We start from the raw sequence: 230,686 nt of genomic DNA, 5'->3' as shown, positions 1-230,686 counted from the left end.
AATACGCGATCTATTTGAGGGCTCTATCGATAGAATTTCTTGAACTCCTTCTACAAAACCAAGCTGGACGGAGAGACGGCCTTCTCCAGCACCTAGGTCCACAATGGTTTCTTTGTGGGGCAGGGTTTTTATATAGTTCAATATGTGTTCATAGCGTAGATCATTTAAGCGAACCTTCTGGCTCTCGTCATAGCCACGGTTTCTTTGCTTCTTTTCATAGAATTTTGATTGAGAAATGAGTGCATTAAAACGAAGTGCCCGTTTTACAATCAACTGCTTTAGCGGATGGTTTTCTAGCCATCCTTCCCCGTACCGATCTAGTTTTTCAATTTCTCTTTCATCTAAAAAATAATGTTTATAGTTATCAATAACAGGGATGAGAATGGATACATGTTTTAATGCGTTCTGAATGCTGTACCTGCCTGATAGCGTGACAAATCGGGCTGTGCTTTTATCCCGGAGGGTGCTGATTCCAAGCTCAATTTCAGCATTGTACCCAATCGGTTCAAATAAATCAGCAATCTCCTCATCACGCAAATCAGTTGCGACTGGTCCAAATGCAAGCTCCATATCAAAGGGATGATCCACCCATTGTTTGTATTCTTCATCTGGTTTTCCATTTAAAGCAGTCCCTAAAGCCTTGCGAATGGCAGTGATAAAAAGGCTGCTCACGGCAAACTCGCGGTCATTTATGTAATGGGTAATATCAAATAAGTCTGATGAGTTTCTCACTAAATCAATCGGGTCGGGCTTGACATAAATGACAAACTGAACTTCTTCTTTTGTAAATATAGGATAAACAAGGCGGACCTTAAAGCCTTTCTCGTCCCGCTCATACGGGTTATTGGGATTCTTCGCGATAAGATAAGAAACCACATCTGCACCTGAACCCCTAACAGTTAATGAAAGCTGCATACACTACACTTCACTTTCTTCTGAACTAGTTACTCCTACCTACTATCATTGCTTAAAATTGGGTATTTTAGAAATGGTTGTCGATAAAATATAACAGAAGGTAGATTTCACTGGTTTGAAAAATAAACGGAAAAATTCCGACTAATTTGGGAAATACCTATATTTCCCAAAAGACAGGGGGAGTTTTTCCGCTTATCATATTCAAATCTTTGGATTTTGACTAATTTAGAGCAGTTAACAGGAATATCTCCGCTTATATCTGCTACTTAAGCTCCCTCAGTAAACAATAGCAGGAAATTCTCCGCCTATGGATTCTCATACGACACCATCCAAAATTTCGCAAGAAAATAAAAAGGTTCAAATCATTTGCGATTTGAACCTTAAATGGTACTCTTAGAAATCTTCTGCAAAGCGTCTTCTATATTTAGCATTATGGCAGGCATCACAGGTTGGAAACGAGTGATCCCAAGGAAGATTCTTTCCACAGTTTCGACATTTTTTAACGAACTTTCGAATATCGGTTTTTAATTTATCTTGGACCTTGTCACTCATTTCTTCACGCAGCCGCTCCCAATAAATCGCCTCTGTCCGCTCGCCTAATCGATACAAAAAGAGCAAATGCAAGCCTAGTGCTTTATAAGCTAACTCGAGATCCTCTAAACTTCGTTCCTTGTATGGCGGTTCCGGTAAAGGAGTTCCCTGGATAATCGCATACATCGTCTCTTCCCATTGTCTTGTTAACATCGGTTCATTTTTTGAAAAAGGAAGGTGCAAAAACCCATATAGGTCCATTAAAGGTAATCGTGCTTCAATTTCAGTCCCAGCAATTAGATCGTAAAGTGACCGCTCCTCCGCTAATGAAGCTTTTTTCGTTCCTTGTGGGCTTTTGAATTTCCCCCATAGCTCAAAGAACGTTCCTAAATCACGATAATACCGTTGGAACCGCTCGAATACCGAGTTGGTTGGAGCGATCGCAAACGTATGAACTGGCTCATCCTCTTGATTCAGCAATCTCCTCATCAGCCTGATGTCCTTCGTAAATGCAACCTTTCCCACATCATAGATCCCTTTACGGCCTGCTCGTCCGGCGATTTGTTTCACTTCCTGCGAGGTTAACAACCGCCTTCTGGTTCCATCAAATTTCTCATTTTCTAAGAACACTATCCGGCGAATCGGCAAGTTCAAGCCCATTCCAATGGCATCAGTTGATACAATGACCTTAGTTTTTCCAGTATTAAATTGCTCAATTTGCTTTTTTCTTGTTTCTGGGGGCATGCTTCCGTAGATCATGCTGACAGAATGACCATCGCTTTGAAGCCGGGACGCCGTTTCAAGCACTCTCCTTCTTGAAAAACAAATCAGTGCATCCCCTTTTTTTACATGTTTAATATGAAATTCTTTTGATTCCACTTCCAATGGTGTATCCCGGCTGTATTCGTGGATCTCAATGTCCGAATCTCCTAACAGCTGCAGCAGCATCGGTTTGGAGTTCCTGCTTCCGATAATATGGACTTCATGTGCATTTGCCTTGGTGATCGCTTTGTACCAGGAGAAGCCACGGTCCTTATCGGTAATCATTTGTGCTTCGTCAATGACGACAATATCAAAGCTTTCCTTTTCATGAAACATTTCTACCGTGCATGAAAAATGGTTTGCACCCGGTATGATTTTTTCTTCCTCACCCGTTTTTAACGTGCATGGTGTTCCTTCGGCATTTAACTTATCATAAACCTCCAGCGCTAATAGCCTAAGTGGAGCTAGATATAAGCCACTGTTTGCACGCTTCATTTGCTCAAGTGCATGGTGCGTTTTTCCCGTATTGGTTTCACCAATATGAAGTATATAACGAACTCTTCGACCAAACGATGGATTGTACTCCTGGCCGAAAATATCCTCCATCATTCGCTCTTCTTCTTCTCTTTTTCGTTTTAATTCTGCCTCTTCCTCCGCCTTTTTACGTTCTCTTTCGGAGTAGTCCTTTTCAAAAATTTTCTGATGGAAGGTAAGGTCAAATGGAATTTCTGCAATTTTTAATAAATCCGAAAGATATTCCTCTTGGATATCTTCAATAAAATAATCTTCCACTTCATAAAAAAGCTGCGTCATACTTCCCTTAATGAAGGATGGCGTCAGTTTTTCACCAAAGGCTTCTTGAAACTGTTCCTTCATCTCATGCGGAAGCTTTTCCAAAACCCTTTGCGGGATCATTCCAGAAAGATAGTCTGAAATTAAGCTTTCATAGACAAAAAAATACGTTTGATATTCATACAAACTTCGTCCCGAGTGAACGGTCTTATGAATATCACCTGTAAGTTCCTCAAAAAACTTTGCCACTGTCGTGTATGAGTTGGGATTAAAATGACCCTCATCTACTAACTTTTCTTCCAGCGCAAAGGTATCGACGTTTTGAAATTTCACATTGTTCTTGATGTCAGCAGCCAATTGCTTCGCAGTAAAATAACGAACATAGAGATAACATTCAGCGTAATCCTTTTCCAATATTTCAGTTGCCAATTCTTCTATTTTTTCTGCGAGCCTATGGCGCAATTCGGCAAGGCGGTTCGCTTCTTGTCTTTTGATAAAATCTGTTTTCGCTTGGTGATATCTTTGTTCCCATTCCTCTTTTTGATCTTTAAAGGTATCCTTAGTCCATTCCAGTACATTAAATGGCTGATACTCTCTCATTTCATCCCGAAATAGTTTATTAATAAGTTTGCGGTCCACACCTTGAACTTCAAATCCTTTTTCCCGCAAAAAATCTTTTTTCTCATTCTTTGGGACATCATTGGTGACCTTATTCAGCCAGACATTGATCCAAATTTGTTCGAGATAATGCCCGCGATCGTTTAAATATTCGTTAAATGACGGCATACTTTCCTTTGATTCTAAATAATGATTCATATCTTCGACGACTTTATTCTTGGTATGTTCAATCGCTTGAGGGTAAACAGCGGTTAGTTTATTCAACTTCTTCCCTCCCTTTATCCTAATTTGGTATGTTTAGTTTATCACTAAACACGTAATCGAACAAATATTCGGACTTTAAATTTCACGTTTATTGCAGTATTCATCGACTAAATCCTCGATCTGATCTAGTTCAGGAAAATCCCCTGAAAATTCAAATTTGATTTCTTCAATCAATCGATTCTTGTTGTAGACATGAATCGCACCATTTTGGTGGCTGACACTGAATTCCGGTACAAAGCGAAATCCGTTTCGTTCAATAGCTCCCATGATAATCCCCTTTTTTTGAATTTTTTTTAGTATTTACTATTATGCTGTCGTTAATCTTCAAAATCAGAACGCTGCCAAGTTACCTAATCCCCATATGGTACTAAGAAAACAGGTCTAATCATATTCTCATAGGAGAAAACGTTAAGAAGGAGTGGGAAGTCGGTGATAAATGTAAAGGTTCGTTTACGGCCCATTGTCAGCAAGATAAATTTACCCACTGTTTTAAAAACAGCTTTCCTACCGGGTGACTCAGTGGAAAGATTATTTATTGCTACCCAGGTCGGAGAAATCTTTTTTGTAAATAATGGAGGTATTAGGACTTTTTTAGATATTCGTTCGCGGATTATAAGACTTGGTGCTTCTGGTGGTTATGATGAACGTGGATTGCTAGGGCTGGCGTTTCATCCCCAATTTTATTATAACGGTCTGTTTTATCTACATTATTCAGCAGCCGGAACACAAGGTCCAGGTGCTCTTTCTGAATCTTTTACACCAAACCCTTGTGATCCTGGAACATTAAACCTGAGATGGATAAATAGAGAAACTCAATATGACCATATTGATACAGTGGAGGAATGGATTTTACAATCGAATGGTCAACCCCAAAAACGACGGACATTACTTAATGTAAGAAGACCTTTTATGAATCATAATGGCGTTAACAGCTTAAACTTTTCCCCTGAGACAGGAAAACTTGTTATAACAACAGGAGATGGAGGGTCAGGCTATGATCCCTTTAATTTAAGTCAGGATACGATGGAAATTGCAGGTAAGATTATTGAAATCGACGTTGTAAAAAATACAGGTATCCCGAATCCACCCGTGGTTACACGTTTTAATGAACTTCCTGTACCTATTCAGGAAACACTTTCTGTAATGGCGAAAGGAGTTCGCAACATTTCTGGCATTTCTTATCAAAGGGTTCAACATCAGTATATTAAATACGTGGGGAATGTCGGACAGGATTTGGAAGAGTCGATTTTTTCATTCTTTCATTATAAGCCAATACCAGTTACTCAGCTTGTTCGTGCCGCTTCAATGAATGTTGACCTTGACCAAGAAGGATTAATTAATTTTGGCTGGCGGGGATGGGAAGGTGATTTTCCTACTTCATTTATCAGGGGCTGCACTAATAATCCGGCTTTAGATGAAAAAATAATTGCTTTTTACAATGAAGCAATAACTACTTCAGTGAGGCGTCTTCAGCCTTTGACTAGTTATTATCATAGAGATCCACGTCCCGATAAATTTAGTGGAACCGCCCTTACAGGAGTGCAAGCCTATATGGGTCATGCAATACCCGCTTTAACGGGAAGCGTTGTGTTTATCGATCTTTCCCGGAAAGAATCCCAACCTCAAGCTAGAGGGGCCTTAGCCTACTCCAGTATAAGACAAGATGGTAAACAAAGTGATTTTAGTGTAATTCAAACCGAATATGATTATGGATCTCAAGCCGCATATTATGTAAGTTTGGGAAGTAATCTGGATCAAAGCAGACTATATTTAGGGGTTTATGGATCTATGAAGGTGACTGATTTAAACCAGGGTACTGTTTTTGAAATTGTTCCTTGATTCTTTCAAATAAAAAAGGGAGTGGAGTAAATCCATTCCCTTCCTGGCTAGGCACCAATTTGTCATTAAAATTTAGTGAATTTTAGTTTGAAATCACCTTTATACGGAACATGTTCAACGGTTATCGTTATGTTTTTACCATCTTTGTCTTTACCCATTCTTTTATAGGTGAATTTCTTTTCATTCAGCTCTGTTAGTTCAAGAACTGCACCGTACTTCATTCCTAATGAAACATGTGCTCTTAATTTATTCCCGTGGACAACATCGTAATACCCGTAATCACCACGGCTTGCACCTGTTTTCGCATCAAAAAATTCATATTTATTTGTCTTAAAATCATATTTCGCAAGTCCTAGAAAATTTGTGTTATAGGCTGACACATCATTACCGTTTTCATCTAATGCCACAGTTCCTTGCCAAAGGGTATCTGATAGGATTTTATCTCCATCCTTATCTGTAACAATTTCTCCCGTTTTTGTTACCAAGGTCTTATCTGGATCCGTAAAAGATAGATTTGTTTTTTTATATGGAATATGATCAACAAATACCTCTACTTCGTTACCATTCGCATCTTTTCCCATTCTCTTATAAGTAAATATGTCTTTATTAAGTTTTGTTATTTCAACAACAGCTTGGTATCCCATTGATTCAGATATTAATACTCTATTCTTTCCATCGTTGGTGATAAAGAACGTTCCTTTGTCACCGCGGCTCTTTTTTGTGGTTTTATCAAAAAATTCATATCTCGCGGTTTTATCATCATATTTCGCAAGACCAATAAAGTTTGCATTCTCCTTTGATAAGTCATTTTTATCCTTATCATATACTTTTGTACCTTGCCAATTTGTGCTGCTTAAAATATTTACGAATTCCTGTCCTTTGGTTTCCTTATTTTGTTCACTTCCCTTTTTTTCTGTTTGTTCTTGCTTCTGGTCATTTGTTTGCGCCTGTGTGATTGTGCTGCATCCTGAAATAACTAAAGTTAAACCAAGAAGAATAGATGGTAGCATTTTTGCTTTTTTGTTCATTTTTTGTCTCCTCATTTCTTTATTTTGGTGTCAATTCCACGGTTTTGTTCCTGATTAAGTCTTTACACAACCTAGTTATTTTGCCCCTGCTTTTACCAATATATTTTCAATCTCATTAAAACCTTTCCTTCGTGCATGCTGTAAAGGGGTTACATTATTATGATCGGGAATATTCACATCTGCCCCATGATCGATCAACAATTGCACTGTTTGCTGCTGTTTTTCATCACCATTATTCAATATTATAGCTTCAAGTAAAGCTGTCCAGCCGAGATCATTTATATGATTTATATCGATATCAGTATTGGTAAGAAGTTCTTTAATAACATCTACATATCCATGTTCTGAGGCAGGGATTAAAGCAGTTCCTCCATACCGGTTCGTTATAGATGGGTCGGCACCCGCTTTAATCGTAAATTTTAGGATTTCAATATACCCTTCAGCACCAGCATACAGGAAGGGGTTATTTTCTATTTCATCCTGGATATTGACATCTGCTCCCGCGTCAATAAGTATTTTTGCTGTCTCTGCATCGTTGTTGTATGTCGCAATCATTGCGGAGGTTCGCCCGTCTGAGTCCTGTGTATTAATATCGACACCTTTCTCAATTAATTTTCTTACGGTATCCGCATCTTTGCCTTTTGCTGCTTGAATCAGTTGTTCCTCCATATCTATCTCTTCTTTTATCTCATTCTCCTGTTTATTGAAATCACCATCATTAACTGAGACACATCCATGAAGAATGAATATAGTTCCAATGACTATTGCTTGGCGCCTCCACATGACTTTCACCACCTGTCGCTATATTCTATTTGCTATCCTCCCTCATTCATTTGGCCATACATTTATGTTAATACGTAATGTTAAACTCCCTCGAAAGAATTTCTTAAAAAAAGATAAACTTTTTCAGAAAATTTCTTCATGTTTATAAAAAAAGATCCGCCACCTCGTGACGGATTGTATTTATATTATTTAGCTTAAACATTGAATCGATAGCCTGCTCCCCAAACCGTTTCTAAATATTTCGGATGGGCAGGATCCTTTTCAATTTTACCGCGTATTTTTCTGATATGAACGGTCACAGTTGAAACATCTGCTGCCATTTCATAGCCCCAAATATGTTCATATAGCTGCTCTTTGTTCAAGACTTGATTCGGGTGATTCACAAGAAATACCAACAAGTCAAATTCCTTTGTTGTGAACGATGTCTCCTCACCGTTAAGAAAAACTTTACGCGCTGACTTATCAATCATAATCTCTTTAACCTTAATCATATTTGATTTTGTTTGATTTCCAGCTAGTCGTTCATATCGATCTATATGTGCTTTCACCCTAGCTACCAACTCACTTGGACTAAAAGGCTTGGTAATATAATCATCTGCTCCTAAACCGAGACCTCGGATTTTATCGATATCCTCTTTTTTTGCGGAAACAAACAGAATCGGAATATTTTTAATTTGACGTACTTGTTTGCATATATCAAACCCATTTACGCCTGGGAGCATGATGTCTAAAATAATCAAATCATAATCATTTTCAAGTGCCATTTGGAGTCCTGAATCACCAGAATGTTCAACATCTACATGAAACTGATGAATCTCTAAGTAATCTCTTTGTAATTCTGCGATACTTACTTCATCCTCGACCAATAATATCTTTTTCATTTTTACACACCTTTCTTTATAGAAAAGAAAACACTCGTACCTTTGCCTTTCTCGCTCGTTGCCCAAATCTCACCTTCGTGCTCTTCTATGATGTGTTTGGCAATGGCTAGTCCTAATCCACTTCCGCCAGTCCGGGAATTCCTAGACTTTTCTGCCCGGTAAAAACGATTAAAAATGAACGGCAACGCAGAAGGTTCTATCCCATAGCCATTGTCCGTTACTTCTACAACGGCATCAAAAGGGCCTTCATGCAGTTGAATTGAAATATACTGATCACCTTTATTCATATACTTAACACAATTGTTAATGAGATTTACTAAAACACGTTTTAACTTCTCACGGTCAGCGGTCACGTATATCGGTTTATTTGGTGAATGGTGGTGAATCTGTATCCCTTTTTGAACTAAATCCAGATGAAGTTTCTCTACAAAATCTTTCATGTATTCAACTAGTTCAATCGTTTCAAAAGTGAAGGACTCTTTCTTTAAATCTAGTTTTGAAAATAAAAACAGTTCGTCGATTAAAGAATCCATATCCCTTGCTTTGACATGAATGGTGGTTAAATACTTCTCCATTTTCTCCGGGGTATTTGCTACACCGTCTTTTATTCCCTCCACATAACCGATAATTGAAGTAATCGGTGTTTTTAAATCATGTGAAATATTTGAAAGAAGTTCTTTTCGATTTTCCTCATATTGAAGTTGGAGGGTGATCGACTCCTTTAGTTTTAGTCTCATTTCCTCAAACGTTTTATTTAATTGTCCGATTTCATCATTGAAAGTTGTTTTGATTTCAAAATGTAAATCACCCGATTTAATCCGTTCTGCACCCTCTTTTAGAATGGAGATTGGCCTGATAATGCTTCTTGAGACTAAATAGTTTAGCAACCCAATAATCATGATAAACAGGAGCAGTAAAAGACCTAATAAGATAGGAAACAGCTCTTGCATCAATTGAGTATTTGAGCTTACCTTCCTTAATACAAAAATACTTCCTTTACTTTTGTCCGAAAAATAAAAATCAAACTTCACATACGTAAAATAGAAGTCATTGAGTTTAATGGAATCCCGCGTGTTTATATTCGTTTCCTCAAACTTAGGAAGTGACGTAACCAATGCCAGCTGATCTATTGTAGAAGTCGCATACTCAATGTTGTTATCTTTTCTAACGACAATTTTGATATCTTGCTGTTCAAGCTTCTTCAGTTGTTCTTTATATAATAGCTGCTCAGGGTTATTTTTTGCCAAAAGTTTTAAATCCAGAAACACACTTTCCTCAACTGGAGTCAAAGGTTTTTGAAGATATGATTTCTTATAAAAGTTCGCTATTGAATTTACATCGCCCGTTATGGTAAAAAGAAGCAAATAACCAGCAGCTAAAAACAAAGAGATAGAAAAAACAATTACCCCCACGTATGACAAAAGAAACCTCATTTTAATGGACATACTTCACCTCCAATCCACCGCTTTCACTAAATTTCCATAAAGACTAATTGAACCATATCACACAAATCTTAAAAATTTCGAAAAAATAAAGAAAAAATCTCAAAACAGATTAGAAAAACATACAAAAAACGCTGCATAAACAGCGTTTTTTGCATAAATGGTGCCTGTCACCTTTTAATGTCCGCTCTATTCGCTTAATGAACATCATGCTTCTTGAAGTTTCCACCTTTTACTTCTGCCACGTCATATACGATAACAAAGGCATTTTCGTCAATTTCGTTTATGATTTCTTTCATTTTGCTTTCTTCTAAACGGTTAATGACGCAATTGATTTCTTTGAATTTTTCGTTTGAATAACCACCTTCCACTACGTTATACGTTGCCCCTCGTCCCAAATTTTCACGAATCTTTTCTACCATTAATTCTGGCGCATTGGTAATTATCTTAAAAGTTTTAGAACCACTTAAACCCTCTTCCACAATATGTATGACCTTAGAGGCGATATAGTAAGCAATTGCCGATAGAAAGGCTCCTTGAAGACCGAAGGCTGTTGACACAACGATAAAGACGAACATATTTAAAAATAAAATAAGATCACTGGTTCCAAACGGTAATTTACGAGAAAGTAGTACGGCTAACATATCAATTCCATCTAATGCACCGCCATTTCGCAATGCTAACCCCATTCCAAAACCGATAATGATTCCACCAACAACCGTTATTAACAAGGTATCTCCTTCAATAATGGGTGGTAAATGGTGCATAAGGATCGTTCCAATGGCTAACGACGCGATACCAATAACAGAATAAATGGCAAAACTTGTGCCAATCTGTTTATATCCTAAAAATACGAATGGAATATTCAATACAGCGATGAGTAGTCCTAGAGGTAATCCGATTAATTTTGACCCAACGATACTCAGTCCCGTCACACCGCCATCTGATACGTTATTGGGAATTAATACAGTTTCTAGTCCATATGCTGTAATAATAGCCCCAATAATAACCAATAAAGCTCGTGAAATCATTTTTAGTTTATTGGGTTTTTGTTTAGTGTTGGCACTCAATTTAATCTCCTGCTTTCGTAACTATTTTCAGATTTAACTATTATTCTCCTTCTATGTATTCAAAATCCCTTTTTTCGAATCTTTTGAGTTTAAAAAAATGAACGAGGGTGGCACTTCTTATTTTTAATGGACCAAAAGCTTCTCCTAAAAAGAAAAAGAGACCAAATCAACTATGGGATTTGGTCTCCAAATGGTTTATTATCACAATTATTTCTTCTAAATAAGTGAACTATGCTGTTGTATAAACTTCCTTCTTATTTGATTCATGACGAATCGTTGCTTGTGCAGCCGCTAATCTAGCTAACGGCACACGGTATGGCGAACAGCTTACATAATCAAGTCCGGTTTTGTAGCAGAAATCAATCGATGTTTTTTCTCCGCCATGCTCTCCACAAATCCCTGTTTTCAATGTAGGTTTTGCTCCACGACCAAGTTTAACGCCCATTTCTACTAATCTGCCAACACCATCTTGATCAAGAACGGCAAACGGATTTTCAGGCAGAACCTTGTTTTCGATATAATTCTGAAGGAACTTGCCTTCTGCATCGTCACGGCTGTATCCGAATGTTGTTTGTGTTAAATCGTTTGTACCAAATGAGAAGAAATCAGCTTCTTGTGCAATTTGGTCAGCGGTTAGCGCCGCACGTGGAATTTCAATCATCGTTCCAATTGTATATTCAAATTGCTTGCCTGTTTCTTCCTGCACCTTTACAGCCGCATCGATGACAAGCTGGCGCATTTCTTTCAACTCGTTGACATGACCAACAAGTGGAATCATGATTTCGGGCTGAACTTCCATTCCTTTGTCTGCAAGTTTAGCAGCAGCGTAGAAAATTGCCTTTGCCTGCATTTCATAAATTTCCGGATAAACCATTCCTAGACGGCAGCCTCGGTGTCCAAGCATTGGGTTGAACTCGTCTAATTGTCGTACCTTTTTCAATAGTAACTCTTTCTTCTTGAGTTCAGGTGAAGTAGGGTCGAGAATTTGCAGCTTCGTAACTTCGACTAACAACTCCTCCTTATCTGGTAAAAACTCATGTAATGGCGGGTCTAATAATCGAATCGTTACTGGGAAACCGTGCATGGCTTCAAATATCCCTTCAAAATCACCTTGCTGCATTGGGAGCAGTTCATCAAGAGCTTCCATTCGCTCTTTGTACCTCTCAGCTAATATCATTTTTTGTACGATTGGAATCCGCTTCAAGTCCATAAACATATGTTCTGTACGACACAACCCTATTCCACCGGCACCAAATTCAAATGCTTTTTGTGCATCCTCTGGATTATCGGCATTCGCTCGAACCCCAATCTTTCTTTCCTGGTCAGCCCATGCAAGTAAAAGCTGGAATTCATCAGAAAGCTGTGGTTCAATCATTGGAATTTCGCCAAGCATGATTTCACCTGTGGAACCATCAATGGTGATGACATCTCCGTAGTTGATCACCTTTTCGTCAACGGTAAATTGCTTTGCCTTTACATCAATTTTTAGTGCGTCACATCCGCAAATACATGCCTTCCCCATACCACGAGCAACAACTGCAGCATGACTTGTCATACCGCCACGGCTGGTAACAATAGCCTGCGCAGCCACAATTCCGTGAATATCATCAGGAGTTGTTTCTGGACGGACAAGAATAACTTTTTTACCTGCATTTCCGAGTTCTTCAGCTTCATCTGCGTCAAACACGACCTGACCAGTTGCTGCACCAGGTGACGCAGGAAGACCTTTTGCTAATAGCGTCCGTACATATTTATCATCAATACGACGGTGAAGAAGCTGATTTAATTGATCAGGATCGACACGAAGCAATGCTGTCTTTTTATCAATAATTCCTTCTTCGACCATTTCAACGGCAATTCGAATCGCAGCTTGGGCTGTCCGCTTACCATGACGGGTTTGAAGAATAAACAACTGACCACGTTCTACGGTGAATTCAATGTCCTGCATTTCTTTGTAATGCTGTTCAAGACGATTGCATGTGTCAGCAAATTGCTTATAAACGGCTGGCATTTCATCCTTTAAGGTTTGAATGGGCTGTGGTGTACGAATTCCTGCTACCACATCTTCCCCTTGAGCATTAATTAGGTACTCTCCGTATAAAACATGCTCACCTGTTGAAGGATTTCGAGTGAAGGCTACGCCTGTCCCTGAATCATTCCCCATGTTTCCGAACACCATGCTTTGAATATTCACAGCCGTTCCAAGGTGATCAGGAATTTTATTTAAGCGGCGGTACACAATTGCACGCTGATTATTCCAAGAATCAAATACCGCATTAATCGCAAGAAAAAGCTGTTCCTTTGGATCCTGAGGAAATTCTTTTCTAGTATGCTTTTTAACAATTCCTTTGTAGCCCTCAATGACCTCTTTCCAGTCCTCAGCAGTCATTTCGGGGTCAGCACTATAGCCTTTATGGTCGCGTGTTTCTTCTAATAATTGTTCAAAATAAAATGTATTGATATCAAGGACAACATTACTGAACATTTGGATGAAACGACGGTAAGAATCATAGGCAAAACGAGGATTATTTGTTAATTTTCCCATACCAATAACCGTTTCATCATTCATACCCAGGTTCAAGACCGTGTCCATCATTCCTGGCATTGAAAATACTGAACCTGAGCGTACAGAAACAAGCAGCGGATTTTGTGCATCACCTAGTTTTTTTCCCATTTTCTCTTCTAGGTTGCTTAAAGCTCCTAATACTTGACTCTCAACAACCGATGGAATTGTTTTTCCTGCATCATAATATGCATTACATGCTTGAGTTGAAATGGTAAAACCATAAGGAACAGGTAAGCCGATACGCGTCATTTCCGCTAAGTTCGCTCCTTTTCCTCCAAGTACTTCCTTCATATTTCCATTTCCTTCATGAAACAAGTAAACGAATTTTTCCATCATCATAAGCTCCTCTCTTTTTTCAACACTTCTAATATCAATCCAGCTGTTTCTTCAATTGCCTTATTTGAAACATTGATTATCGGACAGCCTACTCGCTTCATAATTTTTTCAGCATAATCCAGTTCATCAAGAATTCTTTCGAAGCTGGCGTAACTTGCTTTAGAACCTAACCCTAATGCTTTTAACCTTTCGAGACGGATTTCATTTAATTTATCGGGGGAAATAATTAATCCGATACAATTCTTTCTCGGAATCTTAAACAATTCCTCTGGTGCTGGTACCTCTGGAACCAAAGGAACATTTGCCACCTTAAAGCGTTTATGCGCTAAATACATGGATAAAGGTGTCTTCGATGTCCTTGAAACACCGATTAAAACAATATCAGCCTTAAGAATTCCCCGGGGATCACGGCCATCATCATACTTAACCGCAAATTCAATGGCTTCTATTTTTCTAAAATACTCTTCATCTAGTTTTCTCATTAATCCTGGTTGATGGTGAGGAGTCTTATTAAAACTAGTGGTAAATGCATTCATCAACGGACTAAGCAAATCCACAGCCATAATGTTTTCTTCTGCCGCCCGTCGATCTAAATATTCCTTTAGAACAGGAATGACAATCGTATAGGCAATAATTGATTTTCCTGTCCTCGCTAGAATAAGGATATCCTCAATGTCTTCAAAATCGTCAACATAAGAACTACGGCGAATCTCAACATTACCTCCGTTAAATTGTGTCGCAACCGCTTTTACTACCAACTCTGCTGTTTCCCCAACCGAGTCTGAAACCACATAGACAACTTCCTTATCTCCTAAAATCACTGCCACTCCCCTTTATACCGAATTTTGCTCCATCATTTCTAGATATGCTCGTGTAATGGTTGTTTTCGTAATCCGACCGACAAGTAAATATGTATGGTTTCCCGGATTGATTTCTTTGACTACAGGTAAGGAGTCAATGTGATTGGTGATCATCTTTTTTGCAGCCTCTAACAAGGTTTCATCAAGTGTAACGGTTATAATGTTAGGCATTCTTGTCATGATGACGCTGCAGGGTAATTCTTGCAAGTCTTTATTGCCAATAGCTGTTCTTAGTAAATCTTTTCTAGAAATAACCCCGGCTAAATAGCCGTCACTGTCAACAGCATAAAGCGTCCCTACATCTTCTAAAAACAGTTGAACAATCGCATCATAAACAGAAGTAGATTTTTCAACGACGATCGGGTGGGCTTTATAATCCGCAACTTTTCGGAGAATGAATTGTTCCGCTTGCTGCTTTACCACATGGTTATGATTGAAAAAATAACCGACGCGAGGTCTTGCATCCAAATTCCCTGCCATCGTTAAGATCGCTAAATCTGGTCTTAAGGCTGCTCTTGTTAAGGAAAGCTTCTCTGCAATTTGCTGCCCTGTAATCGGACCGCTTTCTTTCACAATCTTTAGAATTTCATCTTGGCGTTTCGTTAGTTTAATCACATTGACCCCCTTTTCAATATAATCATGTTATTTTTAATACTGAATTTTTAAATGTGCTATACTTATTAATATATAGTATATTACATTTATACACTATAGGGAACATTTAGTTCAACATATTTTTGACAAATTATTTAATTCTTCAAAAAAATCCTACCGCGAACGGTAGGATTCAAGTTTCCCCTATTTTTGACAGTTAGAACAGAAAAAGGTTTTACGAGAAGAAATCATTTCTTTCATTATAGTGCTTCCACACCTTTTGCAAGTTTCTCCTTCTCTGTCATACACCAAACAAAGGTTATTATATCCTCCTGTTAGGTTATCCCCTTTGTAAAAAGGATTTTCCATGTAGCCCCCATGCTTAAGCGCATCTTGGAGTACATGCTTCATGGATTGGTAGAGTTGATTTCGTTCATTCTCCTCTATGTCTTCTATACTCCGTTTGGTTTTGATTCCTGCGTGATAACAGATTTCATCAGAGTAGCAGTTTCCAATACCCGCAATAAACTCCTGATCAAGGAGTTTTGTTTTGATTTTCCCCCGTCTGTCACCCAGCAGCTTCAAGAATGTTTGTGCTGTGAATTGTGGATCAAATGGCTCTGGACCGAGCGGAGATAATTCCTTTTGAACATCCTGTTCACTATATAAATGTAAATACCCCAGCCTAAGCCCAATAAAATAAAGATGGTGATTCCCAAATGATAAACGAACCTGGATTGTCCTGTCAGGCTTGTCTTCCTCTGTACCAAAATACATCCAGCCGCCTAGCATTAAATGAAGCAACAAAACTTGTCCGTTATCTAAATGAAAGAGTAAATGCTTCCCTCTACGATTGACTGTGACGATCTTCTGATTCGCGACCATATTAATGAAGAGAGTTGGGTTCACATTTATGGATTTCTCTCGATTGATTTGTACTTGTGTGATGGTCTGTCCCGCTATTTTTTGATTTAACAATCTTCGGTAATTTTCCATCTCTGGCAGTTCAGGCATGAATCCACTTCCTCTCTACTGCTTTTTCATATCTTTTCCCCGAAAACGCAAAAAAACCGAACTTTTTAAAGTTCGGTTTTTGTATCACTATTCATTTGAGTGGGCCTAAATGGACTCGAACCATCGACCTCACGCTTATCAGGCGTGCGCTCTAACCAGCTGAGCTATAGGCCCATTTAGTAGAATTGGAGCGGGTGATGAGAATCGAACTCACAACATCAGCTTGGAAGGCTGAGGTTTTACCACTAAACTACACCCGCATTTATACGCCCTATCAATAGTACATGAAATATTATAGCATCGTACTGCTAAGTTGTAAACTACTTTTTATCACTCTGGAGATGTTTGAGCTTCTGCAATAATTCCATTGAATCCCCTGCCGCAATAAATTCGCCATTAACAATCGCATAAGGAGAGTTTTTGCATTCCTCACATCGGCTTTGGCACTGATACTCTTTATACTCGATATTTTTTTTACTCAGGAAGGTACTATACTCACTTTGTATGTCTTCCGTTAAAAAACGATTAAGGTTTTTTTCACAAAAATCGATCGTTAATTTCTTTTCTTTTGCAAAAAGTTTTGTAATAAAATTCATTTGTTGAACATCTCCACTGCCTGTCTTATAGTAAGTATATCAATTTTGGCTTAAAAATTCTCCCCATAAACATGATAAAGAGCAACCATTTTTTGTAACGGTTGCTCTTTATTAATAATTTCTATATTTGAAGTTTTTATCTTTTTGAATGTTTTTTATCAATTTTCGCCTCAATTCTCTCCATCGCTTTGTGATCACTTTTTAATTCCTGTTTGTTTTCATCGACTAATTTCTTAAAGCTTATCATGCTACGTTTCCTCATTTGTTTCTCCACCTTTCTTATGTTTTCATTATACATAATGTAGAAAGGGTAAATTCAACATAAATATTACAACTTTTTGAACTTTTTTATATTATTAGAAAATTAAATAAAATAAACAAGGATAATCCATAATGGACTATCCTCATTTTGGTTAGTCAACTACCACGACTCCAATGACACAGTCTAGGTCCACACGCTGAATTTCTCCTGGTTTACTCTCAACACGCAAATGGCGTTTAATGGGATCGATGTAATGGACATTACCTGTAATTTCTTGTAAAAAACCATCATGCCAAATGGTTAGCTTTAACCGCAAGTGAAACTCCATCGCATAGCAAATTTGCTGGTCAAACTCCTCTCTCTGATATTCGTCAAGTATTGGTTTTGCCTGTCGTTCTTGATCCTTATACATGGCACGAGTCATTGCAAACCCTTCAGGCATAAAAGACGCTGGCCGCCATTTTAATTTGCCTCTATCGCGTATTGCCATTTGAGTCATCTCCTTCAACACTATTATACACGAACAAATGTTCTGTATGTATATAAAAAAAATACGTACTTCCTTAAAGGAAACACGCAACTAATGATAAATATCTAACATATACAAGTCTTCCGCTTTAATCCTACTCTATTTTTCACTTCTATTTTCTTTATGTAATCTGTTGCAAGTGGAACTTTACAAGCGGTGTTTCCTACGTTTACTTCCACCTTGCCAATATATTCTGCCACCTGTTTTGCTTCCTCACTTAGTTCCGTTACATAGGCGCCGACAGAAATAACAAAACCATTCATCACATATCTGACACGGTTTCGTTCAGAATGGATGTTATTTTTCACATGTTCTAACAAAGAACGAATTTCGGTTATGTCCAACTTTTCATCAGGGGTGATGGATAAATAATTGGAATAGGTGCTCCAGCCGCAAACCGCGATCATTTCTTCCTCAGATTTTATCCACTCTCTGGCCAATTCCATTGCATAATCACTTTCGGCAGCAACTTGTGCCACTGTATATTCCGCCGCCATATACCAGTAAGCTTTCTGAGCCCAATCCTGTAAGGTCTCTTTTGAAATTAGTTTTGGATTTACCGAAAGACCTGCCAAATACATAGCATCATGATTGCCGGAATTATATAGTTTTAAGGCTAATTCATGATCCTTCTTCACATATTTAACTAGTTTCTTCAAATCCCCAATTTTTACACCATAAAATGGCTCTTTTACGCCGTGATTGTTATAAATTTGCTTCGTTTGCACGGAACCCAGTTCTTCAAGTTTTTGCATGATTTCTTTATACGTCACGCCATTCATCCTCTCACCAAAAAACGATTATTTTTTGCTGCAGCAATTAATCCATAGTACTATTCAACGCTTGATATTCAGAGTCCTTTTTTACCAAAAATTCCCTTTATCTATCTTATAACATTGTGTATTTTATAGCACTATTCTATACTAAATAATGGCAGGTTTATCAGTCTGAATTTTAAAATAATAATTAAAAGGTGGTAGAATATGAAGTTAGGTGCATTTTCTGTAAGTTTAAATGTAAAAGACATTCATGTATCAAAAGAGTTTTACGAAAACCTGGGATTTCAAGCCTTTGGTGGTGACATTTCTCAAAATTGGCTGATTATGAAGAATGAAAATTGTATCATCGGACTATTCCAAGGTATGTTTGAAAAAAACATCCTCACTTTTAATCCAGGTTGGAATGAGAATGCAGAAAATCTCGAATCCTTTACCGATGTACGGGACATTCAAAAACAGCTAAAAGAAAAAGGAATAACCATGCTTTCTGAAGCAGATGAAACCACTGAAGGACCAGCTCATTTAATCATTGAAGATCCAGATGGCAACCAAATTCTCTTAGACCAACACAGATAAAAAATGAATAAGAGCGATTGCTAGCTATACTGCAATCGCCCTGGTCAACTTTCATTTAGTTGCAATTAATTCATAGTTTATCTTCCTTATCATCATATAAATCCACAAAAACACTACCATTAGAATCAATCTGCGCTAAAAAGACATCTTCAAAATCATTCGCCCCTTTTTTCTTTATCTCACTTAAAAGCCAATCTTTTGTATAGCCTAAAGATCCTAAGCGTTTTTTTAAAAGTGTTCCATCAATAATAATTAAGGACGGGGCATGGTCCGCTTTCATTTTTAAACCAATGTCTTTTGGCGTTAGCGACTGGTACTCTGGTTTCTTCATTACACTGATCTGCCCATTTGTTTCCAAAATAGCCATTTCAACCTCATCAATCATAAATGCGTCTTTTTCCCTTAAACCATTCATGAGGTCATCATACGTCATTCTATGTTTAAAAAGACTTTTCTCCATGATTTTCCCATCTTTAACAAGAATAGACGGACTACTCTCTACTAAGTCTCTAAACTTAAACGATTTGATTGCACCGTATGCGAGAATGAGGGATAAAAGCGTATAAACCACTAATCCTATTAAACCATTCACGAACTTCATGGAAGTGTCTATGGCTATTTGTGAAGCCATGTCGCCAATGACAATCCCAACGACATAATCAAAAAAAGTTAGATGGGAAATCTGCTTTTTTCCAAGAATTCTTGCGAGAGTAAATAATACTAAAAAAGAAAGGATAGCCCGACCAGTCACTTCAACATATTCCGGCATAACAACCTCCAGATATTTGACTCCATCCTATCTTTCCCGGTTCTATAGGAAATATCTTGTTGGAATAAAAAATAGACAAAAAGACCTAATCAATTAAACGGCTGCCCAATTGGGAAAGGAACCTTATATTTTATTTACTACTGTACTAACTATTTCAGTTACAGCAGCTCTACTCATCTTTTCCTTCCCTTCAGTTAAAGCGTCCAGAGTTCCATGAGCAAGTGCTATCGGGATTTTACAAAAATTAAGGATTGGACCGGGTTTAATATCCTTCATATAAACGTCAGCCAATGCTAGGTTACTTCGGGCGTACCTAAACATATCTTCTAACTCCCATCCATCGGGAAAGAAATCCACACCTCGTTCTAAATCTTCAGCACGATTGCGAAGAATATTGACAGACTGTAAGCCACGGCCAAAAGCTATAGCTAGATCCTTGTCCGTTTCAACATCGTCGTACCACTTCCAAATATCAGAGAGCATAACTCCTACCAAACCTGCAACGTAAAAGGTATATTCATTTAAATCTTCTTCATTCTGAATCCGCCACTCTTTTAAAGTCCAGTCCGCCATCCCCTTCGCCATAGTAGATGTGGCATTCAAAACGTTCTCAACCAATGTCGGTGGACAAAGATTGATCCAATCTCCTAATCGTAAAGTAACCTCCGGCAGAAGGGTGTGGTATGGGTGAAATAAAGCCATTAATTCTTTATGATTAAAGGGCTTTTTCAAGAGTAGGCTGATAGAATGTAATAGTTTATGTTTAGATTCCAATGGGAGTTGAGGATGGTCTTCAATCTCATCAATAGCTCTCATGCACAAGTAAGCAGATGTTACTGCTTCTTTTAATTCTGACGGTAGATAACTAATAGGAATAAAGAAGGTCCTGCTAGTCACCATCAACATGTTTATCGCACTTCTATGTAAATTAATTGCTTCACTCATCTTTTATGTCCCCTTTTTGTCAACAAGTTAAATTTTTTCATTTAAATTGTATTATTCCCCCTATCTAAAATATCTAATTAATAAACTCTAACACAAAATTTAAGCCTTTGTAACTTAATAAGTTTAATCCAGGATTCGGTACTTTATGGATCTAATGGCTCCAGGTTAGTATCTTGGGCATAATACAGTTTATATACATCAGAGAGGGGGATAGTATGAGGCTTAGAAATGGAGATTTTTATACAAATGTTCTTACCGAAAAGGTATACAAGTTAAATGAAGATAACGATAGTAGTTGGTACTTGAGTTTGCGTGATGAAGAAGGTTATCATGAAACAGAAAAGATATCAGGGCGTGATATGATTAGATTGGTGGAAGGTACTTATAAAAAAAGTTAATAAAATAGGTAGCCCATACCATACCTGTAATCAGATTTCTTAGTGAAAAGTAACAATTTAAAATGTTCCAAGGAAAAAGTCCCCTTTATGTCGAATATAAATAGATAAAGGGGATTAACCAATGAATAAAGTTGAGTTATTAAAAAAATTAGTAAGTAGTAGTCGAGGTAATTTGTTTTCATTAGAGATTCCTACTACAACAGAGAATCAAAGTAAGATTCAAGAATTGGTTAGAGTGTTAGAAACCGAAAAAAAAATTAAATTAAGAGAATATGTACAGAGAGAATACTCAGTTTATTTACAAGGAATAATTAAGTATGCATCCGAATAATCGGATGCTTTTTTTATTGCTCCCCCACGTTCATGTAACCTCTTTCTATAAAATCTATATTACTAATAAAGCGATGGGACATTGTATTGTAGATCGGTGATTTCCACTTCAAACCATCTAAACTCTTCATCTTTCTCGAACCAAGTAACATCGGATTTACTAGGTATTCGAATACCATTAAATTCTTTAAATTCTTTATTTATTCCCCCCCAATCACTTAATACATACTTACCATTTACTTCTCTGTATCTTTTTCCAACGAAACGGAGGATGTCGCCTTTCTCATTAAAATAAAAAACACCTGAGACGGAGATCCCGTTGTATTCCATTGTAGCTTTTGCAGAGGTCCCATCAATTTCATCCCATTTAATATAGGGTTTTAGGGCAGCTGAAGGATACCACATCATTTCAGCAAGATACCTCATCATTGTACCGGAATCCATTTCAGGACCCTTTGCATCGACAACTGGAAATAAAGAGAAGACTTTAATTTTCATTTTTCCTGATCCAGCTATAAAAGTATCAATGCCGGATAACTGCACTAAAGGTGCCATTTTGACATCAGCTATCCAAATAAATCCTGGTTCACTAATTGAAAAATACTGTTCCCCTTTGGTGGGCATCCATTTGCCATTTTTTTCAGTTCTCATTCTTCCTTGCTGTTTAAGACGAACAGTTTTAACTTCTTCCTTTCCTATTACATTGGAATTAGTTAACCACTTTTGAACAGGAGCTGGGAGTTTTTTCATGTCTTCTCTTTCAATTGTTTTTGAGCTCTCTTTATCAATACCTTCTAATAAATTAGCAACTAGGTTTTCGCCATTCTTAACAAAATAAACCCTAGCTATTCTAGAAACAACTATTAATAACAGCAGGAAAAGAATTATTAAAAATATTACGACCAGTATCCATTTTGGCATTTTTTATCCTTCTTTCCTTTTCATTATGATTACCATAACAAATATCAAAATTTACCAAAATGACAAAAGTCATAGAGTGATACCCATGAACAACCCGGCAGATAGGTTTTAGATTACTTGCAATGGAGATGGATAATAAATGAAACTACTACTACGTGGGAAGTTGACGGAGTTACTTACGAGAAACTCCCTCACAAACTTTGAGGTAGGTGATGTTTATACATTTCTAATGCGTTCGTATGCTCTTCTAGAACAGACATTGTTTTGATATGAGGCTTAGTGTAGATAACTGGATAATCCATTTCGTCCGAGTTTCTATTAATGGAAAAAGCTAATTTTTCCTCTTCTATTGAAAATTGGGCATCTATTCCCTTCTTATTCCCACGGGCGTCTACCCTAATCCATTTATTAAGTGTTTTAAAGAAAATAGCATTTAAGGCGTGAATACAATAGCCTTTTTCTGGAGTATCGAACAACATTAATCTTTGATAACAAAAACCTGTTGGTATTCCCTGAGAACGCAATAAAGACGCTAATAGATGAGATTTAGCATAGCAAATCCCCTCTTTATATTCTAATACTTCCGAAGCATTACAAGTAACTCGTTTCGATTGAATATCCCAAGAATGAGAAATTTCATCACGAACAAATTCGAATGATACTTTTGCTTTTTCAATTTCCGTTTGCAATGGATTGAAAAGTTCATCAGCTTTCTTTTTTATAATGGAATTAGAATAATTTACTTCATTTAATTCGAGTAAATAATCATCTAATTTTTCAGATTCACAAATCAAATTCAATATCCACACCCCAGTTCATTATGCATAATCATGCAATTATATCCATCATTATACCATGCAAAATAAAAAATCCCATATAAGATTTCAATGACTGGTAATTCTTGATTTGTAAAGATTATCCCCTCCTGACCGACAGCAAAGGCAATAATGGAAACAAAGGAAATAAATAAATAATTAAAAATTTGTTATAAGGCTAGCAATCTATTAAAATTGCTAGCCTTTTCCTTTATGTCCCCAAATAACATTTGTTTTCATAAAAATAATTGAATTTATTAGTTTTAATAGCTATATTTGATAAAGTAATGAAAGAAAGTGACTGAGGATACTTATGGCTCAGCGCTTTTATTGGAGGATTGAGCATTGTGAAGTTAGGACCTCGTGTGATTAAAACAGGAATTGCGGTTACATTTGCCTTATATATATGTTCCATATTAAATCTTGAATCGGCAGTCTTTGCGGGAATTGCTGCTATTTTTACGATTCAACCTTCCATTTACCGCACATGGAAACAAATATGGAATCAAGCTCAAACGAATATTATAGGTGCGATTTTTGCCTTTCTGGGATTATACTTTCTTGGCAATGATCCATTTTCAATTGGACTTGTCATCATTCTTCTGATTTCAATTAGTTTAAAGCTAAAAATGGCAGAAACGATTTCGCTAACGGTCGTAACAGTGTTAGCTATTATGAGTGCACCGGGAGACGAAGATTGGCTGTTTGCGTTGAACCGTTTTATTGTTACCTTCATAGGAATGGCAACCGCGTTATTGGTGAATATCTTTGTCTACCCGCCAAACTACAAGAAAAATTACTTAAATAAAATCAACGAAATTTTTCAAGATTTCTCTATTTTGATGAGAACCGCTATCTCTGACGAAATGACGGAAAAGTCGTTTAAGGATCAAATGGAAAAATTAGAGAATGATATTTTTAAATTAGAAGAGCAATTTATCTTATTTGATGAAGAACGAGAAAAAATGTCCAAAATCAATCATATGGATGTACGCGAAATCGTTGTGTTTAAGCAAATGTTTAAATCACTCCAACATGGATTTATGGTCTTGGAGGATATTGATTCCATCTATTTTACTAGCAAGCCTACACTTGAAGAAAATCAGCTCTTTGATCAACATCTCGAGTATCTCATCAAGTATCATGAGCTATTTCTATTAAAATATGATGGCAAAATAAAAATGGACCTGCCATCATTAGAAGATGAGTTTATGAAACAAACAGAGGTCTTTTTGGAAAAAGTGATGCAATCCTATCAAGAAAAACATAAAATCCAAATGGCTGTCATTGGTGCTTCTATTTATCATTATGCCTTTCAATTGGACCGGTTGAACACTCTCGTAGAACAATATCGGAAGAAATCACAATAGAATATAATTAACTTTTTTAAAAGAGAAAAGGATTAATATTTATTTTTGAAGAATCTAGTACAACAGACAATCGAAACTAACTAGTTAAAAAAAAGCAACCTAAGGTTGATTTCTTTATTGATAATATCTTTTCGAATCATAGTTGCATATATCTATAAGGCGTTTTTCATGTTCTTTGTTCCAAACAATTTATGATTTAATCTAGGTGTATAGATGATTAGAAATCCGGACCTCCCTATGGTATAGACAATGAAAGACAGCCATAGTCCATGGTTATGCCAGATAGGTGTTACCGTAGTTTGTAAAAGGATATAGACAATCATGGCATAAATCATTGAGTTTCGAACGGGAGCAATTTCAGTGGCTCCTGTAAAGACACCATAAATGACAAGGCCAAAACAGGCAGCAAACGGATAAAGACTAATCCACATTCCATATTGAGTTGAAATTTCGATTATACTAGGCAGATTGGTAAAAAGAGCAATAATTTGTTCTTGAAATAACCCATACACACAAGCGATAACAACCGCGGTAATCACCGACCATTGCTTTGATAAAGTAAGTGTTCTTTTAAATAATTCCTGGTTATTGGATCCTACCGCTTTGCCGACAAGAATACTCGTTGCGTTGGCAAACCCCTCGAAAAAATAAGCCATTATGTAATGTATTTGAAATAGTATTGCATTTGCAGCTAGTATGTCTGTCCCAAACGAAGCACCCTTTGCCGTAAACATATTTATAACGACTAATAAACAAATGGTTCGAATAAATAAATCCTTGTTTACGTTAAACATCTTTTTCATCGACTGAGTATCTATTAGATCTTGAACGGATGGGAATCTCCATACAAATGGTGATGCCTTCAAAATAATAAATAACCCTACTATAAAGGCTGTCACTTCAGCAATCAAAGCGGCCGCAGCGACCCCTTTTACAGCAAAAGAAAAGACATGGACAAAAAGAATAGCCAATATCATATTCAAAACATTCATTAACACTTGTAAAAATAAAGATTCTTTAATTTTAGCCATCCCCATTAGCCAGCCAAGGATCACATAGTTCATCAATGTAAAGGGTGCCCCCCAAATTCTAATTCGAAAATATTCTGCTGCAAACTTAGTGACATCAGAATCTGAGGAAAACAATATCAGAGCTAAATTTTCAATCGGCCATTGTAAGATAATAAAACAAATTCCAACTACAACAGCTAATAAAAATGGACGCGATAAAGCAAGTATCCCTTGATTTGGGTCGCTTGCTCCGTTCGCTTGTGCAGCAAATGCAGATGTACTAACCCGTAAGAATCCGAATACCCAATATAACGTGTTAAAAATTAAAGTACCGACTGCAACTCCTCCAATATATGCCGGATTGGGAAGCTGCCCCACAACAGCTGTATCTACTGCACCTAACAACGGCGTTGTCATCGTAGAAATTGTTAGGGGAATCGCCAACGCAAGGTACGCACGATGATTCATTCAAAATGGCCCTCCTTCTATCAATTCTCATAAAGAGAAATACCCCGATTTTGTAATGAAATCGAGGCATTCGAAAAATGTTAAATTAAGCACGTCTAACCGAACGAAAACGTGGATGCCCTGCCAATATTGAATCTCTCATCTCATATACTACAGGATGTTTTGAAGTAAAAAACTGATTTTTTTCATCGTATAACTCGGCTATTTCACCTTTTTCTAATACACCAAGTCGATCACTGATTGTATACGCAGCGTTAATATCGTGGGTAATAAAGAGAAATGATAACCCGAAGTCTGCTTTTAACTCCTTCAGTAATTCCAAAATCATTGTTTGATTCACCATATCCAGACTGCTGACTGCTTCGTCTAAGACAATCAGCTTTGGCTTAAGAGAGATGGCTCTTGCAATATTGATCCTCTGCAATTGGCCGCCGCTAAATTGATGAGGGTATTTTTTTAAGTCTTCTTCACTTAGCCCTACCCTTTCCAATAATTCAATAACGGTTCGTTTTTGTTCAGCTAGTGTAAGCTTTTCATAGTTTTCTAATGGCTCTGCAATAATTCGCTCGGCCGTCATTCGCGGGTTGACCGATGAAAATGAGTCCTGAAAGACTGCCTGAAGATCCCGGCGTATTTTTTGACGAATATGCTTATCTGCCGTATAAATATCATGCCCTTGAAACAGAACCTGTCCAAATTGCGGTCGTTCCAACCCCAGAATCACTTTTCCTAAAGTACTTTTTCCAGCTCCACTCGTACCAAGCATACCTAAACAAGTTCCTTCCTCAAGTGAGAGAGAAATGTTGGAAAGTATTTTTTTAGAACGGTCTTTCCAGTTGAACAACTTTCGGGATCCGTAGCTATGAGTTACTTCATTTACTTGTAATAAACTCATTTTTTCACCCCTTATTTAAGCCAAATGGATGACCGATTCATCTAATGGTAATACAGAACGTGCATTCAAAAGTTTTTTCGTATACTCATGCTGTGGCTCATCAAATAGTTGGAACACGTCTGCTTTTTCTACTATTCTACCGTTCTGCATAACAGCCACTTCATCTGCCATTTCAGCAATAACCCCAAGATCATGGGAGATTAATAATATGGCCGAGCCATGTTCAGAGCGAATTTTATCTAAGTGGTATAGAACTTTCTTTTGATTATTTACGTCAAGAGCAGTAGTTGGTTCATCGGCAATAATTACCGCAGGATGTAAGCATGCTGCGATCGCAATCATCACCCGTTGAAGCATACCCCCACTCAATTGAAAAGGATAATATTTTAATAGTTTATCGGGATTTGGCAAATTCACTTGGCACATCGCTTCAATGGCAAGCTCTGTTGCCTGTTTTTTATTCCATTTTGTATGGGAGCGTATCGTTTCAATAAATTGATGACCTATCGTAAAAACAGGTGTAAAAGCATTCATTGGATTTTGCATAATAAAGGCGATATCCTTACCACGAATCTTACGCATTTCTTTCTCATTTAAACCGTTCAATTCGTGTCCTTGTAATTCTATACTCCCATCAATCTTTGTGGTTTTCCGATCAAGCAGCTGAAGAATGGACATACTCGTAATGGTTTTACCGCATCCACTTTCACCAACGAGCCCAAGAACCTTACCACGCTTTAATTCAAAATTTATATCTTGAACGAGAGTGGCAGCCCCATTCTTTGAATTTACCTGTACATGTAAATCTCTAACTTGCAGCACATTTGATTGTTCTCTAGCCAACATACTCATTCCTTTTTAAAATCGCGTTTGACTCCGTAACGTTCTGATAACGCTTCGCCTAGTAAATTGAAGGTAACAATTACAATCATAATCATTAAACCAGGATAAATCATCAATGCAGGGTTTGTACGAATATACGATTTTCCTTCGTGTATCATGGCTCCCCATTCAGGTGTTGGCGGTTGTACCCCTAACCCAAGAAACGACATGGCGGAAATATCCATAATAGCCCAACCCATTTCCAGTGTTCCCATAACGACAAGTGGTGGAAGCACATTTGGGACAATATGATTTTTAATAATCTTCCATTGTGAAGATCCGCTTATTTTCGCAGCAGCGATAAAGTTTTGTTCCTTCAGACTAAGTACCATTCCTCGGAACATTCTTGCATAATAGACCCATTGGACAAGCATTAACGCTAAGACAACCTGCGGAAGTCCTGGGCCGAAAATGCCAACCAAACCAAGTATAAGGATCAGACTAGGAAAAGCCATCACACCATCACAAAACCTCATCAAAACCTGATCAATCCAGCCGCCTTTATACCCTGCGAAGGTTCCTACGATTAAACCAATTACTAATGATGAAATGAAGATGAGCATGGCAAAGCCTAATGAAATTCGGGCTCCATATAAAAGGCGTGAAAGGTTACATCTTCCCAGGTGGTCGGTTCCTAATGGAAATTCCCAAGAAGGAGGTTGTAGTTTGTAAACTAAATTGACCGCAATCGGATCATTCGGTGCCAGCCATGGAGCAAATATCGCCATCATAAAAAGTATACCTAAAATCAACGAACAGATGGGAATCACTTTTTGATTTATGAATAGCTTACGTATACTGGTTATCATCAACGGTGCCCTTCTTTCCTGGAGATGCGAGGGTCAATGTACATTTGAATAAGGTCCACAATCAAATTGCTGAAAATAAATAAGCCAGCGGCAATGAACACATAGCATTGAATAACAGGTATATCACGATTAAAAATTGCTTCTATAAAATAGCGGCCAAACCCAGGCCAAGAAAAAACGGTCTCAACGATAATCGTTCCCGTTAAAAGTTTACCAAGATTCATCCCTAGTCCCGTAATCATCGGAGAAATTGCAATTCTTAAGACATGCTTAACCATAATCGTTCTTTCTTTGATTCCCCTTGTCCTTGCGAATAGCACAAATGGCTGTTGTAAATTTTCAATGATGCTGGTACGCAATAACCTTGTGTACATCGCAATTAAAGGTAGAGCCAGTGTAACCGCAGGCAGAACTAGATGCTGCCATGTACCAATTCCCTCAACTGGGAATAGATCTAGCTTAACAGAAAAGAAAAATATTAATATATAACCTAGCCAAAATGAGGGAATCGAAGCCCCGAAAAAAGATAGTAAGCGACTGAAATGATCAATTGCGCTGTTTTTCCTAATCCCAGCCAGAAAGCCAAGCGGAACACTAACAAGCACGGCAATAGCTAAACTCCCAAGAGCCAGCTGGATGGTCGCTGGTATTCGATAGGAAACCTCGTCCCACACAGGCTTATTCGAAAGATAAGATATGCCAAAATCGAGTTGGCATATCTTCAAAATCGAGTTTACATATTGAATGAAGAAGGGTTGATCTAAACCAAACTCATGTCTTTTTTGGGCTAACATCTCATCAGTTGGTTCGATATGGGCTGCTGATAAATAAGCCTCAGCCGGATCCACGGGTGAAAGGTGAATCATCCCAGTCGTTAGAAGCGCGGCTAAAAGAAAAACTGGAATAATAGCCATCACGCGTTTTATGATATAAGTGCCCATCATAGCCTCCTACTGCTTACTTCTCAATGCTAATGCCTGCGAATGGATGTTCATCACGATTAGCAGGGAAAGTGAAATTCGTGACATCCTTTTGATAAATCGCTGTTTTCTTAAGATAAGAAATAGGAACAATAGCACCTTGATCTTGCAGTGATGTTAAAATAGATGTGTAAAGCTCTTGACGTTCTGTTTCGTCTGTTGTTTGAGGAACTCGTGCAATTTGTTGGATTATTTCAGCTTTGTTTGGATACGCTGAAATTGCTTCATTAAATCCAAATCCTTCTTTTGCCACAATATTGATAAATGTATGCGGGTCATAAGGAGCACCAAAGTTACTATATATATTGATATCAAAATCATTATCTTTAAATCTCTGAACCTGAACCGCAAGTTCTACCGGAGCAATATTCAATTTAACACCAATAGCTGCCCACTCTGATTGAAGCGTTTCTGCCATCGCTTTTTGAATCATTTCAGCTGAATTGTACATCATCTCAATTTCAAGTAATTTTCCATCTTTTTCACGAACTGTTTTCCCCTTCGGAAGAGTCCAGCCCGCTTCGTCTAACAAGGACTTCGCTTTCTTCACATCATATTTAATGGTCTTTACATCAATTTCGGAAGTGTAGGGCAAGTTTGTTGGTAAAATAAATTCTGCTGTTTCTTCTAGTCCAGACGTAATTCCTTCCACCATTGCTTCTTTATTAAATCCATAATGCAGTGCTTGGCGAACACGTTCGTCAGAAAGCTTTTCTCTTGCTGAATTTAGTACAAGCTGTCTTGTGGCAACTGGCTCAGAAATACTAGTTTCATAGGTACCAGTAGATTCTAATTGTTTGAAACTATCTAAACTAATCATTCCTTCTCCGTAAATTAAGTCTATTTCACCTTTTTCAAAGGCAAGTACACGTGTTTCTGCATCAGGAATGATTTTCACTTGAATTTTTTCTACTTTTGGAAGCTCACCCCAATAATTTTCATTACGTTTGTAAATAGCATATTCATCCGCTTTATGCTCTTCCAAAATCCATGGTCCTGTACCGACCGGTTTAACAACACCTTTTGAGGTATCCCCATCCTCAGGGAAACCTGCTTCACCTAAGAAACGGACTGGCCGAACAACCGCTAACTCCTGGATTGTTGGATAATAGGCTTCCGTTAATGTCATTTTAAATGTATGTTCGTCAATGACTTCCGTACTGCTGATTTTCGAAAGAAACCCTAACCAGCTATGTAAGTCCATATGATTTAAAATCGTATCAAAATTCTTTTTTACAATTTCTGCATTAAAACTCGTTCCATCAGAAAACTTCACATCTTGGCGCAGATGAAATGTATATTCTTTTCCATCTTCAGAGATATCCCATGACTCAGCTAGATGCGGTTTCAGCTCGCCCCCATCTCCGTAGCTTACTAATGGCTCATAAACCATGGACTGTGCGAATAATTGTGATGGATTATAAACATGTGGATTCATTTCTCCCACATCTCTTGGGTAAGCGATTGTAAGTATATTATCTTTTACTTTTTCTGAAGTTTCAGCCTCATTTTTAGCATTTGTGCAACCAAGTAACATGATAGATAATAGAAAAATAGAAATAAAAGTTAATAAAATATTCCGACCATTTTTCATATAGAACATATAGAATCCTCCAATTGATGTTGATAATCTTTCTCAATTGTATGGGCATTATATATTCTTGTCAATGTAAAATTAAAAAGCTTATTTTTTAATTCACTAGCCAAAAGAAAAAGGCAAGAGAAGCAATTCCCTTGTCTTGTTAAAGTAATAGTTTTATGCCCTTTTTCAAGTGAAATGATAAGCGATAATAGTTTCCTATTAAAGCAGAAATCGAAACATAAAGTGAGACATTTGAAGAAACGGAAACTGTAAAACGATATTTATGAGTTCTTTTTACTACATATTCAGTCTTCCATTTTCATAAGGCTTTAAAATCCCATACAAGGTTTCAATGACTGGTACCGCCACATGGTGCTTTGCAGCCAAATGCAGTGCCCCACCTTGGAGGTGCTCGACTTCAATTGGCAGTCCTTTTCTCATGTCCTGGTGCATGGAGGATGTCGCTTCTTTCTTGAAACCTGTTAAGGTGTTTATTGCCGTCTCTACTTCCTTCTCTGTTAAGATAATCCCTTCTCGACCAGCTAGCATAGCCATTTCAAGGACCACCTTTTTCGCAACAGCAAATGTAGCTTCTGAACTTGTAATAAAACCTGACGGCAGCTGCATCGCTGAAGTGATCCCTGAAAATGCCGTAATAAATATGTACTTTTTCCACATTGATTTTAAAATATTTTCTTCTCTTACCAATTTCGTCTTTACTTGACTCTGTAACACTTCTAACTTTTCACATATTTCAGTTTGCTGTTCATGAAGTTTCCCAAATTTAAAGGTACTGCTTCCACTTGTGTGCTCCACATGACCATGTTCATTTAATGTGGCAACAATAGAGGCAAATCCTCCTAGAACCTTCTCATTTCCGATGGCATGCTGTAGTTTTTCCATATGCTCCATTCCATTTAACAAAGGCAGCACAAACGCCCCTGTCTGGTTAACAATCGTTTGAACCTGCTGGATCACTTGGTCAAGATGATAGCCTTTAACAGCGAGGATGACTAAGTCTATATTTCCCACTTCATCAAGCGATGTACATATCGTTACATCTCTGCTTTCAAAATTTCCTTCGGGGCTGTTTATTTTTAATCCTTCTATAGATAATTGAGCAGCTCGTTTTTGTCTTACAAAAAATGAAACATTTTGACCTGCTTCCAACAGTCTCCCACCCAAATATGCACCCAAAGCTCCTGCACCTAGTACTAAAATATTCATAAAACTACTACCTCCAATTCTCTTTTATACTCTACCTATCATTCTACTATCCAAGTCGAAGAGGGTAAATGGAGAACACAAAAAACCGGTCACCACTACGACCGGTTTCGTTTATTCTCTTGCAACTATTTCGTTACGGAAGCAGGTTCAAAAGGCCATGCAGGCAATTATTTCCGCAGCGGCTTATCTTCCCTGTAACCTAAAGCGTATTCCCTTGTATAATCGTATGGATCTCTAGTGCCTTCATAGTTCACTGGAGCTTTAGAGTTACATCTTAAAAATGTGAATGATATGCTCGACTAAGTTATAGCCTGGAGTGGAGCTCTCCAGCCATTGAGATAGTATTTATGGTTCGTAACTTGGCAAATAGGGGTTAACAGCTTGCTTTTTCATAGGAACGTCCACTAAATGATTCTTTTAATCCGCTCATTTTTAATTCAATGAAATATTCTCCAATACCGTCTGCTCTTGCAGAAACTATTGTTTCTCCTTCACCTTTCCCTCTAACAACAATTAATAATTTCCCATTATATGCTTTTCGATATAACTCCATATAACTTTCTTCTGAGACGGGATCTCCTGTCCCAATTCCAGCAAGTTCCCCTACACCGCTTACTTCTACATTGACCACATGTTCTGCATATGGGACTAATTTTCCATTATGATCAACAATGCTGCAGGTAATGTATTTTAACTCTTCCGTGTTAGCAGATCCCCAATTTTCTGTCTCTACTTCGAGGTGTATTTGATAAGGTTCTCCGCTAGTCTCAATTCTGTCAGTCTCAGCCTTCATGCCATTTCTATAATTAATTGCTTCAATGAGACCTGCTGTATAGTTCACATCAAAACTCACTTTTAGTTCGTCATCTACTATTTTCTTCCCAAAACTTCTGCCATTTATTAGCAATTCCACCTCATCAGCATTACTGTAAATATCAACCCGAACCATTTGCCCTACATTCTCCGGAAAACTCCAACTGTGAACTACATCGCTCCAGCCCCATGCAGACACAATTTCCTTTTTCCCAAAGTGTTCAGGTTTTAATATCGCCAAATAAGGCTCTTTTCGCATATTCCAAAGAATTTTCCTATATTCCCCTTGTGGACGTATAAAACCACAAATATCTAAATCACCACAATTTGATAAGTGCCATGGATAATCCCCAAACAGGTTTCCAGTTTGATTATAAAAACTACGTCCAATCCCAGATTCGCCAATATAATCAATGGCAGTCCAAGTAAAATCACCAATAACATGAGGATTTTCTTTGACCTTTTTCCATACAGCTGCCATCATTTTCGGATATGATTCTGTTCCGCAGATTAACCGGTCCGGGAATTTTATCCCATCCTCTTCATACCGACTATCAAGATAGTTGTAGCCAACAACGTCTAATGGTTTACAGAAGGGTTCTGTAATGTCTCCCCATTCTGAAGTAACTCGGTCGCACTCTTTTAACAGTTCATGAACCTCTGTTGGCAATTCAGAAATGTCTCCCGCACTGCCGTTAAAAATATTGGCTAATATACCGCCAAATTCTCCCGCATCGAGGAAGATGGCATTGACTCCATTTGTCACAGCTCTTGTTGGATCAAGTTGTTTTACATAGCCACATAGTTTTTCTGATATTTGAACTCCATTTGAATTTCCATCGCGCTCTCCAATTTCATTTCCGATGGACCACATGATTATAGAAGGATGATTTCTATCTCTAAAAATTGTGGACTCGATATCGCGTTTCCACCAATCCTCAAAATACAAATGATAATCATAGGAATTTTTCTTTTGTCGCCAGCAATCAAACATCTCATCGATGACCAGCATCCCGTAATAATCACATGCATCTAACAGTGCCCGCGACGGTGGATTATGCGCTGTTCGGATAGCGTTGTATCCCAGTTCTTTTAAAAGGCGGATCTTTCGATATTCTGCTACATTAAAAGCAGCTGCACCAAGTGGTCCATTGTCATGGTGGATACAACCTCCTTGTAACTTTATAGGCGTTCCATTTAAACAAAATCCATTCTTTGAATCAAAGGAAATGGAACGAATACCAAATGTGGATTCCATCTCATCCAACAAAGATTCGTCTTGATAAATCCTTGTAACAGCCTTATAGAGATTAGGTGATTCAATTGACCAAAGCTTTGGTGCTTCAATCGGTATTTGTATTTGAAGGGTTGTTTTTCCTTCTTTATGTGCAATTGCATTTTTCACTTTTGTTACAATTTCTCTTCCGTTTTGATCATAAATGGTAGTTTCCCATTCTATGGTTTGATTTGTAGAAAGAATATTTGTTACGGCTGCCTCAATGTTTATCAATGCTTTAGTAGTGCCTATGTCCTTAGTTGTTACAGATAAGTCCCATGGATCAATATAAAGTTTCTCTGCTATAAGAAGCTGAACATGTCGATACAACCCTGAACCGGTGTACCACCTCGAATTCGGCAGGGCGTTGTTATTAACAACAATTCGGATCTTATTGTTCTCTCCAAAACGAATATAAGGGGTTAAATCCACTTTGAATTCAGTATATCCATATGGATGTACTGCAGCTAAATGACCATTTAAGTAAACCTCTGTATTCATAAACGCCCCTTCTACTAATAAGATAAATACTTTTTCTTTCTCATCATTATGAATAACCATCTCTCTTTCGTAAGTACCAATGCCTCCTGGAAAAAAACCTCCCGCTGCATTTGATCTTTCGGATTCTGATCTGTCTAGTTTAATCGAAAAATCATGTGGTAGATTGACAGTTTCCTTGTAAGCTTTTCCTAGTTTATCTTTAAAAGAGTTTCCTGTGGAATAACTAAATTTCCAGTTAAAGTCTAAGTTAAAATGCTTCACTTTTTTTTACTCCTTCATCGAGTTTGTATTGTTTTATTAATCAAAATCTTATCATCTACCACCCTTGTAACCCATAACATTCACCATTAATTTCATGTTGTTTTTGGTATGAATTTTATGGATTTACCTCTTTACCAGATGGTTCAATAGGGTTAATCTATAAATAACATGTTGTTTTTGGATAAGGGAGGTAATCAAATTGGTCAAGCAGTGGAAGACTGATACATGTACTCGTTACTTAACAAACGATAAGAAAAATGGCATTTTATCCTGTGGTTTTATTACTAGAAACCGTAATGATTTACCTATAACTATTCGTCATGAGTATTACAACTGCATCGTTCTACTTCAGGGGTCAGGTCGTTTGGTAGAAGTTGAAACGGGACAAACCTATTCCCTTATGCCAAACACACTTTGTCAGCAACTACCTGGAAAAACATACTCTTTAATCATAGATTCCACTGAGCCCTGGTATGAATTTTATCTTAGTATTGGTGAATCTACCTTTCATTCAATAGCTTCTTTAGAGCTAGTAAATCTTGTAACTCCTGTATTTGAATTAAACTTGAAACCATACCTGGAGCAATGGTTCGTGGATCTGTTGTCCCAGCTAAAAACGACGATTACGGCAGAACTTCCTGAGATTCTTTTTAATACACAAAAATTATTAATAAATCTGCACCGGGAAAATATAGTAAATCAATCCAAAGATATTGAAACGATCATTTCTGGGACTAAACATATGCTGTATGAAGATGTTCCTTTGGAAGATATCGCGGCATCCTTTCATATTAGCTATGAAAAACTTAGAAAATTATTTAAAGAATCTGTTGGTATCTCTCCGAAACAATATCGACTAAGAACCAAATTTCACCTAGCCGAACGTCTGTTGACCGAAGGTTACTCAGTTAAAAGTGTAGCGAGCCAAATTGGTTATCATGACCCGTTTATTTTTTCAAGACAGTTTAAGAAGTATATGGGGAAGCCTCCTATTCATTTTAAAAAATAGGCTTTTTCTATAAACATACATTACTTAGTCGAAGAGATGTTAGTTAGTGGATACAAAATAAGACAGGTAGGGGACTGGTTGACTCCTTTATAATAGAAATATAGAGTCATTGAGAGCTTTATTTTGCAGTTAAAGTCGGAATTCCTTGTTCTTTATCCCAACAGCACAATTGATTCCTTACAACATCATTTAAAGAAATATATTCTTTATTACAATGAAAAACGAATCCAAAAAAGAATGGGATTCGTTTCTCCTAAAATGTATTATTTTAATTACCATAAACGTCGATTTTTCAATGTCTATTTTTCGGGGGCTTGACTACAGACACTATTTCAATATTGCTAAACCTTTTCATATATAATCGCTACTTTAATGCCCTTTTCTAGTAGCTTTTAAGATTTTAGAACCTAATCCTTCAATACCATGCTTCGCCTCTCTAAATGTTCCCACATGAACTCTATTTTCTAAAAGAGACGTTTATATACTTTTACATATTCTTTAAATAGCTCCTTCATAAATTCGTTTATATTCATTCCCTTATCAGGAATTGTATTAAAATAAATAGTAAAAGTATAAAATAAAAGATTCATAGTATTTGTAATGACTGTGCTGATTCCTCCGGTATAATAATCCGAGTCTTTTGTATTCAAATCATTAATTTCAAAGGATATATGATCATTAAACGTTAGGTTAATACCAACTGACGAACCATGAATAGATTGAGAAATAAGTTTATAAAACGCTCGATACCAGTTTTTATTCTTAGAATCGATCCCATTTATATTGTCCAACAGCTTTGTAATACTAATCTGTTTTTCTTCTTTCAAACATTTTGCCGCTTTTGCCCAAGCAAAGTTTGTTCTTGGTCGAAGTTCGTCTTCTAGTGACTTTAGAAAATTTTTATCATACGCTTCTGCTACCTCTTCGCCCTGCTCCAGTATAAAAATAATGATGATCGAATATTCAAGGAATGTTCTCCATCGCTGCATAGCCCCATCTGGAAATCCATTTTCTATAAGGCATATGATTTCATCAAAAACATCTATGTATTTAATTAACAATGGTTTCAGTGCATTGTATCTTTTTATACAATGTTGGAAACCAGCTTCGTTCTCTTCAACCAATGAATCAACATTTTGAACACCAAGAACACTTAACTTTCTTATACTTTGAATAACAGCGAATAAATCTGTGTAATTATGTAATATTTCTTTATGTATTCTGTTCCTATCAGACTTATATCCGTGACTCAATTCTAAAATTCTTTTATTATCTCCGGTTGATTTTAATATCTGAATGCTGTGAGTTAAATTATTAAATCCTTTCAATAACTTTCTTTGTTGGTTAGTCAAAATGAGATTCTCCTTTATCAACCCTGGCAGCTTCATCATTAAACAATGCTACATATTCATATACCTTATCTTGAAGAACCGTAGCTTGATTAGTCTTCACATGATAAGAAGACACATTAAATAAAACAACTCACAATCGTTGTTAAAACAATGTTTGTGAGTTGTTGGCCGTTAATTAAATCACTTTTTTATCTAAAGCTACCGGTGGTCTTGGTCGATATTTGTTACTCGTTATAAAGTTATAAGATTTTTGTAAGAGCAATATGTAAGGTTTGTGTAAAATGATTTTAGATGTATTATTCATGTGACATGCTTCAACTGCTTCTTTTGTTCCCACACTCCACATGTGTCGTGTGCGTAATCATCTTACGTAAAGGTATCCCCTATACGTTCTTTTTACGTGTTTGACCAATGAATTTGCCCGCGAACTTCCCCAATAGGTTTCATTGGATATTAACTTGTTAGGACAAAATATATGTTTGAGTCTGTTACCTAGTCTTAATTACGCGAAGTTCTAGTTTCTTTTTAAATAGTAAATGCCACAAGCGAAAAAAATGAGAATTTTTCATTTAAAGACAAAAAAACTCACAAACGTCGTTTGAATAAAGATTGAAAGTTTTTGTTTATATGTGAAATATTAAATCAGACCGAGAGACGGTCCCGCTGGATTAAAGTATCCTTAACGCTTTCAAAGTTGTTTTAATTTTTTCTAAATCATTATTCGGAGTTTTGGATAATGCTTTCATCAAGACATCGCATACAAGGTCAAGATTATGATGGGGGCCTAATTCAACTTTAAAAAAGCGACTTAGCTCAGCTGTTTCAGATTCATGATCGAATGGAGGATTTTCAGCAGAGGGAAGTAAAAATTCAGCAGTACTATCACCAAATTTCCTGTCTATCGTTAAAATGCAGTGTGTGATATATGTTGAGATATTTGAGATCTTCTCTAGATTTAATTTTTCAAATGTATCTTTCGGAGTATGACAGTTAGGATCATGACCACATGTAAAAAATAGGTTGGGCTTCCTGTTAATTTCGAAGATATAATTATCGGATAAACGGAATAATTTACGGCTTCTTAAGCGGTATATCTGAAGATTTTTCATATGGTTTTGTGTGATTTCAATAGATTTCGATAGGATTGGAGATGTATTTGCTCCAATCACAAACAAAGAGTTTTCACGGTCTTTTACACCTACAGGATGACCACACAAATCTAAAATAAATGCTCCAAGAAAATGATCGTAATTTAATAGTTTTTGACTTTCGCGATAAAAATGGATACTGCCCATGCTATTGGTCAAAAAGTATCTGTGCTCCTCCATATCAAAGATTGCTAGAACAATATTAATATTTAAGTTTGATGACTTTAATGAATCAAGCACAGATAGTAGTATACCGATGGCAGCAGCATTATCATTTGCACCTGGACAGCCATTTACATGGTCATAGTGGGCTCCTAAAAGCAGCCATTTTTCACCGTGTCCCTTTCTACTGGCGAGGAGATTTCGTCCAATCTTACCATCAAAAGCGGTATAGGTTTGTTCCCATTTCTCCTCTACCAATGAAGTTAACGACAACTTCTCAAACTGTTCCGAGATAAGTCTTCTTGCAACATCATGCCCTTTTGTTCCTGGTACCCGCCCATTTAGGCTCGGATTGGATAAATTTTGGATGAGTTTATTATATTCTTTTTTCAACTAGTATCCCCCCTTTGACATCTCATAAGGCTTGATTTAAGGAGCAATTACATTTGCTTGAAAATGACTATAGTTTCAATTAATCAATCCTAAAAAGTTTTTCCCAAGAATATATTCCTTTTGGTTATCAGGATTTTGAAGTGAATCAATCCAACTTTTCTTTGTTGAATAGTCATATTCATTAAACTTTTTCATTCCATATGGTCCATCGCAACCATAGAGCACTTTGCGATATCCTAGAGATTCCACAGCATCCTGTACAATAGACGGATTAAGGTAATCACTTGATGTATCAACAAATACATTTGGTTGATCCTTAACGAATTTCCATAGTTTTTTCCAAAAAGGAAGACCGGCGTGAGCATAAATCACTTTAAGGTTCGGGTAATTTCCAGGCAAATATTTATATGAGTCTGGTTCTGAAGATAGATGAATAATCATAGGTATCCCTTTTGATTCACAAATGGCTGCAACTGGATCAAGTGCCTTAATACTATATTCATGCATGAACGGATGAGCTTTCACTCCGATAAAACCGGGTTTATTAAGATATACCTCTACATCTTCCACTGATTCAGAAATCAAAGGGTTCACTGCAACCCAGCCTAGAAATCGTTCTGGAAACCGCTCAATTGCAGCTGCAACAAGGTCATTGTCCGGCTTGGTAAAGATCTTGTATGAATTACCATAAAGTTTGAAATAGCCGTCCTTGACTAGCCCATCATAAATTTTAATCCCAATTTGAGGTACATGTTGTATTAGAAAACGGAACAAGTGATGTAAATTTCGCTGAAAAGTGCTATCCAATTCAAACATTGTTTCATTCATGGGGGCAATCAAGGCTGTTTTAGATACATCATGTTTATCCATAACCTCTATCATTTTTTCGAGAGTCAACATTGTTTCATCCACATGAAAATGGCAATCAATATTCATAAAATTCCTCCCCATTTACACCGTCACTCATTTTTCTAATGGAAGTCAGTCTATTAGATTCGCAATGGCCTATTAAAATATATATTCTTAAAATTATTAATAAGAATTTTTTCAACATTTCCCGGGTCTTCATCTTATATTATTTTGATCTTATTTTATAGTTAGACCCAAACCTCGATAACAGAACATAAATATTAGCACTCTAATCCTTACCGAGTCTTCTCAAAAAACCTAAAACCACTCGTAAATGTTATTTAACAACATTTACGAGTGGTTTTTTCAAAAAACATAACTGAGAACCGAATCTCTGAGCCCTGGATTAAACCAATCTTATGATACTTTGCCCAAGTGTTTCTTCGCCCCAGAGTAATGAAAGGGTGTCACCATCTTGAATAGGACCAACGCCTTCTGGAGTTCCTGTGAATAGTATGTCCCCTTTACCCAATCCAATGTGCTTGGCTGAGGAGTCAACGATTGTTTGTAAATCAAAAAGTAAATTTGTGATATTGCCGATTTGAACCTGCTGCCCATTTTTTAGCAAGGAGAAATTTGTGTTTTTACATGCATCTTCTCCGGGAAATTCAATAAATTTCGTTAGTAGAGCTGAATTCGGAAAACCTTTAGCTAATAACCATGGATAACGCTGTTCTTTTAATTGGCTTTGTACATCTCTTAAGGTAAAATCAATCCCTAGCGCCATTTTATCAACAATTTCGTCGACCGTAATCCCTTTTTCATACTCTTGTCCAATATGAAGTACAAGCTCCGTCTCATAGTGCACCGGCCCTCTATCCCCAGGTAAATGCACCTCTTTACCATTTGCCTCAACGACAGCATGTGTTGGCTTCGAAAAAAAGAATGGGGAGGTTGGTACTGCATTATTTAGTTCCTTTGCATGAGCAACATAATTTCTTCCAATACAATAAATATTTTTGATAATCGTCATGTTTTTATCACTCCTAGATCTATTAGGCCACCGTATTGATTTATATAATTTTTATCTCAAAGAATTTTTACCATGTAATCATACGGATGTTCATTAATTTTGATAACTTTATCTTTCTTACATCCAATCGATTCGTATAACTTCTTGGCAATCGGATTATCTTGGGCAACATTTAGAGAGAGTCTTGAATACCCCTTTTGTGATGCTGCTTTCTCGGCTTCCTTTAGAAGCATTGTTCCGATTCCACGGCCTCTAAATCGATCATCTACACACACTGTGTCAATGTAAAAATCCCCTTCGTCAGCCTCCTTATCCAAGAATATCACTTCATTCCTTCTTTTCTTTCTTAATTGTTTTAAAATTGGCTCGTCTAATCGAGAGGCCACTTCTCCCGGATAAATAATCACTATTCCTACTACTTCTCCTAAAAGATCTGCAACAATCATATTTTGGTAGCTTAGACGATTATTCTCTTCGCGAAAAAAATTCGCCATCGTTTCCCGGATATTTTCTTTCTTAGTTTGTCCGGTCAACTTCTCGGCAATATCAGCAATTGCGATATGAATGAGTTCCGCAGCTTTCCTGGCATCCTTTTTCACTGCACCCCTAAATTTCAATTCTTGGGCAATGATTTCCTCCCTAGTAATTCCATAAGGTGCACCACCATCTGTGTATCCAGCAATATAATAAAAGTTTTCGTCGGAATCATTCTCAAAATATTTGTTTTGTTTATGGCGTTTTGTTGTTGCTTTTTTCTTCAACTATTTTCCCTCCGTGTGGGTGTCCCCATCTTCCGTCTGAAATGAATTTCAGGCCTTGTCCTTCTTAACAAATCAAGAAGTACATTTACCAATTCATGTAATTTAGATTTCAAAATTCTCATTAGTTTTAATATAACATATACTAAAATTGGGATGGGCCTTATGACATTAAATGTGTTGAAGGACAAATCAGGTAAGTCCTTAATGAGTTTTGTCCTTCATACGCCGGATGAAAGACAAATCAGGATCGTTTCCATTGAGATGAGTCATTCATAAGGTTTTCATTTTAAAAATCAATATTTATCATTAACAATGCCTTTATACAAAAGCTAAGATAATAGGAAAGAAAAAAACTTTCCATTATAATGATGATGATTATGCAAATAATTCTGCTAGAAAGAAGGTCTATTTATGCTTTTTTATATCATTGCTATTCTCGTTCTTATGATAGACCAGCTTTCTAAATATTTAATTCGTATTTACATTGGCATCAATGAAACATTTACATTTTGGGGCATGCAACTTACACACATCGAGAATAGCGGGATGGCAGGTGGATTATTTCCTGGCAATGCTCGGCTCTTCGGAGTTGCCGCTGTATTGTTCGTAATCGGTGTTTTATATATTCGCAGAAATGGAGAAATGAAGGGTGCACTCATTGATAGTAGTTTTGGATTCCTTGTCGGAGGAGCCATTGGAAATGGCATTGATCGGCTTATGTTTGGACAGGTGACAGATTTTATCCCTCGCTCTGGTGGAATTCTAAACGTGGCCGACCATGCTATTGAGATGGGGATGATACTGTTTATTATTTATGTTGTGGTTAGCTGGTGGAAAGATAAGCGTTAGATTATTCAGTTCAGAAATGGAGTAGTTCTTCCTGTATCGAATAAGGTATTATGGGGAACCTTCCAAAATATCAAAAGCTAACTATACTCCCATTCGAGTTCACCGTGACCTGTCCCAGTGCATTTTTTGCATGTACAAAAGCTGGTTGGATATATTAAGATTATACTTTTCGATAACTAGGGGGATATAAGTGAATTTACAATCTGGAACCTATTATTGGCCCATTACTTTTCCTGATGCTCCGTCATACCCAGCACTGGAAGAAGACCTATCTTGTGATGTATTAATCATTGGGGGAGGAAGTTCGGGAGCACAGTGTGCCTATTATCTTGCTGATGCTAATTTAGATGTGGTCGTAATTGAAAAATCAACAATTGGCAGCGGCAGTACCAGTACGAATACAGCTCTCATTCAATACTCCGGCGAAAAAATGTTTACAGATATGATCAACACTTTTGGGACCGATTACATAAAAAGGCATTTACAATTATTAAAAGAAGCCATTAATGAAATTGAAGCAGCCTCAAAGAAAGTCACCATTGATTGTGAGTTCAACAGAAGAGATACCCTATATTCGGCAAGCTGTGCAGAGGATGTTGAAAGTCTAAAAAAGGAATATGAATTTTTAAAGCAGCATAACTGTGACCTTGCTTTTTTAACAAAGGAAGAGATTGAAGAAAAATATCCCTTTAGCAGGGATGCCGCTATATACTCATACAATGATGCAGAAATTAACCCGTTTAGATTCACCCATGCACTAGTGGATTACGCAGCACAAAAAGGAATCCGTATATATGAAAATACAGAAAAGAATGGACACCATTACGATAAAGAACTAGGAAAGATGATTGTTTCGACAAAAAACAAGTGCTCTATACAAGCACGTTATGTTATTTTTGCGGCAGGTTATGAAGGAATGGAAATCAAAAAAGAGAAAAAAGCTTCCTTTGTCAGTACATATACGGTAACAACCAATCCAGTCGAGGATCTTTCCAAATGGTATAACAGGACACTTATTTGGGAAACCGCCCGCCCCTATTTATTTATGCGGACAACTAGAGATAATCGGATCATTATAGGCGGGCTTGATGATAATACTACATACGCTGAAGATCGTGATAGTAAACTGATTCACAAAAAGAATAAACTGATTGAAGAATTTAATAAAATGTTTCCAACTATTAAAGTACAACCAGAGTATTACTTAGCTGCATTTTATGGAGGGACATCAGATGGAATTCCGATTATTGGTAAATATGAAGAATATCCTAATAGCTATTTTCTATTTGCCTTTGGTGATAATGGGACAGTTTACAGCCAAGTACTGTCAAAGATTATTGTAGAGGAGATTGTTGAAGGAATCAGTCCAGATTTAGCTTTATACTTACAGGAACGCCCTTTGCTAAACAAAGGATAAGGAACCTTCATTAACATGATGAAGGACTAATCTGGAGATTTCTCAATGAAATTTGTCCTTCAAGTTTTACCAAGTTAATGACCCGTTATCCAATTGCCTTAAATAGTCGTCCAAGTTCTTTCATATCCTTAACCGACAGGATTTTCTCCGCCAAAGGAAATAGCACTTTTTCTTCCTTCGCAAAGTGTTGAGTTAAGGTAGCATGAGCTTGGACTGCGTATACGGTGATCCATTGTACATCGTTTTCATCAATGGAAGGTCCCTTCTTATCCGCTTCCGTTAAAAAATCCTGTAGATGCTGCTCCGCCTTCTCATGTTCAAATTCCATCACTTCGATGGTTCGATCATTCTCTCCGAGATGGCGGGTCATCATCAGGAACAATCCTTCTTCCTCACGTTTGGAATGTAACTTCAGCTTTTCATTAAAAGATGAAACTCTTTCATATAATTTCGCGAACATCTCTACCACTGCAGGACCCGTTTCAAAGTCTATATCTTCCGTGATCTCATAGAAATGATCCATGTCTGCCCGGAGCGACACATGCTCGTCCATTAATTGTTGCAATGGAGCACTAAATGCATCATTCGAAGCCCCCATCAATAATTCCCTCCTCAGCTGATCAGCATTCAACCTTATCATTCATCATGGTTTCGATCGCATCGCATTCATTTTTCTTTATTAAAGCATACGCCAAAAGGGGAGATATTATTGTGATGGGAAACACACCAAAACTGTCACATACACTTTATCCATTGTCCTCAAATTTTAAAAAGTGCCTGTCACCACTCGAATTATGTTGCATTCGACCGGGTGACAGGCACCTTTATTTACGATTAACTTTTATAAGCAAAATCCTCTATGATTTCGCAGCCTTTATTTTCGAGTTCCTTATCCACCCAAGACCGATCCCATAGGCCCATTTCGATTTGCTCCATCACTTCCTGCTCAACCTGATTTTGTTGTAATGATTTCTCTAATAGGTATAAGGCATCATCCGGTTTTATCACGACAATCCCATCCATATCGCAACAAAGGATATCTCCTGGATTAACAACCTGACCGCCGATACTAACAGGAACGTTTATTTCACCAGGTCCATTTTTATACGGTCCCTTTGGTTGTACTCCTCTTGCAAAGACACCGAACTCCATCTCTTGCACCGCTTCGACGTCCCGAATACAGCCATCAACGACAAATCCTTTTATCCCTCTCGACATGGCATATCTCATCATGACCTCACCCGTTAGAGAATGATTCATACTCCCTTCACCGTCCACGACAATGATATCTCCCGGTTGAGCTATGTCTAAGGCTTTATGAAACATAAGATTATCTCCAAGAGGTGCTTTCACCGTAATGGCTGAGCCTACCATTTTGATTCTATTAAAGGGCTTTATCCCTGTATCGACACATGAAATTCTCCCCATGTTATCCGCAATATTTGCGACAGGAATATCTTTAAACTTTTCCAACAATGCCCCAGGTGGTCGGTTTACCTTGGTATATATCCTAAATCCGGGTTTCATCCTAGCCATTCCTCCTCTTTAGAATCTATTACCATCCAAATACGCTTTTCAATTTAATCATAGATGCCTCTTGTTCTTTTAGATAATTCATATATTCTTCGCCTTTAATCCCATGAATCTCCACGCCAAGTTCAGCTAGTTTTTCAATATGTTCAGGATTGTTCATCGCCTTATCCATGGCAGTCTCCAATTCTTCTAGAATAGCCGGATCTACTCCTTTAGGTGCAGCAATTCCCCTGCTTAACAGTTTTTGGATGTCTGTATCAAAGACTTCATTGATAGCTGGAACATCCGGTAATTTAGGGAATCGGTCAGAACCAAGAACGGCTAACACTTTTAACTCTCCGCTTTCAATCAAATCTTTCGAAGATGAGTAATCAAGAAATCCTATATCGATATGCCCGCCAAGTAGTTGTGCGATTGCCTCTGCTCCTCCATTGCCATGAACAAATCGAATATTTGTCCCCAATTGATCATTAATCTGGACTCCGGCAAAGTGCGGAGAGGAACCAACACCACCGCTGCTGCCAGCGATTTCATTCTTTTTTGCATATTCGATGAATTCTTCAATATTGCTAAACCTTTTCTCATCACCTTTTACAACAATTAGCCCAGAATCTACATGGTGACTTACAATGTATTCAAAACTATCAAGTTTTTCTTGTCTGTTAGCAGTCGGGTTCAAATAGCCTGTGAAAATATTAGGGAAAACCATATAGCCAAGAGTATATCCATCTGGCTCACTATTTGCTAAATCTCCCCATCCTACCCAGCCACCGCCGCCAGTTTTGTTTTCGATAACAACGGAAACGCCTAATTCTTTTTCCAAATAAGGCTGAAGCGTTCTTGCCGCTAAATCAGTTCCTCCCCCAGGAGCGAATGGAACAATAAATCTTATTGGTTTTGTTGGCCACTCTATTTCTTCAGACGCCTGTTTTCCTGCCGTTTCCTCTTTTTTAGCGGGCCCACTCTGTGCACATCCCACAATGAGAATGGCAGATAATAACACTACGATTAAACTGATCAACTTCTTTTTCACGTATACCCCTCCGTTTTTAGTGAAATTTATTAAAATAGTAAAATACTTACCTACATCTCTACATCCTCAGTTCCAACCCGTTTTCCTAGTAAAGATGAAATAATACTGAAAAGAATCGAAACCAACGCGATACTTAATATGGTTGCAGATATGGGTCTAGTAAAGAATTGAGAAAATTCACCTTCAAACATGGTTAATGACTGAATTAAAGTTGTCTCTAAAAGGCTTCCCAACACGAAAGTTAAAATAATGGGAGCTAGCGGGAATTCTGCTTTTTTCAAAAAGTATCCCAATATTCCAAAAAATATCATGATGCCTACATCAAACAAATTATTTCGAATGCTATATGTTCCTAATATGGTAACCATCATGATGATAGGCAATAGCACCTTAAACGGAACATTGGTGATTTTTGCCCACATACCTGCCAATGGCCAGTTCATGATGAGTAAGATAGCGTTTCCAATAAACATACTGGCAACAATTCCCCATACGACCGTAGGATTGGTTTGGAATAAAGTGGGACCTGGTGTAAGACCATGCATGATAAATGCACCTAGTAATATAGCAATGGTAGGTGAAGTTGGAATCCCTAGTGTGAATAGTGGAATCAGTGCCCCGCCAGAGTAAGCATTGTTTGCCGTTTCCGGTCCAGCCACCCCTTCGATTGCGCCTTTACCGAATCGTGATGGATCCTTTGATAGCTTCTTCTCTATTGAATAACTAAGTATTGTTGGTATGACGGAGTTTAATCCTGGAACTAGCCCAAGTACAAAGCCCAGAACACTTCCACGTCCAATCGCTCTCATGGATGGACCCCATTCTTCTTTATTCGGCAATAACCCTTTCACCTTTAGGGGTGCTTCAGCTTTTGCACTAAAACTTTTTTCGGCGTTAAAAAACAGCTCTGAAAGTCCGAATAAACCCATGGCCATCGTGATAAATTCGATTCCGTTTGTTAAAGAAGTTTCACCGAAATTAAAGCGAATGTATCCGGAACTTGGATCTTGTCCGATAAAAGCGAGAGATAAACCAAAAAGTGCACCTAAGATTCCCTTCAAAAGGGATTTCCCCATTAAAGCAACTAATAGTGTTAACCCTAGAAGCAGCAGCGAAAAGTATTCTGGCGGTCCAAATTTTAGTGCCTGTTTGGCAATTAACGGCCCGATGAGAACTAAACCCGTAATCGCTATTATTCCTCCGATAAAGGAACCAATGGCAGCAATTCCAAGTACCGCTCCTGCTCTTCCCTGTCTAGCCAATGGATATCCATCTATACAGGTAATAACGGATGAGGCTTCACCTGGTGTATTAATTAGCACCGAAGTAATCGTACCCCCATACATGGACCCATAGTAGATCCCAGCTAACATGATGATGGCTGTAACAGGTTCAAGTGTGAAGGTTAGCGGTAACAGGAGTGCCGTCCCTGCAGCAGGTCCAAGTCCTGGGAGGACACCAACGAACATACCGAATAGAACCCCAATTCCACAGAATAATAGATTTTGCCATGTAAGTGCCGTCTCAAATCCTTGAAGTAAGTAGCTAAAAGCTTCCATTTTCCCCCTCCTACCAACCTAAGACATTTACAGGTATTGGAACCTGCAACAATGTACCAAAAATCCAGAACAAAATAAAAGATAGAATTGCAGAATAACCCAAACTCCAATACCACTTAAAACCACGGATAAAAAGGATGAACAAGGTAATCGTACTAGCCGTAATAAAACCGCTATAAGGAACTATCAGTAAAAACAGGATGGGTGCACCCATTGAAACCATTACATTAACAAATCCCTCACCCTTCGGAAGTATTTTGCTAATCGGGATATCCCCCTTCCTCATTACATGAATGATATACAGGACGGATAATATGATGATTAAGCCATTTATCCATAATGGGAGAAAACCTGGGCCTGGTCCATACTCACTGTAATATCCCATTCGTAAAGATTGCCAAAGCATAACGAAACTACATACAAGAAAGAAAATAGCCAAGATAAAACCTAATCCTAAACTTCTCACCATGCTCACTTCCTTACGAAAAGATTCGATTATTCTACAAAACGTTTATCATCAAGCAAATGGGAATCAATTTTTATTACTACTTTCTTGATTAAATCTGCGTTTCCTAAATGGCAGCATGGACGATGGATATCCTGTGGAAAAAAGATAGCAAACATATCACGCTTCAATTTAATAAAGGATTCATTTTCTACTGATTGGTAAAAGGCAATATCCCTTGTTTCGAAGTTGTCAATTGAAATAGGGTTTTGGGGATTCATTTTGCTTATCCCTAAAATTTCTTCTCTCCCTTTTACTAAATAATGAACATCAATGTATCGTAAGTGAGATTCAGGTTCAGTTTCAGCGATAGATTTCGTTTCAACCTCTTGGACTTGTGCAAAGATTTCATTCCCTTGAATCTCGTATTTTCCTGGCTTAAGTTCATCGAAATCCGTATTTTTGATGTACTCTATCCCCTTGTGTAGAGCTGTATGGAAAGCACTTTTTTCAAATTCCCAATTTTGTAAATCACTTATGATCATATTCTCTACTCTCCTTTTCTCCACAGGATTTTCTTATGATGAGTTTCGGATCAAACATCGTTGTTTCAGACTCTGAATTTTCTGAGGACTTAATTAGTTCGATTAATCGTTTTGCTGCCTTTTCCCCCATTTCATACGCAGGCTGATAGACAGTCGTTAATGGCGGTTCAACGAGCTCCGCCCAATCAGAATCGTCATAGCCAACAATAGCTATCTCTTGGGGAACTTTTAATCCAGATTCCTTTATGGCTTTCATGATTTCTAGATTTAAATTGTTGTTTGTCGAGATAATCGCATCAACTTTCTTTTCTTTAAGGACTTCAATGATTTTTTGCTTTGCTCTTCCTGGTTTTTCTTCTACAATCTCAACCCATCCAAGATTATTGCCATGAGCTTTTAACGTCATTTCAAATCCTGCAACCCGCTCATACCTTGGGCTGATCTCATTGGGAGGATAAACTACTAACATGATTCGTTCTTTACCTAGGGACAATAAATGTTCTGTTGCCAGCCATGCACCTTTTATATCATCCATTGCTACTGTGTTTAAAGATAAGTTCGGTGTTTTACGACTTATTGCTACAATCGGATACGAGCGTTTAATAAGTTCTTCATAGAATTCTTTATTATGAATGGTCGGACTCACAATAACCCCATCTACTTTTCTTTGGATAAAACTCTTGATTTGTTGAACCTCAATTTCAGGATCATCGCCTGTATTACTAATCATCAAACTATATCCTCTACTGCGACAAGCATCCTCTACCCCTTCAAGTACAGCTGACCAAAAGGGATGGAGTTTGGAGAGCACAATCCCGATGACATTTGTTGTTTTCTGTTTGAGCCCTTGAGCTAACGTGTTGGGCTGGTAATCTAATTCTTCAATAATTTTTAAGACACGTTCCTTGGTTTCTTTGTTCACCTTTCCATAGTTTCCATTAATAATTCTCGAAACAGTCGTTTTAGACACATTTGAAAGCCTTGCAATATCAGCAATCGTAATTTGTACTTTTTCCATGTTCATCACCTTCTATAATGATACGAATCCTATCTGCTAAACGCTCAATGAATAACCTGTGAATCTATTAAACCTAAAATTTGATAACGTTTCCAAAATTATAAAAACCTTTGATATCTTCTAGGACTAAATGCTTCTAATTGTAAAACAATTAGGTTTACCGGTTTCATAAAACTGCAAGAAAATTCCATTATTTTTCATATGTAAGGAAAATATTGGTTAACCGGTTTCATTATAGACCATACCTATCTCATATCAGTAACCCGTGGGATTATTAGTGTGAACTTTTATTGGTTAACCGGTTTCATATATTCCTTAGACAGAATATACTACATGGGTTTTAGGTATGTCAATTAGTTTTTTAAAAATATTCTCAATATTAACTCTATTAGCAATTGTTTTTGAAGCAGAAAAAGACACCCATAATGGGTGCCACAAATTTAGTATCTCCAAAGGATTCTCTTATAAACAGCCATTTCAGTGTAGATGCCGGTATCTACTGTCAACGCCAGGAATGTTCGGAACAAATGGAACCCTACCTATTGCAACAATATATTTTATGGTTTTTTAATTGACATCCTTCCCTACACCCATAAATTCCGCTTCTTGTTTAATATCCTGTGATGAGCTTCCGATAAGAACGGTAAATTTACCAGGTTCAGCAATCCATTTGTTTAATTTGTCGTCAAAGGCTGATAGAGCTCTTTTGTCTATTGTAAAGGTTACTTTTTTTGTTTGCCCGGGCTTTAAGAAAATCTTCTTAAAGCCTTTTAGCTCTTTAAAGGGTCGATCCAGTTTCGAATTTTGATCATGGATATATAGCTGAACGACTTCTTTTCCTGCTACCGGTCCAATGTTAGTAACATCCATCGATATTGATAGTGGCTCGTTCTTCGATAATAAGTACTTGGCTGAGCTTAATTTTAGATTTGAAAAGGCGAAGTCTGTATAACTAAGTCCATGGCCAAAAGGATAGGCGGGATTAATTTTTTTGGTATCATAAAAACGATAGCCAACATAGATTCCTTCGGTATAATGAACTACATTATTAATCGTATCACCTGGAAAATTTCCATAGGAAGGTACATCACTGTATTTTACAGGGAAGGTTACAGGAAGTTTTCCGGATGGATTTACTTTGCCGCTTAAAACATCTGCAATGGCATTGCCCCCTTCTTGTCCAGGCTGCCATGCAAGCAAAATCGAATCTGCATAATCACTCCAGTTTGCAACTTCAATTGGGGCACCAATATTTAAAACGACCACTAGCTTTTTCCCCTCTGCATGATAGGCTTCAGAAAGATCTTTAATAAGCTGAATCTCTTCCGGTTTCATACTCATATCAGGACGATCCGCACCTTCAGTCGATTGCCTTCCGATAAAAACCAAGCCAATATCCGTATTTTTTGCTAAATTCACAGCATCATTTTTACTTAATCCTTCTATCACCTTTTTTCCGTTTACCGAATCCACCACAGCATAATCCGCATTTTTTAGCCCCTGCACTAGTGAAACAACATTTTTTGGGTCCACATTAACCTTTGCGCTTCCTCCACCGCCAATAATAATTCCTAATTTACTTTGAGCAAGATCGACCACAGCATTTTCTCCCGCTACCCCTATCTTTTTGACTCCCTTAAACGGTAAGGATTTCTTTTCATTTTTCAGAAGCACCATCCCTTCAGGTGCCACCTCGCGATTGACCCGAGCCCCTTCTTTAGCTGTTTTTTTGGATAAGGCTGTTTTAGTTTGATAATCTACATTCTTATACTCGCCTTTGAAGGTGGGTGTCTTAATGATAAGCTTCAACATATTACGAACGCTTGAGTCTAGAGCCTCTTTACTAAGAATACCGTCTTGAATGGCCGCTTTTAATAATTCCGGAGATGGTGCTGAAGCTTTAGTGTACAACTCTTTACCTAACTCCGGCATAGGCAGTGGCCCTCTGTAATCTCCCGGCATAATTAAATCATTTCCTGCCTCCAAAGCGGCGACGGGATTCTTGACAGCCCACCAATCAGACATGACCAAACCATTAAAGCCCCACTCATCCCTAAGAATATCGGTTAAGATAGTACGATTCTGAGTTGCAAAAACACCATTTACGGCATTATAGGCACTCATCACGGTCCATGGTTTTGCTTGCTTAACGGCCATTTCAAATGCGGGAAGGTAGATTTCTCTTAAAGCCCGTTTCGGAACTACCGCATTGATTTTCGTTCTGTTCGTTTCCTGATTGTTCGCTGCATAATGTTTAATAGAAGTCCCAACACCTGTTTCTTGAACAGTGCGAATAAACTCAGTAGCCATAGATCCTGTTAGAAAAGGATCCTCCGAATAATATTCAAAATTCCTTCCACCTAACGGGTCACGTTGGATATTCTCACCTGGAGCCAGTAAGACATCCACTCCATATTCTCTTGCCTCCATGCCCATGGCTTTTGCCATTTTTTGCATTTGTTTAACATCCCATGTTGCAGAAAGTAAGGACGGGATTGGAAATGCGGTTGCAATTCTTGGCGGAGCTCCGGCAAAGAGACCTCCAATCCTTACACCAGCCGGCCCATCAGATAAGATAATCGATGGAATGCCCAAACGTGGAATAGACCGGGTAGAGCCGGCTACGCCATTAGGCCCAGGGTAACCTGCGCCAATCACCAATTGTACCTTTTCATCAATAGTCAATGATTTCATTACATTTTCAATTGATGCTTCATCGGTCAACTTCATAGGTTGAGTATTAATAAATGCCTTTGTCCTAGTTGCATTTTCCAATATAAGCCAACAAATTAAAATTGTTATTAATACTTTAATATTTCCTTTACCCAAAACCAATCCTCCTAGAAACTAGCTTATTTTTTGTCACTTCCCGCCTTCTTATATAGTTTTTGCAACCAATATGGTTTATTATTTGCTTCATCAGAAAGAATCAGAAACAATAAAGAACTCCCCAGTTATTGAGAAAGTGGACAAACCTGTGGCGCATGGGGAAGGTTTTGCTGCCTAATAGAGATAAAAGGTGCCAGGCACCCGCGATTATATCGAGGTTTTTTAAAAGAAAAAACCTAAATCACAAAATAGGAGACTTCAAAAGCTTCTCCTATTTGCAATTTAGGTTTTGCCTGAATGACCAGTAACAATCCATTTGGTTTTGCCTGTGTTCACTCAGTATTTTGAACTTCTGTCTATATTATAACCAAGAACTGATTGCTAACAATCGTTAATTAAATGCAATTTGTTCATTATCTATTGCTAGCACAATATTACTTAGAACCTAAAGCACCAACGACAGGATGTGGAACATAAGGCTCTTCCAAATATCCAACTTCTTCAGTAGTTAACTTAACCGATAAAGCACCGACCGAATCTTCAAGATGAGAAGTTTTCGTAGCACCAATAATAGGAGCTGTGACTGGTTCTTTCTGAAGCAGCCAAGCAAGTGCTATTTGGGATCTTGGCACACCATGTTTTTCTGCCAATTCCGCAACTCGTTCCACGACAAAACGGTCGTTATGTTCCGTTGAACCGTACTTAGATTTTTGAGTTCCATCCGTTTCAGAACGGAGAGTGTCTTCTGACCAATCACGGGTTAATCTACCTGATGCTAGAGGGCTGTAAGGAATCACGCCAATTTTTTCTTCCTTGCATAATGGTAGCATCTCCCGTTCCTCCTCACGGTATATGAGGTTAAGGTGATTTTGCATTGAAACGAAACGAGTCCACCCATTTTTCTCAGCTACATGGTTCGCCTTCAAAAACTGCCAGGCGTACATGGCTGATGCACCTATGTATCTTACCTTCCCAGCCTTCACTAAATCATGGAGTGCTTCCATCGTCTCTTCAATTGGTGTGTTGTAATCCCAGCGGTGAATTTGATACAGATCAACATAATCCGTTCCAAGTCGTTTAAGACTCTTATCAATTTCGCTCATAATAAGTTTTCGGGATAATCCTTTGCTGTTCGGACCTTTGCTGTTTAAATCTTTGCCCAACGGGAAATAAACCTTTGTTGCAATAACAATTTCATCTCGATTTGAAAAATTATTAAGAGCACGTCCAAGAAATTCTTCACTCGTTCCATCTGAGTAAACGTTCGCAGTATCAAAAAAATTGATCCCTACATCAAGAGCTTTTTTAATAACAGTTCGACTGCTCTCTTCATCAATAACCCAAGGGTGCATCCAACGTTCCTTTATCCCAAAACCCATACAACCAAGGCAAAGCCTAGATACATCTAATCCCGTGTTCCCAAGTTTTGTATATTCCATTTCAATTCCTCACTTTCCAAATGTTTTTAATCTCTCATTACTAGTATAAAAATATCCGTGATTCTTACAATTGTTAAATGAGTAAAAAATGTTTAATAATGAACAAAATCATGGAAATTGTTCATTATCATTATGAAAAGTGCAAAAAAAGTGCCAGGCACCAGCCATAAAGTTGGAAGGTCCCTGGCATTTTTATCTTTAATTTTTAGCGAATTGACCATCGACTTCGACGGTTTCAAATATATTAATAAAGGCTTTTTCATCATGGCTGCGGACAATTTTTTTAATTTGCATGGTTTCGTAACGTGTTACCACCATCATTAAAATCTGTTTTGGTTCATTTGTATAGCCGCCAAAACCTTCTGTGATAGTGATACCTCGATAGATTGATTCTAGTAAATCCCTTCGTATTAACTCTCCTTTTGTCGTCACAATCTGCATCGTTAATTTGATATGATTGGTATGAATGGTATCAATCATTTTACCGGTCAAATAGATCGACAACAGCGTATATAATGCAATATTCCAATTGAAAGCAGCACCAGAAATTAGAACAATGACGCCGTTCATCGCCGTCAGTAGAAGACCCACACTGACATTACTTGTTCGTGAAAGGATAATCGCAATGATATCCAATCCACCAGAGGTACCAGAGTATTTCAAGATCATTCCAACTCCAATGCCACCGATAATTCCACCAAAGATCGCCGACAGCAATATATTGTCTGTTACAGGAACAGTTGGCAAAAGATATAAGAAAACGGAGAGTGATACAACACAAATCAGTGTATTGAATGTAATCAACTTACCAAGTTTAAAGTATCCCAAAACAAGTAATGGAAGATTGAGCAAGAAATTCATTAAACCAATATCAAATGGAGTGACTAACCCAATCAAAATGGCAATACCACTTATTCCGCTGCTCAAAATCCCGTATGGCACCAGAAAGACATTAAAGCCAAATGCAACAATCAACGAACCAACGACGACAATTAAATTTTTCATAGCTATTGAACCCCCGTTTCTAGAAAAATAAGTTAAAACAATAAATAGATTAGATTTACGAGGATAGTCGATTTCGATAACGTTTGGCCTTATTATTATTTACAAAAAACTCGCCCCTAAAATAGGGACGAGTTTGTGCACGCGTTACCACCCATATTCCACTAGTTTCGCAAAAAGAAACAATCCGCTTTCAGTCAACGTACCATCATACGTGTTCCCTTATAACGGTGGAAAATCCATCAAAGCTTACTGTGTTTGCTTTGTATCTCGTAGATGATTTTCAGAAAAAAGTGTCCATCGGCTTTCACCAAGCACCCACTCTCTGGGAGCTGGACTCTATTCTTACTTTCTCTCGTCACTGATTTTTATTATTATAAGTAATCTACCAGAGGGAAAATAAGATTGTCAATATACTTTTCCAATATATCATTATTTTGAATATTACGGATTTAATTTCCAATTATAACAATTTTTTCTGCAAGCTATGTAACGTTTGATTTCTTCATTGAAACAAAACAAGTCGCACGATACCCATCGGTTCGCACGACTTGTTATTTTCTTCTTACTCATTTCCTCCTGGCAAGTGAACCCCGTATCTAGGAAGAATGGTTTCTTTAGTAAACACATCCACTTGACGAAGTGTTTCAACGATCGTCGGCATATCCAATGCCATTACAAGTTCATTAATCGCTTGAACACCCCTATCTGCAAATACTTCTCTTTCTTTAGGTGTTTTTAAAAGCGGTGTTGCCATATGGTCAGAAGGTTCGTTAAAGTAAGAACCTACTGCACCGGATTGATAAGCGTATTTTCCTAATACGTTTCCAGGATTCTTCCCCATCCCGGTTAACATATGCTGCACATCATACGTAACAGAATGAGATTCAGGTACATTCAACGGAACATCTTCTAATCTGCCTAATACTTTATAAGCGCCAATGGTCATATCATGAAAGGAATCCATCAGATTAATTTTGGCTGCCTCAGCAGCTTTTAAAACATCCATATACAGAGCAGGCACTTTTGTTTCATCAAAGAAATCACGCACCATTCCGCTAACTGTCATATGGGCCGGACCATGGCTAGTAATATAGATTTGTCGTCTAAAGCCTTGATTTAGTAATGACTTTGCAATCTTATCTAAATAAGCCATGCCATCTTTTATGCTCATTTGAATGGTTCCACGGCCAACAATCGTTCCGCCTGGGAAGAAATAAGGCAGGTTGTGTAAAACAAGCCCATCTGATTCTTCCGCCATTTTTAAAGCAATTGCTTCCGCTAATACAGTTTCAGAATCAAGCGGTAAAGCTCCGTGCGTTTCTGTAACTCCAACCGGAACATATATAATGTCATTTCGATTTAAGTATTCTTCAACTTCCCCATTGGTCATTTTTGAAAGAAATCTAGTACGCAATGTAAACCTCTCCTACCATTTCTTTTATTAAAGGAATCGCCTTATTTTTTAAGACGCTCTTCTTTCTTTTAATACAGCATACATTTCATTTGTGCTCTTTGAATTTAGGTTAAATATTAAACCTACTCCGATTAGGATAAGAATAAATGCAACAACTGGCATACCTGTGTACATTTTTAAGATACCTTCCGCCACTTCTTGTGGTTGTGATTTTGCACCAGATACAAAGCCAACCCATCCTAAAGAGTAACTTCCGACCGCTGCTCCTAATCCCATTCCTACTTTCCGAGCGAAAGAATAGAGGGAGTAAAGAGTTCCTTCAATTTTCTTACCAGTTTTGTACTCTGTATAATCGATACAGTCTGTAACCAATGCCCAAACAAGGATAACGAACACGGATGAACCGATTGTTGCGATATTATATAAGGCTGCAAATACATATACATTTTCAAAAGTAACCAAAGTCATTAAAGCAGATGCAACTAAACTGAAAGCAGATGTAGCCAGAATCAAGTTGCGTTTATTGAATTTTGCTACAAGTTTTGGAATGATTACGAATAACGCAAGGATAATTCCCATGCTAATGAAGGAGTTAATCGCAAAAGCACCAGGCATGTTGTAATACTCAGCAAATACATATGCAGCTAAAGTAGCAACACCAGAAATAATTAAGGTAGAACCGAGAGTTGCCACCATCATACCGATTAACGGTCTGTTAGAAAATGCCTCTTTAAATGCGTCCTTGAAATCGTAATCTGGTTTAGAACCAGTTGGCTTTTCATCACGGATACGTTCAGTTGTTAATTTTACAAGCCCAGTGTAGGATAATAATGATAAAATACTAAATACAATCGAAATATAGAAGAATGCTTCGGGAACGACATTCCCTGCTTTATCATAGATGAACATTGGAACAAACGATAAGAATCCAACGCCAACAATCATACCGCCGATTGAACGGGCACGAGATAATTTTGTTCGTTCAACAGGATCATTGGTGATAACAGATGCTAATGAACCATAAGGAATAGCATCAGCCGTATAAGCAACGCAGAAGAACAAATAAGCAGCTACTACCCAAATATGAGTTGCGGTAGATCCCCAACTTGAGATATCAGCAAAAGCGATTAAACATGCTGCAGCGAGTAACCATTTCGAAAAGCTGATCCAAGGCAAGAACTTATTTCCGGTTTTTCCTATTCTATAACGGTCCGTAATGGTACCCATAATTCCAGTCACAATTGCATCGAATATTTTACCGACTAAAAACATCGTCCCCATAAAGTAAGGGCTTACACCTAATACATAGGTACAAAACACGATAAAGAATGACCCGATATACAAGTTAACAAAACTTCCTCCAACATCTCCCAGCATATATCCAACTTGGTCTTTAACTCCAAACTTTTTCATGATTGACTCTCCCCTTTTTAACCGTTTACATTTTTGTGAAAAATTCGGTTTCTATCTATAAGCGCTTCAGCTAGTACTTGATTACAAGTATACATCGAATAGTAAAAACACTTTTGCACTACAATTGCACGTTTTTATAGTATAATTGCGCGAATGTTAGCAAAAAAATAGGCGCATGATTTTTCATGCGCCTCTACATATAGATATTGTTTATTTTTTAGTCTTCTTTTTATACTCTACAGGAGTGATTCCTTCTACCTCTTTGAAAAGTTTAGAAAAATACTGGGAGTTGCTAATCCCAACCATAATGGCAATTTCTGTCATGGTAAGATTAGAGAAAAGGATCAATTGTTTTGCTTCTTTTATTCTTCTCAGATTTCGAAAATGACTAATGGTTGTTCCTTTTTCTTTCTTAAAGGCGCGCATTAAATGGGAAGGGTGAACATGTATTTTCCCTGCCATTTCCTCCATCGAAATGTCCTCTGAAAAGTTCATTTCTATATAATTTTCGGCTTTCTCCACTATGGATAAGTTATCACTTTTAGATTTTCGGATGGTTGGATTGGAATACTCTGTTACCATATTGGAATGAATCGTATCCAGTTCTGATAGGGATTCGGCATGTTCAATCATAATTGCATATTTTTCCGATATAAAGTGGCATTGCCATGCACTTAACCCTCCCTTTTCGGCTGCATAACTATAAAGGGTATTATGTGATAATAGAATATTTTTGAGGGATCGAACTTTATTATTTGGGACTCTGTTAAGAATGTTTAATTTTTCATCGCTAAATTTCAGAGAACCTGCTCTTTCATATTCATCTATTATATCCCGATCACATAATTGAATTCCTTGTAGTAATTTCTCCCTTAGTTTATGGACAGCTTCAATGTATTCGGGCGAAGGTCCATTTCGGTTTATATAGGAATTTGGAGTATCTGATTGCCGATGTTCCTTCATTTAAGTCCCTGCCTTATGTAATTTGTCTAAGATTGTATCATATTATATTTTTCTTAGCGACTCTTTGTATTTAATTCTAGGAACTGTCCCTATTATCTGAGCAATTGAGCAAATGCGGTGATTCCCCTGGTGGGATAAAGCTTTAACGCACCGGAAGGCTGACCCCAAATCATTGTGGAATTAATTTTAACAGTTCTGGGAAGTATTCAAAAATGAGGTTTTACTCCAACCTAAACAAATATGGCAAGTATTTCATTCACTTAACTCTCATATGTATATTTAATAGGATAATTTATCTATACAGAATATGGGGGAATAGTATGAAAGTATTCAATAAAGTCATTGTCGTAACAGGTGCTGGTGGCGGGATTGGGAGAGAGCTCGTTAGCCAACTTCTAGAAAAAGGAGCAAAAGTCGCAGCCGTCATCCACAAAAACGGGCTAGAGGAAATACAGTCATTCGCAACAGTCTATGGCGACAAAATCTCGACACACAAGGCTAATTTAGCTAACAGAAATGATGTGGAAAAGCTTCCAGAAGAAATCATTGCCAAACACGGATACATAGATGGAATTATAAATAATGCTGGAATTCTTCAACAGTTTCATAGCGTGAATGATCTTGATTATGAACAAATTCAAAGGGTCATGGATGTCAACTTTTACGGTACGCTCTATATGTGTAAATCGTTTTTACCACACCTTTTAAATCGACCAGAGGCTCATATTACCAATATATCAAGCATGGGTGGATTTCTTCCTGTGCCGCTTCAATCTATTTACACAGTTTCAAAAGCAGCAGTCAAAATGTTAACAGAAGGCCTCCATTTAGAACTGAGAGATACGAATGTAGGTGTTACCATTGTCTTTCCTGGTGGAGTCGATACGAACATCGTCCAAAATTCGGGAATTGAGATAAAAGGTGCTAACAACCATTCTTATAAGATGCTCAGCCCAAATAAAGCAGCTGCCATCATTATTAAAGGGATGGAAAATAAAAGATATCGAGTAGTAGCCGGAAACGATGCAAAAATAATGGACTTTTTATATCGTTTGAATCCGAAAGAAGCAACGGACATCATTGCTAAAAAGATAAAAACACTGTAGAGAAACGAATGCCCTTTTACTAAATCACCGGATTCACCAAAAAAGAAGGTTCTTCTGGCATACATCTAAACCGCGAGAACCGTCCCAGTGGCTCACCCGAATTAAGCTCTCCATATTTCAAGTCTTAGCTTATGCCTTCACATGTTCATTGAACCTAAGCTTTATTTTTTGTTCTCCTACAAATCATAATAGATTCAATACTAAAAAAATAAACTATTGATTGTCAGTGCATACTGCCAATCAGTAGTTTCCTAATTTCCGAAAATAGCGGCATACTGATTTTGCAAAACAAATCGATTATCTAGCCATCCTAATGTGTTTAAAAAATACCCTAAAGAATCTGCATTATATCGTCCTGCAATTTTTTGATACGCCAAAAGCTCATACACTTTATTTGAATCAAAATCTACAGGATATAAGCCACTTAGAGGATTTACAAAACCAGTAATAGGGCTTTTCAGTTTGCCGTTTTCATCATATATTTCATTTAAATAGTCAGAACCTTTTGTTGATATGTCTATGATGTACTTTTTATTGTTTATCTTGCTAACAACTTCTACTTTGTAATTATCTTGATAACTAACCTCATATTGGTATTGCTCATTATATACATTGAAATCAAATAGTAATTGTGGTGTATTTTCCACAAAGGAATAAACATAATGGTACATGATTCCCCCGCTGCCGCCAGTAGCTATACTGATTAAAATATCATCTACACCATTGCCAGTAAAATCCCCTAAAAATATAGTAGGATTGTAGCCAGCATTTTCTCGAAGTGGAACACTTTTTACGCTGCCAGTTCTTCCATCTTGAACGAGCAGAGTAATATTTTGAGTAAATGGACTAGCTGGTGTCTTTATTCCAGTTAAGTAGACATAATCAGCAACTCTATCCCCAGTAACATCACCACTTGCAAACGCAACAACACTTGGCTGATTCGCAGTTGTCCTAGAATAATAGTTATACATAATAACATACTCCTCTTCTCGATGATCATCATCATTTTCTATCGGTTTTGCTAACCCTTATTAAGTACTATCTAATCATCTTTATCATAAAATTTATAAGGCCACCTGAATTAATATTTGAATATTATACGCTCCCCGCTTTCAAAGTTTCCGGAGGATTGAATTACATTAATGTTTGATCAAAATGGAGGAAAAAAAATGAAAAAATACGGTTCTTTTTCTGGTACGGTTACGGTGATTCAAGATTATTTAGTAGGTTCAGATGAGGAATTAAATGGGTGTTTTAAATTAATGTCCATTTTAGGAGCAGATGGTTCAATCGTAAATTTCGTAATTAGCCCAACAACTTATTTTCTAGACCATGTTATGGTTTCAGTTGGGGATATTGTAACGGGTTATTATGATGTCAATTTACCTGTCATTCTTATTTACCCACCACAATATCAAGCCCTCATAATCGTAAAAGACAACGCTTATCAAAATGTAAAAGTAGACTATTTTAACAGGCAGCTGGTGAGTAGTGATGGTCAACTACAATTGAATATTTCTAGTTATTCTCCAATATTGTTACAAAACGACCAACCCTTCACATTGAATCCTGCAAACCGAAATCTGCTTGTTGTATATGGTCCTGCAACATTTAGCATTCCTGCACAAACCACTCCCAATAAAATCATTGTTTTGTGTTAAACGCAATTAGAAAAATTCAAGGGGCGTACTAGAGGTCTACTTGGGAAATATAAAAAACGCTCCTTACAATAATGTAAGAAGCGTTTATCAATATTTTTGCGATTGTGTCATCATTTTTGTAATCTTAATTTTTATTTATTATTCCTTTCCGCTAACTCTTTGACAATTTGCGGATATTTTTCATCTAGATCATATTTTCGTAAAAGCAAATAGGTAATGATGAACAAAGCTAGTGGCGTATATACAGTCAACACCAATATACTAGTAATGGCTGAATCTGGTTGTGATGTCAATGCACCGTCATAGTTACCAAACGCCAGAATCCATCCAATCATCGCTGCGGCTAAGCCACTTCCGATTTTCACACCAAAGCTGTTTGCACTGTTAACCATACCTACTAATCTTTTCCCAGATTGCCACTCCCCATATTCAACCGTATTATTCACTAATACTCCACCAACTGCCATCATTGGAATGGTGGCAAATGTAGCAATGCCTCCTAAAATTAATGCTGCCATAAAGCTGTATGGCATAAAGCAGCGAATCAGGGTAGCTAATATACCTAAGACTAAACCAATCCGCGCGGTTTTCGTAAGACCAAACTTTTTGATCATCGGACCTACTAGTGCAAAACCAAGAAATACTGGGATTAATCCAACTGCACCCATGATCCCAACTAAGTTTTCATTTCCAAGAATATATTTTGTATAGTAGACACCTGTTGATCCAGATAGGACATACATCATATTGATAAATAATTGCGCGAATAACATAATGACCCAGTACTTGTTCTTAAATAATAATTTAATACTTTCCAAGAAGGAGACGTTCTCCTCTTTTACATCTTGAGTTTCTTCGTGATTTTGTTCCTTTGAAGCAAGAAACGTAAAGTACAATGAGAGGCTGGATAAGATACCTAATATTACTGCAACCTTAATCCAGGCAGATTGGTCGCCGCCTAACATATTTGTTACAGGAATTAATATAATCGCGATAATCATTCCAATGATATATCCAAATACGGAACGAGTGATTCCCATTTTCCCGCGCTCTTCTGAACTCCTAGTACGCATCGCCATTAAACTTCCATATGGAATTGCAATAGCAGTATACATGATAGCGGTTGCAAATGTAACCGTTACAAGAGCATAAATAGTCTTCGTAGTGGATGAAGCATCTGATGGTACTGTAAAAAGTAAAATAATAGCTAATAATGTAGGGATAGCCGTCCATAACATCCAAGGGCGAGCCTTACCGTATTTAGACTTCGTCGCATCCACTACCTTTCCCATCGCAAGATCGGTAATCGCATCAATTATTCTTGTAACTAACATAATGGTACCAACTGTTGCTGCTGCTATCCCAACTTTATCCGTATAAAAATAGGTTAGCATCCCGATTAGACCATTAATAGAGTTTAACGCAACTTGTCCTGCTCCATCACCAAGATAATGATGCAGCCTCATCGTTTTTTGGATACCTTGGGAATCTAGACCCAGCTCTTTTTTCTTTTTTGAACTTGGCTTAATGGGATTGCTATTTAAAATTTCCTCTTCCATTTTCACACGAATTCCCCCTAATATTTTTTAAAGGGACGAGCAAAAAACTTCCTGCTCGTTCCTTTTCTTCTATTATAGAACCCCTTTAAATCGTAATTTCTGTTGTGTTAAGAGTATCAAGCACCATTTTAAATAACGTTTCGGTTTCTCCTGGTGCAGTAGCCAATATTTCACTTATAGATAACTGATAGGCGAACTCTATCATCGGGTGATTCAACATTTCTGGTGCATATTGATTTAAGATTTGTAATGCCACCGGTTCATCCAGAATCTCCTTCAGAGTAGAATCCATTGAAAATCTGTCTCTTTCCAAATTGGTTTCCGTCTCATAGTCAAAATGGTATGAACCTGAACCAACCTCAATTGGGTTCTCCTTCTCTGGTAAATAAACTAGAGCCGTTGTATTGGCAGGAATCAAAATATCTACTGTTATCCTTTTACCCCTGCATATCCAGGCACTTTTAATTTCTCCATATACCGAGTTGAAGGTGGCTTCCACAGAGGTGATACCCTTGATAAATTGAGGTTTTAATAAAATCTTTTTGTAACCCGGCTCTAATTGGTTGATACCTGCAAGCTTCCGGTACATCCATTCTCCAATAGACCCATAGGCATAGTGATTCAATGAGTTCATGCCCGAAGTATCAAAATCACCGTTTGGTAAAATAGAATTCCAGCGTTCCCAGATGGTTGTCGCTCCTTTTTTAACAGCATAAAGCCATGAAGGAAAATCCTCTTTTAAAAATAATGTTCCAGCTAGATCATGGAGATTGTTTTCCGACAATGCAGGCAAAAGGTAAGGAGTCCCTACAAAACCAGTAGTAAGATGGTTTTTATGGTTGGCAATATTCTTTTCCAATGATTTTAAGATTCGCTCCCGATACTTTTCTTCTGCCAAATCAAAATGAAGGGCCACTACACACCCTGTCTGCGTTTCACTGACCATACGGCCCGAAGCGGTAATATATTCGTGATTGAATGCTTTTTTAATACTTTGATATAATTCTTTATATTTCCGTTCATCATCAGGCTTGTTCAGAACGTTGGCTGTTTTTCTGACAATATTGGTGGAGTAGGCATAATAGGCATTGGCAACTAGGTATTTGTCGGTTGCACCGGTTCTTTCTGTGCTTCCTTCTTCCTTGTCCAGTCCCAGCCAATCCCCGTACTGAAATCCATCCTGCCATAGTCCATTCGTACCGCAGCGGGCTGTTATGTAGTCCACCCAGCCCTTCATGCTTTCATATTGTTCTTCTAAAATCCTTTTATCTCCATAGGTTTCATATATAACCCATGGTATGATTACTGCAGCATCACTCCAAGCCGCCGCCCCATCCTGGTTCCCTAAAATATTGGGAACAACATGTGGTACACCAAATTCCTCGGTCTGTTCGGATGCTAAATCATGGAGCCATTTCGTAAAGAACGATGCCACATTCATGTTAAAGGCTGCCGTTCCTGCAAACACCTGAGCATCCCCTGTCCACCCAAGCCTTTCATCCCGTTGCGGACAGTCTGTAGGAATATCAAGAAAATTCCCTCTCTGGCTCCATAAAATATTACTATATAGCTGATTGACCAGCGGGTTCGATGAGGTAAAAGTTCCAGTCTCCTCCATTTGCGTATGCAAAACACAGGCTGTAAAGTTCTCTAAGTTGATTTCATCTAAGCCCTCAACCGCAATATATCGAAAACCATGAAAGGTGAAATGCGGCAGAAAAGTCTGCTCTTCACCATTGCAGATAAATTGATCAATCGATATTGCCTGACGTAGCGTTTCTGGATAAAAGTTCCCGTCTTTATCTAAAACCTCTGCATGGCGAATGGTAACTTTCTGCCCTGGCTTCCCTTTTACCTTTAATTCAACAAACCCTGTTAGGTTCTGGCCAAAATCTATGACCTGCTCCTCTTTTGGTGTAAAGAATAGCTTTCTCGCTGGAATCCGTTTTGTAATCCTGACGGGTTCACTTTCCTGACCTACAATTCGTTCCTTATCAAAGGAAGTGAGGATTGCTCTTGAATCATTTTCATCCTGATAGCAAGAATCTATGGTTTCCCCCATGTATATTTCACTGCTGCGGATTTTTCCAGTGGTGACCTTCCAGCTTTCATCTGTTTTAATGATTTCTGTTGTCCCGTCTGCGTATGTTATATGGATTTCTAAAAGTGCCGCTACTCTGTCTCCATAATGATTCGGAGTGCAGGTAAAACCAAAGATTCCTTTATACCATCCGTTCCCCACTGTAATTTCAAGCTTATTCTGTTCATGGAGCATTCCATCCGCCTGATACGTTTGGTATTGAAGCCGTTTATCATAGTTGGTCCACCCTGGTGCAAAGTAGGTATCCCCTACTTTTTCACCGTTGAGTTTTATTTCATAAACTCCTAGTGCAGTTGCATAGATTCGTACTTTCTTAATCTTCTTTTCTGCCTTAAATTCTTTTGTAAAAACAGGACAGGCTGTTTCTTCTGCCGAGAGATCATGTGTGATCCAATCCGCCCTAAAGTTTGTCCCTTTTAGGAGACCGGTTTCAAATCTTCCATAAGCAATTCCTCGATTTCCTTTGTTATCCCAAACCTCAACCTGAACTTGATACAACGTGCATGACTCTAGTTCTGGGCCGGCATATTCTATTAAGACAGAAGAGGAGCTATCCGCTTCACCGGTATCCCATACTTTTTCTTCTTCTTTTGTAACGACAATACGGTACGCCGTTTGCAGGACGTTCTTTTCTTCAGAAGCTATTTTCCAGGATATCCTTGGCTTTTTAACGTCCAGTCCTAATGGGTTTTCCTGATACTCAATTCGCAAATCTTTTATTTCCATAGTCCATATTTCCTTTCATCGTTTTTCAATGATTTTAAAATCAATTCATATTTGTTATCGCTTTCTAAATTCATTTTAATTCTTATCTATCGTTTATTATGGTAATTTCATTTTTCTTTTGGTAATTTAATTAAAACATTGAAAATATTTATTCTTATTCCTTTTAGTAAAAAAAGACTGTTAAGATTTACTCAACAGTCTTTTGCAAACGATTTTAGATGATACTTATCATTACCTCTTATACTCTTTAAGAATACTTTTGTCATAGTAATTGGCTTCGTCTTTGTCATGCAGCGGATACCACACTTGTGCAAAGAAAGGATTCCTTTTTGCTTCTTCATCATAATTCCATGGAGCAGGCAAACATTCAGGGCACCAGTGGCCTCCTAAAAGTACAAGGGCAGGACTTGCCTCAAATTTATGGCCAAAGGTACAGCACCAGTGTAGTTTGGTATATAAATCACCTTTTCCCATTGTTTCCGATAAACATTGTCCTCCCCTAAACTTGGCTGCTTGTTTTATATCCTCTATATCCAGCTCTGATTTAGGTTTGTTTTCGTCGTAGCCATGGCTAAGGCGGACTGCCTTTTTAGAAGGTTCAACTACTTCGTATTCATTCCAGCTCGGAATCTCTTCCCACTTTTCCATTGAACCAAAGAAAGCCGTAATCCGGTCTTTTACATTATTTTTTATCCAATACATCGGACCAAGTTCCCTATTTGCCACAGGTTCCATGATCAATTTCTTAATAAAAAGTGCTGGGACAAATTTAGCCAATTTCATTTTAAATGGGGCATTTTCTGTCATTTCCGCAATAAACTCATCTGCGCTTCCACTCCTGAAGTGAAGATAGTCCTCTAACACATCGGAATCTTCATACCATTGGCCATGAAAATTCCTTGTTGCAAACCAGTTTAAGTCTGTCACTTTTTTAACATCCATTCCCAAAGCCGAAAAGCTTTTTTCCATAAACTCAAAATTAGTTGTCCGATATTTCTGCCCGCCGCCAATGTTATAAATCCTTCTCCAAAATTCTTCAGGAATGTCCTCATTACAAACATTCGCCAAAAGCCTCCCTGAATCATGAACCGTAACCCACTCAAATACACCATTTATTGGTTCGTGAAACATAATGGGGTCTAGACTATCCAACATCCGACTATAAAGAACTCCTGTCTGTCGTAAAGATACCCAGTATTTCAAACCAGATTCAATCACCTCCCGTTCGGCAATCGTTTTCGAAATTGCATAGTTGTCATAAACACTGATATTGATAGGGTCACCTGTCCTGCCCCAATGAATAGGAGGATTTCGATCCCCGGTTTCCGCTACTGTACCGATATAAATCAGTTTAATCTCATCTGGATTTGGCTGAGCTTTTATCGCTTTAATAATATTTTTGACCGCACCAACATTTACTTGAGTTGTCAATTCAGGACGATAGTCTGCAGTGGGAGAGACTAATCCGCCAACATGAAGGACATAATCAGCCCCCTTTACACCTCTTAATACATCATCATAATTCGTTAAATCTCCCCAAATGATTTTTACATCTGGGTCTTTTTCATATGGAGACATGATCGATTTATCTTGTTCCGTCTGCAATACCAACGCCACAATATTAAAATGCTCTCTCCTTTCAAGCAATTGTTTCAAGCCTGCGGATCCCATGTTCCCAGAAGCACCTGTTAAAAATACCGTTTTTTTACTTGTCATACCCCTCACTTCTTTCCAAGTTTCCTATTTTCAAAATTCATGATAAGATATTTCAACAATTGGTTATGGTAGTATCATTTTTAATTTGGTAATTTGTTTATATCTAGATTTAATTTAAAAACAATCTGAAGGGCAGGACTTCTGTATGCCAAATCGCACTAACAATCTTAAGGAAATATGTAAAGTAGTTTCTGAAACCTTTGATTTATCTATTTTTTTCGTTAAGCCAACTGGCGATATCTCCTTTGAATTCATTGATAATCGGATATTAAATCCCCTATATCAAAACGATAAACAAAATCTTTTCACATTATTAAACTTTGAGCCAGACAAGCAATATCGCTTTCCTGTTATTAGGAAGACCTACTTTTATGAGAATTATATTTTAATCAGCGTTATTCAGGATGATCAGTTTGAAGGCACCGTGATAATGGGTCCATCTCTTCCCTATGTTTTATTTGAACAGAAAATTAATGGGTTAATTAATGATTTTCATATCTTCGCACAACGGGAACAGGTAATGCATTACTATCGTTCTGCGCCTGTTATCCCAAATGAGAAGCTGTTAAAAGTAAGCGTTATGGCATTCTACCTACTCACCCAAACTCTGATTTCTTCTGAAACGGTAACAAAGGAAAACTTGAAATTTGGACAGCTAGAACAATGTCATGATAGTAAACCATTCATAAGCACAAAAAGGGAACAGCCTCAAGCTGTCCATCACGATCCATTAGTCGAAAAGAAGCTATTATCTTTTATCAAAGAAGGCAGACTAGAAGAGCTAAAAAGTTTTACTCAAATGGAAGAAAAAAGTACCGGAGTCTTGTCAAAGTCCAGCTACATCCGTTCGAAAAAAAACTTAGCGATCGCTGGGATCACCTTAGCTACCAGAGCTTCGATAGACGGGGGTCTCCATCCAGAAATGGCTTTTTCGTTAAGTGATGTTTATATCCAGAGGCTAGAGGACTTCAAAACGATAACGGAAATTGACCAATTATTAGGTGAAGCGTTCTTTACCTTTACAGAAAAAGTTCACCAGGTAAAAGAGGAGCAATTTTCTAAAACGATTACCAACTGTAAAAACTATATTTACAACAATCGTTATGAAAAGATCACACATGACGATGTAGCAAATCAGGTAGAGTTAAGCCACAGCTACCTATCCATTCTGTTTAAAAAGGAAGTTGGCATTTCTGTCAGCGACTATATTCAACAAGTAAAAATAGAAGAGGCAAAAAATTTGATAGAATATACCCATACCCCTCTTTCGGAGATAGGTTCGTTGTTAAACTTTTCCGATCAGAGTTACTTCACGAAGGTTTTCAAAAAACATACAGGAATTACACCAAAACAATACAAAGAAAAGTATCATCTTTTACAAAAATAACCCGGCAAATCCCTCTGCCGGGTTCGTTTCATTTTAGTAATTTGAGTTATTAATTGCTTGCAGGATTCCCTCTAGCATTTCTTCAGTAAATAACCCATTACTCATTACCGCTGCGTTATGAAGAGTAGTGCCCAATATCATTTCTTGCATACCAGCACCTAAACTACTTTCACCGTCGAATTGAGCCTGCCCCATTGCTTTCATTATTTCTGCGCCAATAGGATGTTCCATTAATTCTCCGAAAGTAGAGTTTCTCGTAACTACTTTTTGGATTGTGACAGTTGATTCAACATTGATTGTCTCTTTTAGAAGTATTTCTCTTGAAGATTTACCAATTAATATTTCAAAGGTCCCAGTTTCCACATGCCAATCCTTTAACTTCACATTGTAATAGGCAAATGCCCGCTTATCCAATTGGAATGAAACGATTTTTACTTCTCCAGGCCTTAGGGAAACTTTCTCAAATCCTTTTAGTTCTTTTAAAGGGCGTGGTATGTTGCTTTCTACATCTCTAACGTATAACTGGACAATCTCTTTTCCTGCCATGTTTCCAGTATTTTTCACCTGGACAGTTACACTAATAGTTTCATTGTCCTTGATTTGCTTCTTACTAACCTGCAGATTATGATATTCAAAGCTTGTATAACTCAAACCAAAACCAAACGGGAATAAAGGCTCTACGTCCCTTGTATCATAGTGTCTATATCCGACGAATATTCCTTCCCTATACTCGACGGTTTCTCCATCACCTGGAAAATTTAAATAAGATGGGTTATGAACAAGCTTTTTCGGAAAAGTCTCGGCCAGCTTACCGCTAGGGCTGGCAAGTCCAAATAGTAAATCAGCAATCGCTCCGCCTAATGCCTGCCCGCCAAGATAGCCCTCCAGTACAGCCTTTACCTTTTCCAACCATGGCATCTCAATGGGTGCTCCATTATTTAAAACGACGATTACGTTACTCTGTACATCTGCTACCGCTTCAATTAATTCTCTATGATTCTCAGGAATGTTCAAATGCTTACGATCAAACCCTTCCGACTCATATCGTTCCGGCAGTCCAGCAAATATTACTGCCACTCTTGCCTGCTTCGCTGCATCGACTGCTTCATCTATTAAACTTTCATTTATTTCATCACTTTCTAGGTTATATCCCTCTGAATATGTGAGACTTGTATGATTTCCCGCCACTTTTACAAGTTCTTCATAGATATTATCCACCTTAGTGGGATTGATATGAGAACTTCCTCCCCCTTGGTATCTTGGACTCTTTGCAAAAGCACCTATAACGGCAATAGATTCAACATCTTTAACAGGCAAAATATTGCCTTCATTTTTTAGCAGCACCATACTCTCCCTGGCTGCTTCTCTTGCCAAATCGTGATGATCTTCTTTACTATAAACAGCATTTTCCTTTTTATTGTCTACTGCCTTAAACACCACATGTAAAATTCTCTCCACAGCCTGATTTAGTACATCTTCAGACAGTTTCCCTGATCTGACTGCATCGATAATCTTGTTATCGCCCATGCACCCGCTTGAAGGCATCTCGAGTTCAAGACCTGCAGCTAACCCTAAGTCCCTTTCATTTACAGCACCCCAGTCCGAAACAACTAAGCCTTCAAATCCCCATTCATCCTTTAAGATATCTGTTAATAACTTCTTGTTCTCAGAACAGTAATCGCCGTTCACTTTGTTATAGGCAGCCATCACCGTCCAAGGCTGTGCATCTTTAACTGCACCTTCAAAACTTGCAAGGTAGATTTCTCGTAATGTTCGTTCATCCACCACTGCATCAATAGACATTCTTTTATATTCCTGATTGTTGACAGCAAAATGTTTTAAGGAAGTGCCAACACCTTGGCTTTGGACTCCTTTTATAAAATTTGCTGATAAATTACTAGAGAGATAAGGATCTTCTGAAAAATATTCGAAGTTCCTTCCACATAACGGAGATCTTTTAATATTGGCTCCTGGCCCAAGAACAATCGCCACATTTTCTACCTGACACTCTACACCAATGGCCACTCCAATTTTGGTCACCATTTCTTTATCCCACGAACAGGCTAGTCCTGCTGCTGAAGGAAAACAGGTGGAAGGTACACTTTTATTAATTCCAAGGTGGTCGGTATCCCCTACCTGTTTTCTAAGTCCATGAGGTCCATCCGTCATCATAATAGAAGGAATACCCAGCCTCTCGATTGCCTTCGTATTCCAAAAATCTAAACCAGAACAAAGACCCGCTTTTTCTTCCAAGGTCATTTCTTTGATTATCTCTTTAATGATTCTGCTCATCCATCTTCCTCCTTCGGTATTACCAATTATTGAGATCGCTTTCTACTTTATAATAAAGATGCATTTCGTGTTTTTATGGTAATTTCATTTCTTTTTTTGTAAGTAAATTTTAATAAATAAAAAAAAGACCAGAAACACTGGTCATCTAGACTTTAAATTTAAGCTCTGTTATTATTCATTGTTGATTTTCGTATAGGTAGGAGAACTCATAGGCGGAGAATTTCCGCCTAATGTATTTAGAGGCAGCTTAAGAAGCAGATATAAGCGGAGATATTCCGATTAACTGCTTTAAATAAGACAAAATCCATAGATTTTAGATAATATAAACGGAAATACTTCCCTTATTTTTAAGGAAATATGGGTATTTCCCAATTTAAACGGAATTTTTCCGTTTATTTTTTAAATACAATTAAATCAACATTCAGTATAATAGAGCCTAAATTTAAAATAAACTTGTACCCTAAGGGTTATAATTGTTTTAAAAAGGGCACAAACATATAATTGTGTGAAAAAGGATGCGTATCATGCCGATTAATTCTTTTAAAAACTACCCGATGAGCTGGAAACCATCGATTGATAAAACCGAAAAGCCTATCTATCAAGCACTCGCAGGGCAATTGGAACAAGATATAGTAAACGGAGTTTTATTACCTGGAACAAAACTCCCTCCACAGCGAGAACTGGCGGATTACTTGGATTTAAATGTAAGTACCATTTCAAAAGCTTTTAAAATGTGTGAATTAAAGGGCTTGTTAAGTGCAGCGGTTGGAAGTGGAACATTTGTATCGTATGATGCGTTATCGAATGCGTATTTACTTGAAGATACTAAGCCGCAGCACTTAATTGAAATGGGAGCAACACTACCAGATAACGCTTCTTACGAGCCACTGCTACTACAACTTAAAAGCATGCTGCAAGAAACAGATTACGAAAAATGGTTTGGGTATGGTCGGGCAGGCGAAAGTCTTTGGCAAAAGGATGCTGCTCTAAAGCTAATCCGAAAAGGTGGGTTTGAAACAACCGTTGATCACATTTTATTTGCCAATGGGGGTCAGAATGCGATTGCAGCTACCTTGGCAAGTCTTTGTAAGCCTGGAGATCGTATTGGTGTTGACCAACATACCTACCCAGGGTTAAAAACTGTTGCAGCGATGCTTAGTGTGCAAATAATACCGATAAAATCAGAGAAATATGAAATGAGTCCTGAGGCTTTTGAATATGCATGTAAAAATGAAAATATCAAAGGGATTTACTTGATCCCAGATTATCATAATCCGACAGCTTCCTTTATGTCTGTAGAGAATCGAGAAATGATTGCAGCCATTGCCAAAAAGTATAAACAGTTCATTATTGAAGATGCCTCTTACCATCTTCTGGGCAAAAAACCACTGCCAGCAGTCGCGTCATTTGCACCAGAACAGGTTATCTATATTGCAAGTTTATCGAAATCATTAGCACCAGGCTTACGACTAGCCTACGTAGCCGTGCCGACTCAATTCAAGGAGCCAATTTCAAAGGCACTTTATAATTTAAATATAACGGTTTCACCGTTATTAGCAGAACTGACAGCACGCACGATTGTATCGAATCAATTTGAAGTCTTAATTGATAGTCATCGGGAACAAACCATTCGCAGAAACCAAGTTGTAAATCGATATTTTGCCGGCTATACATGCCTTGGTGATGAAACGGGCATTTTTCGTTGGCTCCTATTACCAGGCAAGATTACAGGTGCTGAATTTGAAACGTTAGGTGCACATCAGGGGGTACAAGTGTATGGTGCTGAACGTTTTGTTGTTGGAAATAGTTGTCCAGACCGAGCTGTGAGAATTTCTGTCTGTGCACCAAAAACGATTGAAGAGCTCGAGCAAGGGTTAGTGATTCTTAAACGTTTGTTAAACAATCTTACCTAATATTGTTTGCCATACAATTATAATATTGTGTGGTTTTTTCATGCATGTTATGATGATTCAAATCTAGTTGGAGGTATTAGAATTAATTTTCAAGAAAGTAGGTTTGATATGTTACAGAAAGATGATGTAAATGCGTTAGATGCTCAATCACTTCGGTTACAAAGCTACATTCATTCTTCGGAACAACAAAAATCGTTATACAAGCGTACATTACTGGTTGTTAGTATTTCACAAATTTTAGGTGGTGCAGGGTTAGCAGCAGGAGTTACAGTTGGTGCACTTCTTGCACAACAAATGCTCGGGACGGATGCATTTGCTGGACTACCTTCAGGTCTACTAACTCTAGGATCGGCAGGAGCAGCTTTATTTGTTGGGAGACTTTCGCAAGCGTATGGTCGTCGTACTGGTCTATCAACTGGTTTTATGATTGGTGGACTTGGAGCAATAGGGGTTATCATTGCAGCAATCATCAATAGTGTTTTCCTATTATTTCTTTCCCTACTTGTTTATGGTGCAGGGTCAGCAACCAATTTACAAGCTCGTTATGCGGGTACGGACTTAGCGAATCGTAAACAGCGGGCGACTGCTATTAGTACTACTCTGGTTTTTACGACATTTGGTGCGGTTGCAGGTCCAAATTTAGTAGATGTGATGGGTGATTTCGCCCTGTCTATTGGTATTCCATCACTTGCAGGTCCTTTCATTTTAGGAGCTGCAGCATATATCTTAGCAGGTCTTGTCCTTTTTATCATGCTTCGTCCAGATCCATTGGTTATAGCTAGAATGATAGAAGCCACCAAACAAGAACCTAGTGAAAAAGGACATTTGGTAACACCTGAACATACTGAAAACAAAAGAGGCATCATTGTTGGGGCAACGATTATGGTTCTTACTCAAATTGTAATGGTAGCTATTATGACAATGACACCCATTCATATGATGCATCATGGACATACTTTGGGTGCAGTAGGTCTTGTTATTGGATTTCATATAGGCGCCATGTATCTCCCTTCACTCGTTACAGGTTTCCTTGTTGATAAGTTGGGGCGTACGGTGATGGCTATTGCTTCTGGAACTACGTTACTTCTAGCCGGTCTACTATCAGCATTTGCACCAGGTAATTCGATGGTTTTTATGATCATTGCTCTTTCTTTACTTGGATTAGGATGGAATTTTGGTTTGATAAGCGGAACAGCACTTATTGTTGATTCAACTGAAACCTCCACACGTGCAAAAACTCAAGGTACAGTGGATGTTTTAATTGCGTTGTCAGGAGCTGCTGGCGGAGCCATGTCGGGAATGATTGTGGCAGGTTCAAGTTATCCAACATTATCACTTGTTGGAGGGATCTTGTCCTTATTACTAATCCCAGTAGTGATATGGTCCCGTGGAGGTAGAAAATAAGCTAGATCGATTACGAAAACAGAATTATTAGCGGGATTATTTGTCGAACTAAAATGTGGCGATACTTCAAGGAAGGAGGTCGCCTTTTTTCTATCTACCTTAGTAAGCTGTGAAATTTTTTGCACTTAAACTATCGACCCCAAATGAACAAGCCACTAATTTTCAGTGGCTTTTTTATTTTGTTCCCTAATGATCCAATTACGACGTTTAAATTCTAATAATAATTCGTGGTCAACGTGTTGTTCAAAATCCTTTGGCTTGTCCAAGTGTATCCCTCTTTTCGAGGCTACTGCAATGATTAATCCTAACTCATAGTACATATTTTTAGTAACTAAACCGTTTGAAATCATTTTCTTCACTTCATTATAGAATTTAATCAAAAAATCATTAGGTAATCTTTCATATAAAGACATGATTAAAAAAACACCCGCAATCCATACTATACTAATAGGAATAATATCATTTAAAGATGAAATTGAAAAGATTTTTTCACCTGGATAAATAAAAACGTAAAAACATGCCCTCACCTTTTCTCAGGTAGAGGGCTTTAAAATTAGTAATTGATAATATAAAATCTCAAAGCAATCGAAACAATCTGTTAGAAATTTTCCTTCTCAAAAAACCCCGCAATAGCTGGAATGTTCTCGAAATCTTTCCTCATCTCCCTAAATGAAAACACCTTATTTCCTCTAGCAAGCTGGTAATCTAGTGTATATTCATGGCAGTTCAGTGGGGAGGTATAAAAGGTATCGTGATAATATTGAATTGCCTCCTGCTTACTGTTCGCAAAGATGAAGACAAATTCCTTCTGGTTCATCTTCAGTGAGAAAATGCCAAACTTATTAATACCTAATAGATTGTTTTGAATCATTGTCGCTACTTTCTGATTATCGACTTGCTTAAAATCTACTTTCGCCATATCGTCATCTAATGATATTTTCTCCTCCTCTAGTAAATGGTAGATACAATGAGCCAATGTGGATTCGTTAAAATGAAAACAATCTTCGTAAACCTCTCTCACCAACATATGATACACCTCATTATTTGCCTTTTCTCCAATACCAGTTGGTTAGTGCACCAAATCCGGTTCACATCCATTAAATCCCCATTCAGTTACAAACCCCTGCATGCTCCAGATTTTTTCTTTGTTTTTTTTTGCTAGATTTTCATGATTCTTGTATTCTTCTAAATACTTATAGGGTGGATTCATGATATATCCCACTCGTGCCAAGCCTTCCTGTAACAACGTTTCTTGTACCGATTTTCCATCGACATACACATAGGCTAACAATCTGCCGTAGATATCCCTTGTGTTTCCTGCTTCAAATTCAAAGACTATCTTACCGCTCTTTACCAACTCATTATTCCTCTTGTAGGAATCCTTCGCATATGACTGAACACACTTGCCCGCCTTTTTTGATTCAGGTGTATCAATTAATAAATAGCGAACCGTTTCGGTTCTCCCCATTACTTCTACTTTGATTGTATCCCCATCAATCGTTTCCACGAGTGTTGCAGGTACCTGTCTGGCGGGCTTTACAGTCTCCATTTCACCAATTGATGGTTGTACTTGAGTTTGCTGGAGGCTGAGAACTGGTTCTTTTTCTACCAGCGGCTGTACCGCTAAAAGTGCTGCTGCGATGAGGGCTACTCCTGCTATTTGTTTTCGCATACATCATCACCTGCTCCCAGATAAGAGTTATACACGGTAAAACGCTGCTCCTTTTATCCCAAAATCGCTCCTGTTTTCTCGCTGTAATTCACCTCGACGGTTCCGACTTGCCCATTTCGATTTTTTGAGACAATGATTTCAAGGGAATTATTCTGTGATTCCTTGTTATAATACCGGTCACGATACAAAAACAAAATGACATCGGCATCCTGTTCAACACTTCCCGATTCCCGAATATCAGACATCATCGGTCGTTTATCAGCTCTTGATTCTACCGAACGGTTTAGCTGTGCCAAACAAATGACAGGACAATCAAAATCTTTTGCCATCGTTTTTAGTGACTTTGAAATTTCGGTTACCTGCTGATGAGAATTCCCTCCGTAAACTTGACTTGAAGTGATTAATGTTAGGTAATCGATAAATAGGATTGGTTTCTTGTACGGAAATTGGTGCATCAGCTTTCTCGTTTTCGCTCTCATTTCAGCAATGGTTTGTCCTGCACCATCAAAAATTTGCATATTGGTTTGACCAAGATTACCAATCACATCCGACCATTTATCCTTTTGACTTTGGTTGAGCATTCTTTTCGGATCGCGCATTTTGGCACGGTTAAATCCACCTGTCGAAGCCATCAGTCTGGAGGTTATCAGCTTTTCAGGCATTTCCAAGGAAAATACCAGCGGCAAATACCCAGCCCAGCCCGCTGTTTTTGCAAAGTGAAGCATGACGTCGGTTTTTCCCATCGATGGCCTTGCAGCTAGAATCGTGACTTCGCCTCCCTGAAAGCCACCAATCATTTCGTCGAGCTCTCCAATACCCGTTGTCACACTTTTCGACGCCAGTTGATCCTCCCATGGGGCCTCATAGATATTGGACAAAGCTTGTTGTAAGGACGTATGGTCCTCCATTTTCAGCTGGTTTATCTTATCCAATTCAGTAATGACCTTCGCAATCTCCCAATCACTCAAGGTTGCAAGCCTTAAAATGCTTCTCTTTTCCCTTTCTTTCCACAGATCTAGAATCAGCTTCTCCGTTGCATCAAATTTCTCGACATCCGCATACGATAGAAGCTCTGAAAAGTAAGACATTCCCCCAAATGTGTCGAGGTCGGGCAAGGTTGTCAATGAAATCAAATCAATCCCTTTACCAGCTTGGTTTAACTCGATTATTTTTCGCATGATTGTTCTATGTAGTAAACTTTCAAGCTGTTCAGGATGGATCACCGTATCCTTGAGTAAGTACTCCGCTTTCATCAAGCTTCCTAAAAACGCTTTTTCAGCGATACTCATTACTCATCACCATCCGTTAAATCAAGTACAAATCTACCTGGGACAGGTCTGCCACCAGGAACATAATCCGTTGACTGCCTAGTCATAGGCACAGGCTTCTGGTTCTCCTGATACGACTCAACTTCTTCAACGGTCAATAAAGATTCGTTTTTCCAATTTTTCAGAATGCCAACCACATAGCTAAGTCGTCGTTTGTTATTGACACAGGCAATATTCATGGCTTTTAAAATCATCTCTTTTGGCTGTAAAAAGGTAGAATCATCTAACCAGGATAACAACTGCTCTTTCGCATACACATTGGTAAAACCAAATCCATTCGTATCCCAAAACTCAATAATGGCTTGAACATCTTGTTGATAATTCTGTAACAGATTTACTGAGTCTGTATGATTCGCTATGTCTGTAACATCTTCACATTCAGGATCTCGATATGTATCATTTTCAACTTCGTCTCTCTCTTCATTACAAAAAAATATTTCTTCTTGATTGCAACAAGATTCGAAGAGGCAACGGATATCATCTTTAAGAATCGATTCTGCTACATATTGAATAAGCGCGGGATCTTCAGCCCCCTTTAATTCAGAAATAATACAATCCATGACAGGCTTTCCAGCTTTATGCAGGTTATATTTCCCCCAGTTTTTAATCGCAAGTTCTCTTGTTTCAGGATTGTAACGAATCAACTTGTGGTGCTGGATGAATCGGTCCATTAACGCTTGAACACTCTCTAACGAATAGCCCAAATCTAAAGCCATTTGTTTTCTGGTAATCTTATAGATTCCAATTTGTGTTGTTTGTGGATTTGTAAGCAGATATAAATAGAAATACTTGTCCTCCGGGGTCATCTCCTCAGAAAAAACTGGATTCGTCCAAAAATCAGTTTGTACCATTCGATACTTTGCCATCATCAACCACTGTCCTTTCTACTACTAAAATTTCTTTCACCCTTTATATATGGTTTAGAGAGGAAAAAGGACATGGTGCTTTTTATAAAGATGTGAATGATTTGTGACTGACATCCAAGGTGGATCTACTCTATTTAGTCGTACCTAAACACAAAAAAACCTACAAACATTGATTTATCAACATTTGTAGGTGCGATGTTCTTTTACAAAAATACATTTCATTCTGATAGGAGTTCTATCTATATGACATGAAATCAAATTTTAAAAAACCAAACTGTAAACTAGATGTACTACGTCTGGATTTTTCTCTATATCTGGATAAAGAACTTGTTGTTGTTTTTCTTTTTTATTTTCTTTTTCTTTTTCTTTTTGCCCACGTATCGTACTACGAGTCGTGAACGTATCGTCAACATCTTCTTATTGACGTTATTGAAGTGATCGGATAATTAAGGCTTGTTATATAAATTAATAATTTCAAGAACAGCTTGTTCAGCTGACTGAAGGGCACCTTCTAGATGGCCACCATATTGTGAATTCGTCTCTGTACCAGCAAAAATAATTTTCTTTTTCCATACCCTGATTTTCGTGGTTGACCATAACTCGGAAAATCTCTAAGCGGATCCAGGTCTTCCTCAACAGCCGTTTCAGAATCATTGGCCCAATCCTTGTAAAGGATAGCCTTTACGTTTTGGCCGGAGGTTCCAAAGAGCCTAACCAATTGCTCGATAACCAATTTTAAAACCTTATCTTCTCCTAATTCTCGGCGCGTTTTCGCTGGCATTCCGAAGAAACCAAATAATGCACCAGATCCTGTTACAGGAGAAGCATCGTGGATTTCTTGCAAGGGTCCAACCCAGCTAGTTGCGAATCCAGAGAGTCCTGATTCCCTCCAAAATGGACGATCATAAATTGCAATTGCCTTGGCCTGTCCTGCCATCCATGTTGGTTTGCTTACAAGGTCAGTAATAATATCGGGAGTGAGAGAAGGAGAGAATTCAATATTTTGCGCTATAATCCGAGGCGGCAATGCTAGGATCACAGCACTTGCCGAAACCTTTTTTCTCTTTCCATCAGTAAGGTCTGCTTCAACCGTGATAGTCCCGGCTTCATCAAGTCGAATGGCTGTAACTCGCGTTTCAAGCTGGACGATTCCTGATGGAATAGTATCTGCTACAGCATCAATAAGAGACTGAACACCTCTTATGATTCGAATGGACCTTTCAACTGAATTTTCAGGCAGTACATAACGCTCTGGTGCACCGTTTGGGGATCGTTCTGAAAGCATTGCCCCTTTGGTGTACTGAACGAAAGTTCCTAAATTCAGTTCTTTAACGAGATTGGTAATCGTGCTCTCATACTGCGGCCAGAACCAAGTCGGACCGAGGTCAAATTTACCTAGGTCAGGTCTGCTTGTATCAGTAATACTCAAGACCCTACCGCCAATCCTATCTCTAGCTTCTAAAACGATACATTCGATACCCTGTGCAATAAGTAGAGACGCAGCCCGAAGGCCACTTAAACCAGCACCAACGATGACTACAGGATTTTTCACGTTCTTTCCTCCTTCCAACCACTTTTTTAACAAATTTATGGTTTTAGTTTTTTTATTAGATTTTCAACCATCACGTCATAATAGTGAAGGTCCCCTGACGATCTAGCTAATAGTTGAGCTCCTTGTACAAATGCCATTATGATCCTCGATTGTTCCCTTGAACTAATTTGATAATCCATGCTTCCAGATTCTTTACCTTGTTCTATTACTTTTTCAATCCAATTTTCATTATCTCTAAAAAAACCATTGATTTCATTTCGAATTTCTATTGGGAATGATACTAGTTCAGCAGCCATCATAGAGCATAGGCAAAGCTTAGCATCATTCGCTAATGTTTCACGGTAATGTTGAAAAAAACGAAAAAGCTTTTCTTCTGAGTTAATAGATATTTGATCTATCTGGTCAAGTTCATTTAAAAATTCTTTACGATACCTATGTAGGATTCCTTGAACAAGATCCTGTTTAGAAGGAAAGTAATAATGGATGCTAGCTTTTTTAATACCAATTCTTTCGGCAATATCAGCATAACTGATTGCATTATAACCGCGTTCTTGAATAAGAAATTGTCCTGTATCCATAATAAGTTGCATAGTATCGTTATTATTTTTCTTCATACAATCGACCCTCCATCTAATAAGGTGAAAAACAAAAGTAAATCTAAACCCCTATCTTTGAGAACAAGGGCTTAGATTATTAGTATACAGTGAGTACGGTAGAAGGAATAACTACTATAATTTAAACAAATAAAACATTCTAATGTAATCCCTAATCATAATGGAGATGTTTCAATAACGCAAATCATCTCAATCTTGCTGTTACTCCACCGTCTATAGGTAATACAACTCCTGTTAGGAAGGAAGCCTTGTCACTAGCTAAATATAAAATCGCCTCAGCAACATCAATAGGTTGCCCATTTCTTCCTAGTGGATGAAAATCGTTAAAAGTAGGAAGCACTTGAGCAACCTCTTCTTCAGACATAAATGTGTTATAGATCGGTGTTTCCACAACTGCTGGTGCAACGGCATTTACCCGAATATTATCCTTAGCAAACTCAACAGCAAGATTTCGCGTTAGAGCGTGTCTGCCTGCCATTGCTGCTGAATATGCAGCCGAAGGAGTTGCCTCAACAGATTGAATGGCCCACATTGATCCGGTGTTAACAATTGCTCCTCCTCCCCTTTTTTTCATTTCTGGTATCACTTCTTGTGAAGGGTAAAAAGTTCCTTTAACAATAACATCTAGATAATTATTCAAATCACTTTCATTGTGTTCCAAAAAACCAGTTGGATTGAAAATACCTGTATTACAAACTAAAATATCAACACCACCGAATGTATCTACCGCTTTTTTTACCAACATAGCGGAAGTTGACTTAACACTAATATCACCAGCAACATACATTATATTTTCGCCTGATGGATCAAGCTCTTTTGCAGTTTCCTTCAAAATATTTTCTCTTCTACCGTTGATTACTACCTTAGCGCCTTCTTGCATAAAACGCTTTGCTGTAGCCTTTCCAATTCCTGTTCCTCCACCAGTGATAATGACAACTTTATTATTAAATAACATTTACTATTTCCTCCTTTTGAGTGTCAATCATAAAAAAAGTTATAATGATTTGTTTTAATTCTTACATTTTCATTCTACCTACTAGTAGATAGAATGTAAAGAGAAGTGTTTTGGAAACTTTTAACATGATGGAGAGTTTATAAAAGGCTGGCTTTGAAAAAGAAGGGATTTCTAAGAGTAATGTCAAAATAAATGGAATATGGGAAGATCAGGTTTTAGCAATATAAATCCTAAAGAATAGCTTCTTATTTTGAAATTAATCCACTCTACCTTAAGGAGTGGATTTTTCATTTTGACTAAAAAATATAAGTATACAACCACGACTTATTATTTAACTAAGCATTCCCCTTTACTTTACTTTCGTACCATCATTCTAAGACTTTTTTCACTAAAAACGCTGAATTTTCCAACACTGAAAATCCATTTTTTTGATAAAAGTGATAAGCTGGGACGGTCTTTTCAGTAGCTAACGTTATATGCTGAACATCCTCAGCTCTCAATCTATCATTTATTAGTGTAAGAAAAGTACTACCTGCCCCTTGACTTTGATTTTTTCCCGAAATGAACTATTCCCTTCTGCAATCTGCCACATTAATGAACAACAAAAAGGCTTTACTCCTCATGTGAGTAAAGCTAACCGTACACAATCTACATTTTGTAAACTATAGATTTCTCTCTAACAATATTCCTACTTGTTCTGCCATGACTTGAGGTGGATATGGCATTCCATTGGTGATCCACCATTCCACCATACCAACATATGATGTCACAATAAATTGAAGAAGAACATCCCCTTTCAATTCATGGTTCTTTCCTTGTGATGTATCGACTTCATCCTTAAACTCTTCGATAAGAAACTCATGGAACTGACTACGAAAAGAAGGAGCCCCCTTACTCTTTAACATCGTTGAAAAGAACAAAAAGTGACTTTCAATGTATTCGAACCAAGGCAAATTTGCATCTTCATATTCTGCAGCGGAGGTTGCTTCGCAGATCTCTCCCATTTCGTTAATATGTTCTTCAATGAGCTTATCCAGTAAATCAAACTTATCCACGTAATGAAGATAAATGGTTCCTCGGCTAACATTTGCGTGATCAGAAATGTCCTGAATGGTAATGGCATCAAAATTTTTTTCAGACATCAGCTCAATCAATGCTTTTTTTATGGCTTCTTGGCTTTTTGCTATTCGTCTATCTACTTTAGGCATTATAAGATTTACCAACTTTCTTAAAGGCTATATTACTACCAAATAAGGCACCCTAAAAGATAGCAGCTGCCTGGCACTTTCCACTATCTAGCGGGAATATTTTATTTAGTATGATTCTTGTCAAACCTGAATAAAAAGAATGAAATTAACCCTGAAAAGATTCCTGCACCTACAGCTATCATTATTCTCGTCATCATGTTAATTTCGGAGTAGTCCTTATCAAGCATCCACAATGCTATTAACACTACTATAATGATAATCGGGATTGTAACGGAAAATTTCCTCATTTTATTCTACCTTCCATTCTAAACTCTCTCTTTTAATATATTACAATAAATACTTTTCATCATAACAAACGTGTATAGACGATCGTCTATACACGTTTTGAAATTTCCTATTCTGTCCAAATTTTCGAAACTCACTCTCTACTTATAGGAAGGAATAACTTTCTTTCCTGACTTTAGGCTTAATGGAGTTCTTATTATCGGTTTCTTTTGGAAATGATTATAACTAGAGATTTCAGCCAATTGTACTTTTTTCAAACCGAACCACCATAAGAACATCATATAAGGTGACATCGTAAACCATGATCCTTGGTTTAACAATAAAAAGTTAAATATCCCATGTAATAAGACCGGAAGCAATAGAGATAACAGGAATAAAGGCCATTTCGCTTTTTTGGTAAACTTTGCTTTGCTTATATAATACCCCATTATAACGCCAAACAAGGCATGACCTGAAACAGGCAGTAAAGCACGTGTCAGTGCATATTCCATCCCATTATTCATTAAGTACAGTATATTTTCCGCGGTAGCAAACCCCAACGATATGGAGGTACCATAGACAATCCCATCAAACGGCTCATCAAATTCCGCACTCTTGTAGGCAATGAAAAATAAAATCGACCATTTAAAAAATTCCTCTATCAAACCTGAAGAAAAAATAGCATATATAGAATCATATTGAACAATATTTTCTATTTTAAGGACATATTCAATAAAGGCAATTGGAAGGATAATCAATGCACCAGAAAAAAACGTGTTTAGTACCATTGTTACCGGTTCTGGTTCATACTTATCTTTTAAATAAAAATAACTCAACAAAGCAAAACCAGGGGCAATACCAGCTAATAGAATTCCTAACATTTACAACCCCCTAGGTAAATTAAAAATATATTTTTAATCATACCCTAAAAAGCATCGAATTGAAACTTTTTTAAAGCTCACCAGCCTCTACCTTGATAGAAGAACGATTTTCTTGTTTTTTCCAAAACAAAGTAATAACGATTCCTAAGGTTAGGATGACAGTTGCAAAGTAGTAGGGATAGTTAATATCAATATCAAATAATATTCCCCCTAGAATGGGGCCACTAATATTAGCTAAACTGGTAAACATCGAGTTCATTCCTCCAACAAAACCTTGTTCATTCCCAGCAACGTTTGAAAGATAAGATGTAATGGCCGGCCGGAATAAATCCAAGCCTACAAAAACTAAAAAGGTAACCAATAAAATAGAGAAATAGGAATGAACAACGGTCATTAAAAAGACCAATACAGCTGATAATAGTAAGCTGTAACGAATCAGTTTTATTTCTCCCCACAATCGTGTAAGCCGGTCAAATAATAAGACTTGTGACACTGCACCAAAAATGGCACCACCTGTGATTACAATGGCGATATCCGATGGTGTGAATTGAAATTTATGGTCCACAAATAGACTGAAGAACGATTCAAACGCTGCTAAACCAAATGAAGCGATAAAAATTAAAATAAACGCCAGGAAATATTTTGGTTCGATCAAACGCTTAATGCCATTCTTTGTTCCTGAGGCTTGTTCCGTATTTTCCTGAGAACGATTTGGCTCAGATAAAAAAACAATGGAAAGAATAGCAGCGATTGCACCAAGTGCACCTGCAAACATGAATGGTACACGTGTGCCAAATTCGGCTAAGAATCCGCCAATTCCCGGACCAATGATAAATCCTGTACTAATTGCCGCTGACATATACCCTAGTGCTTTGGGACGAGTATCCAAAGTTGTGATATCTGCAATATAAGCGGTAACTGCAGGCATAATGAACGCTGCACTAATCCCGCCTAAAATACGAGAGATAAATAAAATTTCAATTTCTTTGCCAATTCCAAATAAAAATTCTGAAAAGCCGAAAATAAACAAGCCAATGACGATCATAATTTTCCTGCCAAATTGATCTGCAGCCTTCCCTGCAAATGGTGAAACAATCAATTGGGCAATGGCGAAAGTAGCTGTTAAATAACCCACTGTTGTTCCTGTTATGCCTAATTCATGCATCAGCGTTGGTAAAACTGGAATCACAAGTCCAATTCCCAAGAAGGCTATGAATAAATTCATTAATAATAATCCTAAGGTAACTTTTTGATTCTTCATTTTTTACATTCTCCTTAACAAAACGAACCTATTGTTTATCATTTGTTTTTACAATTTCCATCGTAGTGTATATAGTAACTATATAGTCAAGGGAGGTACTGTAAGAAATGGAAAAAAAGAATGGAAAATATTTAACAACGGGTGAATTTGCAAAGCTCTGCAAAGTAAACAAACAGACTCTCTTTTATTACGATCAAATTGGACTTTTGTCTCCGATATTGAAAAATGAAAAAGGTTACCGTTATTATTCAATTCACCAAATAGAGTTATTCTTTGTGATCGATTTATTAAAAGATCTTGATATGTCGCTTAATGATATTCAGCTCTATATGCAAAATAAATCACCTGAACGGTATTTGACGTTAATGTATCAAAAGAAAGAAGAGATTATGAAAAAGCGTCAGGAGATTGAAATGAAGGAAAAATTTATAGAGGCACAAATAGCATTAATAGAAGAAGCATCACATCTGGATTTTAATCAGGTGGCGCTTGAACCATTACCAGAAGCAACACTTTATTTAAGTAAAAACATTGAAAATATTACGGAAGAGGATTTTGTAGAGGTGGTATCAGATTTTCTAAATGAATTGAACGAATCTCATCTTGATACAGGATATCCCATTGGGGTTATCACGAAACGGGAGCAAGTATTAAAAGGTGAATACAGGAACTACAGCTATTTGTATATTGAACAACCAAATCCAAAGGAAGGATATCCGTATTTTAGAAGTGTTAAGGGGAATTTTATTATCGGCTATCATATTGGGGATGAGACTACAATACACGACACATATAAGCGACTTTTTTTAGAGATGGAACGGTTAAATGTAAACATAGGAGAATATGTTTTTGAAGAATATATCTATGATTCAGTTGTAAAGAATCATAAAGAGCATTATGTTACCAAAATTATGATTCAAGTGGACCCGTCATCATCAGATGAACTGTGATATCAGGACTAGAATTGGTAAAGCATCCCCTCCCCGCTTAATGTAGAAAGAGTCTCTCTCCAGTTTACCTATTGGAGTTTTCTATGGTAAAAGTTGATCCTCTGCCAATCTTGTGTTTAAGAAAATAGCGAAAAAAACAAGGGCAGTTCAGCAATCGAGCAGAAGTCTCTTAATATTTGTAATATAGAATGTTTGTTTTTCGTTCATATTTAGGTGCAAGACTACCATACCCCTAAAGGTATAATAGAAGTAACCAAATAAGAAAGGAAGGAATAAAAATTAAACATATGGTACCTTACTCACAGGTGGTTATAATATGAAAAAATTCTTACACTTTTTACTCGTATTTTTAGTTGTCATGCTTTCCGCATGTGGAATTAGTTCCGAGGGCTATCGAAATGTAAACACAGAGGAAGCAAAGGAACTCATCGACAACAAGGAAGTCATCGTGTTAGATGTAAGAACTCCTGAAGAATTTCAAGTCGGGCACATCCCCAATGCACTATTGATACCACTGCAAGAATTAGAAAATAAATTGAATGACTTAGATAAAGAGGAGTCCTATTTAATTATTTGCAGAAGTGGGAATCGTTCGGCCCAAGCCAGTGAACTATTAACAAGTAATCGTTTTTCTACTATTTATAACATGACTGGTGGTATGAATAGCTGGGAATATGAAATTGAAAATTAACACAAAAAGGCCTTTCTCACGGAGTAAATGAGTGTAGACAGGCCTTTCTATTTAGATGATGTTATAGTATATCCATCCAGATCTTTATCGCTGTAGCTAAAATTAATAAAGCTAGTACGACTTGTAAAATCTTAGTGTTTATCCTTTTCCCAGCCATTGCACCTAATGGTGAGGCAATTAGGCTGGCAACAATCATAATGACGGAGGGCAAGAACTCTACTTGTCCCGTGGTAATTTTCCCTATAGTGGCACCAATCGAAGATAGAAACGTTATAGCCAAAGATGACGCAATCGTCATACGTGTGGGTATTTTTAATACCACTAGCATGATCGGAACTAACAGAAATGCTCCTGCCGCTCCAACTATTCCAGAACCAATCCCAACAATGAATGCTAGAGATGCTGCAAGCCATTTATTAAACTTCACTTGATCAAGTGGAATTTCATCAATTCCTTTTTTTGGAACAAACATCATGACAGCTGCAATTAATGCCAAAATACCATAAACTAAGTTAATACCACCTTCGGTCATTAACCTTGAACCATAGCCCCCGATAAAACTACCAATTAAGATACTTACTCCCATATAACCAATTAGCGTTTTATTTAAATAGCCGCCTTTACGATATGCCCAAACTCCACCAATAGTCGCAAAGAATACCTGAACGGCACTAATACCGGATACTTCGTGGGCACTAAATGCTGCTAAACCAAATAATGGTGGAATATATAAAAGCATCGGATACTTTATAATGGACCCGCCTATTCCTAACATCCCGGATATATATGAACCAATAAAACCTATTAAGAAAATGGTAATAATAAAAGTTATATCCATTATACTTCCTCCCCCTTTAAGAAAAGGGAACCTAACTTGGTTCCCTTTTTTCTTACCCTTTTTTAATCCAAAATTTTAAAATATCATTCTCCTCTTCGTGTTTCACTAACTCATGTCCGCCTGATTTTGCCCATGCAGTAAGATCATTTTTTGCACCTTTATCTGTTGCATGGATCTCCAAAACCTGGCCACTTTCTAATTCATTCATTGCCTTTTTAGTTTTAACAATCGGCATTGGACATGCCATGCCTTTTGCGTCTAAAATTTTATTTGCTTCCATTTACATTACCTCCTATTTTTTATCGAACAGCACAGCGATTTGGTCCAATTTCCATTTCGCGTTGTTTTTCTACATCTGGTTTGATTTTTCCCATATTTGTTTCACGAATCTCTTGATAAGCATTGGGTTGTGGCGGCAGGTTTTCCGTTACCATTTTTCTGAACTCATTTTCATCTTCGATGTTTAAGCCATGGTTTTTTGCAAACAGTGTTCCTAATTTTTCAGATACACTACCATCTTCATTCAGTTCATCGATAATCATAAAGTGAGCCGGAAGAACGATTAAATCCTCTGATAATTCACTGTAACGTTTATATAAACTTTCTCTTAGATCTCCTACCCAATCCTGTGCCAAGCCAGCTAGATCAGGTCTACCGATGGAGTCAATGAACAAGATATCACCTGAGAGTAAGAATTTCTCATCAACAATGAATGAAGTAGATCCAATCGTATGACCTGGTGAATACAGGGCGTGGATATTGATCTTTACATTTCCAATTTCGACATCATTACCATCCTCCAATGCCTGATAAGCAAACGTTACTTCTATTGCATCCTTTGGAGGCAGCCAATACATTGCACCCGTTTTTTCTGCAATATTTCTTCCACCGGAAATGTGATCTGCATGTAAGTGCGTGTCAAATACATGAGTGATTTTTGCACCAATACTTTGAGCAAATTCAAGATAAATGTCCGTCATACGGGTGGCATCAATAATCGCAGCCTCACCGTTCGATACAACCATGTAAGATAAACAACCTTTACCAATACGGACAAACTGATACATTTCACCGCCGTTTTTTAAATCTCCAACTTTTACAGGTTCTAAATGCTCACTCCAAGCTTTCATCCCACCCTTAAGGTAAGAAACCGAAAGCCCTGCATCAGAAAGCATTTCTGCAACCATAATAGATGACCCTTCTTTCGCACATACCACTAAAACTTCTTTATTCGAGGGTACCCTATCCATAATACCTTCGACACCGTCTAGTAATTCAAAATAAGGAATGTTGAAATATTCGAAGTTATCTCCTTCAATTTTCCAATCCTGATAGTCACTTTCGTTACGAACATCGAGAATAAATAATTCTTCTTTATTAAAAACTTTTTTCGTTACTTCTTTTGAAGTCATTACCTTAACTGTCATTCCGACGTACCCCCTGCGGTATATTTTGTGGTAAAAAAATTTCAAATGATGTTTTTACTTAACCATATTCGTAGTTTTCCCAGACCATTGACTCATTCCTGGTACTACATTAATCACTTTCGAAAATCCCTTTTCTGTTAACTTCTGTGCAGCAAGGTCACTGCGGCTGCCTGTTCGGCACACAACATAAATCTCCGCTTCTTTGCTTAGTTCATCAATACGTTTTTCTAATTCACCCAATGGGATAGAAATGGCATTCGGGATATGATTAAACGCATATTCGGCATTTTCTCTAACGTCGAGAACCACCATGTTAACATTTGTTTCGAGTCTTCTTTCGAGTTCATCATTATCGATAACATTTGGATGTTTTCTTTCGATGGTTTCATCATTAGAAGATTTTCTTAGGTAGTGCATTAATACCTCTCCTTCCTCTAATGTCCCTAAATATTGATGTCCTGTGCTTTGTGCCCATGCGGCTAAATCTGCCTTGGACCCTTTATCTGTTGCTTGAACTCCCAACACCTGCCCGGCTTCTAATCCGTTCATCGCCTTCTTTGTTTTAACGATAGGCATTGGACAAGCTAGTCCTTTTGCGTCTAGAATGACATTTGCTTTTATTTGTTCCATCTTAAAACCTCCATTTTATATACCTGTTAGGGTATTATATTTATTAAAAAAATTTACTCAACTTTTCCTTCCCAAGACATCATTCCACCTGTCATGTTAATGACATTGTACCCGTGATACTCTAGAAATTGTACAGCGCGGGCACTTCTGCCACCCGAACGGCAAACGATGATATATTCTTTTGTTTTATCTAATTCATGCATGCGGAATTCTACTAATCCTAAACGAATGTTTTGGGCACCAGGAATTTTTCCAGATGCAACCTCATCTACTTCACGCACATCAATAATGTTTAATTTAGTTCCTTCATTTAATTTTGTCTCAACTTCTTTAGCTATCATTTCTCTCATTGTTAGTCCTCCTTTATTTTAAAACCAAGCGCTCATACCGCCTTTAACATTCGTAACGTTTGTAAAACCTAATTTTTTAAGTTGCTTACTAGCCTTTTGACTTCTCATTCCACTTTGACAAATGACTACTACTTCTTTATCTTTTGAAAGCTCAGTTGCTTTTTGGGTCAGTTGATGAAGCGGAATATTTTTAAACCCTTTGATATGATTTCCTTTAAATTCACCAGGAGTTCGAACATCAACAAATTGCTTATTCTTATCATTCAATTCATTTTTTAATTCCGTTGTTGTGATATTTCTTACGCCTTTTGTTGGAATAAAACGATTGACAATCAAAAAGAGTAAGAGTGCAATGAATAAATAATTAATAAATTCCATTCCTTATAACCTCCAATTTTTGGGGATATGAAATTAAATGAACAGATTGACATTACCATCTTCAGCTTCAGCTAAATAGGCTGCCACTCCTGCATATTCAATGTTGTCTAACAGTTCTTCTTTTTGAAGACCTAGTAAATCCATCGTCATGGTACATGCAATTAATTTTACATCCTGTTCTTGCGCCATCTCAATGAGTTCTGGAAGAGGAAGCGCATTGTGTTTTTTCATTACTTTTTTGATTAACTTAGGACCAAAACCAGCAAAGTTCATTCTTGATAATCCCATGTTGTCAGCGCCTCTAGGCATCATTTTGGCAAACATTTTTTCCAAAAATCCTTTTTCAACTGAAATACTTTCATCTTTTCGTAAAGCATTTAACCCCCAGAAAGTGTGAAAAATCGTTACTTCATGATCATAAGCAGCTGCACCATTTGCAATAATATAAGCTGCCATTGCTTTATCATAATCACCGCTTAATAGGACGATAGTAGTTTTTTTCTTTTCTGTCATTTTAATGACCTCCTGTTTTATTTACCCTATAGGGTATTTTCGTGATTAAAAAAATTACCCCTATGGGTATCATAGTAACAAAAATAAAAGAGGGTGTCTACCCTTTTTTATCGGCTTCTTACTAATAAGTTTACTGCATCCTTAATTAACTCTTCCGCGCTTCTTTCATTTGTTTCTTCGGCTTTTCGAACACATTCAACTAAATTGGAGCTCACAATGACTCCTATTGTTCGATCAATAGCTGTACGAGCGGCAGACAACTGAGTTATTACGTCTTTACAATCCTTATCTTCTTCCATCAATCGTAAGATTCCTCTTAATTGCCCTTCGATACGTTTGACTCTATTTTTAACTTGATCATTATACTCCATTATTTTTACCTCCTAACAGTCAACTATTATTTCCAAACTCAATTTTATACCCCTAGAGGTATAAAGTCAATACAAATTCACCTATAAGAAAGTTCGCTATAAATAGTGGCTATGAACGAAACCTTGGCATATTCTTTATTTCTTTCTGATCCAAAATTTAATAAGCTTTTCTTCTTGTTGCATTTTTAAGAGAGTATGGCCAGCATTTTTTGACCAGGCTGGCAGGTCATTTAAAGCACCCCGGTCAGTCGCAAGAAGTTTAATGACTTGTCCGCTTTCCAGTGTATCGATACCTTTTTTCAATTTAATGATTGGCATTGGGCAGGCTAATCCACTAACATCTACTACGGTATCAGCTTTTATGCCATTTTCTATTGCTTCTATGACCTCAGTTTCGCCAAGGTCATTTGTTTTTGGTCTCATCACTTTTATTCAAGTTGTTACCATATACAGAGGAGTACGTTTTCCAACCGCCATCGACATTCTTAACGTGATAACCATGATTCTTTAAAATACGGCTTGCTAAATAGCCTCTTAAGCCAACCTGACAGCTTACATAAACAGTCTTATCTTTTGGAATTTCAACCAATTTATTTCTAAGGTCGTTTAGTGAGATATTAATTGAACCTTTAATAAAACCAAATTCTCTTTCCATTGGTTCTCGAACATCAATTAGTAGTCCACCTTCAGCAACGATTTGATCGACTTCATGCCATTGGATATGTTCTAATTCACCCTCCATAATATTCGTTGCCACATAACCTGCCATATTTACAGGGTCTTTTGCTGATGAAAATGGAGGTGCATAAGATAATTCTAAATTTGTTATATCCTCAACGGTTAAGGCACCCTTAATAGCTGTCGCAATAACGTCAATTCGCTTATCAACACCGTCTGCACCTACTGCCTGGGCACCAAATATCTTTCCAGTTTCTTTATTAAATATCAATTTTAATGCAATCGGTGCTGCTCCTGGATAGTAACCAGCATGAGAACTTGGGTGAATATGGACCACTTCATAGGCAATCCCTAAACGTTTTAATGTTTTCTCATTGTTTCCTGTAGCAGCAACAGTTAAGTCAAATACCTTTGCAATCGAAGTACCTAATGTCCCCTGATACTTCTCGTTCTTGCCCATCATATTATTCGCAGCGATACGCCCTTGGCGATTGGCGGGTCCAGCTAATGGGATCATTGCCTTTGTACCACTAATGTAATCGACCACTTCTACAGCATCCCCAACGGCATAAATATCGTCATTCGATGTTTGCAGGAATTCATTTACAATGATTCCTCCGCGCTCTCCTAACTCAAGTCCTGCAGTATTGGCTAATTCATTTTCAGGTCTTACTCCAATTGAAAGAATGGTCATTTCTGTTAGAATTTCTCTTCCATCTGATAGCAGCACTTTTTTTCCTTGATCGGCGAATGAATGAACACCATTTTCTAAGATTAAGTTCACACCTTTTTCAATTAAGTGAGTGTGTAAAATACTGGCCATCTCAAAATCGATCGGTGCCATAATCTGATTGGCCATTTCAATAAGTGTAACTTGAATTCCTCTGTCCACAAGGTTTTCGGCCATCTCAATTCCTATAAATCCACCGCCAATAACAACAGCCCTTTTGGGATGATTATGATCAACATAGTTTTTAATTTTATCTGTATCTGGGATATTTCTTAACGTAAATAATGTCTGATTTTCATTTAACCCTGGAATTGGTGGTACAATTGGTTTTGCTCCCGGAGATAATAATAACTTGTCATAAGATTCATCATACACTTCCCCAGTTTGTAAATTCTTAATTGTAACTCTTTTGTTTTCTGGATTTATGTTCATTACTTCACTTAGATTGCGTATATCAAGATTAAATCGATCAGACATTCCTTTTACCGTTTGTACTAATAATTTACTTCTATCCTTAATCGTTTCACCAATGTAATAGGGTAATCCGCAGTTTGCAAATGATATATGTTCTCCACGTTCTACAAGAATAATCTCTACATCTTCACTGATTCTTCTTAATCTAGCAGCAGCAGTAGCTCCACCAGCAACTCCACCTACGATTATTACTTTCTGTGTCATAATAGTCCCTCCAAATTGATAATGTCTTTTTCATCACATTAAGTGAATAGTTATTCGGTATACCCATGGGGGTTTTATACCTATAAGGGTATTATATTACCGAAAAAATATATGTAAAGTCATTTTGGAGACTTTCATATATTCGTCACAATTAGATTCTCTGGACGAGTACCTCAATAATTAGTTGACTATAAAAAAAATAGGCCAATACTTTGATGAACAAAGCATTGACCTATTAGGTATTTCAGTTTTAATTGATACCGGTGGTCGGGGTCGAACCGACACTCCAGAGGAACACGATTTTGAGTCGTGCGCGTCTGCCAATTCCGCCACACCGGCAAATCATTGGCAGGGGTAGTAGGAATTGAACCCACACCAAAGGTTTTGGAGACCTTCGTTCTACCTTTAAACTATACCCCTATGGATGGAATGTTATTTCGCTAACGCGAAAATTTTTTGGTGGAGGGGGACGGATTCGAACCGCCGAACCCGGAGGGAGCGGATTTACAGTCCGCCGCGTTTAGCCACTTCGCTACCCCTCCACATTGGAGAAATAAATAATATGAAATTATGGAGGAGGAAGAGGGATTCGAACCCCCGCGCGGTTTGACCCGCCTGTCGGTTTTCAAGACCGATCCCTTCAGCCAGACTTGGGTATTCCTCCGCATTAAGAAAGTATTAATATTTGGTAGCGGCGGAGGGGATCGAACCCCCGACCTTACGGGTATGAACCGTACGCTCTAGCCAGCTGAGCTACACCGCCAAATATCTAATTAAGTTATAAGTTATTTTCACTAGCATGAAAACACTCTGATTATTTTGCTTCGCAAATTAATCTTGGTGGAGCCTAGCGGGATCGAACCGCTGACCTCCTGCGTGCAAAGCAGGCGCTCTCCCAGCTGAGCTAAGGCCCCAAAAATTGTACTTGATGGTCGGGAAGACAGGATTCGAACCTGCGACCCCTTGGTCCCAAACCAAGTGCTCTACCAAGCTGAGCTACTTCCCGATAAAATATGGCGCGCCCGAAAGGAGTCGAACCCATAACCTTCTGATCCGTAGTCAGACACTCTATCCAATTGAGCTACGGGCGCAATTTATACTATAACTTCTATTCTGAAAATGGTGCCGAGGACCGGAATCGAACCGGTACGGTAGTCACCTACCGCAGGATTTTAAGTCCTGTGCGTCTGCCAGTTCCGCCACCCCGGCAACATTGGAGCGGAAGACGGGATTCGAACCCGCGACCCCCACCTTGGCAAGGTGGTGTTCTACCACTGAACTACTTCCGCATTTATGGTAAGTTATTTTGCTATCGCAAAAAACTTTGGTGCGGGTGAAGGGAGTCGAACCCCCACGCCTTGCGGCGCCAGATCCTAAGTCTGGTGCGTCTGCCAATTCCGCCACACCCGCATATAATGTGATAATAAACAAACTAGAAAACTAAGTTGCTAACTTTGCTGCGTCGTATCAGCGACATTGATAATCTTACAACGAATTACGACAAAAATCAACACTAAATTTTAAGTTTTTTTTAAAAGTGCAAAATCACATAGTTATTATCCCACAATATCATAAATTCCCCAACCTACACTATGTAGATGTTGTAACGAAAAGATAAAAATATGTTTTAGAACCTTTTTATTGGGTAAAAATACAATATAATTCATTCCGCAATAAAGGAGATGATGCAACCTTGAGTTATAATCAAAAGAAAGACATCGAAAAAATGCCCGCAAATCAGGGAGATCAAGACGAAACCGTAACGAATAGTGAAAAGTCACCTGAATTTGATGTTTTCGGTACTGCCCTAAATGACCTGCACAGTCCTTTTGAATTCTAAAAAACCAGTGTATCAAAGAGACTGTTCTCTTTCATACACTGGTTTTTTTACTTGCGTTTTAACGCCTTCAAAATAATCGCTTCCCCATTAAATGAAATAATTTTTTCATCCTGTATGAGTATTCTAAATTTATTTTTAATCTCATCGGAAGATTCAAGAATAAACTTGGTTAAATGATTTTTATCCGTCTCCGAAAGCTTCATGTTGGCACACCACGATTCAAATCGAAACGTCTTCTCAAAACGATGCCATTCAAAAACTTCTAAACCGCTCTCCTCAAGTTTTTGTATCCATTCGGATTTTTTCCACGCACGAAAATGACTATAATCACGTATTTTCTCTATCGTATTATAAAATTGATCATATTCTTTCGTTTCAGGTACAACGTTATCATCCAATAAAAATTGCCCGCCTGGCTTCAATACACGATATACTTCCTTTATGAATAAATCCACATTCGGAAAGTGGTGTGGTGCAATCCTGCAGGTAACAATATCAAACGATTCATTTGTAAAAGGAAGCTGTTCAGCGTCACCTTGAACAAATTCCACATTTTGATGGCCGTTTTTTATAATAAATTTCTCAGCCGCTGCTAACATTTCTGCAGTAAGGTCAACCGCTGTCACTTTTTTAACTAGAGGTGCAAACGCGTTGGCCGTATGTCCCCCACCTGTAGCAATATCAAGCAGTACTTCCTGACCATTGAGTTCTGCCATTTCCACCATCTTCAATAAGTCTTTTCCATCCTTATGAATAGCACTAGAAACGTAGGAAGCAGCATTACTCCCAAATTGCTCTTGAACGTCTTTTTTAATATCCATTTTATATCACCTCTTAATTCTAATATAATCTAGAATTGTAATAATTAAAATTACGAGGTTTTTATGAATTATCATAAGAAAAAGTTATGGTATTTTAAAATTCAAAATCTAAAACCACAGGACAATGATCACTCCCCATTACTTCACAATGAATATCTGCATTGGTTAGCCTATCACGTAGTTTTTCTGAAACAATAAAATAATCAATCCGCCAGCCAATATTCCGCTCACGTACCTTAGCCATATACGACCACCATGTATAGGCTCCTTCTTTTTCCGGATAAAAGTAGCGGTAGCTATCTATGAACCCTGACTCCAGCAGTGAAGTCATTTTTCCTCGTTCCTCCACTGTAAAACCTGAATTACCTAAGTTAGATTTAGGATTTCTTAGGTCAATTTCCTGATGGGCAACATTTAAATCCCCACATAATACAACAGGTTTAACTTGGTCTAATTCTCTTAAATAGGAGATAATCTGATCTTCCCATTCTAACCGATAGTTTAGTCTCGCTAAATCTCTTTGTGAGTTTGGTGTATAAACGTTCACAAGGTAAAAACCTTCAAATTCCAATGTAAGGATTCTTCCTTCTTCTTGTGAATCCTCATTACCTACACCATAAGAGACAGAAATAGGCTCTTTTTTGGTAAAAACCGCTGTCCCTGAGTAGCCTTTTTTGACTGCATAATTCCAATATTGGTGATATCCCTCAAGGTCCAAGGAGATTTGACCTTCCTGCAATTTCGTCTCCTGAACACAGAAAATATCTGCATTAACTTCTTTAAAATAATCTAAAAATCCTTTATTTACACAGGCTCTAAGCCCGTTGACATTCCAAGAAACTAACTTCATGATTTATCCCTTCCTCAGCTATTTACTTATCATAGATTGATAGAACACATTGTAACAGCTTTATACAAAGAAGGATAGCACTTCGATTAATCATTACTTTTACAAAAAAAACGCACATTAATTTCCAAAAAACAGGAAATATATAAAATAAAAAAAGGATGTCCTTATGAAAGATTTAATTAAATTCTTAACAAGATATGAAAAGTTTGTTTTTATCATAATGATTGTTGTTCCCTGGCTCTCTACTCCTTTTTTAGGAAAGAAAACTTTTAAGCGTTTTACCCCAGGTGCATTGTTTATATGCCTTATTGTTGTCATTGAAAGTTTGTTTGCACACAAACGATTATGGTGGTTGTTTTACAAAAGGCTTTTTCCAAAAGTAATCGGAGAACTTCCACTAATTATTGGGCCATTTTTTATTGGAACACTTTGGATTATGAAGTTTACCTTTGGAAATTTAAAACGATATTTTCTTACCAATTTCTGTATAGATGCTTTTTTTATTTATATTCAACTCCCAATTCTAAAAAAGCTAGGGTATGCCTCACTGATTAGATTAAGTAAATTCAACTTTTTACTTATCTTTTTATTCAAAGCTGTTCTCTTATATCTTTTCCAAATCATCTTTGAAAAGAAAAAGATCGCTAGATGACACCAAAAGAGGCAACTGTGAAAGTTGCCCTTTTCATGGAATAAAATATTGTTCGGTCAGTTTTGTGGAAAATAACTGAGAAGCAGGCACGATTCTGATATTACGTTGTTTATATTCTTCCATTGATTGAAATATCCCTACAGAACATACCTTACCAGTAACACCAACATGACCAATGGCAATTCCACGGCCAGTGAATTCAGTTATTTTTGCCAATCTCATCATCTGTTTTCTCACGTGGCTCGATGATGATATATCATCAAGGAAAACATCCCTTTTTAAAAGCGGTACATTCATTTCCTTTGCCACTTCTGGGAATTTCGATTTAGGGCTTGTCCCGCTATCGATAATGTATAACTTCCTCTCCTTTGCTACCTCAACGATCGCTCTAACAATTTCCTCATTCTCTACCGCAAGAGATCCCATATGATTATTCATCCCTACTGCATAAGGAACTGACTTTAATGCACCCTCTACTCTTTTCTTCACCTCTTTAGGTGATAAATCGACCGTAATTGGTTTCGGACCAAGCCAAGAGGCCTTTCCCCTTTTCGGCTGCATGGGTAAATGAACGATGACTTCAAAACCATTTTTATGCGCCCATTCCGCATGTTTCTTTGAATGTTCGGTAAATGGCATGACCGCTGCGGTAATGGGAATGTTACCTTCAAGGAAATCTCTTACTCCACCCGTTCCACCGCCAAAATCATCGATAATAATGGCTGCCATGCGCTGCTTCTCCTCTTTTTTTTCAGCAAAAGATGGATTTTGAAAGGACAGCAAAAGAAATGGGATCAGAACCAGAGCAATCTTTTTCATAAAAACCTCCGATGGTGATGTTTTTACGTTAATTTGCCCTGTGAGAGTCGATTCATTCTTACGGTTATGGAATGGACAAAAAAAAGAGAGTCCAACTGCTCGGCTCTCTTTGAGTAAATCCTATTCGTCGTATACTTCCACTTTTTCCATGATGTCGCCATTTCTCATTGCTTTCGCATCTGAGTACAAACTGCCTTCTAAAGCCTTCTCAATAGTGTTATTAAACTTTATTCCAAAGGAATCCTTAGAGATAACTACTTCTCTAACCACTTTAGAAAGCATCACATTTTTCTCCTGTAAGTCAATACAATTCATATAGGTATCTAGCCAATTCTCTAGCTGATACTTTAACTTATCAATATCAGAGCCATTGGCCTCAGTATGCTCAATTTCTTTCTTGTACTTATCAATCTTTTCTAACAGGTCAATCTTCTTAGCTCCAAACTCCTCCAGTTTATTTAAAACAAACTCAATATTCATTTTGGACTTACCTAACATTATTTCATCAAACAGCTTTTCAACATTAATTAATGCCTTACTTACGTCATTATACTGCTTCTCAATCTCTTTAATCTGTATTTTTTTTGCGTCAAGTTGCTCAAAATCAGATGAAACTTTCTGAGAATTAATATCAGCTACCTTGATGGAACTAATCGCCTTCATGATCTCTTCCTCAACCTGCTTATCTATTGTAACTGCACCATAGCATCTCTTTCCATGACCAATAGGATTATTTTTAGCATAATGACAACTATATCTGTAAGTCCTATACTCAATCACTGTGCCACCCTTATTTTTTCTTTTCTTTTTAGTAAAATCAGATTTCAACTTATGGCCACAGTACGCACAAACTGCTAATCCTGAAAGCAATACAAGTGATTTAAGAGGCACTCCTTTCTTTGATAAACAACCATTCTCTTTAGCTCTTTTATCCATTAGCTCCTGAGTCTTTTTAAACTGCTCTTCAGAAACAATGACTAAATCAGGATTATAAGGCTGTATCAACCATTCATATCTTTTAGTCTCTTTTCTTTGCGTACTTCTAGTTCCAGCAAACTTAGAAGTGTTGTACTTTTTATGCCCCATATAGATTGGATTTCTCTGCATCCTTGTTATGGTATTATGTCTCCATAACTTGCCTCTGTTAGTCAATCCCATACGATTTAACTCTTGGGCTATTGTAGAGCCTCCCATGAGCTTTTTAGTAGTCATATCAAACATCATTTTCACAACTTTTGCTTCATCAGGATTAACGACAATCTTTTTAATGGTTTTATCCTTTTGGCTATTCCTTTTCTCTCCTGTGTCTACTAGCTTATAGCCATATGGAATAGTACCTCCAAGATAGTAACCTTCCTCATTTAGCTGTTTCATTGCATCCTTTACCCTCATGGAAGTCTTTTTACTTTCTCCCTCTGACTGCCAATATCTGATAAAGTTTTGCAATGCATCTGCATGCTCCTGATTTTTTAGCTCTCCCTCTTTGACTGACCATACCTGTTTTCCAAGATTATAAAGGGATGCAATCCATAAGCTGTACTCGATTTGTCTGCCTAATCTATCAGAATGGTAAACGAGCAAAATATCAAAATCATCTGTAACAGCTCCCTGCTTAATTATCTTTAGGGCCTCCCTGTCCTCGATTGCTGTTTTATATCCTGACAGTTTTTCTGTTAACTCTTTTGTTATCTGCCATCCTTTTTGCTCTGCAAAAGAATGACATTGAGTTTTTTGCATGGGAAAATCTTCACCATCTGGTCCCTGTCTATCAGAAGATACCCTGTAGTATGCCCAGACTTTCGCTTTATTTTTCATATGTATTCCTCGCTCTCAGCTTAATTAAATATTCTGTTGTTATCTGAGATCGATCAGTCCAAAAAAACACAAACAAATATTCAAGGAAATTAGTACGATGTTACTCAAAATAAATACGTTCTTGCTGCGACTTTCGCTAATGTAGAAATGCCTTGGTGTAATTTACGGGGATTTTATTAAAAACCAAACAGGTACATACGTTCGTGTTTATATTTAGATTATAACACTAAATTGACTTGAGGACAATTTTCAAATAGCTCAATTCAAAGCAAAAAAAAGAGAGCATAGCTGCTCTCCCCTTACTGATGATTACTCCGCGTCAAATACTCTTACTTCTTGCATTTTATCACCATTTCTCATTTTAAGAGCAGTTTCAAGACCTGATGTTACTTGTCCAAAAACAGTGTGAACTCCATTTAAATGAGGCTGTGGCTCATGAACGATAAAGAACTGTGATGAGCCTGTATCTTTACCTGCATGAGCCATTGATAAAGAACCAGCTACATGCTTATGGGGATTTCCTTCTGTCTCACATTTGATATTCTTTCCGCTACCGCCCATTCCAGTACCAGTAGGATCTCCACCTTGACTTACAAAGCCTGGGATTACTCTGTGAAAAACAACACCGTCATAAAAACCAGAGTTTGCTAAGTCCTCAAAGTTTTTAACTGTGTTAGGGGCTTCATTAGGGTAAAATTCAAGCTCCATCTTTTCTCCATTTTCCATAACTATGTAACCTTTTTTTGCCACAATTAACATCTCCTTTATGTAAAAAAATTCATTTTCATCATACACTTTCCAAAGCAGAAAAGAAAGTTTCATGGTTTAAATTCATGAAAATGTGGTATTATAACAGTACCCCTTCCGAACATTCGCTTGTTGCGGGACACTTAACCACTGTACGGACGGAAGGGGTACGTAGTGTCGTTGGTAGCGGCATTACAGAAAGCCAAGACTTCGGTCTTGGCTTTTTTACTGTTCTTTATTTGTTAATTTGTAAAATAAATAGGTAAACGAGAAAAAAATGAAGTAACCATAGAAGCTATACATATGCCTCCACTCACTTGAATGCTCAAAAAGGCCAAATAGTTCAGAAAAACGTTCAAATATAGGCATTAATAAGCTGAGGAATAATACGATTCCCACTTTTCCCCATTTATTCACCTGCTTCATCTTCATCACATATACCAGGACAAGAATTGGCAGTCCTACAAAGGTAAAAGCAATATTAAACGAAAACACTTCAGGAAACGGTCGAATCGGGAACATGTACAATTTCTTCCCGACAAAGTAAAGATCTAAGCTAGTCCCTAGTAAAATGGCCAAAACTAAGACAGGAGCATATTCTTTAATCAAAAATGGTAATGACTTTTTTTGCCAAGGCGGCAAGTTCAAGCCTTTCGAGCGTTTTACAGTATTCATATTCAATCTCCCCGTTGATTTGTGTTTCGGTATGCTCCGAGAGATAGTCGGCTGCTTGCCAATCACGAAACCAATCTCCCTTTTCCGCTTCTTGGTGCTGAACGTTTTTCCACGCTGACAATAAATCAGGACTATAAATTTTTTTCGCACCCCATCTCAGCTTGCAGGCATTTAATCGAAGCTGATAGGGTATTCCAGGTATTCCTTCATTGACATTATTAAAGATATGCGGCCAATAATCCTTCCTCGACCCTGTATGGCGGTGTGATTCAGCCCACTGTACAAAATGGTTTAATAATTCCTTTTTTTTAAAAAGTACAGCGTACAGTCTTTTTCCTAATAAAATACGTTCATGTAAGGATTGAAACTGGTGAAGTGTTTGCCCGGCTAGACTCTTTTTTTGATAGGGAAACAAAATATGATTAAAAGAAAGGTAATCCTGTAGTTTAAATTCCAAGGTATTCAGAACATCTTTTTTATAAGCTGGATTCTGAATCACTCTTTTTTCTAAATAATTTTGTTCATTGATAACTAAAGCCATTGTAAGAATGTATGAGTCCCGCTTTCTCCAAAAATAATTCCAAATCGTTTCCATGAAGGAGGATATGTTCAAAAAGTGTAAAAGGTAAAAAAGCGGTTTATTTCTTTTTAAACTTTCACCGTATAGTAAAAATTGTGGATAAGCGTCTTGAAAAATCAGCCAATTCCCTTGTTCTAAGAATGAAAAATAGGCATTCCTTTCTTTATCTGTAAGCAGTCGTGTGAGAAATTCACCTTTTAAATCGGTCATGTTCCATCCGCCATTTCTAGACACCATATGTCCTAAGAAAGCCCAATGGATTTCGGGATGTTTTTGATATAAGTCAAAATAAGCCTTCGTCCTTGTGACATTATTCTGGTTCAAATCTCTAGTATCCCTTTTTATCCTATCTAAAAGACCTTGCTCCTCTCTGGTTAATTTATGGTAGACGATGTCGGCAGGTTGTTTCATTTTTGCTTTTAATTCATCTTTAATGGTTTCAATTGACGGTTTTTCCCGGCTTCTGATAAATAAAATAACGATAACCTCCCTCGGAGAATTCTCTTTCTACTTTCTGAATATGTATAGATGAGAATAACCAATTTGGAGAGGACTGAACGTTACGATGACCGATACAAGTAAAGGCATTGATTGGCTGGTGGAGACACTTAGAAGGGATCAGTCTCCCGATGGCTCCTGGAATTATCCATTTGAAACTGGATTATCGACAGATGCCTATATGATCATATTATTACGGACATTAGAAATTAATGATGAGGAATTAATAAAGGATCTTTCTAAGAGGATCTTGAGCAGACAAGAAAGAGATGGAAGTTGGAAACTTTTTTACGATCAACGGGAAGGAGATCTTACGGCTACAGCGGAATCCTATTACGCCCTTTTATACTCCGGATACTATGACAAAAAGGATAAACGCCTTCAAACTGCAAAAAAGTTTATTTTATCCAAGGGTGGAATTGAAGAGGTTAATATGTTCACAAAAGTGATGATGGCCATAACCGGGCAATTAAAATGGCCCTCCTTCTCCCCTCTGCCGATTGAAATTATTTTATTACCACTCTCTTTCCCAATCAATTTCTATTCTTTTTCCGTATACGGCAGGGCAAATTTAACGCCTATGATGATTCTTGCTGATAAGAAACTATCGATTAAGACAGATCGGAGTCCTGACCTCTCAGATTTACGAGCAGGCAGGGAAAATTCTGAATCGTGGATTCGTTCAGAGGAAATGCGTTCTCTCTTTTCTTTTATTGAAGAAGGTGTAAAGAATCTACTAGGGCTGCCCCAACAGCTTCATAAACTGGCAATTCAGCGTGCTAAAAAATATATGCTCGACCACATTGAAGAGGATGGTACGTTTTACAGCTATTACAGCTCTACTTTTTTAATGATTTTTGCGCTGATTTCACTAGGATTTAAGAAAAGCGACCCTGTTATCATGAAAGCGATTGATGGGATTAAGTCAATGAGATGCGCTATAGACGGACTCCCGCACATGCAATACACGACAGCAAATGTCTGGAATACCTCGTTAATTGGCTATGCCCTGCAAGAAGCTGGGATTTCACCTGAAGATCCTATGGTTGGTGCTGCCAATCACTATTTACTAAAAAGACAGCATACTAAATTCGGAGATTGGGTGATCCATAATCCTACTAGTTTACCAGGAGGCTGGGGGTTCTCTAATATTAATACCATCAACCCTGATGTAGATGATACGACTGCCTCGTTAAGGTCGATTTCGAGAATGGGCGCTGGCAATCAAGATACCTGGAGCCGGGGGATTAACTGGTTGTTATCGATGCAGAATGATGATGGCGGCTGGGCAGCCTTCGAAAAAAATACGGATACCAAGCTTTTCGAATTCCTGCCGATTGAGAAGGCTGAGTTTATCCTAACCGACCCATCATGTGCAGATATTACTGGGCGTACCCTTGAATTCTTTGGAAACTATACCAATTTGGCAAAAGACCATCAAAGTATTAAAAAGGGCGTAAAATGGCTGTTTGATCACCAAGAGCATGATGGGTCTTGGTATGGTAGATGGGGGATTTGTTATATTTACGGCACGTGGGGAGCAGTGACGGGTTTAGCAGCGGTTGGAGTTCCAGAAAGCGATGAGAGTATTCAAAAAGCCATAGAATGGCTGCGAGGAATTCAAAACAGGGATGGCGGCTGGGGCGAATCCTGTTACAGCGATAGCAGACAAACCTATGTGCCACTTGGGGAAAGCACTCTAACTCATACAGCCTGGGCATTGGATTCTTTAATTAGTGTTTTGGATAAACCAACGCCTGCGATTCGCAAAGGTATCTCGTATTTATTGGAGAATTTGCAAAAGGAGGACTGGACCACAGCCTACCCCAAAGGACAAGGAATGGCCGGTGCTTTTTATATACACTACCATAGTTATCGTTATATCTTTCCGTTACTGGCTTTGGCACATTATCGTAAAAAGTTCGAAAAATAGCAGATTCCATTTTACCTGCAAATTCCTTTTGTTTATCTGCCTAATTAATTTCACAGCCCAACGTGATGCTGAAAATGCCAGGCGGATGCCTGGCACGGGTATCTAATTATATGGATATATATACACAGAACAAAATTGGAGTCACGTTCAGGAAAAAGTGATTTCACCAAGCTCCTTATAAATTTCTACGATCTCATCCACTTTCATCCTTACAAGTCCGCTGGAGGATGGGGCAACAAAGTCAATTGTCCCTGGAACGACTCCTTCCTCCTGCCTTCCCCAGGGAACATTCTTCGAGCCGCTATATTCCTGATAAACTCCCTTACCTACAAAACAAACCACCTTAGGCTTAAACTTCTCGATTTTTTTCCGGAGCAACTCTTTACCCTCTTTGTATTCGTCCCTTGTAATCTCATCCGCTGCTTTTGTTGGTCTTGCAACAATATTAGTTAGCCCCATCCCCAAATCTAACAGCTTGGCATCTTCTACAGGCAGGTACTTTCGAGGAGTTAATCCTGCTTCGTGTAAGATCTTCCAAAATCGGTTGTTGGGATTGGCAAAATGATGGCCGGTTTCGCTTGAACGAATACTCGGATTGAATCCGACAAATAGAATCTTTAAATTCTCTTTTATATGATCGTTAACTGGCTTCAACATATTAACCCTCTATTCAAAAAACATTGTGACCCTATATTACTAAACCTAGCTCAATTTTCATACTGCTTCCAGGAAGTTATGCCAGTTGCTAGTAACCCAATGATTGAAACGATTAACAATGAATATAGTAATCTAGGTTCCTGAAGAAGAAGGAGACTCGACATAATAATCACTGTATCAATTGCATAAGAAATGATTCCGACGTTAATCTTTGTCCATTTTGCCAGCAATAATGCGAGCAGATCCATTCCTCCTGGACTGATGTGATTTCTTAACATGGTACCTACCCCGATTCCGATGATCACACCACCGATGATGACAGAGCTAATGATTGGTAAATGAAATACATCTTTTAAAGGGACTAAGAATTCAATCATGAAGCCTGAAAAAATAGCCCCTATTAAGCCATACAAAAAGTAATTAAGATCCGATTTATATGCTAGCAGGTAAACCGGAATATTCAAAAATACAAAAGTTAACCCAATACTAAATTGCCACAGATAATTAAATAATAAGCTTATCCCAAACATTCCGCCATTTATAAGGTGGAAGGGCAAGATAAATCCGTTCACCCCAATGCCAATCATCGTACTGCCAAATCCAATCACAGCTAATTTTTTCAGCATGGTTACCATCCCTTGTCCAAATATCTATATAAACACATATATGTTTGTACAAGGCCGTTCATTCACAACAAAAAACGGAGCATAACCTCCGTTTTGTTAAGCAGCTACTGCTCTTTTAGATTTTTTGACATGTTTGAACAGGGAAACCATTATGGTTAAAAGAGGTAAGATCCATAAAAATAACGCATAAGGTAAATACTCCAAGATAGGAACCCCGACAATGGTGCTGCACATAATCGCAAGCACACTCCACGGTACCATTCCAGGGAATAACATCGTCGTATCCCCCATTACTCTTGCTAATTCCTCTTCCCCATATTTATTTTTCCAATGAGGCAGGAAGGACCTCCCTGTTAGGATAATCGGCAGCGTTTGATTAGCCGCAATCACACTAATTAATAAAGTGGCTGAGAAGGTTTTTAATGTATCACCTGTTAAAGAAGTTGAACTTTGCAGCCATTTATCCAAATAAGGCTGAATGACATTCAATTCCTCCACTAACCCATTATAGGCGCCCGCCAAAGCAAGAAACAGCAGCAGTTCGTACATATGAAGGAAACCACCGCCGAGACCTTCAATCCCATTCCACAAAGCTGAAGCTACTTTTGGAAGAGCGGCGCCTTCTACTATTGAAATAATAGCAGCACTTAGGATACTCGATAAAAAGGCATAAATAATGCTCAGCCTAAACAAGACAAAGAGCAGTAGAATAACGGGCGGAATAAACTGCAGTAACGTTAACTCACTCCACTCAAATGTAACGGTCTGAATTATTTTTTCAGTCGAAAAGAAGTCAAATCCACCATAAAATAACATGGACAGTACTACAGCGATTAACGTCGTAAGGAACATAGCACTCCATTGCTTTTTAACAGGCAGCTCTAATGTATGGGCTAAAAGCTGATGAGCACTTGAAAATGGCGAAGTTCGGTCTCCGACAAACGCACCTGAAACCAACGCACCAGCGACAACTGCTGTTGGCAGGTTTAAAACCACGGCAGTCCCCAAAATGGGAATACCAATCGCACTAAGTGTTCCCACCGTTGTACCGAGTAGCATCGAAAAGACCATCGCTGCAAAAAACGTTAACACGTAAAAGTAGTGAGGATTTATGAGATAGAGAGCGACCTTAACCGTTTGGTCAATGGTTCCTGACAGATACCACGAAGGAAGCAGAAAACTTACTAGGAAAAGTATAAGAATAACAATCTTAGTCTTGAAAAATACCTCTAATACTAATTTGGAATATTTGTTTAACAGATTGCTTATTTTGCTTTGATAGATAGACAAGAACTAGATAACCCGGCAGAAACCCAATGACGAGTGGATGATGGAAAATGACAGAGAAAATGACTCCTGTTATCGTTACTGTAAGGAGAAAAGTTAATTGTTTTATCGAGAAACTATTCATTTTATACCAACCTTAAGCTTTAATAAATCTAATTATAATGATTGTTGTAAATTTCGGAAAGCAAAATAAATGGAGCCGCGAATTTACGGCTCCATTCAAATTAAAAGGTGTTAAAAATGTTCTGACATTCCTCTGCTGACGGCTGATAAAAACAATGACGCTTAAATCGTGCTACAAAAGGTTGATCATACCATGTCCCAGGGCAATCACCCTGCGGTCTGAAATACCAAAGTGCAAACTTAGAAGGCCAAATTCTTTCACCATTAACGGCTCTTTGGGCTAAACGCCTTTCCGCTGTCCTAGCACGCTGATAAAAATAACCTTTTTTAGTCGCTTCAAAGGCATGTGGCTGGTAAATCATTTGTGGAATTGTTCTGATACCCTTAAAATCAGAGCAGTTTGCACGAATACGATTAATACCAACATTCCCCACCATCAGCATCCCTTGGGTACCTTCTCCCTCAGCTTCTGCCCTTAGGAGCCTCGCTAAAAGATCAATATCCGAAGACCTAGCTTTCACAACTGCCATCACATCATCCCCCATGCACGTATACCTATATCGTATTCTTGCGGGAATATTCGTTGACTGTATGGCTGAATTATCCTTACTTATAATATGTCGCGTTTAACTTTTTAATATATCTTCGATTCTATTTAATTCTTCCTCTGAGAACGAAAGATTTTTTAATGCCGCAACATTCTCTTCTATTTGACTTACTCGACTTGCCCCTATTAGAGCGGAAGTTACCCTTCCTCCCCTGAGAACCCAGGCCAGAGCCATTTGTGCTAGATTTTGGCCGCGTTCAACTGCAACCTCATTCAGCTTTTTCACGCGATTTACAACTTCCTCTGTTACTTGGTCTTTATTTAAGAAGCTCACAGGTTTAGCAGCTCTAGAATCAGTTGGAATGCCGTTTACATATTTATTCGTTAACAAACCTTGTGCTAACGGACAAAATGCAATGGAGCCGACACCATTTTCTTGTAAAACATCCTGTAAACCTTCCTCTATCCAGCGATTTAGCATGGAATAGCTTGGCTGATGAATGACTAATGGCGTTCCCAATCGATTCAAGATTTTTACGGCTTCCTCTGTTTGTTCTGCACTATAGTTTGAAATTCCAACATACAAGGCTTTACCTTGACGAACCACTGAATCTAGCGCACCCATTGTTTCTTCTATAGGTGTATTTGGATCTGGTCGGTGTGAATAAAATATATCTACATAATCTAACCCCATCCGTTTTAAGCTTTGATCTAAACTTGCAATCAGATATTTTCTTGAACCCCAATCCCCATAGGGTCCAGGCCACATGGTATAACCAGCTTTAGAGGAAATAATCATTTCATCCCTGTAAGGTGCAAAGTCCGTTTTTAACATGTGTCCAAACATTTCTTCTGCGGATCCTGGGGGTGGTCCGTAATTGTTTGCAAGGTCAAAGTGAGTAATTCCTAAATCAAATGCTCTTCTTAGCATTGCACGGCCATTCTCGTATGTATCCACTCCGCCAAAATTATGCCATAAACCTAGTGATATAGCTGGCAATTGCAGGCCAGACACCCCGCTTTTATTGTATTTCATCGTACCATATCGAGACTCTTCAGCTTGATACACCATTCAAACCCCTCCTTTTTCATATCACTTATCATTATAAACGTTACCAAAGCAATAAAAAATCCCCCAAGAGAAGCTTTTCTCTTGAGGGTGGGTCGTATCTAAATTACATCATCAAGTTGTTTATATAAATGTTCTATTTCTGTTTCTAACCGCTCTAACTCTGTGAATTGTTTTTGTAGCATTTCGAGCTCTAATCCTGAATCCATCCTCTGCTTCAATAAGTGAATTTGAGTTTCTAGCTCCTCAAGCTTTTGTTCTATATCCACAACCTGCACAGGCACTGCAGCTGTTTGCGGCTTATTAACCTTTTTTGGTGTTATTTTTTCAGTCAAAGCCGGTTGAACCACTTTTAAAGCACCTAATTTCCCCTTTGCCCAGTCATAATTCCCATCAAAGAAGTAAACCGTCCCATCCTGCAGCCAATAAATTTTATTAAATAATTTATTGAGAAAATAACGGTCATGAGACACAGCTAGAATCGTGCCATTAAATTGTTCGAGTGCTTCTTCTAAAACCTCACATGAATCAATATCCAGGTGGTTCGTCGGTTCATCGAGTATGAGTAGATTTATGTCCTGATACATAAGCTGTGCAAGGCGCAAGCGCATTCTTTCTCCGCCGCTTAATTGATTCACCTTACGAAAAACTGCTGGTCCGTAAAACAAAAACCGAGCTAAAATATTGCGTGCTTCCCCTTCATTAACACTTACTTCCGAACGAAATACATCGATTAACCGGTCATCTCCAATGGTATGGAAAACATGCTGCGACAAATAGCCGATTTTCACATTGCTGCCAACCTTAACAAATCCTTGGTCACTCTCACACTCACCAAGAATCATTTTTAACAGCGTTGATTTACCTGTTCCGTTTTCACCAACGATCGCGATCCGATCCTTGTACTGAACAAGCATATTTACTTTTTCAAAAAGTGTCCGACTACCAAAGTTTTTTGAGACATCCTCTAGTTTAATTACATCTTTCCCGCTGCGATCGTTGGCTTCAAAATCAATCGCCATTTTTTTCACATCCAGCTTCGGACGATCCAGTTTCTCGATGCGGTCGAGTGCCCTCTGCATATTGGTAGCTCGTTTATGAAGGGCGGCACTGGGTGGATTGGCACGATTGGCCCAATCACGGAGGCGTTTAATCGCTTCCTTCATTTTTTTAATCTTCCGCTGCTGCTCCTGATATTCCTGAAACTCCCGTAACAATCGTTCTTCTTTTTCTTTTACAAAGCCGCTAAAGTTTGTATGGTATAGCTCTATTTCGCCATCTTCCATATCCAGTACTTTTGTAACCACTTCATCTAAAAAGTAACGGTCATGAGAAATTAAAATAATAGTTCCTGTATATTCCTTAAGGAATGTCCCGAGCCACTCAATTGCCATTAAGTCTAAATGGTTTGTCGGTTCATCAAGTAATAAAAGTTCAGGTTTCTTTAGTAAGCTTAAAGCCAAACCAACCTTTGTCTTTTCCCCGCCGCTTAACAGTGAAAAAGGTTTATCTAAAAGCTCAATAATATTTAACCCATGCGAAACACGGTCCATTTGTGCGTCCATTTCATAGCCGCCATTTAATATGAAATCATCTTGGAGCTTTCCATATTGGTCCATGAGCCTTTGTAAGTGGGGAGGAGTCAGCTCTTGCCCCATTTCGACTTCTAATTGTTGTAGTTTTGATTCTGTTTCGACTAACTGGTCAAATGCAGTCTTTAAGACTTCCTTAACAGTTAGGTCCTTATAATCAGGAATTTGTGCCAGGTAGCCAATTTTCAGCCCCTTTTTCCAATGTATAACGCCGCCATCTACTGTTTCTTGGTTTGCCAGCAGCTTTAATAAAGTCGTTTTTCCACAGCCGTTTCGTCCAACCAATCCCACCCGGTTTCCTTCGTGGACCTCAAAAGATAAATCTTCAAAAATTATATTTCCGCCAAATGATTTTGCTATATGATTTACACTGCATACGATCATGTTCATTCTCCTTTTTATGAACACTCTCTTCACGCAAAAAACTGCGGGCATCCATAGATACCCGCAGCTCGAAAAATCGGCATGAAAAAAGAGTGCTAAAAAGGCACCCTCTTATTACCTATTTTACTTGGGTAAAGAGATGTGTTATCGTTCTATATTCATTTTGTAATTTTGAAAAAAGGACAGACTCCCCCCTTTGAAAACTACCTCATGAAAAATTGCACGACACAAATATAGCGCTTCAAGCCACTGTACACGTACAAAAATAGAACGAACCATCTCCTTACACCTCCGTTTCAATTCAAGATAATTCTATTGTAAATATTTTCATCATTCATTGCAAGCCTGTTTTTCAGACTAAACAAAAGGTTGTAAATTTTATTCCCTAGACCACCCTAATGCAAATATTTTTTCCTGCCACCGAACCTCCGGCGATAGACAAATTTTCGGATATCTTCTTCTGTTATTTTGCCATCATATGCAGCAAACAATAAGGACTGAAGTTCACGATAATGCTCGATGACAAAAAGGGCAAACACCTTCCGTTCGCCCTTTGCTTGTTTTTTAAACTCCTCATCATTCAAAATTTCTTGAATCTGATCCTGATAAAATGCCATTGTATTTTCCCATTTTTTCTTTCGATTCTCTAAGATATCGCGAGCATACTCAGGTAATTTTTCAACCACAAGATCTATATACCCCTTAGACCACATAAGCATTTTGTCTTTTTCAGGAAGTTCCATGACCATTTTCATTAGTTCGAGCTCATCTACTTCTCGACTCGCTGCATACCTTCCGACCTGGTTCACCCTTTTCACCTCTTCATGGACAGTTAACTAACTAAACTTTCAAGGGAATTTTCAATATCATAATCCTGTTTCTTATTTCCAAGCCAAGTGGAGTATTCAGTTTCCAATTTTTGCTCAATCAATGTTTCTTTAATTTCCGTCTTGCTATCATCAAAATTTGCTTCCTTCGCTTCTTTTTTCTCTTCAACCTTAATAATATGATACCCATATTCCGTCTTTACCGGGTCACTAATTTCATTAACTGGTAATGTAAAAGCTACATCATCAAATTCTGTAACCATGGTACCTTTTGCGAAAAAGCCAAGCTCTCCGCCATTTTCCTTTGTACCTTCATCCGTAGAGTATTCCTTTGCTAATTCTACAAAATCAGCTCCATCGGCTAACTTTTGCTTAATCTCATTAGCGGTTGCTTCATCTGCTACCAAAATATGGCTTGCTTTCACTTGTTCCGCTTCCCCAAAAGAATCCTTATTTTCCTCAAAATACGTTTGTAACTCTTCATCGGTTATCTCAATTTGAGGTTCTATAAGCTTACGGATTGTTAAATAGTTTTTAAGGTCTTCTTTTAGCACGTCAAGAGTTGTATTATTCGATTCCAACATCTGGTTAAATACATCCTCACCGCCATAAGATTCCTTTAATTTATCCACTTCTTCATTCAGTTCTTCATCTGTAATGGTGACTTTTTCCTTTTTCGCTTCAGTGGCAACAATTTTATCGGCGATTAATTGTTCCACCGTTGCAGCCCCATATTGTTCGACCATCACATCATACAGCTCATCTTTACTAATCGCTTCACCATCTACTTTTGCAACGGCTTTATCCTTTGGTAACGCAAAGCTTAGGAAAACCCCGATTGCCAGAATAAGTACTGCTATGATTGAAACCAATTTCTTATTTTCCTTGATAAAAGTCATTATAAAAAAAGCTCCCTTAGATTATTTCGTTAGCTTAACATTTACAGTAGTAAGCTTTCCGTCACGATAAACTTCAAATTTAATATCATCGCCATTTTCCACATCAGAATACAAATACTTTCTTAACTCTGAGGAATTAGCGATTTTTGTACCATTCATTGAAACAATTATATCCTGCGCTTCCAAGCCGCCATTAGCTGCTGCAGAGTTTGGTTCAACCGCTGTAATCATAACTCCTTCCTTCACAGTTTCAGGAAGATTCTCCCAATATAATTGAGGAACCTCTGATAGATCAGCAAGTCCAACACCGAGGTAAGGTCTCACTACTTTTCCACTTTCAATTAGTTGATTTACAATTGGAATAAAGTCGTTACTAGGAATCGCAAACCCTAACCCTTCCACACCGCTATCGGCAATTTTTAAACTATTGATTCCGATTACTAATCCCTCGGGATTAATTAACGCTCCTCCGCTATTTCCGGGATTGATTGCTGCGTCTGTTTGGATAACATTTGTTTCCCAATTTCCGGCTGAGGTAGTTACAGCGATACTCCTGTTGACAGCACTGACGATTCCTGAAGTTACAGTTCTAGCAAAATCAAGTCCTAGCGGATTTCCAATTGCGTATACCTCATCGCCTGGTCTTAGTGTAGAGGAATCACCAAACTGTGCAGTCGCTTCAACGTATTTACTGTCAATTTTCAAAACAGCTAAATCGGTTAACGCATCTGTACCAACAATTTCCGCACTTACCTTTTCACCATTATATAGTGATACTTCTAGTTTAGTTGCACCCTCAACAACGTGGTTGTTGGTGACAATATAGGCAATATCGTTATTTTTTTGAAAAATAACTCCTGACCCTGTTCCGCTCTCCACACTTTGTGAAGAATTACTGCCATAAAAGCCACGGCTTTGCTGTTGTTGGTAATTTACGATTCCAACAATAGTTTTTGATAGTTGTTCAACAGTATCAGCGATCGATGAGGATGATTTTGCTGATGTTGGCTGTGCTGTTACGGTATTAGCCTCTGTTTTGGTATTCTGCTGAACTGTACCAATCGATTGACTTTCTGCATTTGAAGAAAAGTTCTCCATATAGTCGGTGTATGGGAGGACGGTTAAGGTTAATACAGAACCGACGACACCGGCTGCCACCATTGAGGCAAAACCTTTGATATTTCTTTTTTTCTTTTTCGCACTGTTTTTAAATTCAACACGGTTAGTTGACTGTTCTGGTAATGGTGGTTCTAGTAAAGGTCCTTCTGAACGTCCTACTTCAGGTTCCTCGTATCCTATCCGTTCTGGTTGGTTCGCTATTAAAGCTGATTCACTTTCTCCTTCCCGACTGTTTTGGATTGATGTTTCATATTTTAAATTGCTATCATGAACGTCTGAAGTTTCGTCCGTTGTATGGTCAATTGGTTTGTCATGTTCCCTTTCAAATTCATCTTTGTAGTTCATCGTCTTTCTACTCCTTTACACTTGAAATTTGTGTAATTTATTATCATATCTATACTTTAGCCCATAAATATGAAAAAACTGTTAACAAACTATAACGGGATTTGGAATTTATTAAGAAAAAAGTCGGATTTTTTCAATGCTGTTTTAACAACGGGATCTCCATTCGGACAGTAGCTGATATATTAGGGATTGCCTTGTCCGAAGGGACAAAAAAACAGCAGGGATTTCCCTGCTGCCTACTGATTAAAGGTTATGGTAAATTTTGTACCTTTTCCTTTTTCGCTTTCTACATCGATCTCTCCGTTATGAAGGAGAACAAGCTGTTTCACAATCGATAATCCTAGACCAAATGCCCCGTAGGGATTACTAGTTCTGGAAATTTCAGCCTTGTAAAAACGCCGCCAAATTTTTTCGACTTCACTCGGGTCGATACCTATACCAGTATCCTCTACTTCAATAATCGTATTATTGTGTTCCTTTCGCCCTCTAAGCCAAATCGTACCATCAGATGTAAACTGAATACTGTTTTTCGTAATATTAATAAGTATTTGTACAAGTCGATCATAGTCTGCATTCACGATGATCTCTTCGTCTTCTTCAACAATGATTTGAACATTTTTCTCGTCGGCCTGGACGGATAATTGTTCTTGAATGATTTCTAAAAGCTCTAATAACTGAATATCTTCCCTAAACAGCTCAATTTGATTCGAACGGATTTTTTCATAATCCAGGTTTTCATTGACGAGACGAATAAGCCGCTTCGCTTCTTGACTAACTAAATTGATTCCTCGTTCCTTATCATCTTCTGGAATCATGTCATTTTTCAACCCCTCTATCACCCCACTAATAGTGGTTAACGGAGTCCTCATTTCATGAGAAACATCGGCCATGAATTGGCGTCTGCGATTCTCAAGTGCTGAAATTTCCTCCATCGAAAGGTTTAATTTTTTTACCATATGATTAAAGTCATTCGCTAATTCACCAATCTCATCAAAATTCGAGGAAGGTACATGCACATGGTAATCGCCAGCAGAAACAAGCGATGTCGCTTCACGCAGCCTCTTAATCCTATTCACATGGATTTTGGAAAGCAGCCAGCTAAGTAAAAACGATACCCCTAATGCAATCAGTATCGTATAAATTAAAAATTGATTTACTTGGCGTATCATCGCACTTGAACCACTAATTGGCGAAGTTAACAGTATCCCGCCAACAAACCGATCGCGACTATCAATATAGGGTAATACAACAAAGGTAACACCGTCTTGATCAAATCGCTTATAATCACTTTGTACAATAATCGTTTGACCTTTTGTAATCTTTTCCCACTCTGAAGGTTTTAGTTCAATCGCTGGTCCACCTCTACCTATCGCATATAGATGCGCTTCTTGATCAAACATACTAAAACTAATTTTTCTGGAACGTAAAACATTACTATATTGGTTAATAATTTGATCCATTGCGATAGGATTTCGTTCAATATCGGAAAGGATGTCTTCTCCATAGGAAATTAACTCTTCCGCTTTATTCTCATAGACCAAATTGCCTACATAATGAGCAAACAAAAGACTTAAGACAAGAAAGGCAACAATAATGATACTAATGTGGCTGATAAATTGTTGAGAAAAATATTTAATTCTTATCTGTTTGAATCGACTCATCAAATTTATAACCTACTCCCCATACAGTGTGGAAGAATGGCTGCGTTGTGGTTTCTACTTTTTTCCGCAGGCGCTTAATGTGAACATCTACGGTTCGTTCATCACCATAAAATTGGTATCCCCAGACCCTTTCTAGGAGCTGTTCTCTTGAAAAAACTTGACGAGGGTGTTCTGCCATGTAATATAAAAGATCAAACTCTTTCGGTGTAAGGTTTGTTATAGGCACTCCATTGACAAGGACTTCTCTAGTATTTTTACTAATTTTAAAATGTTCTGTCTGAAGAAAATCATCCATTTGGGCAGTCACTTGGGTTTGATATCTGCGTGTTACCGCCTTAATTCTTGCCATCAGGGTAAGCGGGCTAAATGGCTTGGTGACATAATCATCAGCACCCATTTCAAGACCCAGCACTTGGTCTGACTCTGTATCCTTCGCAGTCAGCATAATAATCGGTACTGTATAATTTTCCTCTCTAATTTTCCGGCAAATACTTACCCCATCCATACCCGGCAGCATCCAATCCACAATCAAAGCATCCCAAGTCCCTGCTTTGAAGGTGTTATATCCTTCAAGGCCGTCATTTACAAAGGTTCCTTGAATACCTTCCTTTGCAAAAAACATTTCAATCATCGAGCACACACTAGTGTTATCTTCGATCACGAGTATTTTCAAAATCCGTCCACTCCTTGCAAAAAACTCTTCTTTTCTTCAGTTTAAACGATTTTTCTCTCATATCAACTATATCGCAAAAACTTCTCGGGTATTTAATACTTTGTTCATAGTTTGTTAATATACCCACGAAAAAGAGGTCTGGGAACAGCCAGACCTCTAATGCTATATATCCGCATTGCTTGCAATGAATTATGGTTCTAAAATTAGCTTACCAGTCGTTTTTCGTGATTGTAATAATCGATGTACAACCACTGCATCCTCTAACGGAAACACACCGCCGATTGTAAGCTTAAGCTTACCTTCGCCAAGATAGGTAAGCAACTCTACTAAACTAGGCTGAAGCAGCTCAGGCTTCCTCATAATTTGTGGCAGGAAAAACCCAATAACAGACTGATTTCGAGCCATCAATGAAGAAGGATACATCTTGCTCTGCTGCCCGCTTGCTGCACCAAACACAACCAGACGACCAAATGTGGCCAGACATTTTAACGTTTTATTGAAAACATCACCGCCCACCATCTCAAGCGCAACATCTACTCCTTTTCCGCCAGTTGCTTCTAAAACCTGTTCAACCCAATTTGACTCTGTATAATTTACCAGTACATCGGCGCCCATCTGACGTGCTAATTTTAATTTTTCAGCAGAACTTGCGGTTGCAATAATTTTTCCGGCACCAAACAGCTTAGCTAATTGTACAGCCAGCGTTCCTACACCACCTGCCGCCGCATGAACTAGAACCGTTTCCCCCTTCTCTAACCTACCCATCGTTTTCAGTACATGATAGGCACTTAACCCTTGGAGTGGAAGTGCCGCCGCATTTCGAAAATCTAATTGCTCGGGGAGTGGAATTAATGAGCGCTCATCGGCAAGAGCAAATTCTGAATAACCTCCTGATTCAATCAGGGTAACAACTCTCGTACCAGGCTTAACAGTTGTTACTTTTTCTCCAACTGCTACAACCACCCCTGCGATTTCAGCTCCTGGAATAAAGGGAAGCGGTGTTTTGACTACATATTGACCTTCCCTTCTTGCTGTATCGGCATAATTGACGCCGATAGCCTTAATTTCAACTAGGACTTCACGACCTGTAGGTACTGGTCTCTCAATCTCTACAATCTCTAATACTTCAGGTCCACCAAATTCTTGTAATCGAACAGCTTTCATGTTTATAACTTCCTTTCTACCTGCCTTTATATACTGGTTTTCTCTTTTCCTTAAATGCCGCGACGCCTTCCTTGTGATCCTCTGTTTGTACCATTAAGACTTGAGTAAGTCTTTCTTCCTCCAATATTTCCTCAAGTGACCTGTTGAAGGAATGGTCAATTAGTTTCTTTTGTTTTCCAAATGCCTTACCTGGACCCTGAGCCAAACTTAATGCTAGTTTCGTCGTTTCTTCTTGAAGCCTCTCTAATGAGAACAATGAATTTATGACGCCTAATTGATAGAGTCGCTTTGCAGGAATCGGTTCTGCACTAAAAAAGAACTGCTTTGCTAAATGCGGACCTATCAGCTTGGGAAGGAAATAAGATCCTCCTCCATCGGATACCAAACCTACCTTCGAGAAGCTAAGCGCAAACTTACTATCCTCTGTCGCGACAATAATATCGCACGCTAGAGCTAAATTAAAACCTGCTCCTGCAGCAAAGCCGTGAACGGCAGCGATTATCGGTTTTTCTAAATCTTTCATTTGTAAAATTAATTCATTCAATTTTCCGATATGTTCATAGACTTGATTTCCATCACCCTGTCCCATGGTTTTCACATCACCGCCCGCACTAAAGGCGCGCCCAGCACCTGATAAAACAATTACCTGTACATCCGAATTGTTTTTTGCTTGAATGAGTGCGTCCTTCAATCCAAGAATCATTTCGGGACTAAAGGCATTCAGACTCTCTGGTCGATTTAATGTTAATGTCAAAACAGGACCTAATTTTTCTACTAATAAATCTTTATTCTCCAATAAAATCTTCCTCTCACTATTTAGTAATTTCTCTTTTACAATTCTCCAGAAGCAACCTTTACGGCATGCTCAATTAGCATTTTTGCTTTATCGTTGAAGTTAGCAAATCGAAGATCATTCGTTTGACCTTTCTTATAGCGGTAATATATTTGTTGACATATAACCGCTAACTTAAAGTAGGCAAATGTTAAATAATAGTTCATATCGGTAACGTCACGACCGCTTTTCTTCGCATAAAGCTCGATAAATTGCTTTCTTGTAAAAAACCCATCGGTTACCGTTACTGGCGCTTTTCCCAGCCCACTTTTTAACTCCTCCGGGTCATCACCTTGATTCCAATAGCCCATCACAACACCTAGATCTGCAAGTGGATCTCCTACTGTTGTCATTTCCCAATCAAAAAGCCCAACCATTTCAGATAAGGTTTCATTAAACATTGCGTTATTAAACTTATAATCATAGTGAATGATCGCAGCACTTTGTTGAACTGGAATATTATCGGTCAGCCATTTTTTGAGAGTATCTACAGCGTCCACTTCATTGGTTTTGGCACGTTCATATCGACCAATCCATCCATGAACCTGCCTTTGTGTGAATCCCTCAGGCTTACTGATAGCTCCTAGTCCTGTCTCTTTATAATTAATTCCGTGAAGTTCCACTAGTTTATTGACCATAATTTCTGAAAGCTGTTGGCATAGTTGCTTCGTTACCGTTATTTTATCAGGGAAGGAAGTATCAATGACTATGCCGTTTTTTCGTTCCATGATAAAGAACGGGCTTCCAACAATGTCCTGTTGATTGGAAAACAAGATTGGCTTCGGTGTAACTGAAAAGACTGGATGGAGTTCAGAGATGATTTTAAATTCCCTCTCCATGTCATGTGCCTTAGGTGCAACTGGTCCTAACGGCGGGCGACGTAAAACCGCTTCCCATTCACCTACTTTAATTTGATATGTTAAGTTTGAATGGCCAGCGGAAAACTGCAGAAGTTCCAGGGGGCTATTTGGCAGGTTTTCGATTTGGCTTCGTAAAAACTGCTCTAAAACAGGTAAATTTAATTCTTCCCCTTTACGGACTGGAATTGTATCTTTACTCATTTGATGAGGCATCCTTTCCCTCCTTAGTTTTTAAAAATTCTGTATCTTTAAAATATACCCACTGGTTAGTATGCAACAGAGAAAAGAGGGTTCAAAGCATAACGAAACCCTCCATTAAATTTAATCAACCTGCTTGAATACCCTCTAATATCATTTCAACAAAAATTTCTGCTACTTCACGGTCTGTGGAAGCTCCCTCTGGATTAAACCATTGATAGCTCCAATTGGAAGCACCTAGAATACCAAAGGTAACAATATGTGCATTCAAGTCAGCGCGAAACTCTCCGTTTACCTTTCCATCTTTAAGTAGCTTCTCGATATTCAATCGAAATTCGTCCCGCTTTGGTATAATTAATGCCAGCCTTTCTTCATTCAAGTTTTTCATTTCTCTAAAAAAGATCTTCGCTGCAGATCCTTGTATTTTAATGTTACTTATGAGCATGTAGACAATTTCGAATAGCTTCTCTTTGCAGCTTTTATTGTCATCCAGAATTTTTCTTTGTTTCTCTAGTAAGTAATTAATGTATCCGAGATGAATGTCCATTAAGAGTTCTTCTTTACTTGAGAAATAATAGTAAAATGTCCCTTTGGTCACACCAATTGAATCTACGATGTCCTGAATGGATGTTTCCTTGAAGCCCTTCTTCTCGAATAGATTGATACTATGTTCTGTTAATTTGTCTTTCACCGCTCATGTCCTCGCAATCTGTAAAATGTCTAGTGAAATTATACCATATTCTATTTCGCAACAAACACAGACAACTGACAGTAGATAGTTAGTCCTTTATTGATTAACAGTTTCCTCTCGAAGGGCACGACGGAGAATTTTTCCAACTTGTGTTTTTGGCAATTGCTCACGAAACTCAACACTGCGCGGTACCTTGTATGCAGCCATATTTTGCTTACAATATTGAATTATTTCCACTGCTGATGCTTTTTGCCCAGACTTTAAAACGACAAAAGCCTTTACGTCTTCCCCGCGGTATGGGTCTGGTACTCCGATGACGACTGCTTCTTGTACAGAAGGGTGCTCGTACAGCACTTCTTCAATATCACGAGGATAAATATTGAAACCGCTCGCAATTATTAAATCCTTCTTACGGTCAACGATATATAAATACCCGTCTTCATCAACTTTTGCTATATCACCGGTGTAAAGCCAGCCATCTCTTAATGTATTGGCTGTTTCTTCTGGCATATTCCAATAGCCTTTCATGATTTGAGGACCCTTTATAATGACTTCACCCAATTCTCCAACAGGAACTTCCTCCAAGCCAGTTGCCACATCCACTATCTTGTATTCTGTCGACGGCATACCAATGCCCACACTTCCTGGTTTACGGTCTGCAAACGGAGGATTGCAATGTGTCGTTGGAGATGCTTCAGAAAGTCCGTATCCTTCTAAAATCTTTGCCCCTGTTTTTCTTTCAAACTCACGGAGAAGTTCTACTGGCATAGGTGCACTGCCACTATTGCAGGTTTTAATACTATTTATTCCGTACTCCTCAGCACGTGGATGGTTTGTTATCGCCACATACATAGTTGGAACCCCAGGGAATGTAGTTGGCTGCTCATTTTTAATTGTGTTTAATACTTCCTCTAAATCAAACCGCGGAAGCATGATCGATTCCCCGCCTGTATAAATTGTTAGGTTCATACAGGCTGTCATACCAAATACATGGAAAAGGGGAATAACCGTTAAACAGCGTTCTTTTCCTAATTCAAATTCATGCTTGAAGAATTCATAGGATTGCAGGACATTAGCCACGATGTTTCGATGTGTTAACATCGCTCCCTTAGATCTTCCCGTAGTACCGCCTGTATATTGGAGAACCGCAATGTCATGCTCCAGTTCAATCGTAACAGGTGTTGGCTTACTATTCCCATCTGAGAGGAAGCTTTCAAAACTGCGATCTGGTGAGTAATCTTGTCCAGAGGGCTGCAGGCTGACAACTATTATATTCTTCAAGTTTGTTCGTGGTTGAACGCTTTTTACTCTTGGATAAAAAGCATCCATGACAACAATCGTTTCTGCTCCAGAATCATTTAAGATATATTCAAGCTCTCGTTCGACACTCATTGGGTTTACTTGTGTTACAATTGCCCCTGCTCCTAGTACGCCGTAATAAGAAATAACATACTGAGGGCAGTTCGGAAGCATAAGTGCCACTCGGTCACCCTTTAGAACTTGATTTTGCTGGAGAGCTGAGGTAAAGCCTTGAGAAAGTCCTAGTAATTGTTGATAGGTAATTTTTCTGCCATAGAAGGATAGTGCATTACTGGCGGGATATTTTACTGTAGTCTCTTGAAGGATTTCTAATAGATTTTTTTCAGGGTTTGAGATTGTTGATGAAATGTAATCCGGATATTGAGCCATCCATGTTTTCCTACAAGCCATGAGTTTCCCTCCAAAAATATATAATATTTTCTCCTAATCTCTCTATCTATAACTAATAAAATATTTACTTTATTGATATTTCTTTAATTCAAGCTTAGCTATCTGAGCACGGTGAACTTCATCTGGGCCGTCTGCCAGTCGCAATGTTCTAGAGTTTGCCCACATTGCTGCCAGTGGGAAATCACTTGAAACTCCTGCTCCCCCAAATGCTTGAATGGCTCTATCAATAACACGTAATGCCATGTTAGGTGCCACTACTTTAATCATCGCAATCTCTGTTTTGGCCTCTTTATTTCCAACACTGTCCATCATATAGGCAGCCTTTAAAGTTAGGAGTCTTGCTTGTTCAATTTCAATCCTGGAATCGGCAATCCACTCTTTAATAACCCCTTGGCTTGAGAGCGGTTTTCCGAAGGCTTCACGTTCTTGAACACGCTTACATAAAAGTTCAAGAGCTCGCTCCGCAGCACCAATCAACCTCATGCAATGATGAATTCTTCCAGGTCCTAATCGCCCCTGCGCAATCGCAAATCCTTTTCCTTCACCCCACAAAATGTTTTCAGCCGGAACACGAACATTTTCATAGGTAATTTCAGCGTGTCCATGCGGGGCATGATCATAACCGAAAACAGGAAGCATCCTTTCAATTGTCACCCCAGGAGTATCGAGAGGAACGAGAATCATCGATTGCTGCTCATGACGGTTGGCATGAAAGTCTGTTTTTCCCATGACAATCGCAATTTTACACCTAGGATCTCCAGCACCAGATGACCACCATTTACGTCCATTTATGATGTACTCATCACCATCTCTAACAATGCTTGCTTCGATATTCGTCGCGTCGGAAGAAGCAACGGCCGGTTCTGTCATCGAAAAGCAAGACCGAATTTCTCCTGCTAATAATGGTTTTAGCCACTTTTCTTTATGTTCCTCTTTACCATAGCGTACAATAACTTCCATGTTACCGGTATCGGGTGCACCACAGTTAAAACTTTCAGGTCCAATTAGCGAGCGTCCCATTATTTCACAAAGAGGGGCATATTCCAGATTGGTTAACCCTGCACCATATTCACTTTCAGGGAGAAATAAGTTCCAGAGACCAGCAGCCTTTGCCTTTTCCTTTAAGTCTTCCATTACCTGTGGAACAGCACTCCACCGATTTTCCTGATCGTTCAGCTGCTGCTCATACACTTTTTCATTTGGATACACATGTTCTTCCATAAAGTTTGTCAGCCTTGTCTGTAACTCTTTTACTTTAGCAGAATATAAAAAATCCAATTATCTCACCCCTCCATACATACTAACCAGTTGGTATCTACAAATTATATTATACCTCCAATCATTGATTATTCAAATTTATTTCTAAATATTCAAACAAATATTTTAGGTTAATATCTTTTTATTCCCATTTTTTGCTTATTCATTAATTCATGTGATTTTTCAATAATATCGGTTAAAACATCTCCTTTATATACGCGACCTAATTTAAGGTTTTCTTGATAATATTCTACAATTTCATCCAATTTGTCAGAGGTTTCTTTTGAGATTCTTACATTTAATTGTATTCTTCCATTTTCAGCCAAGGGAGACACTCCTATCATATTTATAGCATCATGCTAGCACTATGCATAATTCGTGTTATTACTTGATTATATACTATTATTCTACACTTATTTCAACAAATCCTAAAAAAGAATGACTCTTGTTTGGGGTCACCCTTCTATAAGGAATAAACTAAGATATTATTCAGTTTATTTCTTACATAAAAATATAGCTTTTGTTTCAAATTATGTTGAGGAGGTTTGTACGATATGGGTATGAAATGGTTATTTAGTTTATTACTTATGATTCAACATGTGACCCCTCAGGCTAGTGTCCAACTAACTAGAGAAGGGAAACCTTTTTCGAATATCAATAGAGAAGAATATTCTGTCGGTTATCCAGGTTATTTTATTTTGGATACAGAAAAATATGACCAACTAGTAAGGGAATTGGAGAAACAGTTTTCGGTTCCTCCAAAAAATGCAAAATTGGATCGGCATGGAAATATTATTCCTGAGCAGCTTGGCCTTAGTGTCAATCGACATATTTTCACAGAAAACTTTTATTCCTATTTTTTCGAGCAGAGCATTTCAACTTTAGAAATTCCAATGTATTCTGTGTATCCAAAAGTAGATAGTGAGTTACTATCAGATATTCGCAGTATTCGCATTGGTCGTTATATTACTTCTTTTAATCCAAGAAACAAAAAACGTTCAAACAATATTAAGTTAGCTGTCGAAGCCATTAATAATCATGTTGTTTTTCCCGGTGAGACATTCTCTTTTAATAAAGTTGTCGGTAAGAGAACCAGTGAAAAGGGCTACGAAAAGGCTAAAGTGATTGTAAGAGGTGAATATGCAGAAGATATCGGCGGTGGAATATGTCAGGTTTCTTCAACTTTATTCAATGCTGTTGATAGTGCAGGTTTAAAAATTGTCCAGCGTTTTTCTCACAGCCGTCATGTCCCTTATATTCCTCCTGGTCGTGATGCAACCGTCAGTTGGTATGGTCCCGACTTTGAATTCAAAAACATGTACAATCAACCGATATTAATCCAGGCGAGAACGCTGGGAAACCTTTTAGTGATAAAGTTATACTCTTCCGAAGTCATTGAGTACAAGCCTAAGGAGGTCCCTTTTCCGCCACTATAAAAAAGTCCGCAAAATGCGGACTTTTTTAACGGTCTTTATGGTCATTTCTCAACGCACTTGCTAATAATTCTTCAGAGAACTCAGCCAGTGCGGTGTTATTTATATTTATATTATTTTTCGGTGTAAAGCTTTGGACTACATCTTGAAAAGGCTGTACAATATTTTTTCGTTTACCTCTTGTTAGACCAAAAACGGCGGCGCTTATTCCAACTCCGATCAGAGATACCCACATGGTCCCCCTGCTCTTTCGTTTTTTACCAATCAGATTGAAAAACGGCTTTACCATATTCCTCATCCAAAGCACTCCTTCATTTAACATTCAATGGAAAGTAAAACGCTCCTTCCATTAGCTTAATGTTTGTAATTATGGCGAGATTATGTTTGGGAAACTCCTGTTTAATTGTAATTTGTTTACAGATTATTAGATGAGTTATAGCTTTTTTATTCTCACAGGGCTCACCATAAGAATTGAAAGTACAATGGTAATGAGTGCATTACTATACAGAAATATTCCCATACAAGCCATTAATAGCCCGGCTGCCGTTATTGGCAGACCCATAAAATAACCTCTAGTTGGTTTTACATTGAATTTCGCCAACCTTAAAGCACCCATTGTGGGAAATAAAACAAATGCGATAGTCGTGAATATCGATGGCGGTTCTAAAGAGTAAAAAAGAAGAGCAGGTGCGACACCAAGGCTGACAATGTCTGCTAACGAATCAAGTTCTACTCCAAATTCACTATTAACCTTCAATCTTCTAGCTAACCGTCCATCAAAAAAATCAAATATAGCAGATAAAAAAATAAAAATTGACGCCATCTGTAAATATCCATTCATATTGAAAGTAATGGAAAAGACACCTGATAATAAATTTCCAATGGTAAATAAATTTGGTACTGCTCTCACCAGATGGTTTATCAAGCAGATTCCCCCCCTTTTTGTGGCCAATGTTCCATCCACACTAAATGCTCTTCTATATTCTGTACCAAATATTTCAATGTGAATCTAAATTATGATACAGGTATTATAAATTCCATTTCGTCAAAAGATATTAATTGAAAGGACGGTTGACATAAATGGACAAAACATTGGGCTATTTACGCGAAATATTGTCAAATTACAGTGATGGTCATTCCGATGGCAGACATTTATATCGAAAATTGTCTGAAGGGAATTTTTCAAACGAGGGTGATTTTGTAAGACATTTAACACAAAAGGAGATTAACTTTTTAAATGACATGCTGCCTAGGGAAATTAACCATGCCAAAGAAGAACAAGATGAGAAACGGGCACATGAATTAAATGAAGTATACGAACTCCTTTTTTAGTTTTCGCTCCACTAAAAAGAGATGTTAGTTTTTTACTGGCATCTCTCCTGTTGGGAAATAAATAAATAACTCATTTAATCATTTCCCAGGTAAGCGCATACAACGACAAAAGCCGATGTTTTTTTATGTGTTTTCTGCACCAAACGACAGAAAACGAGTGTTTTTATAAAACGCCCGCCTCTGAAAAATGCACTAACTTATTCATCTTTTTTTCTTCGGGTATTCTTTAGTCTTCCCGAGTCCTTTAGGCTCTTTTTTATAATTATCTCTATTTGAGCATTTACACTGCGAAATTCATCCTCCGCCCATTTTTCAAGCGCGTCATAAATTTGCTGATCAATGCGCAATAGAAATCTTTTTTTCTCAGCCACTAGATCACAACCTTAATAGATACTTCCTGTATTGATTATCGGCTGGCTTCCCTTTTCTGAAACTAACGCTACCATTAGATTATTTACCATTTGAGCTTTCTTTTCTTCATCAAGCTCTACTATTCCCTCTGAACTCAATTGGTCAATCGCTGATTTAACCATTGATACAGCCCCCTCGACAATTACCTTTCTTGCAGCCAACACTGCCTTAGCCTGTTGTCTTTGAAGCATAGCATGAGCAATCTCACTTGAATAGGCTAAGTGCATGATTCTTGCTTCGATAATCTCTACACCAGCTAGCTGAAGCCTATGCTGCAGGTCCTTCGTCAATTCTTCAGCTACTTCATCAGAATGCTGACGTAAAGAAATCTCATAATCATTATTAAAATTATCGTACGGATACTGGCTTGCTATGTGGCGCAGACCTGTTTCACTTTGAGTATGAACGAATTCTTTGTAATCTTCAACATCAAAAACCGCTTTTGCTGAGTCAAACACCTTGTAGACCACTACTGCAGCAATTTCAATTGGATTTCCTTCTAAGTCGTTAACTTTTAACTTATCGCTGTTGAAATTGATTACTCTTAGTGAAACATTTTTTCTAACTGTTAACGGCACCGATAACCAAAATCCTTCTTCCTTGATGACTCCCAGATAACTTCCAAAAAGGGTAAACACCTTCGCCTGATTAGGTTGAATAATAGTAAAGCCGGATAATATCAGGACAGATAAAATTAGTGTTATAAATGATACAGACAAAATCAGAAAATTCTCACTCAAGATAAATTGCCTGAAACTAAATACCGTTATTGCACCGAATAAAAGAAAAAGGAAAACACCTATAACCCCATTCAACTTAGTCATTTCTTTTTCCTTCAAGCCAATCACTCCTTTAAATTCTATATCATAATGATATCACTTTAATATCAAAAAGAACACAAAAAAAACCGCCAAACGGCAGCTCTTTTAATGGATATCTCTTTTCTTAAACCTGCCGCCGCGAACTTCTGCGATATCAGCCACTGCGAGAAAGGCATTTTCATCATTTTCAGTAACAATTTCCTTCAACTTTGCTTCCTCGAGACGGTTAATTACACAGAAAATCACCTTTTTGTGATCACCTGAATAAGCACCCTCCCCGTTAATGTACGTAACACCACGGCCAAGTCGATTCATAATCGCCTCACCAATTTCCTTTGAGTTATCGCTAATAATCCAAACCGATTTGGATTCATCTAGCCCTGTGACAGTAATATCTATAGTTTTGTAAGCTACAAAATAGGCAATCAGCGAATACATGGCACGGTCCCAGGAGAAAACAAAACCTGCGCTTCCGAGAATGAATAAATTAAAAAACATGATAATTTCGCCAACAGAGAATGGAAGCTTTTTATTAAAGAGAATAGCAAGAATTTCAGTACCATCCAGGGATCCTCCATAACGGATAACCATTCCGACACCTATTCCGAGAACAATCCCCCCAAAAACGGTGGCAAGTAAAATATCCTGAGTAAATGCAGGTACTGGATGAAGCAATGTGGTGCCAATAGATAGAATAATAATTCCATAAAGAGTGGATAAAGCGAAGGTTTTTCCAATTTGTTTATAACCTATATAGAAAAACGGGATATTAAGAAGAAAGATAAAGAAACCTAATTTCCAACCAGTCAAATAGGAAAGCATAATCGATATTCCTACGATGCCTCCATCAATAACATGATTGGGTACAAGGAAAATTTCCAACCCTACCGCCATTAATGCTGCGCCAACTGTAATAAGCATGATTCTTTGAATAATCTTTCTAGTTGGCAATCCTCGGTGCTGAACTTTTTCCATAAGCATTTGATTCTGCTTGTTTAGACCGATGTTTGGAATTTCTGACATTATCTTGCCCCTTTCCAATGGAATTTTCTAATTCAATTATAACAGTAAATTGATAGTTTTTTGAATTTTTATGCACTTTATTTCCCAATTTTTTAATTAGCAAACTACAGAAACAGTAGAATTTTTCTGCTCAAAAATAAAAAGAAGCCGCCTCTTTTGAGACAGCTTCTTGGGAATTAACCTCTTAGGGGACCCAACCATGACATCAGCCAAAATGTTTCTCCACTCTTCCTTTTAGTCGGTTTACCGTACTAATAGTAGGTTTAAAGTATTAGCCGATGTGTGTTGTTCCGTTGAAGGAATTAATTCACATGAAATTTAATGGAATTCAAATTCCTTTAAAGAAACAAAATTACTGGTATTACGATGGACTCATATCCTTGTATTTGGATCAGCTTCTTGGCAATGTAAAAATTGATTTGGGTTGAAGGTTTAGGTAAACATATTGATAAAGAGGCTTCATTTATCAACTATATTTATCTGTTAACTTAATCCTACTTTTTAAAGTGAACTCCTTTTCAAATTCTAGTACCAAATAAATTTACTGCCTTTATTTGTTTTGATTATTGGAATTTTGATTCTTCTTTTCTTCATTAGATTAGGTTTCTTCTCAAAAGGGAAGCGTCATCATAATTTTAAGAAAAATCTTATGGTTTGAGGAATTCATCTACGTACCTTTTACATAGGTAGATACATTCACTTTACTCCCATTTCCAATAACTTTTGTACTTTCATTTGAATAAGTTAAATTTCTCTTTCACTTAAAAGAAGGTTTCGTTAGGATTACACCTTTCCAATTCAAGTTACATCGCTCCACTTACCAAACCTTGCAAAGGGAAAACCTTTACTACTCGTTCACAAACGGAACGAACACGGATGGTTGAGTCTCCTAAGAAGTTAATTTTTATTTTTTTTCCTTTACATCTATAGTATAGCACCTAAAAATTCCCTTTACACAAAGTGTTGTGACGAATTGGTGAACTTTTCAAAATTACTAGACTATTATAAATATTAATAGATTAGAAGAACAATTAAATTTTTAAAATTGGACGTATCTTAAACGACCTGGATTTAAGGATATCGGAAAGCGGACGATGTACAGATGAAATATGCAAAAGCTCCTAAAATTAATTTTGGAAGTTTTTTGTTATTTAGGGAACATTAGCAGTATCATTCACTATCTATGAGAGGATGTCTGCATATGTTTGAGTCTGTAAAAAAATACACTAAACCCTTTGAATCCGTAGATGATCTTGATCCTCTGCTAGCAGCAATTGGTGATGCCAAGTATGTTCTTCTGGGTGAAGCTTCCCACGGTACTTCCGAGTTCTATTCGATTCGCGCTGAACTCACTAAAAGGTTAATCAAGGAAAAAGGTTTTTCTGTCATTGCGGTTGAAGGAGACTGGCCTTCCTGTCAAAGCATTAATCGCTATATAAAAAACATCGGATCGCAAAATGATGTTAGAGGGGCTCTTGAAAGTTTTAATCGCTGGCCGACATGGATGTGGGCGAATGAAGAAATTATTGGATTAGTAGAATGGTTAAGAAGTTATAATCAACAAACCAAACGTAAGAATAAAGTGGGATTTTATGGACTAGATGTCTATAGTCTTTGGGAGAGTATGGACGAAATCATTAAGTATTTAGAAAGGACTGGTAACTCGGGGCTGAATCAAGCAAGACATGCCTTTTCCTGCTTCGAACCCTATAATCGAAATAATGAATCTTATGCGGTTGCTGCAGGATATTTATCCGAAAATTGTATAAAAGAAGCCCTTTCGCTTCTCACTACCATTCAAAAGAATAAATGGAAATATGATGATGAGGAAGAAAACAGCTTGAATATGGAGGTCAATGCTCTTGTTACCGTCAATGCGGAAGAGTATTACCGGACAATGGTCTTAAGCGATTCAAAGTCTTGGAACGTTAGAGACATCCACATGGTTGAAGCTTTGAATGCTGTAATGAGGTATTATGGTGAAGGAGCAAAAGTAATCATCTGGGAACACAATACACACGTAGGTGATGCCCGTGCGACCGATATGAAAGAAGCCGGAATGGTGAATGTCGGTCAGTTGTTAAGAGAACAGAATTATCCTGAAGATGTTTTCATTGTTGGCTTTGGAACAAATAGTGGTACAGTAATTGCATCAACTGAATGGGGAGCAGACTTTCGCGTTACGAATGTTCCTGAGGCCCAGGCAGGGAGCTGGGAGAACCTGATGCATAAAGCAGGAGCATTTAATCAATACCTCTTGTTTACTGATGAAAATCGTAAAGAATTCAATAAAACCATTGGTCACCGGGCTATTGGGGTTGTCTATCGTCCGGAATATGAGCAATTTGGGAACTATGTCCCTTCGGTTATGAGCAGCCGCTACGACGGTTTTATTTTTGTAGATAAAACACATGCCCTTCATCCATTAGAATTAAAACGTCTTGTTTTTTAAAATTTCTTATATAACACGTTTTACATATATAGGGGAAAATGCAGAATACTATTTATTAGGGTTGGCTTCCCTGCCAACCCTATTAGTAATCTCAAAAAAGGTGGCGATGTTCATGTCCAATGCTACAAGTATCAAGCAATGCTTAGTAAATTTAAAAGGAATTGAAGCACAATTATCTTCCCTTGCTTTAAATTCACTAGATACTGGCGCTCAAGAAGTATTCCACCAATCCATGTTAACCATCACTTCCCTAAAAAAAGATTTGCAGTTACGACTCTTGGAATTAGATCGACTTGACTTACAAATATAAAGGTTGGAATTTGAGAGGTGAAAGAATATGCCTAGCTGGCCTGAAACAATTGTTCGTTCCTTTGTCTTCTTAGGTCTTTTATTTTTTATGACAAAAATTCTTGGAAAAAAGCAAATCTCTGAACTTTCTTTCTTTGAGTATGTTTCTGGCATAACAATCGGTAGTATTGCCGGTGAGGCGATAGCTGGTCTTGAGAAAAATATGTTTCAGGGTATGATGGCCATTATTATCTTTACCTTTGCAACTCTTAGCGCTGACATTCTAGCATTAAAGAGTAAAACCTTCCGGGACTTCATCGAAGGAAAAGGGACTGTTTTAATCAAGGATGGTAAGGTACTTGAAGAAAATTTAAAGAAGGAAAAATATTCTATTGACGAATTATCAGCCCTTCTTCGCCAGAAGGATATTTATCGTGTCGCAGACGTTGAATTCGCTGTTTTGGAACCAAGGGGAAATCTTAGTGCTTTATTGAAAAAAGAAAACCGCCCATTGACGCCTAAAGACCTGAACATAAAGGTACCTAATGAAAAAGAACCCCAAACAGTCATAATGGACGGAAGCATTTTGGATGAACCGTTGAGTTCCTCTGGTAAAAGCAGAGCCTGGCTTAGGACAGAGTTAGAAAAACTCGGACTTATTCTTGAAAATGTATTTATTGGGCAGGTTGATTCATACGGAGAATTAACTGTTGATGTTTATGATGACAAATTGCAGATACCTTCTCCTAATCAGCGCCCACTATTATTAGCATCACTAAAAAAAACACAGGTTGATTTAGAGATATTATCTTTAGAGACTATAGACGGAACCGCCAAAGTTATGTATAAAAAAAACGCAAGACTTGTACAAGAGACAATTGAAAAACTGACACCCTATCTTACTAGTTAATCATCTATAAGCCTAATCAAGACAACTGATTAGGCTCCCAAAAGTTTATGCATTGACCTTTTTCCCATTAGGAATACCTCCTTTATGCGATACGTAGCTGTGAAGTACCATTCCTGCCATGACCAGTAACATTCCTGTCCATGATATTATGGATGGAAATGCCGCCTTTAACAGGATTAACTCTCCTATTACTGCAAATAAAACCGAAATTGACTGAGTTGCTTCTACATTCCCTAATTTTTGCATATTGCCACGGACCAAATCTGTTGCTTGAAAAAATAAAACAGTCGCAATCACACCGGAGGTAATCGCTACGATTCCCGATTGAATCGATTGTCCAACACTAGGTGGACCAACCGTAAACATTCCATAAATGGCTAATACAATCCACAGAGGCATGCTGGCTATCGTCATTCCTAATACACGTTGAAAAACATCGAGTCTCCCTCCACACATATCCATCATCTTTCTATTCCCTAGAGGGTATGCAAACGAGGCAACAATGATAGGTAACACACCTAATAATACTTCGATTAACGAAAGAGAATCTGCACGCTCCACCTGCATTAAAATGATACCAAGTAAAATAATCGACGACAGGACCAAGCTTTTCATAGGAATTCTTGCCTTTATCTTGACTGGACCCTGTTGAGTCATAACGGTTTCTAAAAAAAACGGCGCTAAAAGGGAGCCAGAGATAATCGTAATCTGCCAGGTGGAAGCAATTAGCCACCCAGGTGCATATGCTGCTGAAAAACAAATCGGACCGTAAAACAGACCAAATCCTACAAAACTCCATAACAGCCAGGCTCGTGGATTATTTTTCATTTCCACTATTAGAGGTTTAAGATTTTTCCTCCAGTAAACTAGTAGCAGCAGGAATGGAACCATAAAAAAATAACGAAGTGAAGCACTCCAAATCCAGCTCCCCCCTTCCAGCTCCATTGATCGATTGATGATAAATGTAAACGCAAAAAAGAATGCCGCCAAAGTGCCAAGGATAATCGGACGCATTTATCTTTATTCCCCTTCATTCTAAATTTTGACAAACCAAATGAAAAAAAGCATAAGTCAAATTTCACAGCATAAATTGTTTTGTCGTTCAAAAATATTGAAACTTCTTCAGAACATAATCGTATAGTTGAATGGCAATTAAAATATTTGGTAAGCGAGGTTGATACTATGTTTGGAAAAGTAGCAGCAGATATTTTAGGACTTAGTGATGTGGGTTCTGTTATTAAACCAGAAAATTATGATAAGGTAGATTCCGATGATTATGTTATGCATGAAGATAACGAAAGGATTTATTTTTTAATAAAATCTAAATCGGATGAGTATTGTTTCACTAATAATGCTCTCATTCATCTAGATGGAACAAGTGCGACAAGTAAAAAAAGGATGCTTCATCGCTATAGTTATGCTACTAATCGGATTACTGATGTAAAATTAGAAACAGCCGGAACGGTCGACCTCGATATCGAAATTAAATTTAAAATTGGTGCCCAGCCATTCTCTATTGATGTCCATAAAAAACACATTGAAGAAGTCAAAGATTTATATAAGGCACTCATAAAAATATCTGAAATTACGCATGACAATGAGATTTCTCTTCGATTCGCCAAAGAAAGCCTTGATATTGCATCAACCACATTAGGTCGTGTGAATAGTTCTGATAACAACTTAGTCGTTCAATTTAAAATGTTAAACCAAGCAGCCTTCCAATGGTTAGAGGATAGCAAAAAGCAATATAGTGTTAAAGATTTCGGATATGTTTTTGAAAAATATATTAATAATTAATCAAATGGTATAAATACCTCTTTTCGTAGAAGTATCTATACACAAAAAAACAGACCCAAAAGGTCTGTTTTTTTTCACGCTATGTGATTAAGCTTTGTTTACGTTAGCAGCTTGAGGTCCACGAGCACCTTGCTCAACATTGAAAGTTACTGATTGACCTTCTTCAAGAGTTTTAAAGCCTTCGCCTTGGATTGCTGAAAAGTGAACGAATACATCTTCTCCACCTTCGCGCTCGATGAATCCGAAACCTTTTTCTGCATTAAACCATTTTACTTTACCGTTTTCCATATTTGTTGCCTCCTAGTGTGTAATCCACACATTGTATTACTATTCTTGCTCTTTAAAGATCCAGGCGAAAAGCAATAACTTATTCTTCCCTTTACTACCGAACAAAAATAATTCTACATAATCATACCAAATTATGAAGAAATAAGCAAGGTCTTGTCCATTATTTTCCCGTTTTCATGCTTGCATAAACCTCTCACAGACTGGTCAAGTTATTAAAAATGTCACTAGGATGATTACCCTAGTGACCTTGTAGAAGAACTTAAATTTTCTCTTCTAATTCCCAGTCGTATAAATCCTCGATCTGGCAATTTAATTCTTTAGAAATCGACATTGCGGCACTAAGATTCATCACTTTTTTTGACATGTACCCATTAAGTTGTTCCAAAGGAATGTGTGTACTCTTTTCCAATCCTTTGAGATTCATACTGTTCTTTGATAATAAGGCTTTGAGGTTACTCTTTTTCGCTTTGTAATTTGACAAAATGACACCTCACTTTTTAAATAGTGTAACATAATGAAACTGTAAATGAAAGGAAACGCACTTTTTAAAAAGCTTCAATATTTCCAAACAAGCGGCTTAACAAAAAATATGATATAATTAAACTTGATGAAAAAAGGGGTGTTAATTTGAGGAATTCAAATAACAGATTCAATAGCGGGCAAACTGTGAAACTTAAAGACACTGGCGAGGAAGTAACGATTTTAAAATGGCAGTATGTAAAAAATATGAAAAGATATTCTTACATTGTTAAGGAGCATCCCGGTACATTTTTTTTCGAGGAAGAATTTCAAACCCAATAGATGAATGAAAAAGACCAAATCCAAAGGATTGGTCTTCTTTTATTTTGTCCAGCTTCAGCGCCTAGGCGCTGAAGCTTTTTAATTTTTAGAATTCTGCGTTACCTGTGGTTCTTGGGAATGGAATAACGTCTCTAATATTTGACATACCAGTGAGGTACATAATTAAACGCTCGAAACCTAGACCATATCCAGAGTGTTTTGTACCGCCGTATTTTCTTAGCTCCAGGTACCACCAATAATCTTCTTCATTCATACCAAGTTCATTAATTTTTCCAGCTAGAATATCCTCGCGCTCTTCACGTTGACTTCCACCAATTAATTCACCAATTCCCGGTACGAGTAGATCCGTTGCAGCAACCGTTTTATTATCCTCATTCAATCTCATATAAAAGGCTTTAATTTCCTTCGGATAATCCGTCACAAAGACAGGCTTTTTGAATACTTTTTCGCATAAATAACGCTCATGCTCTGTTTGCAGGTCGAGTCCCCATTCAACAGGATAAGCAAAGTTTTCTCCTGATTCAATCAGGATATTTATTGCTTCTGTATAAGTCACACGGCCAAAACTTGAAGTATGGGTATTGTTTAGGCGATCCAGTAAGCCTTTTTCAATAAAGCTATTAAAGAAATTCATTTCTTCTGGTGCCTGCTCAAGGACATAGCCAATTACATACTTAACCATGTCTTCAGCTAAGTCCATGATATCTGGAAGCTCAGCAAATGCCAATTCTGGCTCAATCATCCAGAATTCTGCAGCATGCCTCGCTGTATTAGAATTTTCTGCTCTAAATGTTGGACCAAATGTATAAACATTCCGGAATGCTAAGGCAAAAGCTTCGCCTGATAACTGGCCGCTTACCGTAAGATTTGTTTCTTTATTAAAGAAATCCTTCGTTAAATCCGTTTTCCCCTCATCATTCTTAGGAGGGTTATCGATATCGAGTGTGGTAACACGGAACATTTCGCCCGCGCCCTCTGTATCACTTCCCGTGATAATTGGTGAATGGACATAAACGAACCCTTTGTCTTGGAAGAATTTATGAATCGCATAAGAAGCTAAAGATCGAATACGAAAAACAGCAGAAAATGTATTCGTCCGCGGTCTTAAATGGGCGATGGTTCTTAAATACTCAAATGAATGCTTCTTCTTTTGCAATGGATAGTCGCTATTTGAAAGCCCTTCAATAGAAATATTTGTCGCTTTAATTTCAAATGGCTGTTTAGCCTGTGGAGTATGGATGAAATCTCCTTCTACTTTAATAGAAGAACTAATAGGGAGCTTTGCAATCTCCTTAAAATTTTCCAGCTGCTCGTCAAATACAATTTGAACTCCTTTAAAGAAGCTGCCATCATTCAACTCAATAAATCCAAAGGTTTTAGAATCCCGGATCGTACGTATCCAACCTGATAATTGAACCTTCTGGTCTATGTAATTTTCTTTATTTCTGTACAAATCCTTAATTAAGGCTTGTTTCATGAAAATGCTACCTCCAACTTTTATGTAAAAATAAAAACCCTCCCGCCCAACGGGACTAGAAGGTAATTTCCCACAATATGATTGTTTCTTTTATCCCTTCAATATTATATAAAACTCCCGACAAATAAGCAATATTCAACAAAAATCATGCTTCTCTAGAGAATTTTCGGAATATTAGCAGGATTATTAAGATAGAAGGTCGAAATTGTAATCAAATGTTCGATTCTTGATATAAATAAGGAGTGTTGATGATGGACAAAGTTACTTGTATTGCTTTTCTCCTGTATCATTCTTCGAAGAGTCAAGACATCCGAGAAAAAGCCATTCAATTACTGAATGGCGATATATCAATTAGGGATTTAAAAAGAAATACTGCTATTCAAGCCCATTTAATTTTGGCCGAGTCTGCCTTAAGAAAGAAAACAATAGACAAACTCCTGGTTCAGCAGTTTGCCGAGGAATTCTTATTATTAGAGGTTTAAGCTTCCTTCGGGAAGTTTTTTATAAGACTGTTTTTTATATATTGTTGTTAAAATCTTAAAGCCGATTTTAACTTGGAAATAGTTATTTTGCGTTTTAGAATTTAGTTTGCAGGCTCTTTTCTTATACTATTTATGCATTTTTCTGCGGACACAAAGTACAATCACTAAATTTTGTTCCAAAAGGCAACAAAGTTAAGAAAAGAGCTTTTCATACACAAAAATTTCCTTGCCATTTTCACTAAAAGCTGTTTTAATATAAAGAAATCCTAATGATTCCCAGAACTGTTTTGCCCTTACATTTTCTTTTATCACACCGAGTCGAACACGCTGCAAGCCTCGATTACGCATTTCACTTTCATAAAGCGCATATGCATGTGCACCAAAACCAAATCCTTGATAATCACTATGAATCATTAACAGTCCCAGCCACGGGCACTGATCTTTTGGATTTTCCATTAAGTAATCCATAACCCCAATATAGGTATCATCAAGCTTAATAAAAACACTTATGGTATCAGGATTCAAAAACTCTTCTTCTATATCTGCAAGCTCTCTTAGGGAACTGCCAATTTCAACAAGATTGTAATCTGGATTTGAATTTACCATTTCAAGCGCAATATATAGCGTTTCTTTAGTTATCTCTTCAAAATGAACTGACATTTTTTGTCCTCCTAGCCAAACGAATAAAACCATTATATCAATTCTGCCAGGAATTCATCCAAATTTTCAAGAAAACCATAATGAGAAAGGTGATCATATGCTTCAAGTAAATGTAAAAGTAACGTATGAAGGAAAAGACTACTTAACAAATGTTTTAGCAAATCCTAACATGCCCGATGAGGAAATTTACCGCCTTGCATTTGAACAAGTTGAAATGCAATGGAAAAATAACTAAACATCGTAAAAACAGCGACCACTCTTTGGCCGCTGTTTTTTGTTTATTCCACCTCATATAAGGTACTTGGAACTCTATTCATAAGTGGACTGATATCCTTTGTTGCATACATGTGCAGTCTATGCATAGCACGTGTACAAACCGTGTAGAATAACTTCCTTTCACTTTCATTTGTATATTGTGAACTATCATAAAGAATAACAGCATCAAATTCGATACCTTTTGCCAAATAGGACGGAATCACCAATATTCCTTTTTCATAAGCAATTGTAGCCTTCTCTATGAGGTGGACAGGAATGTCATCTTTCATTGCATCATATACCCTTTTACTCTCTGCAGCGGTTCTACAAATAACCGCAATGGTTCGATGTCCTTCTTTTAAAAATTCATTTATTTTACCCAAAATAAACCCATTTAATTGTTGGTATTCCGCTATCTTAATTGCTGGCTTTTTTCCATGGCGATTAAATGGTTCAATTTTTTCACCACCCTCAACTAAGCTGCTGGTGAAATCGACAATTTCCTTTGTAGAACGATAGGTCTTTGTCAAAATAATTTTTTCAACATCTTCCCCTTTTTCTTCATAATCCGATATTACTGTAGCTGATCCGGTTGCACCTGAGAAGATGGCCTGATTAAAGTCCCCGAGCAGCGTCATTTTACTATAAGGAAAAAGTCTTTTTATCAAAGCAAACTGAAACGGAGAATAGTCCTGGGCTTCGTCGATAAAAATATGGCGAATGCCGGTTGAAGACTTTCTGCCCTTAACTAAGTCTTGCAGGTAGACAAACGGCGTCGCATCCTCGTAGGATATTTTATAGTTTGCTAATGTTTCAACCGTCTGCGAACAAATTTGAGTCCAATCATCTAGAAGAACTTCCAGGTTTTCAGTACCCTTCATAAATAACTGGCTATATAATCCTTTCATATCGAGAAAATTTAACTTTTTAACACGAGAAAATAATGGCCTGAATTTTTGTTTTACCACCTTCTCAGCCAAAATCTTTTGTTCCTGTTCAAAATCATCAAAACTTTTATCCGTATAACGGTCTTTCCCTTGCAATTCCTGGTATGCTTCTAAATAGTCCTCTTTTTCAAGATATTGTACCTCATCCTCTACCCAGCTTTTTGAGCGCTCTTGTTTGACTGTTCTCTTCAATTCTCTTAAAAGCCAATCCTTTACCATTTCCATACGGTTTGGGATGGTGAAACTCGCATCTAGGGAATAAAAATAATCATAAATCATTTCATTAGATATGATAATTTCGCCTCTAAATACTAAATCTTTAAAAAGCAGACCTTTACTTGATAATTGAATTACATACCGGTCAATAATTTCCTTAAATGCAAGACTGGCCTTATACCGAATTCCACTAACCCTTGTATCGTAGTCCGGATGTTCCTCAGCGTTAAGTAAAAATTCCATTTGGTCAAACGGATCCTCGACATCAAATTCAATGCCAATCCGATTATTTAAATATTCCATAAAGGTAGCCTGCTCCATGTTCTCTTCCCCTAGTTCAGGTAGTACAGTCGATACGTATGAGTTAAATAACGGGTTCGGTGAAAACAACATGATATTCTCAGACTTTATGGTTTCACGATATCTGTACAATAAATAGGCAACCCGCTGCAGGGCTGCAGAAGTTTTACCGCTGCCTGCTACTCCTTGAACAATAAGGAGTTTACTTCTCTCATTACGGATAATCAGGTTTTGTTCACGCTGAATCGTAGCGACAATGCTCTTCATCTGTGCATTTGCATTATTTCCAAGGACCTCTTGAAGCATTTCATCTCCAATGGTAACTCCGGTATCAAACATTGCTTTAATGTCGGATGAACGAATGATAAATTGTCTTTTTAGCTTCATTTCGCCTTCGATTTCCCCATCCATTGTGGGATAAGAAGCCAGCCCTGGAGCAAAATCATAATAAAGGCTTGAAATAGGGGCGCGCCAATCATAAATTAAAAAATTCTCATCATGCTCATCCATTAAAGAAGCAATTCCGAGATAAACTTGATCGACATGTTTTTCATTTGTTTCTAAAAAATCAATTCGTCCAAAGTACGGTGAATATTTTAATCGTTCAAGGATTCGAATCTGTTTATCCATTTGTTTAAACGTACGTTCCCGCTCTGAAAGTAATTCTGCTTGTTGCTTAATGCTGGCCGCCGTCTCAATCATATCATCCGGCTCATCCGTATTAACCGTTACATCCTCCCAGAAAGTCTTTCGAAGTTCAAGGACATCTGAACTAACACCACCAGTATTTTTCTGGAGTTTTAGCTTTTTCCTATCAATTTCCTTACTAACGAAATTTACACGTTCCTGCTCTAACTGCAAGTCACTTTTTACCGTATCGCTCATTTGACCACTCTCCAGAAAAATTTTGTCCCTAAATATTTGACAGACTCAGTTTGATGTGTTATTGTATTATAGAGATAATTTATATTACCAATGTTCTTTGTTTAAAACCAAAATTTATTTTATCATGGTTTATTGGTATTTACAATAAGTAACTAACGCCAAATGGCGTTTTTTTTATGTCTATTCCCGATTTATTTCGAGCATTTTTTCCTCAATATCTTCCAACTCACCAGTTTTTCTCACTCCGTAAACCAAATCACTAAACTTCCCATATAAAAATATCATCAGTATTCGGACCGTAAAATAGTCGACTACATGAAAATTTCCCTTTACAATTTTTAGTTTTTTAAATATTTGATCTAACCCAATACTCATTAGCAGAACTTTAATCTTAGAAAACCAATTATTGTGCTTCAAAAATGACACTGTTGAAAATAAAGAAAGGACAATTGCATACAACGGAACAATAATAAAATGCTCACTCCAAGAATGACGTCTCCCAAACCCGAAACGAACCTTTCTAGTTGAAGCAAATATAAATAATAAATTAGCTTCTGAGACCAAAATCATTAGAAAAAGAGAAATAAACCGAACGATGGGGTTCCTTTTATCTAACAAAATATTCCACCAATCACTAATTTTAAAGTACAGAGGAATCAAAATTAAGGTAAATATAGTTTTCCACCAATTATGTTTATAAACTTTTAACCTCAGAAATATAAGTTCCACCAGTGAAAAATATATTCCTCCCAGCAGTAATTTTCCAACCCACCCTATTTTCATAACAGTAGAGAAAACAGCGGTAAAAGGTACAAAAATACCTTGAGATAAAATAGCACCAAAAATATTGTCAAAAAAGTTCTTCTTAATTAATTTCGGTTTATAGGTATAAGCATGAAAAACATTTAAAACTATATACTCTAACAAATAAGCAAATCCGATATTAGCCATTAATAGTGTGAATAATTGCTTTTTATTTTTGGTCTTGTAAAAAGAGTAGCCAAGCATGCTTGTGTGGATAATTAATAATAAAATAAATGGTATCTTATTTCGTTTCTTTGGTTTTCTCATTCACATATCCCACTTCATTAATGAGTTTATTGTTAGTATTTGAAAAACGCACCTTTTCATTCAAATATATTCCCCATTCATTCTCCAATTTATAGTATGTCATAATTTCTCTGTAGATTTATTAGTATTATTTACTGTTATCTTAATATATCGGAATAATAAATAATCCATCATAATATTTTCATATAACAAAAAAATTTAAAGTACGATTTATTTTGTTACTAAAAGTCCTTTCCACCCTAGCTCGCACCCTAGGTATTACTTCTTATTTGGCGCTCAATGCATTTCGAAATAAGCACACATAATTACTACTGTAAATAATATATTATTATTTTCATAACACATTTATTTTTCCTTGAAATTTGACAAATTACGACAAAACAACCTTGTTCTTTGTCAAAAACCCCTCCTATTAGACCTATTCCCCTTTGATCATAGCTATAAAATAGGGTAAATTCACCTATTGTTTTGTCCTAATTTTCTAAATATTATATTAATACGGCCGTAATACTTTGAAATGGGGAATACAATTGAATAAGTTTATAAAAACTAGTCTTTCTTCCGTTATGCTTGCTGGTACTTTATTTGCAGGATTCCCAAGTATTGATGCTTCATCTAAGGATGTGGGATTCGTACATAAAGCGGAAGCCGCTTCTTTTTCGTCAAGCAGCTCTCTAGACTTAGCGATTGTGAATGAAGAGAGATTAATAGAGTCTTTTATTAAACAAGGTCTCCTCCCAAAAAATTCTTCAGAAGTAGTTAAGCAGGCATTCCTAAAAAACTACCTGGAGCTAAAAGGGAAGCAATCAAAAGTTAAGGATTCAGACCCATTAGCTGCACAAGTAAAAAAAGCTGAAGCAGAAAAGCAAAGTAATTTCAAAGAATTTAACAATGGTTTATTAAAAGGGAACGGCAAGAAAAACGGACACCTTAAGGGAAACCCAGATCCAATTCAAGAAACAAAGCATACTGGTGATGTACGAAGGGACAAGGTATTGGTCCTGGCAGTAGAATACGCTGACTTTGCTCATAATAACATTGAGCCTGAAGAAACAGATAACTATTATTCAGATTATCCATTAGGGCACTATGAAGATATGATTTTTGGTGAAAATGGCGTTGAAGGACCAAATGGTGAAGATTTTGTTTCCATGAAACAATTCTATGAAGAGCAATCTGGTGGAACTTATTCTGTAGATGGTAAAGCCTATGGTTGGTTAAAAGTTCCTGGAACTGCAGCTTTTTATGGTGCTGATAAAGCATCTGGAGGTCATGATAACGTAACTCCGGGTGGATCAAAAACATTAGTTGCAGATACTTATGCTGCAGCAAAAGCAGCTGGCATTCCTTTAGATCAGTATGATTTAGAAGATCCACATGATTTAGATGGAGACGGAAACCTACTTGAAAAAGACGGTTTAGTCGACCACTTAATGATTATCCACTCAGGTGTTGGTCAAGAAGCTGGTGGCGGATCATTAGGGGATGACGCAATCTGGTCTCACCGTTCAGCATCCTTTGTTGACCCTGATGGCCTGGGTGCGGGATTACCTGGATTTTACGATTACACAATGATGCCTGAAGACGGTGCAACAGGAGTGTTCGCACATGAGTATGGTCATGATTTAGGCTACCCAGATGAATACGATACGATCTACTCAGGTACTGGTGAGGCAGTTGCTTACTGGTCAATTATGGCTAGTGGTTCATGGGCCGGTAAAATTGGCGGTACAGAACCAACCGGTTTCTCTCCGCTGGCAAAATCATATTTCCAATCTTACCTTGGTGGGAAATGGACAGATGACACTGTTGAATTAGACTGGAATGAAGTTACGACAAAAGGTACACAAGTGTTACTTGATCAAGCAAACTCGCCAAATGGTAAAAACGCCATTACCGCTAAAGTAAACTTGCCTCAAAAGAAAACACCAGTAAACACTCCTGCTGCAGGCACCTTACAATATTGGGGTGGACAAGCAGATGAAATTGATAGCAAAATGGTTACAACCGTTGATTTAACTGGTAAATCATCTGCATCATTAACTTTTGACGCTTGGTACGATATTGAAGAACAATGGGATTTTGCATTTGTTCAGGTTTCAGAAGACAATGGTGCTACTTGGAAGTCATTAGGTAATTCAAATACTCGTTCAGACGTAACAAGCCAGGGTTACCCAACAATCCTAGATTCAATGCCAGGTTTTACAGGTAATTCAAATGGCTGGCAGTCTCAATCCTTTGATTTGTCAGCTTATTCTGGTAAGAGCATTCAACTTCGTCTCCGATATGCTACGGATTGGGGCACTTCCCATATTGGTTTCTTTGCTGATAACATCAAAGTTATTGCTGATGGTCAAACTTTAGTTAATGATGGTGCTGAAGATAACCCATCCACTTTTACTTTAAGTGGATTTGAAAAATCAGACGGAAACAAATACTCTGATCACTATTACCTATTAGAGTGGCGTAATCATGCTGGTGTCGACCAGGGGCTATCAAATATTAAACGTGGAAACTCTATAATGAGCTATGACGGAGGTCTTGTCGTTTGGTATGTAGACCCTACTTATACTGACAACTGGACAGGTGTACACCCTGGCGAAGGTTTTGTCGGAGTTGTAGATGCTCATCCAAATACAGACTTACAATGGAGCTTTGCCAACGGTACTGCACCAGTCCAAGCTTCTACTCGTTATCATATAGCTGATGCAGCTTTTGGTTTAAATCCAACTTCTGGATTAAATCTTGACTATCCAGATCTTCAAACATTGTTCGGACCAAGTCAACCTGCGGTTTCACTTTTTAATGACAGCAACTCTTTTATAAACACATTTATGCCAGATGCTGGACGTAAAATTGAAAACTTCGGACTTAAGGTTCGTGTAAACGGACAAGCCAAAGATAAATCAGTAGGATCGATTGTAATTTACAAATAATCAACAAAAATCTCACCTCCCCTGCTAAGGAGGTGAGATTTTTTTATTGAGTTAATTCAATAATATCCTCATATTCCCATTCATTAACATACATCCCTGTTATCGTTAAATTAGTTTCACTTTATTAAAATAAAACGACTAAGGACGATTCTTATTAATAATCTCCCTTAGTCGTTTTATTATCATGGTCGGATCATTACCCTTGTACCATTTGGAACCTTTTCGGCAAGTTGAAGGACATCCCGGTTATGCATTCTAACACAACCATGTGAAACCGCCTTTCCTATTGAACTAGGATCATTCGTGCCGTGAATTCCATAGCCTTGTTTGGATAAAGACATCCACAATACACCAAAAGGTCCGCCTGGATTCATCTGTCTGTTTACAATGACAAAATCTCCAGTTGGGGTTCCAGTTAGCATTTTCCCTACAGCAATCGGATAAATTTTTTCAAGTCTTCCATTTCTGAATAACGAAAGTCTCTTCTTGGCAATAGAGATTTGAATCGAATACGGGATTGTAGTTGGATCTGGCAGTCCAGGAATTTGAATTTTTTGGCCAACATACAACTGCTGATGATTAACCCCTGGATTAGCAGCATAAAGTCTGGCTAGGTTTACACGATAATCAAGTGAAATTTGGTAAAGTGTTTCCCCCCGCTTCACAATGTGAATCATGATATCCCACCTTTTTTTACTAGCATATGTTGGGACCTTTCCACCGTTGCCTAATTAATACTATACTTCCTCAAGATCAAACAGCGAGGACATATCCTTTCGGGTGTGTTGAATATAAAAATAATCATTGCTGACTAGATCATAAACGTAATCCTTTCTCCATTCTTCAATGTTTTGGGTTATCTCCTTTATTGCATCTACAAATAATAAAATTTCAGCGTCGGTCATGATAGGATGCAAGGAAAACCGGACCCATCCTGGTTTAGTAGATAAATCACCCGAATCAATTTTATTAGCAATTTGCTTTGATTTGTTCTGATCAATTTGCAATAAATAATGACCGTATGTTCCTGCACATGAACATCCGCCTCGAACCTGAAATCCAAACCGGTCATTTAACAGCCGGACAATGAGATTGTAATGTATGTTGGGAATGGTAAATGAAACAATCCCAATTCGATTTCGATGATGTCTCTCTAATACATGCAAATTAGAAACAGTCTCTAATCCAGTTAAAAGCAGCTTTAGCTGTTCTTTTTCTCTCGCTAAAATTTTCTCTACCCCCATTTGTTCCTTTAACTTTATACATAAAGCCGTACGAATTGCTTGAAGAATACCAGGTGTCCCTCCATCCTCCCGAAGCTCGATGTCCTTAATGTATTGGTGTCCACCCCAGGGATTAGTCCACGTAACCGTTCCACCCCCTGGATGGTCCGGTACTTTATTCGTATAAATCCTTTTATCAAAAAGCAAGACACCGCTCGTACCAGGTCCGCCTAAAAATTTATGCGGTGAAAAGAGAATAGCGTCGAGTTTTTCCATCGGATCTTTCGGGTGCATATCAATCCTCACATAAGGTGCAGAGGCGGCAAAATCTACAAAACAAAGTCCCCCGTGCTTATGCATGATTTTCGCCAGCTGATGATATGGGGTTTGTATTCCTGTAACGTTCGAGCATGCTGTAAATGAACCTATTTTGACTGCTCTATCTCGATATTGGGACAGGAGCTGCTCAAGATGATTTATATCTACATTTCCTCTCGAGTCCGGTCTGATAATCTCAACGTCTGCTAAGGTCTCCAGCCATGAAGTGTGGTTGGAATGGTGCTCCATATGTGTGAGAAAAACTACTGGCCTATTTCTCTCAGCAGGTTTTATTTTGTCTTTCCATTGCTCTGGTACCCTAATTCCCAATAATCTCTGTAGTTTATTCATTACCGATGTCATCCCAAAACCGTCAAGAATGAGGACGTCATTCTCATCGGCATTTACATGTTCCTTAATAATTCTTCTTGATTGATTATAAATTCCTGTCATCATTAGACTCGTAATATTCGATTCCGTATGCGTATTGGCCATAAACGGGCCAAATACTTCTGAAACTTTTTGTTCAATTGGTCGAAATAATCTTCCACTTGCCGTCCAATCCGCATAAATTATCGGTTTCTTTCCAAACGTTGAGTCAAATTGCTGATCAATGCCGATGATCCCAGACCGAAACTTATTAAAATAATCCTCAAGATTTTCCGGCAGATGATACAACTTGCTTCCGATCCTTGCAGTAATCATATTTCAGCACCTCTCATAAAATCCTGCTAATTACTATATGCAAAATTCTTTTACTTGCCGATGATTTGCAAATAATGATAAAAAAAGCCTGATCCCAATGGACCAGACTTATTGCTTATTTATTAGTTTGTATTCTTTGATGATTCCTTACGATTTACTTCATCGATTTTTTGAACAAACATGTGAAATACTCGCTGCTTTTCTTCTAAATCTTTTATATATTCCTTTAATTGATTATAACTTTCCTCAAACGGTTTATGATACCTTTGGCGTATACTTTCAATAATTTCCTCATTCACTGTCGATTGAATGACTTGCTTGGTAATCCCGTATTTATAAGAGTATACCTTTAATTCTTGTGCCACTTCATCATACTCTTTATCAATTTCGTCAAGGACTACTGAAATATCATCCTTCCACTCTTCTAGTGATTTCTGTAAATAAGATTTAACCATGGTTTCTTCCATTATTGCACCCGCCCTAATAAAGTCTTGATAACTTTATTATACCGGTGATAGTTTACATATAAATTTCTAGCAGTTTACAATGCTATATCAATAAATAGGATAAACTTCCGATTTACATAGTTTAATAGATGAATTAAGAAACAACACCAATCATAATTGGGACATTTTGAGTAATATTATTTGCATTCCCCAGATCAATATTGATCATTAAAGAATATTGAAAGGTGTTCTGATTTTGTTTAATTTCGTCTGGAACATCGATAAAGAACGTAATCTTTCCAGTCTGGTTTGGACTGCACTCAAGAGAACAGAAAACAGAATGACTATTTAAGGTTTCTTCTACAAATGCCTTCGAATCAACCCCTACGAGGTCAATGTCATACCTTTTGATTTTATTTTTTAATAGCCCGCCTGTAATCTCAATGGTTCCATTGATAATACTCCCAGCTTCGTAAACCTGTTTATCCAGATGTACCATAGTTTTAGGCAAGCCGATTTTCAGTTTTGTTAAATAATCTTTTAATGTCATCTTCATCTTCACCTGTTCCCTAAAAATAGGCATAATAAAAGACCCTCCATTTTAGCAAGCTGCTTAGTATGTTTCAAAAAAACAAAAAAGCCCCTGTACTTGGCGGTCTCTTGACCTCCTTCGCTTTAGCCGACGAAGTTAGCTGACGGGTAGGATGGCGAAAGATAATTCTCATCCCTTCTACAAGGTAGAATAAACCCCAAATAGATTGGTTCCTCCGTACCCATAATGATGGGTTTTGGCCGAAATATTTAATTCATATTGATTATGTCGATAATTTTATCCTCAACCTGATTGATTGTAAAGAGTGATTTTCACTTAAATTAACCGTCTTAGCTCCAATTTTTATAAAAAACAATGATTTTTCTATTGTTTGCTCATGAATCATCGGTATCTTTCGCTTATCTACCTTTTGTCCAAAGAACCGCCATAATTCCTTTATTTCAATATCCTAGCGAACTCTTCTAGAGTGGTAGAATACTTTACATATATTCGTGGTAAATAATATCGCTCGTTTTTAATTCCTTTACTTGTGTAGTGTTCTGGCGTTGTCGTTAATCCAAACGAATAATACTTTTTCGTTTCGGAAGCAACACGTTCATTAAAGCTTCCATATGGATACGCTAGCGCAATCACTGGTTTTCCGGTTATATTCTTAATTTTTTCTTTCGAGTCTCTTAATTCATATTGGAGATTTTCTGACTTTGTCAAATCGGAATGTGTAGCCGTATGGGACTGAACGGAAATCAAACCAGACTCAGCCATCACCTTTAAATCAGTTGGGGATAAGCGATTTGAATTTCCAATAAAATCAGAAATAACAAAAAAGGTTGCTGTTGGTTTAAATTTATCATCCTTTAGTTTTTGGAGTATCTCGTACGCATTTCGATTATTTTTATAGCCATCATCAAATGTAATAAAAATAGGTTTGTTCACTTTACCTATATCGTCCCAACGTTCAAATGTTAATAATGTATATCCTTTATTTTTCAAATAAACCATTTGCTTTTCGAAATTCTCGGGGGTAACAAATAACTCCTTTGCGCCTTTCCCATTATATTCTTCTATTGAATGATATATTAAGATTGGAACCTTTTGCTGTGCGAGAATATGCTCTGGAAGGCTAATTAACAGCAGAATTACAATCATAGCTCTTAACATATACAGTAGACTCCTTTTTGTCGATGTTATCTGGATTATTATTCCCACTAAGATATTTTATCTCCCAGTTATTAATGTTAAACTAAGAAAACATACTTCATAAAGGAGCAGTTCAATGTCTGAGTATAAAGTTTTATTTTTAGATATAGATGGAACGATCATCAAATCCGATGATTCCATCGATGAAACTACAATCAAAGCGATTCGACAGGTTCAAGAAAAAGGAATAGAGGTTTTTTTAGCGACAGGCAGACCATTACACGAAATTAGAGACCTTGCAAATGAGTTAAAGGTAAATTCGCTTATCGGTTATAATGGTGCTTTTGCCATTTATCAAGGAAAAGACCTTTTCCAGGAACCGATGAAGAAGGAAAGTGTTAAACAATTTATAGACATAGCGAAAAGAAATCAACATGAACTTGTTTTGTATACGAAGGACCAAAATTTATTCACTGACTTAGAAGCAGATTGTGTGAAAGAATTTATCGTCAAGTTCCACTTACATAAAAACGAGTTATACTCACCGGTAAGCGATTATGATGTTTTGGGAATGACCTTGATAAACGTAGAATCAAAGGATACAGCTTTATATAAAATGGAAGATAAAATTCATTTATCACAAGTAAACCTTGAAGGAATGCGTCATTGCTATGATGTAATTAGAGACAAAGTAAATAAAGGAATTGCAGTCCAATATGTACTTAAGCATCTCGGCCTCTCAAAGGAAAATGCTATTGCTTTTGGAGACGGCTTGAATGATAAAGAAATGCTGATGAACGTTGGTGAAGGATTTGCAATGGGAAATGGACATCCTGACCTATTTCAATATGCTAAGCATAAAACCACAACCGTAAATAATTCAGGGATATATAATGGATTGAAAAATCTAGGGATTATTGAGTAACAAAAAGCTGTGCACTGTGCACAGCTTTTTTTGCATGAATTTGTTGGTATTTCGTGATATACGTCTTGTTTTGAAAGCTTTTGTCACCCTGCAGGAAAATGGGGGGTTTCATAGAGAATTTACTATCTAAAGCTGTTTTACCGTAAATTAGATAGAGGGGATTTGAATATTATGAAGACTTTCACATTAAAGGAAGTTTCCAAAAAAATAAATGTAAAACCTGCTACTCTCAAGAAATGGGAAGAGGACCTTGAAGAATATTTGGAAATTCCTCGAACGAAACAAGGAGCAAGAATTTATTCACAAGTAGAAATAGATTTACTTTTGGAAATTAAGCAAATGTTCGAAAACAAACTAAGCACGTCAAAGATATTACATATATTGCGTGGAGGTACCGATAAAGAGGATGAAGTGTCTGAACCTGAAGCGATTGTAACTTCTGAACATATAGAAGAAATTTCAGAGCCAGAAGATGATATTTCTGAACATTCTGCACAGGAATTGGCAATTGTTTCTCATGAAGGTACACCACTATCAGATGAAGAGATTGCCATAAAAAATGCCGATGACTTTTTTGGTGCAATGGATACCTATAAACAAAACTTTTTAAATGAAGTGAAAGAAGAAATCAGAAATGTACTCCGAAAAGAAGTGGTGGATGAAGTCAAAAAGGAAATTGCAAATGGAGCTGACTACACTGTAAATACTCTCTCGGAATCAATAAACCAATCGACAGCTTCTACAAAAGCTGAGCTTGAAGAACTTTCAGATCACTTAGAAAAATCGGCAGAACAGACGACTGAAAGGCTTCTTTATTTATCAAAAAGTATTGTAAATGCCTCTCACGAAACTTCAGAAGAGATTTATACACTTTCGAAACAGTTATCTCAATCAACTGAAGACCTGGCCCATTATGTAGATATTACAAACTCGGAAATCTTTAATCTTTCGGAAGCAATTGAAATCGACCGTTTAGAGCGTGGAAAGGAACGGGACCAATTCCGCCATGAAATTACGCAAAGAGAAGCTGCCTTTCAGGATCTGTTAACTAGCTTTCGCGATGTGGCTGCGGCGAAAGAAAAGAAATGGTGGAAATTCTGGGAGTAAGAAAGAAGACGCTTGCTGCAATCAACAAATTTTTCAAGCGGGGGAAATGATGATGAATACAAACCAAGTTGCAAAATTATTAGGGGTTTCAGCTAGTACCATACAGCGATGGGTAAAACAGCTAGAACTGCCGATGGAGCGAAATGAACGAGGACATTATCATTTTAATAACGAAGATATTGAACTTTTAAAAAATATTCAGATTCAAATCCAAAATGGTACCTTACTTCAAGAAATTACTCCTGTACAAGAAAAGAAGGCCCGGAAAGGAACAGTAAAAGCGATTGAAAGCAATGCTGAGCTTGAAAGATTGTATTCAATTGTGAGTGAATTGGAAGCAAAGGTGAATTCAAAAGCAGACTCTGTTGCGTCTTATCAGTTGTTGCAGCACCGTCGGGAAATCGAGGAATTACAGAGTGTGGTTAAAGATTTAATAAAACAAGTTGAATCCCTGCAATCTCAGCTTCACGAGATTACGAAAACCACGCTGCCAGACAAACCGTTAGTATTAGATCAAGGCAAGCTTAAAAGAAAAAAGAAGAAATTTGTTAGTTCGTTATTTGGATTTTTAGGGTAAAAAAACAAGCCGAATGTGTTTAGTACACATTCGGCTTTTATATTTTTAACTCGACGAGCGGTTGGGTATATTTTTTTATCATATAACTTCCCAAAACTAAACAGACTATAAGCGAGAAAGCTATTAGGAATAAATAATTCTCTGAGATGGCATTTGGTAAAATATCTTGTATCGATTTTATGATAAACCCATGGAATAAGTAAACATAAAGTGTTCTTTCACCTATTTTGGTTATTCGATACTGATTGGATGGGATTAAAGGCAAGAAGCCAAAAACGACAATTAACGTTAAACCATATTGTAAAGCACGCAGCAGTCCATCACTAAGCTGCATACCTCCCATATTTTCATATGAGGTATCCCCTAACAGCCATGGGACAGCATCTTTTGGGAAACTAAACCCAAAAAATAAAAACGTAATGACGATAATGACCACCCCAGCTGGAACTGCAAACTTTGCCCTAATGATCCGTTTTAAATGGCCCCCATTCAATAAGAACCCTAATAGAAAATACGGAAAGAAAACAAAGGTCCGGGATATACTCATAAAACTTCCTGCATTCTCAAAATATCCAACAACGATTCCAAGTATAACGGCAATGAGTAATCCAACCCATTTTAATTTAGCAAATACATACAGTAGTAAATTCCAAAAGAACAAACTTAACAAAAACCATAACGACCAATGCGGCTGGAACAAATCAAATTCAAGCGTTTCTTCCTTGCCCACTAAAAAATAAAAAACAGAATAGATAATTTGGAAAACAAAGTAGGGAATCAAGATTTTTTGTACAGATTTTTGCAGATACCCTTTCTTTTTATAACCTTTAGCAAAATAGCCGGATATCATAATAAACGCCGGCATGTGAAACAGAAAAATCACGGTATATAAGGTAAATAGTAATTTATCCTGGTCTTTATACGGGCTAATCATATGCCCAAAAACAACAAGAAAAATTAATATAAATTTCGCATTATCAAAATATTTACTTCTACTTGCTGTGGAAGCCATCCTATCCCCCCTAAAATTTTCAGCCAAAGTTATACTGAAAAATGCCAAATCTATTTTACACCATTTTACCTTATTAATGTTACAAAGAAATTTAATAAAAGTTACTTTTTGTTTCAAATAAATCACAATTTCAAAATAATAATAGTAATTTCCTATGCTATTTCGACTATTGGTAATAAATTCTATAACCTGCTTTTATGACCTGATGATAAAAATCACATACACAAAAGATGATTGGTGGTAGTATGCAGAGTAAGTTCTAAATTCTTAAAAAAATGAAATGGGGTTATAACTTGAACTTTCCACAATTAAAAATTGCACATATTATGCCAAAGGTACCTATTTTCCAAGGCGGTATGGGAGTCGGTATATCATTAAGCAAACTAGCTTCTGCGGTAGCAAATGCTGGTGGTGTTGGGATCATCTCAGGTACTGGTATTACCACAGATGAAATGCGTGATCATATTAGAAAAGCAAAAAGTTTGGTCCAAGGCACTGGATATATTGGCGTAAATGTATTGTTCGCAATGAATGATTTTGCAGAAAAGATGAAAGCAGCTCTTGAAGAAAAAGTGGATTTTATTATTTCCGGAGCAGGCATTTCAAGGGATATGTATGCTTGGGGGAGACAGGCTGACATTCCCGTCATTTCTATTGTATCTTCAGCCAAATTGGCTAGAATTTCAGAGAGACTTGGTGCTGCAGCAGTAGTCGTTGAGGGTTTTGAAGCTGGCGGGCACCTAGGCACAGACAGACCGATGTTTGATATTCTTCCTGAGGTAGTGGAAGCCGTTTCAATCCCTGTCCTTGCTGCAGGTGGTATCATGACTGGGGAAGATATTGCTAAAGCTATTTCTATGGGTGCAGCTGGGGTTCAGATGGGCACAAGGTTTGTAGCAAGTGAAGAATGTGACGCCCCTCTTGCATTCAAACAGAAATATGTTGATGCTCGAAAAGAGGATACAGCTTTAGTCAAAACAACAGTTGGCTTACATGGACGAGTGATTGTTAATAACTTTGCAAAATTAATCAGCGGTACCGACAAATTAAAAATTGCTAAATGCCATGATTGTTTAAAAAATTGTTCTTATCGCTTCTGTACACTTGATTCCCTTCTTACAAGTATGGGAGGAGATGTTGAAAACGGACTTGTCTTTGCTGGTGCGCGAGTAGATGAGATCAAGGATATTCTCCCTGTACAACAAATCATTAATAATCTTACATTTGAGTATCAAAATGCAGTGAATAGCTAATACCCTTGATATAAAAAAAGAGACAACCACTTGGTTGTCTTTCTTTGTTAAGGTAAATTTTTCATTTTATTCTTGATTGATGTTCTTGGTTTTGGGTCTGGTATAATCTCAGGAAAACCAATTGCTATTACACCAACGAGGTCATAATTATCAGGGACTCCCAGGATTTCCCGGTTCTTTGATGTAATTCCAATTGATGACCAGAATGTACCTACCCCTTGTGACCAGGCTGCTAAATTAAAGTTTTGGACAAAACAAGCGGTGGCTAACGCGTTTTCCTCTTTTTCAACTGCGCTTGCACCATGTTTGGATAATACAGCCATTAGTACAGGTGCATTTCCAAAATTAGTCTTATGATTTAATTTTGATCTTGTATCAGGACCTATAAAGTAGACTTCCCACGGTTCTGTCATTCGGTGATTTGGAGCCATCGTAGCTGCCTCAAGCCAGGAATAGATTAGGTCTAGTTGAACAGCTTCGGATTTAAACTTTTTAATAGTCCTCCGGCTTTTTATAATATCAATGATATCCATTTTAACCCTCCATCCTATCTTCAAATTCCAAGTGATATTATTCACATTAATCTATCTTATGTCCCATTTCCAAAAATATTTACATAGGCTGAATATTCCGAATTACTATAAACATTGAGAGGCTCGCCAAAACGGCGAGCTTTTTGGTTAAAATTCTTTTGTTCCTTCAAACTGATAATTTTGCTGGATTTTACTGGCACCTAAACAGAACAAGCCTTTGTTAAAACCTAGTACAATGAAAAAAAGTGCTTGAACAAAGAAGTATATCCCCCACACCTGAGGCGGTATAAAAGCCGTTAATTGAGATAAATTGGTTGCGTCTCCTGCTGCATGCGGCTGAATTATACTGATGGTGAAGATATCATATGCTGTACTGACAGATTCCACTAATAGTACTGAAGCAATTAACAACACTAGGTTATCGATTACTTTTTTACTTCCTTTGATCAGCAGTGCCAGGAACAAAATACCAAAGGAAACGAGCCAAAATATACCATAGGGATTGCGCACCCATAATATTAAATTAATAATGATAACACCTAGAAGCATATCAATAAAAAATATGTGTTTTTTCTTTTTAATTAGCCAAAATGCTACGTATGCGATTAACGAAGCTATCGTATAACCAGCTGCACATGTTATAAAATCAATGATCCAAATTGATTGTGTTCCATGTGTTACACCGTCTGCATTCATGTACAATGAAATCGATTCAACATTGCCCCCAAATAAAGCCATAAATGCATGACCAGATTCATGGATTACCGTATTAATCATTCTAAAATAATCACCAATTATAGGAATTTGTATTAAGAAGAATGCCAACCCAATGAAGAGGAAAAATTTAAAACTAAACTTTTCTTTTAAATATTCCATTTTACTTTCCCCTCTTTTCATTAAATTTGCCTATTTTAGTACCATCTTACCATTTTTCTTTATATTCTGAAAAATTTAAAGCTCGATTAAGTTTTTGCAAAACTGACCTTCAAAATGAACTAAACTCGACAAACCAACAACTTTCATGCTAACATTAGGTTGTTGCAAATTACATGCAATGATTTTTTATTTAGGAGGAATGACTTTGATCGAATTTAAAAACATCGTAAAGAAATACAGAAATAAAACAATTATCAAGCCCTTCTCTATTGATATCGAGGCTGGTCAATTAGTTGTTTTTATTGGGCCGAGCGGATGCGGGAAAACCACATTGCTGAAAATGATCAACAAATTAATTCAGCCTTCAGCAGGAAAGATTTTTGTTAATGGCAAGGATATATCCACCATTGATGCAATAGAGCTACGAAGAAATATTGGCTACGTCATCCAAAATACGGGTCTCTTCCCTCATATGTCGATTAGAGAGAATTTGGAATTGATTCCAAAACTTAAAGGTGAAGACCCAGCTAAAATTGCTAAAAAAACAGAGGAATTACTCCAGGTAGTTGGATTAAATCCTATTGAATATCTAGACCGATTCCCAAAGGAATTAAGTGGAGGTCAGCAGCAAAGGGTTGGGGTAGCCAGAGCCTTTTCAACAGATTCAGATATTATATTAATGGATGAGCCCTTTAGTGCATTGGATCCTGTTACAAGAAACTCGCTCCAGGATGAACTCGTTCAAATGCAAAAGGAACTCAACAAAACCATCATTTTCGTCACCCACGATATGGACGAAGCAATCAAAATTGCAGATAAGATTTGTATTTTGAAAGATGGTGATATTCTCCAATTTGATACCCCAGAAAATATTCTAAAAAACCCAGCCAATGAATTTGTCGAAGGATTTATCGGTAAGAGACGAGTTTGGAATAACCCTGAATTGTTAATGGCTGAAGATATTATGATACCTAACCCTGTAAAGATAACTCCTAAGCGAACTGTTTTACAGGCAATCGAGATCATGAAATCTAACAAGGTCGACAGTTTAATGGTGACGGATAAAAATAATATATTAATAGGTTTGGTGACCTTAAAAGGAATTCAATTGCTGAACCGAAATTCGGAGATTGATAGTGTTATGGAGAAAAATGTGCTGGCTGTTTCGGAGGAGAGTAACTTAATTTCCATTTTAGCAACGATGAATGAACATAAAATTGGCTATGTGCCTGTTATCAATCATTCGAAGCAATTAACTGGACTTATAACGAGAAGCAGTATTTTATCGGCCTTAAGCAGCCAACTAATTGACTTGGAGGTGGCCTTTTAATGGGTGATTTTTATAATTATTTAAGCTCTAACTACGAACAGATTATTAATTTATTAGGTCAACATATTTATTTAAGTATTGTTTCCGTATTAATTGCCGTTATTATTGGTATTCCACTTGGTATTCTAATATCTAGAGAGCCAAAGCTATCGAAGACAATTATTGGAACAACCAACGTCATTCAAGCAGTACCAAGCTTAGCCTTACTTGGATTTTTAATTCCCTTTATTGGTATCGGGAGTGCACCTGCCATTGTCATGGTTGTACTATATTCCCTTCTTCCAATCGTAAAGAACACCTATACAGGATTAACGAATATTGATCCTGACATTCTGGAAGCCGCCAAAGGTATCGGTCTGACCAAGAGTCAAACAATGAAAAAGGTCCAGCTTCCGCTAGCCTTTCCGATGATTATGGCGGGTATCAGAATTTCTGCCGTAACAGCTGTCGGATTGATGACAATCGCAGCATTCGTTGGCGCAGGCGGACTTGGTTATCTGGTGTTTTCTGGTGTTCAGACTGTTGATAATTATATGATTCTTGCAGGAGCAATCCCTGCATGTATTCTTGCCCTCTTGATTGACTTTGTTGTTGGAAAACTTGAAACGTCATTCTCATATACGAACAAACGAAAGTCAGCAACTAAAACTGGTAAAACTATAAAGCGTTTAGTAATCGGGCTTACCAGTATAATCATCGTAGTTGCCGGTGCCTTTACTGTTTACTCAAAGACAAGCGCTGGGGATAAAATTGTTATCGGTTCTAAAAATTTCAGTGAACAGCTGATTCTAGGACATATGCTTGCTGATTTAGTAGAAAAAAAGACTGATATTGAAGTAGAAAGAAAAATGAATCTTGGCGGTTCACAAGTAGCTTTTAGTGCATTAAAAAATGGCGACATTGATATGTATGTCGAATATACGGGGACCGGACTTGTCAATATTCTCAAACAAAGCCCACAAAGTAATCCTGATAAGGTTTATGACTATGTAAAAAGAGAATTCAAAGAGAAATATGGAATTGATTTGTTAAAACCACTTGGATTCAATAACACATATGCTTTGGCAGTACGTCAAGATACAGCACAACAATATAATTTAACTACCATTTCTGATCTTGCCAAAGTAAGTGACAGCATGATTATGGGTCCAACGATTGAATTTCCAAATCGTGATGATGGATTAATTGGACTTTCGGAAACATACAATTTGAAATTTAAAGATGTTCAAGCGGTAGATGGAGGATTACGCTATACTGCTCTTGATAATCATAAGAGTGACGTTATCGATGCTTTTTCAACTGATGGACTCCTTGAAGAGTTTGGTTTAAAGGTGTTAGAGGATGATAAGAACTTCTTCCCTCCTTACTATGCTGTTCCAATTGTTAAAGAAGAGACATTAAAGGAACATCCTGAACTTAAAGAAGCTCTTAATTCCCTTGCAGGCAAACTTACAGACGAAAAAATGCGAAAGCTTAATTACAAAGTTGACAGCCTGAAGCAATCACCAAGAAAAGTGGCTACAGAGTTCTTAGAAGAAGAAGGATTATTGTAGAATAAAAGCCGGCGCTGCCGGCTTTTTTTAATCTTCCATAAAATGGACGACTCTCTCATAGGTTTCATCATCACCAATTATAAGAAGTACATCCCCTTCTAAAATGAGTGCATATGGTCCTGGAGAGATAATCAATTCTCCTCTCCTCTTCATCCCAATAACAGTCCCACCGGTATTTTGCCAAAATTTCACCTCTGAAATCGTCTTACCAATGTGGACACAGCCGGGCAATACCTCTACCTCAATTGGTGCTAGTGGATTGGTATGCCGAAGCTTTGTGGAATAATCCATGATTTTTCTAACTGAATCAAAAAGCTCCTCATCGATTTTCTCTCTCTCGATTATAAGACCGTTTATCTCTTTTTCAAGGTCCTTTATACTCGCCAAATTGGAAAATCGATGAATATATTTATAGGCATTCTCCCGCGAAGAGATCACAATCCCACTGCCCTTTGTCGATTTAACTATCTCGACATCCTCCAATATCTTTATCGCTCTTCTTACTGTCTCAGGTGAAACTTTATATTCACTAGCCAAGGTAGATCTCCCGTGAATCTTTTCACCTACTTTAAATTTTCCATCGTAAATTCGATTCGCTAAGTCAATTGCTATCCGTTCATAAGTTGGTATTTGCGCCCTTTGCATATATTCCTCCACCGAAACTGTCCATGATAATTTATATTTACACTATACGCTAAAAAATATGTCGATGCGAATTCGACTTCAAACAACTAAAGAATTTTGGGTGAGATAGACAGGATCTGGATATAATCTTAATAATCCGTATTCTACCTGAGGTGAATTCTATGAATCGAAAGCTTGTCCTTTTTCTCAGTCTTCTCTATGTAGCTTTTATGGCATATTTATTTTTTCATTATCGCTCTTCAGAGGAATCATTTAAATCAACCGTGGCAATAGGCGGGATGGTTTGTGGAGCAGTTCCACTTCTTTTAGCCCTATTTACAAAGCTTAAGTTCAATTTGCCCATTGTTATTTCCTATTTACTATTCTTGGTCGGTTCGCAATATTTCGGCTCGATTCGAGGCTGGTATGGTCTCGGCTGGTGGGATACCTTTATGCATTTCCTCAGTGGTGCTATCCTTGCGTTTGCTGGAATTGCGTTATATGAAAGATTGGTTCATCGAGATGCAGAGGTGGAAATATCCCCTTGGATTATCTTCCTGTTCACCTTATCCTTCGCCGCTTTAGGCGGTGTTATATGGGAAATCTATGAGTTTAGCTCTGATCAATTTTTCAATATGACTTTACAAGGCGGGGGTAATGACGATACGATGGTTGATTTAATTTCTGATACAGGAGGCGGGCTAATCATTGCCCTTTGGTCTGGGGTACGAACAAAAATAAAATTAAGGAAAAGTCATCATCAGCCTCAATTATCATAATTTGATTTACATAAAAAAAGCAGTCTAAAAAATCAATTTTAGATCTGCTTTTTCCTTGTTATACGGGTACTGCAGCGAAAAACTCATCGTAAAGAGCCTGAACTGCTCTTTTTTCATCAACTTGTTTTACACCAAACATCATACTAACCTCAGAGGACCCTTGGTTAATCATTTCGATATTCACTTCTGCCTTTGCTAATGCTTTAGAGGCACGTGCCATTGTTCCGACATTCCGGCGCATCCCTTCACCAACAACCATAATTAGGGAAAGACTATGCTGGACCCTTACCTCATCAGCATGTAACTCTGATTCTATTCTCCAGATAATTTCATTTTCCATGTCAGGGTCAAGCTGAGCTTCCCTCAAAATCACAGATACATCATCAATCCCTGAAGGTGTGTGTTCATATGACAATCCATATTCTTCTAAAATACTCAAAAGCTTTCGGCCAAAACCAATTTCTCTATTCATTAAGTATTTGCTAACGTAAATGCTGCAGAATCCTTTATCACTCGCAATTCCTACAACAGGTCCATTCGTATTGTCACGTGTATAGACAATTCGTGTTCCGGGTGCAACTGGATTGTTTGTGTTCTTAATTTGAACTGGAATACCTGCACGGAAAGCCGGTACAAGTGCTTCATCATGCAACACGGTAAATCCTGCATAAGATAGTTCTCGCATTTCGCGGTAGGTTAATTCCTTAATTTCCTTTGGTTGATGCACGAGGTTTGGATTAACAGAAAAGACCGCATCCACGTCTGTAAAATTCTCATATAGAGTTGCTTTTATACCGTTGGCTAAAATCGAACCCGTAATATCTGACCCACTTCTTGAGAATGTAAAGACTTCACCCTGTTTACTATAGCCAAAGAAACCAGGAAAAATGATGATTCCTGAAATCTCACGTAACGCATATAACTTCTCATACGATTCCGGTAAAACCTGTGCATTGCCAGGCTCATCACTGACAAGCAGCCCTGCTTCCCTTGGATTTACATAGGTTGCCTCTACACCCTGCGCCCTAAAGTAAGCCGCTACCAATTTAGCGTTATTATCCTCTCCACTTGCTTTGACGAGATCCATAAACCGGTCTGGCTTACTTCGATCTCCATTTAATCTCTCTGATAAATCGTGATGAATTTCACTAATTATCTCATTAGGGAGAGCTAACTCTGCTGCAATGGAGGAATATCTTGATATAACGGCGTTAAACTTTTCAGTTGGATTATTATCTTGTAGACATTGTTCAGCGCATTCTATCAACAAGTCCGTTACCTTCTCATCCTTAGCAAATCTCTTTCCTGGAGCAGATACAACTACTACTTTCCGCTCAGGATCGGACATTACAATCTGAAAAACCTTTTCGATTTGTTCTCCTGAAGCTAAAGAGGATCCTCCAAACTTTACAACCTTCATCACAACATCACCTATCCCAAAAAAGTATACTCTTAATTTTATCTCTATTCAGAAAATAATCAAGTACTTTTTCTTCCCTAAAAAGACATTTGTTTTTCCTGGGAGGACAAAATAAAAAAAAAGTAAAATTACACACTGATAATTTTACTTTTTCATTATTTCAATAAAATGTGAAAGGATTTTAGCAGTAAGTCCCCAAATGGCCTTCTGCTCATAAAGGTAAAAATATTCATCCAGTGCCCTTGTCCGCCAATTATAATTTTCTCCACCCACAATTAAGTCAAATGGAAAGTTCTCCTCAGGTTCAACCTTAAAATGAATATTATAAATAGCTGGAGCATTTTCGATAAAATAAGTTAACGGCACCGTAAAAATTTCTCCCACTTCTGCGGGATTTGGTTGAATCATTTCAGGGCTTTCAATTATCGCTGCGAAGGGATAAATCATCATTCCAAAAGGGGAAATCATGAAATCAAGTGGAAAAACCTCTGATAATGTATCACTGCTTATCCCTAATTCCTCCGTAGTTTCCCGAATGGCTGCACTTTTTTCATCTACATCCTCGGGATCAATTCTTCCACCTGGGAAACAAATTTCTCCAGGCTGCCTTCGCAGTTGTAGTGACCGGACTTCAAACAAGACGTGAATGCCATCTTCTTTTTTGATCAGCGGGACCATTACAGCATATTTTGAAAATTTATCACTTCCCAAAATACTGGGCCTATGGCTCTTTAATTTCGATTGAACCAATTTCAAGTTCATGATTTTCACCTCCAATTTAATTCTTTATTTTCAATATTATCACTTATTATTTATATAATGCCTATTTTATTATTTTTACTAAATAAAAAACAACCCAATGTTTCTATCATTGGATTGTTCAAAATATATTAATCCTTATTTTCCACCCAAGAAAACATGTACTCTGTATCTTCTATAGAGTTTGCTGATTTTACAACTTTAAGCGGATGGAAGGTATCAATCATGACTGCAAGTTCAAGTGTTTCCTTTTTACCAATACTTGCCTCCGTTTTGCCGGGATGCGGACCATGTGGTATTCCACTTGGATGAAGTGTAATCGACTCCAGTTGTACCCCTTTTCGACTCATAAAATTACCTTTTACATAATACAGTAATTCGTCGCTATTCACATTACTATGGTAATAAGGAGCAGGTATCGCTTCAGGATGGTAGTCAAATAACCTAGGAACAAAAGAACATACCACAAAGTTGTTTCCCTCAAAAGTTTGATGGACAGGCGGAGGCTGATGAACTCTTCCCGTTATAGGTTCAAAATCCTCAACATTAAATGCCCAAGGGTAAAGGTATCCATCCCAGCCGACGACATCAAAGGGGTGATGGCCTAAAATATGAGAATGAAGCGCCCCCCGGGATTTTGTTATGATCTCAAACTCTCCTTTTTCGTCAAAGGTCTCTAGTATTTCCGGACCACGAAAATCTCGTTCACAGAAAGGACTGTGCTCAAGCAGTTGTCCATATTCATTTCGATATCGTCTTGGCGTTGTAATTTGGCTAAAAGATTCTATGAACAACAGCTTAGTTTCTTCCATCTCATCGGGGATGATTCGATAGATGGTTCCAATAGGTATTATTAAATAATCGCCGGCTCGATAGGTAATGGTTCCAAACATGGTTTCAAGCTTACCTGAACCGTAATGCACAAACAGCATTTCATCCCCATCACCATTGCGATAATAGCTTTTCATTGATTCATTTACAGAAGCTGTACCAATTAATAAATCCTGATTCCCTAAAAAGTATTCCCTTGATTCGAGAGCGTCTCCTTTTTTTACTGTTTTGTTTGTTAAAAAAAGGCGGTGCTTTAACGATTTTTGTTCTTCATATTCAGGCATATAGCTGCCAATCAGCGCTGCTTTTACTACTTCTGTTGGCATGTGATGGTGATAGAGAATGGACTGGGTTCCTGAAAAGCCGCGTGTACCCATTACCTGCTCACGAAAGAGAGACCCATCGCCTTTTTTAAACATGGTATGACGTTTATGAGGAATCCTGCCCATTTGCCGATAATACATGATTTCACCTCACTTCAATGATTGAATTTTTTAACACACCTAATTTATCAATCTCTAATTCTACCTCGTCACCCGGCTGCAGCCAGCGGTGTGCCTCTGTACCGAGTTCTAGGATACATCCTGTTCCAACTGTACCAGAACCTATCAGCTCCCCTGGATAGAGAGTAACGCCTGCTGAAGCCCTTTCAATCATTTCTCCAAACGAATAATAGATATCCTTCATATTCCCTTCAGAAAGAAGGATCCCATTTATCCTTGCTTTCATACTAATATCAAAGCCTTTCCCTAATCTTAATGGTTCCATCTCGTCCTTAGAAATAATCCATGGTCCTATTGAGGTTGCAAAATCCTTTCCCTTTGCCGGACCTAATCCTACCTTCATTTCCTGTCTTTGAAGATCACGTGCGCTCCAGTCATTAAGAATACAGTAACCAAAAATATAATCTTCTGCTTCTTGGGCTGTAATATTTCTCCCCTGCTTTCCAATAATGCAAGCAACTTCAAGCTCATAATCAAGCCAATTGCAATCGGCAGGCTTCGAAATTTTGTCTTCAGGACCCTTTATCGCCAGATGATTTGAAAAATAAAAGACAGGTATTTGATACCATTCCGGAATCATTTCCAGTCCCCTGTTCTCCCTGGCAGATTTAACATGCTGTTCAAATGCATAGAAATCACGAAAACTTTTTGGATGAGGAAGTGGTGCGATTAACCTAACTTCATTTAATGGATAAGCACCTTTATCACCTAAGGATAACTGTAAAAGGCCCTTGGCTATTCTCATATTACTTTCACTTTGCTCAAGAAATTCGATCAGACATCCTGGCAATTTCCCGTCCGTAGCTTCATGCATCTCAATGACTAAGTCAGAATCTAACAGCACTCCCGACCTAATAGTTCCATCATGTTTTTCAAAGGTTATGAATCTCATATAGTCACCTAGTTTCTTAATTCCTAATAATATCGAATGTTTTCCCTAATGGATTGGTATAAGTATTCCCTGCCATTCTGCCAATAGGCTGCAGTTTTGCTGTATCGATTCGCCCATTCTGGAATAATTCATCCTCAACATGAATATTTAATACCTTACCTATTACTAGACTCCCTGCGCCCGGTTTATCACCAAAATCCAATACCTGATGGAGCTCGCACTCCAAATGTACAAGTGATTCCTTTATGCGAGGTACCTTCACGATAAGACTAGGCTCTTTTGTTAAACCTGCTTCGTCCAGCTCATCCACTTCAGGAGCAAATTCAACCGCACAATCATTCATCTGCTTCGCCATGTTCTCACTGACGATATTGATGACAAATTGCTTCGTTTTTTCTATATTTACGAGTGTATCTTTTTTTGCTCCATCAGCACCCCTTCTCATGGGTGAGAAACAGATGAGCATAGGGTCGGCGCATATCGCAGTAAAGAAACTAAAGGGAGCAGCATTGGCGATTCCATTTTCATCCATGGTTGACACAAAAGCTATCGGACGTGGCAATATGGAGCCAATTAGCAGCTTATAGGCGTCTCTCCATTCAAGTGTGTCTGGTGACACTTCCATTCTTACACCTCTTTCCTTTTTAACTTTTAAAAAAAGGGAGAAACCTCTCCCCCTATAAGTTACCTCTACGAGCCTGTTCTCTTTCGATAGATTCAAATAATGCCTTGAAATTGCCTTCACCAAAACCTCTTGCACCCTTACGCTGGATGATCTCGACAAATAATGTAGGTCTATCGACTATCGGCTTGGTAAATATTTGCAACAAGTATCCCTCGTCATCACGATCTACTAAAATATTTAATTCGCGGAGCTTCTCAATTTCTTCGTCAATTTTACCGATCCTCTGTCCAAGGTCCTCATAGTACGTACTTGGTGTTTTTAAGAACTCAACCCCATTCTTTTTCAAGGTGGCAACAGTTGATACAATATCCTCTGTTAGGATTGCAAGGTGCTGTACCCCAGGACCATTATAGAATTCTAAGTACTCCTGGATTTGTGATTTTCGTTTCCCTTCGGCTGGTTCATTAATTGGAAACTTAATTCTTCCTCCATTATGCATAACCTTCGACATTAGCGCAGAGTACTCGGTGGTAATATCTTTATCTGTGAAATGCTTCATCTCTACGAATCCCATTACTTTAGAATAATATTCGACCCATTCTTCCATACGCTCAACATTACCGACCACATGATCTATCCCAATCAAACCAGCATCTTCAATTGGCAAATATACGGAATAAGGATCAAACCCTGGCATGAAAACTCCCTGATAATTCTTGCGTTCTACTAACGTATGGATGGTATCTCCATATGTACCGAGAACGGCTTTTTTTATGGTCCCCTTCTCATCTTTAAGCTCATATGGCGGTACAAGACCAATGCCGCCACGCTCTACAGCTGCACTATACGCCTTACCGACATCATCAACAAGTAATGCAACATCTTTAACCCCGTCACCATGATTTTTTACAAACTGAGCAACTACAGAATCTTCTTTGTAGGAACCTGTGAGCACAAGACGAATATTTCCTTGCTTTAGACAAAAGGAAACGGTTTCACGATTTCCCGTTTCAAGACCTGAATAAGCTACCGGCTTAAACCCGAATGCAGTACAGAAAAAATGGCAGGCTTGCTTTGCATTGCCTGTGTAAATTTCGATATAGTCGACATCCCTAACAGGAAAGAAATCATTAACAAGTTCTTCGGCTTTTAAGCGTTTTTCTTTCATTTATATTCCTCCTATTAACTTTTAATTAATAATATTCAGAATATATGATAAATGATACAGACCTGTCCTCTCAAGAGCAGGGGGTAAAGCTTAAACGCTTTTGAGCAGTAAAGATATGTTATTCTTTTGGACCGAGCGCCAACGTTTTTTCTTTTTCGGGCAAGTGGCGCCTCCCCATTTGACCAATAATACACAAAACAAAAAAAGAAACAGCCATTGATGACTGTTTCTCATTGTTACCGCTATTTAGGATAAAACGGCACGGTCGCTGGCCATTTGTACTCCGCGAATTCGTTTAAATTCCTCTAATAATCCCTCAATGGTTAAGTTTTTCTTATTTTCTGCATCTACTTCTAAGATGATTTGACCTTTATCCATCATGATTAAGCGATTTCCAAGGTCAATGGCTTGTTGCATATTATGTGTAACCATTAACGTCGTAAGCTGATATTTCCCAACAATCTCCCGTGTTAGGTTAGTGATTAATTCGGCTCTTGATGGGTCTAGCGCAGCAGTATGCTCATCAAGCAATAATATTGAGGGTTCAGTGAAGGTTGCCATTAACAGCGATAACGCCTGTCGTTCTCCTCCCGACAACAATCCTACCTTCGCACTTAACCGGTTTTCTAAGCCAAGGTGCAAGGATTCCAGTACTTCTCGGAAGTAATCACGTCTTTTTTTCGTGACCCCTCTCCTGAAGGTTCTCGTTTTATTTCGAGAGTACGCCATCGCCAGGTTTTCCTCAATCGTCATGCTAGGTGCAGTACCTGCCATTGGATCCTGAAAAACCCGTCCAATCATTTTCGATCGTTTATACTCTGACATTGTGGTTACATTTTTACCGGCAATTTGGATATCACCAATATCGGGTACTAATACCCCTGAAATAATATTCATTAATGTTGATTTCCCCGCACCATTACTACCAATAACAGTTACAAAATCACCAGGTTTTAAGGTTAGATTAATATGGTCAATCGCAATCTTTTCATCTGGAGTTCCTTCATTAAAAATCTTGTGAATCTGATTCAACTGCAACATAACTATCATCCTTTCCCTGAGACGATGCTTGTAACATGTTCAGCTTTTCTTGTCTTCTCCGGGCTTTACGCTTCTTCTCTTTGGAGTGTTCAATCATTTTTGGTGCCGTTAAGGCTATGATGACAATTAATGCTGTAATTACCTTCATATCACCAGGATCTAGAAATTCCACCCTTAATGCAAGAGTAACCACAATACGATAGATGATAGAACCCCCGATAACCGCAAGGGTCGCTCTAGCAATTGATTTGGTACCAAACAAGGCTTCACCGATAATAACAGAAGCTAACCCAATAACAATCATTCCAATACCCATACCTACATCTGCAAATCCACCTTGCTGTGCGATTAAAGCTCCAGAAAGTGCAACCAGTGCATTGGATAACCCAAGACCTAGAATGGTGAGGAGATTTGTATTGGCAGAGAAACTGCGAATCATTTGTTTATTGTTACCAGTTGCTCTGACAGCAAGACCAATTTCCGTTTGTAAAAATAAATCCGTAAGCCATTTGATTATAAAGGTAATAATAATCATAAAAATTAAAATACCCCATGTACCAGGAAGACTGTCTCCCAGACCAACCATCGTTAAAAGGCCGTTGAAGAAGGCATCTACACCCAGACTATCAAAAAATGTTCCGATTTTTGTAAAAGATGTTTCTGTATTCAATAGCGGAATATTTGATCTTCCCATGATTCTAAGATTAATAGAATAAAGGGCAATCATCATCAAAATACCTGAAAGCAAATTATTAATTTTCCCAAAAGTGTGCAGAAGCCCTGTCATACACCCTGCTGCAAAGCCTGCAAATAATGCCAGTATGGTGGCTATAAACGGATTAACCCCACCAGCAATTAACACTGCTGATAGTGCTGCACCTGTAACAAAACTCCCATCTACCGTTAAATCCGGAAAATCCAGAATACGAAAGGAAAGATAGACACCCAGTGCCATAATCGCGTAGATGATACCTGCTTCAAATGATCCAAATATGGCTGTAAACATTGAGATCATCCTTTCTGTAAGTCTTTGTTCTTCATTCATTGAATCCTATACAGTTATGAAGGAGTCAACCATCTTGGGGCTGACTCCTTGCTATACCCTATGTGTATTATTCGCCTTCGTAAAACTCTCCAAGTTCTTTCCATGAATCTTTTACTTCAAGCCCTTGCGCTTGTGCAGCCTTCTTGTTAATGATAAGTGTTAAGCTGCTTGGCAATTCGACTGGAATTTCAGAAGCCTTTTTATTTCCACTTAAGATTTCAACAGCCATTAAACCTGATTGATATCCTAGGTCAAAATAATCAAATCCACTTGCTGCCACTGCCCCTTTTTTCATTGAATCAAGCTCGCCGACGAATAGTGGGATTTTCTTGCTATTTGAAACCGAAATTACTGACTCAAGAGCAGAAACAACTGTGTTATCAGTCGGAATATAGATAGCATCTGCACGACCAACTAATGATTCAGCTGCTTGTTTCACTTCAGCAGAGGTTGAGACTGAAACTTCAACAAGCTTTGCGCCCTTTGCTTCTGCTAACTTTTTCACTTCTTCCACTTGAACAACAGAGTTTTGTTCACCAGAATTATAGATAACACCGATTTCCTTCGCTTTTACTTCTTCAGTAATGAAGTTAATGGTTTTTGCTGTTCCTTCCGGATGATTATCAGTAGTACCTGTTATATTATCGCCTGGCTGATCAAATGACTTCACTAATCCAGCACCCACGGGGTCTGTTACCGAAGTAAAGATAATAGGAATCTCTTTCGTTGCATTCAATGCACTCGTTGCACTCGGGGTTGCATTCGCAAAAATCAGATCCACTTTATCTCCAACGAAATTGTCAGCGATTGTTTGAACATTATTCATGTCCGCTTGTGCATTTTGTTCGTCATATTCTACTTTTAATCCTTTTTCCTCTAAAGCCTTCTTAAAACCTTCTGTTGCTGCATCCAATGATGGGTGGGCTGCAAACTGGCTTATCCCAACTTTTAATACCTTCTCCCCATCTTTCTCCACTCCTCCAGCTGATTCCTTACTGCCGCACCCAGCAAGCAACATCATCCCTGCTAATGCGAAGGACAATACTTTTGCACCTTTTTTCATTATTACATCCCCCAATTTTACAATTAATTTTCTAAAAATTTATTATATTATAAAAGTTATTCTAGTATTTTTTCATAGTAAAAGTCAATAGAATTACATTAAATTATTTTTCTACTTTAAAGCGACAAATTTCTTAATTCTGCTTTAATGGGAATTTTATTTTACAATATAGAAAAAAAGCCCTCGATTTTCCGAGAGCTTTTATCAATTCCTTAGCTATTTATCTTGGCCAATCTTCTGTTTGGGCTAATAATTTATCAATTTCTACTTTTTTTAATTTTTTTGTGATTTTCTCAGATGTTAGATTTTCTGTAGATTCTAGTAACTTATCGATATCAATCATTGTTGTTCCCATATCTAACCTCCATTTTTTATTTACCAAAGTATTCGTACGCTAGTGGACATTTTGTGGGGGTAAAACAAAAGACAATACAAAATATCTAGTCCCTATTAATGTTGTTAGTATAGGTATGCTATCGTTCACTATTTATGCATAATAATTCGTTTAATTTATTGGAAAATATCATATGAAGAGGACGAGTTATTTTTGCTAGCAGAGTTTTGAATGACTGGAGGGTTGTTTCTTCTTTTTTTTGTACAAACTAATCCTAAATGGGAGGTGTAAGTATAGAATGAAAATAAAAATTACCGTTAGTTTATCTATCTTTTCACTGCTGCTATTGGCCGCATGGTTCCTGCACCAGCAACAAACTCACCTGGAAGTTAATAAAATGGACTCCTCTTTAAATAATCTAAATACAGTTCCTATGAATTATGAAATAATTCCACTGAATGCGAATGTTAGTACGGAAAACAATGATATTCAATGGAAATTATATATGCCATATAGACCAAGGGAATATGTTCGAATTATAGGGTACGAATAAGAAAAAAAGTGTTCCAAGCAATATTCGGAACACTTTTTATTTATGAAATTAATCTAAAGTTGATTTCTCCAATACCTTTTTATTATATACTTTCAAGTCGTCTCTTACACTTTTATCCCAAAGTTTTACACCTGAATTATAAGCTGCTCTGTTAATTAAATGACCAGAAATAGGGGAAGTCATAAAGAGGAAGATAATTCCTAAGATAAGCCTTGAATTAAAATGACCTTCAAGTGCATAAAAGTATAGAAAAGTTCCCAATAGAATTGACATTACCCCTAATGTAGCAGCTTTGGAGGCGGCATGATTTCTTGTATAAACATCAGGGAGTCTAATCACTCCAATAGTGGCAATTAGGCAAAACAGGGATCCAACTAAGATAAAAAATCCAATGAGAAAATCAATGATTACGCTCACGTTCGATAATAACCCCCTTTTCCAAAAACTTGGCAAACGCCACTGTACCGATAAATGCAAGAATACCGATTAAAAGAATGATTTCGAGAAAAGAATGAGAGTTTAAAACGACTGATATCAATGCTGTAATGGCAACAAGATTCACACCAATTGCATCTAATGCAATCACTCGGTCAGCGACACTGGGACCTTTTATTACCCGATAAATTAACCCAAGCATCGAAATAGAGCAGATTAACAAAGCTATTCGAATAATGATTTCTATCATTACCTGCTCACCTCCAAGATAGCCTTTTCAAAGGAATTTTTAATACTGTTTATTTCATCTTCTACTTCCCCAATATTCATCGCATGAATAAATAGAGTCTTATTATCTTCTGAAACATCAATCACTAATGTTCCTGGCGTTAATGTAATTAAACTTGATAGTAACGTGATTTGCCAATCTTTCGTTAGAGCTGTGTCCATTGCAAAAATAGCCGGTCTCATATCTAATTTTGGTTTTAAAACAATTTTCACAATAGCTATGTTAGACAAAATCAGTTCTTTAATAAAAATAAAGATAAGTTTTATAAAGGACCATAATCGAAGTAAATAAAAACGGCTATGGAAGTAACGTCTTAGCACAAATATGACAAGGAGTCCAAAAATATAGCCTTTTAGAAAACTAACGGGATCGTAGGAAACCTTAATAAACATCCATAAAAGGGCTAATACCACATTCAATAAAATTTGAAATGCCAAAACTTATTCACTCCTTTAAGACAGCATCAATATATACCTTGGGATCTATCAAGGTATCAGCTGCCTGAGAAATATACGGCAATATGGATTCAGAACCCATTCCGTAAAGACCAGAAATCACGACTAACATAACAGGAGCAATAAGCAATCGTCTGACAGGGGCTTTTTCCTCTCCATGGTAAGTACGGTCCTTACCCCAAAAACCGTTAATAAAGATTTTCATCACCGAAAAAAGAACAAGTAAACTGGACATCAATGTAATGAAGGCGCCAATAAAACTCCCTCCTTCAAATCCCCCCTGCACAATAAGGATCTTGCCAACAAAACCACTCAATGGAGGAATTCCTGCCAGCGCTAAAACTGCAATAAAGAAAGTCCAACCAAGACCTGGATAACGGGTAATTAGCCCGCTCATATTTCTTAAATTACTAGTTCCGGTAATCGAAATGACAATCCCTATTAGCAGAAATAACGCTGCTTTAATAAGCATATCGTGAATCAGATAGTAAACAGCACCTGATATGGAATTTGTGTTCAAGACAGAAACCCCATAAAGAATCACACCTACGGCGATGATGATATTATAAATAATAATGTTCTTGATATCCCAGAAAGCAATTGCCCCAATAACACCGAACACAATGGACAAAATCGCCAGAATGGAAAGAATACCAAAAACGTCCTTATCATGATAAAAGAAAAGCGTATAAGTTCTTGTAATCGAATACACACCGACTTTTGTCAATAAAGCACCGAAAAGTGCTAATACAGGGGCAGGTGGCGCGTAATATGATCCCGGCATCCAAAAGTAAAGCGGAAAAATCGCTCCTTTTAAACCAAAAACAATTAAAAACAACACAGCAATAACTGTTAATATTCCTGGCATCCCATTTACACTAATTTCATTGATTCGACTAGAAATATGAGCCATATTTAGCGTGCCGACTACGGAATATAAATAGGCAACCGCCACAACAAATAATGCTGATGATATTACATTAACAAGTAAATACTTAATGGATTCTCTAAGTTGTAACTTAGTTCCCCCAAGTACTAACAAAACATAGGAAGACATGAGCATAACCTCAAAAAACACAAATAGGTTAAAGATATCACCTGTTGTAAAAGCTCCGTTCACCCCTACTAATAAAAAGTTGAAAACGGCATAGTAGTAATATTTTTCACGTTCCTCTCCAATCGATTTAAAGGAGTACAATAAACATACGAAAGCAATAAGACTTGTTGTAAGTACTAAAAGTGCTGAAAACATGTCAGATACTAATGTAATCCCATATGGAGCATCCCAACTGCTTACATTAAGCGATTGAATTCCATCAGTTCGTACCTTTTGTACAATGAACCCTGCAACAATCATTGTGCTTATTGAAGAAATCATTGCTACAACTCGCTGACCTGTGATTCTTTTATTTAGAAAAATCAATATTACCCCTGTCAATAAGGGGATTAATATAGGTAAAATGATTAAGTTAGTCATCTTTCTCGGTTCCCCTCATTTCTTCCACATTATCTGTCCCCAACTCTTGATAGGATCGATAAGCCAATACTAAGAAAAATGCTGTCACACCAAAGCTGATTACAATGGCTGTTAAAATTAACGCCTGAGGCAACGGATCTGTATAGCTTTCTGCATTTCCCCCTAGAATTGGAGCAGAACCTCGCTTTAATCCACCCATTGTAAGAATTAAGAGATGAGCACCATGGCTTAATAGTCCAGTACCGACGATAATACGTAATAGACTTTTTGAAAGCATTAAATAGGTGGCGGTCATAAATAGAATGCCAATAACAAATGCCATTAAGATTTCCATTATTCATCCTCCCCTATCGTTTGAATAATGGTCATCGTCACTCCGACAACAACAAAGTACACTCCCAAATCAAAAAGGGTTGCTGTATGTAGAGATAGGTCACCCAGAAGTGGTAAGTGAACATCCCCAAATGCGTGGGTTAAAAATGGAACATCAAAGATGAGAGAACCCGCACTTGTTCCAATGGCAAATAGCAACCCAATCGCCGTAAGAATACGGTAGTTTATTGGTAAAATGTTTGCGACCGTTTTGATATCATAGGTTATTAATAGGAGAACAATCGCCCCAGCTGTCATAAGCCCTCCAATAAACCCTCCACCGGGATAATAATGACCCGCTGTAAAAATATAGACTGAGTAGAGACCAATAAAGAAGAGAAGAACTTTTACGGCTGTTTCTAGTATGATATTGTTAGTTTTTCTCATCCTTCTTTCCTCCCATTTAATCTCAATTTGATCATGCCAAATATTCCTAAAGAAGCAATGGCCAATACAGTGATTTCAAAGAGTGTGTCAAAGCCGCGAAAATCAACGAGAATGACGTTTACCATGTTCTTGCCTGCAGCCTCTGTATACGTATTCTCCACGTAATACTTTGATATAGAATCAAATAGCTTACTGCTATGAGCTGAAAGTGCGATTAAGGTTACAACTGCACCTACTCCGACAGAGATAAGGGCATTCGTAAGTCTAAATCTAATTCTAGTCTCAATTTTTCTTAATTTCGGTAAATGATAGAAGCACACCAAGAATAAGGCAACCGAAATCGTTTCAATAACAAGCTGAGTTAATGCTAAATCAGGAGCTCTAAAGAGAACATAGAATAAAGAAACCGTATAACCAACAGCACCAAGTAGAATAATAGAAGTCATTCTTGATTTAGCAAAAAGAATGCAAATCGAACTCAACACAACAAGAATGGCAAGGGCGACTTCGTATACTCCTATCGAGGAAACATTGCTTGTATTTATCGTAAAGGCATCCTTTCCAAAAAGGGTCGTTGCAAGAATAACAATAAAGAACGCAAATATATATACAAGATATGACCTAATCGAACCATTCATATAGGTTTTTGTTACCTTATCGGAGGCTGATTGTATCCCTTCTAGTAAGGAGTCATAAAATCGATTAAGAGAAAGCTTCTCTGGAATCACATCATAAACTTTCTTCCACCTATGATGTGTTTGGAAAAGGATCATTCCTAAAATAATTACCCCTAGTGTCATGAACAGTTCAATGTTAAGTCCATGCCAGAATGAAATGTGAACCATAAATTCTTCTCCCACCCCTATCAGACTTGGAAGAACCGAAGCCATAGCAGGCGAAATGAGACTATCTGATAAAAGGTTTGGGAAAAAACCGAAAATAATCACAAGAGACACTAATATAACCGGTGAAATCAGTAAACCCATTGGCGCTTCATGTGGTTTTTTATCAAGTTTCTCCGGCTGATACTTACCTGTAAAAACTTTAAAAACAAGAATCATGCTATAAACAAAAGTAAAAACGCTGGCAATCCATGCAAGCACTGGGAATAAAAACCCCCATAATTCAAGATTAAATAAATCCATTTCCGTCACATGAACCATCGCTGTAAAAAACATTTCTTTACTTAAAAATCCATTAAATGGTGGAAGCCCAGCCATTGAGAATGCACCAATAATAGAAATGGTAAACGTAATCGGCATAAAATGCATCAACCCGCCCAATTTGCGAATATCCCTTGTCCCTGTTTCATGGTCAATAATCCCTGCTGCCATGAACAAGCTTCCTTTAAAGGTTGCATGGTTGATTAAGTGAAAAATAGCTGCCGTTACAGCTACTGTATAGATGTTTTCATCCAAGAATTCATAATGTAGAGCTGCTGATCCAGCACCAAGCAATGACATGATAAGACCTAATTGGCTGACGGTAGAAAAGGCTAAAATCGCCTTTAGATCGGTCTGTTTCACCGCAAATAAGGAACCCCATATCAAGGTAAGTATCCCCACACTCGTTACTAGCCAGAACCACAGTAAATGCTCTCCGAACACTGGAGTAAAACGTGCTACTAAATAAATTCCTGCCTTGACCATTGTTGCCGAGTGTAAATAAGCACTCACAGGTGTAGGGGCTTCCATTGCGTCCGGAAGCCAAATATAGAATGGAAATTGGGCAGATTTTGTAAAAGCACCCAGTAAAACACATAATAATGCAGGCACAAATAATGCGTGGTTAAAGATATCATCAGCTTGTATAATCAATTCTGTAACGCTAAAGGTTCCTGCCATAATGTAAAGAAGGATTATTCCTCCTAGCATGGCGAGTCCGCCAAAAACCGTGATGAGCATTGATTTCTGTGCACCATAACGAGATTTATCTCGTTCGTGCCAGTAACCAATTAAAAGAAAGGATGAAAAGCTTGTTAGCTCCCAAAATCCATACATGACAATTAAGTTATCCGATAAGACAACCCCTAGCATGGCACCCATGAAGAGCAGTAAATATACATAAAAGTGGTTGAGTTTTTCTTTATTCTTCGCTAGATAATAGATGGAATAAAGCACAACCAAGGCTCCAATCCCAGTAATTAGCAGGGTAAATAAAAGTCCAAGTCCATCAACTTTTGCTGTAAAATTAATCCCTAAAGACGGGATCCAGTTAAACATTTCAATTAATGATTGCCCCCTCATCGTTTCCGGAAGGAAAGTGAGGAAATAGACGAACAATATAATAGGTAACGGCAGCACAAACCATCCTGTATGTATCTGACGAAATATTCTGTAAAATAGCGGAATAAAAATAGACAGGACTAATGGTGCTACAATCGCTAAGTGTAGAGAAGACATACCAAAACCTCCTTATTTCTGAGATACCACCCCATTAGGTAGTCAGCTAACTTATAAATTTTAATTCTAGCTCTTCACTATCATTCCACCTCTCAAATCTTTTCATTAGTTTGAATTTCAATTTTTTAGAAATTCAAAAAGAGCCTGTCACTAAGGGACATAGTTATCCCTTGGTGACAGGCTCCTCCAAAAATCGTTTTTATGTATTTACATTATGTTAACATGACTTCATTTTCCATTCAATGGTTTTTTTAGAAAAAAATAATCCAACCATGAATATCGTCCAAGCTTTCTAATCCCTACTATCATAAATTAAAGTTAGATAACGATCGATGGAGGTGGAGATGGTATGGGTCAACAAGGTGGCAACAACAATGCATTTGCACTAATTGTTGTTTTATTTATTCTATTAATTATTGTCGGATCTGCATTTATTGGGGGCGGATATTAATTAATCAGAAACGGGCTTCAGCATTTAGGTGCTGAAGTCTTTTTAAATAATTTGTTGTATCTTCAGTTAAACTATCTGTATGATAGTAACATTACAACAAATATTGGAGGCACCTATGCTTACTTTTAATGAAAAATTAGCCATAATTGAAACATTCCCTGAACTAGAACGAAAAGACGTCTCACTTAAACGTGTGAATTTCCAGCTGCCAAGCAGCGCATCTGACAAGAAAAATGTGGTTTATCATCTTCATCCAAATGGAAACGGATTTGTTTATGCAGGAAACCTAGATTCCTATCAAACAGATGACAAAGGAATGGTGAATATTCGTGACTTTTCTGCGGATGAATTACAGAAATTGATTAAGGAGTCGATTGAATCCTTATTACCTGTAGAAAAATCACTTGCAGAAGAAGCGATTATAGGTAATCAGGTGGAAGAACGATGGGTGAACGACGAAAAACATCATCTAATCGTAATTAATGAAAACGATACTTGGAATATTTACTTTGGATTAAACCTTGAAGAAAGCTTCGATACCTACGGTGAAGCAGAAGAGTTTTTACAAGAGGAAGGATTCCGTCGGGTATAGTACATATTTTCTTTCAAAGCTGTGCCAGGAGCACAGCTTTTTCTATTCAATCATGTTCAGCCTTATTTTCTAATTCAGTATCGATCAAGTCATCTAAACGCATAATACTTTGTTTTGCACGATCATAATCAATGCTTCGATAATGGTGCATTCCACCCTCTTCTTCGTCTTTTTCATCCGCCCATTTTACAATTTGCTGCAGTGGTGTACGCACAATATCGTTTGATGGTAAAAATGAATCGGTATGAAAAAGTATGGCTAGAGCAATACTCTTTGCCCTTACTGGATTTTCACCAAGACGGATTAATAATTTGTGTGCTCTCTCAGCCCCTTTTATCGGATGTATATCATTTTGTTTATATAAATCATAATCCCATTTTCCATTCTTATACCACGTGTAATGCCCCATATCATGTAAAAGCCCCGCCTTTGCAGCTGTATCAATATCCAGTTTATGTTCTTTTGCTAAATGAAAGGCATGATATGCAACAGCAATTGCATGGGCAATTCCAGATCGATTCAAGTATTTTTGTGCTATATGATGTTCAAATATGTTAATTAACCTTACATCCCTCATATCAATCTCCTCCACTCCATGCAGCATGCAATTTTTTTATTATTCATTATATTATAAACATAATCCCAAAGCTACATATTTATTCACCCAAACTAATAAAAAAAGAAGCCTTCATAATTAATGAAAGCCCCTCTTTACTTTTATATTCATTTATTATTCATTTGCAGTTTCGGATGTTTTTATACTTTCTGTTTCCGTCTCTGTTTCACTTGTACCTTCCAGAGAATCAGTACTATCAGTATCCGTTATACCTTCTGTGTCCTTTACCTCTTTTTTAGCTTTTGGAGCTAAATATTCGAAGTCGTTTGGATTTATAGGGGTATATCCCTCAGGTTCGTAAAAGCGTAAAAGGTCTTTATAAACAATTTCATCAGATATTTGAAGCTCTGCAGCTGCTTTATCTGCTATTTCCTTACATGCTTCTGTACCTTCGAGTAATTCTCCCGTTACGTTACTGTAGCATTTACCCTTGACCTGAACAATTTCAGGGGAAACAAAATCACCATTCCTAAATAAAGCCCAATTCCGGTGGTCTGGAGATAGTAAATCAGACCCCAGTTCCATATAGTCTTTTGTATCAATTCCTAATAAGTGTAGGATTGTTGAACGAACGTCTGCCTGACCTCCATATTGCTGCTGAACTCCACCCTTTACTCCAGGAACGTGAATAAATAAAGGAACGCGCTGTAAGCCGGTATTTAATGTTGGAGTGATTTCCTCAACACCAAGTACTTTTGCCATTGCTTCGTTATGATTTTCCGAAATACCGTAATGGTCACCATACATAACAATAACTGTATTATCGTATAAACCTGAAGCTTTTAGATCATTAAAGAATTGTTCAATCGCTTCATCCATATAGTGCGCTGCCTGGAAATACTGGTCAACCACTTTGTCGCCAGTGTCGCCAGCAGGAAACTCTGTATCCTCAGGATCCATTTCAAATGGAAAATGGTTTGAGAGAGTTAAAAACTTTGTATAGAACGGCTGTGGTAAGCTCTTAAGTAATGGCATTGATTCAGTAAAAAATGGCTTATCCTTTAAACCATAATTCTTAGTGTTTTCATCCGTCATATTGTAATATTCCGCGTCAAAAAATTGATCGTATCCTAAAGCCTTGTACATTACGTTTCGGTTCCAGAATGTTTTATAATTCCCATGGAACGAAGCGGAATAATAACCATTACCTTTTAAAATCGCCGGCATAGCCTGGTAGGTATTTTGTGCTTTGTTGACAAATACAGCACCTTGAGCCATTGGATATAATCCATTTTCCATCAAGAATTCTGCATCTGATGTCTTTCCCTGACCAGTCTGGTGAAAGAAATTCTCAAAATAAAAGGCTTCATTCCCATGTACTAAGGAATTCAAGAAAGGTGTTACTTCCTGTCCATCTGGCATTTTATAATCAATCGCAAAGCTCTGAAGTGATTCCATGGCAATATAGACTACATTCATTCCCTCTGCCTTAGCAAAATATTCAGGATTAGGGCTTGAGAAATTAGCTTTCCGGTAATTCTCGACATCCGTAATATCACTGCTGTCTGCAAGTGCACGCTGACCTGAAGATTTAATGTTTTGAATAACATCATAGATGGTAAAGTTATAGGCACCTAAATATTTTACCAGGTAATTCCGATCAAATGAACGACTTAATAGCTGTGGACGATCTTTTTCTGCCAAACCAAGATTAAATAAGAATACAGTGACAGCAAACAATAGGACCACTTTAAATGACCTTTTATGTTCCACCACAGCCTTCTTAAAAACAGTAGTAGCAAGAATTATTAATATAAAGAAATCTAAGAAGTATAAGAAATCAAATGGTGACATTAATGAAAGGGCACTGTCTCCCAATTGTCCTGCATTGGTTTTCGTCGACATCAATACCGGTACCGTAATAAAATCACTAAAGAATCTGTAATAAGCAATATTCGCGTACAATAAAAACGACAAAATAAAGTTCGTTATAATAATTACTAATTTCATACGCTTTTTGAACAGTAATGCTAAGCCAAAAAAGAACAGTGCCGAACTTAGCGGGTTAATAAATAAAAGGAACTTTTGTAGGTTATTATCAATTCCAAGTGTGAATTCAATTTGATAAGCTGCATATGTTTTTAGCCAGAATAAAACAACAGCAATTGCAAAGAAAGCAATCGATCCATTATTTTTTATTTTAGGCATTTTAATCTTTTTCATTTCTATTTCTCCTCTCACTTACCAATGACCCTTCGGTAAACGAACCTCAATAACTATAACATATTTCTATAAAAATAAAAACAAAACCCTTCCCATTAATACCCAATTTTCTTTCGTCAATTTTCACAATAATCAGGTAGTAAATTAAATTATGGAATGCCAGGTCAATTTCATCTGTAAGCTTAAAATTTATTCATTTATCCTTAAGATGATATGAACTTCTTTATATAAGACGGTGAGAAGCTCATTAAGTTTCATTTTTTTTGAGCGAATCTTTTTCTAAGTAATCATAAACTGTAACTTTAGGGCATGCAATATGATTTTAGTCTTATCTTTTACAGAATATAATACAAGCTATCCTTTTAGAACTATTTATATAGAAGAAAGCGATTACAATTAAAACGAATTAAATCCCACATAAAGGTAAAAATAAAATGACAAATGTACAGAGGAGGGAAAGTAATGAATGTTAATCGCGTAAAGCAAATTCTATCGTCTTCTGCAGATATTGAAGTGAAGTATAATGGGGCTTCCGTTTGGATTGATCAGTTAAATGAGGACGGAAGGACCGCAACCGTTCATCTAAGAGGACCGCTTGAAGAACGATCTAGCGTTGAAATTGGAGAACTTATCGAAGAATAAAAATACCTCCACCTTAAAAAAAGGTGGAGGTATTTTTTTATGCCGGCCGGTTTTACGCCTATATCATGTCTTCGTTTTCTTTATTTATGTCGCTTGGCTGCGGTTTAATCTGTTGATCATAACCTTTACCAAGGACCTCTCTTTTATTTGTGCCTACGTCTATTTTGGTATTAGACTTAGGAAGCTGGCTTAATTCCTTACCTCTTGGCATTGTCTTCACCCCTTATAGTTAAAATGTTCAAGGTGAGTAAAATTTAATCAGATTGTTTGATGGCGTGGCTTGCTAAAATCTGGATGGTCATATCGTCCATCGGCGGGTTGTGAAGTCCAGCTCTCACATCTCGATAGTACCGCTGAAGTGGATTTTTCAATGATAAACTTCTTGCCCCCACTAATCTCATTGCCAAATCCACAACTGTGATAGCATTATTTGTAACCGTTAATTTTGCAGCCCCTAGGATAGGACCCATTTTCCCTCTACCCTGTTCATCAGAATCATCCCATTGTTTCGCAACGGAATGTAGGAAATATTCTGATTCCATCAATTTCAATTCCATTTCTCCTATTTTTTGTCGAACGTTCGGTAATTCAATGATTGAACCCCCTACACTATTAGGAGAATATTCTAACGCAAATTCTATCGCATATTTTTTTGCTGCTTTTGCAATTCCAAGATAACAAGCTGGAATATGCAGAAGCCAGCCACTTGCTTTCTTCCCGTCAATTCCAATCTGTTCTACAAAATATTCATCTGATACGGATACATTTTGCAAGATTAAATCATGACTTCCTGTTCCTCGAAGGGCAATACTATCCCAGGTTTCTTCAATCACAATCCCCTTTGTAGATCTGGGAATAAGGAAGTTTCCTACCTGTTCTGTATCTTTTAAAGTAGCACTAACAATGAAGTAATCTAAAACAGGTGCCATAGTGGTAAAAGTTTTTCTACCATTTATAATCCAATGATTTCCTTCTTTTTGTGCAGTGGTTTCAGGTCTGCCACCTCGGGTTGGACTTCCTGTTCTAGGCTCTGTTGCTGCACTATTGATTAAGGAACCATTTAAAACGTCTGCACAGATCTTTTTAAAAATCCTTTCATTCCAAGAATTTTTTTCTGAGAGGTTTTTGATAATCCCCATATGCCAGCCAATTGATAATGCCGTCGCTCCGTCCCCCTCAGCAATTTTTTCTTGGAAGCGAAGCATGTCATATAGGGATATTTCATTTCCACCATACTTCTTAGGAACAGTTAAGGAGGTATACCCTGTATTTTTTAAATCTTGAATATTTTCAAATGGAAAACTTCCCTCAATATCAACCTGATGAGCTCTTGCAAAAAATAGTTTTGATAGACTGTTCATCAACTCTAACTGTTCATCAAATGTTTCTTTTTCTTGAAATTTCATAAAACTCCCTCCGACCTATACATGTTATATGGATTAACCTTTCCTTTGTATTATGATTTGAGTATGATATTACACGAATGAGGAGTTATTTTCCATTTTTAAAAGAATTTAATACTATATTAATAGTTTAGTGTCATAACTCACAGTTAAATTTCGAAAATTGTTCTATAATACACTAAGAAAAATTTACCAAATGGTCTATCTGCATAAAAAACATCTGTTGTTTAGCATTTTTATGGAAATACTACACTTATTGGAAATAAAGGGGGATTTTCGAATGTCTCAAGGTGCAAAACAATTATTTCTTCAAACCACAAGCCTTGTGGCTGGTTTTATGGTCTGGGTTCTAATTTCCTCACTCATGCCTTACATTCAAGCAGATATCAAACTATCATCAACTCAAATATCCCTGGCAACCGCAGTACCAGTAATTCTTGGTTCTATATTAAGAGTTCCAATTGGTTATTGGACAAATCGATTTGGTGCCAGGTCAATATTTACAATTAGTTTTATTATTTTATTGCTGCCAATCGGGATTCTAAGTATTGCTAACTCGTTATTTATGTTAATTTTGGGTGGATTGTTGCTCGGTATTGGCGGAGCAGTTTTTTCAATCGGTGTTACTTCACTGCCTAAATATTACCCAAAAGAAAAACATGGCTTTATAAATGGAATTTATGGTGCTGGAAATATTGGAACTGCACTTACTTCTTTCGCTTCACCCGTTCTAGCAAATGCATTTGGCTGGAGAACGACCATCCTAATATTCCTTGTTGTTGTCTTGATCTTTGCTATCTTGAATTTTCTTTTCGGGGATAAGAATGAGAGAAAAGTTAACAATCCATTAACAAACCAAATTAAAGAAGTTTATAAAAATGAAAAGTTATGGTTTTTAAGTTTATTTTATTTCATCACGTTCGGGTCGTTCGTTGCATTCACGATCTATTTGCCCTCATTCTTAGTCAATCATTTTGATTTGGAGAAAGTGGATGCCGGGTTACGCACAGCAGGATTTATTGCATTAGCCACTGTTTTTAGGCCAATCGGTGGGTGGCTTGGAGATAAGTTAAATCCATTTTTTATTTTAATGGGTGTTTTCACTGGACTGACTTTTGCCGGTTTCCTATTGGCATTTACTCCATCTCTGCCCATTTATTCATTTGGATGTTTATTCGTTGCTATTTGTGCAGGACTTGGAAATGGAACAATTTTCAAATTAGTACCTTTATATTTTTCGAAACAAGCAGGAATCGTAAATGGTATTGTTTCTGCAATGGGTGGGCTTGGAGGCTTTTTTCCGCCAATCATCTTGACCATTCTCTTTAATTGGACTGGACATTATGCTATCGGCTTCATGTCGCTTTCAGAGTTTTCATTAGCCAGTTCAATATTAGTCGTCTGGCTCTACTTCCGTGAAAAGCAGGATATTTCCGCAAAAATTGTCAATAATGCTAGAGACGGAATAACTGTTACCGATAAAAATGGAATTATTCAAAGTGTGAATCCCGCTTTTACCAAAATTACCGGATACACAATGGATGAAGTGATCGGTAAAACACCTAGTGTACTTCAATCAGGAGAACATGATAATTCATTTTATAAAAAGATGTGGGATAGTTTGATTGATGCAGGCTACTGGGAAGGGTTTATTTGGAACAAACGAAAAAACCAAGAAATCTATCAAGAATGGTTAACCATTACGGCAATTAAAGATGACAGTGGAGAAACAAAGAATTATGTTGCTATGTTTCATGAAGTGGATGACCAAAAGAAATAAGACCTTCCTTGCGAGGGTCTATTTTTATCCAAAAAAATGCAGATTCAGCGTAAATTATTACAACTTTTTGACTTTCACCCTAAGTTCACAGTTCCTTCACTAATTTTGTGACGTACGTCACAAAAATCTTGTTAGCATGTGCATTATAGTGAAAACACAAAGAACATCTACTTTTAAAAAAAATGGATTTAGGGGAGAGATAACTATGGCACGAATTAATTATTGGAATCCTGAGGATGAAAAGTTTTGGAACGCAGAAGGAAAAAAACACGCTAAGCGTAATCTATGGATTTCTGTTCCATCATTAATGCTTGCATTTATTGTTTGGCAGATTTGGTCTGTAGTGGCGATTAGACTAAATGATATTGGCTTTACTTTTACAGATGAACAATTATTCACATTAGCAGCAATCCCAGGACTTGTCGGAGCAACCCTTCGATTTGTTTATACCTTTGCAGTCGGTTCGATAGGCGGAAAAAACTGGACAGTCATTTCAACAGGAATCTTAACCATTCCCGCTATTGGAATTGGATTCGCGGTACAAAATCCTGATACACCATTTTCGATTATGTTATTGTTAGCAGCACTTTGTGGACTTGGTGGAGGTAACTTCTCTTCTTCTTCGGCAAATATTAGCTTTTTCTTCCCGAAAAAAGAAAAAGGAACAGCCTTAGGTATTAACGGCGGTTTAGGAAACATGGGAGTTTCAGTCGTACAATTTGTTACACCATTAATCGTTACAACTGGTGCTTTCGCATTTGCTGGTAAAGGTCAAGTATTAGCAAATGGTCAACAAATATGGTTACAAAATGCAGCATTCATCTGGGTTATTCCAATCGTTATCATGACAATTCTTGCTTATTTTAAAATGGATAATGTACCAAGTGCAAAACAATCTGTTGCAGATCAGTTTGTTATTGTAAAACGTAAGCACACTTGGATTATGACAGTACTTTATATCGCAACATTTGGTTCATTTATTGGCTATTCAGCAGCATTCCCGCTTCTATTAAAATCACAGTTCCCTGAATATATTTCACTTGCCTTCCTTGGCGCTTTGGTTGCAGCTGCTGCAAGACCTGTTGGCGGCTGGATGGCTGATAAATTCGGTGGTGCTAGAGTAACAGCTTATGTATTTGTGGTTATGGCCATTGGTGCAATAGGAGTTATTTACTTCTTAAATCTTAATCAGTTTGCTGGTTTCTTAGGATCATTCCTGGTTTTATTCCTTGCTTCTGGTATTGGCTCTGGATCAACGTTCCAGATGATTCCAACGATTTTCATACCTAAAGAAGCAGCACCTGTTATTGGTTTCTCTGCAGCATTTGCAGCTTATGGCTCATTCTTAATTCCTAAGCTTTTTGGCTGGAGTATTAATACTACAGGTTCATACGTAACAGCATTCTATTTCTTCATTGGTTTTTATGTCATTGCGTTTGTATTAAACTATTTCTATTACCAAAGAAAAACAACAGAGGTTAAGCAATTGGTTAAACAAGTCGGATAATCCCCGGCTTGTTTTTTTTTGATGTAGATAAAAAGCACGGAAAATTAATTCCGCGCTTCCTGTTTATATCCGTGAAATAGCTACAGCACATGCTTTATATTCTGCTGTCCCTGATATCGGGTCATATTCGTTTAATGTTAAAACATTCGTTGGTGTTTCACTCCAATGGAAGCTCATGAATACAAGTCCCGGAACGACTTGATCCGTAATTTTCGCCTTAACCCTTAACTCTCCTCTTCGAGATCGAACTTCAACGACATCACCGTCAGATATCCCAAGTGCTTGGGCATCGTCCGGATGAATATCAACTGTTTCTTCTGTCTGCTTCACTTTAACTCCTGCTGCATAATAACGAGTCTGTGAATGTGTGTTATAGGACTCATAACGTCTTCCAGTTGTTAATGTAAATGGATACTCTTGATCAGGAAGCTCCAATGGTGGTGTGAAATCTACTGGAACAAATGGTGATTTTTTTGCATTTGTCTCCTGATTGTGAAATCTCTCATGCATGACAAATGTTCCTGGATGATCCTCCGTAGGACATGGATAATGGATGCTGTATTCTTTCTCGAGTCGTTCATAAGAAATACCGCCATACATCTCCCAGGCAAGCTTTCTCACTTCATTCCAGATTTCCTCACTATTCGAATAGTTCATTGGATAACCCATTATCGTTGAAAGTTCACATAGAATAACCCAATCTTCTTTAACGTTCACACCAGGATCAACTGCTTTGCGGACTCTTTGAATTCTCCTGTCTGTATTGGTATAGGTTCCATCCACCTCTCCCCATGAACACGCAGGAAGAACAACATCCGCCATTTGTGCAGTTTCAGTTAAGAAAATATCCTGCACAATTAACAAATCGAGCTTTTTCATTAGCTCCTTCGTATGATTCATATGAACATCCGCAAGTAATGGATTTTCGCCTATGATATAAAGCGCCTTTAGTTCACCATTTTCTAGTCTGTCAAAGGTTCTCGTTTGTGTATCACCTACATTAGGGTTGAGGATGACATTCCATCCCTTCTCATAACGTTCACGGTACTCATCATTGACTAAACTCATCGCTCCAGCCAATTGGTTTGGCAAACATCCCATATCACCTGCGCCTTGGACATTATTTTGTCCGCGTAAAGGCATAATACCTGTCCCCTGCTTACCTATATTGCCTGTTAATAGCGCAAGATTCGCTATATCAAAGACATTATTAACACCACAATGGTGCTCTGTAATTCCTAGAGTATAAGCTATCATTGAACTACTTGAATTCGCATATTCCCTCGCTGTTGCTACAATATCCTCTGCATTCAAGCCAGTAATGGTAGCAGCATATTCAGGTGTGTACATTTCTACTTGTTTTTTTAATGACTCAAAATCGATCGTAAATTGCTCAATGAATTTTTCATTAAATAATTTTTCTTTTATAATTACCCGAAGGAAGGCATTTATGAGAGCGATATCTGTCCCGACATTGATTTGCAGATGACGGTGAGCAAATTTAACCATGTCAATTTTTCTCGGATCAATGACAATTACCTTGAGACCATTCTTTATTGCTTTTTTTATACGATTCGCAATAATAGGATGAGCCTCTGTTGTGTTTGATCCCATTAGCAGCAAGACCTCTGCTCTGTCAAAATCCTCTAACGTATTCGTCGGGAAACCGCTTCCAAATACAGTTGCCAGACCGGCAACACTTGGTGCGTGTCAGGTACGGTTACATCCATCGATATTATTACTGCCGATTACTGTTCTCATAAACTTTTGTGTAATGTAATTAGATTCATTGGTTGTTCTAGCACAGGCAAACATCGATATCGCATTTGGTCCCCATGTTTCTCTAATATTAGATAACTTGTCAGCAATAAATTGATATGCCTCATCCCAGGTTGCTTCTACTAATTGCCCTGCTTTACGAATAAGTGGATTGAATAATCTTTTGTTCGAGTGGACATATTCATAAGCAAATGCACCTTTTACACAGGTTTGGCCTTTGTTTACTGGTGCCGCTTTGTCACCGCGAATCTTCATAATTCGATTATCTTTTACTTCAAGCACTAAACCGCAGCCTGTACCGCAGTAACCGCAAATAGTTTTGACGAAATTTGCTTCTCCCAAAGTTTCCCCTCCCAAATTGAACATTGTTACCTTATATAAACATATTAATCTATTCAACCTAAAAGTAGCTTATATTTTTTTAAAAATAATTGTCTATTTTTTGAAAAATTGCAATAAAAAAAAACGGAAGAGCGGATCTTCCATTTTCATCATGCTGGTTTTGCTGGCAAAAGGATATTGAAGGTGGTTCCTTTATTTGGTTCACTTTCAACGAACACTTTTCCATTATGATTTTCAATAATTTTAAAACTGACCATTAATCCTAGGCCGTTTCCATTTTTCTTCGTTGTATAGAATGGTTCACCAAGCTGTTTTAGTTTTTCTTTTGGTATACCGACACCTGTGTCTTGGATTGAAATTTGAACTTTGTTATCCTGGATAATGGTTTTAACATGCAATTCGCCGCCGTTCGGCATGGCTTCGATACCATTTTTGATAAAATTTAAAAACACTTGCTTTAAGCGATTTTCGTCACATTCAATCTGGATAATTTCATGTGGGCAATCAAATGAAAGTTTCACATGCTTCTTTCTTGCTTCAAATTCAAGCAGTGATACCACGTTTTTAATCACTGGAACCACATTCTTTTCTTCTAGTTCCACCATCTTAGGTTTTGCCAATACCATGAAATCCTCAACAATTGTATTGACCCGTTCAATTTCGTCGAGAATGATATTGATAAATTCTAAGCGTTCAGGGTCTGTTTCATCTAATGTAAGGAACTCTGCATACCCTTTCATCGATGTAAGCGGATTTCGGATTTCATGCGCCACACCTGCTGCTAATTGTCCAACAGCAGCCAATTTATCTTGACGATGTAGGAATTCTTCTGTTTTCTTTCGTTCCGTAATATCATTACGAATCGCTACATATTGGTATGGCTTCCCATTTTCATTCAAGAAAGGAACAATCGTTGTATCTACCCAATAATATGTTCCATCCTTTGCTTTATTTCTTATTTCCCCCTTCCAGACTTTTCCTTCCCCAATTGTTTTCCATAGATCTTTGAAGAACAGCTTGGAATGGTGCCCAGAATTTAGGATGCTATGATCTTTTCCAATAATCTCTTCACGGCTGTATTTTGAAATTTCACAGAATTTATCATTTACACTTGTAATGATTCCTCTGGCGTCTGTAAATGCCACAATCGTAGATTCGTCAAGTGCAAAGCGAATGTCTATATTATCTTTCATAGATTCTTTTAAATGTTCTTCTGCTCTTTTCCGGTCAGAAATATCCGTTCGAATTGCCACATATTGATATGGCTTCCCATTCTCATTTAAAAAAGGAACAATGGTTGTATCCACCCAATAAAGTGTTCCATCTTTAGCACGGTTACATATTTCGCCTTTCCAAACCTCTCCCTGACCAATCGTCCGCCAGAGATCCTTGAAAAAATCCTTTGAATGGTAGCTAGAATTTAATATCCTGTGATCCTCGCCAAGTAATTCCTCACGACTGTATTTCGAAATTTCACAGAACTTATCATTCGCACTGGTAATCTTTCCCTTTTGGTCAGTAATGGCAATGATAGAAGATTGGTCGAGCGCAAATGTGATATCCCGTGTTTCTTTAATAGATTCCAACAGCGCCTTTTCCGCATTCTTTCGATTGGTAATGTCCGAGCGAATAGCAATATATTGTACCGGATTACCTTTTTTGTCTAAGAAAGGGACAATGGTAGTATCCACCCAATAAAAGGAGCCATCTTTTGCTTTATTTCTAATTTCTCCCCGCCATATCCTGCCGGATTGAATGGTTGACCACAATTCCTTAAAAAATTCTTTAGAGTGATATCCTGAATTTAACAAACGATGGTTTTCTCCGATAATTTCTTCCTTACCATATTTAGAGATTTCTTCGAATTTATCATTTACAAATAGAATCGTCCCTTTAGCATCTGTAATAGCTACAATTGTCGAAGCATCTAAAGCCGCTTTAATATCCTTCAAGTTTGTATCGGATTCGGCAAGCTGCTTACTAATCAACGTACTTGAAGCAATTAACCCACTTATAATTAATACTGTTACAAATAAAACTAAATATATTAAAAATGTCTCCTCATTGATTGATTCATTTAAGTTATTATTGGTTGAAATAATGGTTGAAGCTCTTTTTAAAAGAAAATGCCCTTCTGCTACTGCGCCTGAAATTATCAATGCACTAATTGGTTTTAACCAAGTTTGACTTCCTTTTGAGTAGGTTTTTGAAGAAAATAGGATCCATAAAGCAAATAAAAAAGAACCAAATATCAATAGTCCAGAAAATATAAAAAGCGGAACATTGTATTCGATCGTCAGGTTCATTGCATATATACTTATTATATGAATAGCAAATACGGCTGTCGTTAAGAATAAACTTCCTATAAATAAATGAATTCTTCTAATAACACTCCTAAACAAAGGAATGAAAGCCATCCCTGAAAAGGCAATCCCAATAACAATGGACAAAATCGTCAGGGGTATTTGGTAACTTGAAAAGCGGTTTATATCAGCCGCAATTAACCCAAGGAAATTCATTATCCATATGCCAACCCCCATTGCTAAAGAGCCGCCAAGAAATAAAAGCCTTTTATTATTCTTTGAATTTTTTATTAAAGTAAACATGTCTAAACCTGTATATGAAGCCATGATCGTTAATCCGACGGCGATAACAATTAAAAATGGATGAAATTCTGCTGATACTGTATCCATTTACAGCATCCCCCTCCTTATACCTAATCTCTTTCTACTTTGATTGTAAGGTAAACCATTACAGTAAGGAAGTGTTTTTGTTCACAAAATTGTTGAATTTATATTATTCTAACCAAATATACCTGTTTAAACATAAATAATATGGAACATGTGTGCACAAAATGAAAAAGCGGGATAAATGTATCATTTTTCAAAAAAATTAAATTATTTTTAAAAAAGGACTACACAAATCTAATTTTTTTGATTATACTGTACTACAACAGATGAAAAGTTAATAAACTGTATTAAAAAAGGAGGAGAACTTTAGGTGTTAATGAATCCAGTTGAATTTTTCCGTACCTTGCCAAAAAAGGAATGTCCAGAATGCGGGCAGCATATGGAAGAACAAGCAGAAAGCTACTTAATGGAATGTGACCGCTGTTTAGCAAAAAGAGAAGAATAGACAGAAAATATTTTTTTGTTCACGCTGTACTACAACAAAATAAAGGTTAATACACTGTATTAAAAAAGAGGAGGTTTTTTCAATGTTAATTAGTCCAGTTGAATTTTTCCGCACTTTGCCAAAAAAAGAATGCCCTCAATGTGGGCAGCATATGGAAGAACAAGCAGAAAGCTACTTAATGGAATGTGATCGCTGTCTGGCTAGTAAAGACGAATAGGAACAGTTACTACACTCCTCAGAATGGGGAGTTTTTTTATTGAAGATTAAGGAAGGAATAAACCTGCTCGAAGAAGCGAAAGCTTTTAAAAGGAGGTGTTTGTAATGGGTAAGGAATCTAGTCCTTCCAAGAAGAAACAAACATCCATACATGGAGGTATATATCCTAGTGAAAAATATGTTCCTGGAGAGTCTGTTGATCAACATAAGGAACTTGAGGACGCAAATATCATGATAACCGGTGATGAAATTCGCCAGCAGAATGAAAATTTGTAATTAAGGAAGGTAAATGGATATGGATATTGTTGATATTTCTAGTGCTAAGCCTGGAGACGAAGTGTTTGTAATCTATCGAAATCCACATGTACCAACTGTTGCGAATATCAAACCTGCAGAAATTGTCGCTCACCCGAAGGATCCTAATGCACTTGCATTGTTCCTAAACGAGACCTTTCATGTCATTGAAGATGATGATGCGCTCTTTCCTACTTCTGAATCAGTACAAAAGGCATTTGAGGGTCATTTCTTTGATTTTGGAGATGAATAAAAGACTGTCATTTATTTTGACAGTCTTTTTGAATACTTACTTCTTTATATTTTCGGAAGCTCTCTAATTTCTGTAGCCATTTCGTTACCACACATTGGGCAAAGCAAGTCGTCCGTTACAAAATCCTTTCTCATCCAGCCTATACAAGCATTATCCATACAAGAATAGATTTCAGTTTCAAGCAAAATTACTTCAACTTCTTCATCCTTAGCCCTTTTACCATAAAAAATGGGAACCGCCTCCTTTTTTTATAGTATGTACCAAAATTGTGGTTTTCATTGCTAAAAAAAAAACAATCTTTGCCATAAACATTATAAGGAAGGAATAATCTATATGAAAACGAACGAAAAAAAATTAACTGTGGTTGGAACTGATATTGAAGAAGTGAAGAGATTAAATAACCAGTCAGGCTTAAGTTATAATCAAGTAAAACAGCTGCTTGCAGAAAAATATGCAAATAAGAGGTAGCCTTCCGATTCGGAAGGCTTATTCTTTATTTATCGCTATGTTCAATAACGATTTCACCATCATGCCTTTTGGAAAGTATATTACTTTTCTTCCGATTCTCTTTCGACTCAAATACGATATCAAAATCATAATCAGCGGGGTAAAGTTCCTCAGCTGCGATATAAAGTTTTATTCTTTTATGATTAATGGCTATTTTTTCACCTTTTACTTGCACAATATAGTTTCCTAGCTGGTCAGGACCGCTATAAACAATGCCAAATTCATTTGTCGGTGAAATCATCACATTGTCCCCTTGGGTGTATGCAGTAATCTCCGCATGAGAATTATTGATTTTTTTTCTAACTTTGTATTTATTAACAATCACTTGTTTTTCTAATTCCTTCAGTTTCCAGCTATCCGTTTCCTTATTGGCATAGTTTTTGATTTCTTTATATGTTACTTGATGTGCTCTCTCAATGATTTTCGGATGAATCCCAAGTTTCAAGGCGATTGCAAATGCCTGACTCTCTCCTCCTCTGCCTATATTTAGCCGATAAGTCGGGCTGAGTGTCTCAAGATCAAATTCCATTGATCCGTTAATAAATCCCGGATGTTCTTCCGCAAACTCCTTTATTTCACTATAATGAGTCGTGGCTAAAAGCATTGCTCCTTTGTGAAAAAGCTGTTCTAATATCGCAGTTGCAAGACCCATTCCTTCTCCTGGATCGGTGCCGGAACCAAGCTCGTCAAGAAGCACTAAACTCTGGTCATTGGTATTCTTGAGGATATCAATAATGTTGACAATCCGTGAGCTAAACGTACTAAGATTCTCTGTAATGCTTTGACCATCACCAATATCCACTAGAATACGCTGAAATATACAAAGATTACTTTCTTCGGAAGCCGGGATATGGATACCGCACTGTACCATGAGTGTCAATAACCCTACCGTTTTAATACTTACTGTTTTACCACCTGTATTTGGACCAGTGATGACGAGTGCACTTTTCCCCTCCATCATCTCCAATGATAACGGAACGGCCTTTTCACCTAGGAGCGGGTGCTTTGCTTGTAACAACTTTATCTGCTGTTCATCATTAACCTTAACCTTAGCACCATTAATAGACCTGCTATATTTCGCCTTCGCAAACAAAAAATCATAATGGACCATGGTTTCGATAGCTATACGAATTTGCTGCTCTTTCTCTTCTACCAGCCCAGTTAAATAAGTCAGAACCTTTTGGACTTCAATATCCTCATCTGCTAGCAGCCACGTTAATTGTTCTTGATAAACAGCAATTTCTTCGGGTTCAATAAATAAGGTTGAACCTGAAGCAGACGTATCTAACACAGACCCTTTAATTTTATTACGGTATTCTTTCTTAATAGGAATCACATATCTTCCGTCTCTTTGGCTGACAACGCTCTCTTGTAGGTAGGATTTATATTTATTGGAGCGGATAAGCTGCATGGTTTTTTCTTTAAGCCGTTCCTCGTGAATAGCTATCTGTTTTCTGATTTTCAATAGCTCTTTGGCAGCATAATCATCTACCTTTCCATTGCGAATACAACGAATAATTTCCCCTGCAAGGTCGGGAAGCTCCTCAATCACTGCTACGTATGATGAAACTCTTGGAGCATAGTATTCTTTATCCTTCATAAACCGGCGCATTTTCCCACAACAATCTAAAAAATCATACAGTTTGGATAGCTGATCAGGACGCAGCGCAGTCCCTTTATTTAATTTTGATAAAATTTGTTCCATTCCGCCCAGCCCATGGACAGGTACACTCGAACTCTTTTTGAGTATCTCAACAGCTTCAGAAACTTCATCTAACCACGCTTCAATTTGTTTCAGATGGGTAGAGGGGACTAAGTTATAGATTTTTTCCTTCCCTTCATTTGTTAAAGCAAATTCTGCTATTTCCGCCTTAATTTCTTGTACTTCCAAAACCTTAAATGTATGGCTATTCAATGTTCTTCCCTCCAAATTAAAATAAAAATAGCCGCAATGAACAATGTCATTGCGGCTAAGCTAAATAAAACGAGTATTTTGCCCGTTTTTATATACAGTATTTATCCATAAAAAAACTGTCTACAGGATTGTACACAGCAGCACGGAAAAAATCATGTACGCTTGGTATGCCCATTGTTCTTAACTTTATTCCAATACCGTACTCAAATAAACCTTCATTCATATTTAGAAAAATGAACAAGGCTGCACAGGAATGAAAATATCCAATTGATTGGATTAGTTAAGAACGACACCTAACATACAACATACTCCCTTATTTAGAAAATATTTACTCTTTTAAAGAATACAATAATCAGAAACAAAAGTCAAAATGAATCCATTGCTTTCCTTTAGTATATGTAAAACGTTAAAAATGTTTAACAAAATTGACTTTTAATTGACTATTTCATTACTTGTTTACCACTTATTATTAGAGTAGGTCAAATAATTAGAACAGGTGGGAGATATGACTACGGATATTCAAACAGAGAACCTACTTACCAATGAATTAATCGAACTTTTACATTGTGCCGGTAGAATCATTGAAGTTAAAAAAGGATCATTTCTGTTTCAAGAAGGACAGCATGCTTCTGAAATGTACCTTATCCTTTCCGGACGGATACAAATATCTAAAATGAATGCCGAAGGCCAAGAGCTATATTTACGCTTATGTTCTCGGCATGACATTGTTGGGGAGTTGACACTCTTTACTGAGGATCCGCGTTATATTTTCAATGCTAGAGTAATGGAAGACGGGCATGTGGCGGGCATTCAGTTAGACATCCTCGAAAAAGCATTATTTCAAAACAGCAATCTCGGCTATCAGTTTATCAAGTGGATGAATGACCATATTAGGAGGACAATGACTAAATTCAGAGATTTAGTGCTCTTTGGAAAAAAAGGTGCTCTCTATTCTACCTTAATTCGACTTTCAAACAGTTATGGATTGAGCAAAGAGGATGGAATACATCTCACCGTGCCTATTACTACTCAGGATTTAGCTCATTTCTGTGGTACTGCAAGGGAAATCGTCAGTCGGATGCTGACTGAGTTGAAGAAGGAGAAGATTATTTCTATTGACCATAAAAAAATCATTATTCATAATCTCGATTTTCTTAAACGTGAAAATGATTGTGAAAACTGCCCAGTTTCCCATTGTACGATTGACTAGATCGCGCTTTTCCAGTATTAAGCTAGTTTGTTCACCAAATGTCCACATCTTTTTACAAAAAACTTCTTTATCTTTATAGGTAGGAGGGAGAAATTATGAAAAAAATCTATCTTATAAGTAGCTTGGCACTGTTCCTATTGATTACGGCTGGAATTTCTTTTTTTCTAATTCGGGATGCAAGTGCTGAAGTACCAGCTAATATCACTTTAGTGAACCAAAATGGAGAAACATTCAATTGTGGAGAAGATAAAAAACTAAAACTTGTGGAATTTATTTATACGAATTGTCCAGATATTTGTCCCACTACTACCCAAAAGATGGTGCAATTAAAGAGTGATTTAGAAAAGAGTAATGTTTTCGGTAAACAAATTGAGTTTGTTACGATTACCATTGACCCATACCGAGACACACCTGAAGTGTTACAAAAATATATGAATGCTTTCGAAATTCCTAATTCCGACAATTGGATTTTCCTAACGGGTGACCAGGAAAATATCAAAGCTGATCAAAAAAAGATTAGGGAGGTTGCAGAATCACTGAAGTTTCAATATAAAGACCCTGGTAATGGACAATTTGTTCATACATCCTTTACCTATTTGATTGATGGAAATAATAAATATATTTCTAAGTTCCCAATGGGAGAAGAGTTTGATAAGCAGGAAGTCTATGAAGAGATTATGGATGAAATTGAATAAGAGAATATAAAAAAAGCGGTTAGTCCTTGGGATTAATCGCTTTTTAATACCTATTTAATTCACGGAAGAAGGATACTTTTTTATTTGCTGTAGAGATAATAGGTAGTTGGACTTGGGTTTTGTTAAACTTGCTTTTATTCCCGCCTGTTTTAACTTATTTACGAGTTCAGTAAGTTGCTTTTTCGACATACTTCTCACCTACTTTATTCCTTCAATACTTCTTTAAATAATTCTACAACAAAAATATGAATAAAGTGTGAAAACTAGGAAAAAAAATTAGAAAAATTTTCTGCATTTTATTTTATATTCTCCTATGAAAATGTCCCATTCAACAAAGAATTCGCTCTTCATCTATTTTAATGGTATAATTAGTAGATATTTTGCTGTTGGAGGATATTATAGATGATAACTGTAAGTAACGTAAGTTTAAGATATGGTGACCGTAAGTTATTCGAAGACGTAAACATTAAATTTACTCCTGGAAATTGCTATGGTCTAATTGGCGCAAACGGCGCAGGAAAATCAACATTTTTAAAAATTCTTTCTGGAGAAATTGAATCTCAAACCGGAACTGTTCAACTTGGTCCAAACGAACGGATGGCAGTACTAAAACAGAACCATTTTGAATACGAAGAACACGAAGTTCTAAAGACTGTTATTATGGGACATGCAAGACTTTTTCAAGTAATGCAAGAAAAAGATGCCATTTATATGAAAGATCCCTTTACTGATGAAGATGGAATGAAAGCCGCAGAGCTTGAGGGTGAATTTGCTGAACTAAACGGTTGGGAAGCAGAGCCAGAAGCAGCTATTCTATTAAAAGGTCTTGGAATTGGTGAAGACTTACATTATAAAAAAATGGCTGAATTAACTGGTTCAGAAAAAGTAAAGGTTCTTCTTGCACAGGCTCTTTTTGGCAGACCTGATGTATTACTACTCGATGAGCCGACGAACCACTTAGATATTAAAGCTATTCAGTGGTTGGAAGAGTTCTTAATAAACTTTGAAAACACAGTCATTGTCGTATCCCATGACCGTCATTTCTTAAATAAAGTTTGTACCCATATCGCAGATTTAGACTTTGGAAAAATTCAAATTTATGTTGGTAACTATGATTTCTGGTATGAATCAAGTCAACTAGCTACAAGACTGACTTCTGATGCCAACAAAAAGAAGGAAGAGAAAATTAAAGAGCTTCAGGCTTTTATTGCTCGATTTAGTGCGAATGCTTCTAAGTCAAAGCAGGCTACTTCTCGGAAGAAGTTATTAGATAAAATTACACTAGACGACATTCGACCTTCATCCCGTCGTTATCCATTCGTAGGGTTTACACCTGAACGAGAAATTGGAAATGATTTATTAATGGTTGAAGGATTAACAAAAACAATTGATGGCGTAAAAGTCCTTAATAACGTAAGCTTTTTTATGAACAAAGGTGATAAAATTGCTCTTGTTGGACCGAATGAAGTTGCGAAAACAACTCTTTTCAAAATATTAATGGGTGAAATGGAAGCTGACAGCGGTACCTTCAAATGGGGAATTACCACTTCACAAGCTTATTTCCCTAAGGATAACTCCGAGTATTTTGAAAACAGCGAATTGAATCTGGTTGATTGGCTTCGCCAGTTCTCTCCAAAAGATGAAAGTGAGAGTTTCTTACGAGGTTTTCTTGGAAGAATGCTGTTTTCTGGTGAAGAAGTGCTTAAGAAATCAAGCGTCCTTTCAGGAGGAGAAAAAGTTCGTTGCATGCTCTCTAAGATGATGTTAAATGGGGCTAACGTTTTACTTCTTGATGAGCCAACAAACCACCTTGATTTGGAATCCATTACTGCATTAAACAATGGCTTGATAAACTTTAAAGGGTCCCTTATCTTTTCTTCACATGACCATCAGTTTATCCAAACCATTGCTAACCGGGTATTCGAATTAACTCCAAATGGATTAGTCGATAAACAAATGACTTACGATGAATATCTTGAAAATAGTGAAATTCAAAAACAAGTTGCAGAGATGTATAATCAATAAAGTAAAAGAAAAGCGGGCATTCGATGCCCGCTTTTCTTTGTTAGTCTTTCTTTTGTTTTCTGCGTGATGAAGAAGCTTCTCTTGTACCTGTCTCTGTTGTTGTTGTTCCCTGGCCTTCTACTTGTGGTGATGCTAAGCCAATAGTGGATGGATCCTTTTTACGCTTTCCCATTTTAACACCTCCTTTTTTAGTTTTTGAAGATAATCGTGAGTTATACAGAATAATTCACTGAAACCTTGGCATGATAATCTACAGGAGGAGGTGTTTTGTATGGCAAGAATTGGAGTAGAAGAATCCTTAACAGATGTTCTAGAAGCATTAAGGGAAAAGGGACATGATGTAGTTCAACTCAGACAGGAATCCGATGCACAAAATTGCGATTGCTGTGTTGTAACTGGCTTAGATTCAAATGTTATGGGAATGCAGGATACCTTTACAAAAGGTTCGGTTATTGAAGCTAACGGGATGAGTGCAGATGAAGTATGCCAACAGGTAGAAAGCAGACTTCAATAGGTACAAACAACATAGGACAATGATGAATTAATACTTAAAACTGCCGCCCAGGCAGTTTTTTTCTTATTCAATACTTTTAGGAAGAATATTCATTCTGTATAATAATAATAATAAACACTTTGATAGATCTTGAGAGGAAGTATTGAATGAAGAACCCTATTCTTGTTGGTTTGGCCATTTTTATATTAATTGCCCTATCGGCATGTTCAACCAAAGACTCCCAACAGTCAGAACCAGTAGAATTAACGATTTCTGCTGCAGCCAGCCTTAATGAAGCATTAATCGAAATCAAAAAGAATTTCGAAGCTGAAAATCCTCAGATAAAACTTTTATATAATATTGGTGGTTCTGGTGCATTGAAACAACAGATTCTCCAGGGAGCACCCGTTGATCTTTTCCTCTCTGCTGCAATAGATCCCTTTAACGAGCTAACTCAAAAAGGATTAATTGATAAACAAACTCAGGTAAATTTATTAGGTAACCAGCTAGTTTTGGTCACCAATAAAGAAACTCCTGCGAACATAAATGGATTTTCGGATTTAAAACCTAGCCAAATCAATAAAATTGCCATGGGTATACCAGAATCTGTTCCAGCCGGGAAATATGCAAAACAAACACTCGAAAATCTAGGTCTATGGGAACATCTGGAACCGATCGTTATTCAAACCAAGGATGTTAGGCAGGCTCTCACATATGTAGAAACAGGAAATGTTGATGCAGGTATTGTTTATATGACAGACGTATATGTATCTGATAAAGTAAAAGTTGTGGCAACTGCAGATGAACAAACCCATGATTCTATTATCTACCCTGCAGGGATAATAAAATCGTCAGCTAATAAAAAAGAGGCTGAATTACTTCTATCTTACCTACAAGGGAAACCAGCAAAAACTATTTTTGAAAAATATGGCTTTAAAGTATTGGATTGATGATTATGTTTACTAACGATTTTTGGTACCCCCTTTTATTCTCTCTTGAAGTAGCAGCAATATCAGTTATAATAGTGAGTTTTTTGGGCGTTTTTTTTGCGAGATTATTATATAACAAAAAATTTAAAGGGCATATGCTGCTAGAAACTTTCCTCATGCTCCCTATTGTTTTGCCGCCCACGGTAATAGGTTTTTTACTGATTTTCTTTTTTGGAAGAAATAGCCCAATTGGTGCTTTTATCGAAGATTTTTTTCAACATTCCATCATGTTTACTCCTTGGGCAGCCATTATCGCATCGACCACAGTTGCTTTTCCACTAATGTACCAAGCAGTAAAATTAGGCTTTCAATCCGTCGATAAAGATATTGAAGATGCAGCCGGTGTTGATGGTGGAAGCAGAATGAAGGTATTCTTATTCGTTTCCCTGCCATTGACACTTCCCTCGATTATCTCCGGACTGATTATGAGCTTTGCCCGGGCACTTGGTGAATTCGGAGCCACTTTAATGTTTGCTGGAAATATACCTGGAAAAACACAAACAGCACCAACTGCGATATATGTGGCAATGGAATCTGGTAACATGAGTTTAGCCTGGGCATTCGTTCTATCAATGGTAATCATTTCATTCCTTATGTTATTGCTTTCAAATATCATACAAAAAAAGCCATGAAGAACTGTTCTCTCCGTGGCTTTTTGCGGCTTATTGTTTTTTCATCAATCTTTTTCTAACTCCAATTAGCAGTCCGGCAAGTGCAAATACAATAATTCCATAAAAGATATTAATACTGCTCTGTTCACTTGATAGCAGCTTTTCCTTTTTTACCTTTATTTGCTTTGGTTCTTTTACTTCAAGTTTTATGGATTGTGAGACTTGACCGTTGTTTACTATTTCAAGAATTCCATGCTCTGTAATGTTTTCTTCAGAAGTATTGACGTGCTCCGTAATGAGAATATCATTTTTAGGATAATATTCTTTTTTATGAACGGTAAATCGCTCATTTTGTTTGATAATACGATGTTTAAAACTAGAAAAACCGTATTCAATTAGCTTTACAGTGTCGTTATACGAAACCTTACTACTATCCGCTTTTAAGACAATTGCAGTCAGCTTTACATTTTCATTTTCCGCTGTTGTTGCCAATGTATGCTTTGATTCATTTACAAAACCTGTTTTTCCGCCTGTAATACCATCTACAGGAATTTCGCCTTTTAAAAGGCGATGATGAGTGAGCAGTTTCGTTTCCCACGATTCACCACTCCATCCTAGCTCTATTGTTCCAAAAATCTCTGAAAATACGGGGTTCTTTTTTGCATAATTCGTTATTAAAGCTAAATCTAATGCCGTTGTATAATGATTTTCTTTAAATAATCCATTGGGATTGGTAAAATGGGTATCGCTAACACCGATCTTCTCAGCTAGATACTTATTGATATTGTCAGCAAACTGTTCAACCGATCCATCTATATGTTCTGCGATTGCTACAGCTGCGTCATTCCCTGAGTTAATTAACATTCCTTGGATCAACTTTTTTAAAGGCACCCTTTCCCCTTCAACTAAATAAACTCTAGTCCCTTCTTCCTTTACTGCTCTAGCACTTACTGTGACAACATCATCTATATTTCCATGTTCGATTGCATAAATGGCTGTCGCAATTTTCGTCAAACTAGCAGGATATAATCTTTCATTTCCATTCTTATTATATAAAATCGCACCCGTTTCTGAGTCTACTAGTACGGCAGCTTCACTTTTAATCCCTAGGGTAGTTTTTTTTGCTGCGTATACGTTAACTTGGTTTGATAAGATGAGCATTAAGATAATAAAAAATGAGACTAATTTAGACAATTTCAACATCCTTACTTTTTATTTATCATCTGATTTTATCAAAATATCTTAGGAAGTAAATATTTTCACAATAATTGTTAATCAACCGAAATGAGTTTGGCGTTATTCTGAAATAATTGCAATTAAATTCAGGTAGAAAACAAAGAACTAGCAATAGAAAAAATTTTAAAAAAGAGACAAGTTTCCCTCCCTTATCTGCATAAACATGAATTAGGACAAATTATTGGGGGGTTAATAATGAAATTTTTAGTTTTAAAGAAAGATACACTTATTTTCATTTTAGTAACAGCTTTCCTATTAGTAACCATTTCTGCTTGGTTTTTGTTAAAAGCAGGAGATACTACCGTATTTAATCAAACCTCGAATGAAGAGATCAGAGAAATTCATATGGTTACAGTAGAGTTTAACAGTACTACCAAAGATGGAAAGGAAATTGAAGTTTATCGCTGGGATCCAGGTACTATCCAACTAGATGCAGGAGAAAAAGTAAACCTATACATTAGTGGTGTTAATGGGGAAGAGCACCCATTCTATATTGAAGGTACAGACATCAAGGGTACTGTCAAAAAAGGTGAAGAAACAATGGTCCCTCTTCAAATTGATAAAGAGGGTACCTATCGTTTAATTTGTGAAGTTCATGGAGACAGAGACCATAATGGTCCAATGATTGCTGACATTATCGTCGATTAAAGCAGGAGATTTCTCTCCTGCTTTTTTCATTTCAAATAGAAGTTGTTTCATAGGTTTTCACTATTAAGATGTTGATATCATCGTGTTTTTCTTATATAACAGTTTGTGGATTTTCCTGAATAATTATAGTACAGATTTAAATCTGTTCATAAAATGTTCAAAAACAGCATGAAAAAAACCCTTAAAAACAAGACTTCACAATATGTTAACAATATCTGTGCTTTCTTTCACAAAAAACCTGTTACACTCTAGTTAAGAAATAACAGCAACACTGTTATATTAAATTTCCTACAAAATTACGAGGTGAAATTATAATGGAACAATGGAAAGGTTTTACTAAAGGAACATGGTCAAAAGAAGTTAACGTTCGTGATTTCATATTAAAAAACTATAATCAATACGAAGGTGACGATAGCTTCCTGGCAGGTGCAACTGACGCAACAAATAAGCTTTGGGAACAGGTAATGGAACTTACCAATCAGGAACGCGAAAAAGGCGGAGTCCTCGACATGGATACTGAGACAGTATCTACGATTACTTCTCACACTCCTGGTTACCTTAATGAAGAACTTGAAAAAGTTGTTGGAGTACAAACTGACAAGCCTTTTAATCGTTCTATGCAGCCTTTCGGTGGAATTCGGATGGCAAAAGCTGCTTTAGAATCTTATGGTTATGAATTAAATCCTGATATTGAAAGATTCTTCACAGAGTTCCGTAAGACTCACAACCAAGGTGTTTTCGATGCATATACAGATGAAATGATGCTGGCACGTAAAGCAGCAATTATCACCGGTCTTCCAGATGCCTACGGTCGCGGCCGTATTATCGGTGACTATCGTCGCGTTGCACTATATGGTGTGAATTTCTTAATCAAGCAAAAACAACAAGATCAAAAAAATACAAGCAAGGTAATGACTGAAGACAATATGCGTCTTCGTGAAGAAATTGCCGAGCAAATTCGTGCATTAAAAGAATTAAAAGAAATGGCAAACAGCCATGGCTTTGATATCTCGCAGCCGGCAACGACTGCTACTGAAGCATTCCAATGGTTATATTTCGGTTACTTAGCGGCTATCAAAGAACAAAACGGTGCTGCCATGAGTCTTGGACGTGTATCTACTTTCTTAGATATTTATGTAGAAAGAGACCTTTTAAATGGCTCTTTAACTGAAGAAGCAGCACAGGAATTAGTTGACCATTTTGTTATGAAGCTCCGTCTAGTAAAATTTGCTCGTACACCTGATTATAATGAATTATTCTCTGGTGACCCAACTTGGGTAACTGAGTCTATTGGCGGTATGGCGTCTGACGGTCGTTCATTAGTAACTAAGAACTCATTCCGTTTCCTTCATACATTAGATAACCTAGGTCCAGCTCCAGAACCAAACTTAACAGTACTATGGTCACCACAGCTGCCTGAAAACTTTAAAAAATATTGTGCAAAAATGTCAATCAAAACAAGCTCTATCCAATATGAAAATGATGATATCATGCGTCCAGAATACGGCGATGATTATGGTATTGCTTGCTGTGTATCCGCTATGGAAATTGGTAAACAAATGCAGTTCTTCGGTGCTCGTGCGAACCTTGCAAAAGCACTTCTCTACTCCATCAACGGTGGTGTGGACGAAAAATTAAAAATTCAAGTGGGTCCACAATACCAGCCTATTACTGCTGACGTATTAAATTATGAAGAAGTTATGCAAAAGTTTGATCAAATGATGGAATGGCTTGCAGGGCTTTATATCAACACCTTAAATGTCATTCACTATATGCATGATAAGTATAGCTATGAAAGAATTGAAATGGCCCTACATGACTCACAAATCTTACGTACAATGGCAACAGGTATTGCTGGATTGAGCGTTGTAGCAGACTCTTTAAGTGCAATTAAATATGGTGAAGTGAAAGTAATTCGTGATAAAAATGGTCTTGCTGTCGATTTCGAAATTACTGGCGACTACCCTAAATACGGAAATAATGATGACCGTGTTGACAGTATTGCGGTTGAAATCGTTGAAACATTTATGAAAAAGTTACGTAAACACCAAACCTACCGTAATTCTGTTCATACTATGTCAATCTTGACGATTACTTCAAACGTCGTTTATGGTAAGAAGACTGGTAACACACCAGATGGACGCCGTGCTGGTGAACCATTCGCACCAGGTGCAAACCCAATGCATGGCCGTGACACAAAAGGTACACTTGCATCTCTATCTTCTGTTGCTAAACTGCCTTACAGCTCAGCAATGGATGGAATTTCAAATACTTTCTCTATCGTTCCTAAAGCATTAGGTAAAGAAGAGGAAAGCCAGGTCCGTAACTTAGTATCAATTTTAGATGGATATGCGGTTAAAACTGGTCACCATCTGAATGTTAACGTATTTAATAAAGAAACATTAATGGATGCAATGGAACATCCAGAATTATATCCACAATTAACTATACGTGTATCTGGATATGCGGTTAACTTTATCAAATTAACAAAAGAACAGCAGTTAGACGTTATTAACCGTACTTTCCACGAATCACTGTAAAACTATACATTGGAGTTCCTTACTAAGGAGCTCCTGCTTTAAAAATAAAGGAGGATCATCATCATGAACGGAAATATTCATTCTATTGAAACATTAGGAACAGTCGACGGACCAGGCATACGCTATGTTGTATTTACACAAGGCTGCCTATTACGCTGCCAATTTTGCCATAACGCTGATACGTGGGAAATCGGCAGCGGCAAACAGATGACGGTTTCCGAAATCATGGATGATCTCATGTCCTACCTTCCCTTCCTCCAATCATCTGGTGGAGGAATCACTGTCAGCGGCGGTGAACCACTTTTACAAGTACCGTTCCTTACTGAATTGTTTAAGGAATGTAAAAAGAAAGGGATTCATACTACCATTGATTCTTCTGGGGGCTGTTTCTCACACTCTAAACTGTTTCTTGAACAGCTAGAAGAGTTATTACAATATACGGATTTAATTTTACTTGATTTAAAGCATATTAATCGCAAAAAGCATATTCAATTAACCGGTATGGCAAATGATCATATTCTTGAATTTGCTAAATTCTTGTCTGACCGAAAAGTACCAGTTTGGGTACGACATGTCCTTGTCCCTACTGTTTCTGATGATCCTGAAGACCTTCAAAAACTTGGAGAATTTATTGGAACACTTGAAAATGTACAAAAGGTCGAAATTCTTCCCTACCACAAGCTTGGTGTTTATAAATGGGAAGCCTTGGGGCTTGAGTACCCATTAAACCATGTTGAGCCACCTTCCGAAGTGAAAGTGGAATATGCTTATAAAATGATTACTGCACACTGGAACAAACCTTCCTTGGCAAAATAAAAAGAATGCTGTCTTTATGGGCAGCATTCTTTCTTGTTAGCCTGATATTGCCACAAAGACTTTTTCCAGCAGGATTCAATTGCTTCTTTGGTCCTTCTCTATTATACTCATATCATTAACAGCAAAAAGCGAGGTGATTATTTTTGTACCAACTGCTCATTGATTTTACAGATGCAAACGCGTTAGAAACCATTTATTTAAGTTTATACTTCGGGGTCATCATCAAATTACTCTGGGCATGGAATGTGGAATATTGCTTTATGGGATCCATAAGCGAGCCTGCACATACAAAAATAAATCACCCATTGTCTTTTTATAAGAAAAAAGGCTCTGTAAATAGAAATATTATTCTAACTCGTATTTTTAAATATATTCGTAGAAAAGAAAGTTCACAGGACGATTCAGAAGAACCTATTTCCTCCATCCTATTTCAATTTAAAACAACTTAAACAATCTTAGGAGGAAATATGAAAATCAAACGTTCTTTACCAATTTTATTACTTTTAGCACTTACTACAGTGCTCCTATCAGCCTGTTCTGGAGCAAACGGAAAAGGTGATGGGTTTTTCAATACCTATTTTGTTGAACCATTTGCTGTTTCTATTCATTTTTTAGCTGAATTTTTCAATGGAAGCTATGGTTTATCGATTATTCTTATTACACTCATCATTAGACTTATCTTAATGCCGTTTATGCTAAAACAATATAGAAATCAAATGAATATGAAAGAGAAAATGGATGTTATGAAGCCAGAAATGGACGCCATCCAAAAGAAAATGAAAGAAGAAAAGGATCCAAAAAAGAAACAAGAAATGCAGCAGGAATTAATGGGTCTTTATTCGAAGCATGGTGTAAATCCATTAAATATGGGATGTTTGCCTCTCTTGATTCAAATGCCGATTTTAACGGGCTTTTATTACGCGATTCGTGGCTCAGAAGAGATTGCTAGCCACCGTTTCCTTTGGTTTAGTCTTGGAGACCCTGATATCATCATTACTCTCATTGCGGGTGTGATTTATTATTTTCAATTTAAAGTTTCCCAGTCTAGTATGCCATCTGCTCAGCAACAGCAAATGAAATATATGGGACTGATGTCTCCAATCATGATCGTAATGTTTTCTTTTAATTCACCTGCAGCGCTGCCGCTTTATTGGGCAGTAGGCGGTACGTTTTTAATTCTACAAACCTGGCTAAGCAGAAAGCTGTATCAAAAAGTAAAAAATACAGAAATAAATGCTAGTACTAATTAATAAGAGTAAAAAGAAGCATTGGAGCCCAATGCTTCTTTTTACTCTAAACCAAGTTTCCTTGCTAATTCTTTCTTTACGATTCTCCACTCGTCTTGAAGAATACTAAAGAAGACAGTATCACGAACATATCCACCCGATATTTTTCGATCCTTCCTTAGCGTTCCTTCTTTTACTGCTCCAATTCGCTCAATCGCTTGTTGTGATCGAAAATTACGGGAATCTGTTTTAAGTTGAATGCGCCTTAACTGCCAACTTTCAAATGCATGCCTTAGCAGCAGGTATTTACATTCAGTGTTTACTCTTGTTCTCCAAACATCAGGGTGATACCATGTTGAACCAATTTCTAAACTTTTATGTTCTTGTGAAATATCAAGGTAACGAGTACTTCCGATAATTCGATTGTCCTGATTTATCACAACAAAGGTGTAGTCTGTACCCTTTTCTCTCTTCTGGATTGCCGAGACAATCATCTGTTCCATCTCTTCTCTACTTCTTACTGTGGTAGCCATATAGGTCCAAATTTCATCAGGTTTAGCAGCTTCCCATAGTCCCTCAAGATGATCTAAGCTAATTGGAACTAATCTGACACCTTCCCCTTCTAACTCAAAAAGCTCATTCCACAACTTCATATCCCCATTCCCCCATCCCCCATTATAAAATTAAAAAAAGAGACTGGCAGGCATGGCCCATCAGTCTACATTTTGGAAGTATTCTTTGTAAAATCCGCCGACTTTACCAGTATTGTCAATAATGTAATAAAACTCTTCTGTTTCATTTTTTACATTATAAACTTTTCCGGCAGTTAAAGCATTATTTACTATGTATTTTTTTGCGTCCGTATGAACACATTTTACTTGTTTAATTGTCTCACGCTCACGCCATGTTAAATGGATCATTTTCACACGTTCCTTTCCGTTACCTATTCCTTAGTATAATCAAAAGCTACACTGTAGTGCAACTAAATTACCGTTGAGTCTTTTGACATATTTAATATGTCAAATTTGTGAAAAAGGTTCTCAAATGATTAGAAAACGATTACAATATTAAAAACTGAATATTCAATCCATTATTCCGAGGGAGGCTTGCAAAATTGAAAATAATGAGTAACGAGCTGTTAGTGGTGACGTATCGGGATGCTTTAAAATCTGGAAAGGAAAAAGAATGGATAAAGATTTTAAAAGATGAAATAAAACGTCGTGGATTGAGGCCATTTAAGAATCGTTAACAGTGCATAGATTGTAGAACCGCCAAACTCGCGGCGGTTTTTTCATGCAAAAAAATAAAGGCCGGGTTGACCGGCCTTAACAGCGACTATATTTGACCTTCAAAAGCTACCTTCTTCTCTACCATTAGTTTATTTATTTCTGCCATCACCTTTTTACTGGCATCATCAAAATCATCCGCGTAAACATCAATGAATTTCCCATCATATTCAAGGGTAGCATGGTCATAGCGTGGATCATAATAATGTTCGAGTAAAATACTAATCATCTCTTGGTAATCCTTATTTTCTAAAGATTGGACTAAAACTTTTTTCATTTCAATATCTTTTATTCTTCGTATAATCTTTTCAGTTCCGATCGAGATTTGATCGTGGTACCAAGGCTCATTTTGATATGGCAAAACGTACTCATTTACCAGCTGCTTAACCCTTTGCTCTAGAGGGGTGTGGATATAGATATTGATTCCCCTCATTTTTCTATCCGTTAGCTCTTCAGGCTGGACAGCTTTCCCAATCCGTTTGCTTTCTGCCTCCATAACAAAATAAGTGGAACCTACTATATCCTGAAGTCCTTTGTATAGAAGAGAATCAAAAGTCTTCTGGTTATTACCCTCTCCCAGCCCAATCGTTCCAAAAATGGATCCTCGATGAGCAGCCATTTCCTCAAGATCAATTGTTGGGTACCCAGTTGCTTTTAACATCTTTAAAACTTCCGTCTTTCCTACTCCAGTTAAACCATGCAATACAATTGCTTTCTCAGGAAACATCGTGGGCATTTGTTGAAGAATGTATTGTCGATATGCTTTATAACCACCAGTAAGCCGGTTCGCATAAATGCCTGCAAATTCTAAAAAGGTTACGACCGCTTTACTTCGCATTCCCCCGCGCCAGCAATGGACGATTAACTCATCCCCATTTTCCATTGCTGATTTTATCTGGTGAAGCAGACTAGGTATTTTTGGTGAAACATACTCCATAGCTCTCCATTTTGCCGCGGCTTGTCCTTCATGTTTATAAATGGTTCCGATTTCCTCTCGTTCTTTATCTGTAAATAAAGGAATGTTGATTGCTTCCGGAATGGCACCATCCTTAAACTCAATAGGTGCGCGGATATCAATAATGACCGGATTCTTAATCGTTTGTAATTCCTCAACCGTGATTTCCTTCATTTATTAACACCTCTTTTTATCTAACTCTACTAATGTCTATAACAAACAAAACTTCCAAGAATGGAAGTTTAGAATCAAGAAAAGGGATATCCCCTAAAATATGATTAAATGGAAAAGAAGCTCAGTAAAAGTATAGACTAATTATATAGGAGATATACGAGGGTATCAAGCAGACATTCCTGCCAATTTGAGAGGGTGAGGCAGTTATCGGAATGGAGTTCCTGTTAATTTTTCGACAGCAGTACAAAATCGTTTCCAATCAGGCGGAAAGCATTCCATTCCCTCACTCTCGTAGATTTTTCCTTTTGTATTCAACTTTATCGACCAGTATTTCCCATCAAGAATGATTCCTTCTTCCTTTCGATAAGATGGTTCCCATTCCCAAATTTTCATTAAATAGATATCTTTTTTGAAATCTTCCATGCTTCCAATTGATTTTCGTTTAAAGTTAGTAATAGGGTGTAAATTTTCTTTATTTCTCCATTCAAAAACAGTAAATCGATTTTGGTGAAAATCCACATGAACCTTATAAGAAATTCCTGAAAAACCGTCAATCCCTGCAATTAGTGAGATGATTGTTTCCTTAACTTTCATCATACATCCCTCATCCTTACCAACCAGATATGATATTCCATTATCAAAATTATAGTAAATATTCATTTTCACTGCTGTAACAAAAGACACTAGATAAAGAAAAAATCCACTCGCAATAAGTGGATTTCTTCTCTTAAATGATGTTTTTTTCAGGTTTAAGTACTGACATAAAGCTTTCAAGCCCTGATAAATCATTTTTATGGAACAAGTCGACAATTTTACTACCAACAATGACTCCGTCACAGTGGGGGATTAGCTCATTAATTTGTTTTTCGTTTGAAATGCCAAACCCAGCTAAAACTGGAATGGGGCTAATGTCCTTCACTCTCTTTAAAAAATCCACCACTTCTTGATCGAATTCATTTCTTGTTCCGGTAATTCCTTTAACGGTCACGGTGTATAAAAATCCCTTTCCTCGATTGGATATTTCTTTAATTCTATCTTTTGGAGATGTCAACGTAACAAGTCGGATTAATTCAACACCCACATCCTCAAGCTCGGCTGCCAGAAGGTCTTCTTCTTCCATTGGTAGGTCCGGAATGATACAGCCATCTACTCCGGCATTTGCAATATCTTGTGCAAATGCAGAAATACCATATGAATAAATAGGGTTTAGGTAAGTCATAAGTACGATAGGGATGGACACTACTTCCCTTGCTTTGGTGAGTTCCGCAATGATTCCCCTTAATGTTGTTCCATTTTGAAGCGCCCTAATACCGGCTTGCTGAATGGTTGGACCATCTGCTACAGGATCAGAAAAAGGAACACCTACTTCAATGAGAGTGGCACCGAATTTTTCTAGTGTGAGTAGACGCTCAGTTAGGTTGTTAAGTCCTCCATCTCCCCCCATAATATAGGGAATAAAAGCCTTCCGGTCCTGGTCTTTTAACACCTTAAAACTTTGTTCAATTCTATTCATTATGCTCTCTCCCTTTCTAACATTTCTTTAACAGCCATTACGTCCTTATCACCACGACCGGACAAGCAAACAACGATATTCTCGGTTTCCTTCATTTCAGCAGCAAGTTTAACCGCAAAGGCGATGGCATGAGCACTTTCAAGCGCAGGAATGATCCCTTCTCGCTTTGAGAGAAGCTGAAATGCGTCCAGCGCTTCTTTATCTGTAATAGAATGATATTCTGCTCTTCCACTGTCTTTTAAGTAACTATGTTCTGGCCCTACTCCAGGATAATCCAGCCCGGCCGATACAGAATGTGCTTCTATGATTTGACCTTCCTCATCTTGCAATAAATACATTAATGCCCCGTGTAGTACTCCTGGTCTGCCTTTTGTTAGTGATGCGGCATGGAAAGCAGTTTCCACCCCTTGTCCTGCAGCCTCTACTCCGAATAGTCTTACCTCTTTATCTTCAATAAACGGATGGAACATTCCAGCAGCATTACTGCCTCCGCCGATACAAGCAACCACTGCTTCTGGAAGCTTTCCTTCCTGGGCTAAAAATTGTTTTCTAGTTTCCTTGCCAATTACACTCTGAAAATCTCTTACCATCACAGGAAATGGATGTGGCCCCATTACGGAACCTAATAAATAGTGGGTATCATCCACATGTTCAACCCAGTATCGTAACGCTTCATTCACTGCGTCTTTTAAGGTGGCGCTGCCTGAGGTAACACTAACAACCTTCGCTCCCAGAAGCTCCATACGGAAAACATTTAACGCCTGGCGTTTGATGTCTTCTTCTCCCATAAAAATAATGCATTCAAGATTTAATAAAGCACAAACGGTTGCCGTCGCTACACCATGCTGTCCTGCACCTGTTTCAGCTACAATTTTCCTTTTACCCATTCTAATAGCTAAAAGTGCCTGACCAATGGCATTGTTAATTTTATGGGCACCTGTATGATTCAGGTCCTCTCTTTTAAGGTATATTTGTGCACCGCCAGCATGTTTTGTAAGATTTTTCGCATGATAAAGCGGTGTTTCTCTACCAACATATTCCGATAAGTAATCATCTATTTCAAATTGGAAACTTGGGTCAGCTTTTGCAACTTTATAAGCTTCATCTAACTCAAGAACAGCTTTCATAAGCGTTTCTGGTACAAACCTTCCGCCATAAATACCAAATTGCCCTTTTTCATTCGGCAGTGTATATGAATTCATTCCTTGTTCCTCCTGTATGGCTCCCTTTAGCCTTATTAATGAATGTTTGGATCTTATCCAGATCCTTTTTTCCGTCCGTTTCAACACCACTGCTTACATCGACCATATAGGGCTGAATGAGCTTAATGGCTTCTTCAACATTTTCTTCATGTAAACCTCCGGCAAGGATGACTTTTTTTCCTTTAAGCTCCATAGCAGATATACTGTTCCAATCAAATGATAAGCCATTTCCCCCTCTGTACTTCCCCTTCGGACCGTCCAGCAACAGGTATTCACAAGGATAATCTTCTATTTCCTTTACATTTTGATCCTGGTCAACACTTACTGCTTTGATTACCGGGAACGAAAGGGATACGCTAAAGGCCGGGGTTTCATCACCGTGTAATTGAACATGTGTGAGTCCTACGGTTGAAGCAATTTCCTCAATTTTCTGTTTTGTCTCATTTACAAACACCCCTACCTTTAACACTTCTTTCGGTAAATGGGTAATGATTTCTTTTGCTTTGGTTACGGTAATCTTTCGTTTGCTTTCAGCAAAAACAAAACCAATCGCATCTGCACCATAATCAATAGCAGCCAGTGCAGTGGTAAGATCTGTAATTCCACAAATTTTCACCTTCATTTTTTTACCCCGCCAAAAAGTGGTAATCTGAAGTCCTGAAAAGACTTTGCTAGATCCGGGCTCTTCATTAACGCCTCACCGACCAAAATTCCATTTGCTCCAGCGCTGCGTACCCGCTCTACATCTTCCCTGTGGTGTATTCCACTTTCACTGATTAGAAAGGCACCTGAGTCTTTTATTGATTTTGCAAGAGACTCTGTAACGTCAAGTGAAACGTTAAAGGTTTTCAAATCACGATTATTAACGCCTATCAATTTTGCACCAATCTTGAGTGCTTTTTCTAATTCTTCTTGATTATGAACCTCCACTAACACCTCTAAATCCAAGCTCCGGGCATATTGATACAGCTGCTCCAGCGTTGTTTCATTTAAAGCGGCTACAATCAATAGAATTATGTCTGCCCCATGCGCTGCTGCCTGGTCAATTTGAATGGAATCAATAATAAAATCTTTACAAAGAATGGGCAGGTCCACCGCCTCTCTAACCGCCCTTAAATCAGCAAACGACCCTTTAAAAAAAGCGGAATCCGTCAGTACTGAAACAGCTGATGCTCCTGCCTTCTCGTATCTTGCTGCTTGATCAGCAGGTTCCACTCCATTGTTAATCAATCCCTTAGATGGGGATGCACGTTTAAATTCGGAGATAATTGCAATTTCATCTGCATTCTGTAATTTACGGATAAAAGATCTTTTCGGCTTCGCTTCTACTTTTATTAAATCTCCTGCGCGAAGTTTTAGGACTTCTTTTTGTTTTTCATTAATAATTCGATCTAATATGGTTTCCAATTATATCGCCTCTCTTTTAGCTTTAGCTGTCAATTCAATTAATTGTTGTAACTTTTCAAAAGCTGCTCCGGAATCAATCACATCTCTAGCAATGTCGATCCCCTCGACAATGTTGGTTGCTTTACCGCTTGTAAAAATCCCTATCCCTGCATTCAAAAGGACTGTATCTCGGCGAGCTCCTTTTTCTCCTGAAAGGACCTTCTTAAGAATTTCGGCATTTTCTTTAGAATCCCCTCCCTTAATTGCGCTGTTATCATATTGTGGTAGTCCTACTTCTTCTGGTAGAAAGGTTTGAGTGGAAATAGCACCATCCTCTAACAGGGTAAAATGGTTCTCACCCTGCAAGGATGCCTCATCCATAAAACCTGCCCCGTTAATGACAATAGCACGTTTGCGACCAAGATTTTGCAGTACTTCCGCAAATACAGGAAGTAAATCCCTACGGTAAACTCCAAGTAATTGATAGTCCAAATCGATAGGATTAGTAAGTGGTCCGATAAAGTTGAAGACAGTCGGGATTCTTAATTGTCTGCGCACAGTCATGACCTTCTTTAGCTTTGGATGCACATGCGGCGCAAATAAGAAGGCAATTCCTAGTTCATGAAGTATTTCTTCTGTCCGTTCTACAGGAAGTTTTAAATTAATACCTAAATACTCTAGTACATCTGCACTTCCAGTTTTGCTTGATATACTGCGGTTTCCATGTTTTGCAACAGGAATGCCGGCACCTGCAATCACAAAGGCGGAAGTAGTACTAATATTAAAGCTAGAAGATCCATCCCCACCCGTACCGCAATTATCTAGAACATTGGGAAATTTCTTACGGAATGGAAGGGTGTTATCTTTGAGGCCTTTTACAATACCTGTAATTTCTTCTACTGTTTCCCCTTTTGACTTTAATCCCATTAAAAATGCTGCTATTTCACTTTCTGATACCTCTTCACCTAATAGTAAGTCCATAGCCTCCTTCATTTGAGGCTCAGAGAAAGATTCACCTTCAGCTAACTGGAGTAAAAAATTCTTCATTTTTCTTCTTCCCTTCTATTTCAGATAAAAAGTTTTTGAGCATTTGCTTACCAGTTGGTGTGCCAATCGATTCAGGATGAAACTGCAAACCGAATACTGGATAATAACGGTGCTTGAGTGCCATTATTTCTTGATCATCAAGCGATTGAGCAACACATTCTAAATCGGGTGAAAGCTTCTCCTTATCCACCACCAAAGAGTGATAGCGCATTACTTCCAACGGGGAAGTCAAATAAGTAAAAATCCCGTTTCCATTATGTGTGATTTGCGATGTTTTTCCGTGTTTAATATAACTTGCTCTCCTAATTTCACTGCCAAATGCTGCCCCGATTGCTTGATGACCTAAACAAATCCCCAATATTGGAATGTCTTGATGCAATTTTTGAATGACCTCAATACAAATCCCCGCATCCTCTGGTTTTCCAGGTCCAGGAGAAAGGATGATCGCCTTAGGATTCATTTCCTTTATTTGCTCAATCGTAAGTTGATTATTTCTAATGACTGTTACGCTCTCTCCTAATTCCCCTAAATATTGATATAGGTTGAAGGTAAAAGAATCAAAATTATCGATTAGTAAAATCATTGTTCACCCTCCAAAAAGGCTTTTAATTTGTTTATGGTTTCTTCATATTCGGATTCTGGATCAGAGTCGTGGACAATTCCTGCTCCTGCCTGTATGAAGGCAGTTCCTTCTTTTAAAATCATTGTACGAATTGCCAGGGCAAAATCCATATTTCCGTTGGCAGATAAGTAACCGATGGCTCCAGAATAAAGTCCCCTTTTTGATTTCTCCAATTTATTAATAATTTCCATCGCTCTGATTTTCGGTGCCCCGGAAACAGTACCTGCAGGAAGACATGCTGCCAAAGCATCTAGACTGCTATGCTCTTTTGTCAGTGTTCCGCTTACTTCTGACACTAGATGGATGACATGTCGGAAATTTTCAACCTCCATATACTTATCAACTGTTACCGACCCAAATTCACAAACTCTTCCTAAGTCATTTCGACCGAGATCAACGAGCATTTTATGCTCCGCCAATTCTTTCTCGTCACTTTTCAATTCCTTTGCAATCAACAGGTCTTCCTCAGTTGTTTTTCCTCGTTTTTTTGTACCTGCGATTGGGTTAGAGAATACCTGTGACCCCCTAGTTTTTATGAGACTTTCTGGTGATGAACCAATTACGGTATATCCAGTGAAATCAATATAAAACATATATGGTGTTGGATTATGGGCACGGTGCTTGCGATAGAGAGATAAGGGCGATCCTTTGAATGATGACTTCATTCGTCTCGACAACACCACTTGAAAGATATCTCCTGCTTTTATATGCTCCTTTGCTATATCTACATTCTCAATAAATTGCTCCTTCGTTGTTTCTGATTCAAAACCTGAAAATTCAAACGGTGTGTCATCTTGATAGATAGCAGGCTGTTTTAACTCTTCAATTCTTTGCTCCAGCCTTTTTTCAAGTAAATCTTTATCTATTACCTCTGAAAGGGGTACACCGCAAAGCGTTATTTTCTCTTCAAGATGGTCAAAAACAATCACTTCTTCATAAAACATTAAATGAACATCAGGCATTTGAAGTCCATTCGCAAATTCTTCACCAATTTCTTCAAATTGACGGATGATGTCATAGCCAACGTACCCTACAGCCCCGCCTATAAAAGGAAAAGGTGCTTCATCCATTTTTGGGAGCAATGATTTAATCAACTCAAGCGGGTTTCCCTTGATAACTTTTTTCTCTCCATTTCGATATAGAATTTCATTCGAGTCACCATGGGAGATAAGTTCGAATGCTGGATCCGATCCAATTAAGGAATAACGCCCAGAGTCTTGATACTTATGTGAGCTCTCCAATAAAAACTTTTTATCACCGCTAATCTTCTTCAAAATAGAAATGGGAGTGAATGTATCCCCTTTGAGTTCCTTTAGGAAAAAACCATTTTTTATTTTCATCCGCTTTACATCCCTTCGTAATAAATAAAAAAAATCGTCCTCTATATACAAAAAAAGTTTTTTGCATATAGAGGACGATTCTTATGATCGTGGTGCCACCTCTCTTTGAAACTGCTTTGCAGCTTCCTCTTTCAGATACAGGACCTTAAAAAGTCGTATATCCTATCCTTTTAACGGTGGAACTCCGTGCGGCCCTACTTTTGTTCAGGCAGCCTCTCACAAGTCCATTCCACAAATCCATTCTTACCGGGCTCTCACCTTCCCCGGCTCTCTGAAAAGAATAAAATAAGTGTACTCCTCTTGATCAACGATTTCTTTTTATGGAATTAAAAACAAAAAGGGCCCTCCATCCAAAAAGGACGGAAGACCCGTGGTGCCACCTTAATTAGCCAAAAATCAGCTCACTTTACCGATATCGAAGCAATTAAATGCTTGAATATCTGCCTCTTGTAACGATGAGGATTTCGCCAAAGCCTACTGACCCTATAGGAGGTTCGGTTTGGAGACTCCGAAGTCCATTCACTAATACGTCTACACTGATTTGCACCACCCATCAGCTCTCTAAAGAATCCGTAAAAGTTACTACTCTTCATCACTGCCCTGCCTTTATTGATTTTTATATTAAACCATTTTAAAGCATAATGTCAACAAAAATTATTAGAAAATTCAATTTAAGTTTATTCCATTTAAAGGATTGTTGTCTGATAGTTATTTTAAATTAAAGATGTCAATATTAACGTTAGCACATCATAATGAAGGCGGGATAGAAGAAAAATGGATCATATTGAACGATTATGCCCGAGTTCAGAGGCTGTGAGAAATAAATCCTCTTCAGCTGGAAAAAAGAAAAAATCAGGGGAACTTTCCAAACAAAAGTGGGCAATACTCTCATTGTCATCGATTCCTTTAGTGATGACCCTAGGTAATTCCATGTTAATTCCAGTACTGCCCTCAATGGAAAAAGAATTATCCATCACAGCGTTCCAAACGAGTATGATTATAACGGTCTATTCAATAGTTGCAATTTTCTTAATCCCTGTTGCAGGGTATATATCTGATCATGTTGGAAGAAAGAAAGTAATTATTCCCAGTCTCATTATCGCAGGCATTGGCGGATTAATTTCAGGATGGGCCGCTTGGAAGCTTGAAAATGCCTATTGGGTAATATTAGCCGGAAGGGCCCTCCAAGGGGTCGGGGCAGCAGGAGCTATGCCAATTGTACTTCCTTTGGTTGGCGACATGTTCAAAAATGAAGATGATGTAAGCAGTTGTCTAGGATTAATTGAAACCTCTAATACATTTGGAAAGGTTCTTAGCCCGATTTTGGGTTCCTTGTTAGCAGGATTTATTTGGTTTTTACCATTCTTTTCGTTTCCAGTCTTTTGCACTATTTCGGTCATCATGGTAATGCTTTTAGTAAAAAGTCCTAAGTCTCGGACAAAACCAATCCCTTTTAAACAATTTTTTACAAATGTAAAGAAAACCTTTACTGAAAAAGGGAAATGGTTATACGGTATCTTTTTTATCGGCGGAATCTTAATGTTAGTACTATTTGGGATACTATTTTACCTTTCGGAAATATTCGAAACAAAATATGGAATTAAAGATTTGAAAAAAGGTCTGTTCTTAGCATTGCCGCTTGGAGCACTTTGTTTAGCCTCTTTTATAGCAGGAAAGACGATTAAAAAAAATAAAGTCCTAATGAAATGGCTCACCTTCGGCGGAATTATTGCAGCTGCAGCGGCTATTCTAGCTCTATGGTTTTCGATTAAGCTCTGGTTCATGCTTACTATGTTTTTAATAGCCGGAGTTGGCATCGGAATTGGTCTTCCATGCCTAGACGCCTTAATCACTGAAGGAATTGAGAAGGAAGAGCGTGGAACCATTTCATCGATTTACAGCTCGATGAGATTTATCGGAGTCGCAGCCGGCCCTCCAATTATTGCTTTGTTAATGAAACAAGCAACTCACTGGATTTTTATTACACTAAGTGGACTCAGTATAATTGCAGCTTTTGTTGCTTTGATAGCCATAAAACCGGGAGCCAAAAGTCAAAACTAAAAAACGAGCGCTGGGGCTTCCCCAGCGCTATTAGATGTATTAATACGGTCTTAACCAATCAGGATCTCTAATTACACAAACATGACATTTCTCAGTTTCTTTATCAAAGGTGTAAAAAGTATGACTACAGTCTTTACAAGTCTTCGAATGGACTCGTTTAACCTGTTCACTTTTCCTTTTAATTTCTTGTTGAATCTTTATTGCTTTTTCAGGACAGACATCTCTACAGGATGTACAATTCACACACCTTTCGGCCTTAATTAGGAGCTTGCCGTCTATTAATTCAAAAACGGCTTCCCCACAAAGTGAAAAGCAGGCCTGACAGAGTGTGCATTGATCCTGGCTAATTTCAACTGTATAAAATTGATAGCTTGGAAAATATTTTGTTAACTTCCAATCATCTTTCTCCATCTTCCATGCGACAGGAGCCATACTTTTAGCTAGCTGCTTTCCTTCTCTTTGAAATGATCCAAAAAAGGCTCTTCTTGAGAACACTTCATCCTTTACCTTTTCGGAAACAGTTATTGGGCTTTCATTAAGTAATTGTAATCGTATATTTGTTTCCACTAATACTTTTTCCCACTCTTGATTCAATGCTTGATCAGAAAGTTGAATAGATGTCATTCCTCTTTTTTTATAAATTAGCAATTCTTTTAATGAAGGTGTGAAGCTGTTGTCAAAATTCAAGCTTCCTTTTTCGAAATTACGGTTACTCGCAACCCCTTCGATGGCTGACAACGGACACGCAATCATGCACTCGCCACACAAAGTACACTTCGTTGAATCAATGATGAGTACAGCACCGTTTAATTCAAATGCGTTGTGCTCACATTTTTCCATACAATAACTGCAAGTTGATTTTTTGTTCTTCACTCTCGAACATTTAGTAGTAACTTTCATTTCTTCATGCAGGCTCTCCAGCCAATTTACGAGGATTGACATCTTTTCACCAACTCTTTTTCTGCAATCTATTTAAACTAATTTTGCGTCACGGTGGGGAGTAATGACAATATTTGGTTTTGTAATCGTCGGACTCGGCATTCCTTTAATTTGCCTTATATCGCCATATTTTTTACGAAGCTCTTCTATCGGACCATATTCAATGGCTCCTAACGGACACGTTGCAACACATACCGGGTCTTCTCCTTTTTCCTGAAGGTCCATACAAAAATTGCATTTGTTCGATTTAAACGTCTCTTTATTGTACTGTGGTCCACCATAAGGACAAGCTTTTACACATAGTTGAGTCCCTGCACAAATCTCCTGATCTATTGTTACGACCCCATTTTCATCACTCTTCGTAATTGCACCTGTTGGACAGTTTAATAAACAAGCCGGCTGTTCGCAATGATTACAAGCGATCGAGAAATAATACGATTTCACATTTTGGACAATTCCGCCATTTGGCTGCAGCACATAGGAGCCTTCTTCCTCCGTGTAAACCCTGCGAAAGTTTATCCCTACTTCTGTATTGTTTTTATCTTTACAAGCGACACTGCAGGCCTTACAGCCTTGGCAGATACTTTGATTAATATAAAATCCTATTTGATCCAATACAATCACTCCTTAAGCTTTTTTCACTTCGACAAGGTTTGTTAATTGCGGATTTGATTTTGCAAGAGGAGTCGGTCGTTGTGATGTTAACACGTTTACTGATCCCCTTTGGTCTATGCCTGTTTTGTCAGGTGTATACCATGCACCTTGTGGAATTCCAGCCACTCCAGGAGTTATACGTGTTGTTACCTTCACATCAATAAACAAGCTTCCCCGCTCATTAAAAACTTGTACTCTTTCTCCATCCTTGATTCCACGCTTCTGGGCGTCTTTAGGATTTAACCACATTTCTTGCTTAGCTGCTTCCTCAAGCCACGGCATGTTATCATAAGTGGAATGACATCTTCGCTTATAATGCCAACTAATAAGCTGCAAAGGATACTTCTCAATTAATGGGTCTTCCGGACCTTCCCATGAAGATATATATTTAGCAATAGCTGGTATCTCTTCATGCTGATTCATATCCCAAAGTGTTTTAGAGAACAACTCAATTTTTCCTGAAGGTGTTTCAAAAGGATTGTTTTCCATGTCATCAATTTGTGCTTTGAAGCCAACAAGCGGTTCATCAAATTTAAAATGGTGAACACCTTTTTTCCTGAACTCTTCAAATGTAGGGAAGTCCGGATCTAGCTCATCACGTGTTCTTTTAACACTTTCTTTTACAAGATCGAGTATTGTCCTGCCCTCGGTAAATTGTTCTTTAACACCTAATTTTTCGGCTACTTCCGTAAATACATCATATTCATTTCGACATTCATAGAGTGGATCAATCGTTTTATCACCAAAAACAACGTAATCACCAAAACACCAAGGTACCCCTATATCGTATCTTTCAAAAAAGGTTGTACCAGGAAGAACTATATCTGCATATTTCGCACTTGGAGTCATAAAAAGATCGCTGACACAGATAAATTCTACTTTGCTTTCATCCTCTAATAAACTTGTTGTTTTATTAATATCAGCATGCTGGTTAACCAACATGTTCCCTGCCATATTAAATATCATTTTAATATTTGTTGTTAATTTATCTGTTCCTTGAAGCCCATCTGCAGCTGTCATCTCCGTACCTTGTTCAACAGCCTTTGTCCAAAGAAAACAAGGAATAGAGGACTTTACCGGATTTTCAACTTTAAATGGGTAAACAATATCGGCACGGCTCCAGTATCCCGTTCCTGCAGCCCAGCCGCCAAGTTTACCTACATTCCCGGTAATACAAGCAAGCTGTGCACCACCACGCATAAATTGTTCACCATATGCCTGCCTTTGTGCTGCCCAGCCTTGAATAAGGGCTGCAGGCTTAATAGTTGCATAATTTCTGGCAATTTCACGAATTTTTTCAGCAGGCACTCCACATATTTTTTCTGCCCATTCTGGTGTTTTAGCTACTCCATCTTTTTCACCTAATAGGTAGCTCTTCACTGACTCTTCCTTTGCAATACCGTCAGGCATATGGTCACCATCAAATCCTACACAGTACTTATCAAGGAATGCTTGATCATGTAATTTTTCAGTTACAATCACATAGCCCATTGCGTCCATCATCGCATTATCAGTTGTTGGTTTAATTGGGATCCACTCATCAGCAAATGCAATCGCGGTATCCGTATATCGAGGATCAATCAGTATAATTTTTGCCCCGTTTTTCTTTGCTTGCATTAAATATTCACGATATGGAGTTGAGAAAATCATTTCTGAAGGATTTTGTCCCCAAAGGATAATGTACTTAGAATGCAATAGGGAATCAAAGCTTGAGCCTGAATTGTTCGTTCCATATGTATATGGTGTTGCAACATTTCCTGCCCCGGAACTATAGTCATTCCGGTAATTTAAGTAGCCTCCAGTTAGTGCTAATACCTTTCTCGCACTATTTCTACCGCCATGAAGTCCCCAGCTTTGTCCAGAAGCATAATTGACATATCTTGATTCCGGACCATATGTATCACCAATTCGTTTAATTTCAGAGGCAATCGTATTGATTGCTTCTTCCCATGAAATTCTTTCAAATTTACCTTCGCCCCGCTTTCCTACTCGTTTCATCGGATACTTAAGGCGGTCAGGGTGATAAAGCAAATTACGATAATTTCGGCCTCGGACACATGCTCGAAGTGGAGGAATGCTTGGATCACCGCTTTCCTGAGTGTCGGTTGCTACTCGTACTACTACACCGTCTTTTACATATGCCTTTATAACACAGCGGCCACCGCAATTATTGATACTGCATGTCGATACAACCTTATCCCACTCACTGGCACTTGCTACATTTTCTTCTTTTTGCTTGTCAATCAATAATTTAGTTCCTATACCGCCAGCGATTACTGGGACACCAATTGCCCCCGACCATTTCAAGAATGTTCTACGCTGCATTTTATTTGCCAATAAACTCTTTACAGGACTGTCTTTTGACATTGATTATTGCCTCCTCATTCTTTAATTGTGAAACTCTTCACAATTGTAAAGTGCAGATTTCATCTCTAATTCATTCTAGTACTCCTATAACTCAATTTTACTTTATAGTTATTAAATAAATATTAAATTTCACATCGTTCACAGTTATTTCATATGTATCATCCATATTTTGATAACAATTTCAGGTCGAATAGTGTCATTTGTTTCTAGTTAATCTCGAATTATGTATATAATAATAAAGAAAATATTTTGTAAAGGATGATTTCATTGAATATAACTGGTCATACAGTTGAACAGCTTGTAGATCCATTTGGATTATTATCGGGTGACCGCTATGAATTTTTTCTTGAAATAGAAGTAGATGAAGAGGATGAACTCTACTCTGAAAAAGGTGTTGGAATTAAGGTACTGTTAGTAGTAGATGAAAAGGGACCTAGAATTTCGCACTATCATCTCTATGAAAGAGGTACTGAAAAGGTCTTAGATTTTGCTCTTGAAGATGACGAGGAATTAACAGTGTTTAATTATTGTAAGGAAAACATTGATTCATAAGAAAAAGCAGAGGAATTCCCCCTGCTTTTTCTTATGGTTACTACATAAAGTTTTTACTATGATTATGAATGACCTGTAATTCTTTCGTGTTTAGGCTCATTTCACTTTTGCATATTGGACAGAGGGGCACTTCAGTGCTCTTAAAATTGTCACGAATCCAGCATTTACAATTATCTGAATTACATTCCCAAATTTTAGTTTCTTCAAGCTTTACTTCTTCATCATTTCTTCTACCAAACGCCAAAATGATCACCCCTTGTACTTTTTGCAAGACTGTTGGACACTTTGATTAAGTTTAACATCTTTTATAAAGATAAAAAGGTGATGCCTTATCATTGCACCACCTTTTTATTTTTCATTTTTCATTAATTAAGCTTTAACTACGTTAGCAGCTTGTGGTCCACGAGCACCTTCAACAATTTCAAAAGATACTGATTGACCTTCTTCTAAAGTTTTGAAACCTTCTGTTTGGATAGCAGAGAAGTGTACGAATACGTCTGTACCGCCATCAGCTTCAATAAATCCAAATCCTTTTTCTGCATTAAACCATTTTACTTTACCGTTACTCATTAATAGAACCCCCAAAGATTTGTTCACTTTAAGCACATAACCATTTAATAAATCAAAAAGTCGTAATGCACCGGGTAATAGACATCACCCACACATCGTGCAGTTACGACTACTAAACCAATAAATATTTACACGAACTTAAAAGCGTACCTTAATCATACTCTTTATTATGCTAAAAGTCAATTAAATTTACAGTATAGCATACTAGCAAGCCACTAACTATAAAAAAAACAGTAGATACCTATTTTTTTTCAAAATCCCCTTGTAAAAAGGCTTCCATAAAGTTTTCTACAAACTTTTGGATGTCAATTTCTATACCAATATAATCTAACGTCTCTGGGGGCTGTGGATCTGGTTTTGGACGAAAATCTGCGATACTCTTCCCTTTGGCATCCCCAAACTCCTCGACTTTTACTCTTCTTGGTACATACCTGAAAATTTCAGGATTCGTTATGGCCATTAATGGGGCAGCATCATGGATAGGAGCACCTTTGATACCAGGAACATTTTTTTGATAAGCCTTATAATAATAATCAAACGCTGGTTGTAGTAATGGTCTAAAAGGTGTCGGACTGTTTTTACTAAGAAACTCAATCATTTCGGGGGTTACGATGGCTTTATTTGTAACATTCAATGGATAAAGAAATATATTATGAGCCTTCTCCATAACAATTCTTGCTGCAATGGGGTCAGAATAGAAGTTAGCTTCTGCTTCTGCTGTTATATTTCCAGGAACTAAGAAGGCCCCCCCCATAATATAAAAAGCATTTACATCCTTTAAAGCATCGTTACCATATAGGATGAACATAAGAGCTATTTCTGTCAATCTGCCAACATTTACGATAATCAGGTTATTTTTATATTGTTCAACAATTTCCAGGATTTTGTTGAAGTCATGAACCTCTACATTTTGCAAGGTATCAGGCGGCTTGATTGGTCCTAGTCCCTCTGGTCCATGGATTTCAGGGTAAAACTGTACAGGTTCACCTGATAAAGGACCTGCCGTTCCAGCAATGATGGGTATATCTTCTCTCCCACCTAGATTAATTAAATAGGCAGTATTCTTAACAGATTGCTCTTTCGGTGTATTACCATATCCACTAACAATACCGACAAGGTTTAAATCTGGATTTAATAATGCATACATTATCGCGAAAGAATCATCAATTCCAGGATCCGCAAACAATAGAACATTATAAGCCATTGCCTCTCCCCCGTACTTCCATAAAATTAAAATTCTTCCATCATAATATGCCTGGATTTGAATAGAAAGCACCTTCAACTTCATAACTGAAATAAACCGATACGAAATTACCGTATCGGTTTAATTTACCTTATGCTTCTTTTTTCACTTTTGGTGCTGCCTTTTTCCTTGGAGCTGCTGGCTTTTTTGCTATTGATTCCTTTTTTGGTGATGTTTCCTTTTTTTCAGCGGTTTGCGTTTTTAATGCAGGTTCTTTCCTTACAGCCGTTTCCTTCGTTGGTCTCGTCCGATCAATCGACGCCTGCAGAGCAGCCATTAAATCGGTGACATTTGAAGGAGTCTCTTTTGCTGTTGGTGTAACCGTTTCTTGTCCAGTACGTTTCGCTTCGATTAACTCTAATAATGCAGTCCGGTATTCATCCGTATATTTTTCAGGTTCAAATTCAGTTGTTAATTGATCAATCAACATAATTGCGGTAGCCAATTCTTTTTCGGTGACCTTATCGTCAGCTGGGACATTCGGAACGTCTCCCGCACGGCGAACCTCGTCTGGAAAATGAATAGTCTCCATGACCAGTGTATTTTCATACACACGAATGACTGCCATTTGCTCTTTTGAACGAATAATAATTTTTGCTATACCAACCTTATGTGACTCCTGAAGAGCTTTTCGAAGCAAGGAATATGCCTTCCCACCGCCTTCATTAGGGGACATATAATAACTTCGGTCGAAATAAATAGGATCTATTTCTTCCATTTTGACAAAATCAATAATCTCTACTGCTTTTTCTTCGTTTTCCTTCCGAAGCTTTTCAAGATCTTCCTGGTCAAGCACCACAAATTTCCCTTTTGTATATTCGTATGCTTTAACTATGTCCTCAGGTTTTACTTCCTGTTCACATACAGTGCAAATCTTCTCATATTTAATCGGAGCATGGCATTTATTATGCAAAGTCCGTAGCTTAATGTCTTTATCCTCAGTGGCAGTATGAAGCTTGATAGGGATATTTACAAGCCCAAAACTAATGCTGCCTTTCCACATCGTATGCATAGTGTAAGTCTCCAATCTTTTTACTATTATTGTGGGTTTTTTCGTTTAAAGAAATTCCTAAAAACATTTGGTAAAGGATGAATCATCGTGATTTGAAACAAAATAAAGGAAAAAGAGAGGAAATAAATCAATGAAACCGATGCTGCCAACACTAACCTTCGATCTAACACTTCAACCTGATTGGCTGTACGAGGTTAAATATGATGGATTTCGGGCGATTTTAAATTGGGATAACAATGGGATTACATTAACCAGTAGAAATGATAAGCCGTTGCTTCCACAATTCCCAGAAATAAAAGATTTTCTTGAGCCTCTGGAGAAACTTTTTCAACCGTTTCTTCCTCTTCGACTTGATGGCGAGCTTGTTTTACTTGAAAATCCTTTTAAAGCAAATTTCTCAGCAATTCAGATTCGCGGGAGGACAAGGGCTACTAAGAAAATAGCTGAACAAGCTGCTAAAGCTCCATGTCGTTTAATGGTCTTTGATATCCTTGTCCTGGCAGGCAGGCCCCAACATTCGAAAACATTTGACGAACGAAAGGCGAGGCTCAGCGAACTTTTTAACCAGCTTAATTTTCCACTAGAAGCAGATCCCTATAGTGAAAATTTACTGCAGCTAGTTAAGGCTCATAAGGATTTTTCAAAACTCTGGGAAAATGTTGTCCTCCATGATGGTGAAGGGGTTATTGCCAAGCAAAAAAACAGCCTTTGGGAAGAAGGAAAGAGATCCTTACAATGGTTAAAGTACAAAAACTGGAAATACGTATCCTGCTTTATTACAGCTCTTGAAAAGACGAATGGGTACTTTTATGTTGGAGTGTATAAAGAAGGAAGTATTCAAGGAATCGGTCAAGTGCTGTTTGGCTTTAAACCTGATGAAAAGCAAGCTCTTCAAAATACGATTAAGCAGAATAGGGTTAGTGAAGACAGTCAATTTATCTATGTCGAGCCTGCTATTTGTTTAGAAGTGAAATATTTAGAGCTCTACGATAATCAGCTTCGCGAACCTCATTTTCATTGCTTTCGTTTTGAATTAAAGCCCACTGAATGTACATACGAGCAATTTATTTTTAAGCAAAAAAATTTACCGGAGGATTTGGATATTACTCACCCCGATAAACCGCTTTGGAAAAACCATGATATTCAAAAGGCAGATTTCATTCTGTATTTACGGGAAGTATCGCCTTATATGCTGCCTTTTTTAGAAAATAGAATATTAACGGTGATTCGTTATCCGCATGGAATGTTCGGGGAGCCGTTTTATCAAAAGAATTGTCCGGAATATGCTCCCGATTTTGTGAAGACACATTTATCAGAAGGAATTGATTATATTGTTTGTAACAACCTAAAAACGCTCATTTGGCTCGGAAATCAGCTAGCAATTGAATACCATATACCATTTCAAACTATTCACAGTAAAGGGGCCAGTGAAATCGTCTTTGATTTGGACCCTCCTTCAAAGGAAGAATTTCATTTGGCAGTAAAGGCAGCACTGTTAATAAAGGAGGTTCTTGATCAATTAAATCTAATCGGATTTGTAAAAACATCTGGGAATAAAGGATTACAAATCTATTTGCCTTTACCTGAGGACGTATTTACCTTTGAAGATACACGGTTATTCACAAGCTTTATAGCAGATTATTTGATTTCGAAGGATCCAGATTCTTTTACAACGGAACGAATGAAAAAGAATCGCGGCAACAGGCTCTACGTTGATTATGTACAGCATAGTGAAGGAAAAACGATAGTTGCTCCATACTCCATGAGGGGAAATGAACATGCAGGGGTTGCTACTCCGTTATATTGGGAAGAAGTGGATTATAGCCTGGATCCAGTAAACTTTAACATAGAAAATGCATTACATCGACTTAGAAAACAAGGTGACCCATTTAGAAGTTATTTTCAAACCAAATCTATTCAGTCCTTTGGACCGGTGTTGGAAGTGTTGAAGGCTAAGAAATAATAAAGGTCACATAGAATCTCTCTATGTGACCTTCAAATAAAAATATTACAATCCAGTTTTCTGAAGATACTCTTGTGCGTCAGCTTGAAGTTTCTCATAGGTTGACTGCTCGGAAAATTCTTCTTTCGAGCTCACAGAAAAACTTTCGCGTGCAAGGATAACATCAACTTGCGCTTGGTACATGTACGTTGCATTACCAATCAAATCAATGCTGTAGTTATCATCATTTTCATGAACTACACATTGGACTCTGCCGCCTTTATTATAAACATTAATAATCCTTTCCACACTATTCAGTCCTTGCAGACATGTTACCAATGAAGAGGCTGACATCGCAGTTCCACAGGCATTTGTGAAACCTACTCCTCGTTCAAAGGTGTTTACGTAAATACTTCCCTCTTCTAAAGACTTAACAAAACTGACGTTCACACCGTCAGGGAATAGCTTATTTGGATTATTTACCTTCTCGCTAATCTCTTTTTGGACTCCGGATTGCAATTGTTCCGTATTTACAACCGAGATTAAATGCGGATTGGGTACCGCAAGCGCAGAAAATGTTAACTCCTGTGATAGTTCTGGGATTTTTTCATTTAGTAAATTGGATTCATTTAGATTCAATGGTAAGTCTTCCAAAAGGAAAGAAACCGGTGAAATTTCTACTTGGTAAGTTGTGACATTTGGATAGATATCCTGTTGTTTACTAACCTTTAGATCTGCCTTCATGGTCTCAATAATCGCTTCAGTAAGCCCCTTCATTTCACAAATATATCTAGCTACTAACCGTAGACCATTCCCACACATAGAGGCTTCTGAACCATCTGCATTAAATACCCTCATTCTACCATCAGCATGATCGCTATTCATGATAAATAGGATACCATCTGCCCCTAAATCAGAATTTCGGTCACATAATAAAGTGGCAAGCTTTGCTCGATCACCTTCTGAAAAAGAATAAGAATTTGTTATTTCATCAATTAAGAGAAAATCATTTCCTGAACCATGACCTTTAATTAAATCAATGTGCACACCCATAACCTCCGCGAATTTTTATAACTTATTCTATCAAATATTCAACGAGAATGACACTTCCTTATCTCTCAATAAAATATTCATTAATCAAAAAAGACATCCTTAAAAGCTTGTCCTTTTCTGATAAGTTTTCAGCCAGCGAAAGTACTGGTGTATTAGATTCCGGAAATCTACCTTCCCACTCGACAGGCATCCATCCCCGTCTCAGCTGGCCAACCTGCTGCCTCGTTTTACTAAAAACCCGTTCATCCATAAAATATCTTGAACCCTCAACAGAGCCAATAGATTCCCCTGACTCATCCAACATTTCTTTCTTTATTTTCACCCAGGATACTCTATCTTTTTCAAAGCAGCCTAAATATCTCTTGTTTTGATCATATACCTCAATGACTAATGATGAGGATTTTTTTATTTTATAAAATCCAACAGCTTGATTTTGGCTATTATAAAGTGCATAAATTCTTGCTTTCCTAAACAGATAAAACCCCTTTTGCTTATATTTCTTTATCATTCCTGCCTGATGTCCATCAGGATAGAAAAGGTGCACACACGATTCTTGCTGGTTCATGAAAAGAACCAACAGGTGTCTCGCTGAAAATAAACTATGATAATAGCTAGTCGAGTTAGACATATTTCTGTCGATTGAAATTGCCTGTTTTCTTCTATACAGGTAGATTTGAAAACTAATAAAACTGTAAACCACAAAGGGTATTGTAAATAGCACAATGTGATTGTTTTGAAAATAATATAGATTTCCAACTGCAATAATTACTGCGGGAACGAGCGCTGCTATACTTCCGTTTAAGGTGATATCGGCACTGCTACGGTAAAATTCATGTATTTTCATCAAGAAAACTCCTTATCTGCCCCTCTTATATTTATTCTATTAAACACGGGACAAAAAAATGATAGGAGTTTTTCTTATTAAGAGGCAAGCTCTTTTTTCTTAAATAGGAACACACTTAACCACAAAAGGACGACAATGAGTAAGAGTGATATTAAACTTGCAGGCAGAGTATCATCAGGAAGTTCCCCTGCTGTAAGTAAAGCACTGGCATAACTAGTTAATTGCGAAGGGCTCCATTCTAGTAAGTGAGAAAGTGCCCCACTAACGATACTCACTACCAGCGCCAATGCTAATGAGATAAATCCCGCCATACCTGGTGATAAAAGAGCAGCACTAAAAAACACTGTAACAGTTAAGATAACCGTCAGCCATAATCCATATAAAACGAACGATTGAAAAAATTCCCCAATAGGCACCCAATCAAATAGCTGCCCCGTATAATACCAGGTTGATATGTACCCAATAAATAATGAAATCCACACTAGTAAAAGACTACCCGCCCATTTAGAAGTAATATAAGAAAGATAAGAAACCGGCTTTACTAGGATCATCGCTGCTACGCCACTTTTTCTTTCACCCGCGATGATACCCATCGTGCCAAGAACAATGACTAAGACCCCGATAGTCGAGTATTGGCTAAGACCGGAAGCTAATACAGCCCCTGCTGTTGGTTTAGGTATTTCAAAGATTGCTCCTTCAGGCAGACCGCCAACTGATTTAATAATTTGCGGCAAATAATAACTCGTTAATGGCTCTTTTACACCTAATAAGATAAAGGTGATTGGAACCCAGATCCATTTAAAATTTCTCCATATTTCTAGAATCTCTTTTTGAAAGAGTGTCATCCATTGGCTCATTTTCCCACCACCTTCATAAATACATCTTCGAGGGTCATACTGCTCACTTCAAATTTATCCAATTGCCATTCTTTTTCGGCGATCAGTCTCAAGAACTCCTTCCTGGCACTCTCTATATTGGTAACAAACACACTTATCCGATTTCCGTCTATCAGAATAGACTTTGTTAAGCTATGGGTTCTAAATGTACTTTCCATCTCCTCTATTTTCCTATGAAAAACTAAGTCTATCTTTGCCTGCTGGTGCCGTTCACGCAAATCATCCATTGTTCCGGATTCCACAATTTCTCCAGTATGTAAAAATAGGATTTCATCACAAACTTCCTCTGCATCATTCAAAATATGTGTAGAGAACAGAATGGTGGTCTCCTTTTTCAATCTTTCGAGAAGCTCTAATACTTCTCTTCTGCCAAATGGATCTAATGCAGAAACAGGCTCATCTAGCATGACAAGCTGCGGACGGTGTATAATGGCCTGTGCAATACCGAGCCTTTGCTTCATACCGCCTGAATATTTCCCTATTTTCCTATTCTTTGTGTCACTAATTCCAACAAGTTCTAGGAGCTCTAAGGAACGTTCCTTTGCCTCCTTACTTGTTAAACCTGCTAGCTTACCTACATATTGGAGAAATTCGAATCCTGACATCCACTCATAAAATACAGGAAACTGTGGCAGGTAGCCAATTAGATGGCGCATATCTCCATCCTTTTTAGCATCGCTAAAAGAGATGGAGCCCTCAGTTGGTTTCATTAATCCTGAAAGCATCCGAAGTGTCGTTGTTTTACCTGCACCATTGGGACCTAATAAAGCAATACACTTGCCCTTTTCAAGCTTAAAATCGAGCCCCTTAATGACTTCATTGCCTTGAAAACTCTTCTTTAACCCTTTAATTTGGATGAGGGACATTAATCATTTCTCCTTCCAATCACAAAATATAGAATGGGTCCGATAATATTCACAAAAATAATAATAAACACCCAAAGCAGCTTAGGACCATTCGTTTTTTCGATTCTGGATAAGTCCACTAGTGAGACAATTAGTAAGATCAGTTGGATAATAAAGAGCGGTGCAATTAAACCCCAGTTCAATCCTTCTAATAATTCCATTGGTTTTCCCCCTTGTGAAAGCTTTATATATTGATATGACGTTTGAACTACAAAAACGTTCAAAACCCAGCAAAAATTTTTTTTGCCGGGTTAGTTGGTCTGTTTTTATTATTTTATAACTCTAAAGATTAATGGGAATCGGTATTCGTTTCCTTCGTATGCTTTGACTGCTGCGATGATTG

233 protein-coding genes, 13 tRNA genes, 1 pseudogene, 1 riboswitch and 3 other annotated features (2 of these 251 only partly in view) are annotated in these 230,686 nt (G+C 37.6%); of the genes and pseudogenes, 62 read left to right on the top strand and 185 right to left on the bottom strand.

The window, feature by feature from the left end; all coding sequences use genetic code 11:
- The 3 genes from ABC255_RS12160 to ABC255_RS12150 form a co-directional block, all read right to left on the bottom strand.
- Window positions 1–915: the 5' portion of a 3' terminal RNA ribose 2'-O-methyltransferase Hen1 gene (locus ABC255_RS12160; RefSeq protein ID WP_412993784.1), read on the bottom strand. The gene continues 429 nt to the left of window position 1, outside the view; only the first 915 of its 1,344 coding nucleotides appear in the window; it begins with the start codon at window positions 913–915; its stop codon lies off the left edge, out of view.
- 393 nt (window positions 916–1,308) lie between these two features.
- On the bottom strand, window positions 1,309–3,882 hold the full coding sequence (locus tag ABC255_RS12155) for a helicase-related protein (protein ID WP_412993782.1): 2,574 nt from the start codon (window positions 3,880–3,882) through the stop codon (window positions 1,309–1,311).
- A 75-nt stretch (window positions 3,883–3,957) separates the two neighbouring features.
- Window positions 3,958–4,149 (bottom strand): YbxH family protein, encoded by a 192-nt coding sequence (locus ABC255_RS12150; RefSeq protein ID WP_412993781.1) that lies wholly within the window; start codon window positions 4,147–4,149, stop codon window positions 3,958–3,960.
- A 162-nt stretch (window positions 4,150–4,311) separates the two neighbouring features.
- Here ABC255_RS12150 and ABC255_RS12145 point away from each other — a divergent pair, with 162 nt between their 5' ends.
- Window positions 4,312–5,721: a PQQ-dependent sugar dehydrogenase gene (locus ABC255_RS12145; RefSeq protein ID WP_412993779.1), complete on the top strand. Its 1,410-nt coding sequence runs from the start codon at window positions 4,312–4,314 to the stop codon at window positions 5,719–5,721.
- Window positions 5,722–5,786: 65 nt separating this feature from the next.
- Here the strand turns inward: ABC255_RS12145 and ABC255_RS12140 are convergent, their stop codons facing one another.
- The 15 genes from ABC255_RS12140 to ABC255_RS12070 all read right to left on the bottom strand — a co-directional run bounded on the left by ABC255_RS12140 (window position 5,787) and on the right by ABC255_RS12070 (window position 18,455).
- A complete protein-coding gene (locus tag ABC255_RS12140; RefSeq protein WP_412993778.1) occupies window positions 5,787–6,749 on the bottom strand; it encodes a DUF4822 domain-containing protein in 963 nt (320 codons plus the stop codon).
- Window positions 6,750–6,824: 75 nt separating this feature from the next.
- On the bottom strand, window positions 6,825–7,532 hold the full coding sequence (locus ABC255_RS12135) for an ankyrin repeat domain-containing protein (RefSeq protein WP_412993776.1): 708 nt from the start codon (window positions 7,530–7,532) through the stop codon (window positions 6,825–6,827).
- Between the two features lie 194 nt (window positions 7,533–7,726).
- Window positions 7,727–8,413: a response regulator transcription factor gene (locus tag ABC255_RS12130; protein WP_412993774.1), complete on the bottom strand. Its 687-nt coding sequence runs from the start codon at window positions 8,411–8,413 to the stop codon at window positions 7,727–7,729.
- A gap of 2 nt (window positions 8,414–8,415) precedes the next feature.
- Entirely contained in the window at window positions 8,416–9,858 is a 1,443-nt protein-coding gene (locus ABC255_RS12125; RefSeq protein WP_412993772.1) for a sensor histidine kinase, read from the bottom strand.
- Between the two features lie 194 nt (window positions 9,859–10,052).
- Entirely contained in the window at window positions 10,053–10,886 is an 834-nt protein-coding gene (locus tag ABC255_RS12120) for a YitT family protein (protein ID WP_412998545.1), read from the bottom strand.
- 268 nt (window positions 10,887–11,154) lie between these two features.
- Entirely contained in the window at window positions 11,155–13,824 is a 2,670-nt protein-coding gene (gene ppdK, locus ABC255_RS12115) for a pyruvate, phosphate dikinase (protein ID WP_412993770.1), read from the bottom strand.
- Window positions 13,825–13,826: 2 nt separating this feature from the next.
- Entirely contained in the window at window positions 13,827–14,654 is an 828-nt protein-coding gene (locus tag ABC255_RS12110; RefSeq protein WP_412993768.1) for a pyruvate, water dikinase regulatory protein, read from the bottom strand.
- Window positions 14,655–14,660: 6 nt separating this feature from the next.
- Window positions 14,661–15,302 carry a transcriptional regulator CcpN gene (gene ccpN, locus ABC255_RS12105; RefSeq protein ID WP_412993767.1) on the bottom strand — a complete coding sequence of 214 codons (642 nt, stop codon included), beginning with the start codon at window positions 15,300–15,302 and terminating at the stop codon, window positions 14,661–14,663.
- Between the two features lie 183 nt (window positions 15,303–15,485).
- A complete protein-coding gene (gene mutM / locus ABC255_RS12100; protein WP_412993765.1) occupies window positions 15,486–16,295 on the bottom strand; it encodes a bifunctional DNA-formamidopyrimidine glycosylase/DNA-(apurinic or apyrimidinic site) lyase in 810 nt (269 codons plus the stop codon).
- A 100-nt stretch (window positions 16,296–16,395) separates the two neighbouring features.
- Window positions 16,396–16,469 (bottom strand) — tRNA-Ile (locus tag ABC255_RS12095).
- Window positions 16,470–16,481: 12 nt separating this feature from the next.
- A tRNA-Gly gene (locus ABC255_RS12090) sits at window positions 16,482–16,555 on the bottom strand.
- 60 nt (window positions 16,556–16,615) lie between these two features.
- A complete protein-coding gene (locus ABC255_RS12085) occupies window positions 16,616–16,891 on the bottom strand; it encodes a DUF1450 domain-containing protein (protein ID WP_412993763.1) in 276 nt (91 codons plus the stop codon).
- A 136-nt stretch (window positions 16,892–17,027) separates the two neighbouring features.
- On the bottom strand, window positions 17,028–17,153 hold the full coding sequence (locus tag ABC255_RS12080) for an FbpB family small basic protein (RefSeq protein WP_335536950.1): 126 nt from the start codon (window positions 17,151–17,153) through the stop codon (window positions 17,028–17,030).
- A 151-nt stretch (window positions 17,154–17,304) separates the two neighbouring features.
- A complete protein-coding gene (locus ABC255_RS12075; RefSeq protein WP_412993761.1) occupies window positions 17,305–17,643 on the bottom strand; it encodes a YolD-like family protein in 339 nt (112 codons plus the stop codon).
- Between the two features lie 104 nt (window positions 17,644–17,747).
- The gene (locus ABC255_RS12070; RefSeq protein ID WP_412993760.1) at window positions 17,748–18,455 is read right to left on the bottom strand and encodes a DNA alkylation repair protein; all 708 of its coding nucleotides are present in this window, start codon (window positions 18,453–18,455) and stop codon (window positions 17,748–17,750) included.
- Window positions 18,456–18,665: 210 nt separating this feature from the next.
- On the opposite strand from ABC255_RS12070, the gene ABC255_RS12065 reads away from it, so the two are divergent.
- Window positions 18,666–19,037, top strand: a complete 372-nt coding sequence (locus ABC255_RS12065) for a VOC family protein (RefSeq protein WP_335537046.1) — start codon at window positions 18,666–18,668, stop codon at window positions 19,035–19,037.
- A 70-nt stretch (window positions 19,038–19,107) separates the two neighbouring features.
- Here the strand turns inward: ABC255_RS12065 and ABC255_RS12060 are convergent, their stop codons facing one another.
- Window positions 19,108–19,806 carry a YetF domain-containing protein gene (locus ABC255_RS12060; RefSeq protein WP_412993758.1) on the bottom strand — a complete coding sequence of 233 codons (699 nt, stop codon included), beginning with the start codon at window positions 19,804–19,806 and terminating at the stop codon, window positions 19,108–19,110.
- A 123-nt stretch (window positions 19,807–19,929) separates the two neighbouring features.
- Complete coding sequence (locus ABC255_RS12055) at window positions 19,930–20,751, bottom strand: squalene/phytoene synthase family protein (protein ID WP_412993756.1); 822 nt, start codon at window positions 20,749–20,751, stop codon at window positions 19,930–19,932.
- A gap of 215 nt (window positions 20,752–20,966) precedes the next feature.
- Between ABC255_RS12055 and ABC255_RS12050 the strand changes: the two genes are divergently transcribed.
- Both ABC255_RS12050 and ABC255_RS12045 read left to right on the top strand, forming a co-directional pair.
- The gene (locus tag ABC255_RS12050; protein WP_335537043.1) at window positions 20,967–21,149 is read left to right on the top strand and encodes a hypothetical protein; all 183 of its coding nucleotides are present in this window, start codon (window positions 20,967–20,969) and stop codon (window positions 21,147–21,149) included.
- 121 nt (window positions 21,150–21,270) lie between these two features.
- Entirely contained in the window at window positions 21,271–21,480 is a 210-nt protein-coding gene (locus ABC255_RS12045; protein WP_412993754.1) for a hypothetical protein, read from the top strand.
- Window positions 21,481–21,542: 62 nt separating this feature from the next.
- Here the strand turns inward: ABC255_RS12045 and ABC255_RS12040 are convergent, their stop codons facing one another.
- Entirely contained in the window at window positions 21,543–22,400 is an 858-nt protein-coding gene (locus tag ABC255_RS12040) for a DUF6544 family protein (RefSeq protein WP_412993753.1), read from the bottom strand.
- A 191-nt stretch (window positions 22,401–22,591) separates the two neighbouring features.
- Complete coding sequence (locus ABC255_RS12035) at window positions 22,592–23,200, bottom strand: transglutaminase-like domain-containing protein (RefSeq protein ID WP_412993751.1); 609 nt, start codon at window positions 23,198–23,200, stop codon at window positions 22,592–22,594.
- A 362-nt stretch (window positions 23,201–23,562) separates the two neighbouring features.
- Here ABC255_RS12035 and ABC255_RS12030 point away from each other — a divergent pair, with 362 nt between their 5' ends.
- Window positions 23,563–24,585, top strand: coding sequence for an FUSC family protein (locus tag ABC255_RS12030; protein ID WP_412993749.1), 1,023 nt, complete (start codon window positions 23,563–23,565; stop codon window positions 24,583–24,585).
- A 152-nt stretch (window positions 24,586–24,737) separates the two neighbouring features.
- Here ABC255_RS12030 and ABC255_RS12025 read toward each other — a convergent pair whose 3' ends face one another.
- The 8 genes from ABC255_RS12025 to ABC255_RS11990 form a co-directional block, all read right to left on the bottom strand.
- Window positions 24,738–26,063, bottom strand: a complete 1,326-nt coding sequence (locus tag ABC255_RS12025; RefSeq protein ID WP_412993747.1) for an MATE family efflux transporter — start codon at window positions 26,061–26,063, stop codon at window positions 24,738–24,740.
- A gap of 85 nt (window positions 26,064–26,148) precedes the next feature.
- Window positions 26,149–26,958, bottom strand: coding sequence for a nickel import ATP-binding protein NikE (gene nikE / locus ABC255_RS12020; protein WP_412993745.1), 810 nt, complete (start codon window positions 26,956–26,958; stop codon window positions 26,149–26,151).
- Between the two features lie 15 nt (window positions 26,959–26,973).
- Window positions 26,974–27,801 (bottom strand): nickel import ATP-binding protein NikD, encoded by an 828-nt coding sequence (gene nikD, locus ABC255_RS12015; protein ID WP_412993743.1) that lies wholly within the window; start codon window positions 27,799–27,801, stop codon window positions 26,974–26,976.
- Window positions 27,802–27,806: 5 nt separating this feature from the next.
- Window positions 27,807–28,649: a nickel ABC transporter permease subunit NikC gene (gene nikC, locus ABC255_RS12010; protein WP_412993741.1), complete on the bottom strand. Its 843-nt coding sequence runs from the start codon at window positions 28,647–28,649 to the stop codon at window positions 27,807–27,809.
- Entirely contained in the window at window positions 28,649–29,590 is a 942-nt protein-coding gene (gene nikB / locus ABC255_RS12005) for a nickel ABC transporter permease subunit NikB (RefSeq protein ID WP_412993739.1), read from the bottom strand. The genes nikC and nikB overlap by 1 nt, the downstream gene beginning before the upstream one ends.
- A 16-nt stretch (window positions 29,591–29,606) precedes the next feature.
- The gene (gene nikA, locus ABC255_RS12000; protein WP_412993737.1) at window positions 29,607–31,232 is read right to left on the bottom strand and encodes a nickel ABC transporter substrate-binding protein; all 1,626 of its coding nucleotides are present in this window, start codon (window positions 31,230–31,232) and stop codon (window positions 29,607–29,609) included.
- A gap of 276 nt (window positions 31,233–31,508) precedes the next feature.
- Window positions 31,509–32,438: a ketopantoate reductase family protein gene (locus tag ABC255_RS11995; RefSeq protein ID WP_412993735.1), complete on the bottom strand. Its 930-nt coding sequence runs from the start codon at window positions 32,436–32,438 to the stop codon at window positions 31,509–31,511.
- 373 nt (window positions 32,439–32,811) lie between these two features.
- On the bottom strand, window positions 32,812–35,289 hold the full coding sequence (locus tag ABC255_RS11990; protein ID WP_412993733.1) for a glycoside hydrolase family 2 TIM barrel-domain containing protein: 2,478 nt from the start codon (window positions 35,287–35,289) through the stop codon (window positions 32,812–32,814).
- A gap of 199 nt (window positions 35,290–35,488) precedes the next feature.
- On the opposite strand from ABC255_RS11990, the gene ABC255_RS11985 reads away from it, so the two are divergent.
- Window positions 35,489–36,298 (top strand): helix-turn-helix domain-containing protein, encoded by an 810-nt coding sequence (locus ABC255_RS11985; protein ID WP_412993731.1) that lies wholly within the window; start codon window positions 35,489–35,491, stop codon window positions 36,296–36,298.
- 123 nt (window positions 36,299–36,421) lie between these two features.
- Window positions 36,422–36,616, top strand: coding sequence for an IS3 family transposase (locus ABC255_RS11980; protein ID WP_412993729.1), 195 nt, complete (start codon window positions 36,422–36,424; stop codon window positions 36,614–36,616).
- A gap of 146 nt (window positions 36,617–36,762) precedes the next feature.
- On the opposite strand, the gene ABC255_RS11975 is transcribed toward ABC255_RS11980, so the two are convergent.
- From ABC255_RS11975 to ABC255_RS11955, 5 genes are all read right to left on the bottom strand, one after another.
- Complete coding sequence (locus ABC255_RS11975; RefSeq protein ID WP_412993727.1) at window positions 36,763–37,650, bottom strand: DUF5677 domain-containing protein; 888 nt, start codon at window positions 37,648–37,650, stop codon at window positions 36,763–36,765.
- 668 nt (window positions 37,651–38,318) lie between these two features.
- Window positions 38,319–39,353 carry a M28 family peptidase gene (locus ABC255_RS11970; RefSeq protein WP_412993726.1) on the bottom strand — a complete coding sequence of 345 codons (1,035 nt, stop codon included), beginning with the start codon at window positions 39,351–39,353 and terminating at the stop codon, window positions 38,319–38,321.
- A gap of 75 nt (window positions 39,354–39,428) precedes the next feature.
- Window positions 39,429–40,289 (bottom strand): amidohydrolase family protein, encoded by an 861-nt coding sequence (locus ABC255_RS11965; protein ID WP_412993724.1) that lies wholly within the window; start codon window positions 40,287–40,289, stop codon window positions 39,429–39,431.
- A gap of 319 nt (window positions 40,290–40,608) precedes the next feature.
- The gene (locus tag ABC255_RS11960; RefSeq protein WP_412993722.1) at window positions 40,609–41,235 is read right to left on the bottom strand and encodes a fumarylacetoacetate hydrolase family protein; all 627 of its coding nucleotides are present in this window, start codon (window positions 41,233–41,235) and stop codon (window positions 40,609–40,611) included.
- Between the two features lie 56 nt (window positions 41,236–41,291).
- Entirely contained in the window at window positions 41,292–41,996 is a 705-nt protein-coding gene (locus ABC255_RS11955; protein ID WP_412993720.1) for a GNAT family N-acetyltransferase, read from the bottom strand.
- A 411-nt stretch (window positions 41,997–42,407) separates the two neighbouring features.
- On the opposite strand from ABC255_RS11955, the gene ABC255_RS11950 reads away from it, so the two are divergent.
- Together ABC255_RS11950 and ABC255_RS11945 are read left to right on the top strand one after the other, a co-directional pair.
- Window positions 42,408–42,845, top strand: coding sequence for a signal peptidase II (locus ABC255_RS11950; RefSeq protein ID WP_412993718.1), 438 nt, complete (start codon window positions 42,408–42,410; stop codon window positions 42,843–42,845).
- Between the two features lie 190 nt (window positions 42,846–43,035).
- A complete protein-coding gene (locus tag ABC255_RS11945) occupies window positions 43,036–44,262 on the top strand; it encodes an NAD(P)/FAD-dependent oxidoreductase (RefSeq protein WP_412993716.1) in 1,227 nt (408 codons plus the stop codon).
- 85 nt (window positions 44,263–44,347) lie between these two features.
- Here the strand turns inward: ABC255_RS11945 and ABC255_RS11940 are convergent, their stop codons facing one another.
- From ABC255_RS11940 to ABC255_RS11880, 13 genes are all read right to left on the bottom strand, one after another.
- Window positions 44,348–44,860, bottom strand: coding sequence for a hemerythrin domain-containing protein (locus tag ABC255_RS11940; protein WP_412993714.1), 513 nt, complete (start codon window positions 44,858–44,860; stop codon window positions 44,348–44,350).
- A 236-nt stretch (window positions 44,861–45,096) separates the two neighbouring features.
- Complete coding sequence (locus ABC255_RS11935) at window positions 45,097–45,789, bottom strand: RraA family protein (RefSeq protein ID WP_412993713.1); 693 nt, start codon at window positions 45,787–45,789, stop codon at window positions 45,097–45,099.
- A gap of 28 nt (window positions 45,790–45,817) precedes the next feature.
- Window positions 45,818–46,828, bottom strand: a complete 1,011-nt coding sequence (locus tag ABC255_RS11930) for a tripartite tricarboxylate transporter substrate binding protein (protein ID WP_412993712.1) — start codon at window positions 46,826–46,828, stop codon at window positions 45,818–45,820.
- Window positions 46,829–46,878: 50 nt separating this feature from the next.
- Entirely contained in the window at window positions 46,879–48,387 is a 1,509-nt protein-coding gene (locus ABC255_RS11925) for a tripartite tricarboxylate transporter permease (RefSeq protein WP_412993710.1), read from the bottom strand.
- A gap of 10 nt (window positions 48,388–48,397) precedes the next feature.
- Window positions 48,398–48,856, bottom strand: a complete 459-nt coding sequence (locus tag ABC255_RS11920) for a tripartite tricarboxylate transporter TctB family protein (protein WP_412993708.1) — start codon at window positions 48,854–48,856, stop codon at window positions 48,398–48,400.
- Between the two features lie 26 nt (window positions 48,857–48,882).
- Window positions 48,883–49,377, bottom strand: a complete 495-nt coding sequence (locus ABC255_RS11915; RefSeq protein ID WP_412993707.1) for a NanQ anomerase/TabA/YiaL family protein — start codon at window positions 49,375–49,377, stop codon at window positions 48,883–48,885.
- On the bottom strand, window positions 49,364–50,395 hold the full coding sequence (locus ABC255_RS11910; protein WP_412993705.1) for a LacI family DNA-binding transcriptional regulator: 1,032 nt from the start codon (window positions 50,393–50,395) through the stop codon (window positions 49,364–49,366). Before ABC255_RS11910 ends, ABC255_RS11915 begins: the two co-directional genes overlap by 14 nt.
- Before the next feature lie 567 nt (window positions 50,396–50,962).
- Window positions 50,963–53,224, bottom strand: coding sequence for a glycoside hydrolase family 3 C-terminal domain-containing protein (locus ABC255_RS11905; RefSeq protein ID WP_412993703.1), 2,262 nt, complete (start codon window positions 53,222–53,224; stop codon window positions 50,963–50,965).
- Between the two features lie 434 nt (window positions 53,225–53,658).
- Complete coding sequence (locus ABC255_RS11900) at window positions 53,659–54,663, bottom strand: aldo/keto reductase (RefSeq protein WP_412993701.1); 1,005 nt, start codon at window positions 54,661–54,663, stop codon at window positions 53,659–53,661.
- Window positions 54,664–54,861: 198 nt separating this feature from the next.
- Window positions 54,862–55,668 carry a YitT family protein gene (locus ABC255_RS11895; RefSeq protein ID WP_412993700.1) on the bottom strand — a complete coding sequence of 269 codons (807 nt, stop codon included), beginning with the start codon at window positions 55,666–55,668 and terminating at the stop codon, window positions 54,862–54,864.
- Between the two features lie 120 nt (window positions 55,669–55,788).
- Window positions 55,789–56,036, bottom strand: a binding site (T-box leader).
- A 194-nt stretch (window positions 56,037–56,230) separates the two neighbouring features.
- The gene (locus tag ABC255_RS11890) at window positions 56,231–57,082 is read right to left on the bottom strand and encodes a creatininase family protein (RefSeq protein ID WP_412993698.1); all 852 of its coding nucleotides are present in this window, start codon (window positions 57,080–57,082) and stop codon (window positions 56,231–56,233) included.
- 48 nt (window positions 57,083–57,130) lie between these two features.
- The gene (locus ABC255_RS11885; protein WP_412993696.1) at window positions 57,131–58,495 is read right to left on the bottom strand and encodes an MFS transporter; all 1,365 of its coding nucleotides are present in this window, start codon (window positions 58,493–58,495) and stop codon (window positions 57,131–57,133) included.
- Window positions 58,496–58,705: 210 nt separating this feature from the next.
- Window positions 58,706–59,458 (bottom strand): helix-turn-helix transcriptional regulator, encoded by a 753-nt coding sequence (locus ABC255_RS11880; protein WP_412993695.1) that lies wholly within the window; start codon window positions 59,456–59,458, stop codon window positions 58,706–58,708.
- A 320-nt stretch (window positions 59,459–59,778) separates the two neighbouring features.
- Between ABC255_RS11880 and ABC255_RS11875 the strand changes: the two genes are divergently transcribed.
- Window positions 59,779–60,564, top strand: coding sequence for an SDR family NAD(P)-dependent oxidoreductase (locus tag ABC255_RS11875; protein ID WP_412993693.1), 786 nt, complete (start codon window positions 59,779–59,781; stop codon window positions 60,562–60,564).
- A gap of 251 nt (window positions 60,565–60,815) precedes the next feature.
- On the opposite strand, the gene ABC255_RS11870 is transcribed toward ABC255_RS11875, so the two are convergent.
- Window positions 60,816–61,535 (bottom strand): VCBS repeat-containing protein, encoded by a 720-nt coding sequence (locus ABC255_RS11870; protein WP_412993691.1) that lies wholly within the window; start codon window positions 61,533–61,535, stop codon window positions 60,816–60,818.
- Window positions 61,536–61,733: 198 nt separating this feature from the next.
- Here ABC255_RS11870 and ABC255_RS11865 point away from each other — a divergent pair, with 198 nt between their 5' ends.
- Window positions 61,734–62,225 (top strand): hypothetical protein, encoded by a 492-nt coding sequence (locus ABC255_RS11865; protein ID WP_412993689.1) that lies wholly within the window; start codon window positions 61,734–61,736, stop codon window positions 62,223–62,225.
- 131 nt (window positions 62,226–62,356) lie between these two features.
- On the opposite strand, the gene ABC255_RS11860 is transcribed toward ABC255_RS11865, so the two are convergent.
- The 3 genes from ABC255_RS11860 to ABC255_RS11850 form a co-directional block, all read right to left on the bottom strand.
- Window positions 62,357–63,784, bottom strand: a complete 1,428-nt coding sequence (locus ABC255_RS11860) for an MFS transporter (RefSeq protein WP_412998544.1) — start codon at window positions 63,782–63,784, stop codon at window positions 62,357–62,359.
- Window positions 63,785–63,869: 85 nt separating this feature from the next.
- The gene (locus ABC255_RS11855) at window positions 63,870–66,611 is read right to left on the bottom strand and encodes a family 78 glycoside hydrolase catalytic domain (protein WP_412993687.1); all 2,742 of its coding nucleotides are present in this window, start codon (window positions 66,609–66,611) and stop codon (window positions 63,870–63,872) included.
- Window positions 66,612–66,842: 231 nt separating this feature from the next.
- The gene (locus tag ABC255_RS11850) at window positions 66,843–68,327 is read right to left on the bottom strand and encodes an NAD-dependent epimerase/dehydratase family protein (RefSeq protein WP_412993685.1); all 1,485 of its coding nucleotides are present in this window, start codon (window positions 68,325–68,327) and stop codon (window positions 66,843–66,845) included.
- A 145-nt stretch (window positions 68,328–68,472) separates the two neighbouring features.
- Between ABC255_RS11850 and ABC255_RS11845 the strand changes: the two genes are divergently transcribed.
- Window positions 68,473–69,714, top strand: a complete 1,242-nt coding sequence (locus tag ABC255_RS11845) for a helix-turn-helix domain-containing protein (RefSeq protein ID WP_412993684.1) — start codon at window positions 68,473–68,475, stop codon at window positions 69,712–69,714.
- 33 nt (window positions 69,715–69,747) lie between these two features.
- Here the strand turns inward: ABC255_RS11845 and ABC255_RS11840 are convergent, their stop codons facing one another.
- Window positions 69,748–72,006, bottom strand: a complete 2,259-nt coding sequence (locus ABC255_RS11840; protein ID WP_412993682.1) for a glycoside hydrolase family 3 C-terminal domain-containing protein — start codon at window positions 72,004–72,006, stop codon at window positions 69,748–69,750.
- 524 nt (window positions 72,007–72,530) lie between these two features.
- On the opposite strand from ABC255_RS11840, the gene ABC255_RS11835 reads away from it, so the two are divergent.
- Window positions 72,531–73,919 (top strand): aminotransferase-like domain-containing protein, encoded by a 1,389-nt coding sequence (locus ABC255_RS11835; RefSeq protein ID WP_412993680.1) that lies wholly within the window; start codon window positions 72,531–72,533, stop codon window positions 73,917–73,919.
- A gap of 108 nt (window positions 73,920–74,027) precedes the next feature.
- Entirely contained in the window at window positions 74,028–75,323 is a 1,296-nt protein-coding gene (locus tag ABC255_RS11830; protein ID WP_412993678.1) for an MFS transporter, read from the top strand.
- 155 nt (window positions 75,324–75,478) lie between these two features.
- On the opposite strand, the gene ABC255_RS11825 is transcribed toward ABC255_RS11830, so the two are convergent.
- The 8 genes from ABC255_RS11825 to ABC255_RS11790 all read right to left on the bottom strand — a co-directional run bounded on the left by ABC255_RS11825 (window position 75,479) and on the right by ABC255_RS11790 (window position 82,310).
- Window positions 75,479–75,703: a hypothetical protein gene (locus tag ABC255_RS11825; protein ID WP_412993676.1), complete on the bottom strand. Its 225-nt coding sequence runs from the start codon at window positions 75,701–75,703 to the stop codon at window positions 75,479–75,481.
- A 218-nt stretch (window positions 75,704–75,921) separates the two neighbouring features.
- The gene (locus ABC255_RS11820; protein WP_412993674.1) at window positions 75,922–76,350 is read right to left on the bottom strand and encodes a hypothetical protein; all 429 of its coding nucleotides are present in this window, start codon (window positions 76,348–76,350) and stop codon (window positions 75,922–75,924) included.
- A 42-nt stretch (window positions 76,351–76,392) separates the two neighbouring features.
- The gene (locus ABC255_RS11815) at window positions 76,393–76,995 is read right to left on the bottom strand and encodes a thermonuclease family protein (RefSeq protein WP_412993672.1); all 603 of its coding nucleotides are present in this window, start codon (window positions 76,993–76,995) and stop codon (window positions 76,393–76,395) included.
- 53 nt (window positions 76,996–77,048) lie between these two features.
- Window positions 77,049–78,284: a replicative DNA helicase gene (locus ABC255_RS11810; protein ID WP_412993670.1), complete on the bottom strand. Its 1,236-nt coding sequence runs from the start codon at window positions 78,282–78,284 to the stop codon at window positions 77,049–77,051.
- On the bottom strand, window positions 78,284–79,189 hold the full coding sequence (locus ABC255_RS11805; RefSeq protein WP_412993668.1) for a DnaD domain-containing protein: 906 nt from the start codon (window positions 79,187–79,189) through the stop codon (window positions 78,284–78,286). The genes ABC255_RS11810 and ABC255_RS11805 overlap by 1 nt, the downstream gene beginning before the upstream one ends.
- A gap of 511 nt (window positions 79,190–79,700) precedes the next feature.
- Window positions 79,701–80,741: a flavin monoamine oxidase family protein gene (locus ABC255_RS11800; RefSeq protein WP_412993666.1), complete on the bottom strand. Its 1,041-nt coding sequence runs from the start codon at window positions 80,739–80,741 to the stop codon at window positions 79,701–79,703.
- A 35-nt stretch (window positions 80,742–80,776) separates the two neighbouring features.
- The gene (locus ABC255_RS11795; protein WP_412993665.1) at window positions 80,777–81,355 is read right to left on the bottom strand and encodes a TetR/AcrR family transcriptional regulator; all 579 of its coding nucleotides are present in this window, start codon (window positions 81,353–81,355) and stop codon (window positions 80,777–80,779) included.
- Window positions 81,356–81,539: 184 nt separating this feature from the next.
- The gene (locus ABC255_RS11790; RefSeq protein WP_412993664.1) at window positions 81,540–82,310 is read right to left on the bottom strand and encodes an SDR family NAD(P)-dependent oxidoreductase; all 771 of its coding nucleotides are present in this window, start codon (window positions 82,308–82,310) and stop codon (window positions 81,540–81,542) included.
- 143 nt (window positions 82,311–82,453) lie between these two features.
- On the opposite strand from ABC255_RS11790, the pseudogene ABC255_RS11785 reads away from it, so the two are divergent.
- Window positions 82,454–82,537 (top strand): annotated as a pseudogene (locus ABC255_RS11785) (GNAT family N-acetyltransferase); the annotation flags it as partial.
- A 435-nt stretch (window positions 82,538–82,972) separates the two neighbouring features.
- Here the strand turns inward: ABC255_RS11785 and ABC255_RS11780 are convergent.
- The 4 genes from ABC255_RS11780 to norA all read right to left on the bottom strand — a co-directional run bounded on the left by ABC255_RS11780 (window position 82,973) and on the right by norA (window position 85,924).
- Entirely contained in the window at window positions 82,973–83,518 is a 546-nt protein-coding gene (locus ABC255_RS11780) for a TetR/AcrR family transcriptional regulator (RefSeq protein WP_412993662.1), read from the bottom strand.
- Window positions 83,519–83,619: 101 nt separating this feature from the next.
- Complete coding sequence (locus ABC255_RS11775) at window positions 83,620–83,805, bottom strand: histidine kinase (RefSeq protein ID WP_412993660.1); 186 nt, start codon at window positions 83,803–83,805, stop codon at window positions 83,620–83,622.
- 138 nt (window positions 83,806–83,943) lie between these two features.
- Complete coding sequence (gene prsW, locus ABC255_RS11770) at window positions 83,944–84,663, bottom strand: glutamic-type intramembrane protease PrsW (RefSeq protein ID WP_412993658.1); 720 nt, start codon at window positions 84,661–84,663, stop codon at window positions 83,944–83,946.
- Between the two features lie 70 nt (window positions 84,664–84,733).
- A complete protein-coding gene (norA, locus tag ABC255_RS11765; RefSeq protein ID WP_412993657.1) occupies window positions 84,734–85,924 on the bottom strand; it encodes a multidrug efflux MFS transporter NorA in 1,191 nt (396 codons plus the stop codon).
- Between the two features lie 107 nt (window positions 85,925–86,031).
- Between norA and ABC255_RS11760 the strand changes: the two genes are divergently transcribed.
- On the top strand, window positions 86,032–86,874 hold the full coding sequence (locus ABC255_RS11760) for a MerR family transcriptional regulator (protein ID WP_412993656.1): 843 nt from the start codon (window positions 86,032–86,034) through the stop codon (window positions 86,872–86,874).
- A 316-nt stretch (window positions 86,875–87,190) separates the two neighbouring features.
- Window positions 87,191–87,565: a rhodanese-like domain-containing protein gene (locus ABC255_RS11755; protein WP_412993654.1), complete on the top strand. Its 375-nt coding sequence runs from the start codon at window positions 87,191–87,193 to the stop codon at window positions 87,563–87,565.
- Between the two features lie 61 nt (window positions 87,566–87,626).
- On the opposite strand, the gene ABC255_RS11750 is transcribed toward ABC255_RS11755, so the two are convergent.
- From ABC255_RS11750 to ABC255_RS11650, 21 genes are all read right to left on the bottom strand, one after another.
- Complete coding sequence (locus ABC255_RS11750; RefSeq protein WP_412993652.1) at window positions 87,627–88,403, bottom strand: sulfite exporter TauE/SafE family protein; 777 nt, start codon at window positions 88,401–88,403, stop codon at window positions 87,627–87,629.
- Between the two features lie 52 nt (window positions 88,404–88,455).
- Window positions 88,456–88,683 carry a sulfurtransferase TusA family protein gene (locus ABC255_RS11745; RefSeq protein ID WP_335536831.1) on the bottom strand — a complete coding sequence of 76 codons (228 nt, stop codon included), beginning with the start codon at window positions 88,681–88,683 and terminating at the stop codon, window positions 88,456–88,458.
- 19 nt (window positions 88,684–88,702) lie between these two features.
- Window positions 88,703–89,830 carry an MBL fold metallo-hydrolase gene (locus ABC255_RS11740; protein WP_412993651.1) on the bottom strand — a complete coding sequence of 376 codons (1,128 nt, stop codon included), beginning with the start codon at window positions 89,828–89,830 and terminating at the stop codon, window positions 88,703–88,705.
- A 54-nt stretch (window positions 89,831–89,884) separates the two neighbouring features.
- The gene (locus ABC255_RS11735; protein WP_412993649.1) at window positions 89,885–90,460 is read right to left on the bottom strand and encodes a sulfurtransferase TusA family protein; all 576 of its coding nucleotides are present in this window, start codon (window positions 90,458–90,460) and stop codon (window positions 89,885–89,887) included.
- A 53-nt stretch (window positions 90,461–90,513) separates the two neighbouring features.
- The gene (locus tag ABC255_RS11730; RefSeq protein WP_412993648.1) at window positions 90,514–90,810 is read right to left on the bottom strand and encodes a rhodanese-like domain-containing protein; all 297 of its coding nucleotides are present in this window, start codon (window positions 90,808–90,810) and stop codon (window positions 90,514–90,516) included.
- An 18-nt stretch (window positions 90,811–90,828) separates the two neighbouring features.
- Window positions 90,829–91,188 (bottom strand): rhodanese-like domain-containing protein, encoded by a 360-nt coding sequence (locus tag ABC255_RS11725; RefSeq protein WP_412993646.1) that lies wholly within the window; start codon window positions 91,186–91,188, stop codon window positions 90,829–90,831.
- A gap of 33 nt (window positions 91,189–91,221) precedes the next feature.
- Complete coding sequence (locus ABC255_RS11720) at window positions 91,222–91,701, bottom strand: DsrE/DsrF/DrsH-like family protein (protein WP_412993644.1); 480 nt, start codon at window positions 91,699–91,701, stop codon at window positions 91,222–91,224.
- A 107-nt stretch (window positions 91,702–91,808) separates the two neighbouring features.
- Window positions 91,809–92,072: a metal-sensitive transcriptional regulator gene (locus ABC255_RS11715; RefSeq protein ID WP_412993643.1), complete on the bottom strand. Its 264-nt coding sequence runs from the start codon at window positions 92,070–92,072 to the stop codon at window positions 91,809–91,811.
- Between the two features lie 135 nt (window positions 92,073–92,207).
- Entirely contained in the window at window positions 92,208–92,435 is a 228-nt protein-coding gene (locus ABC255_RS11710) for a sulfurtransferase TusA family protein (RefSeq protein WP_412998543.1), read from the bottom strand.
- Between the two features lie 40 nt (window positions 92,436–92,475).
- Window positions 92,476–94,158, bottom strand: coding sequence for a CoA-disulfide reductase (locus ABC255_RS11705; protein WP_412993642.1), 1,683 nt, complete (start codon window positions 94,156–94,158; stop codon window positions 92,476–92,478).
- A gap of 258 nt (window positions 94,159–94,416) precedes the next feature.
- Window positions 94,417–94,497 (bottom strand) — tRNA-Leu (locus ABC255_RS11700).
- 7 nt (window positions 94,498–94,504) lie between these two features.
- Window positions 94,505–94,578: transfer RNA gene (locus ABC255_RS11695), tRNA-Trp, on the bottom strand.
- 37 nt (window positions 94,579–94,615) lie between these two features.
- A tRNA-Tyr gene (locus ABC255_RS11690) sits at window positions 94,616–94,700 on the bottom strand.
- A gap of 29 nt (window positions 94,701–94,729) precedes the next feature.
- Window positions 94,730–94,822: transfer RNA gene (locus ABC255_RS11685), tRNA-Ser, on the bottom strand.
- 22 nt (window positions 94,823–94,844) lie between these two features.
- Window positions 94,845–94,921, bottom strand: a tRNA-Met gene (locus ABC255_RS11680).
- Window positions 94,922–94,996: 75 nt separating this feature from the next.
- Window positions 94,997–95,072 (bottom strand) — tRNA-Ala (locus ABC255_RS11675).
- A 15-nt stretch (window positions 95,073–95,087) separates the two neighbouring features.
- Window positions 95,088–95,164: transfer RNA gene (locus ABC255_RS11670), tRNA-Pro, on the bottom strand.
- An 8-nt stretch (window positions 95,165–95,172) separates the two neighbouring features.
- A tRNA-Arg gene (locus ABC255_RS11665) sits at window positions 95,173–95,249 on the bottom strand.
- A gap of 29 nt (window positions 95,250–95,278) precedes the next feature.
- Window positions 95,279–95,367 (bottom strand) — tRNA-Leu (locus tag ABC255_RS11660).
- 5 nt (window positions 95,368–95,372) lie between these two features.
- Window positions 95,373–95,447 (bottom strand) — tRNA-Gly (locus ABC255_RS11655).
- A 36-nt stretch (window positions 95,448–95,483) separates the two neighbouring features.
- Window positions 95,484–95,568, bottom strand: a tRNA-Leu gene (locus ABC255_RS11650).
- A 283-nt stretch (window positions 95,569–95,851) separates the two neighbouring features.
- Here ABC255_RS11650 and ABC255_RS11645 point away from each other — a divergent pair.
- The gene (locus tag ABC255_RS11645; protein WP_412993640.1) at window positions 95,852–95,998 is read left to right on the top strand and encodes a hypothetical protein; all 147 of its coding nucleotides are present in this window, start codon (window positions 95,852–95,854) and stop codon (window positions 95,996–95,998) included.
- 47 nt (window positions 95,999–96,045) lie between these two features.
- Here ABC255_RS11645 and ABC255_RS11640 read toward each other — a convergent pair whose 3' ends face one another.
- The gene (locus ABC255_RS11640) at window positions 96,046–96,819 is read right to left on the bottom strand and encodes a class I SAM-dependent methyltransferase (RefSeq protein WP_412993638.1); all 774 of its coding nucleotides are present in this window, start codon (window positions 96,817–96,819) and stop codon (window positions 96,046–96,048) included.
- A 94-nt stretch (window positions 96,820–96,913) separates the two neighbouring features.
- Entirely contained in the window at window positions 96,914–97,669 is a 756-nt protein-coding gene (locus tag ABC255_RS11635) for an exodeoxyribonuclease III (RefSeq protein ID WP_412993637.1), read from the bottom strand.
- Between the two features lie 166 nt (window positions 97,670–97,835).
- Here ABC255_RS11635 and ABC255_RS11630 point away from each other — a divergent pair, with 166 nt between their 5' ends.
- Complete coding sequence (locus tag ABC255_RS11630) at window positions 97,836–98,321, top strand: hypothetical protein (RefSeq protein ID WP_412993635.1); 486 nt, start codon at window positions 97,836–97,838, stop codon at window positions 98,319–98,321.
- Window positions 98,322–98,354: 33 nt separating this feature from the next.
- Here ABC255_RS11630 and ABC255_RS11625 read toward each other — a convergent pair whose 3' ends face one another.
- The 5 genes from ABC255_RS11625 to ABC255_RS11605 all read right to left on the bottom strand — a co-directional run bounded on the left by ABC255_RS11625 (window position 98,355) and on the right by ABC255_RS11605 (window position 103,368).
- Complete coding sequence (locus tag ABC255_RS11625; RefSeq protein ID WP_412993633.1) at window positions 98,355–99,140, bottom strand: divergent polysaccharide deacetylase family protein; 786 nt, start codon at window positions 99,138–99,140, stop codon at window positions 98,355–98,357.
- Between the two features lie 120 nt (window positions 99,141–99,260).
- Complete coding sequence (locus ABC255_RS11620) at window positions 99,261–100,955, bottom strand: recombinase family protein (protein ID WP_412993631.1); 1,695 nt, start codon at window positions 100,953–100,955, stop codon at window positions 99,261–99,263.
- A 309-nt stretch (window positions 100,956–101,264) separates the two neighbouring features.
- Complete coding sequence (locus ABC255_RS11615) at window positions 101,265–101,714, bottom strand: peptidylprolyl isomerase (RefSeq protein WP_412998542.1); 450 nt, start codon at window positions 101,712–101,714, stop codon at window positions 101,265–101,267.
- Between the two features lie 213 nt (window positions 101,715–101,927).
- Complete coding sequence (locus tag ABC255_RS11610) at window positions 101,928–102,377, bottom strand: CBO0543 family protein (protein WP_412993630.1); 450 nt, start codon at window positions 102,375–102,377, stop codon at window positions 101,928–101,930.
- Window positions 102,304–103,368: a DUF2515 domain-containing protein gene (locus ABC255_RS11605; protein ID WP_412993629.1), complete on the bottom strand. Its 1,065-nt coding sequence runs from the start codon at window positions 103,366–103,368 to the stop codon at window positions 102,304–102,306. Before ABC255_RS11605 ends, ABC255_RS11610 begins: the two co-directional genes overlap by 74 nt.
- A 154-nt stretch (window positions 103,369–103,522) precedes the next feature.
- Between ABC255_RS11605 and shc the strand changes: the two genes are divergently transcribed.
- Entirely contained in the window at window positions 103,523–105,388 is a 1,866-nt protein-coding gene (gene shc, locus ABC255_RS11600) for a squalene--hopene cyclase (protein ID WP_412993628.1), read from the top strand.
- Between the two features lie 147 nt (window positions 105,389–105,535).
- Here the strand turns inward: shc and mug are convergent, their stop codons facing one another.
- From mug to ABC255_RS11500, 20 genes are all read right to left on the bottom strand, one after another.
- Complete coding sequence (gene mug, locus ABC255_RS11595) at window positions 105,536–106,045, bottom strand: G/U mismatch-specific DNA glycosylase (protein ID WP_412993627.1); 510 nt, start codon at window positions 106,043–106,045, stop codon at window positions 105,536–105,538.
- Window positions 106,046–106,095: 50 nt separating this feature from the next.
- Window positions 106,096–106,671, bottom strand: coding sequence for a YitT family protein (locus tag ABC255_RS11590; RefSeq protein WP_412993625.1), 576 nt, complete (start codon window positions 106,669–106,671; stop codon window positions 106,096–106,098).
- A gap of 96 nt (window positions 106,672–106,767) precedes the next feature.
- A complete protein-coding gene (locus tag ABC255_RS11585) occupies window positions 106,768–107,763 on the bottom strand; it encodes a Na+/H+ antiporter NhaC family protein (RefSeq protein ID WP_412993624.1) in 996 nt (331 codons plus the stop codon).
- A 118-nt stretch (window positions 107,764–107,881) separates the two neighbouring features.
- On the bottom strand, window positions 107,882–108,082 hold the full coding sequence (locus ABC255_RS11580) for a hypothetical protein (protein ID WP_412993622.1): 201 nt from the start codon (window positions 108,080–108,082) through the stop codon (window positions 107,882–107,884).
- 100 nt (window positions 108,083–108,182) lie between these two features.
- A complete protein-coding gene (locus ABC255_RS11575; RefSeq protein ID WP_412993620.1) occupies window positions 108,183–108,611 on the bottom strand; it encodes a cell wall hydrolase in 429 nt (142 codons plus the stop codon).
- 96 nt (window positions 108,612–108,707) lie between these two features.
- Window positions 108,708–109,700: an L-glyceraldehyde 3-phosphate reductase gene (gene mgrA, locus ABC255_RS11570; protein ID WP_412993619.1), complete on the bottom strand. Its 993-nt coding sequence runs from the start codon at window positions 109,698–109,700 to the stop codon at window positions 108,708–108,710.
- Window positions 109,701–109,798: 98 nt separating this feature from the next.
- Complete coding sequence (abc-f, locus tag ABC255_RS11565) at window positions 109,799–111,673, bottom strand: ribosomal protection-like ABC-F family protein (RefSeq protein ID WP_412998541.1); 1,875 nt, start codon at window positions 111,671–111,673, stop codon at window positions 109,799–109,801.
- A gap of 144 nt (window positions 111,674–111,817) precedes the next feature.
- Complete coding sequence (locus ABC255_RS11560) at window positions 111,818–111,952, bottom strand: RAxF-45 family protein (protein ID WP_095251092.1); 135 nt, start codon at window positions 111,950–111,952, stop codon at window positions 111,818–111,820.
- A 116-nt stretch (window positions 111,953–112,068) separates the two neighbouring features.
- Window positions 112,069–112,482: a hypothetical protein gene (locus ABC255_RS11555; protein WP_412993617.1), complete on the bottom strand. Its 414-nt coding sequence runs from the start codon at window positions 112,480–112,482 to the stop codon at window positions 112,069–112,071.
- 23 nt (window positions 112,483–112,505) lie between these two features.
- Window positions 112,506–113,399 (bottom strand): peptidylprolyl isomerase, encoded by an 894-nt coding sequence (locus ABC255_RS11550; protein ID WP_412993615.1) that lies wholly within the window; start codon window positions 113,397–113,399, stop codon window positions 112,506–112,508.
- 21 nt (window positions 113,400–113,420) lie between these two features.
- Window positions 113,421–114,863, bottom strand: coding sequence for a S1C family serine protease (locus ABC255_RS11545; protein ID WP_412993613.1), 1,443 nt, complete (start codon window positions 114,861–114,863; stop codon window positions 113,421–113,423).
- Window positions 114,864–115,099: 236 nt separating this feature from the next.
- Complete coding sequence (locus ABC255_RS11540) at window positions 115,100–116,524, bottom strand: ATP-binding protein (RefSeq protein WP_412993611.1); 1,425 nt, start codon at window positions 116,522–116,524, stop codon at window positions 115,100–115,102.
- Window positions 116,496–117,197: a winged helix-turn-helix domain-containing protein gene (locus ABC255_RS11535; RefSeq protein WP_335535779.1), complete on the bottom strand. Its 702-nt coding sequence runs from the start codon at window positions 117,195–117,197 to the stop codon at window positions 116,496–116,498. The genes ABC255_RS11540 and ABC255_RS11535 overlap by 29 nt, the downstream gene beginning before the upstream one ends.
- Before the next feature lie 189 nt (window positions 117,198–117,386).
- Window positions 117,387–118,361, bottom strand: a complete 975-nt coding sequence (locus ABC255_RS11530) for a quinone oxidoreductase family protein (RefSeq protein WP_412993609.1) — start codon at window positions 118,359–118,361, stop codon at window positions 117,387–117,389.
- Between the two features lie 16 nt (window positions 118,362–118,377).
- Complete coding sequence (locus tag ABC255_RS11525; protein ID WP_412993607.1) at window positions 118,378–119,157, bottom strand: enoyl-CoA hydratase/isomerase family protein; 780 nt, start codon at window positions 119,155–119,157, stop codon at window positions 118,378–118,380.
- A 35-nt stretch (window positions 119,158–119,192) separates the two neighbouring features.
- Entirely contained in the window at window positions 119,193–120,266 is a 1,074-nt protein-coding gene (locus ABC255_RS11520) for a phosphotransferase family protein (protein ID WP_412993606.1), read from the bottom strand.
- 112 nt (window positions 120,267–120,378) lie between these two features.
- Window positions 120,379–120,942, bottom strand: coding sequence for a TetR/AcrR family transcriptional regulator (locus ABC255_RS11515; RefSeq protein WP_412993604.1), 564 nt, complete (start codon window positions 120,940–120,942; stop codon window positions 120,379–120,381).
- A gap of 96 nt (window positions 120,943–121,038) precedes the next feature.
- The gene (locus ABC255_RS11510; RefSeq protein WP_412993602.1) at window positions 121,039–122,652 is read right to left on the bottom strand and encodes a long-chain-fatty-acid--CoA ligase; all 1,614 of its coding nucleotides are present in this window, start codon (window positions 122,650–122,652) and stop codon (window positions 121,039–121,041) included.
- A 69-nt stretch (window positions 122,653–122,721) separates the two neighbouring features.
- Window positions 122,722–123,930, bottom strand: coding sequence for an acyl-CoA dehydrogenase (locus tag ABC255_RS11505; RefSeq protein ID WP_412993600.1), 1,209 nt, complete (start codon window positions 123,928–123,930; stop codon window positions 122,722–122,724).
- A gap of 110 nt (window positions 123,931–124,040) precedes the next feature.
- Window positions 124,041–124,253 (bottom strand): hypothetical protein, encoded by a 213-nt coding sequence (locus ABC255_RS11500; RefSeq protein ID WP_412993598.1) that lies wholly within the window; start codon window positions 124,251–124,253, stop codon window positions 124,041–124,043.
- 210 nt (window positions 124,254–124,463) lie between these two features.
- Between ABC255_RS11500 and ABC255_RS11495 the strand changes: the two genes are divergently transcribed.
- Window positions 124,464–125,345: a VanW family protein gene (locus ABC255_RS11495; RefSeq protein WP_412993597.1), complete on the top strand. Its 882-nt coding sequence runs from the start codon at window positions 124,464–124,466 to the stop codon at window positions 125,343–125,345.
- Window positions 125,346–125,370: 25 nt separating this feature from the next.
- On the opposite strand, the gene ABC255_RS11490 is transcribed toward ABC255_RS11495, so the two are convergent.
- Both ABC255_RS11490 and pssA read right to left on the bottom strand, forming a co-directional pair.
- Window positions 125,371–125,640, bottom strand: coding sequence for a hypothetical protein (locus ABC255_RS11490; RefSeq protein ID WP_412993596.1), 270 nt, complete (start codon window positions 125,638–125,640; stop codon window positions 125,371–125,373).
- A 135-nt stretch (window positions 125,641–125,775) separates the two neighbouring features.
- Window positions 125,776–126,267: a CDP-diacylglycerol--serine O-phosphatidyltransferase gene (gene pssA / locus ABC255_RS11485; RefSeq protein WP_412993594.1), complete on the bottom strand. Its 492-nt coding sequence runs from the start codon at window positions 126,265–126,267 to the stop codon at window positions 125,776–125,778.
- 155 nt (window positions 126,268–126,422) lie between these two features.
- Between pssA and ABC255_RS11480 the strand changes: the two genes are divergently transcribed.
- Entirely contained in the window at window positions 126,423–126,674 is a 252-nt protein-coding gene (locus ABC255_RS11480) for a sigma-G-dependent sporulation-specific acid-soluble spore protein CsgA (protein WP_402626458.1), read from the top strand.
- A 197-nt stretch (window positions 126,675–126,871) separates the two neighbouring features.
- Here ABC255_RS11480 and ABC255_RS11475 read toward each other — a convergent pair whose 3' ends face one another.
- The 3 genes from ABC255_RS11475 to ABC255_RS11465 form a co-directional block, all read right to left on the bottom strand.
- Entirely contained in the window at window positions 126,872–127,045 is a 174-nt protein-coding gene (locus ABC255_RS11475) for a type II toxin-antitoxin system antitoxin (RefSeq protein ID WP_412993592.1), read from the bottom strand.
- A gap of 12 nt (window positions 127,046–127,057) precedes the next feature.
- Entirely contained in the window at window positions 127,058–127,924 is an 867-nt protein-coding gene (locus ABC255_RS11470) for an SPFH domain-containing protein (RefSeq protein ID WP_412993591.1), read from the bottom strand.
- A gap of 87 nt (window positions 127,925–128,011) precedes the next feature.
- Window positions 128,012–128,881 (bottom strand): YitT family protein, encoded by an 870-nt coding sequence (locus ABC255_RS11465; protein WP_412998540.1) that lies wholly within the window; start codon window positions 128,879–128,881, stop codon window positions 128,012–128,014.
- A 1,249-nt stretch (window positions 128,882–130,130) separates the two neighbouring features.
- Here ABC255_RS11465 and ABC255_RS11460 point away from each other — a divergent pair.
- The 3 genes from ABC255_RS11460 (at window position 130,131) to ABC255_RS11450 (ending at window position 132,579) form a co-directional block, all read left to right on the top strand.
- On the top strand, window positions 130,131–131,381 hold the full coding sequence (locus tag ABC255_RS11460) for an erythromycin esterase family protein (RefSeq protein WP_412993590.1): 1,251 nt from the start codon (window positions 130,131–130,133) through the stop codon (window positions 131,379–131,381).
- Window positions 131,382–131,493: 112 nt separating this feature from the next.
- Window positions 131,494–131,691, top strand: coding sequence for a DUF1657 domain-containing protein (locus ABC255_RS11455; protein WP_412993588.1), 198 nt, complete (start codon window positions 131,494–131,496; stop codon window positions 131,689–131,691).
- Between the two features lie 27 nt (window positions 131,692–131,718).
- Complete coding sequence (locus ABC255_RS11450; RefSeq protein WP_412993587.1) at window positions 131,719–132,579, top strand: DUF421 domain-containing protein; 861 nt, start codon at window positions 131,719–131,721, stop codon at window positions 132,577–132,579.
- 45 nt (window positions 132,580–132,624) lie between these two features.
- On the opposite strand, the gene ABC255_RS11445 is transcribed toward ABC255_RS11450, so the two are convergent.
- Window positions 132,625–133,593, bottom strand: coding sequence for a DMT family transporter (locus ABC255_RS11445; protein WP_412993585.1), 969 nt, complete (start codon window positions 133,591–133,593; stop codon window positions 132,625–132,627).
- 168 nt (window positions 133,594–133,761) lie between these two features.
- Here ABC255_RS11445 and ABC255_RS11440 point away from each other — a divergent pair, with 168 nt between their 5' ends.
- On the top strand, window positions 133,762–134,376 hold the full coding sequence (locus tag ABC255_RS11440; protein ID WP_335537262.1) for a PH domain-containing protein: 615 nt from the start codon (window positions 133,762–133,764) through the stop codon (window positions 134,374–134,376).
- An 87-nt stretch (window positions 134,377–134,463) separates the two neighbouring features.
- On the opposite strand, the gene ABC255_RS11435 is transcribed toward ABC255_RS11440, so the two are convergent.
- The 3 genes from ABC255_RS11435 to asnS all read right to left on the bottom strand — a co-directional run bounded on the left by ABC255_RS11435 (window position 134,464) and on the right by asnS (window position 136,942).
- Complete coding sequence (locus tag ABC255_RS11435) at window positions 134,464–134,664, bottom strand: cold-shock protein (RefSeq protein WP_063254447.1); 201 nt, start codon at window positions 134,662–134,664, stop codon at window positions 134,464–134,466.
- A 259-nt stretch (window positions 134,665–134,923) separates the two neighbouring features.
- Window positions 134,924–135,145, bottom strand: coding sequence for a helix-turn-helix domain-containing protein (locus tag ABC255_RS11430; protein WP_412993582.1), 222 nt, complete (start codon window positions 135,143–135,145; stop codon window positions 134,924–134,926).
- 405 nt (window positions 135,146–135,550) lie between these two features.
- The gene (asnS, locus tag ABC255_RS11425) at window positions 135,551–136,942 is read right to left on the bottom strand and encodes an asparagine--tRNA ligase (RefSeq protein WP_412993580.1); all 1,392 of its coding nucleotides are present in this window, start codon (window positions 136,940–136,942) and stop codon (window positions 135,551–135,553) included.
- A 251-nt stretch (window positions 136,943–137,193) separates the two neighbouring features.
- Between asnS and ABC255_RS11420 the strand changes: the two genes are divergently transcribed.
- Window positions 137,194–137,424: a hypothetical protein gene (locus ABC255_RS11420; protein ID WP_412993578.1), complete on the top strand. Its 231-nt coding sequence runs from the start codon at window positions 137,194–137,196 to the stop codon at window positions 137,422–137,424.
- A gap of 192 nt (window positions 137,425–137,616) precedes the next feature.
- On the opposite strand, the gene ABC255_RS11415 is transcribed toward ABC255_RS11420, so the two are convergent.
- Window positions 137,617–138,084 carry a GNAT family N-acetyltransferase gene (locus ABC255_RS11415; protein WP_412993577.1) on the bottom strand — a complete coding sequence of 156 codons (468 nt, stop codon included), beginning with the start codon at window positions 138,082–138,084 and terminating at the stop codon, window positions 137,617–137,619.
- A 97-nt stretch (window positions 138,085–138,181) separates the two neighbouring features.
- Between ABC255_RS11415 and ABC255_RS11410 the strand changes: the two genes are divergently transcribed.
- A complete protein-coding gene (locus ABC255_RS11410; protein ID WP_412993576.1) occupies window positions 138,182–138,319 on the top strand; it encodes a BA3454 family stress response protein in 138 nt (45 codons plus the stop codon).
- Between the two features lie 43 nt (window positions 138,320–138,362).
- Here the strand turns inward: ABC255_RS11410 and helD are convergent, their stop codons facing one another.
- Entirely contained in the window at window positions 138,363–140,687 is a 2,325-nt protein-coding gene (gene helD, locus ABC255_RS11405; RefSeq protein ID WP_412993574.1) for an RNA polymerase recycling motor HelD, read from the bottom strand.
- A gap of 180 nt (window positions 140,688–140,867) precedes the next feature.
- Window positions 140,868–141,758: a hypothetical protein gene (locus tag ABC255_RS11400; RefSeq protein WP_412993572.1), complete on the bottom strand. Its 891-nt coding sequence runs from the start codon at window positions 141,756–141,758 to the stop codon at window positions 140,868–140,870.
- A 530-nt stretch (window positions 141,759–142,288) separates the two neighbouring features.
- Between ABC255_RS11400 and ABC255_RS11395 the strand changes: the two genes are divergently transcribed.
- A complete protein-coding gene (locus ABC255_RS11395) occupies window positions 142,289–144,694 on the top strand; it encodes an immune inhibitor A domain-containing protein (RefSeq protein WP_412993570.1) in 2,406 nt (801 codons plus the stop codon).
- 182 nt (window positions 144,695–144,876) lie between these two features.
- Here ABC255_RS11395 and ABC255_RS11390 read toward each other — a convergent pair whose 3' ends face one another.
- From ABC255_RS11390 to ABC255_RS11370, 5 genes are all read right to left on the bottom strand, one after another.
- Window positions 144,877–145,371 (bottom strand): L,D-transpeptidase family protein, encoded by a 495-nt coding sequence (locus ABC255_RS11390; RefSeq protein WP_412993568.1) that lies wholly within the window; start codon window positions 145,369–145,371, stop codon window positions 144,877–144,879.
- A gap of 60 nt (window positions 145,372–145,431) precedes the next feature.
- Complete coding sequence (locus ABC255_RS11385) at window positions 145,432–146,940, bottom strand: aminotransferase class V-fold PLP-dependent enzyme (protein WP_412993566.1); 1,509 nt, start codon at window positions 146,938–146,940, stop codon at window positions 145,432–145,434.
- 122 nt (window positions 146,941–147,062) lie between these two features.
- The gene (locus ABC255_RS11380; RefSeq protein WP_335529429.1) at window positions 147,063–147,407 is read right to left on the bottom strand and encodes a hypothetical protein; all 345 of its coding nucleotides are present in this window, start codon (window positions 147,405–147,407) and stop codon (window positions 147,063–147,065) included.
- Between the two features lie 133 nt (window positions 147,408–147,540).
- Entirely contained in the window at window positions 147,541–147,969 is a 429-nt protein-coding gene (locus tag ABC255_RS11375) for a sporulation protein (protein ID WP_412993564.1), read from the bottom strand.
- A gap of 79 nt (window positions 147,970–148,048) precedes the next feature.
- Window positions 148,049–148,190, bottom strand: a riboswitch (cyclic di-AMP (ydaO/yuaA leader).
- A gap of 184 nt (window positions 148,191–148,374) precedes the next feature.
- Window positions 148,375–149,103 (bottom strand): polysaccharide deacetylase family protein, encoded by a 729-nt coding sequence (locus ABC255_RS11370; protein WP_412998539.1) that lies wholly within the window; start codon window positions 149,101–149,103, stop codon window positions 148,375–148,377.
- Window positions 149,104–149,212: 109 nt separating this feature from the next.
- Between ABC255_RS11370 and ABC255_RS11365 the strand changes: the two genes are divergently transcribed.
- From ABC255_RS11365 to ABC255_RS11355, 3 genes are all read left to right on the top strand, one after another.
- Window positions 149,213–150,001 (top strand): HAD family hydrolase, encoded by a 789-nt coding sequence (locus ABC255_RS11365; RefSeq protein WP_412993562.1) that lies wholly within the window; start codon window positions 149,213–149,215, stop codon window positions 149,999–150,001.
- A 171-nt stretch (window positions 150,002–150,172) separates the two neighbouring features.
- Complete coding sequence (locus tag ABC255_RS11360; protein ID WP_412993560.1) at window positions 150,173–151,108, top strand: MerR family transcriptional regulator; 936 nt, start codon at window positions 150,173–150,175, stop codon at window positions 151,106–151,108.
- Window positions 151,109–151,160: 52 nt separating this feature from the next.
- The gene (locus ABC255_RS11355; protein WP_412993558.1) at window positions 151,161–151,685 is read left to right on the top strand and encodes a MerR family transcriptional regulator; all 525 of its coding nucleotides are present in this window, start codon (window positions 151,161–151,163) and stop codon (window positions 151,683–151,685) included.
- 37 nt (window positions 151,686–151,722) lie between these two features.
- Here the strand turns inward: ABC255_RS11355 and ABC255_RS11350 are convergent, their stop codons facing one another.
- Window positions 151,723–152,697: an acyltransferase family protein gene (locus tag ABC255_RS11350; RefSeq protein ID WP_412993557.1), complete on the bottom strand. Its 975-nt coding sequence runs from the start codon at window positions 152,695–152,697 to the stop codon at window positions 151,723–151,725.
- Between the two features lie 275 nt (window positions 152,698–152,972).
- On the opposite strand from ABC255_RS11350, the gene ABC255_RS11345 reads away from it, so the two are divergent.
- On the top strand, window positions 152,973–153,950 hold the full coding sequence (locus ABC255_RS11345) for an NAD(P)H-dependent flavin oxidoreductase (RefSeq protein WP_412993555.1): 978 nt from the start codon (window positions 152,973–152,975) through the stop codon (window positions 153,948–153,950).
- 47 nt (window positions 153,951–153,997) lie between these two features.
- Here the strand turns inward: ABC255_RS11345 and ABC255_RS11340 are convergent, their stop codons facing one another.
- Window positions 153,998–154,483: a nitroreductase family protein gene (locus ABC255_RS11340; RefSeq protein ID WP_412993553.1), complete on the bottom strand. Its 486-nt coding sequence runs from the start codon at window positions 154,481–154,483 to the stop codon at window positions 153,998–154,000.
- Window positions 154,484–154,630: 147 nt separating this feature from the next.
- Complete coding sequence (locus ABC255_RS11335; protein WP_412993551.1) at window positions 154,631–155,359, bottom strand: M50 family metallopeptidase; 729 nt, start codon at window positions 155,357–155,359, stop codon at window positions 154,631–154,633.
- Between the two features lie 205 nt (window positions 155,360–155,564).
- Between ABC255_RS11335 and ABC255_RS11330 the strand changes: the two genes are divergently transcribed.
- Together ABC255_RS11330 and ABC255_RS11325 are read left to right on the top strand one after the other, a co-directional pair.
- A complete protein-coding gene (locus tag ABC255_RS11330; protein ID WP_412993549.1) occupies window positions 155,565–156,689 on the top strand; it encodes an ABC transporter ATP-binding protein in 1,125 nt (374 codons plus the stop codon).
- Window positions 156,689–158,242 carry an ABC transporter permease/substrate-binding protein gene (locus ABC255_RS11325; protein WP_412993547.1) on the top strand — a complete coding sequence of 518 codons (1,554 nt, stop codon included), beginning with the start codon at window positions 156,689–156,691 and terminating at the stop codon, window positions 158,240–158,242. The genes ABC255_RS11330 and ABC255_RS11325 overlap by 1 nt, the downstream gene beginning before the upstream one ends.
- Before the next feature lie 27 nt (window positions 158,243–158,269).
- Here ABC255_RS11325 and ABC255_RS11320 read toward each other — a convergent pair whose 3' ends face one another.
- Entirely contained in the window at window positions 158,270–158,887 is a 618-nt protein-coding gene (locus tag ABC255_RS11320; RefSeq protein ID WP_412993545.1) for a GntR family transcriptional regulator, read from the bottom strand.
- Window positions 158,888–159,048: 161 nt separating this feature from the next.
- On the opposite strand from ABC255_RS11320, the gene ABC255_RS11315 reads away from it, so the two are divergent.
- Window positions 159,049–159,645 (top strand): DUF2238 domain-containing protein, encoded by a 597-nt coding sequence (locus tag ABC255_RS11315; RefSeq protein WP_412993543.1) that lies wholly within the window; start codon window positions 159,049–159,051, stop codon window positions 159,643–159,645.
- A 58-nt stretch (window positions 159,646–159,703) separates the two neighbouring features.
- Here the strand turns inward: ABC255_RS11315 and ABC255_RS11310 are convergent, their stop codons facing one another.
- From ABC255_RS11310 to ABC255_RS11265, 10 genes are all read right to left on the bottom strand, one after another.
- Complete coding sequence (locus ABC255_RS11310) at window positions 159,704–161,065, bottom strand: aspartate kinase (protein ID WP_412993542.1); 1,362 nt, start codon at window positions 161,063–161,065, stop codon at window positions 159,704–159,706.
- Window positions 161,066–161,209: 144 nt separating this feature from the next.
- A complete protein-coding gene (locus tag ABC255_RS11305) occupies window positions 161,210–161,827 on the bottom strand; it encodes an NUDIX hydrolase (RefSeq protein ID WP_412993540.1) in 618 nt (205 codons plus the stop codon).
- Between the two features lie 128 nt (window positions 161,828–161,955).
- Window positions 161,956–163,119: a homogentisate 1,2-dioxygenase gene (locus ABC255_RS11300; protein WP_412993538.1), complete on the bottom strand. Its 1,164-nt coding sequence runs from the start codon at window positions 163,117–163,119 to the stop codon at window positions 161,956–161,958.
- A gap of 4 nt (window positions 163,120–163,123) precedes the next feature.
- Window positions 163,124–164,050, bottom strand: coding sequence for a fumarylacetoacetate hydrolase family protein (locus ABC255_RS11295; protein WP_412993536.1), 927 nt, complete (start codon window positions 164,048–164,050; stop codon window positions 163,124–163,126).
- A 16-nt stretch (window positions 164,051–164,066) separates the two neighbouring features.
- Window positions 164,067–164,675: a flavin reductase family protein gene (locus ABC255_RS11290; protein WP_412993534.1), complete on the bottom strand. Its 609-nt coding sequence runs from the start codon at window positions 164,673–164,675 to the stop codon at window positions 164,067–164,069.
- A gap of 52 nt (window positions 164,676–164,727) precedes the next feature.
- Window positions 164,728–165,843 (bottom strand): 4-hydroxyphenylpyruvate dioxygenase, encoded by a 1,116-nt coding sequence (hppD, locus tag ABC255_RS11285; RefSeq protein ID WP_412993532.1) that lies wholly within the window; start codon window positions 165,841–165,843, stop codon window positions 164,728–164,730.
- 246 nt (window positions 165,844–166,089) lie between these two features.
- Complete coding sequence (locus ABC255_RS11280; RefSeq protein ID WP_335536526.1) at window positions 166,090–166,884, bottom strand: ABC transporter ATP-binding protein; 795 nt, start codon at window positions 166,882–166,884, stop codon at window positions 166,090–166,092.
- Complete coding sequence (locus tag ABC255_RS11275; protein ID WP_412993530.1) at window positions 166,850–167,890, bottom strand: ABC transporter permease; 1,041 nt, start codon at window positions 167,888–167,890, stop codon at window positions 166,850–166,852. Before ABC255_RS11275 ends, ABC255_RS11280 begins: the two co-directional genes overlap by 35 nt.
- A 106-nt stretch (window positions 167,891–167,996) precedes the next feature.
- A complete protein-coding gene (locus ABC255_RS11270) occupies window positions 167,997–168,992 on the bottom strand; it encodes an ABC transporter substrate-binding protein (protein WP_412993529.1) in 996 nt (331 codons plus the stop codon).
- 220 nt (window positions 168,993–169,212) lie between these two features.
- A complete protein-coding gene (locus ABC255_RS11265; RefSeq protein ID WP_412993527.1) occupies window positions 169,213–169,347 on the bottom strand; it encodes a hypothetical protein in 135 nt (44 codons plus the stop codon).
- A 277-nt stretch (window positions 169,348–169,624) separates the two neighbouring features.
- Here ABC255_RS11265 and ABC255_RS11260 point away from each other — a divergent pair, with 277 nt between their 5' ends.
- Window positions 169,625–169,879: a hypothetical protein gene (locus tag ABC255_RS11260; RefSeq protein ID WP_412993526.1), complete on the top strand. Its 255-nt coding sequence runs from the start codon at window positions 169,625–169,627 to the stop codon at window positions 169,877–169,879.
- Window positions 169,880–169,927: 48 nt separating this feature from the next.
- On the opposite strand, the gene mnhG is transcribed toward ABC255_RS11260, so the two are convergent.
- The 7 genes from mnhG to ABC255_RS11225 are packed head-to-tail and all read right to left on the bottom strand — an operon-like array spanning window position 169,928 to window position 175,696.
- Window positions 169,928–170,296 carry a monovalent cation/H(+) antiporter subunit G gene (gene mnhG / locus ABC255_RS11255; RefSeq protein ID WP_412993525.1) on the bottom strand — a complete coding sequence of 123 codons (369 nt, stop codon included), beginning with the start codon at window positions 170,294–170,296 and terminating at the stop codon, window positions 169,928–169,930.
- The gene (locus ABC255_RS11250) at window positions 170,280–170,564 is read right to left on the bottom strand and encodes a Na(+)/H(+) antiporter subunit F1 (RefSeq protein WP_412993524.1); all 285 of its coding nucleotides are present in this window, start codon (window positions 170,562–170,564) and stop codon (window positions 170,280–170,282) included. Before ABC255_RS11250 ends, mnhG begins: the two co-directional genes overlap by 17 nt.
- Window positions 170,564–171,040: a Na+/H+ antiporter subunit E gene (locus ABC255_RS11245; protein WP_412993522.1), complete on the bottom strand. Its 477-nt coding sequence runs from the start codon at window positions 171,038–171,040 to the stop codon at window positions 170,564–170,566. The genes ABC255_RS11250 and ABC255_RS11245 overlap by 1 nt, the downstream gene beginning before the upstream one ends.
- 7 nt (window positions 171,041–171,047) lie before the next feature.
- A complete protein-coding gene (locus ABC255_RS11240) occupies window positions 171,048–172,535 on the bottom strand; it encodes a Na+/H+ antiporter subunit D (protein ID WP_412993520.1) in 1,488 nt (495 codons plus the stop codon).
- Window positions 172,528–172,869 (bottom strand): Na(+)/H(+) antiporter subunit C, encoded by a 342-nt coding sequence (locus tag ABC255_RS11235; protein ID WP_412993518.1) that lies wholly within the window; start codon window positions 172,867–172,869, stop codon window positions 172,528–172,530. Before ABC255_RS11235 ends, ABC255_RS11240 begins: the two co-directional genes overlap by 8 nt.
- Window positions 172,869–173,294, bottom strand: a complete 426-nt coding sequence (locus ABC255_RS11230; RefSeq protein ID WP_412993516.1) for a Na(+)/H(+) antiporter subunit B — start codon at window positions 173,292–173,294, stop codon at window positions 172,869–172,871. Before ABC255_RS11230 ends, ABC255_RS11235 begins: the two co-directional genes overlap by 1 nt.
- Window positions 173,291–175,696: a Na+/H+ antiporter subunit A gene (locus ABC255_RS11225; RefSeq protein WP_412993515.1), complete on the bottom strand. Its 2,406-nt coding sequence runs from the start codon at window positions 175,694–175,696 to the stop codon at window positions 173,291–173,293. The genes ABC255_RS11230 and ABC255_RS11225 overlap by 4 nt, the downstream gene beginning before the upstream one ends.
- Before the next feature lie 349 nt (window positions 175,697–176,045).
- Between ABC255_RS11225 and ABC255_RS11220 the strand changes: the two genes are divergently transcribed.
- On the top strand, window positions 176,046–176,147 hold the full coding sequence (locus tag ABC255_RS11220; RefSeq protein WP_306073736.1) for a YjcZ family sporulation protein: 102 nt from the start codon (window positions 176,046–176,048) through the stop codon (window positions 176,145–176,147).
- 115 nt (window positions 176,148–176,262) lie between these two features.
- Window positions 176,263–176,739: a hypothetical protein gene (locus ABC255_RS11215; protein ID WP_412993513.1), complete on the top strand. Its 477-nt coding sequence runs from the start codon at window positions 176,263–176,265 to the stop codon at window positions 176,737–176,739.
- A gap of 46 nt (window positions 176,740–176,785) precedes the next feature.
- Here the strand turns inward: ABC255_RS11215 and ABC255_RS11210 are convergent, their stop codons facing one another.
- A complete protein-coding gene (locus ABC255_RS11210; protein WP_412993511.1) occupies window positions 176,786–177,316 on the bottom strand; it encodes an HD domain-containing protein in 531 nt (176 codons plus the stop codon).
- Between the two features lie 153 nt (window positions 177,317–177,469).
- Window positions 177,470–179,518, bottom strand: a complete 2,049-nt coding sequence (ltaS, locus tag ABC255_RS11205) for a lipoteichoic acid synthase (RefSeq protein ID WP_412993509.1) — start codon at window positions 179,516–179,518, stop codon at window positions 177,470–177,472.
- 462 nt (window positions 179,519–179,980) lie between these two features.
- Here ltaS and ABC255_RS11200 point away from each other — a divergent pair, with 462 nt between their 5' ends.
- Window positions 179,981–180,160: a small, acid-soluble spore protein, H family gene (locus ABC255_RS11200; protein ID WP_335533807.1), complete on the top strand. Its 180-nt coding sequence runs from the start codon at window positions 179,981–179,983 to the stop codon at window positions 180,158–180,160.
- A gap of 58 nt (window positions 180,161–180,218) precedes the next feature.
- Here ABC255_RS11200 and ABC255_RS11195 read toward each other — a convergent pair whose 3' ends face one another.
- Complete coding sequence (locus ABC255_RS11195) at window positions 180,219–180,371, bottom strand: hypothetical protein (protein ID WP_335533806.1); 153 nt, start codon at window positions 180,369–180,371, stop codon at window positions 180,219–180,221.
- A 43-nt stretch (window positions 180,372–180,414) separates the two neighbouring features.
- Entirely contained in the window at window positions 180,415–181,566 is a 1,152-nt protein-coding gene (locus ABC255_RS11190; protein ID WP_412993506.1) for an acyl-CoA dehydrogenase family protein, read from the bottom strand.
- Window positions 181,567–181,843: 277 nt separating this feature from the next.
- On the opposite strand from ABC255_RS11190, the gene ABC255_RS11185 reads away from it, so the two are divergent.
- Both ABC255_RS11185 and ABC255_RS11180 read left to right on the top strand, forming a co-directional pair.
- Window positions 181,844–183,343, top strand: coding sequence for a nitrate/nitrite transporter (locus ABC255_RS11185; protein WP_412993504.1), 1,500 nt, complete (start codon window positions 181,844–181,846; stop codon window positions 183,341–183,343).
- Window positions 183,344–183,548: 205 nt separating this feature from the next.
- Window positions 183,549–184,850, top strand: a complete 1,302-nt coding sequence (locus tag ABC255_RS11180; protein ID WP_412993503.1) for an MFS transporter — start codon at window positions 183,549–183,551, stop codon at window positions 184,848–184,850.
- A gap of 63 nt (window positions 184,851–184,913) precedes the next feature.
- Here ABC255_RS11180 and fdhF read toward each other — a convergent pair whose 3' ends face one another.
- Both fdhF and ABC255_RS11170 read right to left on the bottom strand, forming a co-directional pair.
- Window positions 184,914–186,995: a formate dehydrogenase subunit alpha gene (gene fdhF / locus ABC255_RS11175; protein ID WP_412998538.1), complete on the bottom strand. Its 2,082-nt coding sequence runs from the start codon at window positions 186,993–186,995 to the stop codon at window positions 184,914–184,916.
- A gap of 125 nt (window positions 186,996–187,120) precedes the next feature.
- Window positions 187,121–189,664 carry a PAS domain S-box protein gene (locus ABC255_RS11170; protein WP_412993501.1) on the bottom strand — a complete coding sequence of 848 codons (2,544 nt, stop codon included), beginning with the start codon at window positions 189,662–189,664 and terminating at the stop codon, window positions 187,121–187,123.
- Between the two features lie 307 nt (window positions 189,665–189,971).
- On the opposite strand from ABC255_RS11170, the gene yhfH (ABC255_RS11165) reads away from it, so the two are divergent.
- The 4 genes from yhfH (ABC255_RS11165) (at window position 189,972) to ABC255_RS11150 (ending at window position 190,869) form a co-directional block, all read left to right on the top strand.
- Window positions 189,972–190,106 carry a protein YhfH gene (gene yhfH, locus ABC255_RS11165; protein WP_082799471.1) on the top strand — a complete coding sequence of 45 codons (135 nt, stop codon included), beginning with the start codon at window positions 189,972–189,974 and terminating at the stop codon, window positions 190,104–190,106.
- Between the two features lie 82 nt (window positions 190,107–190,188).
- The gene (yhfH, locus tag ABC255_RS11160) at window positions 190,189–190,323 is read left to right on the top strand and encodes a protein YhfH (protein WP_412993499.1); all 135 of its coding nucleotides are present in this window, start codon (window positions 190,189–190,191) and stop codon (window positions 190,321–190,323) included.
- A 104-nt stretch (window positions 190,324–190,427) separates the two neighbouring features.
- On the top strand, window positions 190,428–190,598 hold the full coding sequence (locus ABC255_RS11155) for a hypothetical protein (RefSeq protein ID WP_412993498.1): 171 nt from the start codon (window positions 190,428–190,430) through the stop codon (window positions 190,596–190,598).
- A 19-nt stretch (window positions 190,599–190,617) separates the two neighbouring features.
- Complete coding sequence (locus ABC255_RS11150; protein ID WP_412993497.1) at window positions 190,618–190,869, top strand: transcriptional regulator SplA domain-containing protein; 252 nt, start codon at window positions 190,618–190,620, stop codon at window positions 190,867–190,869.
- A gap of 44 nt (window positions 190,870–190,913) precedes the next feature.
- Here the strand turns inward: ABC255_RS11150 and ABC255_RS11145 are convergent, their stop codons facing one another.
- Window positions 190,914–191,099: a cold-inducible protein YdjO-related protein gene (locus ABC255_RS11145; protein WP_412998537.1), complete on the bottom strand. Its 186-nt coding sequence runs from the start codon at window positions 191,097–191,099 to the stop codon at window positions 190,914–190,916.
- 103 nt (window positions 191,100–191,202) lie between these two features.
- On the opposite strand from ABC255_RS11145, the gene ABC255_RS11140 reads away from it, so the two are divergent.
- Window positions 191,203–191,337, top strand: coding sequence for a hypothetical protein (locus ABC255_RS11140; protein WP_335533787.1), 135 nt, complete (start codon window positions 191,203–191,205; stop codon window positions 191,335–191,337).
- 25 nt (window positions 191,338–191,362) lie between these two features.
- On the opposite strand, the gene ABC255_RS11135 is transcribed toward ABC255_RS11140, so the two are convergent.
- Window positions 191,363–193,291 carry an endonuclease MutS2 gene (locus ABC255_RS11135; protein WP_412993494.1) on the bottom strand — a complete coding sequence of 643 codons (1,929 nt, stop codon included), beginning with the start codon at window positions 193,289–193,291 and terminating at the stop codon, window positions 191,363–191,365.
- Between the two features lie 505 nt (window positions 193,292–193,796).
- Here ABC255_RS11135 and ABC255_RS11130 point away from each other — a divergent pair.
- The 3 genes from ABC255_RS11130 to ABC255_RS11120 all read left to right on the top strand — a co-directional run bounded on the left by ABC255_RS11130 (window position 193,797) and on the right by ABC255_RS11120 (window position 197,221).
- On the top strand, window positions 193,797–194,501 hold the full coding sequence (locus ABC255_RS11130; protein WP_412993492.1) for a Crp/Fnr family transcriptional regulator: 705 nt from the start codon (window positions 193,797–193,799) through the stop codon (window positions 194,499–194,501).
- A gap of 95 nt (window positions 194,502–194,596) precedes the next feature.
- A complete protein-coding gene (locus tag ABC255_RS11125) occupies window positions 194,597–195,196 on the top strand; it encodes an SCO family protein (protein ID WP_412993490.1) in 600 nt (199 codons plus the stop codon).
- Between the two features lie 402 nt (window positions 195,197–195,598).
- The gene (locus ABC255_RS11120; RefSeq protein ID WP_412993488.1) at window positions 195,599–197,221 is read left to right on the top strand and encodes an ABC-F family ATP-binding cassette domain-containing protein; all 1,623 of its coding nucleotides are present in this window, start codon (window positions 195,599–195,601) and stop codon (window positions 197,219–197,221) included.
- 40 nt (window positions 197,222–197,261) lie between these two features.
- Here ABC255_RS11120 and ABC255_RS11115 read toward each other — a convergent pair whose 3' ends face one another.
- Window positions 197,262–197,393, bottom strand: coding sequence for a YuzL family protein (locus ABC255_RS11115; protein WP_133367054.1), 132 nt, complete (start codon window positions 197,391–197,393; stop codon window positions 197,262–197,264).
- A gap of 99 nt (window positions 197,394–197,492) precedes the next feature.
- Here ABC255_RS11115 and ABC255_RS11110 point away from each other — a divergent pair, with 99 nt between their 5' ends.
- The 3 genes from ABC255_RS11110 to modB all read left to right on the top strand — a co-directional run bounded on the left by ABC255_RS11110 (window position 197,493) and on the right by modB (window position 199,335).
- Window positions 197,493–197,735, top strand: a complete 243-nt coding sequence (locus tag ABC255_RS11110; RefSeq protein ID WP_179596072.1) for a YkuS family protein — start codon at window positions 197,493–197,495, stop codon at window positions 197,733–197,735.
- A gap of 146 nt (window positions 197,736–197,881) precedes the next feature.
- Window positions 197,882–198,664, top strand: coding sequence for a molybdate ABC transporter substrate-binding protein (gene modA, locus ABC255_RS11105; protein ID WP_412993485.1), 783 nt, complete (start codon window positions 197,882–197,884; stop codon window positions 198,662–198,664).
- A 5-nt stretch (window positions 198,665–198,669) separates the two neighbouring features.
- Entirely contained in the window at window positions 198,670–199,335 is a 666-nt protein-coding gene (gene modB / locus ABC255_RS11100) for a molybdate ABC transporter permease subunit (RefSeq protein WP_412993483.1), read from the top strand.
- Between the two features lie 30 nt (window positions 199,336–199,365).
- On the opposite strand, the gene ABC255_RS11095 is transcribed toward modB, so the two are convergent.
- Window positions 199,366–200,508, bottom strand: a complete 1,143-nt coding sequence (locus ABC255_RS11095; protein WP_412993481.1) for a D-alanyl-D-alanine carboxypeptidase family protein — start codon at window positions 200,506–200,508, stop codon at window positions 199,366–199,368.
- A 237-nt stretch (window positions 200,509–200,745) separates the two neighbouring features.
- On the opposite strand from ABC255_RS11095, the gene ABC255_RS11090 reads away from it, so the two are divergent.
- The 5 genes from ABC255_RS11090 (at window position 200,746) to yidC (ending at window position 205,804) form a co-directional block, all read left to right on the top strand.
- Window positions 200,746–201,198 (top strand): cupredoxin domain-containing protein, encoded by a 453-nt coding sequence (locus ABC255_RS11090; protein WP_412993479.1) that lies wholly within the window; start codon window positions 200,746–200,748, stop codon window positions 201,196–201,198.
- 314 nt (window positions 201,199–201,512) lie between these two features.
- Complete coding sequence (gene pflB, locus ABC255_RS11085; RefSeq protein ID WP_412993477.1) at window positions 201,513–203,738, top strand: formate C-acetyltransferase; 2,226 nt, start codon at window positions 201,513–201,515, stop codon at window positions 203,736–203,738.
- A 63-nt stretch (window positions 203,739–203,801) separates the two neighbouring features.
- Entirely contained in the window at window positions 203,802–204,554 is a 753-nt protein-coding gene (gene pflA / locus ABC255_RS11080; protein WP_412993476.1) for a pyruvate formate-lyase-activating protein, read from the top strand.
- Between the two features lie 143 nt (window positions 204,555–204,697).
- Window positions 204,698–205,003: a hypothetical protein gene (locus tag ABC255_RS11075; RefSeq protein ID WP_335536468.1), complete on the top strand. Its 306-nt coding sequence runs from the start codon at window positions 204,698–204,700 to the stop codon at window positions 205,001–205,003.
- An 18-nt stretch (window positions 205,004–205,021) separates the two neighbouring features.
- A complete protein-coding gene (yidC, locus tag ABC255_RS11070) occupies window positions 205,022–205,804 on the top strand; it encodes a membrane protein insertase YidC (RefSeq protein ID WP_412993474.1) in 783 nt (260 codons plus the stop codon).
- 38 nt (window positions 205,805–205,842) lie between these two features.
- On the opposite strand, the gene ABC255_RS11065 is transcribed toward yidC, so the two are convergent.
- The gene (locus tag ABC255_RS11065; protein ID WP_412993473.1) at window positions 205,843–206,433 is read right to left on the bottom strand and encodes a GNAT family N-acetyltransferase; all 591 of its coding nucleotides are present in this window, start codon (window positions 206,431–206,433) and stop codon (window positions 205,843–205,845) included.
- Between the two features lie 60 nt (window positions 206,434–206,493).
- Window positions 206,494–206,700: a DUF6501 family protein gene (locus ABC255_RS11060; protein WP_412998536.1), complete on the bottom strand. Its 207-nt coding sequence runs from the start codon at window positions 206,698–206,700 to the stop codon at window positions 206,494–206,496.
- 203 nt (window positions 206,701–206,903) lie between these two features.
- Here ABC255_RS11060 and sda point away from each other — a divergent pair, with 203 nt between their 5' ends.
- Entirely contained in the window at window positions 206,904–207,029 is a 126-nt protein-coding gene (gene sda, locus ABC255_RS11055) for a sporulation histidine kinase inhibitor Sda (protein ID WP_370576429.1), read from the top strand.
- 86 nt (window positions 207,030–207,115) lie between these two features.
- Here sda and mnmH read toward each other — a convergent pair whose 3' ends face one another.
- The 9 genes from mnmH to trpE form a co-directional block, all read right to left on the bottom strand.
- Window positions 207,116–208,195: a tRNA 2-selenouridine(34) synthase MnmH gene (gene mnmH / locus ABC255_RS11050; RefSeq protein WP_412993471.1), complete on the bottom strand. Its 1,080-nt coding sequence runs from the start codon at window positions 208,193–208,195 to the stop codon at window positions 207,116–207,118.
- 204 nt (window positions 208,196–208,399) lie between these two features.
- A complete protein-coding gene (locus tag ABC255_RS11045) occupies window positions 208,400–208,792 on the bottom strand; it encodes a hypothetical protein (protein WP_412993469.1) in 393 nt (130 codons plus the stop codon).
- Window positions 208,793–208,922: 130 nt separating this feature from the next.
- On the bottom strand, window positions 208,923–209,708 hold the full coding sequence (gene trpA, locus ABC255_RS11040) for a tryptophan synthase subunit alpha (RefSeq protein ID WP_412993467.1): 786 nt from the start codon (window positions 209,706–209,708) through the stop codon (window positions 208,923–208,925).
- Complete coding sequence (trpB, locus tag ABC255_RS11035) at window positions 209,708–210,910, bottom strand: tryptophan synthase subunit beta (RefSeq protein ID WP_412993465.1); 1,203 nt, start codon at window positions 210,908–210,910, stop codon at window positions 209,708–209,710. The genes trpA and trpB overlap by 1 nt, the downstream gene beginning before the upstream one ends.
- Window positions 210,885–211,532 carry a phosphoribosylanthranilate isomerase gene (locus ABC255_RS11030; protein ID WP_412993464.1) on the bottom strand — a complete coding sequence of 216 codons (648 nt, stop codon included), beginning with the start codon at window positions 211,530–211,532 and terminating at the stop codon, window positions 210,885–210,887. Before ABC255_RS11030 ends, trpB begins: the two co-directional genes overlap by 26 nt.
- Window positions 211,529–212,317 carry an indole-3-glycerol phosphate synthase TrpC gene (gene trpC / locus ABC255_RS11025; protein WP_412993462.1) on the bottom strand — a complete coding sequence of 263 codons (789 nt, stop codon included), beginning with the start codon at window positions 212,315–212,317 and terminating at the stop codon, window positions 211,529–211,531. Before trpC ends, ABC255_RS11030 begins: the two co-directional genes overlap by 4 nt.
- On the bottom strand, window positions 212,318–213,343 hold the full coding sequence (gene trpD, locus ABC255_RS11020; RefSeq protein WP_412993460.1) for an anthranilate phosphoribosyltransferase: 1,026 nt from the start codon (window positions 213,341–213,343) through the stop codon (window positions 212,318–212,320).
- Window positions 213,315–213,926 carry an anthranilate synthase component II gene (locus ABC255_RS11015; RefSeq protein WP_179596090.1) on the bottom strand — a complete coding sequence of 204 codons (612 nt, stop codon included), beginning with the start codon at window positions 213,924–213,926 and terminating at the stop codon, window positions 213,315–213,317. The genes trpD and ABC255_RS11015 overlap by 29 nt, the downstream gene beginning before the upstream one ends.
- Window positions 213,923–215,305, bottom strand: a complete 1,383-nt coding sequence (gene trpE / locus ABC255_RS11010; RefSeq protein ID WP_412993457.1) for an anthranilate synthase component I — start codon at window positions 215,303–215,305, stop codon at window positions 213,923–213,925. The genes ABC255_RS11015 and trpE overlap by 4 nt, the downstream gene beginning before the upstream one ends.
- A gap of 67 nt (window positions 215,306–215,372) precedes the next feature.
- Window positions 215,373–215,622: a binding site (T-box leader), on the bottom strand.
- A gap of 35 nt (window positions 215,623–215,657) precedes the next feature.
- Window positions 215,658–215,910, bottom strand: a binding site (T-box leader).
- 169 nt (window positions 215,911–216,079) lie between these two features.
- Between trpE and bcbE the strand changes: the two genes are divergently transcribed.
- A complete protein-coding gene (gene bcbE, locus ABC255_RS11005; RefSeq protein WP_412993455.1) occupies window positions 216,080–217,366 on the top strand; it encodes a bacillibactin exporter BcbE in 1,287 nt (428 codons plus the stop codon).
- A 39-nt stretch (window positions 217,367–217,405) separates the two neighbouring features.
- On the opposite strand, the gene ABC255_RS11000 is transcribed toward bcbE, so the two are convergent.
- The 3 genes from ABC255_RS11000 to ABC255_RS10990 all read right to left on the bottom strand — a co-directional run bounded on the left by ABC255_RS11000 (window position 217,406) and on the right by ABC255_RS10990 (window position 221,326).
- Window positions 217,406–218,239 carry a 4Fe-4S binding protein gene (locus tag ABC255_RS11000; protein ID WP_412993453.1) on the bottom strand — a complete coding sequence of 278 codons (834 nt, stop codon included), beginning with the start codon at window positions 218,237–218,239 and terminating at the stop codon, window positions 217,406–217,408.
- A gap of 99 nt (window positions 218,240–218,338) precedes the next feature.
- A complete protein-coding gene (locus ABC255_RS10995; RefSeq protein ID WP_412993452.1) occupies window positions 218,339–218,929 on the bottom strand; it encodes a DMSO/selenate family reductase complex B subunit in 591 nt (196 codons plus the stop codon).
- Window positions 218,930–218,932: 3 nt separating this feature from the next.
- The gene (locus ABC255_RS10990) at window positions 218,933–221,326 is read right to left on the bottom strand and encodes a DMSO/selenate family reductase complex A subunit (RefSeq protein ID WP_412993450.1); all 2,394 of its coding nucleotides are present in this window, start codon (window positions 221,324–221,326) and stop codon (window positions 218,933–218,935) included.
- Between the two features lie 258 nt (window positions 221,327–221,584).
- Here ABC255_RS10990 and ABC255_RS10985 point away from each other — a divergent pair, with 258 nt between their 5' ends.
- Window positions 221,585–221,878, top strand: coding sequence for a DUF6509 family protein (locus tag ABC255_RS10985; RefSeq protein ID WP_412993448.1), 294 nt, complete (start codon window positions 221,585–221,587; stop codon window positions 221,876–221,878).
- Between the two features lie 40 nt (window positions 221,879–221,918).
- On the opposite strand, the gene ABC255_RS10980 is transcribed toward ABC255_RS10985, so the two are convergent.
- The 4 genes from ABC255_RS10980 to ku form a co-directional block, all read right to left on the bottom strand.
- Window positions 221,919–222,122, bottom strand: a complete 204-nt coding sequence (locus ABC255_RS10980) for a cold-shock protein (RefSeq protein ID WP_179596096.1) — start codon at window positions 222,120–222,122, stop codon at window positions 221,919–221,921.
- A 125-nt stretch (window positions 222,123–222,247) separates the two neighbouring features.
- Window positions 222,248–222,448 carry a cold-shock protein gene (locus ABC255_RS10975; RefSeq protein WP_412993446.1) on the bottom strand — a complete coding sequence of 67 codons (201 nt, stop codon included), beginning with the start codon at window positions 222,446–222,448 and terminating at the stop codon, window positions 222,248–222,250.
- 241 nt (window positions 222,449–222,689) lie between these two features.
- Window positions 222,690–223,652: a nucleoside hydrolase gene (locus ABC255_RS10970; RefSeq protein WP_412998535.1), complete on the bottom strand. Its 963-nt coding sequence runs from the start codon at window positions 223,650–223,652 to the stop codon at window positions 222,690–222,692.
- Between the two features lie 130 nt (window positions 223,653–223,782).
- The gene (ku, locus tag ABC255_RS10965; protein ID WP_412993444.1) at window positions 223,783–224,703 is read right to left on the bottom strand and encodes a non-homologous end joining protein Ku; all 921 of its coding nucleotides are present in this window, start codon (window positions 224,701–224,703) and stop codon (window positions 223,783–223,785) included.
- A 130-nt stretch (window positions 224,704–224,833) separates the two neighbouring features.
- On the opposite strand from ku, the gene ABC255_RS10960 reads away from it, so the two are divergent.
- Complete coding sequence (locus tag ABC255_RS10960; protein WP_412993442.1) at window positions 224,834–226,666, top strand: DNA ligase D; 1,833 nt, start codon at window positions 224,834–224,836, stop codon at window positions 226,664–226,666.
- Window positions 226,667–226,711: 45 nt separating this feature from the next.
- Here the strand turns inward: ABC255_RS10960 and dapF are convergent, their stop codons facing one another.
- The 6 genes from dapF to ABC255_RS10930 form a co-directional block, all read right to left on the bottom strand.
- Window positions 226,712–227,692 carry a diaminopimelate epimerase gene (dapF, locus tag ABC255_RS10955; protein WP_412993440.1) on the bottom strand — a complete coding sequence of 327 codons (981 nt, stop codon included), beginning with the start codon at window positions 227,690–227,692 and terminating at the stop codon, window positions 226,712–226,714.
- Window positions 227,693–227,756: 64 nt separating this feature from the next.
- A complete protein-coding gene (locus tag ABC255_RS10950; RefSeq protein ID WP_412993438.1) occupies window positions 227,757–228,542 on the bottom strand; it encodes a hypothetical protein in 786 nt (261 codons plus the stop codon).
- 77 nt (window positions 228,543–228,619) lie between these two features.
- Window positions 228,620–229,399 carry an ABC transporter permease gene (locus ABC255_RS10945; RefSeq protein ID WP_412993436.1) on the bottom strand — a complete coding sequence of 260 codons (780 nt, stop codon included), beginning with the start codon at window positions 229,397–229,399 and terminating at the stop codon, window positions 228,620–228,622.
- Window positions 229,396–230,304: an ABC transporter ATP-binding protein gene (locus tag ABC255_RS10940; protein ID WP_412993434.1), complete on the bottom strand. Its 909-nt coding sequence runs from the start codon at window positions 230,302–230,304 to the stop codon at window positions 229,396–229,398. The genes ABC255_RS10945 and ABC255_RS10940 overlap by 4 nt, the downstream gene beginning before the upstream one ends.
- Window positions 230,304–230,504 (bottom strand): PLDc N-terminal domain-containing protein, encoded by a 201-nt coding sequence (locus tag ABC255_RS10935; RefSeq protein WP_289343735.1) that lies wholly within the window; start codon window positions 230,502–230,504, stop codon window positions 230,304–230,306. The genes ABC255_RS10940 and ABC255_RS10935 overlap by 1 nt, the downstream gene beginning before the upstream one ends.
- A gap of 108 nt (window positions 230,505–230,612) precedes the next feature.
- Window positions 230,613–230,686 carry the 3' end of a DUF4870 domain-containing protein gene (locus ABC255_RS10930; RefSeq protein ID WP_412993432.1) on the bottom strand. It continues 250 nt past the right edge of the window, so 74 of the gene's 324 nt are visible here — the last part of the coding sequence; the start codon falls outside the window, past its right edge — the gene reads right to left on this strand; the stop codon is at window positions 230,613–230,615.

Origin of the sequence: Neobacillus canaveralius (genome assembly GCF_047237705.1) — a bacterium.
In the GTDB taxonomy this organism is placed as follows: domain Bacteria; phylum Bacillota; class Bacilli; order Bacillales; family Cytobacillaceae; genus Neobacillus; species Neobacillus niacini_K.
The sequence above is the reverse complement of the archived record's forward strand: the minus strand, read 5'-3'. Positions and strand labels throughout refer to the sequence as shown.

Bases quoted from the DNA above. Each gene is read 5' to 3' on its own strand.
- ABC255_RS11940 (WP_412993714.1), bottom strand. From the start codon at position 44,860: ATGGGGGCTTCGAATGATGCATTTAGTGCTCCATTGCAACAATTAATG.
- ABC255_RS11215 (WP_412993513.1), top strand. From the start codon at position 176,263: ATGCTTACTTTTAATGAAAAATTAGCCATAATTGAAACATTCCCTGAA.
- ABC255_RS11830 (WP_412993678.1), top strand. From the start codon at position 74,028: ATGTTACAGAAAGATGATGTAAATGCGTTAGATGCTCAATCACTTCGG.
- ABC255_RS10975 (WP_412993446.1), bottom strand. From the start codon at position 222,448: ATGAGTAACGGTAAAGTAAAATGGTTTAATGCAGAAAAAGGATTTGGA.
- trpA (WP_412993467.1), bottom strand. From the start codon at position 209,708: ATGAATAGAATTGAACAAAGTTTTAAGGTGTTAAAAGACCAGGACCGG.
- ABC255_RS11275 (WP_412993530.1), bottom strand. From the start codon at position 167,890: ATGTTTACAGCCATATTTGGATCATTTGAAGCAGGTATCATCTACGCG.
- ABC255_RS11270 (WP_412993529.1), bottom strand. From the start codon at position 168,992: ATGAAAAAAGGTGCAAAAGTATTGTCCTTCGCATTAGCAGGGATGATG.
- ABC255_RS11615 (WP_412998542.1), bottom strand. From the start codon at position 101,714: ATGTTAATTGTGGCAAAAAAAGGTTACATAGTTATGGAAAATGGAGAA.
- ABC255_RS11915 (WP_412993707.1), bottom strand. From the start codon at position 49,377: ATGATCATAAGTGATTTACAAAATTGGGAATTTGAAAAAAGTGCTTTC.
- ABC255_RS11340 (WP_412993553.1), bottom strand. From the start codon at position 154,483: ATGGATATCATTGATATTATAAAAAGCCGGAGGACTATTAAAAAGTTT.
- ABC255_RS12060 (WP_412993758.1), bottom strand. From the start codon at position 19,806: ATGCCGGAATATGTTGAAGTGACTGGTCGGGCTATCCTTTCTTTTTTA.
- ABC255_RS11560 (WP_095251092.1), bottom strand. From the start codon at position 111,952: ATGGTTCGTTCTATTTTTGTACGTGTACAGTGGCTTGAAGCGCTATAT.
- ABC255_RS11450 (WP_412993587.1), top strand. From the start codon at position 131,719: ATGCCTAGCTGGCCTGAAACAATTGTTCGTTCCTTTGTCTTCTTAGGT.
- ABC255_RS11460 (WP_412993590.1), top strand. From the start codon at position 130,131: ATGTTTGAGTCTGTAAAAAAATACACTAAACCCTTTGAATCCGTAGAT.
- trpD (WP_412993460.1), bottom strand. From the start codon at position 213,343: ATGAAGAATTTTTTACTCCAGTTAGCTGAAGGTGAATCTTTCTCTGAG.
- ABC255_RS11315 (WP_412993543.1), top strand. From the start codon at position 159,049: ATGAATCGAAAGCTTGTCCTTTTTCTCAGTCTTCTCTATGTAGCTTTT.
- ABC255_RS11705 (WP_412993642.1), bottom strand. From the start codon at position 94,158: ATGACACAGAAAGTAATAATCGTAGGTGGAGTTGCTGGTGGAGCTACT.
- ABC255_RS11200 (WP_335533807.1), top strand. From the start codon at position 179,981: ATGAATGTTAATCGCGTAAAGCAAATTCTATCGTCTTCTGCAGATATT.
- nikE (WP_412993745.1), bottom strand. From the start codon at position 26,958: ATGAGTTTATTACAAGTAAATGAAGTAACTCATAGCTACGGATCCCGA.
- ABC255_RS11580 (WP_412993622.1), bottom strand. From the start codon at position 108,082: ATGAATAGTTTCTCGATAAAACAATTAACTTTTCTCCTTACAGTAACG.
- ABC255_RS11715 (WP_412993643.1), bottom strand. From the start codon at position 92,072: ATGGAGTATAATGATCAAGTTAAAAATAGAGTCAAACGTATCGAAGGG.
- ABC255_RS11295 (WP_412993536.1), bottom strand. From the start codon at position 164,050: ATGAGATTCATAACCTTTGAAAAACATGATGGAACTATTAGGTCGGGA.
- shc (WP_412993628.1), top strand. From the start codon at position 103,523: ATGACCGATACAAGTAAAGGCATTGATTGGCTGGTGGAGACACTTAGA.
- ABC255_RS11375 (WP_412993564.1), bottom strand. From the start codon at position 147,969: ATGCCTATTTTTAGGGAACAGGTGAAGATGAAGATGACATTAAAAGAT.
- ABC255_RS11150 (WP_412993497.1), top strand. From the start codon at position 190,618: ATGGATATTGTTGATATTTCTAGTGCTAAGCCTGGAGACGAAGTGTTT.
- ABC255_RS11895 (WP_412993700.1), bottom strand. From the start codon at position 55,668: ATGAAAAATTTAATTGTCGTCGTTGGTTCGTTGATTGTTGCATTTGGC.
- ABC255_RS11365 (WP_412993562.1), top strand. From the start codon at position 149,213: ATGTCTGAGTATAAAGTTTTATTTTTAGATATAGATGGAACGATCATC.
- ABC255_RS11835 (WP_412993680.1), top strand. From the start codon at position 72,531: ATGCCGATTAATTCTTTTAAAAACTACCCGATGAGCTGGAAACCATCG.
- ABC255_RS11030 (WP_412993464.1), bottom strand. From the start codon at position 211,532: ATGAAGGTGAAAATTTGTGGAATTACAGATCTTACCACTGCACTGGCT.
- ABC255_RS11865 (WP_412993689.1), top strand. From the start codon at position 61,734: ATGAAAAAATACGGTTCTTTTTCTGGTACGGTTACGGTGATTCAAGAT.
- ABC255_RS11400 (WP_412993572.1), bottom strand. From the start codon at position 141,758: ATGAGAAAACCAAAGAAACGAAATAAGATACCATTTATTTTATTATTA.
- ABC255_RS11510 (WP_412993602.1), bottom strand. From the start codon at position 122,652: ATGGCTTGTAGGAAAACATGGATGGCTCAATATCCGGATTACATTTCA.
- ABC255_RS11355 (WP_412993558.1), top strand. From the start codon at position 151,161: ATGAATACAAACCAAGTTGCAAAATTATTAGGGGTTTCAGCTAGTACC.
- ABC255_RS11325 (WP_412993547.1), top strand. From the start codon at position 156,689: ATGGGTGATTTTTATAATTATTTAAGCTCTAACTACGAACAGATTATT.
- ABC255_RS11335 (WP_412993551.1), bottom strand. From the start codon at position 155,359: ATGGAATATTTAAAAGAAAAGTTTAGTTTTAAATTTTTCCTCTTCATT.
- ABC255_RS11870 (WP_412993691.1), bottom strand. From the start codon at position 61,535: ATGTATAACTATTATTCTAGGACAACTGCGAATCAGCCAAGTGTTGTT.
- ABC255_RS11950 (WP_412993718.1), top strand. From the start codon at position 42,408: ATGCTTTTTTATATCATTGCTATTCTCGTTCTTATGATAGACCAGCTT.
- ABC255_RS11920 (WP_412993708.1), bottom strand. From the start codon at position 48,856: ATGGTGAGAAGTTTAGGATTAGGTTTTATCTTGGCTATTTTCTTTCTT.
- ABC255_RS11130 (WP_412993492.1), top strand. From the start codon at position 193,797: ATGACTACGGATATTCAAACAGAGAACCTACTTACCAATGAATTAATC.
- ABC255_RS11575 (WP_412993620.1), bottom strand. From the start codon at position 108,611: ATGGCAGTTGTGAAAGCTAGGTCTTCGGATATTGATCTTTTAGCGAGG.
- ABC255_RS11455 (WP_412993588.1), top strand. From the start codon at position 131,494: ATGTCCAATGCTACAAGTATCAAGCAATGCTTAGTAAATTTAAAAGGA.
- ABC255_RS11640 (WP_412993638.1), bottom strand. From the start codon at position 96,819: ATGGATATTAAAAAAGACGTTCAAGAGCAATTTGGGAGTAATGCTGCT.
- ABC255_RS11115 (WP_133367054.1), bottom strand. From the start codon at position 197,393: ATGGGAAAGCGTAAAAAGGATCCATCCACTATTGGCTTAGCATCACCA.
- ABC255_RS11775 (WP_412993660.1), bottom strand. From the start codon at position 83,805: ATGAGGAAATTTTCCGTTACAATCCCGATTATCATTATAGTAGTGTTA.
- ABC255_RS11780 (WP_412993662.1), bottom strand. From the start codon at position 83,518: ATGCCTAAAGTAGATAGACGAATAGCAAAAAGCCAAGAAGCCATAAAA.
- ABC255_RS11965 (WP_412993724.1), bottom strand. From the start codon at position 40,289: ATGAATATTGATTGCCATTTTCATGTGGATGAAACAATGTTGACTCTC.
- ABC255_RS11435 (WP_063254447.1), bottom strand. From the start codon at position 134,664: ATGGAAAACGGTAAAGTAAAATGGTTTAATGCAGAAAAAGGTTTCGGA.
- ABC255_RS11380 (WP_335529429.1), bottom strand. From the start codon at position 147,407: ATGGAAGAAACCATGGTTAAATCTTATTTACAGAAATCACTAGAAGAG.
- ABC255_RS11060 (WP_412998536.1), bottom strand. From the start codon at position 206,700: ATGATCCATTTAACATGGCGTGAGCGTGAGACAATTAAACAAGTAAAA.
- ABC255_RS11280 (WP_335536526.1), bottom strand. From the start codon at position 166,884: ATGTTGCAGTTGAATCAGATTCACAAGATTTTTAATGAAGGAACTCCA.
- ABC255_RS11320 (WP_412993545.1), bottom strand. From the start codon at position 158,887: ATGCAAAGGGCGCAAATACCAACTTATGAACGGATAGCAATTGACTTA.
- mnmH (WP_412993471.1), bottom strand. From the start codon at position 208,195: ATGAAGGAAATCACGGTTGAGGAATTACAAACGATTAAGAATCCGGTC.
- ABC255_RS11620 (WP_412993631.1), bottom strand. From the start codon at position 100,955: ATGAAAAATAAAGCGAAAGTCTGGGCATACTACAGGGTATCTTCTGAT.
- ABC255_RS11520 (WP_412993606.1), bottom strand. From the start codon at position 120,266: ATGCCTCATCAAATGAGTAAAGATACAATTCCAGTCCGTAAAGGGGAA.
- ABC255_RS11735 (WP_412993649.1), bottom strand. From the start codon at position 90,460: ATGGAACAAATAAAAGCAAATGTCATTCTAGACGCAAAAGGACTAGCT.
- ABC255_RS11795 (WP_412993665.1), bottom strand. From the start codon at position 81,355: ATGAAGAAAAATAATAACGATACTATGCAACTTATTATGGATACAGGA.
- ABC255_RS11630 (WP_412993635.1), top strand. From the start codon at position 97,836: ATGAAAGATTTAATTAAATTCTTAACAAGATATGAAAAGTTTGTTTTT.
- ABC255_RS11500 (WP_412993598.1), bottom strand. From the start codon at position 124,253: ATGATAGGAGTGTCTCCCTTGGCTGAAAATGGAAGAATACAATTAAAT.
- ABC255_RS11540 (WP_412993611.1), bottom strand. From the start codon at position 116,524: ATGAGTCGATTCAAACAGATAAGAATTAAATATTTTTCTCAACAATTT.
- norA (WP_412993657.1), bottom strand. From the start codon at position 85,924: ATGAAGAATCAAAAAGTTACCTTAGGATTATTATTAATGAATTTATTC.
- ABC255_RS11590 (WP_412993625.1), bottom strand. From the start codon at position 106,671: ATGCTGAAAAAATTAGCTGTGATTGGATTTGGCAGTACGATGATTGGC.
- ABC255_RS11225 (WP_412993515.1), bottom strand. From the start codon at position 175,696: ATGTCTTCTCTACACTTAGCGATTGTAGCACCATTAGTCCTGTCTATT.
- trpB (WP_412993465.1), bottom strand. From the start codon at position 210,910: ATGAATTCATATACACTGCCGAATGAAAAAGGGCAATTTGGTATTTAT.
- ABC255_RS11065 (WP_412993473.1), bottom strand. From the start codon at position 206,433: ATGAAGTTGTGGAATGAGCTTTTTGAGTTAGAAGGGGAAGGTGTCAGA.
- ABC255_RS10950 (WP_412993438.1), bottom strand. From the start codon at position 228,542: ATGAAAATACATGAATTTTACCGTAGCAGTGCCGATATCACCTTAAAC.
- ABC255_RS11220 (WP_306073736.1), top strand. From the start codon at position 176,046: ATGGGTCAACAAGGTGGCAACAACAATGCATTTGCACTAATTGTTGTT.
- ABC255_RS10960 (WP_412993442.1), top strand. From the start codon at position 224,834: ATGAAACCGATGCTGCCAACACTAACCTTCGATCTAACACTTCAACCT.
- yhfH (WP_412993499.1), top strand. From the start codon at position 190,189: ATGTTAATTAGTCCAGTTGAATTTTTCCGCACTTTGCCAAAAAAAGAA.
- ABC255_RS11445 (WP_412993585.1), bottom strand. From the start codon at position 133,593: ATGCGTCCGATTATCCTTGGCACTTTGGCGGCATTCTTTTTTGCGTTT.
- ABC255_RS11410 (WP_412993576.1), top strand. From the start codon at position 138,182: ATGCTTCAAGTAAATGTAAAAGTAACGTATGAAGGAAAAGACTACTTA.
- ABC255_RS12080 (WP_335536950.1), bottom strand. From the start codon at position 17,153: ATGAGGAAACGTAGCATGATAAGCTTTAAGAAATTAGTCGATGAAAAC.
- ABC255_RS12055 (WP_412993756.1), bottom strand. From the start codon at position 20,751: ATGAGTGAAGCAATTAATTTACATAGAAGTGCGATAAACATGTTGATG.
- helD (WP_412993574.1), bottom strand. From the start codon at position 140,687: ATGAGCGATACGGTAAAAAGTGACTTGCAGTTAGAGCAGGAACGTGTA.
- ABC255_RS11360 (WP_412993560.1), top strand. From the start codon at position 150,173: ATGAAGACTTTCACATTAAAGGAAGTTTCCAAAAAAATAAATGTAAAA.
- ABC255_RS12065 (WP_335537046.1), top strand. From the start codon at position 18,666: ATGAAGTTAGGTGCATTTTCTGTAAGTTTAAATGTAAAAGACATTCAT.
- ABC255_RS11530 (WP_412993609.1), bottom strand. From the start codon at position 118,361: ATGAAAGCTGTTCGATTACAAGAATTTGGTGGACCTGAAGTATTAGAG.
- ABC255_RS11790 (WP_412993664.1), bottom strand. From the start codon at position 82,310: ATGTTATTTAATAATAAAGTTGTCATTATCACTGGTGGAGGAACAGGA.
- ABC255_RS11860 (WP_412998544.1), bottom strand. From the start codon at position 63,784: ATGGAAGAGGAAATTTTAAATAGCAATCCCATTAAGCCAAGTTCAAAA.
- ABC255_RS11750 (WP_412993652.1), bottom strand. From the start codon at position 88,403: ATGGATATAACTTTTATTATTACCATTTTCTTAATAGGTTTTATTGGT.
- ABC255_RS11625 (WP_412993633.1), bottom strand. From the start codon at position 99,140: ATGAAAAAGATTGCTCTGGTTCTGATCCCATTTCTTTTGCTGTCCTTT.
- pflA (WP_412993476.1), top strand. From the start codon at position 203,802: ATGAACGGAAATATTCATTCTATTGAAACATTAGGAACAGTCGACGGA.
- ABC255_RS12130 (WP_412993774.1), bottom strand. From the start codon at position 8,413: ATGAAAAAGATATTATTGGTCGAGGATGAAGTAAGTATCGCAGAATTA.
- ABC255_RS11900 (WP_412993701.1), bottom strand. From the start codon at position 54,663: ATGGAATATACAAAACTTGGGAACACGGGATTAGATGTATCTAGGCTT.
- ABC255_RS11760 (WP_412993656.1), top strand. From the start codon at position 86,032: ATGGAAAAAAAGAATGGAAAATATTTAACAACGGGTGAATTTGCAAAG.
- ABC255_RS11310 (WP_412993542.1), bottom strand. From the start codon at position 161,065: ATGAAGGTTGTAAAGTTTGGAGGATCCTCTTTAGCTTCAGGAGAACAA.
- ABC255_RS11495 (WP_412993597.1), top strand. From the start codon at position 124,464: ATGGGTATGAAATGGTTATTTAGTTTATTACTTATGATTCAACATGTG.
- ABC255_RS11210 (WP_412993511.1), bottom strand. From the start codon at position 177,316: ATGAGGGATGTAAGGTTAATTAACATATTTGAACATCATATAGCACAA.
- ABC255_RS12135 (WP_412993776.1), bottom strand. From the start codon at position 7,532: ATGTGGAGGCGCCAAGCAATAGTCATTGGAACTATATTCATTCTTCAT.
- ltaS (WP_412993509.1), bottom strand. From the start codon at position 179,518: ATGAAAAAGATTAAAATGCCTAAAATAAAAAATAATGGATCGATTGCT.
- ABC255_RS10990 (WP_412993450.1), bottom strand. From the start codon at position 221,326: ATGTCAAAAGACAGTCCTGTAAAGAGTTTATTGGCAAATAAAATGCAG.
- ABC255_RS11925 (WP_412993710.1), bottom strand. From the start codon at position 48,387: ATGGAAGCTTTTAGCTACTTACTTCAAGGATTTGAGACGGCACTTACA.
- ABC255_RS12085 (WP_412993763.1), bottom strand. From the start codon at position 16,891: ATGAATTTTATTACAAAACTTTTTGCAAAAGAAAAGAAATTAACGATC.
- ABC255_RS11045 (WP_412993469.1), bottom strand. From the start codon at position 208,792: ATGATGAAAGTTAAGGAAACAATCATCTCACTAATTGCAGGGATTGAC.
- ABC255_RS11265 (WP_412993527.1), bottom strand. From the start codon at position 169,347: ATGGGAACAACAATGATTGATATCGATAAGTTACTAGAATCTACAGAA.
- hppD (WP_412993532.1), bottom strand. From the start codon at position 165,843: ATGAAAGAAAAACGCTTAAAAGCCGAAGAACTTGTTAATGATTTCTTT.
- ABC255_RS11345 (WP_412993555.1), top strand. From the start codon at position 152,973: ATGAAATGGGGTTATAACTTGAACTTTCCACAATTAAAAATTGCACAT.
- ppdK (WP_412993770.1), bottom strand. From the start codon at position 13,824: ATGGAAAAATTCGTTTACTTGTTTCATGAAGGAAATGGAAATATGAAG.
- ABC255_RS12050 (WP_335537043.1), top strand. From the start codon at position 20,967: ATGAGGCTTAGAAATGGAGATTTTTATACAAATGTTCTTACCGAAAAG.
- ABC255_RS11740 (WP_412993651.1), bottom strand. From the start codon at position 89,830: ATGACAGTTAAGGTAATGACTTCAAAAGAAGTAACGAAAAAAGTTTTT.
- ABC255_RS12120 (WP_412998545.1), bottom strand. From the start codon at position 10,886: ATGATTTCACGAGCTTTATTGGTTATTATTGGGGCTATTATTACAGCA.
- ABC255_RS11850 (WP_412993685.1), bottom strand. From the start codon at position 68,327: ATGACAAGTAAAAAAACGGTATTTTTAACAGGTGCTTCTGGGAACATG.
- ABC255_RS11350 (WP_412993557.1), bottom strand. From the start codon at position 152,697: ATGGCTTCCACAGCAAGTAGAAGTAAATATTTTGATAATGCGAAATTT.
- ABC255_RS11755 (WP_412993654.1), top strand. From the start codon at position 87,191: ATGAAAAAATTCTTACACTTTTTACTCGTATTTTTAGTTGTCATGCTT.
- nikB (WP_412993739.1), bottom strand. From the start codon at position 29,590: ATGGGCACTTATATCATAAAACGCGTGATGGCTATTATTCCAGTTTTT.
- ABC255_RS11725 (WP_412993646.1), bottom strand. From the start codon at position 91,188: ATGGAATTTATTAATTATTTATTCATTGCACTCTTACTCTTTTTGATT.
- ABC255_RS11745 (WP_335536831.1), bottom strand. From the start codon at position 88,683: ATGGAAGCAAATAAAATTTTAGACGCAAAAGGCATGGCATGTCCAATG.
- ABC255_RS11820 (WP_412993674.1), bottom strand. From the start codon at position 76,350: ATGTTGGTGAGAGAGGTTTACGAAGATTGTTTTCATTTTAACGAATCC.
- mutM (WP_412993765.1), bottom strand. From the start codon at position 16,295: ATGCCTGAACTGCCAGAGATGGAAAATTACCGAAGATTGTTAAATCAA.
- ABC255_RS11240 (WP_412993520.1), bottom strand. From the start codon at position 172,535: ATGACTAACTTAATCATTTTACCTATATTAATCCCCTTATTGACAGGG.
- ABC255_RS11305 (WP_412993540.1), bottom strand. From the start codon at position 161,827: ATGAACTTGAAATTGGTTCAATCGAAATTAAAGAGCCATAGGCCCAGT.
- mug (WP_412993627.1), bottom strand. From the start codon at position 106,045: ATGTTGAAGCCAGTTAACGATCATATAAAAGAGAATTTAAAGATTCTA.
- ABC255_RS12150 (WP_412993781.1), bottom strand. From the start codon at position 4,149: ATGGGAGCTATTGAACGAAACGGATTTCGCTTTGTACCGGAATTCAGT.
- ABC255_RS11805 (WP_412993668.1), bottom strand. From the start codon at position 79,189: ATGGCAAAGTATCGAATGGTACAAACTGATTTTTGGACGAATCCAGTT.
- ABC255_RS11720 (WP_412993644.1), bottom strand. From the start codon at position 91,701: ATGACAGAAAAGAAAAAAACTACTATCGTCCTATTAAGCGGTGATTAT.
- ABC255_RS11480 (WP_402626458.1), top strand. From the start codon at position 126,423: ATGGACAAAACATTGGGCTATTTACGCGAAATATTGTCAAATTACAGT.
- modA (WP_412993485.1), top strand. From the start codon at position 197,882: ATGAAGAACCCTATTCTTGTTGGTTTGGCCATTTTTATATTAATTGCC.
- ABC255_RS11015 (WP_179596090.1), bottom strand. From the start codon at position 213,926: ATGATTTTACTAATCGATAATTTTGATTCTTTTACCTTCAACCTATAT.
- ABC255_RS11185 (WP_412993504.1), top strand. From the start codon at position 181,844: ATGTCTCAAGGTGCAAAACAATTATTTCTTCAAACCACAAGCCTTGTG.
- ABC255_RS11545 (WP_412993613.1), bottom strand. From the start codon at position 114,863: ATGAACTACAAAGATGAATTTGAAAGGGAACATGACAAACCAATTGAC.
- ABC255_RS11855 (WP_412993687.1), bottom strand. From the start codon at position 66,611: ATGGAAATAAAAGATTTGCGAATTGAGTATCAGGAAAACCCATTAGGA.
- ABC255_RS11730 (WP_412993648.1), bottom strand. From the start codon at position 90,810: ATGAGAGAAATGATAGCTAAAGAAGTTGAGACAAAATTAAATGAAGGA.
- ABC255_RS11385 (WP_412993566.1), bottom strand. From the start codon at position 146,940: ATGATTACTGCAAGGATCGGAAGCAAGTTGTATCATCTGCCGGAAAAT.
- ABC255_RS11910 (WP_412993705.1), bottom strand. From the start codon at position 50,395: ATGGAAAAAGTACAAATTACGATTGCTGATATTGCAAGGCTTTCAAAT.
- prsW (WP_412993658.1), bottom strand. From the start codon at position 84,663: ATGTTAGGAATTCTATTAGCTGGTATTGCCCCTGGTTTTGCTTTGTTG.
- ABC255_RS11415 (WP_412993577.1), bottom strand. From the start codon at position 138,084: ATGTCAGTTCATTTTGAAGAGATAACTAAAGAAACGCTATATATTGCG.
- asnS (WP_412993580.1), bottom strand. From the start codon at position 136,942: ATGAAACAAGCCTTAATTAAGGATTTGTACAGAAATAAAGAAAATTAC.
- sda (WP_370576429.1), top strand. From the start codon at position 206,904: ATGAGTAACGAGCTGTTAGTGGTGACGTATCGGGATGCTTTAAAATCT.
- ABC255_RS11180 (WP_412993503.1), top strand. From the start codon at position 183,549: ATGGCACGAATTAATTATTGGAATCCTGAGGATGAAAAGTTTTGGAAC.
- ABC255_RS11810 (WP_412993670.1), bottom strand. From the start codon at position 78,284: ATGAGTATCGCTGAAAAAGCGTTTTTAGGAAGCTTGATGAAAGCGGAG.
- ABC255_RS11300 (WP_412993538.1), bottom strand. From the start codon at position 163,119: ATGTATTATCGGCAAATGGGCAGGATTCCTCATAAACGTCATACCATG.
- ABC255_RS10940 (WP_412993434.1), bottom strand. From the start codon at position 230,304: ATGTCCCTCATCCAAATTAAAGGGTTAAAGAAGAGTTTTCAAGGCAAT.
- ABC255_RS11550 (WP_412993615.1), bottom strand. From the start codon at position 113,399: ATGACTTTTATCAAGGAAAATAAGAAATTGGTTTCAATCATAGCAGTA.
- ABC255_RS11390 (WP_412993568.1), bottom strand. From the start codon at position 145,371: ATGATTCACATTGTGAAGCGGGGGGAAACACTTTACCAAATTTCACTT.
- ABC255_RS11170 (WP_412993501.1), bottom strand. From the start codon at position 189,664: ATGGATACAGTATCAGCAGAATTTCATCCATTTTTAATTGTTATCGCC.
- modB (WP_412993483.1), top strand. From the start codon at position 198,670: ATGTTTACTAACGATTTTTGGTACCCCCTTTTATTCTCTCTTGAAGTA.
- ABC255_RS11190 (WP_412993506.1), bottom strand. From the start codon at position 181,566: ATGAAATTTCAAGAAAAAGAAACATTTGATGAACAGTTAGAGTTGATG.
- ABC255_RS11110 (WP_179596072.1), top strand. From the start codon at position 197,493: ATGGCAAGAATTGGAGTAGAAGAATCCTTAACAGATGTTCTAGAAGCA.
- ABC255_RS11140 (WP_335533787.1), top strand. From the start codon at position 191,203: ATGAAAACGAACGAAAAAAAATTAACTGTGGTTGGAACTGATATTGAA.
- ABC255_RS11155 (WP_412993498.1), top strand. From the start codon at position 190,428: ATGGGTAAGGAATCTAGTCCTTCCAAGAAGAAACAAACATCCATACAT.
- ABC255_RS11840 (WP_412993682.1), bottom strand. From the start codon at position 72,006: ATGAGCAGAATCATTAAAGAGATAATCAAAGAAATGACCTTGGAAGAA.
- ABC255_RS12140 (WP_412993778.1), bottom strand. From the start codon at position 6,749: ATGAACAAAAAAGCAAAAATGCTACCATCTATTCTTCTTGGTTTAACT.
- ABC255_RS11260 (WP_412993526.1), top strand. From the start codon at position 169,625: ATGAAAATAAAAATTACCGTTAGTTTATCTATCTTTTCACTGCTGCTA.
- ABC255_RS11120 (WP_412993488.1), top strand. From the start codon at position 195,599: ATGATAACTGTAAGTAACGTAAGTTTAAGATATGGTGACCGTAAGTTA.
- nikA (WP_412993737.1), bottom strand. From the start codon at position 31,232: ATGTTCTATATGAAAAATGGTCGGAATATTTTATTAACTTTTATTTCT.
- ABC255_RS10985 (WP_412993448.1), top strand. From the start codon at position 221,585: ATGATTTCATTGAATATAACTGGTCATACAGTTGAACAGCTTGTAGAT.
- ABC255_RS11885 (WP_412993696.1), bottom strand. From the start codon at position 58,495: ATGAAAAAGTTTGGAGTTAAAGACCAAGTTGGATATATGCTGGGAGAT.
- ABC255_RS11420 (WP_412993578.1), top strand. From the start codon at position 137,194: ATGGACAAAGTTACTTGTATTGCTTTTCTCCTGTATCATTCTTCGAAG.
- ABC255_RS11815 (WP_412993672.1), bottom strand. From the start codon at position 76,995: ATGCGAAAACAAATAGCAGGAGTAGCCCTCATCGCAGCAGCACTTTTA.
- ABC255_RS11995 (WP_412993735.1), bottom strand. From the start codon at position 32,438: ATGAATATTTTAGTACTAGGTGCAGGAGCTTTGGGTGCATATTTGGGT.
- mgrA (WP_412993619.1), bottom strand. From the start codon at position 109,700: ATGGTGTATCAAGCTGAAGAGTCTCGATATGGTACGATGAAATACAAT.
- pflB (WP_412993477.1), top strand. From the start codon at position 201,513: ATGGAACAATGGAAAGGTTTTACTAAAGGAACATGGTCAAAAGAAGTT.
- ABC255_RS11610 (WP_412993630.1), bottom strand. From the start codon at position 102,377: ATGAATACTGTAAAACGCTCGAAAGGCTTGAACTTGCCGCCTTGGCAA.
- ku (WP_412993444.1), bottom strand. From the start codon at position 224,703: ATGCATACGATGTGGAAAGGCAGCATTAGTTTTGGGCTTGTAAATATC.
- ABC255_RS11635 (WP_412993637.1), bottom strand. From the start codon at position 97,669: ATGAAGTTAGTTTCTTGGAATGTCAACGGGCTTAGAGCCTGTGTAAAT.
- ABC255_RS11935 (WP_412993713.1), bottom strand. From the start codon at position 45,789: ATGAAACCCGGATTTAGGATATATACCAAGGTAAACCGACCACCTGGG.
- ABC255_RS10935 (WP_289343735.1), bottom strand. From the start codon at position 230,504: ATGGAATTATTAGAAGGATTGAACTGGGGTTTAATTGCACCGCTCTTT.
- ABC255_RS11235 (WP_412993518.1), bottom strand. From the start codon at position 172,869: ATGGAAATCTTAATGGCATTTGTTATTGGCATTCTATTTATGACCGCC.
- ABC255_RS11090 (WP_412993479.1), top strand. From the start codon at position 200,746: ATGAAATTTTTAGTTTTAAAGAAAGATACACTTATTTTCATTTTAGTA.
- ABC255_RS12025 (WP_412993747.1), bottom strand. From the start codon at position 26,063: ATGAATCATCGTGCGTACCTTGCGTTGGCGATTCCCCTAACAATTTCT.
- ABC255_RS11465 (WP_412998540.1), bottom strand. From the start codon at position 128,881: ATGGAAAAAGTTCAGCACCGAGGATTGCCAACTAGAAAGATTATTCAA.
- ABC255_RS11195 (WP_335533806.1), bottom strand. From the start codon at position 180,371: ATGCCAAGAGGTAAGGAATTAAGCCAGCTTCCTAAGTCTAATACCAAA.
- ABC255_RS11845 (WP_412993684.1), top strand. From the start codon at position 68,473: ATGCCAAATCGCACTAACAATCTTAAGGAAATATGTAAAGTAGTTTCT.
- yidC (WP_412993474.1), top strand. From the start codon at position 205,022: ATGAAAATCAAACGTTCTTTACCAATTTTATTACTTTTAGCACTTACT.
- ABC255_RS11960 (WP_412993722.1), bottom strand. From the start codon at position 41,235: ATGACGATTATCAAAAATATTTATTGTATTGGAAGAAATTATGTTGCT.
- ABC255_RS12040 (WP_412993753.1), bottom strand. From the start codon at position 22,400: ATGCCAAAATGGATACTGGTCGTAATATTTTTAATAATTCTTTTCCTG.
- ABC255_RS11125 (WP_412993490.1), top strand. From the start codon at position 194,597: ATGAAAAAAATCTATCTTATAAGTAGCTTGGCACTGTTCCTATTGATT.
- abc-f (WP_412998541.1), bottom strand. From the start codon at position 111,673: ATGATCGTATGCAGTGTAAATCATATAGCAAAATCATTTGGCGGAAAT.
- ABC255_RS11875 (WP_412993693.1), top strand. From the start codon at position 59,779: ATGAAAGTATTCAATAAAGTCATTGTCGTAACAGGTGCTGGTGGCGGG.
- ABC255_RS11440 (WP_335537262.1), top strand. From the start codon at position 133,762: ATGTTTGGAAAAGTAGCAGCAGATATTTTAGGACTTAGTGATGTGGGT.
- ABC255_RS12125 (WP_412993772.1), bottom strand. From the start codon at position 9,858: ATGTCCATTAAAATGAGGTTTCTTTTGTCATACGTGGGGGTAATTGTT.
- trpE (WP_412993457.1), bottom strand. From the start codon at position 215,305: ATGAAAATAAAAAATGGTTTTTTCCTAAAGGAACTCAAAGGGGATACA.
- ABC255_RS11250 (WP_412993524.1), bottom strand. From the start codon at position 170,564: ATGATAGAAATCATTATTCGAATAGCTTTGTTAATCTGCTCTATTTCG.
- bcbE (WP_412993455.1), top strand. From the start codon at position 216,080: ATGGATCATATTGAACGATTATGCCCGAGTTCAGAGGCTGTGAGAAAT.
- ABC255_RS11290 (WP_412993534.1), bottom strand. From the start codon at position 164,675: ATGGAAGTGTCACCAGACACACTTGAATGGAGAGACGCCTATAAGCTG.
- ABC255_RS11230 (WP_412993516.1), bottom strand. From the start codon at position 173,294: ATGAGAAAAACTAACAATATCATACTAGAAACAGCCGTAAAAGTTCTT.
- ABC255_RS10970 (WP_412998535.1), bottom strand. From the start codon at position 223,652: ATGGCTTATAATGTTCTATTGTTTGCGGATCCTGGAATTGATGATTCT.
- ABC255_RS12075 (WP_412993761.1), bottom strand. From the start codon at position 17,643: ATGGCAATACGCGATAGAGGCAAATTAAAATGGCGGCCAGCGTCTTTT.
- ABC255_RS11490 (WP_412993596.1), bottom strand. From the start codon at position 125,640: ATGAGGAATATGGTAAAGCCGTTTTTCAATCTGATTGGTAAAAAACGA.
- ABC255_RS10945 (WP_412993436.1), bottom strand. From the start codon at position 229,399: ATGAGCCAATGGATGACACTCTTTCAAAAAGAGATTCTAGAAATATGG.
- nikC (WP_412993741.1), bottom strand. From the start codon at position 28,649: ATGATAACCAGTATACGTAAGCTATTCATAAATCAAAAAGTGATTCCC.
- ABC255_RS11880 (WP_412993695.1), bottom strand. From the start codon at position 59,458: ATGAAGGAACATCGGCAATCAGATACTCCAAATTCCTATATAAACCGA.
- ABC255_RS11605 (WP_412993629.1), bottom strand. From the start codon at position 103,368: ATGAAACAACCTGCCGACATCGTCTACCATAAATTAACCAGAGAGGAG.
- ABC255_RS12045 (WP_412993754.1), top strand. From the start codon at position 21,271: ATGAATAAAGTTGAGTTATTAAAAAAATTAGTAAGTAGTAGTCGAGGT.